This window comes from Streptomyces sp. R44 (assembly GCF_041053105.1).
Taxonomy (GTDB): Bacteria; Actinomycetota; Actinomycetes; order Streptomycetales; family Streptomycetaceae; genus Streptomyces.
Window position 1 is genome coordinate 2871430 of sequence record NZ_CP163444.1, and the last position, 229403, is coordinate 3100832.

At 72.1% G+C, this 229403-nt stretch carries 194 protein-coding genes, 6 tRNA genes and 1 pseudogene (2 of these 201 only partly in view); 76 read left to right on the plus strand and 125 right to left on the minus strand.

Features of this window, described 5'->3' with window-relative positions; genetic code table 11:
• Together AB5J54_RS13310 and AB5J54_RS13315 are read left to right on the plus strand one after the other, a co-directional pair.
• Positions 1-1256: the 3' portion of an MFS transporter gene (locus AB5J54_RS13310; protein WP_369144136.1), read on the plus strand. It extends 100 nt beyond the left edge of the window; only the last 1256 of its 1356 coding nucleotides appear in the window; its start codon lies beyond the left edge, outside the window; its stop codon occupies positions 1254-1256.
• A gap of 5 nt (positions 1257-1261) precedes the next feature.
• Complete coding sequence (locus AB5J54_RS13315; protein ID WP_369144137.1) at positions 1262-2026, plus strand: SDR family NAD(P)-dependent oxidoreductase; 765 nt, start codon at positions 1262-1264, stop codon at positions 2024-2026.
• A 1-nt stretch (position 2027) separates the two neighbouring features.
• Here AB5J54_RS13315 and AB5J54_RS13320 read toward each other — a convergent pair whose 3' ends face one another.
• From AB5J54_RS13320 to AB5J54_RS13330, 3 genes are all read right to left on the minus strand, one after another.
• Positions 2028-2447 carry a VOC family protein gene (locus AB5J54_RS13320; RefSeq protein WP_369144138.1) on the minus strand — a complete coding sequence of 140 codons (420 nt, stop codon included), beginning with the start codon at positions 2445-2447 and terminating at the stop codon, positions 2028-2030.
• 89 nt (positions 2448-2536) lie between these two features.
• A complete protein-coding gene (locus AB5J54_RS13325) occupies positions 2537-2986 on the minus strand; it encodes a group III truncated hemoglobin (RefSeq protein WP_369144139.1) in 450 nt (149 codons plus the stop codon).
• A 54-nt stretch (positions 2987-3040) separates the two neighbouring features.
• Positions 3041-4087 carry a hypothetical protein gene (locus AB5J54_RS13330; protein WP_369144140.1) on the minus strand — a complete coding sequence of 349 codons (1047 nt, stop codon included), beginning with the start codon at positions 4085-4087 and terminating at the stop codon, positions 3041-3043.
• Between the two features lie 158 nt (positions 4088-4245).
• On the opposite strand from AB5J54_RS13330, the gene AB5J54_RS13335 reads away from it, so the two are divergent.
• On the plus strand, positions 4246-5403 hold the full coding sequence (locus AB5J54_RS13335; protein ID WP_369144141.1) for an alkaline phosphatase PhoX: 1158 nt from the start codon (positions 4246-4248) through the stop codon (positions 5401-5403).
• Here AB5J54_RS13335 and AB5J54_RS13340 read toward each other — a convergent pair.
• The 3 genes from AB5J54_RS13340 to dusB all read right to left on the minus strand — a co-directional run bounded on the left by AB5J54_RS13340 (position 5373) and on the right by dusB (position 11145).
• Positions 5373-6407 carry a helix-turn-helix domain-containing protein gene (locus AB5J54_RS13340; RefSeq protein ID WP_369144142.1) on the minus strand — a complete coding sequence of 345 codons (1035 nt, stop codon included), beginning with the start codon at positions 6405-6407 and terminating at the stop codon, positions 5373-5375. The genes AB5J54_RS13335 and AB5J54_RS13340 overlap by 31 nt on opposite strands.
• A gap of 532 nt (positions 6408-6939) precedes the next feature.
• The gene (gene ppdK, locus AB5J54_RS13345; RefSeq protein WP_369149317.1) at positions 6940-9651 is read right to left on the minus strand and encodes a pyruvate, phosphate dikinase; all 2712 of its coding nucleotides are present in this window, start codon (positions 9649-9651) and stop codon (positions 6940-6942) included.
• 357 nt (positions 9652-10008) lie between these two features.
• A complete protein-coding gene (dusB, locus tag AB5J54_RS13350) occupies positions 10009-11145 on the minus strand; it encodes a tRNA dihydrouridine synthase DusB (RefSeq protein WP_123452108.1) in 1137 nt (378 codons plus the stop codon).
• A 52-nt stretch (positions 11146-11197) separates the two neighbouring features.
• Between dusB and AB5J54_RS13355 the strand changes: the two genes are divergently transcribed.
• Positions 11198-12652, plus strand: coding sequence for an MFS transporter (locus AB5J54_RS13355; RefSeq protein ID WP_369144143.1), 1455 nt, complete (start codon positions 11198-11200; stop codon positions 12650-12652).
• Positions 12653-12746: 94 nt separating this feature from the next.
• Here AB5J54_RS13355 and AB5J54_RS13360 read toward each other — a convergent pair whose 3' ends face one another.
• The gene (locus AB5J54_RS13360) at positions 12747-13691 is read right to left on the minus strand and encodes a helix-turn-helix domain-containing protein (protein WP_369144144.1); all 945 of its coding nucleotides are present in this window, start codon (positions 13689-13691) and stop codon (positions 12747-12749) included.
• Between the two features lie 101 nt (positions 13692-13792).
• Here AB5J54_RS13360 and AB5J54_RS13365 point away from each other — a divergent pair, with 101 nt between their 5' ends.
• From AB5J54_RS13365 to AB5J54_RS13380, 4 genes are all read left to right on the plus strand, one after another.
• On the plus strand, positions 13793-15229 hold the full coding sequence (locus AB5J54_RS13365; RefSeq protein ID WP_369144145.1) for an MFS transporter: 1437 nt from the start codon (positions 13793-13795) through the stop codon (positions 15227-15229).
• 64 nt (positions 15230-15293) lie between these two features.
• A complete protein-coding gene (locus AB5J54_RS13370; protein WP_369144146.1) occupies positions 15294-16349 on the plus strand; it encodes an aldo/keto reductase in 1056 nt (351 codons plus the stop codon).
• 17 nt (positions 16350-16366) lie between these two features.
• Entirely contained in the window at positions 16367-16957 is a 591-nt protein-coding gene (locus AB5J54_RS13375) for a TetR family transcriptional regulator (protein ID WP_369144147.1), read from the plus strand.
• Positions 16958-17064: 107 nt separating this feature from the next.
• Positions 17065-17763, plus strand: coding sequence for a VC0807 family protein (locus tag AB5J54_RS13380; RefSeq protein WP_369144148.1), 699 nt, complete (start codon positions 17065-17067; stop codon positions 17761-17763).
• Between the two features lie 64 nt (positions 17764-17827).
• On the opposite strand, the gene AB5J54_RS13385 is transcribed toward AB5J54_RS13380, so the two are convergent.
• Positions 17828-19207, minus strand: coding sequence for a glycine--tRNA ligase (locus AB5J54_RS13385; RefSeq protein ID WP_369144149.1), 1380 nt, complete (start codon positions 19205-19207; stop codon positions 17828-17830).
• A 155-nt stretch (positions 19208-19362) separates the two neighbouring features.
• On the opposite strand from AB5J54_RS13385, the gene AB5J54_RS13390 reads away from it, so the two are divergent.
• From AB5J54_RS13390 to AB5J54_RS13405, 4 genes are all read left to right on the plus strand, one after another.
• Positions 19363-20319: a metal ABC transporter substrate-binding protein gene (locus tag AB5J54_RS13390; RefSeq protein WP_369144150.1), complete on the plus strand. Its 957-nt coding sequence runs from the start codon at positions 19363-19365 to the stop codon at positions 20317-20319.
• A 12-nt stretch (positions 20320-20331) separates the two neighbouring features.
• A complete protein-coding gene (locus tag AB5J54_RS13395) occupies positions 20332-21099 on the plus strand; it encodes a metal ABC transporter ATP-binding protein (protein WP_369144151.1) in 768 nt (255 codons plus the stop codon).
• 1 nt (position 21100) lies between these two features.
• Positions 21101-21994 carry a metal ABC transporter permease gene (locus AB5J54_RS13400; protein WP_369144152.1) on the plus strand — a complete coding sequence of 298 codons (894 nt, stop codon included), beginning with the start codon at positions 21101-21103 and terminating at the stop codon, positions 21992-21994.
• A gap of 72 nt (positions 21995-22066) precedes the next feature.
• Complete coding sequence (locus tag AB5J54_RS13405) at positions 22067-22477, plus strand: Fur family transcriptional regulator (protein ID WP_041129147.1); 411 nt, start codon at positions 22067-22069, stop codon at positions 22475-22477.
• A gap of 57 nt (positions 22478-22534) precedes the next feature.
• Here the strand turns inward: AB5J54_RS13405 and AB5J54_RS13410 are convergent, their stop codons facing one another.
• From AB5J54_RS13410 to recO, 4 genes are all read right to left on the minus strand, one after another.
• Positions 22535-23041 (minus strand): hypothetical protein, encoded by a 507-nt coding sequence (locus tag AB5J54_RS13410; protein WP_369144153.1) that lies wholly within the window; start codon positions 23039-23041, stop codon positions 22535-22537.
• A gap of 19 nt (positions 23042-23060) precedes the next feature.
• A complete protein-coding gene (locus AB5J54_RS13415) occupies positions 23061-23885 on the minus strand; it encodes an isoprenyl transferase (protein ID WP_369144154.1) in 825 nt (274 codons plus the stop codon).
• 77 nt (positions 23886-23962) lie between these two features.
• Positions 23963-25447 (minus strand): RodZ domain-containing protein, encoded by a 1485-nt coding sequence (locus tag AB5J54_RS13420; RefSeq protein WP_369144155.1) that lies wholly within the window; start codon positions 25445-25447, stop codon positions 23963-23965.
• A gap of 113 nt (positions 25448-25560) precedes the next feature.
• Positions 25561-26310 (minus strand): DNA repair protein RecO, encoded by a 750-nt coding sequence (gene recO / locus AB5J54_RS13425; protein ID WP_030684767.1) that lies wholly within the window; start codon positions 26308-26310, stop codon positions 25561-25563.
• Between the two features lie 142 nt (positions 26311-26452).
• On the opposite strand from recO, the gene AB5J54_RS13430 reads away from it, so the two are divergent.
• Together AB5J54_RS13430 and AB5J54_RS13435 are read left to right on the plus strand one after the other, a co-directional pair.
• Positions 26453-26926 (plus strand): carboxymuconolactone decarboxylase family protein, encoded by a 474-nt coding sequence (locus AB5J54_RS13430; protein ID WP_369144156.1) that lies wholly within the window; start codon positions 26453-26455, stop codon positions 26924-26926.
• A gap of 65 nt (positions 26927-26991) precedes the next feature.
• Complete coding sequence (locus AB5J54_RS13435; protein WP_369149318.1) at positions 26992-27915, plus strand: RNA polymerase sigma-70 factor; 924 nt, start codon at positions 26992-26994, stop codon at positions 27913-27915.
• Positions 27916-27952: 37 nt separating this feature from the next.
• Here AB5J54_RS13435 and AB5J54_RS13440 read toward each other — a convergent pair whose 3' ends face one another.
• From AB5J54_RS13440 to AB5J54_RS13450, 3 genes are all read right to left on the minus strand, one after another.
• Positions 27953-29251 (minus strand): S8 family serine peptidase, encoded by a 1299-nt coding sequence (locus AB5J54_RS13440; protein WP_369144157.1) that lies wholly within the window; start codon positions 29249-29251, stop codon positions 27953-27955.
• Positions 29252-29372: 121 nt separating this feature from the next.
• Complete coding sequence (locus tag AB5J54_RS13445; protein WP_030317441.1) at positions 29373-29588, minus strand: hypothetical protein; 216 nt, start codon at positions 29586-29588, stop codon at positions 29373-29375.
• Positions 29585-29806, minus strand: coding sequence for a hypothetical protein (locus tag AB5J54_RS13450; protein ID WP_369149319.1), 222 nt, complete (start codon positions 29804-29806; stop codon positions 29585-29587). Before AB5J54_RS13450 ends, AB5J54_RS13445 begins: the two co-directional genes overlap by 4 nt.
• Before the next feature lie 132 nt (positions 29807-29938).
• Here AB5J54_RS13450 and AB5J54_RS13455 point away from each other — a divergent pair, with 132 nt between their 5' ends.
• The 7 genes from AB5J54_RS13455 (at position 29939) to AB5J54_RS13485 (ending at position 37860) form a co-directional block, all read left to right on the plus strand.
• Complete coding sequence (locus tag AB5J54_RS13455) at positions 29939-30754, plus strand: Scr1 family TA system antitoxin-like transcriptional regulator (RefSeq protein ID WP_369144158.1); 816 nt, start codon at positions 29939-29941, stop codon at positions 30752-30754.
• A complete protein-coding gene (locus AB5J54_RS13460; RefSeq protein ID WP_369144159.1) occupies positions 30754-30960 on the plus strand; it encodes a DUF397 domain-containing protein in 207 nt (68 codons plus the stop codon). Before AB5J54_RS13455 ends, AB5J54_RS13460 begins: the two co-directional genes overlap by 1 nt.
• A 105-nt stretch (positions 30961-31065) precedes the next feature.
• On the plus strand, positions 31066-31977 hold the full coding sequence (locus tag AB5J54_RS13465; protein ID WP_369144160.1) for a nuclease: 912 nt from the start codon (positions 31066-31068) through the stop codon (positions 31975-31977).
• Positions 31978-32038: 61 nt separating this feature from the next.
• Positions 32039-32872 carry a hypothetical protein gene (locus AB5J54_RS13470; RefSeq protein WP_369144161.1) on the plus strand — a complete coding sequence of 278 codons (834 nt, stop codon included), beginning with the start codon at positions 32039-32041 and terminating at the stop codon, positions 32870-32872.
• A gap of 136 nt (positions 32873-33008) precedes the next feature.
• Positions 33009-34379, plus strand: coding sequence for an FAD-dependent oxidoreductase (locus AB5J54_RS13475; protein WP_369144162.1), 1371 nt, complete (start codon positions 33009-33011; stop codon positions 34377-34379).
• A gap of 63 nt (positions 34380-34442) precedes the next feature.
• On the plus strand, positions 34443-36149 hold the full coding sequence (locus AB5J54_RS13480) for a response regulator transcription factor (RefSeq protein WP_369144163.1): 1707 nt from the start codon (positions 34443-34445) through the stop codon (positions 36147-36149).
• A 340-nt stretch (positions 36150-36489) separates the two neighbouring features.
• Positions 36490-37860, plus strand: coding sequence for an FAD-binding oxidoreductase (locus tag AB5J54_RS13485; protein ID WP_369144164.1), 1371 nt, complete (start codon positions 36490-36492; stop codon positions 37858-37860).
• 44 nt (positions 37861-37904) lie between these two features.
• Here the strand turns inward: AB5J54_RS13485 and AB5J54_RS13490 are convergent, their stop codons facing one another.
• The 3 genes from AB5J54_RS13490 to leuA all read right to left on the minus strand — a co-directional run bounded on the left by AB5J54_RS13490 (position 37905) and on the right by leuA (position 42055).
• Entirely contained in the window at positions 37905-38597 is a 693-nt protein-coding gene (locus tag AB5J54_RS13490; protein WP_369144165.1) for a TerB family tellurite resistance protein, read from the minus strand.
• A 131-nt stretch (positions 38598-38728) separates the two neighbouring features.
• Positions 38729-40033, minus strand: coding sequence for a choice-of-anchor A family protein (locus AB5J54_RS13495; RefSeq protein ID WP_369144166.1), 1305 nt, complete (start codon positions 40031-40033; stop codon positions 38729-38731).
• A 249-nt stretch (positions 40034-40282) separates the two neighbouring features.
• A complete protein-coding gene (gene leuA / locus AB5J54_RS13500) occupies positions 40283-42055 on the minus strand; it encodes a 2-isopropylmalate synthase (RefSeq protein ID WP_369144167.1) in 1773 nt (590 codons plus the stop codon).
• A gap of 293 nt (positions 42056-42348) precedes the next feature.
• On the opposite strand from leuA, the gene AB5J54_RS13505 reads away from it, so the two are divergent.
• Positions 42349-43395 (plus strand): M4 family metallopeptidase, encoded by a 1047-nt coding sequence (locus AB5J54_RS13505; RefSeq protein ID WP_369144168.1) that lies wholly within the window; start codon positions 42349-42351, stop codon positions 43393-43395.
• Positions 43396-43424: 29 nt separating this feature from the next.
• Positions 43425-43676, plus strand: coding sequence for a protealysin inhibitor emfourin (locus tag AB5J54_RS13510; protein ID WP_369144169.1), 252 nt, complete (start codon positions 43425-43427; stop codon positions 43674-43676).
• A 3-nt stretch (positions 43677-43679) separates the two neighbouring features.
• Here AB5J54_RS13510 and AB5J54_RS13515 read toward each other — a convergent pair whose 3' ends face one another.
• The 7 genes from AB5J54_RS13515 to AB5J54_RS13545 all read right to left on the minus strand — a co-directional run bounded on the left by AB5J54_RS13515 (position 43680) and on the right by AB5J54_RS13545 (position 50519).
• On the minus strand, positions 43680-44987 hold the full coding sequence (locus AB5J54_RS13515) for a TerD family protein (RefSeq protein WP_369144170.1): 1308 nt from the start codon (positions 44985-44987) through the stop codon (positions 43680-43682).
• 48 nt (positions 44988-45035) lie between these two features.
• Positions 45036-45977 (minus strand): GTPase Era, encoded by a 942-nt coding sequence (era, locus tag AB5J54_RS13520; protein WP_030684806.1) that lies wholly within the window; start codon positions 45975-45977, stop codon positions 45036-45038.
• A 30-nt stretch (positions 45978-46007) separates the two neighbouring features.
• Positions 46008-46952 carry a DUF916 domain-containing protein gene (locus AB5J54_RS13525; protein WP_369144171.1) on the minus strand — a complete coding sequence of 315 codons (945 nt, stop codon included), beginning with the start codon at positions 46950-46952 and terminating at the stop codon, positions 46008-46010.
• A gap of 64 nt (positions 46953-47016) precedes the next feature.
• Positions 47017-48348: a beta-xylosidase gene (locus AB5J54_RS13530; RefSeq protein ID WP_369144172.1), complete on the minus strand. Its 1332-nt coding sequence runs from the start codon at positions 48346-48348 to the stop codon at positions 47017-47019.
• A gap of 202 nt (positions 48349-48550) precedes the next feature.
• Positions 48551-49030, minus strand: coding sequence for a hypothetical protein (locus tag AB5J54_RS13535; RefSeq protein ID WP_369144173.1), 480 nt, complete (start codon positions 49028-49030; stop codon positions 48551-48553).
• A 211-nt stretch (positions 49031-49241) separates the two neighbouring features.
• The gene (locus AB5J54_RS13540) at positions 49242-49604 is read right to left on the minus strand and encodes a cytidine deaminase (RefSeq protein WP_189801886.1); all 363 of its coding nucleotides are present in this window, start codon (positions 49602-49604) and stop codon (positions 49242-49244) included.
• A gap of 27 nt (positions 49605-49631) precedes the next feature.
• A complete protein-coding gene (locus AB5J54_RS13545) occupies positions 49632-50519 on the minus strand; it encodes a helix-turn-helix transcriptional regulator (RefSeq protein ID WP_369144174.1) in 888 nt (295 codons plus the stop codon).
• Between the two features lie 112 nt (positions 50520-50631).
• On the opposite strand from AB5J54_RS13545, the gene AB5J54_RS13550 reads away from it, so the two are divergent.
• Positions 50632-52059 (plus strand): MFS transporter, encoded by a 1428-nt coding sequence (locus AB5J54_RS13550; RefSeq protein WP_369144175.1) that lies wholly within the window; start codon positions 50632-50634, stop codon positions 52057-52059.
• A 42-nt stretch (positions 52060-52101) separates the two neighbouring features.
• Here AB5J54_RS13550 and AB5J54_RS13555 read toward each other — a convergent pair whose 3' ends face one another.
• The 5 genes from AB5J54_RS13555 to AB5J54_RS13575 form a co-directional block, all read right to left on the minus strand.
• The gene (locus tag AB5J54_RS13555) at positions 52102-52455 is read right to left on the minus strand and encodes an MmcQ/YjbR family DNA-binding protein (protein ID WP_369144176.1); all 354 of its coding nucleotides are present in this window, start codon (positions 52453-52455) and stop codon (positions 52102-52104) included.
• Entirely contained in the window at positions 52452-53747 is a 1296-nt protein-coding gene (locus AB5J54_RS13560; RefSeq protein WP_369144177.1) for a hemolysin family protein, read from the minus strand. Before AB5J54_RS13560 ends, AB5J54_RS13555 begins: the two co-directional genes overlap by 4 nt.
• 4 nt (positions 53748-53751) lie before the next feature.
• Positions 53752-54249 carry an rRNA maturation RNase YbeY gene (gene ybeY, locus AB5J54_RS13565; protein WP_041129173.1) on the minus strand — a complete coding sequence of 166 codons (498 nt, stop codon included), beginning with the start codon at positions 54247-54249 and terminating at the stop codon, positions 53752-53754.
• 12 nt (positions 54250-54261) lie between these two features.
• Complete coding sequence (locus AB5J54_RS13570) at positions 54262-55299, minus strand: PhoH family protein (RefSeq protein WP_369144178.1); 1038 nt, start codon at positions 55297-55299, stop codon at positions 54262-54264.
• Between the two features lie 106 nt (positions 55300-55405).
• Positions 55406-56524 (minus strand): carbohydrate kinase family protein, encoded by a 1119-nt coding sequence (locus AB5J54_RS13575; RefSeq protein WP_369144179.1) that lies wholly within the window; start codon positions 56522-56524, stop codon positions 55406-55408.
• A 255-nt stretch (positions 56525-56779) separates the two neighbouring features.
• Between AB5J54_RS13575 and AB5J54_RS13580 the strand changes: the two genes are divergently transcribed.
• Complete coding sequence (locus tag AB5J54_RS13580; protein ID WP_369144180.1) at positions 56780-58108, plus strand: MFS transporter; 1329 nt, start codon at positions 56780-56782, stop codon at positions 58106-58108.
• Positions 58109-58118: 10 nt separating this feature from the next.
• On the opposite strand, the gene AB5J54_RS13585 is transcribed toward AB5J54_RS13580, so the two are convergent.
• The 6 genes from AB5J54_RS13585 to AB5J54_RS13610 form a co-directional block, all read right to left on the minus strand.
• Positions 58119-59018: an RICIN domain-containing protein gene (locus AB5J54_RS13585; protein ID WP_369144181.1), complete on the minus strand. Its 900-nt coding sequence runs from the start codon at positions 59016-59018 to the stop codon at positions 58119-58121.
• Positions 59019-59185: 167 nt separating this feature from the next.
• Positions 59186-60184, minus strand: coding sequence for an adenosine deaminase (locus AB5J54_RS13590; protein WP_369149320.1), 999 nt, complete (start codon positions 60182-60184; stop codon positions 59186-59188).
• 2 nt (positions 60185-60186) lie between these two features.
• Positions 60187-61092 (minus strand): ribonuclease Z, encoded by a 906-nt coding sequence (locus AB5J54_RS13595; protein WP_369144182.1) that lies wholly within the window; start codon positions 61090-61092, stop codon positions 60187-60189.
• 3 nt (positions 61093-61095) lie between these two features.
• Positions 61096-61455 carry a histidine triad nucleotide-binding protein gene (locus AB5J54_RS13600; RefSeq protein ID WP_369144183.1) on the minus strand — a complete coding sequence of 120 codons (360 nt, stop codon included), beginning with the start codon at positions 61453-61455 and terminating at the stop codon, positions 61096-61098.
• A gap of 131 nt (positions 61456-61586) precedes the next feature.
• Positions 61587-62681, minus strand: coding sequence for a tetratricopeptide repeat protein (locus AB5J54_RS13605; protein ID WP_369144184.1), 1095 nt, complete (start codon positions 62679-62681; stop codon positions 61587-61589).
• Positions 62678-63952, minus strand: coding sequence for a 26S protease regulatory subunit (locus tag AB5J54_RS13610; protein WP_369144185.1), 1275 nt, complete (start codon positions 63950-63952; stop codon positions 62678-62680). Before AB5J54_RS13610 ends, AB5J54_RS13605 begins: the two co-directional genes overlap by 4 nt.
• Positions 63953-64020: 68 nt before the next feature.
• On the opposite strand from AB5J54_RS13610, the gene AB5J54_RS13615 reads away from it, so the two are divergent.
• Positions 64021-64407, plus strand: a complete 387-nt coding sequence (locus tag AB5J54_RS13615; protein WP_369144186.1) for a hypothetical protein — start codon at positions 64021-64023, stop codon at positions 64405-64407.
• Here AB5J54_RS13615 and AB5J54_RS13620 read toward each other — a convergent pair.
• The 4 genes from AB5J54_RS13620 to hrcA form a co-directional block, all read right to left on the minus strand.
• Entirely contained in the window at positions 64404-65147 is a 744-nt protein-coding gene (locus AB5J54_RS13620; RefSeq protein WP_369144187.1) for a 16S rRNA (uracil(1498)-N(3))-methyltransferase, read from the minus strand. The genes AB5J54_RS13615 and AB5J54_RS13620 overlap by 4 nt on opposite strands.
• A complete protein-coding gene (locus tag AB5J54_RS13625; RefSeq protein WP_369144188.1) occupies positions 65144-66235 on the minus strand; it encodes a nitronate monooxygenase in 1092 nt (363 codons plus the stop codon). Before AB5J54_RS13625 ends, AB5J54_RS13620 begins: the two co-directional genes overlap by 4 nt.
• A gap of 176 nt (positions 66236-66411) precedes the next feature.
• Positions 66412-67548 carry a molecular chaperone DnaJ gene (dnaJ, locus tag AB5J54_RS13630; protein WP_369144189.1) on the minus strand — a complete coding sequence of 379 codons (1137 nt, stop codon included), beginning with the start codon at positions 67546-67548 and terminating at the stop codon, positions 66412-66414.
• A complete protein-coding gene (gene hrcA, locus AB5J54_RS13635; RefSeq protein WP_352017636.1) occupies positions 67549-68568 on the minus strand; it encodes a heat-inducible transcriptional repressor HrcA in 1020 nt (339 codons plus the stop codon).
• Between the two features lie 149 nt (positions 68569-68717).
• On the opposite strand from hrcA, the gene AB5J54_RS13640 reads away from it, so the two are divergent.
• The 3 genes from AB5J54_RS13640 to AB5J54_RS13650 all read left to right on the plus strand — a co-directional run bounded on the left by AB5J54_RS13640 (position 68718) and on the right by AB5J54_RS13650 (position 70845).
• Positions 68718-69446, plus strand: coding sequence for an MBL fold metallo-hydrolase (locus AB5J54_RS13640; protein WP_369144190.1), 729 nt, complete (start codon positions 68718-68720; stop codon positions 69444-69446).
• 10 nt (positions 69447-69456) lie between these two features.
• A complete protein-coding gene (locus tag AB5J54_RS13645) occupies positions 69457-70260 on the plus strand; it encodes a DUF3097 domain-containing protein (protein WP_369144191.1) in 804 nt (267 codons plus the stop codon).
• 249 nt (positions 70261-70509) lie between these two features.
• On the plus strand, positions 70510-70845 hold the full coding sequence (locus tag AB5J54_RS13650; protein ID WP_369144192.1) for a peptidoglycan-binding protein: 336 nt from the start codon (positions 70510-70512) through the stop codon (positions 70843-70845).
• 123 nt (positions 70846-70968) lie between these two features.
• Here AB5J54_RS13650 and hemW read toward each other — a convergent pair whose 3' ends face one another.
• From hemW to lepA, 3 genes are all read right to left on the minus strand, one after another.
• Complete coding sequence (hemW, locus tag AB5J54_RS13655; RefSeq protein ID WP_369144193.1) at positions 70969-72210, minus strand: radical SAM family heme chaperone HemW; 1242 nt, start codon at positions 72208-72210, stop codon at positions 70969-70971.
• Between the two features lie 38 nt (positions 72211-72248).
• Complete coding sequence (locus AB5J54_RS13660) at positions 72249-74126, minus strand: long-chain fatty acid--CoA ligase (RefSeq protein ID WP_369144194.1); 1878 nt, start codon at positions 74124-74126, stop codon at positions 72249-72251.
• A 185-nt stretch (positions 74127-74311) separates the two neighbouring features.
• Positions 74312-76177: a translation elongation factor 4 gene (lepA, locus tag AB5J54_RS13665; protein WP_369144195.1), complete on the minus strand. Its 1866-nt coding sequence runs from the start codon at positions 76175-76177 to the stop codon at positions 74312-74314.
• Positions 76178-76362: 185 nt separating this feature from the next.
• Between lepA and rpsT the strand changes: the two genes are divergently transcribed.
• A complete protein-coding gene (gene rpsT, locus AB5J54_RS13670) occupies positions 76363-76629 on the plus strand; it encodes a 30S ribosomal protein S20 (RefSeq protein WP_188270270.1) in 267 nt (88 codons plus the stop codon).
• 494 nt (positions 76630-77123) lie between these two features.
• On the opposite strand, the gene holA is transcribed toward rpsT, so the two are convergent.
• Positions 77124-78113: a DNA polymerase III subunit delta gene (gene holA / locus AB5J54_RS13675; RefSeq protein WP_369144196.1), complete on the minus strand. Its 990-nt coding sequence runs from the start codon at positions 78111-78113 to the stop codon at positions 77124-77126.
• 62 nt (positions 78114-78175) lie between these two features.
• Between holA and AB5J54_RS13680 the strand changes: the two genes are divergently transcribed.
• Entirely contained in the window at positions 78176-78418 is a 243-nt protein-coding gene (locus AB5J54_RS13680; RefSeq protein WP_369144197.1) for a hypothetical protein, read from the plus strand.
• Between the two features lie 16 nt (positions 78419-78434).
• Here the strand turns inward: AB5J54_RS13680 and AB5J54_RS13685 are convergent, their stop codons facing one another.
• The 11 genes from AB5J54_RS13685 to AB5J54_RS13735 all read right to left on the minus strand — a co-directional run bounded on the left by AB5J54_RS13685 (position 78435) and on the right by AB5J54_RS13735 (position 91171).
• A complete protein-coding gene (locus AB5J54_RS13685) occupies positions 78435-79319 on the minus strand; it encodes a YceI family protein (protein WP_369144198.1) in 885 nt (294 codons plus the stop codon).
• 114 nt (positions 79320-79433) lie between these two features.
• The gene (locus AB5J54_RS13690; RefSeq protein WP_369144199.1) at positions 79434-80228 is read right to left on the minus strand and encodes an arylamine N-acetyltransferase; all 795 of its coding nucleotides are present in this window, start codon (positions 80226-80228) and stop codon (positions 79434-79436) included.
• A gap of 45 nt (positions 80229-80273) precedes the next feature.
• A complete protein-coding gene (locus tag AB5J54_RS13695) occupies positions 80274-81545 on the minus strand; it encodes an MFS transporter (RefSeq protein WP_369144200.1) in 1272 nt (423 codons plus the stop codon).
• Entirely contained in the window at positions 81542-82162 is a 621-nt protein-coding gene (locus AB5J54_RS13700) for a winged helix-turn-helix domain-containing protein (RefSeq protein WP_369144201.1), read from the minus strand. The genes AB5J54_RS13695 and AB5J54_RS13700 overlap by 4 nt, the downstream gene beginning before the upstream one ends.
• A gap of 67 nt (positions 82163-82229) precedes the next feature.
• Positions 82230-84779 (minus strand): ComEC/Rec2 family competence protein, encoded by a 2550-nt coding sequence (locus AB5J54_RS13705; RefSeq protein ID WP_369144202.1) that lies wholly within the window; start codon positions 84777-84779, stop codon positions 82230-82232.
• The gene (locus tag AB5J54_RS13710) at positions 84776-85549 is read right to left on the minus strand and encodes a helix-hairpin-helix domain-containing protein (protein WP_369144203.1); all 774 of its coding nucleotides are present in this window, start codon (positions 85547-85549) and stop codon (positions 84776-84778) included. Before AB5J54_RS13710 ends, AB5J54_RS13705 begins: the two co-directional genes overlap by 4 nt.
• Positions 85550-85985: 436 nt before the next feature.
• Positions 85986-86831: a DegV family protein gene (locus AB5J54_RS13715; protein WP_369144204.1), complete on the minus strand. Its 846-nt coding sequence runs from the start codon at positions 86829-86831 to the stop codon at positions 85986-85988.
• A gap of 96 nt (positions 86832-86927) precedes the next feature.
• Positions 86928-87653 (minus strand): hypothetical protein, encoded by a 726-nt coding sequence (locus AB5J54_RS13720; RefSeq protein WP_369144205.1) that lies wholly within the window; start codon positions 87651-87653, stop codon positions 86928-86930.
• Between the two features lie 129 nt (positions 87654-87782).
• Positions 87783-90656, minus strand: a complete 2874-nt coding sequence (leuS, locus tag AB5J54_RS13725) for a leucine--tRNA ligase (RefSeq protein WP_369144206.1) — start codon at positions 90654-90656, stop codon at positions 87783-87785.
• 295 nt (positions 90657-90951) lie between these two features.
• Positions 90952-91024 (minus strand) — tRNA-Ala (locus AB5J54_RS13730).
• Between the two features lie 74 nt (positions 91025-91098).
• A tRNA-Ala gene (locus AB5J54_RS13735) sits at positions 91099-91171 on the minus strand.
• Between the two features lie 122 nt (positions 91172-91293).
• Between AB5J54_RS13735 and AB5J54_RS13740 the strand changes: the two genes are divergently transcribed.
• A complete protein-coding gene (locus tag AB5J54_RS13740; protein ID WP_369144207.1) occupies positions 91294-92535 on the plus strand; it encodes a glycosyltransferase 87 family protein in 1242 nt (413 codons plus the stop codon).
• Here the strand turns inward: AB5J54_RS13740 and AB5J54_RS13745 are convergent.
• The gene (locus tag AB5J54_RS13745) at positions 92514-92747 is read right to left on the minus strand and encodes a hypothetical protein (protein ID WP_015033559.1); all 234 of its coding nucleotides are present in this window, start codon (positions 92745-92747) and stop codon (positions 92514-92516) included. The two genes, AB5J54_RS13740 and AB5J54_RS13745, sit on opposite strands and share 22 nt — an antisense overlap.
• Before the next feature lie 137 nt (positions 92748-92884).
• Positions 92885-94321 carry an MFS transporter gene (locus AB5J54_RS13750; RefSeq protein WP_369144208.1) on the minus strand — a complete coding sequence of 479 codons (1437 nt, stop codon included), beginning with the start codon at positions 94319-94321 and terminating at the stop codon, positions 92885-92887.
• A 101-nt stretch (positions 94322-94422) separates the two neighbouring features.
• Here AB5J54_RS13750 and AB5J54_RS13755 point away from each other — a divergent pair, with 101 nt between their 5' ends.
• Entirely contained in the window at positions 94423-95313 is an 891-nt protein-coding gene (locus tag AB5J54_RS13755) for a helix-turn-helix transcriptional regulator (protein ID WP_369144209.1), read from the plus strand.
• A gap of 22 nt (positions 95314-95335) precedes the next feature.
• On the opposite strand, the gene AB5J54_RS13760 is transcribed toward AB5J54_RS13755, so the two are convergent.
• The 7 genes from AB5J54_RS13760 to AB5J54_RS13790 form a co-directional block, all read right to left on the minus strand.
• Positions 95336-95408, minus strand: a tRNA-Ala gene (locus AB5J54_RS13760).
• A gap of 95 nt (positions 95409-95503) precedes the next feature.
• Positions 95504-96157 carry a histidine phosphatase family protein gene (locus tag AB5J54_RS13765; RefSeq protein ID WP_369149321.1) on the minus strand — a complete coding sequence of 218 codons (654 nt, stop codon included), beginning with the start codon at positions 96155-96157 and terminating at the stop codon, positions 95504-95506.
• A complete protein-coding gene (rsfS, locus tag AB5J54_RS13770) occupies positions 96154-96618 on the minus strand; it encodes a ribosome silencing factor (RefSeq protein WP_041129201.1) in 465 nt (154 codons plus the stop codon). The genes AB5J54_RS13765 and rsfS overlap by 4 nt, the downstream gene beginning before the upstream one ends.
• 164 nt (positions 96619-96782) lie before the next feature.
• Positions 96783-98510 (minus strand): LCP family protein, encoded by a 1728-nt coding sequence (locus AB5J54_RS13775; RefSeq protein ID WP_369144210.1) that lies wholly within the window; start codon positions 98508-98510, stop codon positions 96783-96785.
• A gap of 19 nt (positions 98511-98529) precedes the next feature.
• Positions 98530-99150: a nicotinate-nucleotide adenylyltransferase gene (gene nadD, locus AB5J54_RS13780; protein ID WP_369144211.1), complete on the minus strand. Its 621-nt coding sequence runs from the start codon at positions 99148-99150 to the stop codon at positions 98530-98532.
• 52 nt (positions 99151-99202) lie between these two features.
• The gene (locus AB5J54_RS13785) at positions 99203-99364 is read right to left on the minus strand and encodes a hypothetical protein (protein WP_185893249.1); all 162 of its coding nucleotides are present in this window, start codon (positions 99362-99364) and stop codon (positions 99203-99205) included.
• Positions 99365-99447: 83 nt separating this feature from the next.
• Positions 99448-99660, minus strand: coding sequence for a hypothetical protein (locus tag AB5J54_RS13790; RefSeq protein WP_369149628.1), 213 nt, complete (start codon positions 99658-99660; stop codon positions 99448-99450).
• A gap of 129 nt (positions 99661-99789) precedes the next feature.
• Between AB5J54_RS13790 and AB5J54_RS13795 the strand changes: the two genes are divergently transcribed.
• Positions 99790-100947, plus strand: coding sequence for a M48 family metallopeptidase (locus AB5J54_RS13795; RefSeq protein WP_369144212.1), 1158 nt, complete (start codon positions 99790-99792; stop codon positions 100945-100947).
• On the opposite strand, the gene AB5J54_RS13800 is transcribed toward AB5J54_RS13795, so the two are convergent.
• From AB5J54_RS13800 to AB5J54_RS13830, 7 genes are all read right to left on the minus strand, one after another.
• Positions 100932-102014: a hypothetical protein gene (locus AB5J54_RS13800; RefSeq protein ID WP_369144213.1), complete on the minus strand. Its 1083-nt coding sequence runs from the start codon at positions 102012-102014 to the stop codon at positions 100932-100934. The two genes, AB5J54_RS13795 and AB5J54_RS13800, sit on opposite strands and share 16 nt — an antisense overlap.
• Before the next feature lie 99 nt (positions 102015-102113).
• Positions 102114-102710: a hypothetical protein gene (locus AB5J54_RS13805; protein WP_369144214.1), complete on the minus strand. Its 597-nt coding sequence runs from the start codon at positions 102708-102710 to the stop codon at positions 102114-102116.
• A gap of 87 nt (positions 102711-102797) precedes the next feature.
• The gene (locus AB5J54_RS13810; protein WP_369144215.1) at positions 102798-104081 is read right to left on the minus strand and encodes a glutamate-5-semialdehyde dehydrogenase; all 1284 of its coding nucleotides are present in this window, start codon (positions 104079-104081) and stop codon (positions 102798-102800) included.
• A 103-nt stretch (positions 104082-104184) separates the two neighbouring features.
• The gene (locus AB5J54_RS13815; protein WP_369144216.1) at positions 104185-104685 is read right to left on the minus strand and encodes a hypothetical protein; all 501 of its coding nucleotides are present in this window, start codon (positions 104683-104685) and stop codon (positions 104185-104187) included.
• Between the two features lie 151 nt (positions 104686-104836).
• A complete protein-coding gene (gene proB / locus AB5J54_RS13820; protein WP_369149322.1) occupies positions 104837-105940 on the minus strand; it encodes a glutamate 5-kinase in 1104 nt (367 codons plus the stop codon).
• A 120-nt stretch (positions 105941-106060) separates the two neighbouring features.
• Positions 106061-106522 carry a GtrA family protein gene (locus tag AB5J54_RS13825; RefSeq protein WP_369144217.1) on the minus strand — a complete coding sequence of 154 codons (462 nt, stop codon included), beginning with the start codon at positions 106520-106522 and terminating at the stop codon, positions 106061-106063.
• Complete coding sequence (locus AB5J54_RS13830) at positions 106522-107517, minus strand: glycosyltransferase family 2 protein (RefSeq protein ID WP_369144218.1); 996 nt, start codon at positions 107515-107517, stop codon at positions 106522-106524. The genes AB5J54_RS13825 and AB5J54_RS13830 overlap by 1 nt, the downstream gene beginning before the upstream one ends.
• Positions 107518-107757: 240 nt before the next feature.
• Here AB5J54_RS13830 and AB5J54_RS13835 point away from each other — a divergent pair, with 240 nt between their 5' ends.
• From AB5J54_RS13835 to AB5J54_RS13845, 3 genes are all read left to right on the plus strand, one after another.
• Positions 107758-109353 (plus strand): DUF6056 family protein, encoded by a 1596-nt coding sequence (locus AB5J54_RS13835; RefSeq protein WP_369144219.1) that lies wholly within the window; start codon positions 107758-107760, stop codon positions 109351-109353.
• 363 nt (positions 109354-109716) lie between these two features.
• Positions 109717-112587, plus strand: coding sequence for a CDP-glycerol glycerophosphotransferase family protein (locus tag AB5J54_RS13840; protein ID WP_369144220.1), 2871 nt, complete (start codon positions 109717-109719; stop codon positions 112585-112587).
• A 62-nt stretch (positions 112588-112649) separates the two neighbouring features.
• A complete protein-coding gene (locus AB5J54_RS13845) occupies positions 112650-113756 on the plus strand; it encodes a glycosyltransferase (protein ID WP_369149323.1) in 1107 nt (368 codons plus the stop codon).
• Between the two features lie 117 nt (positions 113757-113873).
• Here AB5J54_RS13845 and galE read toward each other — a convergent pair whose 3' ends face one another.
• The 18 genes from galE to AB5J54_RS13935 all read right to left on the minus strand — a co-directional run bounded on the left by galE (position 113874) and on the right by AB5J54_RS13935 (position 137068).
• Entirely contained in the window at positions 113874-114860 is a 987-nt protein-coding gene (gene galE, locus AB5J54_RS13850; RefSeq protein ID WP_369144221.1) for a UDP-glucose 4-epimerase GalE, read from the minus strand.
• A gap of 16 nt (positions 114861-114876) precedes the next feature.
• Entirely contained in the window at positions 114877-116523 is a 1647-nt protein-coding gene (locus tag AB5J54_RS13855; protein WP_369144222.1) for a glycosyltransferase family 2 protein, read from the minus strand.
• Positions 116524-116621: 98 nt separating this feature from the next.
• Entirely contained in the window at positions 116622-118061 is a 1440-nt protein-coding gene (gene obgE / locus AB5J54_RS13860) for a GTPase ObgE (protein WP_369144223.1), read from the minus strand.
• Positions 118062-118168: 107 nt separating this feature from the next.
• Complete coding sequence (rpmA, locus tag AB5J54_RS13865) at positions 118169-118423, minus strand: 50S ribosomal protein L27 (protein WP_003976205.1); 255 nt, start codon at positions 118421-118423, stop codon at positions 118169-118171.
• A 13-nt stretch (positions 118424-118436) separates the two neighbouring features.
• Positions 118437-118757, minus strand: coding sequence for a 50S ribosomal protein L21 (rplU, locus tag AB5J54_RS13870; protein ID WP_015033583.1), 321 nt, complete (start codon positions 118755-118757; stop codon positions 118437-118439).
• Between the two features lie 243 nt (positions 118758-119000).
• Positions 119001-122810 (minus strand): ribonuclease E/G, encoded by a 3810-nt coding sequence (locus AB5J54_RS13875; protein ID WP_369144224.1) that lies wholly within the window; start codon positions 122808-122810, stop codon positions 119001-119003.
• Between the two features lie 235 nt (positions 122811-123045).
• Entirely contained in the window at positions 123046-123837 is a 792-nt protein-coding gene (locus AB5J54_RS13880; RefSeq protein ID WP_369144225.1) for a TIGR03936 family radical SAM-associated protein, read from the minus strand.
• A 230-nt stretch (positions 123838-124067) separates the two neighbouring features.
• Entirely contained in the window at positions 124068-124703 is a 636-nt protein-coding gene (locus AB5J54_RS13885; RefSeq protein ID WP_369144226.1) for a hypothetical protein, read from the minus strand.
• 65 nt (positions 124704-124768) lie between these two features.
• Positions 124769-126697, minus strand: a complete 1929-nt coding sequence (locus AB5J54_RS13890; RefSeq protein ID WP_369144227.1) for a TIGR03960 family B12-binding radical SAM protein — start codon at positions 126695-126697, stop codon at positions 124769-124771.
• Positions 126698-126749: 52 nt separating this feature from the next.
• Positions 126750-128267 (minus strand): CHAD domain-containing protein, encoded by a 1518-nt coding sequence (locus tag AB5J54_RS13895; RefSeq protein ID WP_369144228.1) that lies wholly within the window; start codon positions 128265-128267, stop codon positions 126750-126752.
• Between the two features lie 19 nt (positions 128268-128286).
• The gene (gene rodA, locus AB5J54_RS13900) at positions 128287-129486 is read right to left on the minus strand and encodes a rod shape-determining protein RodA (RefSeq protein WP_369144229.1); all 1200 of its coding nucleotides are present in this window, start codon (positions 129484-129486) and stop codon (positions 128287-128289) included.
• Between the two features lie 10 nt (positions 129487-129496).
• Positions 129497-131731 (minus strand): penicillin-binding protein 2, encoded by a 2235-nt coding sequence (gene mrdA, locus AB5J54_RS13905; protein WP_369144230.1) that lies wholly within the window; start codon positions 131729-131731, stop codon positions 129497-129499.
• A gap of 19 nt (positions 131732-131750) precedes the next feature.
• On the minus strand, positions 131751-132419 hold the full coding sequence (gene mreD, locus AB5J54_RS13910; protein WP_369144231.1) for a rod shape-determining protein MreD: 669 nt from the start codon (positions 132417-132419) through the stop codon (positions 131751-131753).
• Positions 132416-133408: a rod shape-determining protein MreC gene (gene mreC, locus AB5J54_RS13915; protein WP_369144232.1), complete on the minus strand. Its 993-nt coding sequence runs from the start codon at positions 133406-133408 to the stop codon at positions 132416-132418. The genes mreD and mreC overlap by 4 nt, the downstream gene beginning before the upstream one ends.
• Before the next feature lie 84 nt (positions 133409-133492).
• Positions 133493-134512 carry a rod shape-determining protein gene (locus AB5J54_RS13920; RefSeq protein ID WP_017239313.1) on the minus strand — a complete coding sequence of 340 codons (1020 nt, stop codon included), beginning with the start codon at positions 134510-134512 and terminating at the stop codon, positions 133493-133495.
• A 211-nt stretch (positions 134513-134723) separates the two neighbouring features.
• On the minus strand, positions 134724-135137 hold the full coding sequence (gene ndk, locus AB5J54_RS13925; RefSeq protein ID WP_041129227.1) for a nucleoside-diphosphate kinase: 414 nt from the start codon (positions 135135-135137) through the stop codon (positions 134724-134726).
• 66 nt (positions 135138-135203) lie between these two features.
• Positions 135204-135560: a DUF4233 domain-containing protein gene (locus AB5J54_RS13930; protein ID WP_369144233.1), complete on the minus strand. Its 357-nt coding sequence runs from the start codon at positions 135558-135560 to the stop codon at positions 135204-135206.
• Positions 135561-135565: 5 nt separating this feature from the next.
• On the minus strand, positions 135566-137068 hold the full coding sequence (locus AB5J54_RS13935) for a folylpolyglutamate synthase/dihydrofolate synthase family protein (RefSeq protein ID WP_369144234.1): 1503 nt from the start codon (positions 137066-137068) through the stop codon (positions 135566-135568).
• Between the two features lie 100 nt (positions 137069-137168).
• On the opposite strand from AB5J54_RS13935, the pseudogene AB5J54_RS13940 reads away from it, so the two are divergent.
• Positions 137169-138155 (plus strand): annotated as a pseudogene (locus AB5J54_RS13940) (rod shape-determining protein).
• A gap of 67 nt (positions 138156-138222) precedes the next feature.
• On the opposite strand, the gene AB5J54_RS13945 reads toward AB5J54_RS13940, so the two are convergent.
• Positions 138223-139356 carry a sensor histidine kinase gene (locus AB5J54_RS13945; protein WP_369144235.1) on the minus strand — a complete coding sequence of 378 codons (1134 nt, stop codon included), beginning with the start codon at positions 139354-139356 and terminating at the stop codon, positions 138223-138225.
• Between the two features lie 137 nt (positions 139357-139493).
• Positions 139494-142115 carry a valine--tRNA ligase gene (locus AB5J54_RS13950; RefSeq protein WP_369144236.1) on the minus strand — a complete coding sequence of 874 codons (2622 nt, stop codon included), beginning with the start codon at positions 142113-142115 and terminating at the stop codon, positions 139494-139496.
• 138 nt (positions 142116-142253) lie between these two features.
• Here AB5J54_RS13950 and AB5J54_RS13955 point away from each other — a divergent pair, with 138 nt between their 5' ends.
• On the plus strand, positions 142254-143207 hold the full coding sequence (locus tag AB5J54_RS13955) for a hypothetical protein (RefSeq protein WP_369144237.1): 954 nt from the start codon (positions 142254-142256) through the stop codon (positions 143205-143207).
• A 69-nt stretch (positions 143208-143276) separates the two neighbouring features.
• Here AB5J54_RS13955 and clpX read toward each other — a convergent pair whose 3' ends face one another.
• The 5 genes from clpX to AB5J54_RS13980 form a co-directional block, all read right to left on the minus strand.
• Positions 143277-144560: an ATP-dependent Clp protease ATP-binding subunit ClpX gene (gene clpX / locus AB5J54_RS13960; protein ID WP_015033605.1), complete on the minus strand. Its 1284-nt coding sequence runs from the start codon at positions 144558-144560 to the stop codon at positions 143277-143279.
• Between the two features lie 174 nt (positions 144561-144734).
• The gene (locus tag AB5J54_RS13965; protein ID WP_030684990.1) at positions 144735-145397 is read right to left on the minus strand and encodes an ATP-dependent Clp protease proteolytic subunit; all 663 of its coding nucleotides are present in this window, start codon (positions 145395-145397) and stop codon (positions 144735-144737) included.
• Positions 145398-145462: 65 nt separating this feature from the next.
• Positions 145463-146080 (minus strand): ATP-dependent Clp protease proteolytic subunit, encoded by a 618-nt coding sequence (locus AB5J54_RS13970; protein ID WP_369144238.1) that lies wholly within the window; start codon positions 146078-146080, stop codon positions 145463-145465.
• A gap of 240 nt (positions 146081-146320) precedes the next feature.
• A complete protein-coding gene (tig, locus tag AB5J54_RS13975; protein ID WP_369144239.1) occupies positions 146321-147709 on the minus strand; it encodes a trigger factor in 1389 nt (462 codons plus the stop codon).
• A gap of 171 nt (positions 147710-147880) precedes the next feature.
• Positions 147881-147957: transfer RNA gene (locus AB5J54_RS13980), tRNA-Pro, on the minus strand.
• Positions 147958-148089: 132 nt separating this feature from the next.
• On the opposite strand from AB5J54_RS13980, the gene AB5J54_RS13985 reads away from it, so the two are divergent.
• Together AB5J54_RS13985 and AB5J54_RS13990 are read left to right on the plus strand one after the other, a co-directional pair.
• Positions 148090-148163, plus strand: a tRNA-Gly gene (locus AB5J54_RS13985).
• A 159-nt stretch (positions 148164-148322) separates the two neighbouring features.
• Complete coding sequence (locus AB5J54_RS13990) at positions 148323-149888, plus strand: hypothetical protein (RefSeq protein ID WP_369144240.1); 1566 nt, start codon at positions 148323-148325, stop codon at positions 149886-149888.
• Between the two features lie 73 nt (positions 149889-149961).
• On the opposite strand, the gene AB5J54_RS13995 is transcribed toward AB5J54_RS13990, so the two are convergent.
• Positions 149962-150156 carry a hypothetical protein gene (locus tag AB5J54_RS13995; RefSeq protein ID WP_041129234.1) on the minus strand — a complete coding sequence of 65 codons (195 nt, stop codon included), beginning with the start codon at positions 150154-150156 and terminating at the stop codon, positions 149962-149964.
• Positions 150157-150293: 137 nt separating this feature from the next.
• Positions 150294-151439: a PP2C family protein-serine/threonine phosphatase gene (locus tag AB5J54_RS14000; protein ID WP_369144241.1), complete on the minus strand. Its 1146-nt coding sequence runs from the start codon at positions 151437-151439 to the stop codon at positions 150294-150296.
• A gap of 107 nt (positions 151440-151546) precedes the next feature.
• Between AB5J54_RS14000 and AB5J54_RS14005 the strand changes: the two genes are divergently transcribed.
• Positions 151547-152776 carry a GNAT family N-acetyltransferase gene (locus tag AB5J54_RS14005; RefSeq protein WP_369144242.1) on the plus strand — a complete coding sequence of 410 codons (1230 nt, stop codon included), beginning with the start codon at positions 151547-151549 and terminating at the stop codon, positions 152774-152776.
• A gap of 10 nt (positions 152777-152786) precedes the next feature.
• Here AB5J54_RS14005 and AB5J54_RS14010 read toward each other — a convergent pair whose 3' ends face one another.
• Together AB5J54_RS14010 and AB5J54_RS14015 are read right to left on the minus strand one after the other, a co-directional pair.
• Positions 152787-153596, minus strand: coding sequence for an Fpg/Nei family DNA glycosylase (locus tag AB5J54_RS14010; protein ID WP_369144243.1), 810 nt, complete (start codon positions 153594-153596; stop codon positions 152787-152789).
• Positions 153596-154090 (minus strand): ribose-5-phosphate isomerase, encoded by a 495-nt coding sequence (locus tag AB5J54_RS14015; RefSeq protein ID WP_369144244.1) that lies wholly within the window; start codon positions 154088-154090, stop codon positions 153596-153598. Before AB5J54_RS14015 ends, AB5J54_RS14010 begins: the two co-directional genes overlap by 1 nt.
• Before the next feature lie 196 nt (positions 154091-154286).
• Here AB5J54_RS14015 and AB5J54_RS14020 point away from each other — a divergent pair, with 196 nt between their 5' ends.
• Positions 154287-155741 carry an amino acid permease gene (locus AB5J54_RS14020; protein WP_369144245.1) on the plus strand — a complete coding sequence of 485 codons (1455 nt, stop codon included), beginning with the start codon at positions 154287-154289 and terminating at the stop codon, positions 155739-155741.
• Between the two features lie 82 nt (positions 155742-155823).
• Here AB5J54_RS14020 and AB5J54_RS14025 read toward each other — a convergent pair whose 3' ends face one another.
• Complete coding sequence (locus AB5J54_RS14025; RefSeq protein WP_369144246.1) at positions 155824-156417, minus strand: biotin transporter BioY; 594 nt, start codon at positions 156415-156417, stop codon at positions 155824-155826.
• A gap of 254 nt (positions 156418-156671) precedes the next feature.
• On the opposite strand from AB5J54_RS14025, the gene AB5J54_RS14030 reads away from it, so the two are divergent.
• The 3 genes from AB5J54_RS14030 (at position 156672) to AB5J54_RS14040 (ending at position 160398) form a co-directional block, all read left to right on the plus strand.
• Complete coding sequence (locus tag AB5J54_RS14030) at positions 156672-158054, plus strand: amino acid permease (RefSeq protein ID WP_369144247.1); 1383 nt, start codon at positions 156672-156674, stop codon at positions 158052-158054.
• Between the two features lie 117 nt (positions 158055-158171).
• Positions 158172-159584 (plus strand): amino acid permease, encoded by a 1413-nt coding sequence (locus AB5J54_RS14035; protein ID WP_369144248.1) that lies wholly within the window; start codon positions 158172-158174, stop codon positions 159582-159584.
• A 169-nt stretch (positions 159585-159753) separates the two neighbouring features.
• On the plus strand, positions 159754-160398 hold the full coding sequence (locus AB5J54_RS14040) for a superoxide dismutase (protein ID WP_369144249.1): 645 nt from the start codon (positions 159754-159756) through the stop codon (positions 160396-160398).
• A gap of 106 nt (positions 160399-160504) precedes the next feature.
• Here the strand turns inward: AB5J54_RS14040 and AB5J54_RS14045 are convergent, their stop codons facing one another.
• The gene (locus tag AB5J54_RS14045) at positions 160505-161140 is read right to left on the minus strand and encodes a DsbA family protein (RefSeq protein WP_369144250.1); all 636 of its coding nucleotides are present in this window, start codon (positions 161138-161140) and stop codon (positions 160505-160507) included.
• Between the two features lie 147 nt (positions 161141-161287).
• Between AB5J54_RS14045 and pepN (AB5J54_RS14050) the strand changes: the two genes are divergently transcribed.
• The gene (gene pepN / locus AB5J54_RS14050; protein ID WP_369144251.1) at positions 161288-163837 is read left to right on the plus strand and encodes an aminopeptidase N; all 2550 of its coding nucleotides are present in this window, start codon (positions 161288-161290) and stop codon (positions 163835-163837) included.
• A gap of 145 nt (positions 163838-163982) precedes the next feature.
• Positions 163983-164990, plus strand: coding sequence for a hypothetical protein (locus tag AB5J54_RS14055; protein WP_369144252.1), 1008 nt, complete (start codon positions 163983-163985; stop codon positions 164988-164990).
• A gap of 3 nt (positions 164991-164993) precedes the next feature.
• Here AB5J54_RS14055 and AB5J54_RS14060 read toward each other — a convergent pair whose 3' ends face one another.
• From AB5J54_RS14060 to AB5J54_RS14080, 5 genes are all read right to left on the minus strand, one after another.
• On the minus strand, positions 164994-166157 hold the full coding sequence (locus tag AB5J54_RS14060; RefSeq protein ID WP_369144253.1) for a serine hydrolase domain-containing protein: 1164 nt from the start codon (positions 166155-166157) through the stop codon (positions 164994-164996).
• Between the two features lie 102 nt (positions 166158-166259).
• On the minus strand, positions 166260-166727 hold the full coding sequence (locus tag AB5J54_RS14065; protein ID WP_369144254.1) for an NUDIX hydrolase: 468 nt from the start codon (positions 166725-166727) through the stop codon (positions 166260-166262).
• Positions 166728-166736: 9 nt separating this feature from the next.
• Complete coding sequence (locus tag AB5J54_RS14070) at positions 166737-167180, minus strand: HPP family protein (protein WP_369149324.1); 444 nt, start codon at positions 167178-167180, stop codon at positions 166737-166739.
• A gap of 67 nt (positions 167181-167247) precedes the next feature.
• A complete protein-coding gene (locus AB5J54_RS14075) occupies positions 167248-168120 on the minus strand; it encodes a pyridoxamine 5'-phosphate oxidase family protein (RefSeq protein WP_369144255.1) in 873 nt (290 codons plus the stop codon).
• A 147-nt stretch (positions 168121-168267) separates the two neighbouring features.
• Positions 168268-168723, minus strand: coding sequence for a VOC family protein (locus AB5J54_RS14080; RefSeq protein ID WP_369144256.1), 456 nt, complete (start codon positions 168721-168723; stop codon positions 168268-168270).
• Between the two features lie 139 nt (positions 168724-168862).
• Here AB5J54_RS14080 and AB5J54_RS14085 point away from each other — a divergent pair, with 139 nt between their 5' ends.
• From AB5J54_RS14085 to pepN (AB5J54_RS14105), 5 genes are all read left to right on the plus strand, one after another.
• Complete coding sequence (locus AB5J54_RS14085; RefSeq protein WP_369144257.1) at positions 168863-169405, plus strand: CGNR zinc finger domain-containing protein; 543 nt, start codon at positions 168863-168865, stop codon at positions 169403-169405.
• Between the two features lie 194 nt (positions 169406-169599).
• A complete protein-coding gene (locus AB5J54_RS14090; protein WP_369144258.1) occupies positions 169600-172920 on the plus strand; it encodes a S8 family serine peptidase in 3321 nt (1106 codons plus the stop codon).
• Between the two features lie 292 nt (positions 172921-173212).
• Positions 173213-174229, plus strand: coding sequence for an aspartate-semialdehyde dehydrogenase (locus tag AB5J54_RS14095; protein ID WP_369144259.1), 1017 nt, complete (start codon positions 173213-173215; stop codon positions 174227-174229).
• Positions 174230-174309: 80 nt separating this feature from the next.
• The gene (locus tag AB5J54_RS14100) at positions 174310-175494 is read left to right on the plus strand and encodes a TerD family protein (protein WP_369144260.1); all 1185 of its coding nucleotides are present in this window, start codon (positions 174310-174312) and stop codon (positions 175492-175494) included.
• 52 nt (positions 175495-175546) lie between these two features.
• Positions 175547-178123 (plus strand): aminopeptidase N, encoded by a 2577-nt coding sequence (pepN, locus tag AB5J54_RS14105; protein WP_369144261.1) that lies wholly within the window; start codon positions 175547-175549, stop codon positions 178121-178123.
• Positions 178124-178270: 147 nt separating this feature from the next.
• Here the strand turns inward: pepN (AB5J54_RS14105) and alc are convergent, their stop codons facing one another.
• The 4 genes from alc to AB5J54_RS14125 all read right to left on the minus strand — a co-directional run bounded on the left by alc (position 178271) and on the right by AB5J54_RS14125 (position 182322).
• The gene (gene alc / locus AB5J54_RS14110) at positions 178271-179395 is read right to left on the minus strand and encodes an allantoicase (RefSeq protein ID WP_369144262.1); all 1125 of its coding nucleotides are present in this window, start codon (positions 179393-179395) and stop codon (positions 178271-178273) included.
• A gap of 66 nt (positions 179396-179461) precedes the next feature.
• The gene (locus AB5J54_RS14115) at positions 179462-180382 is read right to left on the minus strand and encodes a LysR family transcriptional regulator (RefSeq protein ID WP_369144263.1); all 921 of its coding nucleotides are present in this window, start codon (positions 180380-180382) and stop codon (positions 179462-179464) included.
• Positions 180383-180421: 39 nt separating this feature from the next.
• A complete protein-coding gene (locus tag AB5J54_RS14120; RefSeq protein ID WP_369144264.1) occupies positions 180422-181363 on the minus strand; it encodes a DMT family transporter in 942 nt (313 codons plus the stop codon).
• Positions 181364-181368: 5 nt separating this feature from the next.
• Positions 181369-182322, minus strand: coding sequence for an EamA family transporter (locus tag AB5J54_RS14125; RefSeq protein WP_369144265.1), 954 nt, complete (start codon positions 182320-182322; stop codon positions 181369-181371).
• Positions 182323-182487: 165 nt separating this feature from the next.
• Between AB5J54_RS14125 and AB5J54_RS14130 the strand changes: the two genes are divergently transcribed.
• Complete coding sequence (locus AB5J54_RS14130; RefSeq protein ID WP_369144266.1) at positions 182488-182994, plus strand: MarR family winged helix-turn-helix transcriptional regulator; 507 nt, start codon at positions 182488-182490, stop codon at positions 182992-182994.
• A 76-nt stretch (positions 182995-183070) separates the two neighbouring features.
• Here AB5J54_RS14130 and AB5J54_RS14135 read toward each other — a convergent pair whose 3' ends face one another.
• The 3 genes from AB5J54_RS14135 to AB5J54_RS14145 are packed head-to-tail and all read right to left on the minus strand — an operon-like array spanning position 183071 to position 185620.
• A complete protein-coding gene (locus AB5J54_RS14135) occupies positions 183071-183298 on the minus strand; it encodes a hypothetical protein (RefSeq protein ID WP_369144267.1) in 228 nt (75 codons plus the stop codon).
• 20 nt (positions 183299-183318) lie between these two features.
• Positions 183319-185418, minus strand: coding sequence for a 4-alpha-glucanotransferase (gene malQ, locus AB5J54_RS14140; protein ID WP_369144268.1), 2100 nt, complete (start codon positions 185416-185418; stop codon positions 183319-183321).
• A gap of 1 nt (position 185419) precedes the next feature.
• Entirely contained in the window at positions 185420-185620 is a 201-nt protein-coding gene (locus AB5J54_RS14145; protein ID WP_369149629.1) for a hypothetical protein, read from the minus strand.
• Positions 185621-185855: 235 nt separating this feature from the next.
• Here AB5J54_RS14145 and AB5J54_RS14150 point away from each other — a divergent pair, with 235 nt between their 5' ends.
• Positions 185856-188984: a beta-N-acetylglucosaminidase domain-containing protein gene (locus tag AB5J54_RS14150; RefSeq protein WP_369144269.1), complete on the plus strand. Its 3129-nt coding sequence runs from the start codon at positions 185856-185858 to the stop codon at positions 188982-188984.
• 49 nt (positions 188985-189033) lie between these two features.
• Here the strand turns inward: AB5J54_RS14150 and AB5J54_RS14155 are convergent, their stop codons facing one another.
• A complete protein-coding gene (locus AB5J54_RS14155; protein ID WP_369144270.1) occupies positions 189034-189597 on the minus strand; it encodes an HNH endonuclease in 564 nt (187 codons plus the stop codon).
• A gap of 298 nt (positions 189598-189895) precedes the next feature.
• Between AB5J54_RS14155 and AB5J54_RS14160 the strand changes: the two genes are divergently transcribed.
• From AB5J54_RS14160 to AB5J54_RS14225, 14 genes are all read left to right on the plus strand, one after another.
• Positions 189896-190915: a mechanosensitive ion channel family protein gene (locus AB5J54_RS14160; protein ID WP_369149325.1), complete on the plus strand. Its 1020-nt coding sequence runs from the start codon at positions 189896-189898 to the stop codon at positions 190913-190915.
• A gap of 181 nt (positions 190916-191096) precedes the next feature.
• Positions 191097-192296 (plus strand): ROK family protein, encoded by a 1200-nt coding sequence (locus AB5J54_RS14165; RefSeq protein WP_369144271.1) that lies wholly within the window; start codon positions 191097-191099, stop codon positions 192294-192296.
• A 49-nt stretch (positions 192297-192345) separates the two neighbouring features.
• Complete coding sequence (locus AB5J54_RS14170) at positions 192346-193689, plus strand: ABC transporter substrate-binding protein (RefSeq protein WP_369144272.1); 1344 nt, start codon at positions 192346-192348, stop codon at positions 193687-193689.
• A gap of 6 nt (positions 193690-193695) precedes the next feature.
• A complete protein-coding gene (locus tag AB5J54_RS14175; protein WP_369144273.1) occupies positions 193696-194637 on the plus strand; it encodes a carbohydrate ABC transporter permease in 942 nt (313 codons plus the stop codon).
• 3 nt (positions 194638-194640) lie between these two features.
• A complete protein-coding gene (locus AB5J54_RS14180; protein WP_369144274.1) occupies positions 194641-195537 on the plus strand; it encodes a carbohydrate ABC transporter permease in 897 nt (298 codons plus the stop codon).
• 7 nt (positions 195538-195544) lie between these two features.
• Positions 195545-196810, plus strand: coding sequence for a 6-phospho-beta-glucosidase (locus AB5J54_RS14185; protein ID WP_369144275.1), 1266 nt, complete (start codon positions 195545-195547; stop codon positions 196808-196810).
• Positions 196807-197781, plus strand: a complete 975-nt coding sequence (locus tag AB5J54_RS14190; protein ID WP_369149326.1) for an N-acetylglucosamine kinase — start codon at positions 196807-196809, stop codon at positions 197779-197781. The genes AB5J54_RS14185 and AB5J54_RS14190 overlap by 4 nt, the downstream gene beginning before the upstream one ends.
• A 295-nt stretch (positions 197782-198076) precedes the next feature.
• Positions 198077-199504: a hypothetical protein gene (locus AB5J54_RS14195; RefSeq protein WP_369144276.1), complete on the plus strand. Its 1428-nt coding sequence runs from the start codon at positions 198077-198079 to the stop codon at positions 199502-199504.
• An 11-nt stretch (positions 199505-199515) separates the two neighbouring features.
• Positions 199516-200580, plus strand: a complete 1065-nt coding sequence (locus AB5J54_RS14200; RefSeq protein ID WP_369144277.1) for a glutamate ABC transporter substrate-binding protein — start codon at positions 199516-199518, stop codon at positions 200578-200580.
• Between the two features lie 55 nt (positions 200581-200635).
• Positions 200636-201922 carry a hypothetical protein gene (locus tag AB5J54_RS14205; protein ID WP_369144278.1) on the plus strand — a complete coding sequence of 429 codons (1287 nt, stop codon included), beginning with the start codon at positions 200636-200638 and terminating at the stop codon, positions 201920-201922.
• 59 nt (positions 201923-201981) lie between these two features.
• Positions 201982-204474 (plus strand): tetratricopeptide repeat protein, encoded by a 2493-nt coding sequence (locus AB5J54_RS14210; protein WP_369144279.1) that lies wholly within the window; start codon positions 201982-201984, stop codon positions 204472-204474.
• A gap of 2 nt (positions 204475-204476) precedes the next feature.
• Positions 204477-205892: a PP2C family serine/threonine-protein phosphatase gene (locus AB5J54_RS14215; RefSeq protein ID WP_369144280.1), complete on the plus strand. Its 1416-nt coding sequence runs from the start codon at positions 204477-204479 to the stop codon at positions 205890-205892.
• 64 nt (positions 205893-205956) lie between these two features.
• Complete coding sequence (locus tag AB5J54_RS14220; RefSeq protein ID WP_369144281.1) at positions 205957-207282, plus strand: VWA domain-containing protein; 1326 nt, start codon at positions 205957-205959, stop codon at positions 207280-207282.
• 41 nt (positions 207283-207323) lie between these two features.
• Positions 207324-208676 carry an FHA domain-containing protein gene (locus AB5J54_RS14225; protein WP_369144282.1) on the plus strand — a complete coding sequence of 451 codons (1353 nt, stop codon included), beginning with the start codon at positions 207324-207326 and terminating at the stop codon, positions 208674-208676.
• A gap of 9 nt (positions 208677-208685) precedes the next feature.
• Here AB5J54_RS14225 and AB5J54_RS14230 read toward each other — a convergent pair whose 3' ends face one another.
• Positions 208686-209636 (minus strand): methyltransferase domain-containing protein, encoded by a 951-nt coding sequence (locus AB5J54_RS14230; RefSeq protein WP_369144283.1) that lies wholly within the window; start codon positions 209634-209636, stop codon positions 208686-208688.
• Between the two features lie 98 nt (positions 209637-209734).
• Here AB5J54_RS14230 and AB5J54_RS14235 point away from each other — a divergent pair, with 98 nt between their 5' ends.
• The 5 genes from AB5J54_RS14235 to AB5J54_RS14255 all read left to right on the plus strand — a co-directional run bounded on the left by AB5J54_RS14235 (position 209735) and on the right by AB5J54_RS14255 (position 218154).
• Positions 209735-210139: a globin gene (locus tag AB5J54_RS14235; protein ID WP_369144284.1), complete on the plus strand. Its 405-nt coding sequence runs from the start codon at positions 209735-209737 to the stop codon at positions 210137-210139.
• 154 nt (positions 210140-210293) lie between these two features.
• A complete protein-coding gene (locus AB5J54_RS14240; RefSeq protein WP_369144285.1) occupies positions 210294-213650 on the plus strand; it encodes an FtsX-like permease family protein in 3357 nt (1118 codons plus the stop codon).
• Between the two features lie 74 nt (positions 213651-213724).
• A complete protein-coding gene (locus AB5J54_RS14245) occupies positions 213725-216520 on the plus strand; it encodes an FtsX-like permease family protein (protein WP_369149327.1) in 2796 nt (931 codons plus the stop codon).
• Positions 216517-217476, plus strand: coding sequence for an ABC transporter ATP-binding protein (locus tag AB5J54_RS14250; protein ID WP_369144286.1), 960 nt, complete (start codon positions 216517-216519; stop codon positions 217474-217476). Before AB5J54_RS14245 ends, AB5J54_RS14250 begins: the two co-directional genes overlap by 4 nt.
• Before the next feature lie 48 nt (positions 217477-217524).
• Positions 217525-218154 (plus strand): hypothetical protein, encoded by a 630-nt coding sequence (locus AB5J54_RS14255; RefSeq protein ID WP_369144288.1) that lies wholly within the window; start codon positions 217525-217527, stop codon positions 218152-218154.
• Here AB5J54_RS14255 and AB5J54_RS14260 read toward each other — a convergent pair.
• The 8 genes from AB5J54_RS14260 to AB5J54_RS14295 form a co-directional block, all read right to left on the minus strand.
• Positions 218126-218560 (minus strand): GNAT family N-acetyltransferase, encoded by a 435-nt coding sequence (locus tag AB5J54_RS14260; RefSeq protein WP_369144289.1) that lies wholly within the window; start codon positions 218558-218560, stop codon positions 218126-218128. The two genes, AB5J54_RS14255 and AB5J54_RS14260, sit on opposite strands and share 29 nt — an antisense overlap.
• Positions 218557-219219 (minus strand): hypothetical protein, encoded by a 663-nt coding sequence (locus AB5J54_RS14265; protein WP_369144290.1) that lies wholly within the window; start codon positions 219217-219219, stop codon positions 218557-218559. Before AB5J54_RS14265 ends, AB5J54_RS14260 begins: the two co-directional genes overlap by 4 nt.
• Positions 219216-219641, minus strand: a complete 426-nt coding sequence (locus tag AB5J54_RS14270; RefSeq protein ID WP_189801763.1) for a thioesterase family protein — start codon at positions 219639-219641, stop codon at positions 219216-219218. Before AB5J54_RS14270 ends, AB5J54_RS14265 begins: the two co-directional genes overlap by 4 nt.
• A 5-nt stretch (positions 219642-219646) precedes the next feature.
• Positions 219647-221311 carry an energy-dependent translational throttle protein EttA gene (gene ettA / locus AB5J54_RS14275; RefSeq protein ID WP_369144291.1) on the minus strand — a complete coding sequence of 555 codons (1665 nt, stop codon included), beginning with the start codon at positions 221309-221311 and terminating at the stop codon, positions 219647-219649.
• Between the two features lie 251 nt (positions 221312-221562).
• On the minus strand, positions 221563-222975 hold the full coding sequence (locus AB5J54_RS14280; protein WP_369144292.1) for a Cys-Gln thioester bond-forming surface protein: 1413 nt from the start codon (positions 222973-222975) through the stop codon (positions 221563-221565).
• A gap of 224 nt (positions 222976-223199) precedes the next feature.
• Positions 223200-223658: a single-stranded DNA-binding protein gene (locus AB5J54_RS14285; protein WP_369144293.1), complete on the minus strand. Its 459-nt coding sequence runs from the start codon at positions 223656-223658 to the stop codon at positions 223200-223202.
• A 173-nt stretch (positions 223659-223831) separates the two neighbouring features.
• A complete protein-coding gene (locus tag AB5J54_RS14290; RefSeq protein WP_369149328.1) occupies positions 223832-225574 on the minus strand; it encodes a GTPase in 1743 nt (580 codons plus the stop codon).
• Positions 225575-225833: 259 nt separating this feature from the next.
• Entirely contained in the window at positions 225834-227444 is a 1611-nt protein-coding gene (locus tag AB5J54_RS14295; protein ID WP_369149329.1) for a dynamin family protein, read from the minus strand.
• A 301-nt stretch (positions 227445-227745) separates the two neighbouring features.
• Between AB5J54_RS14295 and AB5J54_RS14300 the strand changes: the two genes are divergently transcribed.
• Positions 227746-227818 (plus strand) — tRNA-Arg (locus tag AB5J54_RS14300).
• 138 nt (positions 227819-227956) lie between these two features.
• On the opposite strand, the gene AB5J54_RS14305 is transcribed toward AB5J54_RS14300, so the two are convergent.
• Entirely contained in the window at positions 227957-228766 is an 810-nt protein-coding gene (locus AB5J54_RS14305) for a DUF4239 domain-containing protein (RefSeq protein ID WP_369144294.1), read from the minus strand.
• 382 nt (positions 228767-229148) lie between these two features.
• Here AB5J54_RS14305 and AB5J54_RS14310 point away from each other — a divergent pair, with 382 nt between their 5' ends.
• Positions 229149-229403, plus strand: partial view of a DUF4097 family beta strand repeat-containing protein gene (locus tag AB5J54_RS14310; protein ID WP_369144295.1) — the 5' end (the start) only. Its footprint extends 417 nt past the window's final position; the window shows 255 of its 672 coding nt (coding positions 1-255); the start codon lies at positions 229149-229151; its stop codon lies off the right edge, out of view.

The window sequence follows — 229403 nt, forward strand, 5'->3', positions numbered from 1 at the left end:
CCCTCGCCGTCCCCCTCCCCCGCATCGGCGCCGAGTTCCGGCTCGACCGCGCCGAACTGATCCTGCTGAGCGCCGCCTACGGGCTGAGCTTCGCCGGACTCCTCCTGCTCGGCGGCCGTCTCGCCGACCGCTCCGGCGGGCGCCGGGTCCTCACGGCCGGGCTCCTGGTCTTCGGTACCGCCTCCGCCCTCGCGCCGCTGGCCCCCGGGTACGGGACGCTGCTCGCTGCCCGGTTCGGGCAGGGCATGGGCGCGGCGCTCGTCGCGCCGGCCGCGATGACGGTGCTGCGGGCGCTGTACCCGGAACCCGCCGCGTACGGCAGGGCGATGGCCACCTGGGGCGGCCTCTCGGTGCTCGGCGCGACCGCCGGGAACCTGCTCTCCGGGGTCATCGCGGCGGCCACCTCCTGGCGCGGCACCTTCGGGGTCCCGATCGCAGTGACGGCGACGGCGCTGGCCCTGGCGCCGCGGCTGCTGCCGGCCACGCCCCCGCCCGGCGTCCGCCGCCCCCTCGACCTCCCCGGCGCCCTGCTCGCCACCACCGGGATCACGCTCGCCAGTTTCGGGCTCGTCCTCACCGACGCCCACCCCTGGGGCTCCGCCCCGGTCCTCGTGCCGCTGCTCGCCGGCCTCGTCTTGCTCGCCGCCTTCGGGGCCGTCGAGCGGCGGACCGCCGACCCTCTCCTGCCCCCGGACTTCCTGCGCGACCGCCGCCGCGCCCTCGGCCTCGCGGCCATCGGTCTCACGGCCGCCGGCACGGCCACGGTCTTCGTCCTGCTGTCCCTCGCGCTCCAGGAACAGCGCGGCTGGTCCGCGCTGCTCACCTCCGCCGCCTTCGCGCCCTTCGCGGTCGCCCTGCTCGGCGCGGGCCGGCTCGCGGGCCCGCTGATCGGGCGGTACGGCCCCGGGCCGGTGAGCGCCACCGGGCTCGGCACGGCCGCCGCCGGGCTCGGGCTGCTCGCCGCGACAGGTTTCGAGACGTCCGTCCCGTACGCGTACGGGCTGCTGCCCGGCCTGGTCCTGCTGCCCGCCGGTGGCGCCCTGTCCTTCGCGGGCGCCGCCGTCCTCGCCACCGACGGGGTCCCGGCGCACCGCGCGGGCCTCGCGGGCGGGGTCCTGAACACGGCGATGGAGCTCGGGCCGACCGTGCTCTTCGCCGCCCTGCTCACCCTCGGCGGCGACGCGGTGTCGCTGGCGGCCGCGGCCGTTCTGTTCACCGCCCTCTCCGCCACCGCGCTCCTCCACCAGAAAGGCTGACCACCATGTCCGCACGCTTCACCGACCGCACCGTCCTCGTCACCGGCGCCGGTTCCGGTCTCGGCCGGGCCATCGCGCTCGCCTTCGCCGCCGAGGGCGCGAAGGTCGTCGCCGCCGGCCGTACGGCGGAGTCCCTCGACGGGACGGTCGCCCTGATCGGGGCCGCCGGGGGCACCGCCGCCGCGGTGACCGCCGACGTGGCGAGCGCCGAGTCCACCCGGGAGCTGGTCCGGCGTGCGGTCGAGCTCTACGGCGGCCTGGACGTGGCCGTGAACAACGCGGGGGTCTTCCGGGGCGGCGGCCACAGCGCCGCCGACTTCCCGCTGGAGGACTGGCGGACGCTGCTCGACATCAACGTGACGGGCGTCCTGCACGCCCTGCAGGCCGAGGTCGCCCACATGCGGGCGAACGGCGGCGGGGCCATCGTGAACATCGCGTCCAACCTGGGCCCGCACGTCCGGATCCCCGGGGTCTTCGGCTACCAGGTCTCCAAGGCGGCGGTCTCGGCGCTCACCCGGGCCGCGGCCCTGGACCACATCGGCGACGGGGTCCGGATCAACGCGGTCAGCCCCGGCGCGGCGGAGTCCACGATGTCGCTCCAGCCCGGCGAGACCGAGGCGGAGCGGGAGGTCCGGATGAAGGAGCAGTCGCCCCTCGGCCGCATCTCGTCGGCGGCCGAGGTGGCGGCGGCGGTGCTGTACCTCGCGTCGGACGACGCGGGCTCGGCCGTCGGCACGGACCTGGTGATCGACGGCGGCGTCTCGGCCTGAATCAGCCCTGGCCCTGGACGGCCGCCGGATCCATCCAGAAGACCTCCCAGTGGTGGCCGTCCAGGTCGGTGAAGGATCGGCCGTACATGAAGTCCATCTCCATCGGCTCCTTCGCCGGACCGCCGCCGGCGGCGAGGGCGCGGTCGGCCAGCTGGTCGACCTTCTCCCGGCTCTCGGCGCTCAGCGTGACCAGGACCTCGGTGGTCTTGGTCGCGTCGGAGATCTCCTTGCCGGGCGCCATGAACGACTGGAACTTGGGCTCTTCGAGGAGCATCGCGAAGATCGTGTCGCTGATGACCACACAGGCCGTGGTCTCGTCGCTGAACTGCGGGTTCGAGGGGAAGCCCAGCTTCTCGAAGAAGGCCTTGCTGGCGTCGACGTCCTTGACGGGCAGGTTCACGAAGATCATCTGGGGGGCCATGGCGCTCTCGTCTCTCTCGTTCGGTGCTGTCGAGAGGTAAGACGGGCCTGCCCCTCGGAACTCATCGCTCTCCCGAGGATTCTTTTCGCTCAGGCCACGGAGCGCAGTTCGAGGGCCGCCAGCGGGACGAACCCGCCGCCCGTGCCCCCGGTGGCCGCCCCGGGCCCGGCGAGCCGGCGCAGCATGGCGAGGGCGATCCGCTCGCCCTGCGCCTTGGCCCGCTCGGCCCGCGGCCCCTGGTGGAGTCCGTCGACGGTGGCGTGCCACAGCTGCACCCAGCGGCCGAAGTGGGCGGCGGTGAGCGGCCGGGCGGAGTGGAGGGCGGCGTGCGGGGCGAAGGCGTCGCGGCCGTAGTCGGCGGTACGGAAGAGGGCGCGCTCCCAGAAGTCGGCGATGCGCGGCAGGTGGACCTCCAGGTCGGTCCCGGCGATCTCGGTGAAGAAGGGCCCGATCAGCGGGTCGGCGAAGGCGGCGCCGTAGAAGCGGCGCAGCAGCACGTCGAGGTCGTGGCGGTCGCTGATGTCCCGGGTGGCACGCATGCCCCCAGTCTGCCGACCGCCGACCCCTCCCCCAAGTGCCGAAGGTCCCCGTCCTCAGGCGGTCCAGCGGCGGACGGTGTCCGTGGTGGCGTCGTACGTGAGCCAGGTGCCGTCGCCGAGGGGCCGGACCAGGCCGTCGGCCGGGCCCGAGGGGTAGCGGACGCGCTCGCGTCTCTCCAGCGTGCGGGCGTCGAGGAGCCAGGTGCCGTGCGCCTCGGGATCGGCGTCGTACGCGACCCGGGTGGTGGCGAGGACGGTGTCGCCGTCGAGGAAGCCGCAGCCGTGGCCCCACCGGACCTCCTCGTTCTCCGCGAGGACCGTGCCGTCGAGGGCGTGCAGCTGGAGGTCGTTGCCGTTGTGCTCGACCGTGAGGAATCCGGCGTGATCGGGGTGGACGTCGAACAGGATGCGGTCGAGGCCGTCGTTCAGCCCGTCGTGGACGGTCAGCTCCCGCCCGTCCCAGCGCCCCCAGTAGACGAGGACGCCGTCCTGGCCCATGCCGACGCACAGGCCCATGTGCACGCCGTCGGGGTGGGCGAGGTGCCACGAGCCGGAGGCCACGCTGTCCGGCAGGGGCAGCCGGGCCAGCTCGCGGCCGTCCTCGGCGTCGAGGACGACCCAGCCCTCCAGGTAGTCCTCGGGGTCGTCCCCCGCCTCCAGGACGACGTGCGCCCACACGAACCGGCCGTCGGCGGAGATGCCGCTGGAGCCGGACTCGCTCCCCGGGCAGACCTGCCGCTCGTCGCCGGTGTGCGGGTGGCCGACGCGCTGGTCCCAGCAGGCGTGCTCGTACACCCACCGGGTCGTGCCGTCGGCGCGCACCGCCCGCACCGAACGCTGTCCGGAGAAGGCGGCGAAGGCCAGGTCGGGGTGGACCGAGTGGACTCCCCCGCCCCAGCCGGGCCACGGCAGCGGGAAGACGACGTCCGGCGCCCGGTCCCCCGCGAACAGCGCCTCCAGTTCGTGCACTTCGAGGTCGGCGCCGTGCGGCAGCAGGGCCCGGTGCCGGCCTGTGCCCCGCACTTCGAAGGGGCAGCCGTAGACCAGTTCACGTGCTCCGGGGAGCGCGACCGAATCGAGCAGGTGTGCGTCGACGTCCATGCCGAGAACCTAGCGTCCCACACCGACAGCGAGCGCCCGCCTCCGCTTCACCGCTCGTTGACGTCCGGTCAATTCCGTACTCCTAGGTTCCGGAAGCGCGCGACCCCGTCGCCCGACCGGTGCGGCGGGGCGGTTCACACCCTTCTGAGGAGTGAGACGTGGAGCGACGCAGTTTCCTGCGTGGAGCGGTCATCGGCACCTCGGCCGCCGCCTTCGGCGGCAGCCTGTGGCAGAGCGCGGCCGTCGCCGCCCCCGCCCAGCCCGGCGCCGGCCCCTACGGGGCGCTCGGCGCGGCGGACGCGAACGGCATCCAGCTGCCGGCCGGGTTCACCAGCCGGGTGATCGCCCGGTCCGGTCAGACCGTGACCGGCACCTCGTACGCCTGGCACAACGCCCCCGACGGCGGCGCCTGCTTCGCCGACGGCTCGGGCTGGATCTACGTCTCGAACTCGGAGATCAACCCGAGCGGCGGCGCGAGCGCCGTGAGGTTCGACGCGGCGGGCGCGATCACCGGCGCGTACCGCATCCTCTCCGGCACCCGCCAGAACTGCGCGGGCGGCAAGACGCCGTGGAACACCTGGCTGTCCTGCGAGGAGGTGTCCCTCGGCTACGTCTACGAGACGAACCCCTGGGGCGGCACCGCCACCCGCCGCGACGCGATGGGCCGGTTCAAGCACGAGGCCGCGGCCGCGGACCCGGTGCGCCAGGTGGTCTACCTGACCGAGGACGAGACGGACGGCTGCTTCTACCGCTTCGTCCCCACGACCTGGGGCAACCTCTCCTCCGGCACCCTCCAGGTCCTCACCGCCGGCACCGGCACCTCCGGCACCTTCGGCTGGCAGAACGTGCCGGACCCGGACGGCTCCCCGGCCACCACCCGCACCCAGGTGTCCGGCGCCAAGCACTTCAACGGCGGCGAGGGCTGCCACTACGCGAACGACACCGTCTGGTTCACCACCAAGGGGGACAACCGGGTCTGGCAGGTGAACCTGGCCGCCGGGACCTACGAGCTGGCCTACGACGACTCGCTGGTGGTCGGTGGCGGCGCCCCGCTCACCGGCGTGGACAACATCACCGGCTCGTCCTCCGGCGACCTGTACGTCGCCGAGGACGGCGGCAACATGGAGATCTGTCTCATCACCCCGGACGACGTGGTCACGCAGTTCCTGCGGATCAACGGCCAGTCCGGCTCCGAGATCACCGGACCGGCCTTCTCCCCCGACGGCACGCGGCTGTACTTCTCCAGCCAGCGCGGCACGAGCGGCAGCTCCTCGGGCGGCATCACCTACGAGGTGACGGGCCCGTTCCGCGCGTAGTTACCCGCGTAGCATCGCAGGTCGACCTGCCGTTGGGCGCCGCCGAGCAGGGCGGCGCCCAGCGGCGTCAGGGTGTGCAGGACGGCGTTGCCGTGGCGGAGGGTCGCGATGAGCCCGGCCTCGCGCAGCACGCCCGCGTGCTGACTGGCCGAGGCCAGCGACACCCCGGCCCTGCGGGCCAGCTCGCTGGTGGTGCCGCCGTCCCCGATGGCGTGCAGGACGGCCGAGCGGGTCTGGCCGACCAGCTTGGCGAGGGAGGAGCCGCCCGGCGCGCGGACGGTCGCCGTCTCGCCGTGCGTGACGGGGTAGACGAGGACCGGCGGCAGCTCCGGGTCCCGCAGGACGACCGGGGTCCCCCGGCAGAAGAACGAGGGCTGGAGCAGCAGTCCCCGCCCGTCGAGGTGGACGTCCCGGTCGACCGGGTAGTCCGCCTCCAGGACGGGTGCGCGCCAGCGCAGCATCGGCGGCAGCGAGGCGAGCAGCTCCTCGGCGCCGCCGTCCAGGAGCGCCCGGCCGCGGCGGGCCCGGTCGGCCTCGACGCGGGCCCGGATGTGCGGCCAGTACGGTTCGATCGCGGCCCGGTGGTAGCTGCGCAGGGCCCCCACGAGCCGGTCGAAGGGCTCCGCGCCGCCGTCGGCGAGGGCGCGCAGCGAGTGCGGCACGGTCCGGCCGCCGGAGCGGTCGGCGGCGAGCAGCGAGAGCTCGTCGCGGAGCCGGCCGTGTTCGGTGGCGCGGATGGCCTGGAGGCCCTCGTCGAGCCCGTGGACGCCCTCGGCGGGCGTCAGGAAGTCGGGGAAATAGCCGCGGCTGGGGACGAGCGCGGCGAGGAGCCGGGTCTCACCGCCGAGCCGCATCCGGGCGTCCGTACGCCATTCTCCGTAGACGACGGGGCCGCGCCGGTCCCTTAAACGGTGAAAGCTCAGAATCGTTTCCCACAGAACGTCCGGCCGGGCGGCCGTCCGCACCCCTGCCAAATCGTTCCCTGTGAAATGAATCCGCAGCATGAAGGTCCCCACCTGTGCACTCGCAACCACCCCCGACGACGAGTATGCACAGCATCACTGCACGTTACCAGGGTGTTTCAGCCACAGTTGAAAGGCATCGCGGCAATCAGGGGGGAACCGAAAAGCTGTACGGGTCGGGCAGGAAACCTTCAGGACCGAGGTGACGTGGTGAAGACCGTGGGGGGCTTTGCCCGTCCGGCGGCGGTCGGCGAGGTTGCGGCTCACCTGCCCGACATCGGTAAAGGGCGCGGCCTCCGGGTGGGGATCCGGGGGTCGCGCCCGCCCCGTTCTTTGCGACACGCAAACGTAGAAGTTCAATAGCCAATAATTCAATCGGCCGTAATTGAACATGAACTCACATGTGCCCGGCAAAGCTCCGCGGGTATACGACGGGACGGACACCTCCGCACAAAAGGTGTCCGTCCCGTCTCTTTGTGAATCCGGAGCCGCCGCCCGTCGGTGAGGGTCAAGACGTGACCGACGGCGGCCCCGGTGGCTCTGTGTCCGCTGCTGAACCGGGGTTCAGCAGGGCTCAGCGGCTGTCGCTGCCCTTCGCACCGGACGCCGCGCGGCCCGCCTCCAGGCGCGCCACCGGGATCCGGAAGGGCGAGCAGGAGACGTAGTCGAGGCCGACCTCGTGGAAGAAGTGCACCGACTCCGGGTCGCCGCCGTGCTCGCCGCAGACACCGAGCTTGATGTCGGGGCGGGTGGCGCGGCCGGCCTGGACGGCGCTGCGGACCAGGGAGCCCACGCCGTCCTTGTCGATGGTCTCGAAGGGGCTGACGCCGAAGATGCCCTTCTCCAGGTACGCGGTGAAGAAGGAGGCCTCCACGTCGTCGCGGGAGAAGCCCCAGACCGTCTGCGTCAGGTCGTTGGTGCCGAAGGAGAAGAACTCCGCGGCCTCGGCGATCTGACCGGCGGTCACGGCGGCGCGCGGCAGCTCGATCATGGTGCCGAGCGCGAGCTTCAGCTCGACGCCGGTCTGCGCCCGGACCTCGGCGATGACCTGCTCGGCCTCCTCGCGGACGATCTCCAGCTCCTGGACGGTGCCGACGAGCGGGATCATGATCTCGGCGCGCGGGTCGCCCTTGGCGTCGATGCGGTGGGCCGCGGCCTCCGCGATCGCCCGGACCTGCATGGTGAACAGGCCGGGGATGACCAGGCCGAGGCGGACGCCGCGCAGACCCAGCATCGGGTTCTGCTCGTGCAGCCGGTGCACGGCCTGGAGCAGGCGCAGGTCGTTCTCGTGCGGCTCCTTGCGGGACTCGGCGAGGGCGACGCGCACCGAGAGCTCGGTGATGTCGGGCAGGAACTCGTGCAGCGGCGGGTCGAGCAGGCGGACCGTGACGGGCAGCCCGTCCATGGCCTCGAAGAGCTCGATGAAGTCCTGCTTCTGCAGCGGCAGGAGCGCCTTCAGCGACTCCTCGCGCTCGGCGTCCGTGTCGGCCAGGATGAGGCGCTCGACGTACTGGCGGCGCTCGCCGAGGAACATGTGCTCGGTGCGGCACAGGCCGATGCCCTGGGCGCCGAAGCGGCGGGCGCGCGAGGCGTCCTCGGCGTTGTCGGCGTTGGCGCGGACGCGGAGGCGGCGGACGCGGTCGGCGTAGGCCATGATCCGGTGCACGGCGGCGACGAGCTCGTCGGCGTCGTCGGCGCCGGCGTGCATGCGGCCCTCGAAGTACTCGACGACCGGGGAGGGTACGACGGGTACCTCACCGAGGTAGACCTTGCCGGTGGAGCCGTCGATGGAGACGACGTCGCCCTCCTCGACGACCTGGCCGTCGGCCGTGGTCATCCGGCGGCGCTTGGTGTCGACCTCCAGCTCCTCGGCGCCGCAGACACAGGTCTTGCCCATGCCGCGGGCGACGACGGCGGCGTGCGAGGTCTTGCCGCCGCGGGAGGTGAGGATGCCCTCGGCGGCGATCATGCCGTCCAGGTCGTCCGGGTTGGTCTCGCGGCGGATCAGGATGACCTTCTCGCCGGAGCGGGACCACTTGACGGCCGTGTACGAGTCGAAGACGGCCTTGCCGACGGCGGCGCCCGGGGAGGCGGCGATGCCGCGACCGACCTGCTCGACCTTGGCGTTCTCGTCGAACTTGGGGAACATCAGCTGGGCCAGCTGGGCGCCGGTGACGCGCTGGAGCGCCTCGGCCTCGTCGATCAGGCCCTGGTCCACGAGCTGCGTGGCGATGCGGAAGGCGGCACCGGCGGTGCGCTTGCCGACACGGGTCTGGAGCATCCAGAGCTGGCCGCGCTCGATGGTGAACTCGATGTCGCAGAGATCCTTGTAGTGGGTCTCCAGCGTGTTCATGATCGCCATCAGCTGGTCGTACGACGTCTTGTCGATCGACTCCAGCTCGGCGAGCGGCACGGTGTTGCGGATGCCGGCGACGACGTCCTCGCCCTGCGCGTTCTGCAGGTAGTCGCCGTAGACGCCGGCGTGGCCGGAGGCGGGGTCGCGGGTGAAGGCGACGCCGGTGCCGGAGTCGGGGCCGAGGTTGCCGAAGACCATCGAGCAGACGTTGACGGCGGTGCCGAGGTCGCCCGGGATGCGCTCCTGGCGGCGGTACAGCTTGGCGCGGTCCGTGTTCCAGGAGTTGAAGACGGCCTCGATGGCGAGGTCCATCTGCTCGCGCGGGTCCTGCGGGAAGTCGCGGCCGGTCTCGGCCTTCACGATCTTCTTGAAGTGCTTGACGACCTTCTTGAGGTCGGCGGCGTCCAGGTCGGTGTCGCTGGCGACCTTCTTCGCGGCCTTGGCCTCGTCGAGGGCCTCCTCGAAGAGCTCGCCGTCGACGCCGAGGACGGTCTTGCCGAACATCTGGATCAGGCGGCGGTACGAGTCCCACGCGAAGCGGTCGTTGTCGGCCTGGCGGGCGAGGCCGGCCACCGACTCGTCGGAGAGGCCGATGTTGAGGACGGTGTCCATCATGCCCGGCATGGAGAACTTGGCGCCCGAGCGGACCGAGACGAGAAGCGGGTTGTCGGCCTGGCCGAGCTTCTTGCCCATCTGCTGCTCGAGGGCGTCGAGGTGCGCGGTGACCTCGTCGCGGAGCTCGACCGGCTCCGAGCCGCTCTCGAGGTAGACCTTGCACGCCTCGGTGGTGATCGTGAAGCCCGGAGGCACCGGCAGACCGAGGTTGGTCATCTCGGCGAGGTTGGCGCCCTTGCCACCGAGCAGGTCCTTCAGGTCCCTGTTGCCCTCGGTGAAGTCGTAGACGAACTTCTGATCATTAATTTCCGACACGGGTCCCGACTCCTCGATGACTCGGTTGGCTGCCCTGACGGCGAGGAACATACCCAGATCGAAGGCTTCTGGGGAGGTACGCCTGCCGGTCACACGGTCTTAACCACCCGTCCGCCAGCACTTCGAAAGTTACCGAGGCGAAGATTCCGGTTTCACGCCCCGAAGGCCAGTTGACCCAATCCAGCACTTAGTCGCTCACATGAGCGCCCAATCGAGCACTTGCGTTCAAGTCTTGAACGCAAAAGGGGTGGCACTCAGTGCCACCCCTTCAGTCTTTGCAGCTACCCGTAACCTGCTCATCTGAGCACCACCCCCCTCAAGGGTGGCGAGGATCACTCCTCCGGAAGGGGCTGAATCTCAGCCTCCGGACGTGTCCAGCTCGGCGTCCTCGCTCACTCCGGCGCAGTCGTAGGGGTCCTTCAACCAGCCGTCCGGCAGGACAACTCGGTTGTTTCCGGACGTACGACCCCGGGGGCCGTCCGCACCCACCGGCCACGGCTGGTCCAGGTCGAGCTCGCTCAACTGAGCGCGCAGCTCGTCCAGAGAAGAGGTGATCGCGAGCTTCTTGCGCATCTCGGAGCCGACCGCGAAGCCCTTCAGGTACCAGGCCACGTGCTTGCGGAAGTCGATGACACCGCGTGCCTCGTCACCCAGCCACTCGCCGAGCAGCCGCGCGTGCCGCACCATCGCGTCCGCGACCTCCCGGAGTCCCGGCTGCGCGTAGGCGCCGGTGCCCTCGAAGCCTGCCACGAGGTCCCCGAAGAGCCACGGGCGGCCCAGGCAGCCCCGGCCCACGACGACGCCGTCGCAGCCCGTCTCCCGCATCATCCGCAGCGCGTCGTCCGCCGACCAGATGTCGCCGTTGCCGAGCACCGGGATCTCCGGCACGTGCTCCTTGAGCCGCGCGATCGCGTCCCAGTCGGCCGTGCCGCCGTAGTGCTGGGCGGCGGTCCTGCCGTGCAGGGCGATGGCGGTGACACCCTCCTCGACGGCGATCCGGCCGGCGTCGAGGTAGGTGATGTGGTCGTCGTCGATGCCCTTGCGCATCTTCATCGTGACCGGCAGGTCGCCCGCGTTGGTCACGGCCTCGTTGAGGATCGCCCGCAGCAGCGGCCGCTTGTAGGGCAGGGCCGAGCCGCCGCCCTTCCGGGTCACCTTGGGGACCGGGCAGCCGAAGTTCAGGTCGATGTGGTCGGCGAGGTCCTCGTCGACGATCATCCGCACGGCCTTGCCGACCGTCACCGGATCCACGCCGTACAGCTGGATCGAGCGCGGCTTCTCCGTCTCGTCGAAACGGATGAGCTGCATCGTCTTCTCGTTGCGCTCGACCAGGGCGCGCGTCGTGATCATCTCGCTCACGAACAGTCCCTTGCCGCCGCTGAACTCACGGCAGAGGGTACGGAAGGGGGCGTTGGTGATGCCGGCCATCGGGGCGAGCACCACCGGCGGCTGCACGATGTGCGGCCCGATGGCGAGAGGGGTGAACGCGGTCATTCGGCCATTGTCCCGCACTGCGGAGTTTCTTAGACAGCCATACGATCCGCACATGCCCGAGCTCACACGCGGTCGCCGTCTCGTCGTCCTCGCGATCTGCTGCATGAGCCTGCTCATCGTCAGCCTGGACAACACCGCGCTGAACGTCGCCCTGCCCGCGATGCGGCGCGATCTCGGCGCCACCGTCGCCGGCATGCAGTGGGTGATCGACGCCTACACGCTGGTCCTGGCCTCCCTGCTGATGCTCGCGGGCTCCACCGCCGACCGGATCGGCCGCCGCAAGGTCTTCGTCACCGGCCTGGCCGTCTTCGCCCTCGGCTCGCTGCTCTGCTCCCTCGCGCCGAACCTGGAGGCCCTGATCGCCTTCCGGGCGGTCCAGGCCGTGGGCGGCTCGATGCTGAACCCGGTCGCCATGTCGATCATCACGAACACCTTCACGGAACCGGCCGCACGCGCGCGTGCCATCGGCGTCTGGGGCGGGGTCGTCGGCGTCTCCATGGCCGCCGGGCCGCTGGTCGGCGGTGTGCTGGTCCAGTCGGTCGGCTGGCGGTCGATCTTCTGGGTGAACCTGCCGGTCGCCCTCGTCGCCCTGGTCCTGACCCTGCGGTACGTCCCCGAGTCCCGCGCGCCCCGCCCCCGGCGCCCCGACCCGGTCGGGCAGCTCCTGGTGACGGCGCTCCTCGGCTCCCTCACGTACGCGATCATCGAGACCGACCCGCTCTTCGCCGGGATCGCGGCCGTCGCGCTCGCCGGTCTCCTCCTCTACGAGCCCCGCCGCCGCGAGCCGCTCATCGACCTGCGGTTCTTCCGCAGCGCGCCGTTCAGCGGGGCCACCGTCATCGCGGTCTGCGCCTTCGCCTCGCTCGGCGGCTTCCTGTTCCTGAACACGCTCTACCTCCAGGACGTGCGCGGGCTCTCCCCGCTGTCCGCCGGGCTCTGGATGCTGCCGATGGCCGGCATGACCTTCGTCTTCGCCCCGCTGTCGGGGCGGCTCACGGCGGCGCGCGGGCCGCGCCTCTCGCTGCTGCTCGCGGGGACGGCGATGGCGGCGGGGCCGCTGCTCTTCGCGGCCTTCGAGGCCGAGACGAGCGATGCGCTGCTCCTCACCGGGTACGTGGTCTTCGGCATCGGCTTCGGCCTGGTGAACGCCCCGATCACGAACACCGCCGTGTCCGGGATGCCCCGCGCGCAGGCCGGGGTGGCGGCCGCGGTGGCCTCGACGAGCCGCCAGGTCGGGCAGACGCTCGGCGTCGCGGTGATCGGCGCGGTCCTGGCGGCGGGACTCGGCGCCGTGCCGGACGCGGACGCGTTCGTGGCGGCGGCCCGCCCCGGCTACTGGATCATCACGGGCTGCGGGCTCGCCGTCCTGGTGGTCGGCGCCGTCACCAGCGGCGCGTGGGCTCGGCGCACGGCGGAGCGGACGGCGCGGTGCCTGGCGCCGGAGGAGGAGCGGGAAGGCGGCAAGGAGGGCGGACCTCAGGCGATGGCCAAGACACCGGCGCCCTGAGGCGCCTAGGGCCTGTCTGACAATTCGCGCCGGATCAGGCCGGGCCGTCTGGTGCGTGCGATCGGCGTGCGGCCGGGGCGCCCTCGTAGCGGAGCTACTTGGGCGTTTCGGCCGTGCGGCGAGCGTGCGTGCCGGACGGCCCGGACCCGGCGGGAATTGTCAGACAGGCCCGAGCCTCCCGTTCCCGGACGATCAGGTCGAGGAGGCGGGCGACGCCGGCCTGGGTGGCGTCGTCCACGGGGACGTACGTGACGAGGTGGGTCCCGGCGTTCGGGCCGAGCCAGAGGTTGGTGTGCTCGAAGCTGAGCAGCCCCACGCGGGCGTTGCGGATGACCTTCACGCGGCCGCCGGGGGCGACCACCTCGTGCCGCGCCCACAGCTCCCGGAACTCGGGCGAGGCCTCTTCGAGGCGGCGTACGAGCTCCTTCCAGGCGGGCTCGGCCAGGTGCTCGGCCATGGCGGCGCGGAGCTTCCCGGCGAGCGCGCGCATGACCTCGGGCAGATCGGTGACCGAGGCCCGGAAGTCCTCGTTCGTGAAGGCCAGCCAGAGGGAGTTGCGGTCCTCGCGGGGCAGCGCGTCCAGATCGCAGAAGAGCTGCCCGAACGTGCGGTTGTGGGCGAGGAAGTCGTAGCGGCTGTTCTGGATCGCGGCCGGGACGGGCTCCAGCTGGTCGAGGAGCCGGCGCAGGGTGGGCGTGACGGCGGAGCAGGTCGCCTCGGGGTGCGGATCGGTCGCCCCGGCGAGCGCGAAGAGATGGGTCCGCTCGGTCGGGTCGAGCAGCAGGGCCCCGGCGAGGGCGTCCAGGACCTGCGGGGAGACCTGGATGTCCCGGGCCTGTTCGAGCCAGGTGTACCAGGTGACGCCGACGGCGGAGAGGTGCGCGACCTCCTCGCGGCGCAGTCCTGGGGTGCGGCGGCGCCGGCCCCGGGGCAGGCCGACCTGCTCGGGGGTGATGCGCTCGCGGCGGGAGCGGAGGAAGGCGGCGAGCTCGTGGCGCCGGATGTCCTGCTCGGGTGCGCTCAACGCCATGACGGTCATGCCTCCAGGGTGCCGGGGCGGTCAGCCGGTTTCCAGGTAGTGCTTCTACCAGGATAAGGACACTCTGGTACCAGGCTGAGCAGAGGCGGAGGCTCGGTCCCGTGACTACGACCTCCCCTTCCGTCCGCACCGCGGCCCCGGCCGGCCGCCAGGCCCCGGCGCTCGGCGCCCTCGGGCTGTTCACCGTGCTGCTCGGGGCCGCGCTCCCCCTCATCGACTTCTTCATCGTCAACGTCGCCCTGCCGTCCATCGACCACGACCTGGCCGCGGGCCCGGCGCTCCTCGAACTGGTCGTCGCCGGGTACGGCCTGGCGTACTCCGTGCTGCTCGTCCTCGGCGGGCGGCTCGGCGACCTCTTCGGCCGCCGCCGGCTCTTCCTCGCCGGCATGGCCGCCTTCGGCCTCACCTCGCTCGCCTGCGGGCTCGCCCCGGACGCCTGGACGCTGGTCGCGGCCCGGGTGGCGCAGGGCGCGGCGGCGGCGCTGATGCTGCCGCAGGTGCTCGCGACCATCCACTCCTCGACCGAGGGGGCGCGCCGGGCGAAGGCTCTGAGCCTGTACGGGGCGACCGCCGGTCTCGCGATGGCGGGCGGCCAGATCCTGGGCGGGGTGCTCGTGACCGCCGACATCGCGGGCTCCGGCTGGCGCTCGGTGTTCCTGGTGAACGTGCCGGTGGCGGTGGCGGGCCTGGCGCTCGCCGTCCGTACCGTGCCGGAGACCCGCTCGGACCGGCCCGCGCCGGTGGACGTGCCGGGGACGCTGCTCCTCGCGCTCGCGCTGCTGACCCTGCTCGCGCCGCTGACGGAGGGCCGGGCGGCGGGCTGGCCGCTGTGGACCTGGGTGTCGCTCGCGGTGTTCCCGTTCGCGGCCGGGGCCTTCTGGTGGGTGGAGCGGCGGGCGGACCGCCGGGGCGCGGTGCCGCTGGTCCCGCCGAGCCTGCTGGCCCTGGTCCCGCTGCGGCGCGGGCTCGCGGTGGTGCTGCCGCTCTCGCTGGGTTTCAGCGGCTTCATGTTCGTGATCGCGGTGGCGCTCCAGCAGGGGCTGCAGATGGGCGCGGTGGCCTCGGGCCTGGCGCTCGTGCCGATGGCGCTCGCGTTCTTCGGTGCCTCGCTGGCGGGGCCGCGTCTGGTGCGGCGTTGGGGCACCCGGGTCGTGCCGGTGGGGGCCCTGCTCCAGGGGCTCGGCATCGCCGCGATCGTCTGGTCGGTGGCGCGGGACTGGCAGGGGCTGTCCGTCGGGGACCTGGTGCCGGGGATGGCGGTGGCGGGTCTCGGTCAGGGGCTTCAGCTGCCGGTGCTGTTCCGGGTGGTGCTCTCGGAGGTGCCGTCGGAGCGGGCGGGCGTGGGCAGCGGGGTCATGGTGACCACGCAGCAGTCGGCGCTGACGCTGGGCGTGGCGACGCTGGGTTCGCTCTTCCTGTCGCTGGCCGCCTCGCCGGCCGACATGGGCGGGGCGCTGCGGACGACGCTCCTGGTCCAGCTGGGTGTGGTGGCGCTGACGCTGCTGCTGAGCCTGCGCCTCCCCCGCACGGTGAAGTAGCCGAAACCTGAGGGATGGACTGACAGATATTGAAATCTGTCATCGCTCATGCCATAGTCGTTCCATGACCACCACACCGAAGACCTCCGCATCGAAGAAGACCGTCCCCACCCGTCCGCTCGGCGCCACCGGCCCCGTCGTCTCCGCGCTCGGCCTCGGCTGCATGGGCATGTCCGCCCTGTACGGCGAGAGCGACCGGGCCGAGTCGATCGCGACGATCCACGCGGCCCTGGACGCCGGCGTCACCCTGCTCGACACGGGCGACTTCTACGGGATGGGCCACAACGAGCTGCTCATCGACGAGGCGCTGCGGACGGCGCCCGCCGGCGCCCGCGAGCAGGCGCTGACCAGCGTGAAGTTCGGCGCCCTGCGCACGGTCGAGGGCGGCTTCACCGGCTACGACGGCCGCCCGGCCGCCGTGAAGAACTTCGCGGCGTACTCGCTCCAGCGCCTCGGCACGGACCACATCGACATCTACCGGATCGCCCGCGTCGACCCGGACGTGCCGATCGAGGAGACCGTCGGCGCCATCGCCGAGCTGGTCGAGGCGGGCCACGTGCGGCACATCGGCCTCTCCGAGGTCGGCGCGGACACCCTGCGCCGGGCGGCGGCCGTGGCCCCGATCGCGGACCTCCAGATCGAGTACTCCCTCGTCTCCCGCGGCATCGAGGAGAAGATCCTCCCCACCGCGCGCGAGCTGGGCATCGGCGTCACGGCGTACGGAGTCCTCTCCCGGGGCCTGATCAGCGGCCACTTCACCCGGGACCGGGAGCTCGGCCCCGGCGACTTCCGCGGGATGTCCCCGCGCTTCCAGGGCGAGAACCTCGACCGCAACCTGGACCTGGTGGACCGCCTGCGCGCGGTCGCCGAGGCCAAGGGCGTCACGGTCGCCCAGACGGCGATCGCCTGGGTCCTCGCCCAAGGGCCTCGTCACGGCGCCGACATCGTGCCCCTGGTCGGCGCCCGCCGCCGGGACCGTCTCGCCGAGGCGCTCGGCGCCCTGGACGTCACGCTCGAAGCCGCCGACCTGGCCGCGATCGAGGAGGCCGTACCGGCGGGCGCGGCGTCCGGCGACCGCTACCCGGAGGCCCAGATGGCCCACCTGGACAGCGAGCACTGACGGGTAATGTCCCTTCCATGGCCACCACCGAGACCCTGACCGCAGAGCGCATCCTCGAAGCCACCGAGGAGGTGCTGCGGCGCTACGGCCCCGCGAAGGCGACCGTCGTCGACGTGGCCCGGGTCCTCGGCGTCAGCCACGGCAGCGTCTACCGCCACTTCCGCACGAAGGCGGCGCTGCGCGAGGCCGTCACCGAGCGGTGGCTGGAGCGGACGATCGTGGCCCTCGGGCCGTACGTGGAGGCCGGGGGCCCGGCGGACGAGCGGCTGACCGGCTGGCTCACGGCCCTGTTCTCGCTCAAGCGCAAGAAGGCGGGCGGCGACCCGGAGCTGATGGCCACCTTCCAGGTGCTGATCGGTGAGAACAGCGCGGTCGTCGACCGGCACGAGGAGCACCTCGTCGAGCAGATCGCCCGCATCCTGGAGGACGGTCACCGGGAGGGTCTGTTCGCGGCGCCGGAGCGGGACTTCGCCGCCACGGCCCGCGCGGTGTTCCACGCCACGGACCGCTTCCACAACCCGGCGCACGCCGCCGAGTGGTCGGCCCCGGACGTCGAGTCCGCGTTCACGGCGGTCGTCTCCCTGGTGCAGCGGGCGCTGCGGCCCTGAGCCGTCTCACCATTTGAAGATCATTTGGCTTGGAATTTCCCCTTCCCTGTCCGGTACATGACTACCGTTCTCCCGCACCGCGACCGTCAGCACTCCCAGGGGGAACCATGTCCGCACCCGCCAAACCCGCGCGCTCAGGCGGGGCCTCCGCGATCGGCTGGGTCCTCACCATCGGCCTGAACGTCGTCGCGCCGATCCTCACGTACAACACGCTCACCGAGGACCACGGCTGGTCCGAGTTCTCCGCGCTGCTCCTGAGCAGCGCGTGGCCGGTCCTCGACACCGCGATCATGGCGGCCTGGCGCCGCAAGATCGACGAGTTCGCCATGGTCACCCTGGTGTTCCTGGTGATCACCGCCGTGGTCTCGCTGGTCGGCGCGCACACCGCCCGCGCGCTGCTGATCAAGGACTCCTCGGTGACGGGCCTGTTCGGCCTGCTCTGCCTGGGGACGCTGCTCGCCCCGCGCCCGCTGATGTTCTACTTCGGCCGCAAGTTCGCGACGGACGGCACCCCGGAGTCCACGGCCTGGTGGAACGGCATGTGGCAGTTCGAGGGCTTCCGCTCCACCATGCGCACGATGACGCTGGTGTGGGGCGTGGCGTACGTGGCCGAGGCGCTGGTCCGGATCGCCCTCGCGTACGCGCTGCCGACGAAGACCATGGTCACGCTCAGCCCGATCATGATCTACGGCGTCCTCGGCGCCCTCGGCGTGTGGACGGCCTGGTTCGGCAAGCGCCGCGCGGCGGAGGGGGCCCGGCGCCAGGCCGAGGCCGAGGCGGCGGCCGCCGCCGCCGCGACCGCCTGACGACAGGGGAAAGCCCCCGGTTCCGTCCTCGGAACCGGGGGCTTTGCCGTGTCTGCGATCAGATTCAGCAGCCGATGAGGCGGCTGGCCAGGTAGCCCTGGATCTGGTCGAGGGAGACGCGCTCCTGCTTCATGGTGTCGCGCTCGCGCACGGTGACCGCGTTGTCGTCGAGGGTGTCGAAGTCGACGGTGACGCAGTACGGGGTGCCGATCTCGTCCTGACGGCGGTAGCGGCGGCCGATGGCGCCGGCGTCGTCGAACTCGATGTTCCAGTTCTGGCGCAGGTCCGCCGCGAGGCCCTTGGCCTTCGGGGAGAGCTGCGGGTTGCGGGAGAGCGGGAGGACCGCGACCTTGACCGGGGCCAGGCGGTGGTCGAGGCGCAGCACGGTGCGCTTCTCCATGACGCCCTTGGCGTTCGGGGCCTCGTCCTCGATGTACGCGTCGAGCAGGAAGGCGAGCATCGTGCGGCCGACACCGGCCGCGGGCTCGATGACGAACGGCGTGTAGCGCTCGCCGGACTCCTGGTCCAGGTACGTGAGGTTGGCGCCGGAGGCCTTGGAGTGGGCGCTCAGGTCGTAGTCGGTGCGGTTGGCGACGCCTTCCAGCTCGCCCCACTCGCTGCCGCCGAAGGAGAAGCGGTACTCGATGTCGGCGGTGCGCTTCGAGTAGTGGGAGAGCTTCTCCGCCGGGTGCTCGAACCAGCGCATGTTCTCCTCACGGAGACCCAGGCCTGTGTACCAGTTCCAGCGCTGCTCCATCCAGTACTCCTGCCACTGCTCGTCCTCGCCCGGCTTGACGAAGAACTCCATCTCCATCTGCTCGAACTCGCGCGTGCGGAAGATGAAGTTGCCCGGAGTGATCTCGTTCCGGAAGGACTTGCCCATCTGCGCGATGCCGAACGGGGGCTTCTTGCGCGAGGTGGTCTGCACCTGGGCGAAGTTGGTGAAGATGCCCTGGGCGGTCTCGGGGCGCAGGTACGCGACGGAGCCGGTGTCCTGGGTCGGGCCGAGGTGCGTGGAGAGCAGGCCGGAGAACTGCTTGGGCTCGGTGAAGGTGCCCTTGTTGCCACAGTTGGGGCAGTTGAGGTCGGTGAGGCTCTCGGGGAGACGGCCGTGCTTCTCCTCGTACGCCTCCTCCAGGTGGTCGGCGCGGAAGCGCTTGTGGCAGGAGGTGCACTCGGTCAGCGGGTCGGTGAAGGTGGCGACGTGGCCGGAGGCCTCCCAGACCTCGGTGGCCAGGATGACCGACGAGTCGATGCCTACGACGTCCTCGCGCGCGGTGACCATGTAACGCCACCACTGGCGCTTGATGTTCTCCTTCAGCTCGACACCCAGCGGCCCGTAGTCCCAGGCGGCACGCTGGCCGCCGTAGATCTCGCTGCACGGGTAGACGAAGCCACGGCGCTTGCTCAGGCTGACGATGGTGTCGATCTTGTCGGCGGCCACGGTGCTCTCTTCATTACGACGACGAAGTGCGAATGCCACAGGTTACCGGCGCGCACGCCCCCCGTATCAAATCGGTTCCCCCGCGGAGCCCGGGTGGCCCGGAACACAGGAAGGGCAATTGACAACCGTTTCCAACTTTGTTGAAAATGAGTGTCATGAACGTACGTCGCCTCATACCCAGCACCGCCCTCGCCGGAGCCGTCGCGCTCGGCATCGTCTCCCTCTCCGCCTGCTCCGGAACCTCCGACGCCGCGGACAAGGGAAGCGAGGGCAAGCTGGACGTGGTGGCGTCCTTCTACCCCATGCAGTACCTGGCCGAGCAGATAGGCGGCGGCCACGTCGCCGTCGACACGCTCACCAAGCCCGGCGTCGAACCCCACGACCTGGAGCTCAAGCCGAAGCAGATCGGCGAGCTCGGCGAGGCCGACGTCATCCTCTACCTCAAGGGCATCCAGCCCGCCGTCGACGACGCCATCGCCCAGGCCGGCGTGAAGAACACCGTCGACGCCGCGACCCTCACGAAGCTGGAAGAGCACGGCACCGAGGTCGGCCACGACCACGGCCACGCCGAGGAGCACGAGGGCGAGGCCGGCGCCGACCCCCACATCTGGCTCGACCCCGTGAAGTACGCCGAGGTCGCCAAGGGCGTCGGCAGCGCCCTGGAGAAGGCGGACCCGGACCACGCCGCCGACTACCGGAAGAACACCGAAGCCCTGGTGAAGAAGCTCGGCGACCTGAACACCGAGTTCGAGACCGGCCTGAAGAACACCGCCACCAGGACCTTCATCACCACCCACTCCGCCTTCGGCTACCTCGCCGAGCGGTACGGCCTGGAGCAGGAGGGCATCACCGGCATCGACCCCGAGTCCGAGCCGAGCCCCGCCCGCGTCAAGGAACTCCACGACATCGCGGAGAAGGACAAGGTCTCCACCGTCTTCTTCGAGACCCTCGCGAGCGACAAGACCGCGAAGACCCTCGCCGGCGACACCGGTCTGAAGACCGACGTGCTCGACCCGCTGGAGGGAATCACCAAGCAGTCCAAGGGCGATGACTACATCGAGGTCATGCGGTCCAACCTGGCCGCCCTGAAGACCGCGCTCGGCGCCAAGTAGGAGGCCCCACTCGTGAGCGACGACCAGTCCGTCATCTCCGTCCGCGGCGCCACGGCGACCCTCGGCGCACGCCCCGTCCTGCGGGGTGTCGACCTCACCGTCCGCCGCGGCGAGGTCGTCGCCCTGCTCGGCGCCAACGGCTCCGGCAAGTCCACCGCCGTCCGCGCGATCATCGGCCAGGTCCCGCTGACCGGCGGCACGATCGAGCTGTTCGGCACCGAGCGGAAGCGGTTCCGTGACTGGGCCCGCGTCGGCTACGTCCCGCAGCGCACGACCGCCGCCGGCGGCGTCCCCGCCACCATCCGCGAGGTCGTCTCCTCCGGCCGGCTCTCCCGCCGGAGGTTCGGCTGGCTCACCAAGGCCGACAAGGCCGCCGTCGAGCGGGCCATCGACCTCGTCGGCCTCGCCGACCGCGCCAAGGACTCCGTCTCCGCGCTCTCCGGCGGCCAGCACCAGCGGGTCCTCATCGCCCGCGCGCTCGCCTCCGAGCCCGAACTCCTGATCATGGACGAGCCGATGGCCGGCGTGGACCTCGCCAGCCAGGAGATCCTCGCCGCGACCCTGCGCGAGCAGGTCGCCGGCGGGACCTCGGTCCTCCTCGTCCTGCACGAGCTGGGCCCCCTGGAGCCGCTCATCGACCGCGCGGTCGTCCTGCGCGACGGCTGCGTCGTCCATGACGGCCCGCCGCCCGAGGCCCTCGGCCAGCACGCCCTGCCCGGCCACGATCACGTACATCCGCACGCGGCCGGCGAGCCGCTCCGCACGGGACTGCTGACCTGACATGGAATTCCTCGACGACGCCTTCATGCAGCGGGCCCTGCTCGCCGCCCTGCTCATCGGCATCACCGCGCCCGCCGTCGGCGTCTACCTCGTCCAGCGGCGCCAGGCGCTCATGGGCGACGGCATCGGCCACGTCGCCATGACCGGTGTCGGCCTCGGCTTCCTGATGTCGGCCAACCCCGTCTGGATGGCGACCCTCGTCGCCGTCGTCGGCTCGGTCGTCATGGAGCTGATCCGGGCGTACGGCAAGACCCGCGGCGACATGGCGCTCGCGCTGCTCTTCTACGGCGGCATGGCCGGCGGCGTCATGCTGATCAACCTCTCGGACACCGGCTCCAACGCGAACCTGACCTCGTACCTCTTCGGCTCGCTCACCACCGTCTCGCCCGAGGACATCACCGCGATCAGCATCCTGGCCGCCTTCGTGGTCCTGGTCACGGTCGGCCTGCGCCGGCAGCTCTTCGCCGTCAGCCAGGACGAGGAGTTCGCCCGGGTCACCGGCCTGCCGGTGCGCGCCCTGAACCTGCTGATCGCCGTCACGGCCGCGGTGACCGTCACCGTCGCCATGCGGGTCGTCGGCCTGCTCCTGGTCAGCGCGCTGATGGTGGTCCCGGTCGCGGCCGCCCAGTCGCTGTCCCGCTCCTTCCGCACGACCTTCGCGCTCGCGGTCCTCATCGGCGTCACCGTCACCCTGTCCGGCACGGTCACCACGTACTACGTGGACGCCCCGCCCGGCGCGACGATCGTCCTGTACGCGATCGCCGTCTTCATCCTCCTGACCCTGCTCGCCACCCCGCTCGCCAAGCGGCGGGCCCGGGCGGCGGAAGCGGCCACGAGGGACTGCGACGCGCAGGTTCCGGCCACCCGGCGGCCGACGGACGACGTGAAGGTCTGATCCGGGACTGATCCCGGGGGTACGGGGGGCTGGCAGAATGGCGGGGGCAGACAAGCATCCAAGGAGGCCCCCGTGGCGACGGCAGGACCCCCCGTACGCGGCCGCTCGACCAAGCAGCGGGCCGCCGTGTCGGCGGCACTGAACGAGGTGGACGAGTTCCGCAGCGCCCAGGAGCTGCACGACATGCTCAAGCACCGCGGCGACTCCGTCGGCCTCACCACCGTCTACCGCACGCTCCAGTCCCTCGCGGACGCGGGCGAGGTCGACGCGCTGCGCACCAGCGACGGCGAGACGGTCTACCGGCGCTGCTCGACCGGCGACCACCACCACCATCTCGTCTGCCGCGTCTGCGGCAAGGCCGTGGAGGTGGAGGGCCCGATGGTGGAGCAGTGGGCCGAGACGATCGCGTCGGAGCACGGCTTCGTGAACGTGGCGCACACCGTGGAGATCTTCGGCACCTGCGCGGAGTGCGCCGGGAAGTGACCTGACAGACGAAGGGCCCGCACCGGACGGATTCGGTGCGGGCCCTTCGCGTACCCGTCACAGACGGGTGAGGTTCCGGTCCAGGACCTCGCGGAGCCGGTCGACGTCGGCCGGGTCGGTGACACCGCGCTTGGGCAGGGCGGCGACGCCGGCCCGGCCCTTGTCGCCGGAGAACAGCACGAACTGCGTCGCCGTCTCGACATAGCGGGGCGTCAGCTGCCAGCGGGCCACGACGTCACTGTCCCGGGTCGTCCAGTGGACCCCGTCCTCGTCGATCCGGGCCCGGTGCTCCCCCTGCCGCTCGATCATCGCGTACATCAGCCGGGCCGTGAGCCAGAGCGTCAGCGGCCTGAGGACGGCCGTGAGCAGCCCGAGCCCACCCAGCAGGACCGCGCCCCCGACGTCCGGCTCGCCGGGCCCGGTCAGCAGCAGGGCCGCGGCCAGGAACGCGAGCACGGTGCCGGCGGGCAGCAGCCACCGCAGCACCCGGAACGCGCCGTGCCGCAGCTGCACCCGCACCGCGTCGGTGATGTCCTCACGCGTCGGCGTGTACACCAGCTCCATCACGTACCCCCCAGCCCGGTCAGGCCTTGTCGAGGACCGCGAGGTCCGCCGGGTCGACACCGCCGAAGCGGCGGTCGCGCTGGGCGTACTCGACACAGGCCCGCCACAGGTCGCGGCGGTCGAAGTCGGGCCACAGCACGTCCTGGAAGACCATCTCGGCGTACGCGCTCTGCCAGATCAGGTAGTTGGAGGTGCGCTGCTCGCCGCTGGGCCGCAGGAACAGGTCCACGTCCGGCATGTCCGGGTAGTAGAGGTACTTCTGGATGGTCTTCTCGGTGATCTTCGCCGGGTCGAGCTTTCCGGCCTTCACGTCCTCGGCGAGCGCCTGCGCCGCGTCGGTGAGCTCGGCGCGGCCGCCGTAGTTCATGCAGAAGTACAGCGTGAGCTTCGTGTTGTCCTTGGTCTGCTCCTGGGCGACCTGGAGCTCCTTGGCGACGGACTTCCACAGCTTCGGCATCCGGCCGACCCAGCGCACCCGGATGCCGAGGGCGTCGAGCTGGTCGCGGGTCTTGCGGATGAAGTCGCGGTTGAAGTTCATGAGGAAGCGGACCTCCTCGGGCGACCGCTTCCAGTTCTCGGTGGAGAAGGCGTACAGCGAGATCGCCCCCACGCCCATCTCGATGGCGCCCTGGAGCACGTCGAGCACCTGCTCGGCGCCGACCTTGTGCCCCTCGGTGCGCGGCAGGCCGCGCTCCTTCGCCCAGCGGCCGTTGCCGTCCATGACGATCGCGACGTGCTGCGGCACCAGCTCGGTCTGAAGCTTCGGCGGGCGGGCACCGGACGGGTGCGGCTCGGGGGTGCTGTACTCCCGACGCTGGCGCCCGAGGAGTCGTGCGATGGCCATGGCGATGAATCTCCTAAGAGGTGTTGCCGTACTTCACGCGTAGTCGAGTTTCCCACGGCGGGAGGCCCGCTCTTGGTCTAGTCGTCCCTGGTGTAGGTCAGACGTTCGACCTGGCCGGGCTCGAATTCGTTCGGGACCTGCTTGCCGTTGACGACGAGCCGGACGGCGTGGGCGTTGCCGAGGACCAGCGCGATCTGGTTCTTGTCCGTGAAGGTCTTGGTCTCGCCGACGTCCAGGATTCCTTCGTACAGCAGGGTGCCGTCCTGACCCTTCGCCGAGACCCAGCTCTTCCCGCCCTCCACGGTCCCGGTCAGGACGACGGTGACCCGGTCCTTGGGAGCGGCGCTCACCTGGGAAGGGGCGGGCGTGGACGGCGGGGAGGAGGCCTGCGGGGACTCGGTGGCGGTGGAGGGGCCGGAGGTGGTGACGGAGGGGCCGGCGCCCTTGTCGTCCTCGTCCCCCAGCTGCGTGTAGGCGAGGAGACCACCCCCGAGGGCGGCCAGGACGGCGACGATCACGGAGGTGATCGCACGGGGTCTGCGCGAGGCGGCGGGCGGGGCGGGCCGCGCCGGGCCGGGGGTGGTGAGCACGCGGGTGTCGGCGTCGGGCACGGGGGCCGGGGCCGGGTCCGACACCGGGTCCGGGGCCGGGACCAGGTCCGACACCGGGTCCGGGCTCGGGTCCGGTACGGGGTCCAGGCGCGGGTCCGGTACGGAGCCGAGGCGCGGATCCGGTACCGCGTCCAGGCGCGGATCCGGTGCGGGGTCCGGGGTCGGTCCGAGCGCCGTCAGGAGTGCCTCGGGCGTGGGGCGGGCGGCCGGGTCCTTGGACAGGCAGGCGGCGACCAGCGGTCGCAGCTCCTCCGGCACCGCGGACAGATCCGCGGGCTCGTGCACCGACCGGTACATCAGCCCCATCGGCGTCCCGGTGCCGAACGCCCGGCCTCCGGCCGCCGCGACGAGCACCGCCCCGAGCGCGAACACATCGGCGGCACCGCCGACCTCCTCGCCCTGCGCCTGCTCGGGCGCCAGGTATCCGGGAGTGCCGAAGGCCGCCCCGGTGGCGGTGAGCCGGGTGGACTCCACAGCCCGCGCGATGCCGAAGTCGAGGACCCGTGGGCCGTCCTCGGCCATGATGATGTTCCCCGGCTTCAGATCCCGGTGGACGAGCCCGCACGCGTGGACGGCCTGGAGCGCCTCGGCCAGCGCCGCCCCGAGAGCCCTCAACCGCCTGTCGTCCATGGGCCCTTCGCGCTCGACGAGCTCAGCGAGCGTGGGCCCGGGGACGTACGCGGTGGCCAGCCACGGCACCTTCGCGTCGGGGTCGGCGTCCACGACGGGGGCCGTGTGGAAACCGCCGACCCTGCGGGCGGCCTCGACCTCCGCGCGGAACCGCCGACGGAAGTGCGGGTCGGCCGCGAGCTCGGGGCGGGCCACCTTGACCGCGACGGCCCGGCCGCCCGGCGACCGGGCGAGGTAGACCGTCCCCATGCCGCCGGCGCCCAGCTCCTGCTCGACGTCGTAGACACCGATCCGCCGCGGCAGGTCCGCGCCGTTCTCCATCGCCCGCACTCCCCCCCTGCGCACGGTCGTCCGTGCGTGACGCCGCCGGATGCACCCCGACCGGTCTCCGGTCCCTCGTGTCCGTCGAGCAGCGTAGACGAGGACGCCGTCCGTCAGCTCTTCTCCACGTACCGCAGGGAGCGCAGGCCGCGCTCCAGGTGCCAGTGCAGATAGGCGGACACGAGTCCGCTGCCCTCCCTGACGTGCCGCGGCTCGCACGCGTCCGCCGTCGCCCAGTCGCCGGTGAGCAGCGCGCTGAGCAGGCCGATGGCCTCCGCGGAGGGTACGACGCTTCCGGGCACCCGGCAGTCGCCGCATATGACCCCGCCCGCCGCGACCGAGAAGAACCGGTTCGGACCGTGGAGTCCGCATTTCGCGCAGTCCTCGAAGCTGGGCGCGTAGCCGTTCACGGCGAGGGAGCGGAGGAGGAAGGCGTCGAGGATGAGGTGCGGCGCGTGCTCGCCCCGGGCGAGCGTCCGCAGCCCGCCGACGAGCAGCAGGTACTGCTGCACGGCGGGCTCGCCCTCGTGGTCGGTGAACCGTTCCGCCGTCTCCAGCATCGCGGTGCCTGCGGTGTACCGGGCGTAGTCGGTGACGATCCCGCCGCCGTACGCGGCGATGGTCTCGCTCTGGGTGCAGAGCGGCAGCCCGCGTCCGACCAGCTCACTCCCCCGGGCGAAGAACTGCACGTCCACGTGCGAAAAGGGTTCGAGGCGCGCCCCGAACTTCGACTTCGTCCGGCGTACGCCCCGCGCGACGGCGCGTACGCGGCCGTGACCGCGCGTGAGGATCGTGATGATGCGGTCCGCTTCACCCAGCTTCTGGGTGCGCAGCACGATGCCGTCGTCGCGGAACAGACTCATGCGCCCATTCTCCCGTACGGCGCCGGAGGAGAGGACGCATGGCCCCAGGGAGACGCAGGTCACATTCACCGGTGTCACAGGCGGCGGGGCTACCTCGTCTCGGGGGTGTAACCAGCCAGCGCCCCACACCGAGGAGCACCCCATGGACGCCCGACTGAACGTCTTCACCAACCCCACCGTCGGCAAGGCCCTGAAGCACCTCATGGCGCTGGGCGGGCAGATCAAGCAGTCGACGGTTCCTGCGCCGGTCCAGGAGCTGGTCGCGCTGCGCGTGAGCCAGATCAACGGCTGCGCCGCCTGCATCGACATGCACACCAAGGACGCGGCCCACGCCGGCGAGACCCCGGTGCGGCTCAACCTGGTGGCGGCCTGGCGCGAGGCGACCGTCTACACCGAGGCCGAGCGCGCCGCGCTCGAACTCGCCGAGGAGGGGACCCGGGTCGCCGACGGGGCCGGCGGCGTCAGTGACGAGGTCTGGGCGCGGGCGGCCCTCCACTACGACGAGGAGCAGCTCATGGCCCTCGTCCTCCACATCGCCTTCATGAACATGGCGAACCGCCTGAACGCGATCACCCGGCAGCCGGCGGGCGACTACGTGCCCGGCCAGTTCCACTGACAGGCGCCGCCCACCTGGATGATCATGAAGCGTCATCGGTACGGGGAGAGGAAGCCGTCATGAGCATGAGCAAGGTCGAGGAGTTCGAGGAACTGCGCCCGCTGCTGTTCTCGATCGCCTACCGGATCCTCGGCAGCGTCAGCGAGGCCGAGGACGCCGTCCAGGAGACCTGGCTGCGCTTCGACGGCTCCTCGACCCGGCCCGACTCGGCCAAGGCCTTCCTGTCGGCCACGGTCACCCGGCTCTCGATCGACGTCCTGCGCTCCGCGCGGGTCCGGCGCGAGGAGTACGTCGGCCCCTGGTTCCCCGAGCCGCTGCTCAGCGATCCGTACGAGGACCCGGCGCGCGCGGTGGAGCTGGCCGACTCGGTCTCCATGGCGGCGCTGCTGCTCCTCGAAAGGCTCAGCCCGCTGGAACGGGCCGTCTTCCTCCTGCGGGAGGTCTTCGCCTTCGACTTCCAGGACGTCGCCGAGGCCGTGGGCCGTTCGGAGGCGGCCTGCCGGCAGCTGCTGGTACGGGCCAGGCGGCACATGCACGACGGGCGTCCCCGGTTCGCGGCCGACCGACAGGAACGCCAGGAACTGGCCACCCGCTTCTTCGACGCCCTCAAGGACGGTGACGTCGGCGGGCTCCAGGACCTCCTGGCCGCCGATGTCCAGCTCGTCGGCGACGGCGGCGGCAAGGCCCCGAACCTCGCCCGGACCATCATGGGCGCGGAGAAGGTGGCACGGCTCCTGGGCACGGTCTTCCCCACCCTCTTCGACCTCGACGTCACCTGCGAGCCGCGCGAGGTCAACGGCCAGCCGGGCGCGGTCTACCGCGACCGCGACGGCCGGATCCTCCAGGTCTTCGTCCTCGACGTCCTGGACGGCCGGATCCAGGCGATCCGCTCGATCCTCAACCCCGACAAGCTCGGCCACCTCGGCCCGGTGGCCGACGCGTGGGCCTTCAACCGCGAGGTGCAGCAGGCCCGCCGCCGCACCCGCTGACGGTGCTCGGGGACACCGTCAGCGGGTGGGCGGGTGCTCAGTAGCCGCCGGCGTGGACGAGGTACCCGTAGTAGCGCCCGGTGACGGGCGAGTTCGGGTCACCCGCGAAGCCGTACGAGGCGGGCCGGGCCGCCGCGTGACCGCGGAGCTCGGCGGCCACACCGGCCGGGGACGGGTCCGCGCACTGGCCGCTGGCGAGGCACAGCGCGGCCGTGCCTGCCACGTGCGGCGAGGCCATCGAGGTACCGGAGTAGACGACGGTGGTGCCGTGGTTGCGGGTGGACCGGATGCAGACGCCCGGACCGGCGATGGTGTGGGCGGCGTCCGCGGTGCTCACGGCGAAGTTGGAGAAGTCGGCCGCGGCATCGTCCGTACCGACCCGGCAGGTCGAGGCGGCGCCGCCGCCCGGCTGCCCGTTGAAGTCGCCCATCGCGGTCACGGTGAGGACCTCGTCGAAGGCGGCGGGGGTGTGGCCGGCCAGGTCGTTGCCGTCGTTTCCGGCCGCCACGACCATGGTGACGCCGACGTCGTTGACCACGTGGCAGATCGCCTGGTGCTCCGGGTCGTTGTTGGTGAAGCCGCAGTTGCCGTCGTCGGCGCCGTCGCCGCCGAGGCTCATGTTCGCGACCTTGATGCCGAGCCCGGCGGCGTTGTTCGCCAGCCAGTCGAGGCCGCAGAGGATGTTGGCGGTGGAGCCCCGGCCGCTGGCGCCGAGCACCCTCACCGAGTACAGCCGGGCGCCGGGCACGACCCCGACCACGTCGTCGCCGTTGTCCCGGGCGGCGACGGTACCGGCCACATGGGTGCCGTGGCCGTTGAAGTCCCGGTAGGCGTTCGGCCGCGAGGGGTCCATGCAGTTGAACCCGCCGGCCACGTTGAGATCACGGTGGCCCGTGTCGATCCCGGTGTCGAGGATCGCCACCGCGGTGTCCACCGTGCCGGACCCGTTCCCGGAGAGCGCGCTGCTCACATCGGCGTCGATCCGGTTCACGCCGGTCGGCAGCACCTGCTGGGTGGCCTGGACGGGCCGGTCGGGGGCCACCGCCCTGACGTTCGGGTCCGCCCGCAGTGCGGCCACCTGGGACTCCGGCACCACCGCCGAGTACCCGACCAGCGCGTGCTGGTAGCGAAAGCCCGCCCGCACCCCGTGGTCCCGCCCGTGGCCCCGCACGACCGCGTCGAGCCGGTCGCGGGCCGAGTCCTTGAGGAGGACGACGTACCGCCCTTCCGGCTCGGCGGCGTCCCCCTCCGTCGCCTCGGCCCCCGTGAGTCCCCCCGTCAGCAACGCGCCTGCGGCCGCGCACACCGCGGCCAGCCGGTACGCCGGTCTCGCCATGCCGAACACCTCGTTTCCTTTCGTGGTCAACGAACTCGAACGGGTTCGCGGGGACCACGTAACCGGGGCGGCGAGGCGCGTGCAGCGCGGGCGCGGCGGATGGACTAACAGGTGCGAGCCGTCAGGGCACCTCGCCCCGGCTGCGGGCGTTGACGTGCGCCGTCGCCGCGCTGAGCCGCTCGGCCGAGGTCGCCTCGCGGACCCCGTCCGGCTCCACGTCCCACTCCCGCCCGCCTCCCAGCGGACGCACCTGTACATAGGGGCCCTCGTGCCCCATGACCCTCCCGACCCGTCCGGTACGGATCTCGACGACGTACGACCCGATGGGCAGCGTCACGATCGACTCTCCTCCCTCGGCAGTACGGCGGCGGCGAGGAGCCGGGCCGTTTCCACCGTGCAGCATCCCAATTCCACGAGCGGCCGCGGCGGGTCGGCCGCGAGGGTGACGACGTCGAGCCCGAGCGAGGGGAGCGTGATTCCCGCCCTCGCGAGGGCCTCGCGCAATTCCGCCACTGCCTCTTGTGCGGTTCCGACTGCCCCCGTGGTCGCCTTCATGATGTCTTCCTTCACCAACGTATGCCTTTCTGAATCCATTTCCCGCTTCGCCTCTCCAGGGTGGGGGCAGATCCGTAGAATCGGCAGACGCGCTGCCCGTACAACTGCGGGGTAGGGTTGGGGAGTTAATCCATGGCCAAGAGCAAGCAGCAGGATGCGTGGGAGTTCTTCGGTGAGCTCCTGAAGGAACGCCGGGAGGCTGCGGGGTTCACGCAGAGCGAGCTGGGCAGACGGGTGTTCGTATCCGGGGCGTACATCGGCCTGTTCGAGCAGGGAATTCGAAAGCCGCAGTTGGATGTGGCGGTGCGAATCGACGAGGTCCTACAAACCGGCGGTATTTTCGAACGTACGTGGCGCAGACTCATCGACAAGTCGCCGTACGCGTCCTATTTCAGCGAGGTGGCGGAGCTGGAGAGGGTGGCGACGAAGATCTGCGAGTTCGCGCCGACGGTGGTGCCGGGGTTGTTGCAGACGGCGGAGTACGCCCGAGCGGTGACGGTGGCGACACACCCGTTCGCCACGGAAGAGTTCATCGAGGAGAAGGTCACCGCACGGATCGACAGGGCGGCGATCCTCAGGGGCACTACAAGGCCCGAGTATTGGGTCGTGCTGCACGAGAACGCGGCGCTCACCCCGGTGGGCGGCCCGTCGGTGATGGCGGCGACGTTGGACCACATCACGAAGCTCATCCGCGAGCGGTTGGTCCTGGTGACCGTGATCCCCCGCGCGGTCGGCGCGCACTCCGTCATGGAGGGCTCGCTCCGGCTGATGGAGTTCGAGGACCAGCCGCCAACGGCCTATACAGAGACCGCGTTTTCGGGGACGCTCCTCGACGATCCGGCGGTGGTGAAGCAGGCACAGCGCGCCTACGATCTGCTCAGGGTCGCCACCTTGTCGCCGGAGGCGTCCCTGGCCCTGATCGAATCGGCGGCGGAGGACTACAGATAATGCGCCAGTACGACGTGAACAACGCCCAGTGGTTCAAGAGCTCCTACAGCAACGGCGACGGGGGCAACTGCGTCGAGGTCACGTACGACGTCGCCGGCGTCGTCCCCGTCCGGGACAGCAAGGTCACCGACGGTCCCGTCCTGGTCGTGCCGGCCGCCGCCTGGGCGTCCTTCGTCGCCGCGGTCCACAAGGGCGGCGTCGCCTGACAGGAGGCGGCCGGCGGAATGGCGCTCCGCCGCGCGCGGTCGCAGCATGGAAGGAGGAGAACCGGTTCCCTTCCATGCCCCACACACATCGCCGTGGGAGTCACCATGCCCATGCTGCTGATCAAGGGATCCTTCCATCTTTCGGGCCATACGGCCCCCGACGGGGACACCGTCCCCTTCATCCCGGACTACGTGGGCGAGTGGAAGCTCGTCCGGGGCTGCGAGAAGCCGCAGCCGGCGCGGGACGGGCACGTCGACGTCCGGCTCGAAGGCATCGACGCACTGGAGACGCACTACGAGGGGAACTACGGGGACGAGAAGCGCCAGCCGGCCAAGTTCGGCGACGCGGCCACGGACGCGCTGCTGACTTTCCTCGGCTTCCGCGACATCCGGCGCACCCCCGACCCCCACCACCCGCACGACATGATCTCCGCGACCCCGGAATCGGTCCCGGGCTTCATCCTCACCAACGGCGCCGACGTCTTCGGCCGCTGCGTGGCGTTCGCCTGCCCGGGGGACCCGCCGGGGGCGAGCGGCTACGAGCTGGACGTGTCGGCGAGGCTCGTGAAGGAGAGGACGGCCAACTACCACCTGCTCGCCCAGGGTCTGGCGTATCCGACGTTCTACCAGGGGCTGCCTCCCGTGCTGCGCGACGCGCTGGCCGACGGCAAGGTGGAGGCGCAGGCGGGGATCGGTGTGGGCATCTGGAGCATCGTGGCCGACGCCCTGGGCGACGTGACCGTCACCGGGGCGAAGATCGCCGGGATGCAGTCGATCACCGATGACGTGGTGATCCTCCCCAAGCTCTTCCGCCGCCTGAAGGAGTACTTCTCGCTCGGCCACACCACGCTCGACGCCTTCCCCGCCTATCTGGCCGGGGCCGCGGACAAGTTCCTCGACCTGACGCAGGACAGGCCGAAGGAGCAGATCGGGCTTCACCGGATCGTCCAGATCACCGACACCCACACCGTGAGGATGACGCTCCCTTCGGAGCTGATCCTCTTCAAGCCGAAGTGAGCCGTCGCGAGCCGTCCGGGCCCCTCCCGCGAACCGGGCTCCCGCCCCTACCATCCCCTCCATGTCGATCACCCCGTCCACACCCGTCGTCCAGGGCTCCAAGAAGGCCTCCCTCCAACTCCAGGGCGACGCGCTGCTCCTGAGCCGGCCTCACGAGGAGGCGCGCATCCCGCTCGCGGCGGTCGAGCGGATCCGTACCGAGAAGCGGACGCTCACCGTGGAGCTGACGGCCCCGGCGGGGACCACGCGGTACGTGCACCGGATCAGCGGGGTGAGCGAGGCGGCGGCCGCGATGTTCGCCGAGACCGTGAACGGCACCCTGCCCGGGACGCCCGGACGGGACACGGCGGCCGACGGGACCGCCCTCGTCGAGACCCGCGAGCTCCCCCTGAGCCGGCGGGCGAGGAAGCTGCGCCGCATCAAGTGGCTGTCGGCCGGCGCTTTCGGTCTGCTCGTCCTCTCGTACGGGCTCGTCGCCGCCGCGGGGGAACCGGTCGCCGCACTCGTCCTCATCCCCGGAGGACTCGTCCTGGTCGGGGCGCTCGCCCTCGGCGCGAACGCGCTGGCCAACTGGTACCGCGAGTGGCGCCTGATCCGGCACGGCATCACGACCTTCGCCGCCGAGGTCCCGGAGAGGCCCGGGATGTACCTGTACACGGACCCGGCCGGGCTGATCCGCAACGTGTTCACCCTGGCGGGCGGCATGGCCGTCAAGGTCAGCTACGACCCGAACGACCCGGGGAACGTCGTCCTCCCGAGGATCGCCCTCTTCCGGCGCGGGGAGCTCGCACTCGGCCTGTTCCTCACCGTCCTCGCGCTCCCCGGCCTGGTCGGCACGGTCGCGTGGGCCGTCATGGGGTTCCTGCACCCCGAGTCGATCGCCGACTCCTTCTAGGCCTGCTTATGGAAGTCATAAGTTCACCTTATGAGGCCATAGACCGGGGGCGGGTACCGGTCCGCGCGAGGAGTTATTTAGGGTGACCTAAGTGTCGGCGGCTTCGCCGCCACGTCGCTTGCGAAGGGAACCAGTCATGCCCCGCCCCCTCCGGGTCGCGATCGTCGGCGCCGGCCCCGCCGGAATCTACGCCGCCGATGCGCTGCTGAAGTCCGAGGCCGCCGCCGAGCCGGGCGTGTCGATCGACCTCTTCGAGCGGATGCCCGCGCCCTTCGGCCTCATCCGCTACGGCGTCGCCCCCGACCACCCGCGCATCAAGGGCATCATCACCGCCCTCCACCAGGTCCTCGACAAGCCGCAGGTCCGCCTCTTCGGCAACGTCGACTACGGCACCGACGTCCACCTCGACGACCTGCGCGCCTTCTACGACGCGGTGATCTTCTCGACCGGCGCCATGGCCGACCGCGAGCTGAAGATCCCCGGCGTGGAGCTCGACGGCTCGTACGGCGCCGCCGACTTCGCCTCCTGGTACGACGGTCACCCGGACGTGCCGCGCACCTGGCCGCTGAAGGCCGAGAAGGTCGCCGTCCTCGGCGTCGGCAACGTGGCCCTCGACATCGCGCGCATCCTCGCCAAGACGGCGGACGAGCTGCTTCCCACCGAGATCCCGGCGAACGTCCACGACGGCCTCAAGGCCAACAAGGCCGTCGAGATCCACGTCTTCGGCCGTCGCGGCCCGGCGCAGGCGAAGTTCAGCCCCATGGAGCTGCGGGAGCTCGACCACTCGCCGAACATCGAGGTCATCGTCAACCCCGAGGACATCGACTACGACGAGGGCTCGATCGCCGAGCGCCGCAAGAACAAGCAGACCGACATGGTCGCCAAGACCCTGGAGAACTGGGCGATCCGCGACGCCGGCGACCGCCCGCACAAGCTCTTCCTGCACTTCTTCGAGTCCCCCGTCGAGATCCTCGGCGAGGACGGCCAGGTCGTCGGCCTGCGCACCGAGCGCACCGAGCTGGACGGCACGGGCAACGTGAAGGGCACCGGCGCCACCACCGACTGGGACGTCCAGGCGGTCTACCGCGCGGTCGGCTACCTCTCCGACGAGCTGCCCAAGCTCCCCTGGGACGCGGTCTCCGGAACCGTCCCGGACGAGGGCGGCCGCGTGATCGAGGAGACCGGCGAGCACCTGGCCTCCACGTACTGCACCGGCTGGATCCGCCGCGGCCCCGTCGGCCTCATCGGCCACACCAAGGGCGACGCCAACGAGACCGTCGCGAACCTCCTGGACGACTTCGCGAACGGGCGCCTGCTCACGCCGGAGACCCCGGAGGAGGACGCGGTCGTGTCCTTCCTGGAGGGCAAGGGCATCACGTACACGACGTGGGAGGGCTGGTACGCCCTCGACGCCGCCGAGAAGGCGCTCGGCGAGCCGCAGGGCCGCGAGCGCGTGAAGATCGTCGAGCGCGAGGACATGCTGCGCGCGAGCGGCGCGATCAAGTAGCCGTCGCGGGGCCCTCACCCCCTCCCGGTCCTACTCTGGAAGGACCCGGAAGAGGTGAGGGCCATGTCCGCACCCACGATCGACCGGATCGAGCGGGCCAGGACCGCGGCGGCCCGTGAGTCCTGGACCGAGGCGTACGGGCTGCTGCACGCCCACGACGAGCACCCCACGCGCGCGCTGAGCGCCGACGACCTGACGATCCTGGCCGACGCCGCCTGGTGGTCGGGCCATGTGGACGAGTCCGTCGCGGCCCGGCTGCGGGCCCACGCGGCGTACGTGGCGGGCGGCGACCACCGGGGCGCCGGGCTTGCCTCGTGGTGGCTGTCGTACGAGTACGAGGGCCTCGGGCGGCCCGCGGCGGCGGCCGGCTGGCTGCACCGGGCCCACCACCATCTGGACGACCAACCGCCCTGCCCCGAGCAGTGCTTCCTCGCGTGGACCGACGCGGAGGAGGCGGCGGCCCGCGGCGACCACGCGGCCGCGCTCGCGGCGGCCCGCCGCATGACCCGGCTCGCCCTCCGCTCCGGCAGCCCGGACCTCCTCGCCCTCAGCCGCCAGGCTGAGGCCTCCGTCCACCTCGCCAACGGCCGGCGCGCCGAGGCGCTGGCCCTCCTCGACGACGCGATGTGCGCGGTGACCGCCGGCGAACTGAGCGGCATGTTCACGGGCTGGCTGTACTGCCTGGCGATCACCCAGTGCATGGACGCGGCGGACTTCGCCCGCGCGGTGGAGTGGACGAACGCGGCGATGGAATGGTGCGAACCGCCGTGGGCGGGCCACGCTTCGGACACCGAGCCCGCCGCGACCCCCATCACCGTCCCCTCCGGCGAGAACCCCTTCCGGGGAGTGTGCCGGGCGCACCGGGTCGAGGTGCTCGACCTCCTCGGGGCGTGGGCGCTCGCCGAGGCGGAGGCCCGGCTCGCGTGCCGTGAGGTGCCCGTGGACTGCCTGGAGTCGGCGGCCGCGGCCTACTACGCCGCCGGGGACGTCCAGCGGCGCCAGGGCCGCCTGGAGGAGGCCGCCGCCTCGTACGCGCACGCCCATGAACTCGGCAGGATCCCGCAGCCGGGCCTCGCGCTGCTGCGGCTCGCGCAGGGCCGTGCCGCCGCGGCCGTGGCGGGCGTCGACCTCGCCCTCGCCTGCCAGAGCGACCCCGCCCACGACCTCCTCGGCCGGGCCCGGCTGCTCGCCGCCCGGAGCGAGGTGGCCCTCGCCGTCCGCGACGTGCCCGGGGCCGCGGGCGCGGCGGCGGAGCTGGAGGTCCTGGCCGGGGACGTACCGCTGCTCCGGGCGATGGCCGACACGGCGCGGGGTGCGGTGGCCCTGGCGGAGGCACGTCCCGAGCCCGCGCTGCGGCTGCTGCGGCGGGCGCTCGCCGGGTGGCTGGAGCTGCGGGTGCCGTACGAGGCGGCCCAGGTGCGGATGCTGCTCGCGGCGGCCGACCGGGCGGTGGGCGACGAGGAGGCGGCCCGCCTGGAGCTGAGCGCGGCGCGAGCGGTGTTCGAACGGCTCGGGGCGGTGCCGGACGCGCGGCGGGCGGCGGCACTGCTGACCGGCGGGGCCCGGCGGCGCCTCCCGGGCGGGCTGACGGCCCGCGAGGCGGAGGTCCTGCGCCTCGTCGCCTCGGGCGGCACGAACAAGGACATCGCGCAGGCGCTGGTGATCAGCGAGCACACGGTGGCGCGGCACCTGAACAACATCTTCGCGAAGCTGGGCGTCGGCTCCCGAGCAGCAGCCACGTCCTACGCCTACGCCCACGACCTGCTGTGACCCACCCCCGTTGTGGGCGCTCGCACCGCCGGGCCCGTTGTGGGCAATCGTTCCGCTGGGGCGGAACGGGTGGGCACAACGGACCCGCGCCTTGCCGGCGCCAGAGGCTCCCGCGCCTGAACCCGCACCGGATGCGCGGCGCACCGGTGGTGCGGGCCAGGGCGCGGAACGCGGAGGCGCCGCGGGAGGGCGCCGTCCCGTGTGCCCACCCGTCCCGCCCAGCGGGACGATTGCCCACACGGGGGGGGGCGCGTGGGCCGGATCGCCCATGCCGCGGGCGGCCCACCCATGGGTCGTTCCGGCGATGCGGCCCGGAGGGGCGTCCCGCTACACCGGACCCATGACCACCACAACCACCCCCCTGGACACACTCCGCCGCACCGTGCGCGGTGCCGTCGTCGCCCCCGGCGACCCCTCCTACGACACCTCCCGCCGGGTCTACAACGCCCTCCACGACCGCCGCCCCGCCGTCGTCGTCCACGCCGTGGACGCCGGTGACGTGATCGCGGCGGTGCGGTACGCCCGGGAGCACGCGCTCCCGCCGGCCGTGCGCGGTGGCTCCCACGCCGTCGCCGGTTTCGGGACCGTCGACGACGGCCTGGTCGTCGACCTGTCCCGGATGCGCGGCGTACGGGTCGACCCCGAGGCCCGGACCGCCCGGGCCGAGGGCGGTGCCACCTGGGGCGACTTCAACCACGCCACCCACGCCTTCGGGCTCGCCACCACCGGCGGGGTCGTCTCCACGACCGGCGTCGGCGGGCTGACGCTCGGCGGCGGCATGGGGCACCTGGCCCGCCGCTGCGGCCTGAGCTGCGACAACCTGGTCGCCGCGGACGTGGTGACCGCCGACGCCACCCTCGTCTCCTGTGACGCGGAGCGGCACCCCGACCTGTACTGGGCGCTCCGCGGCGGCGGCGGGAACTTCGGGGTCGTCACCTCCCTCGCCTACCGGCTGCACCCGGTCGACACGATCTACGGCGGCATCACCTGCTACGCGCTCGACGGCGACGTCGCCCGCGCCTGGCGGGACCTGAACGCCACCGCGCCGGTCGAGCTGAACGTGATCCTCGTGATCGCGCTCGGCCCGGAGGAACCGTTCCTGCCGGAGCGCTGGCACGGGCGGCCGATCTGCGCCGCGTTCACCTGCTTCAGCGGCCCGCCGGAGGAGGACGAGAAGGTCCTCGCCCGCCTGGACGGCCTCGGCCCGGTCATCGGCCGGTTCATGGACCGGATGCCGTACCCGGTGATCAACACCCTCTTCGACGAGCAACTGCCGCCGGGCCTCTACCACTACTGGAAGGGCAACTTCAGCCGCGAGCTCACCGACGGCGCGATCGACGCCCACATGGAGTTCGGCGCGACGATGCCGTCGATGGAGTCGGACACCGCGATCTTCCCGATCGACGGGGCGTGCCACGACGTGGGCCCGGAAGAGACCGCGTTCGCCTACCGGGACGCCTTCTTCTCGCACTCCTTCGGCGGCACCTGGACCGACCCGGCGGACTCGGAGCACAACATCGCCTGGACCCGCGCCTACGACCGGGCACTGCGCCCGCACACCCAGGAGGGCGGGTACGTGAACTTCATGGACACCGACGACCAGGACCGGGTGCGGGTCAACTACCGCCAGAACTACGAGCGGCTGCGTACGGTCAAGCGCCGCTACGACCCCGACAACGTGTTCCGGCTGAACCAGAACATCGTCCCGTAGCCGGCCGTCAGGGGCCGAGGACGAGGGCTCCGATCGAGAGGGGTCTACGGGACCGTGCGGGCCGTCGCGAGGAGGCGGACCGTGTCCTCGGGGGCCAGCGCGAGCGCGTTGCCGACGGTTCCGAGGACCTCGGTCTCGGCCGGCGTGTAGGCGCCGTCCGCGAGCGCGATCCGGGCGGCCTGGACCAGGATCGACTCCCGCCCGGCGGGCGCCAGGTGCGGGGTGAGCGGCTCCAGGGCCTCGTGGAGCTCGATCGACAGGAGCGTGCCCTCGGGGTTCACCTCGGGCATGAAGCGCCCGGTGTCCGCCTCCAGGGCCTCGACGAGGTCGACGAGCTGGACGGCCGTGCACTCGGCGAAGCCGGCGGACCGGACCGCGGTGACGGCCCGGTCCAGGACCTCGCGGGACTCGGTGCCGCCGGCCGCGAGGACGGCCAGGGCGACGGTGTGCACGGCGTCCCGCAGCATCGCGGAGAAGCGGCTCGTCGTCGGGTGGTCGAGCACCTCCGTACCGAAGTGCGTGTGACAGGCCGCGCACTCGACGACGGGGCCGGTACAGCCCCGGGGCAGGACGGGGACGCCCAGGACGGCGAACCTGCGGCGGCCGGTGCGCCGTCGGTAGTTGCGGTCGCCCCCGCACTCCTCGCAGAAGAACTCGCCGTCTCCGACGGTGTTCCAGGAGGTGCGGATTCCGCAGACGGTCACCTTCCCACCACGTGAATTCCGGGCAGACCGCACACGCACCTCCTCAACGGCCCGGCTGCACTGCCGGCGTTGGCGTGATGTTAGCCACATCCTTGATGTGGCGTCAGCACCCCGTCAGGACTTCACCGCGGACTTGGCCGAGACACGTCACCGCTCTCCCATGATCAGGAAGCGCGGCGGCGGCGCTTCGCGAAGGCCAGGAAGCCTCCGCCGACGGCGACGGCGGCCACGGCGGCGGCGATGGCACCCGGGCCGATGGCCGAACCGGTCGTCGCGAGATCACCCTCCGGGGTGGCGGACGGGGCCGGGGCGGGCGCGGTGGTGGCCTCACCCGGAGTCGTCGGAGAGCCCGGGGTGGACGGGGTGGACGGGGACGCGGAGGGGGTCCCGGTGCCGTCCGGGGTGGTCGGCGTGCCCTCGGTCGCCGGGGTGGTGGGCGCCGGGGTGGCGGTCGGCTTCGGCGTCTCGGGGGTGACGACGGGGCCGGGGGTGGTCACCTCGGGGAGGCAGCCGGTGAAGTTCATCTGGTGGGTCTCGGCGCCGGGGATCGTGTCCAGCGACTCGGCGATGACGGAGCCGTTGATGTGGCCGGGGCCGTAGGCGCCCCGGCCGCCCATGGTGACGGCGGCGTCGGGCGCGAGGATCGTGCCGGGCCAGGCGGCGTAGTTCTTCTTGACGGTCGCGGCCTGCGGGAAGTTCCACAGCAGCTTGGAGCGGATGCTCTTGTGGGCTTCGGTGTGCTGGTCGTAGTCGTCCTGGACGTACGCGCCGCCGTCCGAGATCCAGACGCCGGAGGTCGGCTTGGCCTGCATGTCGTACGAGGTGCCGATGACGTTCACGAGGGTGGAGGAGCCCGCCGGGACCTTGAGGTAGATCTCGCCGGCCTTCTCCAGGTCGGCGCTGCTCACGGCGAAGACGTTCAGCCTGGCGTCGGTGCCGGTGAGGTAGAGGCCCCGCCCGTCGACGGCCGCCTCGCCGTTGGGCCGCACGGCCGCCCAGCCGGCGGACAGCCTGCGCAGTTCGGTGAACTCCTTGCCGAAGTCGATCGGGGAGGGTCCGGTCGCGACCTTGTCGCCGTCGACGTCGAAGCCGGTGCCCCGGGAGTTGTCGACGACCTTGCCGGCGATGCCGGATCCCTTGACGAGGACCACGCCGTTGGCCTTGAGGGTGCCGCCGACGACGAGGCTGTGCCCGCCGGGCAGCTGGGCGAGGTCGGCGTCGGAGAGGCGGGAGCCGACGGAGAAGCCGGACGTGCCCGGCTCGCCGAAGGTGGCGTCGCCGCCGACGGCGACCGCGCCTTCGGAGTCCGCGTGGCGGACGGAGTCCTTCTCGACGAACTCGGCGTACAGACCGGCCGTGCCGAGCGGATGCGACACGCACTCCGTGGTGGTGGCGGAGGCGGCGGGGGCCCAGCTGAGGGCGGCACCGGTCACCGCGAGGACGGCGGCCACGGCAGCGGTCGTGCGCATACGAAACTCCAGGTCAGGGAGTACGGAGAGGGGAGGCGTGGGGGGTCCCGAGGGGGATGGTCCGTACCATCCGTCAGACCGTGATGTGCCGTCAACTCACCCCATATGGCGCTGATTCCGACATGACCGGGCGATCTTCCTTAAGTGAACCTGAAGCGACGTGAAACTATGACGCGGCTCACACGTGCCGCTGCCCCGCACCCTCCGGGAGGAAGGGTGCGGGGCAGCGGACGGCGGGGTGGAGCGGGGTCAGCGGGCGGAGCGGTTGACCGCCGAGATGACCGCCTTCAGGGAGGCGCGGGTCGTGTTGGCGTCGATGCCGATGCCCCACAGGACCTTGCCGTCGATGGCGCACTCGATGTACGAGGCGGCCTGCGCGGAGGCGCCCTCGCTCATCGTGTGCTCCTGGTAGTCCAGCAGGCGGGCGTCCACGCCGACCGACTGCAGGGCGTCGAAGAAGGCGGAGATCGGACCGTTGCCGGAGCCGGTCAGGACGGTGTCGACGCCGTCGACGACCGCCTCGACGCGCAGGGTGTCGGTGCCGTCCGTGTCCGAGGTGGACTGGCCGGATCGCAGCTGGATGCGTCCCCAACGAGCCGCAGAGTTGTCCGGGTTGGGCAGGTACTCGTCCTGGAAGACGGCCCAGATCGCGGCCGGCGTGACCTCGCCGCCCTCGCTGTCGGTCTTCTGCTGGATGATCTTCGAGAACTCGATCTGCATCCGGCGGGGCAGGTCCAGCTTGTGGTCGTTCTTCAGGACGTACGCGATACCGCCCTTGCCGGACTGCGAGTTGACCCGGATGACGGCCTCGTAGGAGCGGCCGACGTCCTTCGGGTCGATCGGCAGGTACGGCACCGCCCACTCGATCTCGTCCACCGTCTTGCCCTGGGCGGCCGCGTCGGCCTCCATGGCGTCGAAGCCCTTCTTGATGGCGTCCTGGTGGGAGCCGGAGAAGGCGGTGTAGACCAGGTCGCCCGCGTAGGGGTGGCGCGGGTGGACCTCCATCTGGTTGCAGTACTCGGAGGTACGGCGGATCTCGTCGATCTGGGAGAAGTCGATCTGCGGGTCGACGCCCTGCGAGAACAGGTTCATGCCCAGCGTCACCAGGTCGACGTTGCCGGTCCGCTCGCCCTGGCCGAACAGGCAGCCCTCGATGCGGTCGGCGCCGGCCATGATCGCCAGCTCGGCCGCCGCCACGGCCGTGCCGCGGTCGTTGTGCGGGTGGACGGAGACGCAGATGTGCTCGCGGCGGGTCAGGTTCCGGGACATCCACTCGAAGCGGTCCGCGTGCGTGGACGGCGTCGAACGCTCCACGGTGGCGGGCAGGTTGAGGATGATCTCGCGGCCAGGGCCGGGCTGCCAGACGTCACAGACCGCCTCGCAGACCTCCAGGGCGAAGTCCAGCTCGGTGTCGGTGAAGATCTCGGGGCTGTACTGGTAGCCGAAGGTGGTCTCCGGGCCCAGCAGCTTCTCCGCGTACTCCATCACCAGCCGGGTGCCGTCCACGGCGATCTGCTTGATCTGCTCCTTCGAGCCGCGGAAGACGACCCGGCGGAAGGTGGGCGCGGTGGCGTTGTACAGGTGGACGGTCGCGCGCTTGGCGCCGACCAGGGACTCCACGGTCCGCTCGATCAGGTCCTCGCGGGCCTGGGTCAGGACGGAGATGGTGACGTCGTCCGGGATCGCGCCCTCTTCGATGATGGAGCGCACGAACGCGAAGTCGGTCTCGCCGGAGGACGGGAAGCCGACCTCGATCTCCTTGTAGCCCATGCGTACGAGCAGGTCGAACATCTCGCGCTTGCGGGCCGGGGACATCGGGTCGATCAGCGCCTGGTTGCCGTCGCGCAGGTCCGTGGACAGCCAGCGGGGCGCCTTCGTGATGCGCTTCTCGGGCCAGGTCCGGTCGGGGATGGTCACGGCCTCGTACTGGCCGTACTTGTGGATCGGCATCCCGGACGGCTGCTGCGTGTGGGTCGCGTTGGTGATGGGCGTCGGGCGGCTGACGAAAGGCGACTGAGACATTGCGTAGGGCTCCTCGGGTCCAGCAAGAAGGACGGCCGACTGTCGAACGCAACACCAAAACCCGCGGGGAGGGGGTCGGCCTACGACTACAGGCCCTCGCCGCGGCAGCTAAGGAGAAGCAGCCCGAAACGCATGATGTGCGTCACCATAGCCCAGGTCCGGGAGAGCCGGACGTCCTGTTTCAGTATGCGGGACGGCGTCCGCGTCAAGGGCGAAAGGTGACCCATCACTCCATTTCGCCAATCATCGTCGCTACTCGTGACACCGGCGGTACGCAGTGCCACATTGCCTTCATGACCTCCCACCCGCCTGTCTTCTGCTCGATCGTCCCGCCCCACGTCCTGGAGCGGCTGGCCCGGTCGGCCGATCCGGCCGTCGCCGAGGCCGCCCGCCGCACCCTCGCGGTGGACCTCACCCAGCGCGCCACCCGCACCGAGCGGACCGCGCCCGCCCCGTCGGAGAGCAGCACCGGAAAGCCCAGGCGCACGATCTACGACGCCAAGAACGGCACCCGGCTCCCTGGCCACCAGGTGCTCGACGAGGGAGAGCCGCCGGTCACCGACGGCACGGCCAACCGCGCCTACGCCGGCCTCGGCGCCACCTTCGACCTCTTCCTGAACGCCTTCGGCCACGACTCGATCGACGGCGCCGGGCTGCCGCTCCGCGCCACCATCCACTTCGACGAGAAGTACGACAACGCCTTCTGGAACGGCGAGCAGATGGTGTTCGGCGACGGGGACGGCGAGCTCTTCCTCGACTTCACGATCCCGGTCGACGTCATCGGCCACGAACTGGCCCACGGCTTCACCCAGTACTCGGCGAACCTCGCGTACTACGGCCAGTCGGGGGCGCTCAACGAGCACGTCTCGGACGTCTTCGGCTCGCTCGTGAAGCAGTACGCCCTCGGCCAGAGCGCGGAGCAGGCCGACTGGCTCATCGGCGCCGGGCTGCTGGGCCCCGCCGTCGACGAGGGAACGGCCCTGCGGTCCATGAAGGCCCCCGGCACCGCGTACGACGACGACGTCCTCGGCAAGGACCCGCAGCCCGCGCACATGGACCACTACGTGCGCACCAGCTCCGACAACGGCGGCGTGCACATCAACTCCGGCATCCCCAACCACGCCTTCTACCTGCTCGCCACCGAGCTCGGCGGCAACGCCTGGGAGCGTCCCGGCCGGATCTGGTACGCGACGATGACCGGCGGTGCGCTGACCGAGGAGATCCGGTTCGACGAGTTCGCGCGGGCGACGGTGACGACGGCGCGGGACCTCTACGGCGACGGGGACGTGGTCGAGGCCGTGAAGCGCGCCTGGGCGGGGGTCGGTGTGACGGCCTCGTGAGCCGGCCGGTTCTGCGGTAGACAGGGCCCATGCGGATTCGAGTGCGGCGCACGGGTGGTTTCGCGGGCATCGAGCGGTCGGCGGAGGTGGAGGTCTCGGGACCCGAATGGGAGTCCCTGACCTCCACCGTCCTCGCGGAGGGCGACGGTGACGCCCGGGGCGTGCCGGACGGCTTCTCGTACGAGATCACCGTCGACGGCCGCACGCTCCGCTGCGGCGACCCCCACCTCACGGACGCCCAGAGGACCCTCGTGACGAGGGTCCTCAAGGAAGGGGCGTAGGCCCTAGCGGGCGCCTCGGCGCCAGAATCTGTTCTCCTTCGGCGGCCTGACCTTCAGGGACCAGTCGCCCTCGGCGCTGCGGACCTGCACGAGCAGGGGCCCCTCGGGCAGCGGACGCGTGTCCCTGGGGAGCCTGCTCGCGGCCGTGGCGAGCAGGTGGTCGCGGCCGCCCGGCTCGTGGCCCCGCACGCTGAAGTAGGCGTGGCCGAGTCTCGTGTGGAGCCGGGAGGCGAGCAGGGCGGCGGGACCCGTGTACAGCAGGACGTCGCCGCCCCGCCCCTCGGCGGCGCCGTCCAGGACCTCCACGGCGCTCACCGGACGGAGGGCGACCGTCCACTCCCGGTCGTAGCCGCTCACGCGCAGGCGCAGCGGGCGCTTGCCGTCGTACCGCAGCAGCCCACGGCCCTCGTGGTCCTTCAGGGTCGTGCTCGCGAGCAGGACGTCGCCCTCGCCCTTCTCGTCGAGGGTCCGCACGGAGAAGTAGCCGTCGCCCCTCCGGGTCGTGTCGACGACGAGGTAACCGGCCGGGATCGGCACGTCGACGGTGATGACGGCCTTGCCCTTGCCGCTGCGGAAGAACTCCGGGAAGTCCTCGCCGAAGAGCTCGACGTCCGACCGGGGGCCGAGTCGCGGGGGCCGCTGGACGGGGACCCGTGCCGGTGTCCGCACAGCGGCGGCCTCGTCCTCCCGGACCTTCGCAAGGAGCTCCTCGGGGATGGCCTCCGGCCCCGGCGGGACGTCCTCGTGGACCGGCTCGTCCTCGGGGGCCGGCTCCGGATCCCCGCCCACGATGCCGAAGTCCTCGGCGAGGCCGACGAGGCCGGAGGCGTACCCCTGGCCGACCGCGCGGAACTTCCACCCGCCGTCACGCCGGTAGAACTCGCCGAGGAGGAACGCCGTCTCGGTGCTCGCGTCGTCGACCTCGTACAGCGCCAGCTGCTCGCCGGTGCCGGCGCTGATCGTCCGGATGTGCAGGCCCGGCACCTGGCCGAACGTCCCGTCGTCACTGGAGGCGGTGATCACGATGCGCTGGACGGCGGGCTCCACGCGCTCGGTGTCGATCTCCAGCCAGTCGGCGACCCGCTGCTCCCCGTCCTGCACCTGCCCGAGCAGGCGCACCGCGCCGGACGCGTGCGCGGGCTGGTTGTAGAAGACCAGGTCGCCGTCGCCCCTGACCCGGCCCTCGGCGTCGAGGAGCAGCGCCGAGGCGTCGACCTCCGGCACCCCCTCGCCGGCGGCCCGCCGGACGACCGCGATCCGCCACACCTGCCCGGGGACCGGCAGGTTTCCCCCCTTGACGATCTCTGTCACGGCGCCATGCTGACACGCGCCCCCGGACGCCGCACAGAAGATCGGAAACTAGAAGCCGAGCTTCCTGAGCTGCTTCGGGTCCCGCTGCCAGTCCTTCGCGACCTTCACGTGCAGGTCGAGGAAGACCGGGGTGCCGAGGAGGGCCTCGATGTGCTTGCGGGACTTCATGCCGACCTCCTTGAGGCGGCTGCCCTTCGGGCCGATGATGATGCCCTTCTGGCTGGGGCGCTCGATGTACACGTTCGCGTGGATGTCGAGCAGCGGCCGGTCCGCCGGGCGGTTCTCGCGCGGGATCATCTCCTCGACGACCACCGCGATCGAGTGCGGCAGCTCGTCCCGTACGCCTTCGAGCGCGGCCTCGCGGATCAGCTCCGCGACCATGACCTGCTCCGGCTCGTCCGTGAGGTCGCCCTCCGGGTAGAGCGGCGGGGACTCCGGCAGGAGCGGGATGAGCAGGTCGGCGACGAGCTGGACCTGCTTGTTGCCGACGGCCGAGACCGGCACGATCTGCGCCCACTCGAAGCCCAGCTCCTTGCCGAGCTGGTCGATCGCGATGAGCTGCTCGGCGAGGGTCTTGGAGTCGACCAGGTCGGTCTTGGTGATGATCGCGACCTTGGGCGTCTTCTTGATCCCGGCGAGCTCCTTGGCGATGAAGCGGTCGCCGGGGCCGAGCTTCTGGTCGGCGGGCAGGCAGAAGCCGATCACGTCGACCTCGGCCCAGGTGGTGCGCACGACGTCGTTGAGCCGCTCGCCGAGGAGGGTGCGCGGCTTGTGGAGGCCGGGGGTGTCGACCAGGATCAGCTGGGCGTCCGGGCGGTGCACGATGCCGCGGACGGTGTGCCGGGTGGTCTGCGGCCGGTTCGAGGTGATGGCCACCTTCTGGCCGACCAGAGCGTTCGTGAGGGTGGACTTGCCCGCGTTGGGGCGGCCGACGAAGCAGGCGAAGCCGGCCCGGTGGACGGCTTCGGTTTCTTGGTTGCGAGCGCTCATGGGGGCCATTGTCCCCGATGAGCGCCCGCGTCACGTACTCAGTGCCCGGCGACGGCGTATCCGCAGGCCGTAGAGCCCGGCCGCGCCGCCCACGGCGAGGATCGCGGCGGCGAGCCAGGGCACGGCGAGGAAGGACACGGTGCCGGTCTCCTTCACGTCCTTCGCGGTGGCGGTGAGGGTGACGTCGCCCCAGTCGAGCTGCGGGGAGCCGGTCCAGCGCTCGGTGAGCCGGATCTTCTGGCGGGGCAGCAGCTCGGCGGGGACCTTCGCGAGGTCGCGGTCGAGGAGGGTGCGGCCGAAGAGGCCCTCGGCCTTCAGGACGACCTTGGGGTTGAGGGTGATGTTGCCCCGGTTGTGCAGGGTGTACGAGACGAGGGCGCTGCTCGTGCGGGTGCCGGGGACCAGCGGCCGGTCCTGGTCGAGGCTGACGTCCTCGACGGCGAGGGCGGGCACGGTCGGGCCGTTGACCCGGAGGTAGACGCGGGCGCCGACCGCGCGCTGCACGCCGACGGCGACGGAGCCCTTCCCGCCCCGGGCGATCCGCTCGTCGAGTGCGACGAGGGCGCCGGGGTGGTCGCCGGGGTCGGCGTCGGCGGGGACGGTCAGCGTGTACGGCACGGTGACGGCGGAGCGGGGCGGGACGGTGATCCGGGTCCGCTCGGGCTTGATCCAGGCGCCGGCGCCGGTCTGCCGCTCGCTCCGGGTGCGGACGGCGAAGCCGCCGTCGCGGTCGGTGTTGTAGGCGTCGGCGCCGTACAGCCGGAAGGTGAGCGGGGCGGCGGTCTTGTTGGCGACGGTGACGCGGTCGGTGAGCGTCGTGCCGGGGTCGGCGGAGAGGTAGAAGTACGGGCGCCCGCCGAGCTCGGCGGCGGCCGGGTAGACGGCCCACTCGCCGTTCTCGGCGGCCTGCGCGCCCGGTGCGAGGCCGAGGAGCGCGAGGAGGGTGCTCAGGAGGAGTGCGGACAGCTTGCGCACGGTGCGGACCCCCGGGGTGCGGATCGGAGCGGGCCGGCCGGGTGCGCGCCCGGCCCGCGAGCGGTCAGGACAGGGTCAGCGTGAGCACGCCCGCGTACGAGCCGGGCGCGGTGAACGCCGGGACGTCGAGGGAGAGCTGCGCGTCGACGGTGAACTCGCCGCCCGTGAGGGTGCCGTTCGGCGTGGAGGCGAGGGTCGCGCCGCCGCTGCCGACCGGTCCCGCGGAGCCTGCGGCGCAGGCGCTGGGGCTGCCGGCCTTGGCGGTGCAGGCGGGGGTCCAGGAGAGGTTCCCGGCGCCGATGGCGCCGCCGGGGCCGGTGAAGTCGGTGACCTTGCCGGTCAGGGACCAGCCGGCGGGGCCGCCGCGGAAGTCCTTGACGGTCACCGTCTGGAGCGCACCCTTGGCCGCGCCGCCCGCGCCGAAGTCGACGGAGGACAGCTGGACGGCGTCCCCGGCCTGGGTCATGGACAGCTCGCCCGCCGTGACGGCCGCGGTGATCGTCTGGCTGTTCGGCGGTGCCGGGACGACGACCTTGTACGCGGCGGGGCCCGCGCCCTTGTCGGGGTCCCAGGCCGTGCCCTCGTACGCCACGATCCCGGTGGTCGCCGGGTCGTTGACCTTGAGGCGCGCGGCGAAACCGCCCTCGCTGTCGGTGGTGACGGTCATCTTGTCGGCGGTCTCCGCCGCTCCGGCGCGGCCGACGACGGTGACCTCGGTGAGCGGGGTGAACCTGCTGCCGGTGACGGTGACGCGGACGCCCGGGTCGCCGGAGGCGTTGTCGAGCTGGAGCGTTCGCGTGTTGGGGCTGGTCACGGGGCTCGCGACGACCGTCTCGGAGACCGGGGCGGGCGGGTTGAGCACCGTACAGGGGGTGTCCAGCTCCATGAGGTAGCTGGTGTGGATGTTGTAGTCGCCGGGCGAGAGGGTGATCGAGCCGGCCTCGGTGGCGGTGAAGGTGCCCGTCATCGAGAAGGCCGGGAAGGAGCCCTTGCCGGGGACCGGCGGGTTCTTCTTGGGTCCGGTGACGGTGACCGTGCCGGTCTGGGCGCCGCCGAGGACCACCTTGCCGCTGGGCGTCATGATGTCGGCCGGGAGCGCCAGGTCGACCGGGTTGGACGCGGCGGGCTTGGTGACCGTGTAGGTCACCGTGACGGTCTCGCCGACCTTGGGGCTGGTCTTGTCGACCGTGATCTGGGCGGTGGTGGCGCCCTCGATCGGCGGGATCTGGGCGACCGGCGGCGGGACGCAGCGGGTCTGGAATTCCACCGACTGCGAGGTGGTCGTCGCGCCGGCCGGGGCGGCGAGCGCGCCGCCGGCGACCGCGAGGGCGGTGGCGCCGAGGACGGCGGTCCAGCGGCGTCTTCGGGCCGCCGCCCGGGATCGGGTGAGTGCCATGTGTGTGCCCCCTCCTGAGGGATGAGTGGGCGCCATTGACGGCTGCGGGCGGAGAGAAGTCAATGGAATCGAATTCCACCGACTGATGACCCATCAGATACTGTCAAGATCGCGACATGCCGGGCATTTCCCCAGGTCACGACGGAGACCGGTGCCGCCCAGGGCGACACCGGTCAGGGTGGTACGGGCTCAGCCGAGCGACTCAGCTGAAGACGAACGGACCCGGCGACTGCGAGGTCACCGCGTCGCAGTTCACCGTGACCCCGAAGATCACCATCTTGAGGGCGACCCCCGCGAAGTACGAGTTGAGGCTGTCACCCGAGGCCACGGTCCCGCTGAGCGGGCCGATCTTGACGGACTGCCCGGCGGAGAGCGCCGGGTTCTTCTTGCCGGTGAAGACCCGGGTGCCACCGCCGGCCTTGGCCATCGTCAAGGTCGAGCTGATCGTGTCGGCGCCGACCCCGACCGGCGTCGTGATGGCCGAGGTGAGGGTGATGGTCGCGGCGGTGCCGCTCTGGGTGGCCGTGAGGTTGGCGGTGCCGCTGCCCCACGTACCGCAGTCGTACGTCGCCGTCGCCGAGCCCGGCGACACGGCGCCGGCCGTCGGGGCGAAGGCGAGTCCGGCGGCGGCGAGCGCCCCGGTGAGTACCGCGACGGTCCCTAAGGTGCTTCTGCTTCTCATGGCGAGTTCGAACCCCTTTCGATACCGAACGCAGGGGTGCGGACACTGCGTGAAGGACGGGAGATCTGACGGTCCGTCGGACGAACCGCTGTCATTGACGCGCAGACGGCCGGGGAAGGCAAGAGAAGATGCGGTGATCCTTCACAAACACACAAGGGCGGCGGCGCCCGGCGTGTCGCCCGGCCCCGCCGCCCTGATCCCGTCCCTGGGCTCAGCCCGCGGTGACGGCCACCCGCAGCTGTCCGTCCGGACCCGCGAGCAGCACCGGGGTCTCCGGGCCGCCGAGGTCCCGTACCGCCGCGCGGTCCTCGTCCGAGGCCGCCTCGGCGTTCGACACCACGGCCGCCGCCTCCAGGGACTGGGCCCCGCTGGCCACGGCCATCGCGACCGCGGTCCGCAGCGCGCTCAGCTTGAGCGACTCCAGCTCCACGGTGCCGGCCACATAGGTGCGGCCCGTCTCGTCCCGTACGGCCGCACCCTCGGGCACGCCGTTACGGGCGCGGGCGCTCCGCGCAAGGGTGATGATCTTGAGGTCCTCGGCGCCGAGGTCGCCGTGCTCGCTGCTGAGTGTCATGAACCGAGCATAGGTCCGCGACGATGATCAGCCCGCGACCGGGTACATCGCCCCGCGACGCCCCTCCGGCGACACCAGCCACTCCAGCTTCTCGGCCGTGTCCGCCTCCGGCAGCGGGGTGTGCATCACGATGACCAGATCCGGGCGGGCCGGGACCCTGAGCTGGGTCGCCTCGACCACCAGCGTCCCGACCAGCGGGTGCTCCATCTCCTTGCGGTTCTGGCCGCCCGGCAGGATGTCCCGCCGCTCCCACAGCTCCGCGAACTCCGCGCTCGCCTCCTTGGCCGACTCGACCACCGCCTGGAAGCCCTCGTCGTCCGGGCACTCGGAGCACGCCGAGCGGAACTGGGCGACGACCTTCGGCGCGAGCTCCTCCCAGCGCGTCGACCGCGAGCGGTACAGCGGGTCCGTGAAGAACGCGACGAGGCAGTTCTGCACGATCTCCGGCCGCATCCCGAGCACGATCGCCGCCGCGTCGTTCCACATCACCGTGTTCCAGTACTGGTCCATGATGTGCGCCGGGAACGGCATCCACGCGTCGATGAGCCGCCGGAGCCCGTGGCACATGTCCCGGTCCTCCGGGGCCGGTTCGAGCGCCGGCGGGTTCAGCGCCGCCAGGACGTACAGATGGCGGCGCTCCGCCGGGCTCAGCCGCAGCACCCGCGCCACCGAGTCGAGGACCTGCGGGGAGACCGTGATGTCCCGGCCCTGCTCCAGCCACTGGTACCAGGAGACCCCGACGCCCGCGAGGACCGCGACCTCCTCCCGGCGCAGGCCCGGGGTGCGGCGGCGGGCGCCGCCGTCCGGGAGTCCCGCCTCGGCCGGGCTGACCCGGGCCCGACGGCTCATCAGGAACTCGCGCAGTTCGCCGAGTCGGTGCTGCTTCGCGCTGGCGCTCTCGAGAGCGGTGGCCACGTGTGCTTCCTCCCCCTGGACGCATGGTGGATGCCGGGCGGTGCCTGGTGGTGCGACCAACAGGATAAGTTCCCGCTCCCCAGCGTTGTTCCCGTCCGCCGAAGGTGGACGCATGGCAACGACGACCACCCCGCCCGAATCCCCCACCGACCCCACCACCCCCACCACCACGGCCCCCGCCGCTCCCCCGGCCCTCACCCGCCGCGACCGGCTCGTCCTCTTCGTCCTGTGCGCCGCCCAGTTCATGGTGGCGCTCGACTTCTCCGTCCTGAACGTCGCTCTGCCCGTCCTCGGCGCCGACCTCCGCTTCGACCCCTCCGGCCTCCAGTGGGCGGTCACCGCCTTCGCCCTGCCCTCCGGCGGCTTCCTGCTGCTCTTCGGCCGGATCGGCGACCTCTTCGGCCGCAAGAAGCTCTTCCTCTCCGGTCTCGTGCTCTTCGGCGCGGCCTCCCTGCTCGCCACGCTCGCCTGGAGCCCGGGCTCCTTCCTCGCCGGCCGCGCCCTCCAGGGCCTCGGCGCGGCGGCGATCGTGCCGACCGGCATGGCGCTGCTCACCACCGCCTTCCCCGAAGGCCCGCTGCGGGCCAGGGCGCTCGGCATCTCCGGCACCCTGATGTCGCTCGGCTTCACCATCGGCATGGTGCTCGGCGGCGTCATGACCGACACCCTCGGCTGGCGCTCCACGATGGCCCTGCTCGCCGTCTTCACGCTGATCGTGCTGCCGCTCGCCCCGGGCCTGCTGCCCGAGTCCCGCACCCCCGAGCGGCCCCGCCTGGACGTGCCCGGCGCGCTGACCGTCACCGGCGGGCTGCTCTCCCTGATCTACGCCCTGACGACGGCGGCCGAGCGCGGCTTCGGCGGCGTGGACGTCCCCGTCGCCCTCGCCCTGGGCGTGCTGCTGCTCGTGGCCTTCGGGGTGATCGAGTCCCGGCACCCGGCCCCGCTGGTCTCGCTGCCGGTGCTGCGCCGCCGTACCGTCGCCTTCGGCAACCTGGGCGGTCTGGTCACCTTCTCGATGATGTCGACGATCGTCTTCGTGCTGACCCTGTACCTGCAGGAGACCCTCGGCCTCTCGGCCTTCGCCTCCGGCATCGTCTTCGGCGTCCAGGGCGCGTTCTCGGTCCTCGCCGGCATGGTCACCCCGAAGGTGATCGGCCGGTTCGGCGCCCAGCGCACCCTGGTGGTCTCGCTGCTCGGCCAGGGCCTGCTGACCGCCGCGCTGCTCGGCATCGGCCGGGAGTCCGGCGCGGTCCTGGCGACCGTGGCCGTCTCGGTGGCGTCGATGCTGCACCTCGGCGCGATCATCTCGTACGGCGTGACGGTCACCTCCGGCGTACGCGACGAGGAGCAGGGGCTGGCGACCGGTCTGGTCACGACCACCCAGCAGGTCGGTCTGACGGTCGGCATCCCGCTGCTCGGTGTCCTCGCCACCACCGGCTCCGACCTCTTCGCCGGGGTCCGCACGGTCATCGCCCTGGACGCGGCGATCGTGGTCGGCGCGGCGGCCCTGATCGCCCTCGGCCTGCGGCGCCGGTCCTGAGGTCCCCCTGCGGCCGGTCGGGGCGGAACCGTACGGCCTCGGCTACGACCGGTCGAGGCGGAGCCGTACGGCCTTCGGGAGACCGGCGACGACGAGGTCGTACGAGTCCTCGACGAGCTCCCGGACCATCCGGTCCGGGAGCTCCGCGACGGTCACGGTGTTCCAGTGCCGCTTGTTCATGTGGTACCCGGGGGCGACGGCGGGGTGCTCCTCGCGGAGCCGTACCGCCTCGTCCGGATCGCACTTGAGATTGACCCGCAGCGGACGGCCGTCGAGCCACGAGAGCGCGAACATCTTCCCGGCGACCTTGAAGACGGAGGTGTCCGGACCGAACGGGAACTCCTCCGAGGCGTCGTTGAAGTCCAGGCAGAAGGCGCGCAGCTCGTCGGGGGTCATTCCGGCTTCTCCTCCGGTTCCAGCGGTTCCACGAGCACGGTGACGATCTTGTTCCGGCGGCCGGCGGGCGCCTCGGCCGTCAGTCGCAGCGAACGGCCGTCCGGCAGCTCCACGACCGCCTTGGCCCCGGAGATCGGGACCCGGCCGAGCGCCTTGGCGAGCAGACCGCCGACGGTCTCCACGTCCTCGTCGTCGTACTCGTCGGGGCCGAAGCCGTACAGCTCGCCGAGGTCGCCGATGTCGAGGCGGGCGGTGACCCGGTAGCGGTCCTCGCCGAGCTCCTCGACGGGCGGCAGCTCCCGGTCGTACTCGTCGGTGATCTCGCCGACGATCTCCTCCAGGATGTCCTCGATGGTGACGATGCCGGCCGTGCCGCCGTACTCGTCGATGACGACGGCGACGTGGTTGCGCTCCTGCTGCATCTCGCGCAGCAGGTCACCGGCGTTCTTGGTGTCGGGCACGAAGGCGGCGGGCCGCATCGCGGTGGACACCAGGTCGGCCTCGGAGTCCCGGTTGATGTGGGTCCTGCGGACCAGGTCCTTCAGGTAGACGATGCCGACGATGTCGTCCTCGTTCTCCCCGGTGACCGGGATCCGGGAGAACCCGGAGCGCAGCGCGAGGGTGAGGGCCTGACGGATCGTCTTGTACCGCTCGATGCAGATCAGATCGGTGCGGGGCACCATCACCTCGCGGACGAGGGTGTCGCCCAGCTCGAAGACGGAGTGCACCATGCGGCGCTCCTCGTCCTCGATGAGCGACTCCTGCTCGGCGAGGTCGACCATGGCCCGCAGCTCGGCCTCGGAGGCGAAGGGGCCCTTGCGGAAGCCCTTGCCCGGGGTCAGCGCGTTGCCGATGAGGATGAGGAGCTGCGGGATCGGGCCCATGATCCGGGCCAGCGGCAGCAGCACGTACGCGGCTGCGGTCGCCGTGTTCAGCGGGTGCTGGCGGCCGATGGTGCGCGGCGAGACGCCGACGGCCACGTACGAGACGAGGACCATGACGGCGATCGCGACGAGCAGCGCCTGCCAGGTCTCCGGGAGGGCTTCCAGGCAGGCGTACGTGACGAGGACGCCGGCCGCCATCTCGCAGGAGACGCGGACGAGCAGCGCCACGTTGAGATAGCGGGTCGGGTCGGAGGCGACCTGGGCCAGCTTCTCGGCGCCGCGCCGCCCGGACCGGACGGCCTCGGCGGCGCGGAAGCTGGAGACGCGGGCGAGACCGGCCTCGGCGCAGGCGGCGAGCCAGGCCACGATGACCAGCGCGACGGCGCCGAGGATCAGCGAAACGTCCATCGGGTCAGGAGACGGTGGGAGCCGGGGACGGGCCGGTGAGGCCCTTCTCCGCGCGCCAGCCGTCGACGATCGCCGCCTGGAGGCCGAACATCTCGGCCTTCTCGTCCGGCTCCTCGTGGTCGTACCCGAGCAGGTGCAGCACCCCGTGGACGGTGAGGAGCTGGAGCTCCTCGTCCATGGAGTGCTGCGTCGGCGCGTCCTTGCCCTGCTGGGTGGCGACCTCGGGGCAGAGCACGATGTCGCCGAGGAGCCCCTGCGGGGGCTCCTCGTCGTCCTTCGACGGCGGGCGCAGCTCGTCCATCGGGAAGGACATGACGTCCGTCGGGCCGGGCAGGTCCATCCACTGGATGTGGAGCTGCTCCATCGCCTCCGCGTCCACGACGATCACCGAGAGCTCGGAGAGCGGGTGGATGCGCATGCGCGCGAGCGCGTAGCGGGCGATGTCGAGGATCGCCTGCTCGTCGACCTCGGTTCCGGACTCGTTGTTGACGTCGATCGACATGTGCTGTTTCTGCTACTTCCCGTTGCGGCTGTCGTACTGCTCGTACGCGTCGACGATACGGCCGACGAGCTTGTGCCGGACGACATCCTGCGACGTGAGCGTCGAGAAGTGGACGTCCGGGACACCGTCGAGGATGTCGCGGACCTGCCGCAGGCCGCTCTTCGTCCCGTTCGGCAGGTCGACCTGGGTGACGTCACCGGTGATGACGATCTTCGAGTCGAAGCCGAGGCGGGTGAGGAACATCTTCATCTGCTCGGGGTTCGTGTTCTGCGCCTCGTCGAGGATGATGAACGCGTCGTTCAGCGTCCGTCCGCGCATGTACGCCAGGGGCGCGACCTCGATCGTCCCGCTCGCCATGAGCTTGGGGATCGAGTCGGGGTCGAGCATGTCGTGCAGGGCGTCGTACAGCGGCCGCAGGTACGGGTCGATCTTCTCGTAGAGCGTGCCGGGCAGGAAGCCGAGCCGCTCGCCCGCCTCGACGGCGGGCCGGGTCAGGATGATCCGGTTGACCTGCTTGGACTGCAGGGCCTGGACCGCCTTCGCCATGGCGAGATAGGTCTTGCCGGTGCCGGCGGGGCCGATGCCGAAGACGATCGTGTGCTTGTCGATCGCGTCGACGTACCGCTTCTGGTTGAGCGTCTTGGGACGGATCGTGCGACCCCGGCTGGAGAGGATGTTCTGCGTGAGCACCTCGGCGGGAGTCTCCTCGCCGCCCTCCGCCGATCCGTTCTCGCTCGCCCTGAGCATGGCGATCGAGCGTTCCACTGCGTCCTCCGTCATCGGCTGACCGGTGCGGAGCACCAGCATCATCTCGTCGAACAGGCGCTGGATGAGGGCGACTTCCACCGCGTCGCCGACCGCGCTGACCTGGTTGCCCCGGACGTGGATGTCGGTCTGCGGGAACGACCGCTCGATCACGCGGAGCAGGGAGTCACCGGAGCCGAGGATGGTCACCATGGGGTGCTTCGCCGGGACGGTGAAGTGGGCGCGGGCCTGTCCAGGCGCCCCGTCGTGGGGCGCTCCGTTCTGGGCTGTGGGTGTCTGAGTCATGGGCCGGCACTGTGGCCTGCGCATACCTCCCGTTGCAGGGTTCTCGCTGCTCGACAACCTCTCGGCTACCAAGCCTACGACCAGGCACCGACAGACTCGTAAGGGTTTACGAATGAGCGGCCCGGAAGCCGATCGTCGGCACGGCCCTGCGCAGCGGCCACGGGCGGGCCGGGGCGGGCAGGAGCCGCTCCAGGAAGGCGTAGCGGCCGCGCAGCGCCTCGGGGTCCTGACGGGCGTGGCCCTGGACGTGCTGCCACCAGGCGGCGATCTCGCCCCAGGTCGGGGCGGACAGCGAGCCGCCGAACTCCTGAACGGAGAGGGCGGCGGTCAACCCGGCGAAGGCGAGCCGGTCGGCGAGCGGCCAGTCGGCGAGGGTGCCGGTGACGAAACCGGCGACGAAGACGTCCCCGGCGCCGGTCGGGTCGAGGGCGGAGACCTGGATCGCGGGGACCTCGGCGGTCTCGCCGGTGGCGCCGTCGACGGCGTAGGCGCCCTCGGAGCCGAGCGTGACCACGGCGTAGCGGACCTTGTCGGCCAGGGCGCGGGCGGCGGCCCGGGGGCAGTCGGTGCGGGTGTAGCGCATCGCCTCGGCGGCGTTCGGCAGGAAGGCCTCGCAGTGCTGGAGGTCGGTGAGGCCGGCCAGGTCCCAGCGGCCGGTGTCGTCCCAGCCGACGTCGGCGAAGACCTTGGCTCCGCCGCGGGCGGCCTGGGCGACCCAGTCCTCGGAGCGGCCGGGCACGAGGGAGGCGACGGCCGCGCGCGCGTGCGGCGGGTAGGCGGGCAGGGCGCCGTCGAGCGGCGGGGCCTCGTGGCCGTGGGAGACCATCGTGCGCTCGCCCTCGTAGGCCATGGAGACGGTGACCGGGGAGTGCCAGCCGGGGACGGTGCGGGAGAGCGAGAGGTCGATGCCCTCGCCCTGCTCCAGGGCGTCCCAGCAGTACTCGCCGTAGTGGTCGTCGCCGAAGGCCGCGGCGAGCGAGGTCCGCAGGCCGAGGCGGGCGAGGGCGGTGGCCATGTTGGCGACGCCGCCCGGGCTGGAGCCCATGCCCCGGGCCCAGGACTCGGTGCCGCGGACGGGGGCGCTGTCCAGGCCGGTGAAGATGATGTCGAGGAAGACGGTGCCCGTGAGGAAGACGTCGCAGGCGGGGTCCGTGGGCTCGCGCAGGCAGACCAACGGGTCGACCCCGGCGTCGTGTTGCGGCTGCTCTCCCCTTGCTGTGGTCACGGCAGGCTCCCCGGTCGTGGTGCGGATCAGATCAGTGTGCCCGATGGGGGTGGGGTGACGGGTGGGACGCACAAGAAGGCGCCTTGTTACCCACGAACCCACCCACCAAACACATAGTGACTCGGATCACACGCCGAACCGGCGGAAACCGACTTCTCCCGCCCCTCACCCGCTTGATACACATGGTCCGCGACCCCGTGCCCCGCGCACACCACCGGGCGCTCCACCCCTCCCCTTCCGTTCCTGGGAACGCCCATGTCCTCGCGGACTCGCGGCGCGGGGGCCCTCGTCGCCCTCGTCGCCCTCTTCACGGCCGGCTACCTCGCCCCGTACCTCCTGCCGACCGTCGTCGGCCGTCTCTCCGCCGGTCTCGGCCTCACCCCGTCCCAGGCGGGTCTGATCGGCTCCGTCCTGCTCCTCGGCTCCTCCACGGCCGGCTTCACGCTCGCCGCGCGCGGGGAGCGGATCGGGCCGCGCCGGACCGCCCGCGCGGGCCTGCTCGCGATGGCCGTCGGATACGGCTCCGCCGCCGCGACCGGCGTCGTGCCGCTGGTCGTCGCGGGCGCCGTCCTCGGCGGCCTCGGCTCGGGCACGGCGACGGCGGTGGCCGTGGCCGGGATCGCCGGGCAGCGCGACCCGCACCGCGCCTCCACCCTCGGCCTGCTCTCCGTCTCGGCGACGGCGGGCGCCCTGTACCTGACCCTTCCGCACCTGGGCGGCGGCCACGCCGCCCCGCTCCTCGCGATCGCGTGCGGGGCGGTTTTGGTGTGGCCGTTCACGGGCGGACTGCCGACCGCCGCGCACACGGTCCGCGAGAGCGCGGGCACCCTCGGACCCCTCCCCCACCGGCGGGCGGGCGCGGTGCTCGCCGGCGGCATCCTGTGCTGGTCCCTCGCGCAGAACGCCCTCTGGGGCGTGAGCGGACGCATCGGCCTCACCCAGGCCGGCCTCTCCGAGGTCACCGTCGGCGCGGTGTTCGCGGCGGCGCTCGGCGCGGGCCTCGCCGGCGTCACGGCGGCGGGCGCGCTCGGCTCGCGCCTGGGCCGCGCGGTTCCGATCGGCGCGGGGACGGTGGCGATCGCGGGCTGCGTCCTGCTGAGCTCGACCGCGGAGAACCTCGCGGGCTTCGCGACCGGCGAGATCCTCTGGAACGCCTTCTACCCGGTCGTCCTGTCCTACCTGCTCGGCCTCGCGGCCTCCCTGGACCCGCGCGGCCGCTGGGCCGTCATGGTCGGCTCCGCCTCCTCCCTCGGCGTGGCCTGCGGCCCGGTGACCGGCTCCCTGCTCTCCGACCGCGCCGGCTACCCGGGCATGGGCCTGGTCCTCTGCGCCCTGCTGCTGCTCGTCGCCGCCCCGATGACGGCCGTCGCCCGCCACGCCTCCGGCCGCCCTCTGGTCCCGGGCTCGATCCGGCGCCGCGGCGGCGCCCCCGCCGCGGTCCTCGCGGGCCGGGGCTCGGGGACGGTCCTGGTCCCCCAGATGGGAGCGCCGGAGCAGGAGGTCACCCCGATCCCGGTCGCCGCGGGCCGCCGCCGGGCGGCGAAGTCGGCGTTCCGGCTGGCCCGCCCTTCGGACCGGGGCTAGGCCCTGCGGGTCACCCCTGGCCGAAGCGCCAGAAGTGGTCGGCGTACGGGCCGCAGGGGTACTGGTTGACCGGCGCGGTCTCCCGGGTGCTCGCCCCGGGGACGGCGAGGCAGAGCCCGCTGTTGGCGTTGACGATCCGGTAGAGCGGGCGCCCGGCCGTGTCCCGCTTCTGGTACTCGACCCGCCACAGGTGGTCGGGGTAGTCGCCGCAGGGGTACTGGTTGACGTTGACGGCGGTGGCCTTGCTGGCCCCCGGGACGGCCGCGCAGTACCCGCTGTTGTTGTTGACGATGCGGTAGCGGGCCCGTCCCGAGCCGTCCGCGCCGGCGGGCCGGAGGTGCCAGAAGTGGTCGGCGTACGGGCCGCAGCCGAACTGGTTCAGGTCGACGACCGAGGTCGCGGCGCCGGGGACCGCGAGGCACAGGCCGCTGTTGCCGTTCACGATCCGTACCGCCGGACCCACCGGGGGCGCCACGGTGCCGCCGTCCCGCAGCGCGGGCGGCACCCGGGTCGGGGACGGCCGGGCGGGCGGCGTCGTCCCGGGCGCCCGGGTGGGGGCGCCGGTCGGTCCCGGCGCGGAGCTGGGCGCGGCCGATCCCGGCGCCGTCGTCCCCGGCGCCGTCGGGGACGGCGTCGCGACCGTCGGCCCGGTGCCCGGCGTCCCGCCCGCGGTGGACGAGGCCTCCGTGGGCGCGACCTGCGCGGGCGGCGGCGCCGACGCGTTGCCCGTGCGCTGGGTCTGGGTCAGGACCGTCGCCAGAGCGCCGACCAGGGGCACCACCACCCCGGCCACCCACCAGGCCCATCGGGGCGGATGCGGGGCCGGCCGGTCGGCCGGGGCGGCTCCCGAGGCTCCGGGACTCGACGGCGGGGCCGTGGTGTCCCCTGCGGGACCGGGCGTGTCTGACACGTGCTGCTCCCCCCGAAACAACGGTCGTCGCCCGAGTATCACCCCACGGCCGGACCCGGAAACCCGCAATCCGAAAACACGTACGCCCGGCGCCTCCGGATCACCGGGCCCCGGCGTCTCCCGTCACCGGCCCGGTTTCTCCCGTCATCCGCCAACGGCGTCTCCCGTCACCGGCCCCCGAACTCGTAGGCCTCCACCTCGGCCAGGTACCGCGCCCGCCGCTCCTCGTCGTCCTCCAGGAACGACGCCTCGAACGAGTTCCGCGCCAGCTCGCGGAGCTGGTCCTCCGTGAGGTCCAGCGCCTCGCGCACCCCGTCGAAGTTGTCCCCGACATAACCCCCGAAGTACGCGGGATCGTCGGAGTTCACGGTCACGAGGAGACCCGCCGTCATCATCGTGCGCAGCGGATGGTCGGCGAGGGTGTCGATGACGCGGAGCCGGACGTTCGACAGGGGGCAGAGCGTGAGCGGCACCCGCTCGCGGGCCAGCCGGTCGACGAGCTCCGGGTCCTCCATGCAGCGCAGACCGTGGTCGATCCGCTCCACGCCGAGGACGTCCAGGGCTTCGCGGACATAGGCGGCGGGGCCCTCCTCGCCCGCGTGGGCGACGCGCCGCAGGCCGAGCCGGGCGGCCTCCTCGTACACCTCGCGGAACTTGGCGGGCGGGTGGCCGACCTCCGCCGAGTCGAGGCCGACGCCGGTGATCCGGTGGAGATACGGCTTCGCCGCGTCCAGGGTCGCGAGCGCCGACTCGGCCGACTCGTCGCGCAGGAAGCAGAGGATGAGCCGGGTGGAGATCCCGTACCGCTCCTCGGAGCGGTCGAGGGAGGCGCCGAGGCCCTCGATGACGGTGCCGATCGGGACGCCGCGGGCGATGTGCGCCTGCGGGTCGAAGAAGATCTCGGCGTGCCGGACGCCCTGGGCGGCGGCCCGCTCCAGGTAGGCGTCGGCGAGCTCGGTGAAGTCCTCGGCGGTCCGCAGGACCGCCATCAGCGCGTAGTACAGGTCCAGGAAGGACTGGAGGTCGCCGAAGCGGTAGGCCTCGCGGAGGGCGGCGGTGTCGGCGTACGGCAGGGTGACGCCGTTGCGCTCCGCGAGCGCGAAGGCCAGCTCGGGTTCGAGGGTGCCTTCGATGTGGAGGTGCAGTTCGGCCTTGGGTACGGGCATGGTCACGTTCGTTTCGGTACGGGGACCCTCATGAGGTCCTGGGCGATGCTCAGCTCGCCGTCGAACCCGGCCGCCCGCGCCTGATGTTCGAAGGCCGAGGGGTCGGAGTAGCGCTGCGAGAAGTGGGTGAGGACGAGGTGCCGCACGCCCGCGTCCCGGGCGACGGCGGCGGCCTGTCCGGCCGTCAGATGGCCGTGGTCGGTGGCGAGCCGGACGTCCTCGTCGAGGAAGGTCGACTCGATGACGAGCATGTCGGCGCCTTCGGCGAGGGCGTGCACCCCGTCGCAGAGCCGGGTGTCCATGACGAAGGCGAAGCGCTGCCCGCGCCGGACCTCGCTGACGTCGTCGAGGGTGACGCCGTTCAGGCTGCCGTCGCGCTGGATCCGGCCGACGTCGGGGCCCTTGATGCCGTGCGCGGCGAGCTTCCCGGGCAGGATGCGGCGCCCGTCGGGCTCGGTGATCCGGTAGCCGTAGGACTCGACGGGGTGGGAGAGCCGGCGGGCGTCGAGGGTGAACTCCTCGGTGACGGCGAGCGGCCCGTCGGCGGCGACCGGGGCCTCGGTCAGCCGCACGGTCTCGCGGTAGGCCGTCGCGTACCGCAGCCGCTCGAAGAAGTGCTGCCCGCTCGCCGGGTAGTGGGCGGTGACCGGATGCGGGACCTGGTCGAGGTTGATCCGCTGGATCACCCCGGCCAGGCCGAGCGAGTGGTCGCCGTGGAAGTGGGTGACGCAGATCCGGTCGAGGTCGTGCGCGGCGACCCCGGCCCGCAGCATCTGCCGCTGGGTGCCCTCGCCGGGGTCGAAGAGGATCCCTCTTCCGTCCCAGCGGAGCACATAGCCGTTGTGGTTGCGGTGCCGGGTCGGGACCTGGCTCGCGGTCCCGAGGACGACCAGTTCGCGTACGGACACGGGTTATCCGGGGGGCCAGTTGAGACCGCGGCCGCCCAGCACGTGCGCGTGCGCGTGGAAGACGGTCTGGCCGGCGCCGGCGCCGGTGTTGAACACGATCCGGAAACCGCTGCCGTCGATCTTCTCCCGCTCGGCGATCTCGCCCGCCTCGCGCAGTATGTCGGCGGCGACGGTCGGCGCGGCGGCGGCGAGCGACGGGGCGTCGGGGTAGTGGACGCGCGGGATCACGAGGATGTGCGTGGGCGCCTGCGGGTTGATGTCGCGGAACGCGACGGTGGTCTCCGTCTCGCGCACGATCGTCGCCGGCACCTCCCCTTCCGCGATCTTGCAGAACAGGCAGTCGCTCTGCGGCTCTCCGGCCATGTCCCGGACCTCCTCCGTCTGATGCCGATCACCGGCCGTGTACTGGCCGTGCCGTGACGATCAACTACCCGGTCATGCTATCCGCCGCCCCCGACCGCCGGTGGAAGCCGGCGGGAGCCTGTGGAAAACCCTCAGTCCTTCGGGACACGGCGGTTGAGCGCCGAGCGGCTCACCCAGTACGTGATGATCACGCCCCAGAACAGGGCCGTGCCGAGTGCGCTCACCGCTCCCGAGTCGAAGGCCCACAGGGCGAGCGAGGCGAGCGAGTAGAGCCCGAGGAGCCCGACGGCTCCGGCCATGAACAGCACGGGCCGGCAGTTGCGCGCCACGAGGAGCATCGGCCGGCGCAGCCGAGGCGGCACCCGGCGCGCCATCCACACGGCCCATCCGGTCCAGGCGCCGAGGATCACGGCGCCGCCGACCAGGAACGGGACGGCCGCGTCGGCCCAGGTCGCGGGGGTGGGGATCGCGGCGAGGGCGACGGCTGCGGCCAGGAAGCTCACGAGGGCGACCCAGCGGGCGCCCGCGACGGTGTTCCAGGCCATGGCCTCCAGGTTGTAGCGGGCCTTGCGGTCCTGGAGGTCGAGCGCGGCGGAGGCGACGAAGCCCTCGGCGGCCTGGGTCCAGGCACCGCGCCGGAACCAGCGCCGGCGCAGCCGCAGCAGCGACAGGTTGTTGTGGGCCTCGCTGCTCTGCGGGTTGAGGCGCAGGGTCGTCTCGTACGCGCGCTGAGCCGTGGCGTGGTCGCCGCGCCGCTGGGCGGTGAGGCCGACCAGGAAGTGGGCGGCGTCCTCCTCGGGCGCGAGGCCGACGGCGGTCCGCGCCGCCTCGTACGCCTCGACGGTACGCGCGGGCGTGCGGGCGTGCTCGGCGTGCTCGGCGAGGGCGGTGCCGAGCGCGTAGTGGGTGCCCCAGTGGTTCGGGGCGAGTTCGACGGCGTGCCGGGCGGTGGCCTCCGCCTCCTGGAACCGCCGGCCGGCGAGGAGGATGTGGACGCGCATCAGCCAGCCCCCGAGCAGCTCGGGCTCGGCGCGCAGCGCCTGGTCGACGGCGGTCAGGGCGGCGGCCCGGTCGCCGGCCCGGTGGTGGCAGCGGGCGAGCAGGACGAGCGCCTCGGCGTCCTCCGGTTCGGTCGCCAGGTGCCGGGCGACGAGCTCGCCGGCCTGCGCGTACCGCCCGGTCTCGTAGAGCGCCTCGGCGCGGGCGAGCGCGGTGGACGCGGTCACAGCTTGCGCTTCCGCTTGAGGTGGGCGAGGAGGTCGTCGTACAGGCCGCCCTCGTTGGCGAACATGGCGACGTTCCGGGCGGCGGCGAACCACGGCTCCGTCGACGGCTTGATCTGCTTGGCCGCGCCGAGCAGGTCCTTGGTGGTGATCAGGCGTACGGAGCCGCTGCGGGCCGATTCGAGGAGGGCGGCCTCGGCGGCCGTCTCGCAGACATGGGCGAGGTCCGCGCCGGAGAAGTCCTCGGTGGCCTTCACGAGCTTGCCGAGGTCGACGGCCTCGATGGGGCGCTCCCGCAGGTGGTAGCGGAGGATCGACTCGCGGGCGGCGGCGTCCGGCGGCAGCACGAGCAGGGTGCGGTCGAGGCGACCGGGGCGGCGCAGCGCGATGTCCACGTCCCAGGGCACGTTGGTGGCGGCGAGGACGAAGACGCCCTCGTTGCCGGCGCCGCTCGCGATGCCGTCGAGCTCGGTGAGGAGCTGGTTGACGACGTTGCGCAGGCCGCTGTGGTGGGTGCGGGAGCGCTTGGCGCCGAGGGCGTCCAGCTCGTCGAGGAAGACGACGCAGGGCGCCTGTCGGCGGGCGGTCTCGAAGATGTCGTGGATGTTCTTCTCGGAGGCCCCGATCCACATGTCGAGGACGTCGGAGAGCGAGACGGTGAGGAAGTTGGCGCCGAGCTCGCCCGCGACGGCCCGCGCGATGAAGGTCTTGCCGCAGCCGGGCGGGCCGTACAGGAGGAGGCCGCCGCGGAGCGACTTCCCGTACAGCCTGCGCAGTTCGGGGTTGCGCATGGGCGCGAGGAAGGCGGCCTCCAGGCGCTCCTTGACCTCCTCCATGCCGCCGACGTCGGCGAGGCGTACGGCCCCGGGGGCGTCGACGTCCCAGGCGGCGGCGTCCCCGGCGATCCCGTCGCCGCCGTCGGCCTGCGGGTCGTCGAGGAACCGGGGCCCGACGAGGTCCTGCACCTGCTGCTCGGCGGCGTCCCAGTCGAAGGAGGGGGCGGGCGCGGCGGGCGCGGGCCGCACCGGCTCCACGGTCTCTTCGGGAGCGGCCGCGGGCGCCGTCGCGGGCATCCCCATGGCCCGCACCATCAGCGCACGCGCCTCCGTGTCGCCCGGCGCGTGCTGGAGGGCGACGGCGGCCTCGGCGACGGCCTCGTCGTGGCGCCCTTCCGCGAGGAGGAGCTCGGCGAAGTGGAGGCGCAGGGGCACGTCACCGGGGGCGGCGGCCACGGCGGCGCGCAGACTGCGGATGAGAGGGGACTCGTCGGCCATGCGGGTCAGCCTAAGGAGCGTCCGGGGGCCGGTGTCCACCGGGTCGGCGGCCGCGTAGGCTCCGCCGGATGAGACGGGAAGGCGCACCGCGCAGGCTGACCGTGGACGGCACCGTGTGGCTGTGGAACGTCCGGCACCGGCACCCCGACTGCCGGACGGTGCTCTCCCTGCGCCGCGCGGAGCACCCCCACGCGCAGCTCCGCCTCGTCTTCCGGGAGGGCCCGGGCCGCATCGTGGCCGGATACCCCTTCGGCCTGGGCGACGTGGCCTCGGCCGACGGCGACGTCCTGAACCTGAACAAGCCGGGTGTCGTACGCCGTTTCCTGGCGGAGGCCGCGGCCCGCGGCCTCCTCCCCGCCGCGCACGGTGTCCACGAGGAGGACGCCTGGCCCCTCTACGACACCGTGACGGAAGCGGAGCGGAAGCTGGCGCCTGATCCGAAGGACAGGCCTTAGCTCCAGCGGCCCGTGCGCCCCAGGACCAGGGCCGTGGCCGCCGTACCGGCCGTCGACGTGCGCAGGACGCTGCGGCCGAGGCGGTACGGCTTCGCCCCGGCGGCCTCGAAGGCGGCGAGCTCGTCCGGGGAGACCCCGCCCTCGGGGCCGACGACGAGCACGATCGAGCCCTTGGCCGGGAGTTCGGCGGTGGCGAGGGCGCCGCTGGGGTGGTCGCGGTCCTCGTGCAGGACGGCCGCGAAGTCCGCGTCCGCGAGGAGTGCGGCGGCCTGCTTGGTCGTCATGAGGTCGGCGACCTCGGGGAAGCGGGTACGGCGCGACTGCTTGCCGGCCTCGCGCGCGGTGGAACGCCACTTGGCGAGCGCCTTGAGGCCCCGGTCGCCCTTCCACTGGGTGATGCAGCGGGAGGCGGCCCAGGGCACGATCGCGTCCACGCCGGTCTCCGTCATGGTCTCGACGGCGAGTTCGCCCCGGTCGCCCTTGGGCAGGGCCTGGACGACCGTGATGCGCGGCTCCTCCTCGGGGTCCTCGTGGACCTCGTCGACCCGCACGGTGAGCTCGTCGCGGCCCTCGGCGGAGACCACCACGCACGCGGCCCAGCGACCCCGCCCGTCGGCGAGCACGAGCTCCTCCCCGGCCCGCAGCCGCTTCACGGAGACGGCGTGCCGTCCCTCGGGCCCGTCCAGGAGGAAACTCCCGGCACCGGGGACGGTGTCGACGACGAAGACGGGTGCGGTCATGAGGCGCTCCTGGGGGCGAGCCCGGAAAGGTCGGAGAGGGCGGTGTCGAGTTCGGCGGCCAGCACCTCGACCAGCTGCCCGGCGGGGAGTTCGCGGGCGAGGCGGTGGCCCTGGCCGGCCCACAGGGCCATGCCCTGGGCGTCGCCCGCGGTGGCCGCGGCCTTGCGGAGCGGGGCGGTGAGGTGGTGGATCTCGGGGTAGGCGGCAGGGGCGTACGGCCCGTGCTCGCGCAGGAAGCGGTTGACGAGGCCGCGCGCCGGGCGCCCGGAGAAGGCCCGGGTGAGGGCGGTCCGGGTGAACAGCGGGTCCGTCAGGGCCTGCTTGTGCAGGGGGTGGGCGCCCGACTCGGGGCAGCGGAGGAAGGCGGTGCCGAGCTGGGCCGCGTCCGCGCCGGCGGCGAGGGCGGCGGCGATCTGCGCGCCGCGCATGATGCCCCCGGCGGCGACGATCGGCAGCGCGACGGCCTCGCGGACCTGGGTGACGAGGGTGAGGAGCCCGGTGCCGGAGGCGTCTTCGTCGGCCGGGTCGTCGCGGTACGTGCCCTGGTGTCCGCCGGCCTCGACGCCCTGGACGCAGACGGCGTCCGCGCCGGCGCGCTGCGCGGCGAGGGCCTCGTCGGCGGAGGTGACGGTGACGATCGTGTACGTACCGACGCGATCGAAGGCGTGGAACGTCTCGCGGGCGGGACAGCCGAAGGTGAAGGAGACGACGGGGACCGGGTCCTCCAGGAGGATGGCCAGCTTGGCGTCGTACGCGTCGTCGCGGGAGTCGTCGGTCTCGCCGAGCGGGGTGTCGTACCAGGTGGCCTCGCCGGCCAGCTGGTGGCGGTAGACCTCGACGGCGGCGGGGTCGGCGGGCCGGCCGTCCTGCGGCATGAAGAGGTTGACACCGAAGGGGCGTGCGGTCAGCCCGCGGACCTGTTTGATCTCCTGGTACAGGCCGCCGGCCGTCTTGTACCCGGCGGCGAGGAACCCGAGCGCCCCGGCCTCGCAGACGGCTCCGACGAGCTCGGGACAGGAGGCGCCACCCGCCATGGGGGCCTGCACGATCGGAAACCGAGAGAGATCGTTCAGTGCGGTGGTGGACATATGGGCATCGTGTCATGCGCGGGGCGAGACACGACAAAGGGGGCGGCACCGGAGTGCCGCCCCTCGTCCGGACTCAGCGCCCGTTGAACGCGTCCTTGAGCCGCGAGAACAAGCCCTGCTGCCCCGGCTGACTGTGCTGACCCGGGGGGACGACCCCCGGACCCCCAGCCGAGCGCCTACCGCCCGTTGAACGCGTCCTTGAGCCGCGAGAACAAGCCCTGCTGCCCCGGCTGGAACTGCCCCGTGGGCCGCTCCTCGCCGCGCAGCTTGGCCAGTTCGCGCAGCAGGCGCTCCTGCTCGGCGTCGAGCTTGCTCGGGGTCGTCACCTCGACGTGCACGATCAGGTCGCCCCGGCCGTTGCCCCGCAGGTGCGTGACGCCGCGCCCGTGCAGCGGGATCGACTGGCCGGACTGGGTGCCCGGGCGGATGTCGATCTCCTCGACGCCGTCGAGGGTCTGCAGCGGCACCTTCGTGCCGAGCGCGCCCGCCGTCATCGGGATGGTGACCGTGCAGTGCAGGTCGTCGCCGCGCCGCTGGAAGACCTCGTGCGGGGTCTCGTGGATCTCGACGTACAGGTCGCCGGCGGGGCCGCCGCCGGGGCCGACCTCGCCCTCGCCCGCGAGCTGGATGCGGGTGCCGTTGTCGACACCGGCCGGGATCTTGACCGTGAGCGTACGGCGCGACCGCACGCGGCCGTCACCGGCGCACTCGGGGCACGGGGTCGGGACGACGGTGCCGAAGCCCTGGCACTGCGGGCAGGGGCGGGAGGTCATGACCTGGCCGAGGAACGACCGGGTGACCTGGGAGACCTCGCCGCGACCGCGGCACATGTCACAGGTCTGCGCGGAGGTGCCGGGCGCGGCGCCCTCACCCGAACAGGTGGTGCAGACGACCGCCGTGTCGACCTGGATGTCCTTCGTCGTGCCGAAGGCCGCCTCGTTGAGGTCGATCTCCAGACGGATCATGGCGTCCTGGCCGCGGCGGGTGCGCGAGCGCGGGCCGCGCTGCGAGGCCGTGCCGAAGAAGGCGTCCATGATGTCGGAGAAGTTGCCGAAGCCGCCGGCACCGAAGCCGCCCGCACCGCCTCCGCCGGAGGCCGAGAGCGGGTCGCCGCCGAGGTCGTAGACCTGCTTCTTCTGCGGGTCCGAGAGGACCTCGTAGGCGGCGTTGATCTCCTTGAAGCGTTCCTGCGTCTTCGGATCGGGATTGACGTCCGGGTGCAGCTCGCGCGCGAGCCTCCGGAACGCCTTCTTGATCTCGTCCTGGGACGCGTCGCGGCGCACGCCGAGTACGGCGTAGTAGTCCGTGGCCACTTACGACTCCGCCAGGATCTGTCCGACGTAACGTGCCACTGCGCGTACCGCTCCCATCGTTCCGGGGTAGTCCATGCGGGTCGGTCCGACCACGCCGAGTTTGGCGACTGCCTCGCCGCCCGAACCGTAGCCGACCGAGACGACGGACGTGGAGCTCAGCCCCTCGTGGGCGTTCTCGTGCCCGATGCGTACGGTCATGCCCGATTCCTTGGCCTCGCCGAGCAGCTTGAGGAGCACGACCTGCTCCTCCAGAGCTTCCAGGACGGGCCTGATCATCAGGGGGAAGTCGTGTCCGAAGCGGGTGAGATTGGCGGTGCCGCCGATCATCAGCCGCTCCTCGTGCTCCTCGACGAGCGTTTCGAGGAGGGTCGCGAGCACGGTCGAGACCGTGGCGCGGTCCTCGGCCTCCTCGAAGGACTCGGGGAGGTCCTGCACCAGCTGCGGCACGTCGGCGAACCGGCGGCCGACGACCCGGCTGTTGAGCCGGGCCCGGAGATCGGCGAGGGAGGTCTCGCCGAAGGGTGCGGGGCAGTCGACGACGCGCTGCTCCACCCGGCCGGTGTCGGTGATGAGGACGAGCATCAGGCGGGCGGGGGCCAGCGAGAGCAGCTCCACGTGCCGGACGGTCGAGCGGGTCAGCGAGGGGTACTGGACGACGGCGACCTGGCGGGTCAGCTGGGCGAGCAGTCGTACCGTACGGCCCACGACGTCGTCGAGGTCGACCGCGCCGTCGAGGAAGTTGTGGATGGCCCGCCGCTCGGGCGTCGACAGCGGCTTGACGCCGGCGAGCCGGTCGACGAAGAGCCGGTAGCCCTTGTCGGTGGGAATGCGCCCGGCGCTGGTGTGAGGCTGGGCGATGTAGCCCTCCTCCTCCAGCACGGCCATGTCGTTGCGCACGGTGGCGGGCGACACGCCGAGCTTGTGGCGCTCGGTGAGCGCCTTGGAGCCCACGGGCTCCTCCGTCCCGACGTAGTCCTGGACGATGGCGCGCAGGACCTCGAGTCTGCGTTCGCTGAGCATCGTGGCGCACCTCCAGCTGTCGTCGTCGTTCCGGTTGCTCCGCTTTTGGCACTCGCCCTGTCCGAGTGCCAGCGATCCCCCGGCCAGTGTACGGCGGCGGGCATCGCTCCTGGCAAGGAGGCGGCGCCCGCACCGGTTAGCGTCGCCCCATGGACGTGGATTGGGAAGCGTACGGATGGGAGCGGCTCGCGGACGGGGTGGGCCGGCGACGGCTGCCCGGCTGGGACGCCACGGTGGGGCTGGTCCTGGGCTCGCAGGGGGTGCTGCTGTACGACACGGGGTCCTCGCTGGCGGAGGGCGCGGAGCTGCGGACCCAGGTGGCGGAACTCACGGGCGGCCGGAAGGTGACACACATCGCACTCAGCCACCCCCACTTCGACCACATCCTCGGCACTGCGGTCTTCGCGGGCGCGGAGGTCTTCGGCGCGGTGGGCTCGGACGACCTCCTGAGCGGGGCGCGGGCCCGGGAGGAGCTGTACGGGGACGCGGTACGGCAAGGGGTCGATCCGCGGGTGGCGACGGAGGCGACGGACGTCCTGGTGGCGCCGCGGCACCTGGTCTCGGGCGAATGGACGCTCGACCTGGGCGACCGCCAGGTCCTCCTGGCGAACGTGGGCCCGGGCCACACGGGCCACGACCTGGCGCTCTGCGTCCCGGGCACGCGGGAGGTCGTCTTCTGCGGCGACCTGGTGGAGGAGTCGGGCGAGCCGCAGGCGGGCCCGGACGCGATCCCGTCCCGCTGGCCGGACGCCCTGGACCGGCTGCTCGCGCTGGGCGGCGAGGAGGCGGCGTACGTACCGGGGCACGGCGCGGTGGTGGACGCCACGTTCGTGCGGGCACAGCGCGATGAACTGGCACGCCGCTTCGAGGTGTCGTAGCGTCGCCCGAATGCGCAGCTACAACCCGGATCTGACACCGCCTTGGAAGAAGTCGGCGCCCGTCCCGGAGGTCCCGGCGGACCCCGATCTGGTCGTGGAGGAGGTCACCACGGGCTTCTGCGGGGCGGTGATCCGCTGCGAGGCGGGCACGGTGACCCTGGAGGACCGCTTCGGAAAGCACCGGGTCTTCCCGCTGGAGCCGCGCGGCTTCCTCCTGGAGGGCAGGGTCGTGACCCTGGTCCGCCCGGTGTCGGGCCCGTCCCGCCCCACCCGTACGGCCTCCGGCTCGGTCGCCGTGCCGGGCGCACGCGCGCGCGTGGCGCGGGCGGGCCGGATCTACGTCGAGGGCCGGCACGACGCGGAGCTCGTCGAGCGGGTCTGGGGCGACGACCTGCGGATCGAGGGCGTGGTCGTGGAGTACCTGGAGGGCGTCGACGACCTCCCCGCGATCGTCGCGGAGTTCGGACCGGGGCCGGACGCCCGGCTCGGCGTCCTGGTGGACCACCTGGTGCCGGGCTCGAAGGAGTCGCGGATCGCCGCCCGGGTGACGTCCCCGGACGTCCTGGTCGTCGGCCACCCGTACATCGACGTCTGGGAGGCCGTGAAACCGTCCTCCCTGGGCATCCCGGCCTGGCCGGCGGTCCCCAGGGGCCAGGACTGGAAGACGGGCGTCTGCCGCGCCCTCGGCTGGCCCTCGGACAACACGGGCGCGGTCTGGCAGGCGATCCTCAAGCGCGTGACGTCCTACAAGGACCTGGAACCGGAGCTCCTGGGCCGCGTCGAGGAACTGATCGACTTCGTGACGGCGCCGTAGCGCGGGCCGGTGGTGCGCGGCTCCGGGGAGTGCCTCCCCGGACCTCCGGCCCACGACCCGCACGAGGACCGTCGTCCCGGGACAGGGGTGTCCCGGCGTCTCGGGACTCCGGATCCGCGCCACGGCGGACGGGCCGTGCGAGCGTGGCGGAGTCCTCACCGGCGCCGTCCTTCCGCCGCGCCGCCACCGTCACGTCATCCGGAGGAATCCGTGTTCTCCCACCCCGCATTCACGAGGGCCGCACTGCTCGTGTCCGCCACCGCTGTCGCCGTGACGGGCCTGGCGGGCACCGCCAGTGCCCGCCCGGGCGCCCCCTACCTCTCGTACGGCAGCCAGGGCGAAGGCGTGAAGTGCGCCCAGATCGCGGTGAACTGGGCCAACGCCTACCCCGTCACCCTGGCCGAGGACGGCATCTGGGGCGAGCGGACGCAGTGGGGCGTGGTCGCCTTCCAGCGCTGGAAGCTGGGTGACTCCCAGGCGGACGGCATCGTCGGGCCCAACACCGGCGACAAGATGCTGGAGACCCTGCGGCAGTACAACCCGGAGACGGCGAACTACTGCTACCGGTACCTGCCGAGCCACTGACGCCCCCAGGCGTGCCCCCCCGCCCCGGGGGCACGCCGGGCCCACCTCCGCGAAGCGCCCTTCGCCCCCTGGGGCCCGTCCGGGCCCTCATCCGCCGGACAGGCCTTGGTCCTGGTCCTGGTCCTAGTCCACCAGGTCCCGCACCACCGCGTCCGCCAGCAACCGCCCCCGCAGCGTCAGCACCGCCCGCCCCGCCTCGTACGACGAGGGGTCGAGCAGCCCCTCCCCCAGCGCCTTCCGCGACGCCGCGAGCCCCGCCGGCTTGAGGATCGACAGCTCGACGCCCTCCCGCAGCCGCAGCTCCAGGAGGATCCGCTCCACCCGCCGGTCCTCCTCCGCGAGGATCTCCCGGCCGGCCCCCGGCGACCGCCCGGCCGCGAGCGCGGCGGCGTACGCGCCGGGATGCTTCACGTTCCACCAGCGGACGCCGCCCACGTGCGAGTGGGCGCCGGGCCCCGCGCCCCACCAGTCCGCGCCGCGCCAGTACAGCTCGTTGTGGAGGCAGCGCCCGGCCTCGGAGGTGGCCCAGTTGGACACCTCGTACCAGGAGAAGCCCGCCGCCTCGAAGGCCGCGTCGGCGATCAGATACCGGTCGGCGTGCACGTCGTCATCGGTCATGGGCACCTCACCGCGCCGGATGCGCCGGGCGAGCTGCGTCCCCTCCTCGACGATCAGCGCATAGGCGCTCACATGGTCGGGACCGGCCCCGATCGCCGCGTCCAGCGAGGCCCGCCAGTCGTCGTCGGACTCCCCGGGCGTGCCGTAGATGAGGTCGAGGTTGACGTGCTCGAACCCGGCGGCCCGCGCCTCCCCGACGCACGCCTCGGGACGCCCCGGCGTGTGCGTACGGTCGAGGATCTTCAGCACGTGCTGCTTGGCGCTCTGCATCCCGAAGGAGATCCGGTTGAAGCCCCCCTCCCGCAGCTCGGCGAGATAGGCGGGGTTCACGGAGTCCGGATTCGCCTCCGTCGTCACCTCGGCGTCGTCCGCGAGCCCGAACTCGTCCCGGATCGCCCCCAGCATCCGTACGAGGTCCCCGGCGGCGAGCAGCGTCGGCGTGCCGCCGCCGACGAAGACGGTCCGCACGGGCCGCGGGTCGTCCCCGAGGACCTTCCGGGCGAGCCGGATCTCCTCGACGACCTGCTCGGCGTAGTTGTCGCGGGAGGCGAGCACTCCGCCCGTACCGCGCAGCTCACTCGCCGTGTACGTGTTGAAGTCGCAGTAGCCGCAGCGCGTCGCGCAGTACGGCACGTGCAGATAGAACCCGAGCGGCCGCTCCCCGGCTCCTTCGAGGGCACGCGGAGGCAGCGCCCCGTCGTCGGGAACGGGCTCACCATCGGGCAGTACGGAAGGCATGAGCCCCATTGTCCCGTACTGCCCGGGTGAAGGTCCTCCGCCGCTGCTCAGGCCTCCCGCGAGCCCGAGTACATCTCCTCGATGAGGTCCTTGTACTCGCGCTCGACGACCGGCCGCTTGAGCTTCAGCGACGGGGTGAGCTCGCCGTGCTCGATGTCGAGGTCGCGCGGCAGCAGGCGGAACTTCTTGACCGTCTGCCAGCGCTGGAGGCCCTCGTTGAGGCGGTCGACGTAGCCCTGGATGAGCTTGACGGTCTCCGGGGCGGCGACGACTTCCGCGTACGACTTGCCGTCCAGCCCGTGCTCGGCGGCCCAGCCGAGGAGGGAGGGCTCGTCGAGGGCGATGAGGGCGGTGCAGAAGTTCCGGTCGGCGCCGTGGACGAGGATGTTCGAGACGAACGGGCAGACGGCCTTGAACTGGCCCTCGACCTCGGCCGGCGCGATGTACTTGCCGCCGGACGTCTTGATCAGGTCCTTCTTGCGGTCGGTGATCCGGAGGTAGCCGTCGGCGGACAGCTCGCCGATGTCGCCGGTGTGGAACCAGCCGTCGGACTCCAGGACCTCGGAGGTCTTCTCCGGCAGGCCGTGGTAGCCCTCCATGATGCCGGGGCCGCGCAGCAGGATCTCGCCGTCGTCGGCGATCCGGACCTCGGTGCCGGGGAGCGGCTTGCCGACGGTGCCGGTGCGGTAGGCCTCGCCCGGGTTGACGAAGGAGGCGGCGGAGGACTCGGTGAGGCCGTAGCCCTCCAGGATGTGGATGCCGGCGCCGGCGAAGAAGTAGCCGATCTCGGGGGCGAGGGCGGCGGAGCCGGAGATGCAGGCGCGCAGGTTGCCGCCGAAGGCCTCGCGGATCTTGCCGTAGACGAGGGCGTCGGCGACCTTGTGCTTGGCCGAGAGGCCGAAGGGCGCGGAGGCGGTGCCGGTGCGGCGGAAGTTGTCCTGGGTGGCCTTGGCGTACTCGCGGGCGACGCCGGCGGCCCACTGGAAGATCTTGTACTTGGCGCCGCCGCCGGCGCGGGCCTTGGCGGCGACCCCGTTGTAGACCTTCTCGAAGATGCGGGGCACGGCCGCCATGTAGGTCGGCTGGACGACCGGCAGGTTCTCGATGATCTTGTCGACGCGGCCGTCGACGGCGGTGACGTGGCCGACCTCGATCTGGCCGGAGGTGAGGACCTTGCCGAAGACGTGGGCGAGCGGCAGCCAGAGGTACTGGACGTCCTCCTGGGTGACGAGGCCGGTGGCGGCGATGGCCTTGGCCATGTACGACCAGTTGTCGTGCGGGAGGCGGACGCCCTTGGGGCGGCCGGTGGTGCCCGAGGTGTAGATGAGGGTGGCGAGCTGCGTGGAGGTGATCGCGCCGACCCGCTCCTTGACGGCCTCGGGGTGCTTCTCCAGATAGGCCTTGCCGCGCGCCTCCAGGTCGGCGAGGGAGAGCACGAACTCGCCGTCGCTCTCCACACCCGTGGCGTCGATGACGACGACGTGGCGGAGGTCGGCCAGCTCGGCGCGGCGCTCGACGGCCTTGGCCAGCTGGGCGGCGTCCTCGGCGATGAGGACCTTCGACTCGGAGTCGGAGAGGATGAACGCCGACTCCTCGGCGTTCGTCTGCGGGTAGACCGTGGTGGTCGCGGCGCCCGCGCACATCACGCCGAGGTCGGCGAGGATCCACTCGACCCGGGTGGAGGAGGCGAGGGCGACGCGCTCCTCGGCCTGGACGCCGAGGTCGACGAGGCCGGCGGCGATCGCGTAGACCCGCTCGGCGGCCTGTCCCCAGCTGAGCGACTTCCAGTCGTCCGGGCCGGCGCCGGAGGCGGCGGGCACCGGGTAGCGGTAGGCCTCCGCATCCGGGGTCCGCTCGACGCGCTCAAGGAAGAGGGTCGCCACGGAGGGCGGCCGGTTCTCGATCTGGGTCTGTGTGTCGCTCACGACGTCCTCCGGGCGGCGGCGGTGCCTTCTGGTGGTTCGTAACTAACTGGCGAGTAACCTTCGAGCCGGGATCAGAGTAGAGGCCGGAATGCTGCCACGTAAGGGCCCACGGATAACGAACAGGCCCACGTGCGCTTCGCACGTGGGCCCATTCGGTGCATAAGGCAGCTACTCCTGCCCGCCGGCTACTTCTTCTTGCCGGAGGACTCGTCGCTCGACAGCACGGCGATGAAGGCCTCCTGGGGCACCTCCACCGAGCCGACCATCTTCATGCGCTTCTTGCCTTCCTTCTGCTTCTCCAGCAGCTTCCGCTTACGGGAGATGTCACCGCCGTAGCACTTGGCGAGGACGTCCTTCCGGATGGCGCGGATGGTCTCGCGGGCGATGACCCGGGAGCCGATGGCGGCCTGGATGGGCACCTCGAAGGCCTGCCGCGGGATGAGCTCGCGCAGCTTGGCGACGAGCCGGACACCGTAGGCGTACGCGGCGTCCTTGTGGGTGACGGCCGAGAAGGCGTCGACCTTGTCGCCGTGCAGCAGGATGTCGACCTTGACCAGGCTGGAGGCCTGCTCGCCGGTGGGCTCGTAGTCGAGCGAGGCGTAACCGCGGGTCTTGGACTTCAGCTGGTCGAAGAAGTCGAAGACGATCTCGGCGAGGGGCAGGGTGTAGCGGATCTCCACCCGGTCCTCGGAGAGGTAGTCCATGCCGATCAGGGTGCCGCGACGGGTCTGGCAGAGCTCCATGATCGCGCCGATGAACTCGCTCGGGGCGAGGATCGTGGCGCGCACGACGGGCTCGAACACGTCGCTGATCTTGCCCTCGGGGAACTCGCTCGGGTTGGTGACGGTGTGCTCGCTGCCGTCCTCCATCACGACGCGGTAGACCACGTTCGGCGCGGTGGCGATCAGGTCGAGCCCGAACTCGCGCTCCAGACGCTCACGGATCACGTCGAGGTGGAGCAGACCGAGGAAGCCGACGCGGAAGCCGAAGCCGAGCGCGGCGGAGGTCTCCGGCTCGTAGACCAGCGCGGCGTCGTTGAGCTGCAGCTTGTCGAGGGCCTCGCGGAGGTCCGGGTACTCGGAGCCGTCCAGCGGGTAGAGGCCCGAGAAGACCATCGGCTTCGGGTCCTTGTAACCGCCGAGCGGCTCGGTGGCGCCCTGGTTCAGGGAGGTGATCGTGTCACCGACCTTGGACTGACGGACGTCCTTCACGCCGGTGATGATGTAGCCCACCTCGCCGACGCCGAGACCGTCGGACGACGTCATCTCGGGCGAGGAGACACCGATCTCCAGGAGCTCGTGGGTGGCTCCGGTCGACATCATCCGGATGCGCTCACGCTTGTTGAGCTGCCCGTCGACGACACGCACGTAGGTCACGACACCCCGGTAGGAGTCGTAGACGGAGTCGAAGATCATCGCGCGGGCGGGGGCGTCGGCGACACCGACCGGGGCCGGAACGTCCTGGACCACGCGGTCGAGGAGCGCCTCGACGCCCATGCCGGTCTTCGCGGAGACCTTGAGGACGTCCTCCGGCTGGCAGCCGATGAGGTTCGCGAGCTCTTCGGAGAACTTCTCGGGCTGGGCGGCCGGCAGGTCGATCTTGTTGAGCACGGGAACGATCGTGAGGTCGTTCTCCATCGCGAGGTACAGGTTCGCGAGCGTCTGCGCCTCGATGCCCTGCGCGGCGTCGACGAGCAGGATCGTGCCCTCACAGGCGGCCAGCGAGCGCGAGACCTCATACGTGAAGTCGACGTGCCCGGGAGTGTCGATCATGTTCAGGATGTGCGTATTGCCCTGAGCCGGCCCCTCGGTCGGCGCCCACGGCAGCCGGACCGCCTGGGACTTGATCGTGATGCCGCGCTCCCGCTCGATGTCCATGCGGTCGAGGTACTGGGCACGCATCTGCCGCTGGTCGACCACACCGGTCAGCTGGAGCATCCGGTCGGCGAGCGTGGACTTGCCGTGGTCGATGTGCGCGATGATGCAGAAGTTGCGGATCAGAGCCGGGTCGGTACGGCTCGGCTCGGGCACGTTGGTAGGAGTCGCGGGCACGCAGGGATCTCGTCTCGGGCGATGTTCAGAACGGATACGTAGACACCATGGTCCCATGCCCGCCGCCCTGTGCCCGGTTTGGGCGGCCCCGAGGGTGGCTGATACTGTGGACAGCTGTGTCTCGCATGCCCTCTCAGCTGCGGGGCGCATCCAGAAGGAACATCGAACCTGTAAAGGCTCTTTTCGTGGCGAACATCAAGTCCCAGATCAAGCGGAACAAGACGAACGAGAAGGCGCGCCTGCGCAACAAGGCCGTCAAGTCCTCGCTCAAGACCGCGATCCGCAAGGCCCGTGAGGCTGTCGCCGCCGGCGACCTCGAGAAGGCCACCGTTGCCACTCGCGCCGCCTCGCGTCAGCTCGACAAGGCTGTCTCGAAGGGTGTCATCCACAAGAACGCCGCCGCCAACAAGAAGTCGGCGCTGGCCACCAAGGTTGCCTCCCTCCAGGGCTGAGCTCTGATGTGATCGGCCGTACGGGACCCAGCGGGCCCTCTACCCCGCTCCCGCCCGGCCACCCGGACTCGCGCGCGGACGCGTTCGCCACGCGGGCGCGAGACCACCATCTGTAACGCCGAAGGCCCCATTGCCTCCTTCCCCAGGAGCGATGGGGCCTTCGCCGTACGCCACCGACCACGACGCCCAGGACGCACGGCGCGAAGCCGGCCCGACGGGCCGCGCCTGGGGGAGGCGGCGCGAAACTGCCACCCCACTGGGAAGGTTCGAGGGCCCGCCCCCAGCAGGAAGGCGGCGCGAAGCTGCCGCCCCACTGGGGGTCCGGGGGCGGAGCCCCCGGAGGAACCCGCCTCAACCCCCACCAGCCCCCGGCAGGGTTTCGGGAAGGGGCGGGGTGGGGGAGCCGCCGGACGGCACCCCACAGCGCCCGCACCGACGAGGAACCCCCCGCACCGCACGGGCAACCCGCGCCGCACGGCACCCCGCGCCGCCGGCTAGCCCCGCCGCATCCTCGCCGCCCGCGCCACCGCGACCACCGCCTTCTCCAGGGCGTACTCCGGGTCGTCGCCCCCGCCCTTCACCCCCGCGTCCGCGTCCGCGATCGCCCGCAGCGCCAGCGACACCCCGTCGGGCGTCCAGCCGCGCATCTGCTGCCGTACGCGGTCGATCTTCCAGGGCGGCATGCCCAGCTCCCGCGCCAGGTCGGCCGGCCGCCCGCCCCGCGCCGAGGAGAGCTTGCCGATCGCCCGTACGCCCTGGGCCAGCGCGCTGGTGATGAGCACGGGCGCGACCCCGGTCGAGAGGGACCAGCGCAGGGCCTCCAGGGCCTCCGCCGCCCGCCCCTCGACGGCACGGTCCGCGACGTTGAAGGAGGAGGCCTCGGCGCGACCCGTGTAGTACCGCCCGACGACCGCCTCGTCGATCGTCCCGTCCACGTCGGCCGTGAGCTGGGAGACCGCGGAGGCGAGCTCCCGCAGATCGCTGCCGATCGAGTCGACGAGCGCCTGGCAGGCCTCGGGCGTGGCCGACCGCCCAAGGGTCCGGAACTCCTGCCGTACGAACGTCAGCCGTTCCGCCGGCTTGGTCGTCTTCGGGCAGGCGACCTCCCGGGCCCCGGCCTTGCGCGCCGCGTCGAGCAGCCCCTTGCCCTTGGCGCCGCCGGCGTGGAGCAGGACGAGTGAGATGTCCTCGATCGGGTCGGCCAGGTACGCCTTGACGTCCTTGACCGTGTCGGCGGACAGGTCCTGTGCGTTCCGCACGACCAGCACCTTGCGCTCGGCGAAGAGCGAGGGACTGGTGAGCTCGGCCAGCCCCCCGGGCTGGAGCTGGTCGGGGGTGAGGTCGCGCACGTCCGTGTCGGCGTCGGCGGCCCGCGCGGCCGCCACCACCTCCTGGACGGCTCGGTCGAGGAGCAGGTCCTCCTGCCCCACGGCGAGCGTCACGGGGCCGAGGAGGTCGTCGGGGGAAGTCTTTCTGGTGGCCATCGCGATCCAGCATCCCACGGGCCACTGACACCACCGCCCGCGAAGGGGACGAGAATGGCGGGGTGAGTGAACGACACGTACTGGTACTCCCCGACCGCGACGCCGCCGAGGAGGTCGCCGGGGAGCTCCCCGACCGTTTCGGCCTGGCCGAGGAACCGCAGCTCGTACGGGACGCCCTGGCCGGGGAGGACGACGCCGAGGACGCGCAGTGGCTGGTGGTCGTGGAGGACCCGGAGGCCCGCCTCGACCCGGCGGCGCTCGACGAGCTGGCCGCCGAGTACGAGGGCTGGCTGGAAGCCCCGTAGGGCCCGGCGGCGCCCGTCAGCTCTTCTTGGGGACGATCTGGACGTCGAGGTCGATGCTGATGCTGGACCCGACCGCCGCGATCCCCCGGGCGAGCAGCGTCTGCCAGGTGAGCGTGAAGTCCTCGCGGTGCAGCTCGGTCGTGGCCCGGCAGGCGCCCCGGGTCTCGCCCTCCAGGCCGTTCCCGAGGCCCAGATACTGGGTGTCCAGGGTCACCGTGCGGCTCACGCCGTGGAGGGTGAGCGCCCCGGTGACGGCCCAGCGGCTGCCGCCCCGGTGGACGAAGCGCTCGCTGAAGAACTCCAGCGTCGGGTAGGCGCCGACGTCGAGGAAGTCGCCGGAGCGCAGGTGGTCGTCGCGCATCTGCACACCGGTGTCGATGGAGGCCGCGTCGATGACGACGTGCATCGCCGACTGCTCCATGCGCTCGGCGATCCGCACCGCGCCCGCGAAGCTGTTGAACCGGCCGTGGATCCTGGCGAGGCCGATGTGGCGCGCGGTGAAGCCGATCTGCGAGTGCAGGGGGTCGATCTCCCAGTCGCCCGGCTCCGGGAGCTGCGGCTGGGGCGCGACCTGGAGCAGGACGTCCCCGAGGCCCTCGTGCTCGCCCTCGGTGACGACGGCGCTGCCGTGGTAGGGCGTGTAGCCCTCGGAGGTGATGGCGACCCGGTACTCGCCCGCCGGCACGGTCGCGAGGACCGTGCCGTACGGGTCGGTCTCGCCGCCCAGGACCTTGCGGCCCGCCGTGTCGCTGACGACGAACTCGGCCTGGCGGACGGGTTCGTACACGGGGTCGAGGACCCGGCAGCTGAGCACGCCCGCCGAGGAGGGGACGGCGAGACCGGCGAGCGGACCGCCGCGGACGGCTCCCGCCGCACGCTTCCCGAAGAGACGATCGAACATTCTTCACGCACCCCCGTGCGACTCGTTCACTATGCAACGAAGTGGCATTCGATCACCGTTGAGCCGTTCGAGGCAAACGGGGCAAGTGGAGGCAAGTGTTACCGAGGGTCCGAATTAGGCATTCCGCTTACGCACGGTCGGCAGCACGTCGAGCTCGATGCCGAAGAGCTCCCGGTACGCGCTCCTCACCTCGTCGTCGCCGTCGAGGATCCGCTCCTCGCGCTCGCCGCCCGCGCGGGTGATCAGCTTCGGCGCGCTGAGGGTGATCCGGCCGTCCTCGGTGAGCCGGGAACAGATGAGGGACCGCGGAAAGTGCGAGTCGGGCGAGGTCTGGTGGTACCAGGCGCCCGCCGTGAAGTCGGCGAGCTCCCGCGGCCGCCGCTCCAGCCGGTACTGCGGCTTCCCGTCCCGGAGCACGTCCAGATCGCCCTCCGCGGTCTCCACGATCCGGAAGACCCCGCCCGGGTCCGCCTGGTCGTCGCGCGCGTCGAAGGCCAGCGGGTAGTGGCTGTGGTCGCCGAACCCGACGTCGGCCAGCCACCGCTCCCCCTCCGCCGTCTCCACCAGCAGCGCCATGTGGTCGTACGGGATGCCCGGCGCCCCGTCCGGCCCGATCACCCGCGCCTGGAGCAGCGCGACCTCGTATCCGAGCCCCCGCAGCAGTACGGCGAACGCCGTGTTGACCTCGTAGCAGAACCCGCCCCTCCGGGCGCCCACCACCTTGTCGAGGAGCGCCTTCTCGTCCAGGACGACGGGCTCGCCGAGGTGGATGGAGAGGTTCTCGAAAGGCACGGTCCGCAGGTGCCGCAGATGCAGCTCGCGCAGCGCGGCGGCGTCCGCGGCCGCCGGCCGCTCCGCCCCGATGCGGCGGAGATAGGCGTCGATGGCGGCAGGTTCATGTGTGGTCATACCGGCAGTCTGCCTCCCCATGATCCACACCTCACTCCCCTTTCCCTATCCCACAGGCACGGATTCCCCTTCCCTCACGGGAAGTTCCCGCATCTTCGGCAGCGGCGAGGGCAGCAGCCAGAGCACGGCGAGGACTGCTCCGACGGTGGCGATCCACAGCGTGGGGCGCAGCCCGATCGCGGTGCCGAGCAGACCGCCGGCGAGCGCGCCGAGCGGGCGGAAACCGTGGTTGAGCGTGCGGAAGGCGCCCATGACCCTCGCTCGCACGGCGTCGGGTATCGCCGCCATCTGGAACGATCCCGCGGCGACGTCCACGATCATCACCCCGGCGCAGGAGAGGAACTCCGCGACGAACAGGACGCCCATCACCAGCGGAAGCGGACCGCCCGCCAGGGGCACCAGGAGCAGCGGTGTCGTGAATCCGAGGAAGCCGAGGACGAGCGAGCCCCCGATCCCGATCCGCCGGACGACCGCCCCGCTCCACAACGCCCCGAGAAGGCCGCCCACGGCTCCGGCCGCGAGCACGAGGCCGAGCAGGCCCGCGCCGATGCCGAGTTCGGTGGTCGCGTACAGCACGAAGAGGGTGCTGAACATGAAGTTGAAGAACTGGACCGTGCCGGAGGCCGCGAAGAGGGCGCGCATCGAACGCTCCCGGACCACCCAGCGCAGCCCCTCGGTGAAGTGCCCCTTGGCGACGGGCGCCGGCGGAGGCTCGACCGGCTTGACCCGGGTCAGGTATCCGGCCGACGCCAGATACGTGAGGGCGTCCGCGACCAGCGCGAACGGCGCGGTGAGGAACTGCACGAGCAGACCCCCGACACCGGGTCCCGCCAGCCAGGCCATCGAACGGCTGCCGTTGACCAGCGAGTTCGCCTGGACATAACGCTCGGTGGGGACGAGGGCGACGAACAGCGTGGTGTTGCAGACCTCGAAGAGCACGGTGAGCGCGCCGACCCCGAAGGCCACCGCGTACAGCTGACCGAGCGTCAGCGAGTCCAGCGCGTAGGCGACGGGGAGGGTCAGCAACAGCGCCGCCCGCGCGATGTCGGCCGCGATCATGGCGCGCCTGCGGCTCCTCTGCCGGTCGGCCCAGGCGCCGAGCGGCAGGTTGAGCAGCAGGGCGGGCAGGAGTTCGGCCGTCTTGAGCAGGCCCATCGCCGTGGCGTCCGCGCCGAGGACCAGGACGGCGGCGAGCGGGATCGCGATGAGCGAGATCTGGTCCCCGGCGAGGGAGACGGTCTGGCCGGTCCAGTAGCGGCGGAAGGTGCGCTCGCGCAGCAGCGCCGGTACGCGTTCCACGAGGGCCATCTCGGTCACTCCTCTTCGCTGTCGGGGATGTCCTGGTCCAGGTAGGCGATCCGCAGGATGCTGACGGGCCGGGCGCCCTCGGGCCTGAGGGCCGGCTCGGACCCACGCGCCTCGTAGGGCCGGAGCAGTTCGTCGATCCGCTCTCCGAGGCCGGCCAGCTCCTCGGGGGTGAGGTGGAGCAGGGAGTCGCCGAACTGCTCGGCCTCCCGCCATTCCCTCGGCAGCCGGTGCCGGTTCTCGATGGCCCGGGTGACCCGCTCGAAGTAGCGCTCGACGACGGCGGCGCTGAGCGCGTCGGCCGCGTCGGCGACCGTCGCGTCCTCGCTGTGGTCCGGCCATTCGGTGTACCGGGCGGTGGCCCGCCAGGGCTTCTCCCTCCCCCGTCCGCCGGGCGCCTCCTCCACCAGCCCGTACTTGGCGAGTATCCGCAGGTGGTACGAGCAGCTGGCCACGGATTCGCCGGTCAGCTCGGCGGCCCGGGTGGCGGTGAAGGGCCCGCTGCTGCGCAGCAGCCCCACCAGCGTCATCCGCAGCGGGTGGGCGTAGGCCCGCAGGGCGCGCGGGTCGGTGAGTCGGATGCTGCGGGGCTGTTCGCCCCCGGGCTGCGGTTCGCTGATCTCCGGCATGATGAAAAGGTATCTTTAGAAAGACTTCTTTACAAGCATTTCTCTACAAGCAGCCTCGGCGGCGACCTCACCCTCCTCCCGGTACGGCCACGAGCCCCCGCCCCGCCCCCACCACCGCGACGGCCCCGTCCCGATCCGTCCGCAGCACCCGCGCACCGCCCGCCCGCAGCGCCTCAAGGGTCCGGGGCGCCGGATGTCCGTACGGGTTGCCGCTCCCCGCCGAGACCAGCGCGAGTCTCGGCCGCACCAGCCGCATCAGGCCCGGGTCCTGGTGCGCGGAACCGTGATGGGCGACCTTGAGCACATCCACCGGCCCGAGCCCCGGATGAACCCGCACCAACGCCCGCTGGGCCGGCGGTTCGAGATCCCCGAGGAGCAGCAGACTCAGCCCTCCGGCGGTACGGACGAGCAGCGTCACACTGGCGTCGTTGGGCCCATCGCCGCCCTCCCCGGCCCCCACGGACGCCCCCGAGCCGGCCGGCTCCCCGCCACCCGCCCACGGCCAGAGCACCCGCCACTCCAGGGCCCCCACCCTCCGCCGCTCGCCCGGCCCCGCGCGGATCAGCGGCACCCCGGCGGCGGCCGCCGTCCGCCGCACGAACGCGGCCTGGCCGGGCGGCTCTTCGAGTCCCGTGGTCTGGATCGCGCCCACCGCCCTCCCCCGCAACACCCCGGGAAGTCCGGCGACATGGTCCGCGTGGAAATGGGTGAGCACCAGCAACGGCACCCGGCGCACCCCGAGTTCACGCAGACAGCGATCCACCGGTACGGGATCCGGGCCCGCGTCCACCACGACGGCGGAGTCCCCGCCCGCCGCCAGCACCGTCGCGTCCCCCTGCCCCACCTGGCACATCGCGAACACCCAACCCGGCGGCGGCCACCCGGTGACCCACCGGGCCAGCGGCACCGGCCGCACCACCACGAGCAGCAGCACCCCGGCGACGATCACGCCGACCCACCTCCGGGACGGCAGCCTGCGCGCCCCGAGGACCACCAGCGCCGTGAGCAGCGCCAGCGCGAGGCCGCCCCACCACCCGCCGGGCCAGGCCAGCTCGGCCCCCGGCAACGAGGCGCCCGTGCGGGCCACCCGTGCCAGCCACCCGGCCGGCCACCCCGCCACCCACGCGAGCCCCTCCGCGGCCCGCATCCAGACCGCCGCGAGGGCGAGCGTGGCGAACCCGCACACCGTCGCCGGCGCCACCGCGAGTTCGGCGACGAGGTTCGCCGGGACGGCGACCAGACTCACCCGGGCCGCGAAGACCACCACGACCGGCGCACACACCGCCTGCGCCGCCAGAGCCGCGCCCAGCGCCTCGGCCGGCCGGCCGGGCACCCGACGCCGGCGCAACGCCTCGCTCCAGCGCGGGGCGATCGTCAGCAGCGACCCGGTCGCCAGGACCGACAGCAGAAAGCCGTAACTGCGCGCGAGCCAGGGGTCGTAGAGCACCAGGACGAGGACGACCGCCGCCAGCGCCGGGATCAGCGATCTCCGGCGCCCGGTCCCGATCGCGAGGAGGGCGACGAGCCCACAGGCCGCGGCGCGCAGCACGCTCGGATCGGGTCGGCAGACGATCACGAAGGCCAGCGTCAGCCCTCCCCCGGCCAGCGCCGTGAACCTCAGGGACAACCCGATCCGTGGGGCGAGCCCACCCCGCTCCACCTGGTGCGCCCGCCCGGGCCGCCCGATGAGCAGCAGCAACACGACGGTGAGGTTGCTCCCGGACACGGCCAGCAGGTGGGTGAGGTCGGTCGCCTCGAACGCGTCCCGCAGCTCGGGTCCGATCCGGGAGGTGTCCCCGACGACCAGTCCGGGCAGCAACGCCCTCGCGTCCGGATCGAGCCCCTCGGTCGCCCTCTGCAGCCCTGCGCGCAGGTCCCCCGCCGTCCGTTGCAGCGCGCTCGGCGGTCCGACGATCCGCGGCGGTCCGGCCCCGTCGACCTTGAGCACCGCCGCGAAGGGCTCTCCGGCGCGCAGCGGCGGCGCGAGCCGGCCGCCGACCCGCAGCCGGGTGGAGGGCAGGAGCCGCAGCCATTCCTCCCGTCCCGCACCCGACGGCACGATCATCAGGACCGGCGTCCGGGTCCGGTGGACCGAGCCGTCCGACCGCTCGACCCGGGTCACCTCGCCGTCCAGGACGATCGAGACCGGCGCCATCGCGTTGCCCCGGACCTTGGGCCGGGTGAGCCGTGGATCGGAGGTCACCGCCACCTCCAGCCGCGCCCGGGCGTACTCCCGTGCCAGTTCGGGCACGGGCCCCCGCCGCAGGTCCGCCGCGTGCAGCCCGGCCGAGGTGGCCCCGGCCGCGGCGCAGAGCAGCACCCCCGCCCACGCGGTCGCCCGTAACCGCCACCCGGGAGTCGCCCCCGGTAGGGCGGCGCCCGGACCGCCACCCGGGCCGTCGGGCCCCCGAACCGGCCGTCGTGCCAACAGGACCAGCGCCCCGACCAGGCAGACGGTGACACCGGCCACCGCCCACCACCCGGTGGCGCCCACGGCACAGGCCGCCGCCGCCCAGGCCGCCACCGCGAGGGGGACGAGCCGGAGATCGACCGGCTCCTCCCGCCGCACCGGCCCGGGCGCCCCGGGTTCCTCGCCGGTCACCTCGTCGTGCTTCATGGCCGGACCAGCGGTTCGAGATCGGCGAACCGGCGCTCACCGATGCCGTTGACCTCCCGCAGCTCCCCGACCGACCGGAAGCCACCGTGCTCCGTCCTGTGGTCGACGATGTGCTGGGCGAGTACGGGCCCCACACCCGGGAGGCCGTCGAGCTGCTCGGCCGTGGCGGTGTTGAGGCTCAGCGGCGCCCCCGGCGCACCACCGCCCGCACCGTCGCCGCCCGGGCCCGAACCGCCGGCCGGGGGCCCGGGAAGACCGACCAGGACCTGCTCACCGTCGAACAGGACACGGGCCCGGTTGACCCCGGTGAGATCGGCGCCCGGCTCCGCCCCACCCGCCGCCCGCAGGGCGTCCGCCACTCGCGAGCCGGCCGGCAGGGTCAGCACCCCCGGCCTGCGCACCTTGCCGCCGATGTCGACGACGACCCGCGCCCCGGAAGCCCCGGCCTCCGGCCCCGGACCGGCCTTCGACGCCGGCGTGGGCGCGGGCACGGCGGCCGCGGGGGCGGGGACGGCGGCGCGGACGAGTTCGGGAGCGCGCACCGGCTCCGGCCGCCCGGTCCAGAAGTAGCCGCCCGCGAGGCCCGCGGCCACGAGCAGGACCACCGTCAGCGCGGCCAGCGCCCTCGGCTCCAGCCCGCACCTGGTCTGCACCCACACCGGAGTCCGGTCCCGGAGCCGGGCGGCCAGCCGCTCCCGTACCCCTGGCGGGGAACCACGCTCCGGCGCCTCCGGCACCTCCCGGACCTCCGGCACCTCCGGCACGCGCACCGGAGGCGGTGCCACCACCGGAACCGGTGGTGTCGCCGTGGGAAACAGGGCGTCCCCCCGCCGCCGTACGACCTCCCCCGGCATTCCGAGGACCCGGCCCACCGTGGCGCGCCTTCGTGCCCGGCCTGCGGGCGAGCCGCGCCCTGCGGGTCGACTGCGCCCGTCCGAACCGGGCGCCCTACCGGGCCCGCTGGTCGGGCCACCCGCCCTGCCCCGGGTCCTGGAGGTGGTCGATGAGATACGTGTACGAAGAGTCATGTCCGTGACGGTAGAGATCACGGCAGGCCCGTGCGGAGCTCAGTCGTCTTCCGTGGACAGGCGCTCCGCTGTGGAAAACTCCCTCACCCTTGCGAGGGACGGCCGGGACTCGGCCCGCTGAGACGACGGGACTCGACCCGCTGAGACGACGGGTCTCGGCGCGGTGGGAAGACAGGTCTCAGCGCGGCGAGACCACGACCGCGAGGAGCCCGGGGCCGGTGTGGGCGCCGATGACCGCGCCCACCTCGCTGACCTGGAGTGCCTCGATTCCCGGTACCCGTTCCGCGAGCCGGTCCGCGAGTGCGTCGGCCCGCTCCGGTGCGGAGAGGTGGTGCACGGCGATGTCGACGGGCCCGGAGCCGGCTCGCTCCACGGCGATCTCCTCCAGGCGCGCGATCGCCTTCGAGGCCGTTCGCACCTTCTCCCGCAGTTCGATCCGCCCGCCGTCGAGTTCGAGGAGCGGCTTCACGGCGAGCGCGGACCCGAGCAGTGCCTGTGCGGCGCCGATGCGGCCACCCCTGCGCAGATAGTCCAGGGTGTCGACGTAGAAGTAGGCGGAGGTGCCCGCGGCGCGCTTCTCGGCCGCCGCGACCGCCTCGTCGAGGGAACCGCCGGCTTCCGCGACCTCCGCCGCCGCGAGGGCGCAGAAGCCCAGCGCCATGCCGACCATGCGGGTGTCCACGACCCGTACGGGCAACGGCGCGTCCTTGGCGGCGAGCACGGCGGCGTCGTAGGTCCCGGAGACCTCGGCGGACAGATGGAGCGAGACGACGCCTTTCGCGCCCGCCGCGGCGGCCTCGCGGTAGGCCTCGGCGAAGACCTCGGGGCTCGGCCGCGAGGTGGTGACGGGCCGGCGCTTCTGCAGGGCCTCGGCAAGGGCCTTCGCCGAGATCTCGGTGCCCTCCTCAAGGGCGCGGTCGCCGATGACGACGGTCAGCGGGACCGTGGTGATGGCGTGCCGCTCCCTCGTCTGGCGTGGCAGGTAGGCCGTGGAATCGGTGACGATCGCGACATGCCGGGACATGAGCGGGAGGTTACCCGCCGAGGCTGTCGCACGGCAGCCCGGCCCCCCACCGGACGTCTGTCCGCGCCCCGGCGGGCTTCCCCGGGGCCCGTTCCGTCAGGTGGTGGTCTCCGGGCGGGCCGACTTCTCCCAGGGGTAGGCGGTGCGCCGGGGGTCGGGCCCGGCGATCGCGGACGGCTCGCCGGCCCCCGCCCCGGGAGGACCGGCCGCCCGGGCCGTCCCCGACGTGGCTCCCGGCGTCGTCCCGGAGGTGGCGGCCCCCGAGGCGCTCTCCGGCCCCGTCCAATGGCGCAGGGCACCCGCCTCGACGTCGATCTGCGCGCTGAGCGTCGACAGGTCGTCCTCCGCGAACTTCAGTGCCCGGTCCCGGGCGGCGCGCCGCAGCGCGTCGGCCGAGCCGGTGATCCGCTCGGTCCGCGCGGCGAGTTCGGGAAGCTGCCCGGTCACCCAGGCCCGGTCGGGCTCGCGCTCCAGGCGCTTGAGATCCGCGTCGAGTTCGAGTCCGTGGGCGCTGAGCCGGTGGAACAGGTCGAGCGACTCCTTCAGCGAGGCGTCCTCGGCGACGCCCGCCTGCAGTGCCTCCTGGGTGGCGCGCATCGAGGTGCGCAGCGAGAGCCGCAGCCGGGCCAGTTCCCCGGCGGCCCCGCCCTGGCCGAAGCTCTTGGCCCGCAGGGTGGTGTCCTCGACCGTGCGCCGGGCCTGGTCGATGGTGCGGTCGACGCCGCGCTTGGCGGCCTTCGCGACCTTCACGGTGACGAACACCCCGAGCGCCACGAAGGACAAGAAGAGCAGCGCCATGATCGTGATAATCGTGGCTTCCATGTGCGGCCCCTCCGCGTCCGTCGAATCCCCACGGCTGTGGTTCTTCCACGGTAAACGGAAGGGGCAGGCCGACGGTTCCATTCGAACCCTCAACCTGCCCCCACGCTTCCCCTAGGGGAAGGGCTGATGTCAGCCGGCGACGATGTTGACCAGCTTCGGCGCGCGCACGATCACCTTGCGGATCTGCGCGTCGCCCAGCGCCGCGACCACGTGCGGGTCGGCCAGCGCCAGCGTCTCCAGCTCCGCGTCCGTGATCGACGGGGAGACCTCCAGGCGGGCCTTGACCTTGCCCTTGATCTGCACGACGCAGGTCACGGTCTCGTCGACGACGTACGCCGGGTCGGCCACCGGGAAGTCCTGGTGGACGACCGAGTCGGTGTGGCCCAGCTTGCGCCACAGCTCCTCGGCGATGTGCGGGGCCAGCGGGGCGACCAGCAGCACCAGCTGCTCGGCGACCGGCCGGGAGACCGCGCCACCGGACTTGGTCAGGTGATTGTTCAGCTCGGTGATCTTGGCGATGGCGGTGTTGAAGCGCATCGCGGCCATGTCCTGCGCGACGCCGTCGATCGCCTTGTGCAGGGCACGCAGCGTGTCCTCGTCGGCCGCGGTGTCGACGACCGTGACCTCACCGGTCGCCTCGTCGACGATGTTGCGCCACAGCCGCTGCAGCAGCCGGTACTGGCCGACCACCGCGCGCGTGTCCCAGGGGCGCGACACGTCCAGCGGGCCCATCGCCATCTCGTAGAGGCGCAGGGTGTCGGCGCCGTACTCGGAGCAGATCTCGTCCGGCGTGACCGCGTTCTTCAGGGACTTGCCCATCTTGCCCAGGACGCGGCTGACCTTCTCGCCCTGGTACCAGAAGCCGCCGTCCCGCTCCTCGACCTCGGCCGCCGGCACGGCGATGCCGCGGGCGTCCCGGTAGACGAAGGCCTGGATCATGCCCTGGTTGTACAGCTTGTGGAACGGCTCGGCCGAGGAGATGTGGCCCAGGTCGAACAGCATCTTGGACCAGAAGCGCGCGTACAGCAGGTGCAGCACGGCGTGCTCGGCGCCGCCGACGTACAGGTCGACGCCGCCGGTCGGCATGCCCTCGCGGGGGCCCATCCAGTACTGCTCGACCGCGGGGTCGACCAGCTTCTCGGAGTTGTGCGGGTCCAGGTAGCGCAGCTCGTACCAGCAGGAGCCGGCCCAGTTGGGCATGGTGTTGGTCTCGCGCCGGTAGCGCTGCGGACCGCGGCCGTCACCCAGGTCCAGGGTGACGTTGACCCAGTCCTGGTTGCGGGACAGCGGGGTCTCCGGCTGGGTGTCCGCGTCGTCGGGGTCGAAGGTGCGCGGCGAGTAGTCCTCGACCTCCGGCAGCTCCAGGGGCAGCATCGACTCGGGCAGCGAGTGGGCGACGCCGTCCTCGTCGTAGACGATCGGGAAGGGCTCGCCCCAGTACCGCTGACGGCTGAACAGCCAGTCGCGCAGCCGGAAGTTGACGGTGCCCTCGCCGATGCCGCGGTCGGCCAGCCAGGCGGTGATCTTCGCCTTGGCGTCGACGACGCCAAGGCCGTCCAGGGAGATCTCGTCGTTGGCGGAGTTGACCAGCTTCGCCTCGTACGAGGAGAAGGCGTCGTCCCAGGTGGAGGGGTCGGTGCCGCGGTCGTCGCTCGGCTCGACGACGCAGCGCATCGGCAGCTCGAAGGCGCGCGCGAAGGCGAAGTCGCGGCTGTCGTGCGCGGGGACGGCCATGATCGCGCCGGTGCCGTAGCCCATCAGGACGTAGTCGGCGATGAAGACCGGGACCTGGGCGCCGCTGACCGGGTTGGTCGCGTACGCGCCGGTGAAGACGCCGGTCTTGTCCTTGGCCTCGGCCTGGCGCTCGACGTCGGACTTGGAGGCGGCCTGCTTGCGGTAGGCGTCGACGGCCTCGGAGGGGGTGGCGTGACCGCCGGTCCACACCTCGTGGGTGCCCTCGGGCCAGGCGGCCGGGACGATCTTCTCGACCAGGTCGTGCTCGGGGGCCAGGACCATGTAGGTGGCGCCGAACAGGGTGTCCTGGCGGGTGGTGAAGACGGTGATGGCACCGGTGTCGCCGACCTGGAAGTCGACGCGGGCGCCCTCGGAGCGGCCGATCCAGTTCCGCTGCTGCAGCTTGATGGCCTCGGGCCAGTCCAGTGCGTCCAGGTCGTCCAGCAGACGGTCCGCGTAGGCGGTGATCCGCATGTTCCACTGGCGCAGCTTGGCCTTGAAGACGGGGAAGTTGCCGCGCTCGGAGCGGCCGTCGGCGGTGACCTCCTCGTTGGCCAGGACGGTGCCCAGGCCGGGGCACCAGTTGACGGGCGCGTCGGAGGCGTAGGCCAGGCGGTACTCGCCCAGGACGTCGGAGCGCTCGGCGGCGCTCAGCTCGCTCCACGCGCGCGTGCCGGGGACCTCACGCGTGCCGTTCTCGAACTGCTCGATCAGCTCGGCGATCGGACGGGCCTTCTCGGCCTCGTCGTCGTACCAGGAGTTGAAGATCTGCAGGAAGATCCACTGGGTCCACTTGTAGTAGTCCGGGTCGATCGTGGCGAACGACCGGCGCTTGTCGTGGCCCAGGCCCAGCCGGCGCAGCTGGACCTTCATGTTCTCCATGTTGGCCTCGGTGGACACACGCGGGTGCGTGCCCGTCTGCACGGCGTACTGCTCGGCCGGCAGGCCGAAGGCGTCGAAGCCCAGGGTGTGCAGCACGTTGTGGCCGGTCATGCGCGCGTGGCGGGCGAAGACGTCCGTGGCGATGTAGCCCAGCGGGTGGCCGACGTGCAGGCCCGCACCCGAGGGGTACGGGAACATGTCCATGATGAACTTCTTGGGCAGGGCGGCGACCGCGGGGTCGCCCGCCAGGTCACCGGTGGGGTTCGGCGCCTCGTAGGTTCCCTCGGCGTCCCAGAAGTCCTGCCAGCGTGCCTCGATGTCGGCGGCCATGGCCGCCGTGTAGCGATGAGGGGCCGCCGTCTCGGCGGCCGTCGTGATCTCGGTCATGGTCCTTGATGCTCCATCGATCGTCTCTGCCCACTGCCACGAACTGCCCGAAATGAAAAATCCCCTCGCACAGGAGGGGATGCCGCGCCGACTCCGACGGGATGTCTGTCACCCGTCGGGACTGGTCAGCGCGGCTCGGTAAGCAGGAGGCGTACGGCACGCATGGCGCCAGGGTACCGCAGGGCCCGAGCGGGCCGCACCGGCGTTCCACGGAGCGGAGCGACCGCAGGGGCTCTCGGAGGGGCCGGACACGAAGAAGCGGGCCACTCGATCCGAGTGGCCCGCTTCTCTTCTGTGGAGCTAAGGAGAATTGAACTCCTGACCTCCTGCATGCCATGCAGGCGCTCTACCAACTGAGCTATAGCCCCGCGTGTGCGGAATTATTCAGATTACCGCAGAATCGGCACGAGCCATCCAATACGGATGGCTCACTTCCGTTCTGTGGAGCTAAGGAGAATTGAACTCCTGACCTCCTGCATGCCATGCAGGCGCTCTACCAACTGAGCTATAGCCCCTCGATTTGTCGTCCCCGCTTCACTCTCGCTCGCGGCGACGGACAGAACAGTAACGGCCCGCCCGGCAGATCGCCAAATCGGTTTCTCCGCCCCGTACGGGGCCCCGGGTAGGGTCGCCGGTTGTGTCCGTCTCCGTGCTCTCCCGAACCCGCGCCCGGCCGTGGCCCCTGGCCACCGCCGCGGCGGTCTGTCTGCTCTCGTTCGTCGCCTTCTGGGTGGCGCAACGCCTCGCCCACGTGAACATGCTCGACGTGATGGTCTACCGGGCCGAGGGCGAGACGGTCCGGGCCGGCGGCGACCTGTACGCGATGCGCGCGACCTCGGCGAACCTCGGCATGACCTACCCGCCGTTCGCGGCTCTGCTGTTCGTCCCGCTGACCCTGGTGGGCGTCCCGCTGATGCGGACGCTCACCACGGCGGGGAACCTGCTCCTGGTGGTCGCCCTGGTACAGCTGTCGCTCCAGCTGGTGCGCCCCTCGCTGTCCCGGACCGACCTGTGGCGCACGACGCTCTGGGTCGCCGCGGTCGTGGTCTGGTGCGAGCCGGTGTGGACGACCCTGCGGTACGGCCAGATCAACCTGCTCATAGCGGTGGCGGTGCTCTGGGACCTCACCCGCCGCGAGGGCAGCCGCTGGGCCGGCCTGGGCATCGGCCTGGCGACCGCGGTGAAGCTCACACCGGGACTCTTCGTGGTCCTTCTGCTCGCCGCCGGTCTGTTGCTGTGGCGCAGGGACCGGGGCATGAACCAGTGGCTGCGCACCGCGCTGACGGCGACCGGGGTGTTTCTCGGAACGACGCTGGCCGTGGCGCTCGCCCTGCCCGCGGACTCGAAGCGGTTCTGGACGGAGACCCTGTTCGAGACCGGCCGGGTCGGCTTCGCCGAGGAGACCGCGAACCAGTCGATCCGCGGGGTCCTGGCCCGGCTGATGCACACGGACGACCCGGGCATGTGGTGGGCGGTGACCGCGGCCGTCCTGGGCGGCGCGGCGATGGTGCTCGCGGTGCGGGCGGCGGTGCGCGGCGACAAGGCGGTGGCCGTGGTCGTCTGCGCGTTCACGGCGCTGATGATCAGCCCGATCTCCTGGTCCCACCACTGGGTCTGGTGCGTGCCCCTGCTGATCCTGCTCGCGGACCGCGCCACGCGCGCGTGGCCGGTGACGGGGGCGGTGGCACTGGCCTTCGCCTCGTTCGCGCTGTGGTGGGTCCCGCACGACCCGGGCCGCCCCGAACTGGACCAGAACGCGGGGCAGATGCTGCTGTCGGCGATCTATCCGCTGACGGCGACGGCCCTGTTCGTCGGGTACGCGCTGACGCTGCGGGCGTCGGCACGTGGCGAAGGACGTCAGGCCGTCGCGAAGGAGTAGAACCGCTTGAGGGTGCAGTGCTCGTCGAGGAGCCGACCGTAGATCGGCTCCCCCTCCAGCTCACGGTAGGTCTCGATGGGGTCGCCTTTTATGATCAGCGCCCGCGCGCACTCCTCGCACCAGTACTGGAACCCGGGGTTGACGGGGTCCATGTCGCGCACGATGGGCGTGCCGCTGCCGCACCAGTCGCACTTCCGCCTGTGTGCACCCATCAATCAGCTCCAGCTGTGGCCGCAGGCCGTGCACCCATAGGACACCCTGCCGTTGTCGCCGAGCACTTGGGTCACCCTCCCGTCCGGATCCTCGTCCCCCTCCGGCCGTCCGATTCTGCCATGGCCCCGCAAGAGGGTCAGCGTGATCGTCGCGGCAGTCCCGCCGCGGCGCCCACGACGGAGGCGGCGGCCAGGGCCAGGGCGGTCGCCCACAGCGCGTCGGCGGAGTCCTGGGCTCCGGAACCCGCGTAACGGCCGAGGAAGAGGGTGCCGAACGTGGCGACACCGACGATCTGGCCGAGCTGCGTGACGGTGGCGAGCAGTCCGCTGGCATCGGCCGCGTCCTCGGGCCGTACGGCGGCCAGGGCCCCGGTCAGGGCCGGACTGAAGGCCATCGAGATCCCCGCGCCGAACGCGCCCAGGGCCGGGTAGAGACCCCAGCCTCCGGTGCCGCCGTCCCCGAGCAGCCCTCCGAGGGCGAGGACCGCCGCGGCCGCGAGCAGGAATCCGGCCGGGACGAGCGCGCGGTGCAGCCGGGCCGGCCAGCGCCGCCAGGTCAGGCCCACGGCCCCGAAGACGACGGCGGCGGGCCCGAAGGTGAGACCGGCGCGCAGCGCGCTGTGGCCCAGCCCGCCCTGCAGATGCAGGGTGAGGGTGAACAGGAAGCCGGCGTTGACGCCCATCGCCACCGAGATCCACAGGACGGCCCGTCCCATCCCGGGGATGCGCAGCACGCGCGGGGCGATCAGCGGTGCGCCGCCGCGCCGGGCGAGCCGCGACTCGTACGCGCCGAAGACGGCGGCGAGCACCGGCGAGCCGCCCAGGGAGAGCCAGGACCACAGCGGCCAGTCCTGCTCCTGCCCGAGGACCAACGGCGCGGTCAGGAGGGACACGGCGGCGCCGAGCAGCAGCAGACCCGGCAGATCGAGGGCACGCGCACGCGTGGGCCCGGTGTGGGCGTCGTCACGGGGCAGCACCCGGGCGCCGAGGACGAGCAGGGCGATCCCGATGGGGACGTTGACCAGGAAGACCGGCCGCCAGCCGGTGCCGAAGAGGTCGGCGCTCACCAGGATGCCGCCGGCGACCTGTCCGGCGGCGGCGCCGGTGGCCAGGACCGCGGAGTAGGCACTGAGGGCCCGGACCCGCCGCTCGCCCGTGAAGTTGCGCTGGATGAGGCTCAGCACCTGAGGGATCATCAGGGCGGAGCCCGCGCCCTGCACCAGCCGGAAGGCGATCAACTGGCCGGATCCCGCGGCGAGTCCGCAGGCGAGGGAGGCCACCGTGAACAGGGCGAGGCCGCCGAGGTAGGCCCGGCGGTGGCCGAAGAGATCGCCCAGGCGGGCGCCGGTGATCAGCAACACCGCGTAGGAGATGGTGTATCCGGCGATGACGAGCTGGAGCGCGCCTCCGGACGCGGAGAGTTCGGCCCGGATGGTGGGGGCGGCGACGTTGACGATGAAGACGTCGAGGAGTGCCATGAACTGGGCGGCGAGCACCACGCCGAGCAGCAGTCCGGGCCGGTTGTCGGTGGCACCGTCTTTACTGAGTGCGGGACGTGTTGTGGTCGAGGTCATGCGTCGAGCGTGACCGCGATCGGATACGGGTAACGAGAGCCCGCCGATGCTGGTACTGACAGCACCTGGCAGTGGCGGCACGGAGACTCGACCATGGGGGTGTGACGATCGTGGCAGCACTGCCGGCGCAACGACGACGACCGGAACTGGCCGCGTTCCTGCGCAGCCGCCGGGCCAGGGTGACCCCGGAGGACGTGGGCATGCCGCCGGGACTCCGCCGGCGCACACCGGGGCTGCGCCGCGAGGAGGTCGCCCAGCTCTCGGGCGTCGGCGTCACCTGGTACACCTGGCTGGAGCAGGGCCGGCCGATCAACGCCTCCGCGCAGGTCCTGGACGCCGTGGCCCGCACCCTCCGGCTCGACCGGCCGGAGCGCGAGCACCTCTACCACCTCGCCGAAGTGCCGTACGCCCCGGACCGGTCCGGGGCCGACGTCCCGGAGGTCAGCCCGGAGATCCAGGGGATCCTCGACGCCCTCGACCCGCTCCCGGCGGTGCTGTACAACGCGCGGTACGACGTCCTGGCGACCAACGTCCTGTACGAGCGGCTCCTGATGCAGAACGGACCGGGCCTGGACACCGGCCCGTTCGGCATACGCAACGTGCTCTGGGCGCTCTTCAGCGTGCCGGCGCCCAAGTGCCCGGTGGTCGACCGGAAGCGGGAGCTGCCGCTGATGGTGGCCCAGCTGCGGGGCGCGTACGGCCGCCATGTGGGCGAGCCCGAGTGGGAGGAGTTCATACGGCGTCTCGCGGAGACCAGCCCGGAGTTCGCCCGGCTCTGGCGCAGCGGGGACGTGGTGCCCCCGGGGACGCGGGTGAAGACCTTCCGGCACGACCTGGTGGGCGAGGTCCGGCTGACCTCGGTCTCCCTCTCGGTCAACGGGATGCCGGAGTGCCGGATCGTGACGTACACGCCGAGCGACGAGGAGAGCCGCCGCGGGATCGAGCTCCTGCGCAAGGCGAAAGGTGACGGAACGACGAATCCCGCCCCCTGATGGGGACGGGATCCGGTGACTGTGGAGCTAAGGAGAATTGAACTCCTGACCTCCTGCATGCCATGCAGGCGCTCTACCAACTGAGCTATAGCCCCTCGTGTTCTTCGCGCTCCGCGCTGCGAACAAGAAGAACTTTAGCCTGTGACCTGCCGGAAAGTGAAATCCGGGCCCGGCAGGCCGGTCGGGGGGCTCAGTCGTCGTCGCCGAGGACCGGCTCGGGCAGCGTGCCCGCGTTGTGCTCCATCAGGCGCCAGCCGCGGGCGCCCTCGCCGAGCACCGACCAGCAGCAGTTCGAGAGCCCGCCCAGGCTCTCCCAGTGCCGGGCCTCCAGGCCGAGGAGCCGGCCGATGGTGGTGCGGATGGTGCCGCCGTGGCTGACCACGACGAGCGTGCCGTCCTCGGGGAGCTTGTCGGCGTGCTCCAGGACCACGGGGGCGGCCCGGTCGGCCACCTCGGTCTCGAGCTCGCCGCCGCCCCGGCGCACGGGCTCGCCGCGCTTCCAGGCGGCGTACTGCTCGCCGTACCGCGCGACGATCTCGTCGTGGGTCAGTCCCTGCCACTCCCCCGCGTACGTCTCGCGCAGGGCGGAGTCGTGGGCGACGGCGTGGCCGGTGAGCACGGCGAGCTCGGCGGCGGTGGCCGCCGCCCGCTTCAGGTCGGAGGCCACGATGGCGTCCGGCTTGAGCGCGGCGAGCAGCCGTGCGGCCCGGCGCGCCTGGGCGACGCCGGTCTCCGTCAGCTCGATGTCGGTCGAGCCCTGGAAGCGGCGCTCCAGGTTCCAGGAGGTCTGACCGTGACGCCAGAGGACGATGCGGCGGCCGCTGCCGCCCTTGGTGGCGCTCAGCTCAGCTCACCGTCCGGTCCCTCGGGGAGGCCGGAGCCGGCCTCGATGTCGGCGCCGGTCAGGGCGGCGTGCTCGGCGGCCTTGCCGCGGGTCTTCAGGGCGTCCTCGGGCAGGTCGAGCTCGGGGCAGTCCTTCCACAGCCGCTCCAGGGCGTAGAAGACCCGCTCCTCGCTGTGCTGGACGTGGACGACGATGTCGACGTAGTCCAGCAGGATCCAGCGCGCGTCGCGGTCGCCCTCACGGCGGACCGGCTTGGCGCCGAGCTCCTTCTGCAGCCGCTCTTCGATCTCGTCGACGATCGACTTGACCTGGCGGTCGTTGGGCGCGGAGGCGAGCAGGAAGGCGTCGGTGATCGACAGCACGTCGCTGACGTCGTACGCGATGATGTCGTGCGCGAGCCGGTCGGCGGCCGCCTGTGCGGCGGTCTTGACGAGCTCGATGGAACGGTCCGTGGCGGTCACAAGCAGGCTTTCGTCGGCGGTCCAGTACCCCTCCAGGGTCTCACGGACCGCCGACGCGCCCGTCGGCGTTTTCCGGGGCGCTCTCACACGCCCCTCGTCGGGCCTCTCACCGCACCCCGCACCGGCCTCTCATCGCACTCCTCATCGGCCCCTCATCGGGCGCCTCATCGGGTCCCCGGGACCTTGTAGTCCCGGCCCAGGATCACGGTGACGGCGATCGTTCCCGAGGGCTTGCCCTTCTCGACCGAGCCGGCGGGCAGCCCCAGCGTCTTGGCCACCTCGGCCGCCGTCGCCTTCTGGCCGTCGTCGCCGTAGAGGACCTGCGATTCCTCCCGGGCCGGGGCGTCGGCGCCGCCCACGAAGGCGTAGCCGCCGTTGATGAGCGCGACCCTGGCCGCCTCGGCCGCCTTCCTGCCGGAACCGTCCCGCACCGAGACCCGGGGCACCTCGCCCGCCTCGGGGGCGGTGACCTTGCCGCCCAGGATGTCCTTCACCACGCTGTCGCTCGCGCCCTCGGTCAGCGCTCCGTCCTCCCCCACCGGGAGCAGGGCCGTCTTGTAGTCGCCGATCTTGGCGTGCTCGGCGAGCTTGGCCAGGGACGCGCCGAGGTCCTTCTCCGGAAGCGAGGGGTCGAGGATCTGCTGGAGGGTCTCGATGGTGACCGTGGCCGCCTCGGGGTCGCTGGAGAACTTGCGCAGCACCCCGTACATGACCCGGCCGAAGCGCTGGAGCTGCTTGGCCTCGGCCTCGCCGGGCGCCCGGTAGGTGGCGTAGGCGACGGCCGCGCGGCCGTTCAGGGTCTGCTTCTCGCCCTGCTTGACCAGGGGTTCGGCGCCCTTCTTGGTGTCGGGGACGTTCGTGTCGGTGTCGATCTCGATGCCGCTGACGGACTCGACGAGGTTCTCCAGGTACGGGGTGTCCAGCCGCCAGGTGCCGGTGATCTTCGCCCCGAGCAGGTTGCCGATCGCCTCCCGGGTGCCGCTGGAGCCGTCGTCCTCGACGGACTTCCCGAGGGTGGTCCCCGAGCCCTCGGCGTCGGCGACGACGACGGAGTTGGGGAGGAGGACGGTGGTGCCCTGGCGGGTGGTCGTGTTGTCCACGAGCAGGGCGGTGGAGGTGTTGCCGTTCTTGAGGTCGTGGAGGTGGACGACGATCGTGTCGCGCTGCTGCGGGCCGGTCGCCGTGTTCCCGCCCTTCTGCTCCGGGTCGGACGAGCCGGGGAGCAGGCCGGCGGACCAGAGGTAGCCGACGCCGCCGGCGACGGCGAGCACGAGGACGACGACGAGCGCGACGATGCGGTTGCGTCCGCGCCGCCTGGCCTCCTCGCGCCGCTCGGAACGGCTCTCGGTGAACTTGAGCCAGTCGATGACGTCCTCGGAGTCCTCGTCGGGCTCCTCGATGAACGAGAACTGCTCGGTGCGGTACGCGCGGTCGTCCTCGTCCCGCCGGGGCGGCGCGGGCCGCTCGGACGCGGGGCGCTGACCGGGCACTCCGGCCGGCGCGGCGACCGGGGCGGCGGGGGCCGCGGGCGCGGCCTGGACGGGCGCCTGGACGGGCGTCTGGACGGGGTGGGGAGCGGGTGCGGGGGTGGGCTCGGCCTGGGTGGCCCACTGCTGCCCGGTGTCGTGGGACGGGTAGGCGTAGCCCTGCTGCCCGTAGGGGTCGTACTGCTGCGGGGCAGGACCCTGCTGCTGGGCGGGCTGCTGCTGGGCGTACGGGTCGTAGCCGTACGCCTGCTGCTGCGGCTGCTGCTGTCCGTAGGGGTCGTAGTGCTGCGCGGGCGCCTGCTGCTGTGCCTGCGGCTGCTGGTACACCGGCTGCCCGTACTCGTCGTAGCCGATGATCTGCGGCTGCGGATAGTACGGGTCGTACGGGTGCTGCTGATCGTTCACCGGTGGCCCTCCCCGAAGCTCACTCGCCGCGGTACAACTGGCGCTTGTCGATGTAGCGCACCACGCCGTCCGGGACCAGGTACCAGACGGGATCGCCCTGCGCGACCCTCGCCCGGCAGTCGGTCGAGGAGATGGCGAGCGCGGGGATCTCGACGAGCGAGACGCCGCCCTTGGGCAGTCCGTCGTCGGTGAGGTCGTGGCCCGGCCGGGTGACGCCGATGAAGTGGGCGAGCGAGAAGAGCTCCTCGGCGTCGCGCCAGGTGAGGATCTGCGACAGCGCGTCGGCCCCGGTGATGAAGAAGAGGTCCGAGTCGCTGTTGAGAGACCGCAGGTCCCGCAGGGTGTCGATGGTGTACGTCGCGCCGCCGCGGTCGATGTCGATGCGGCTCACGGAGAACTGCGGGTTGGACGCCGTGGCGATGACCGTCATCAGATAGCGGTCCTCCGGCGACGAGACGACCTTGTGGCTCTTCTGCCACGGCTCCCCGGTCGGTACGAACACCACCTCGTCCAGGTGGAACAGGGCGGCGACCTCGCTGGCCGCCACCAGGTGTCCATGGTGGATCGGGTCGAAGGTTCCGCCCATCACGCCGAGTCGGCGCTTGCCGCGCCCGCCAGTAGGCACTTCCTGCTCTCCCATGCGTGCAGAGCCTACTGGCACGGCGACGGACGCCGGATCAGCGGTATCCGGTTCAGCGGTCGCGGTTGAAGCGGGTGGTGATCCACAGCAGCAGAAGCAGGGCGCCGAAGGCACCGAAGCCGGTGAGGTAGGGGCTGAGGCTTTCGTGGTTGCCGCCGTGCTCGGCGCCCTCGGCGAGGGTGACCAGGTGGGCGGCGGTGCTGTGGAGGCTCATCTTCGGCAGACCTATCGATCGGGGATGGGAGCGGAGACTTCGCGCACATCGTATGCGGGCGGTCGCGACGCGCTCACGCCGACTCAGGCGTTGGCGTCGCGCCCCGCGTCGGTGTCCGTGCCGCCGGCGGTGCCGTCGCCGTCCGTGTCGTCCCTGCGGTACCCGCGCAGCAGGAACCAGGCGGCGAGCGCGCAGCCCACCATCGAGACGAGCAGCACGATCCGGAGCGTGTCGCCCGGCCCCTGCTGTGCGGCGGTCGCGAGCAGTTCGGCCGCGGCGTCGGCGGTGTCCGGCATGTCGGTCGTGTCCTTCGGTCGTCCTCGGTGCCCCAGTTATCCACAGGGCCCCGGCACACGGTAGCGCCACCGCCTACGCTGGGGGCAGTCAGGGGGACGAGCACCGACTCGTACGAACAGGGGGCATCCATGACCGAGAACGACCAGGGGAACGTGCCGAGCAGGCAGCGGAAGCGGTTCCCCGGCATCTCCTCGCGGGCCTATGAGCACCCGGCCGACCGCTCGGCCCTTGTGGCGCTGCGGAAGCTCAGCGGCTTCGACACGGCCTTCAAGGCGCTCAGCGGGCTGCTGCCGGAGCGCAGCCTTCGGCTCCTCTACCTCTCGGACTCCGTCCGGGTGAGCGACGCGCAGTTCAGCCACCTCAACGACATGCTGAGGGACGCCTGTTACATCCTGGACCTGGAGAAGGTCCCGCCGATGTACGTCACCCAGGACCCGAAGCCCAACGCGATGTGCATCGGTCTGGACGAGCCGATCATCGTGGTTACCACCGGTCTGGTGGAGCTCCTCGACGAGGAGGAGATGCGGGCGGTCGTCGGCCACGAGGTCGGGCACGCGCTCTCCGGGCACGCCGTGTACCGCACGGTGCTGCTGTTCCTCACCAACCTCGCGCTGAAGATCGCGTGGATCCCGCTGGGGACGGTGGCGATCACGGCCATCGTGACCGCGCTGCGCGAGTGGTTCCGCAAGTCGGAGCTCTCCGCCGACCGGGCCGGCCTCCTCGTCGGCCAGGACGTACGGGCCTCGATGCGCGGTCTGATGAAGATCGCCGGCGGCAACCACCTGCACGAGATGAACGTGGACGCGTTCCTCGCCCAGGCCGACGAGTACGAGAAGTCCGGGGACCTGCGGGACTCGGTCCTGAAGATCCTCAACGTGCTGCCGCGCTCGCACCCCTTCACCACCGTCCGGGCGGCGGAGCTGAGGAAGTGGTCGGAGACCCGCGACTTCCAGCGGATCATGGACGGCCACTACCCGAAGCGCACGGAGGACAAGGACACCTCGGTCACGGACTCCTTCCGCGAGTCGGCCGGGCACTACGCCGACACGGTGCGTACCAGCAAGGATCCCCTGCTGAAGCTGGTCGGGGACATAGCCGGCGGCGCCGGTGACCTGGCGGGCGACCTGGGCGGGCGGCTGCGCAACCGCTTCGGCGGCCAGGGCGGCCAGAAGGCGGACGGCGGCGTGAAGACGGACGGCGGCCCGGCCGGGGACGGCAAGGATTCCGGCGACGGGGCCGGGAAGCCGGCGGGCGACGGGACCGGGGACGGTCAGAGCGAGGGCTGAGCCCCCGGCGCCAGCGCTCCGCACAGCGCGGGGGCGGCGGGCCGGGCCGTGGCGTACGGGTCGGTGACAGCTGGGCCGCCGCCCGCGTCGGAGGCCCGCGCTCCCGCCAGGAGCGGCTTCAGGGAGCCCGTGGTGTCGGCGCCGCACGCCTGCGGCCCGGCCTCCACGGTGCTGGTCAGGAGCTCGGCGCGGTGCATGCGCAGGTCCTCGCGGTCGAAGCGGAAGTGCACCACGCGGTGGACCGTGAAGAGGGACGCCGCGGCCACCGGACCCACGCCCTGGGAGGCCGGGCGGAGCGCGTAGGTGTACGTGTGGTCCGCGGTGACGTCGAGGGTGTCGGGGCTCGTCTCCTCGAAGCGGAGGGTGCCCTGCACCCGGGCGGCGGGCTCCGCGAGGGCCACCTGCCGGGGGTCGAAGCGGACGAGCCAGGCCGCGAGGGCGTGCCGGCCGTCGTCGGCGGGGGACTCGACGCTCCGGTCGAACTGTTCCAGCAGGTCCGGGTCGAGCAGCAGGCGCGCGGGCCGGACGGTGGTCCCGGAGAGGACGTCGGGCTCCAGGGCGGAGGCCACCAGGTATTCCTTGGCGATGCTCAGGCCGGTGACGACCTGGCTCTCGGCGAAGTGGGACGTGCGCCCCGCGACGGGCAGGTTGATGCCGGCGGCGCCGGTGCGGTACTCGGCGGCCGGGCTGTGGGCGAAGAGCTGGGTGGGTGCGCCGCCCGGGACGGGGCCCTGGGGGGCGAGCGGGACGACGGTGGTCCGCAGCGGCTCGGCCCGCTGGTCGACGGGGGGCTGGTACGGGTTGCGCACGCCGAGGTAGATGGCGGTGCCGAAGGCGAGGAGGATCAGCAGCACCAGCAGGACCGCCTGGCGGGAGCCGCTCCGGCTCTCCCAGGAGGAGCGGCTGCGGACGGCCTGGGCGTGCCCGCCCATCCGTTCCTGGGCCGAGAACTCCTGGAGGTGGGCAGCCCGGATGAACGCCTCGTCGAAGACGACGGATCGGTATTCGTCCTCACCGCCGGGGAGCCCCTCGGGTGTCCCCTCAGGCGGGTCGCCACGCCCTGCCATACCTTCAGGGTAGGTCCGCCGGGGCTTCGGTAAACGCCCAGGTACACGACAAGTTCGGAAGAATTCCGCCGTCAGGGTGTGCCGAGGAGCGCGCTGCGCCTAACGGGGTGATGCCGACCGGGCCGCGCGGGCGGCGGCGGGGGCCTGGACGGAGGCGTGAGCGGGGGCCTGGACGGCCGGTGGGGCGGGGTTCGGGTTCGGTGTGTCGACGCCGGTGGTGGCCGGCGGCGGGACCTGGTCCTCGTGGTTGGCGGCCGCTCCGCGGTAGACGGCACTGAAGGCGAGGGCGACCATGCCGACGCCCATGACGAGGGCGAGGATCCAGGCGACGGGCCGGAGCCAGCGGGCGCGGCCCCGGTAGGGGCGCAGGGCGCCGCCGTGGCGGCCGTAGGGGCTGGCGTCGTCGCCGATGTCATCGGGCTCGTAGGTGAGGCCGAGGGGATCGTGGCCGTCCTCGTACGGGTCGTCCTCGACGGATCCGCCGCCGGCGCGGGCGCGGGCGGCCTCGGCCTCGGCACGGGCCTGGGCGGCGGCGAGGAGCCGCTCGACCGCGGTGGGCTCGTGGATGGTGGCGGCCCTGACGAAGTCCTCGTCGAAGACCACGTCGGCGTGGACCTCGTCGGCGCCTCCGCGGTCGACAGAGTCCTCGGGGTCCCCGCCGTCCTGGAACGGCCTGCCCCCCACGTCGTCCGGCACGGATTCAGAGTAGACCCGGAAGGTGGTTTTGGGCAGGGAGAGTGCGAAGCCTCCCTGCCCGTCCCTCCCCGTACCGATAAGGAGGTGTTACCGCACGTGACCGTCACCGGTGACGATGTACTTGGTCGAGGTCAGCTCGGGAAGGCCCATGGGGCCGCGGGCGTGGAGCTTCTGGGTGGAGATGCCGATCTCGGCGCCGAAGCCGAACTGGCCGCCGTCCGTGAACCGGGTGGAGGCGTTCACGGCGACCGTGGTGGAGTCGACCAGCTGGGTGAAGCGGCGGGCCGCGGCCTGCGAGGTGGTGACGATCGCCTCGGTGTGGCCGGAGGACCACATCCGGATGTGCTCGACGGCCTTGTCGAGGGAGTCGACGACGGCGGCGGCGATGTCGTACGAGAGGTACTCGGTCTCCCAGTCCTCGGGGGTGGCCGGGACGACGGTGGCCTTGGAGCCCTCGGCGAGGGCGAGGACCCGCTCGTCGGCGTGGACGGTGACGCCGGCCTCGGCCAGGGCGGCGAGGGCCTTGGGCAGGAAGGCCTCGGCGACGTCCCGGTGGACGAGGAGGGTCTCGGCGGAGTTGCAGACGCTGACCCGCTGGGCCTTGGAGTTGATCAGGATGTCGACGGCCATGTCGAGGTCGGTCTGGGCGTCGACGTAGACGTGGCAGTTGCCGGTGCCGGTCTCGATGACCGGGACGGTGGACTCCTCGACGACGGTCTTGATCAGGGAGGCGCCGCCGCGCGGGATGAGGACGTCGACCAGGCCGCGGGCGCGCATCAGCTCGCGGACCGATTCGCGGGACTCGCCGGGGACGAGCTGGATCGCGTCGGCGGGCAGTCCGGCGCCGCCGACGGCGTCGCGCAGGACGGTCACGAGGGCGGTGTTGGAGGCGTAGGCGGAGGAGGAGCCGCGGAGCAGGACGGCGTTGCCGGACTTCAGGCAGAGCGCGGCGGCGTCGACGGTGACGTTGGGCCGGGCCTCGTAGATGATGCCGACGACGCCGAGGGGGACGCGGACCTGGCGCAGGTCGATGCCGTTGGGGAGGGTCGAGCCGCGGACGACCTCGCCGACGGGGTCGGGCAGCGCGGCGACGTCGCGGACGTCGGCGGCGATGGCCCGGACGCGCTCCGGGGTGAGGGTCAGACGGTCGATGATGGCCTCGCTGGTCCCGGCTTCGCGGGCCTTGGCGATGTCCACGGCGTTGGCTTCGACGATCTCGGCGGTACGGACTTCCAGGGCGTCCGCGATCGCGAGGAGCGCGTCGTCCTTGGCCGCGCGCGGGAGTGGCGCGATTTCGGCGGCGGCGCCACGGGCCCGGTAGGCGGCCCGGGTGACCGGGGAGAGGTTGTCGAGGGGCGTGAGCGAGGTCATGTCCGCAGGGTACTGGCACCCCTGCGGACATCCCTCACGTATCCCGCACTCCGAGACGTACCTCCGTCGGCACGAGACGGTCGTCCGTCCGTACGTGCGCCCGTCAGTAGGGGTGGACGCCGACCGGTGCGGCGGGTGGCGGGCCGTAGCCCTCCGCGATCCGCTGGTGGTAGGTCTCGCGGTCGATGACCTCCAGGCCCACGATCTCCCAGGGCGGCAGCTTGGCGGTCTGCCGGTGCTCTCCCCACAGCCGCAGGGCGACGGCCGCCGCGTCGTGCAGGTCGCGGGCCTCCTCCCAGTACCGGATCTCGGCGTGGTCGTTGGCATAGCGGCTGGTCAGCAGGAAGGGGTGGTCATGGGCCAGTTGTTCGAGCCCGCGCCGCACCTCCTTCAGCGGTGACTCCACGCCCGACACACTGAGGGTGATGTGCCAGAGTTTGGACACCGGCCGTTCCTCACGTGTCTCGGTGGTGGTCTCGGTCTTGCTGTCCGTGGACCTGTCTGACCTGTCCCGTGCCTCGTCGAAGTCGGCTCCGGCCTCGACACTGGTCAGGGCGCGTTCGGCAGTCCCGCGGGGCGGTGCCCCTGGGCGCGCTCGTCTCACCGGCGGCCTCCTGTGTGATGCGTGTGGTGCTGTACCCCGCCTTGTCTTACCCCCGAGACAAAGTTGACCAGCCCGAGGCGGCACATGGGGCGGTTTTGGTAAACGTCCCTTCCGGATGGCCAGACTTTCAGCCGTTTCGGCGTCGGCCGAATCAGCGGATGACGACCAGGTCGTCGCGGTGGACGACCTCGCGCTCGTACTCGGGTCCGAGGTCCTTGGCGAGCTCATGGGTGGAGCGGCCGAGCATCCGGGGCAGCTCCTTGGCGTCGAAGTTGACGAGGCCGCGGGCGACGGCCCGGCCGGAGGCGTCGCGGAGCTCGACGGGGTCGCCGGCCACGAAGTCGCCCTCGACGGCCGCGACACCGGCCGCGAGCAGGGACTTCTTGCCCTCGACGACGGCCCGTACGGCTCCGTCGTCGAGGCTGAGGGAGCCCTGCGGGGTGGAGGCGTGGGCGAGCCAGAGCAGCCGGTCGGCGGAGCGGCGGCCGGTGCGGTGGAAGTAGGTGCCGGTGTCCCGGCCGGCGAGGGCGTCGGCGGCGCGGCTCGCGGAGGTGAGGACGACGGGGATGCCGGCGGCGGCGGCGATCCGGGCCGCCTCGACCTTGGTGACCATGCCGCCGGTGCCGACGCCCGCCTTGCCGGCCGAGCCGATCTCCACGTGGGCGATGTCGGCGGGGCCGCTGACCTGGGCGATCCTCGACGTGCCCGGCTTGGACGGGTCGCCGTCGTACAGCCCGTCGACGTCGGAGAGCAGCACGAGCAGGTCGGCGCGGACGAGGTGGGCGACGAGGGCGGCGAGCCGGTCGTTGTCGCCGAAGCGGATCTCGTCGGTGGCGACGGTGTCGTTCTCGTTGACCACGGGCAGCGCGCCCATGGCGAGGAGCTGGTCCAGGGTGCGGTACGCGTTGCGGTAGTGGGCGCGCCGGCTGGTGTCGTCGGTGGTGAGGAGGACCTGGCCGACGCGGACGCCGTAGCGGGCGAAGGAGGCGGTGTAGCGGGCGACGAGGAGGCCCTGGCCGACGCTGGCGGCGGCCTGCTGCCGGGCGAGGTCCTTGGGGCGGCGGGTGAGGCCGAGCGGGGCTAGTCCGGCGGCGATGGCGCCGGAGGAGACGAGGACGATCTCCTTCTCGCCGCCGCTGCGGACATTGGCGAGGACGTCGACGAGGGCGTCGACGCGGTCGGCGTCCAGGCCTCCGGAGGCGGTGGTGAGCGAGGACGAGCCGACCTTGACGACGATCCTGCGGGCCTCCGTCACGTACTGCCTCGCCACGTCCGTCTGTCCCGTCACGTGTCCCGTCACCTGCGTCGCCACCTGCGTCGTCCTCACTCGGCTGTCCCACGCGCCGCGCGCTCCCCGCCGCGGCTGCCAGGCAATCTACGCGAGCCGGGAGGGCTGTCGCTCGTCCGTTTCGCTCCCTGGACCCGAGCCGGGCGCCTCGGCGGAGCGGGGCACCAGGATCCGCTGGGAGATCAGGTAGGTGAACGGGATGGCGACGACGGCCGCGACGAGTGGCGCGATCCTGTCGTCCATTCCGGCCCAGGTGACGAGGGCGTAGAGACCGACGCTCTGCACCAGGTAGTTGGTGACGTTGGTGAGCGGGAAGAGGGCGAACTTCTTCCACGTCGGCCGGGTGCGGTAGGTGAAGTAGGTGTTGAGGAAGAACGAGCCGATCATGCTCAGGACGAAGGCGAGGGAGTACGCGGCGAAGTACGGCATCCACGGGTGCAGGAGCAGGTAGCAGCCGAAGAAGGTGCCGGTGTTGACGCCGCCGACGAGACCGAACCTGAAGATCTCGGCCAGCCGTGCCCGCCCCGCGGTGGGCGAGCCGGCTCCCATCAGCGCTCTCCGTCGGTGGCCGAGATGCGGATCCGCTCGGCGGCGAGCTGCTCGGCGGACCCGTGTCCGAAGGAGCGGTGGGTCTCCTTCACGAGGAAGTGCGGGCGGCGCTTGGTCTCGTAGTAGATACGGCCGATGTACTCGCCGATCAGACCCAGCATCATCATCTGCACGCCCCCGAGGCCCACGATGATGGCGACCAGGGTGACGTATCCGGGGGCGGTGACGCCGTGGACTATGGCGGCGACGGCCACCCAGACCACATAGAGGGCCGCGAGGCCGCTCAGCATCATCCCGAGCCAGAGGGCGATGCGCAGCGGACGGTTGTTGAAGGAGATCAGCCCGTCCATGCCGTAGTTGACCAGGGAGCTGAACTTCCACTTCGTCTCACCGCCCTCGCGTGCGGCGTTCTGGTAGTCGAAGGTGACGGTGTCGAAGCCGATCCAGGAGAAGAGGCCCTTGGAGAAGCGGTTGTACTCGGGCAGCGAGAGCAGCGCGTCGACGGCGGGGCGGGAGAGCAGACGGAAGTCTCCGACGCCGTCGGTGAGCTCGACGTCGACCCAGCGGTTGACGGCCCGGTAGTACATGCGGCTCAGCGCGGAGCGGAGCTTCTTGTCGCCTTCACGGGTCCTTCGCGCGATGACCTGATCGTGACCCTGGTGGTGCAGGTCCAGCATGCGCGCGAGGAGCTCCGGCGGGTGCTGGAGGTCGGCGTCCATGATGACGACGGCGTCGCCGGTGGATTTGCGGAGACCCGCCAGCATGGCGGCCTCCTTGCCGAAGTTGCGACTGAAGGAGGCATACTGTGTGCGGTTCTGGTGAAGAGCCGCAATGGCCCGCAGCTTGCCCAGGGTTCCGTCGGAGCTGCCGTCGTCCACGTAGCAGATCTCGTAGTCGACCGGGAGGGCGTCGAGTACCTGACGCATCCGCGCGTCGAACCGCTCGACGACGTCCTCTTCGTTGAAGCAGGGAACGACGACGGAAAGTTTGGTCATGGAACGTTCACTCCATCGGGATGAGCGAGGGCGCGCCCTGAGTGGCGACCAGCAGACTCTTCCTTGAACAGCACGGTGCGGTACAAGGCGGGTGGGGGCCGTCGGGCGTGCCCCGCGTGGCCATCCCGGTCGGCATGCCGTCCATACAATAAAGCATCACTGAAGACCGTGAATATGCGTGGCATCTTCACGTATTTGGCACAACTGGAGACGGCCTTGAGGCCAGGGGAGCTACCACCGGTGAGCAGGACCACCATCTCAGAGCGCGGTGAGACACCGCTTCCGGAGGACGAAGCGGGCGCCGGCGCTCCCGGTGGGAAGGGGTTCCGGCGGACCCTCGGCGGGATCGGGCTCGTCGTCGCCGTCGGTTCGGGCGCGCTGCTCGCGGTCGGTGCCTTCCTCGGTCTCTACGTACGCCCCACGTCCGACGACTGGTGTGCCCTCTGGAAGGCCCGGGACATGGGTCCCTTCGGTCTCGCCTCGGACTTCTACAACACTCAGAACGGCCGCGTCACCAACGCCTTCCTCAGCGGCGTGATCTACGCCGACGACATGCTGGGGCCGAAGGTGATGCCCGCCTTCCTGGTGGTGTCGCTGGGCGTCGCGCTCTTCCTGCTCGCCCGCGCCGCGCTGCGCGCCCTCGGCCGTCCGCAGCCCCCGGCGGTGCTGCTCGTGGCCGCTGTGGGCCTGATCGAGGCGCTGCTGTTCTTCGCCGGTACGCGCCCCTACCAGGTGCTGCTCTGGGCGCCGGCCACCATCTCCCACACCCTGCCGAGCGTGATCGGCCTCTGGGCCGTGGTCGTCGCCGTCGTCGCGGCCCGCTCCCGGCACCGGTGGGCCCGGCCCGCCGCCGTGGCCACGGCGGTCCTGACCGGCATGGCGATAGGGACACTCAGCGAGCCGTTCACCATGGTGGCCGGCATCTCCGCGGCCTCCGTCGGAGTCCTCTGCCTGCCCCGCCTGCGCTGGGCGAAGGACTGGTACGTCTCCACCTGGTGCGTCGCGGCCTGCGTCGGTCTCGCCTCCGGTCTCGCCCTCCTGTACACCTCCCCCGGCGCCCAGTGGCGGCGGGCCCAGGTCCCGAAGAAGCCGCTGACGCTCTCCGAGGTGGGCGAGACGATCCACGACTGGTGGCGCATGTGGCAGACCATCGGTGACCAGTGGGCGTACGCGGGAGCCCTCGCCGTCGGCGTCCTGCTGGGTCTGGGCCTCGTCTTCGCCGGCCCGATCGCCGGCCACCGTCCCGCCGCCCCCGCCGAGGACGGCCGGCCGCGCCGCCGCGGCCGGCGCGCCGCGGCCGCCGGGGAAGGCCGCCCGCGCGGCCTGACGGTCGTCGCCGCGCTGCTGCCGCTGCCGCTGCTCGCCCTCGCGAGCCTGGGCGTCGCGTACGGCCTGCGGAGCGGTTACGGCATCACCGGCTGGACGTACGCCCGCACGTGGACGAACTTCCTCGTCCCGATGCTGCTCATCCTCTGCGCGTACGGCACCTGGGCCGGCCACTGGCTCGGCCGTCGGCTGACGGCCCCGCGCCCCGCCGCCCGCGCGGCCCGTGCCGTCACGCTGCTCGCGGCGGGCGCGCTCGCCGTGGGAAGCGCGATCGCCCTGGTGCAGCCGGTGCACACGACGGCCACGGGCACGGTGGCGCGGAGCATCGCCTGGGACCGGCAGAACACCCGGATCCGCGCGGAGATCGCCAACGGCGCCACGGACGTCGCGTACCGCCCCATGTACATCGGCTGGCTCGCGGAGCCCTTCTTCACCAAGGTGTACGCGCGCGACTGGGCGGCCCAGTGCGCGGCCCGGTACTACGAGGTGGACAAGATCCACCGCGGCTGACGCCCTGCGAGTGCCGCGCGACACCTCATCAGGCGTGTCGGGTCGGACACACCCGGCTGCCACGCCCGTGCCCCTCCCCCGGCTTCCGGCTCCGGAATCCCGGGGAGGGGTGTGTTCCCCATCACTTCCGGCAGACGGCCGCGAGGGGATGTGAGGTAGTTTCGCGGCACTCGCGGCCCGCACGTATCGCGGCTGACCAGGCATCGCCCGTAAGGGCGACTCCTGACGCGTGCGGATGGTTGCCCCCTCGGATCCGGACCGATCAGGACACGGCAGACGGCGTAACCGCCGGACGGCGCGACAAAAGGGGTGGGGAACACCAGGTAGCTTGGGTGCGTCTGGAGGAAAGACAAGTGGATCGAGGTGGAAGTGCCTGACGTCTCCGTGGTCGTCATCGCCTACAACGACGCAGAGCGTCTGCCGACGGCCGTACGGTCGGTGCTGGACCAGAGTCTGCACGGCGTCGAAGTCGTGATCGTCGACGACTGCAGCAAGGACAGCACCTTCGAGGTCGCCAAGGCGCTCGCCGCCGAGACCCCGGACCGGGTCAGAGCGTTCCAGCTGCCGCAGAACAGCGGCGGCTGCGGTGCGCCCCGCAACTTCGGCATCCAGCAGGCCGCCGGCACCTACGTCATGTTCCTCGACAGTGACGACGTGCTGGAGCGCAACGCCTGCCGGAACATGCTGAACGCGGCCGAGTCCACCGGCGCCGACCTGGTGTCCGGCCTCTGCGTGCGCGTCCACCTGGACAGCCGCCACCAGAAGACCACCGAGTGGTACCCGTGGATCTACTCGCAGACCCGGACGATCGACTCCATCACCGAGCTGCCCGACCTCCTGGTCTTCGACACCCTGTCGACGAACAAGTGCTACCGCCGCGAGTTCCTCCTGGAGCAGGGGCTGGAGTTCCCCGTCGGCATCCACTACGAGGACCTGCTCTTCTCGGCCCAGGCGTACGTCGCCGCGAGCCGGATCACGCTCATCCCGAACCACGTCTACTACTGGAACGTGCAGGAGAGCGCCGCCGCGAAGTCGATCAGCAACCGGCGCCACGAGATCGCCAACTTCGTCCACCGGATGGAGATCCACCGCCGGGTGGACGCCCTGCTGGAGAGCAGGGGCTACGAGGACCTGAAGTACCGCAAGGACATCAAGTTCCTCAAGCACGACCTCGTTCTCCACTTCCGCGACCTCGCGCTCCTCGACGAGGACTACCGGCGCGAGTTCGCCGCGCTGGCCAACGGCTACCTCGCCGAGATAGATCCCCAGGCGTACTCCGAGGTCCAGCGCCTGCACGCCATCTGCGCCTACCTGCTGAGCAAGGAGGACTGGGACAACCTGCTCCCGGCCACCGACGCGCTCACCAACGCGGGCCGGCTCACCAGCCCGCTCGCCGAGCGGGACGGCCAGGTCTACTGGTGCGACCGGCACCTGGACAGCGAGCAGGGTCGCGAGATCCTGGACATGACCGCCGCCGGCTACCACGCCAAGCCGCTCACCTCCCTGGTCCTGGGCAACCGGCTGACCTCGTACGAGAGCACCGACGGCGTCGTGAAGCTGGCCGGCCGGGTGGTCAACCCGCTGGGCCGGATCCGTCCGGACGCGAAGCTCCAGGCGGTCCTGGAGTTCTCGGCCCGCCGCAGCGTCGGCGGCAGGACCGCGCGCATCCCGGTGGCCTCGGTCCGCCACACCGACGAGTGGATCGAGTGGGAGGGCACGGTCGACGTGGCCCGCACCGTTCGCCCGCTCGGCATCATCGACGCCGTCTGGGACGTCCGGCTGATCCTCTCCGTCGACGGCGAGCAGCTCAGGACCCGCGTCTCCGTGGGCGGGACCCCGCTCGACGAGGCCCGTTCCCTGCGCGTCCGCCCCCGCCTGACCTCGCTGGTCTCCGACCGCTTCGTGCCGGAGATCACCAAGAAGGGCAACCTGTCGTACGTGCTCGCCGCCGAGGGCAAGGCGGCCGTGCACACCTCGGCGATGATCGAGGGCGCGATGCACGGACGCCCCGCCGAACTGGCCAAGACCAGCCTGCGCCGGCTGCTCAAGGCGAAGCGGGACCTGAACTCGGGCGAGACCAAGCTCCGCGTCTACCACGAGCTGTACAGCAAGCTGCCGATCAAGAAGGGGCTCGTCGTCTTCGAGAGCCACCTCGGCAAGCAGTACAGCGACAGCCCGAAGGCGATCTACGAGGAGATGCGCCGACAGGGCGTCAAGTTCGAGGCCGTCTGGTCCTACGCGGGCGCCAAGCCGACCGGCTTCCCCAAGGACGCGACGCTGGTGAAGCGCTGGAGCTGGCAGTACCTGCGGGCGCTGGCCCAGGCCGAGTTCTGGATCGACAACCAGGGCTTCCCGCTGCGGCTCGCCAAGCGGCCGGGGACCACGTACATCCAGACCTGGCACGGCACCGCCCTGAAGCGGATGGGCTTCGACGAGCCGACCACCAAGGCGCGCGGGCTCGCCGCCCAGGCGTCCTTCCAGGAGTCGCTGGACCGGTTCGACCACTTCCTGATCCGCGGCGAGCACGACCGGCGCACCCTCGCGAAGGGCTTCCGGCTCCGCGACGAGGTGCTGCTGCCCGTCGGCTACCCGCGCAACGACGACCTCGCCGAGGCGCGTCGCAAGGAGGCCGAGGCCGGCACCCGGGACCGCGGCCCGCTCGCCGCCGAGCTGGGCATCGCCCCGGAGAAGAAGGTGCTGCTGTACGCGCCGACCTTCCGGGCCGCCCCGGGCGGCAAGGTGCAGAAGTTCAAGGCCCCGTTCTCCGTCGAGGAGTTCGCCGAGCGCTTCGGCGACACCCACACCCTGCTGATCAGGACCCACTACCTGAACAGCGTGACGCTGCCGCCGTCGGTGCGCGGCCGGGTGATCGACGTGTCGTCGCACCACGACATCACCCCCCTGCTCGCCCTCGCGGACGGGCTGATCACCGACTACTCGTCCGTGATGTTCGACTACGGGCTGCTCGACCGTCCGATGATCTTCTTCACGTACGACTACGAGGAGTACGCGAAGGAGAACCGGGGCACCTACTTCGACCTGAAGGAGCGCGCGCCGGGCCCGGTCGTCGCCACGGAGGAGGAGCTCTACGGAGTGATCTCCAACTTCAAGGACGAGGCCGACACCAAGTACGCGGCCGCCCGTCAGCGGTTCAACGCAGAGTTCAGCGAGTACGACCGGGGTGACGCGGCCCGTCAGATCGTCGCCAAGTTCTTCAGCGGGAGCGGGAAGTGACCAACCAGACCACCGTGTCCGGCGGCCGCGACATCTTCATCGTCTCCAACAGCGTGGACGAGATGGGCGGTGTGACGACCTGGACGCACCAGATGGCCCGGGCGTTCACCGACCGCGGTCACCAGGTCCACGTCATCGGCATCACCCCCGCCCCCGCCGGCCGGCAGCACGAGTTCCCCGATCCGCTGCCGTACGCCACCACCACCCTGTACGACGCGCACCCGCCGCAGGTGAAGCCGCTGCGGGGCCTCAAGGGCAAGCTCAACGCGCCGGAGCGGCGCCGGCACGCGGCCCGCGCCGCGGGCATGCGCGAGCGCGCCGACCGGATGACAGCCCTGTTCCGGGCGGCCCGCCCGGGCTCCGTGGTGATCGTCACTCAGGTGTGGGCGATGGAGTGGGTCTCCCTCGCCGACACCAAGGGGCTCACCGTCATCGGCATGAGCCACGAGTCGTACGAGGCGAGCGCCGCGTCCTCCCGGCTGGCCCGGGTGAAGCGGTACTACCAGGACGTCGACCGGATGCTCGTCCTCACGCCGGGCGACGCCGACCGGTGGATCCGGGCGGGCATGGACAACGTCGGCCACATGCCGAACGCCCTGCCCTTCGTCCCCGAGCGCCCGGTGGCCCGCGAGGAGAAGCTGGTCGTCTCCATCGGCCGCCTCTCCCACGAGAAGGGCGTGGACATGCTGCTCGACAGCTGGGCCGAGATCGCCTCCCGTCACCCCGACTGGAAGCTGCGGATCTACGGCACCGGCGACGAGGAGACGGCGCTGCGCGCCCGGACGACCGACCTCGGTCTCGACGGGTCCGTGGAGTGGATGGGCCGGACGAACGACGTGCTCGGGGCCCTCTCGGACGCCTCGGTGTTCGCACAGGCGTCCCGCGCCGAGGGCTTCCCGATCACCCTCCTGGAGGCGATGGCGGCCGGCGTGCCGTGCGCCGCGTTCGACTGCGCGCCGGGCGTGCGGGAGATCATCCGCGACGGTGAGGACGGGCTGCTCGCGCGGCTCGGCAACGCCATGGAGCTCGGCGGCCACATGAGCGCCCTGATGTCCGACAAGGAGCTGCGGGACCGGATGGGCGACGCCGCGTTCGAGAACGTGAAGCGGTACGCGCCCGACGAGATCACCGACCGCTGGGAGGCGCTCTTCGCCTTCCTGGAGCGCTGACCGTAGAAGACCGCGGAAACGGCAAGAGGGAAGGGCCGGGGAGTCACACTCCCCGGCCCTTCCCTATGCCTTGAGGCCTGCCCTGAGGCCTGCCCTGAGGGCTTGCCTTGAGGTAGGTCAGACGGTCGCGCCGCGACGGGCGACCCAGCCGGCCCAGGCCGACTCGATCATGTCGCGCACGTCGTGACGGGCCTTCCAGCCCAGCTCCGACTCGATGCGGTCGGCGGCGGCGACGACCCGGGCGGGGTCACCGGCGCGGCGCGGGGTGACCAGCGGCTCGGTGGTGTGGCCGGTGATCTCGTTGATCAGCTGGACCATCTCGGTGACGGAGACGCCCTCGCCACGGCCGATGTTGACGGTCAGGTCGCGCGGCGCGCCCGCCCCGGCCCACTCCGCGAGCTTCCGCGCGGCGACGAGGTGCGCGTCGGCCAGGTCCTCGACGTGGATGTAGTCGCGGATGCAGGTGCCGTCGGGCGTGTCGTAGTCGTCGCCGAAGATCCGCGGGGACTCCCCCGCGTCGAGGCGCTCGAAGACCATCGGGACCAGGTTGAAGACCCCGGTGTCGGCCAGCTCGGGGGTCGCCGCGCCCGCCACGTTGAAGTAGCGCAGGCAGGCCGTCGAGATGCCGTGCGCGGCGCCCGCGGCGCGCACCAGCCACTCGCCGACGAGCTTGGTCTCGCCGTACGGGCTCATCGGCAGGCAGGGGGTCTCCTCTGTGACGAGGTCGACGTCCGGCATGCCGTAGACGGCGGCGGAGGAGGAGAAGAGGAAGTTGCGCACACCGGCGGCCGCGACGGCCTCCAGGAGGACCGTGAGACCGATGACGTTCTCGCGGTAGTAGTGCAGCGGCAGCTCGACGGACTCGCCGACCTGCTTCTTCGCGGCGAGGTGGACGACGCCCGTCACACCGTGCTCCGCGATCGTCCGGTCCAGGACCTCACGGTCCAGGGTGGAGCCGACCACCAGGGGGACGCCCTCGGGAACCCTCGACTCGTAGCCCGTGGACAGGTCGTCGAGGACGACGACCCGCTCGCCCGCCTGCGTCATGGCGCGGACCACATGGGAGCCGATGTATCCGGCGCCGCCGGTGATCAGATAAGTCATAGTGCCCCAAACCCTTTCACTGTGAACTGCGGGCAAGCCGACGGAGCCGGGCCCTGACCGCCCGGAATCCGTCCCGTGCGCCGGGTGCGATCCGCACCGCCAGCGAGCCGTTGGCCGTGGTGTACGGCTGCACCAGGAGTACACCGTACCGGCTGCTCGGAAGCACCGAGCGCCGCTGGGAAGCGTCCGGCGCACGCAGCGACGTGGTGAACGACTCACCGTTCGCACACGTCACGGTGACGCCGATGTCCCACAGCTGGACGCCCTCGCGCCCCCGCCGCCGACCGGATCCGGCGAGCCCCGTGAGCCCGACGGGGACCCGGGCGGTCCAGGCCTCCACCGTGCCGTCCGCCCCGGCGACGGCGCTCAGCGCGGCCTCCTCGGTACGGGCGGGCTCGCTGTCGCCGCGCGGCAGGAAGGCGAGTTCCGCGCGCACGGGCCCGGCCTCGGCGAGCCGCCCGTACAGGTCACGGACGGTGAACCGCAGCTCGCCGCCCCCGCCGGTGCGCAGCACGGCGTCCACGACGAGCGGCAGCCCGTCGAGCGGCAGCTCGTCCATGCCGTCGAGGCGGGCCTCCGGCAGGTCGTCGGCCCAGACGGCGGCGGTGCGGCCGCCGGCGTACGGCGGGAGCAGGCGGCCCGGGTCGGCGGTGAGCCGGGACAGCCGGAGCAGGTCGCGCGGCTCCTTCGCGGCCAGCAGGAAACGGGCGGTCCAGCGGGCGGGGGCGACCGCGGCGGCGATCTCCTCGTCGGCGAAGCCGGACAGGTGGGCGCGGGTGAGCTCCCACCATTCGGCGCGGTGTCCGGCGTCCCGCAGCCGCAGGTCGCGGGCGTACATGCGCAGGTCGTGTTCGAGGAACTTGGTGCGGCAGGCGGCGGCGAGCTCCGCGCGGCCCGCCTCGGCAAGGGTCTCGACGGCCGCGCCGTGCGCGGCGATCCGGGCGCGCCAGTTGGAGACGCCCTCGCGGTCCAGGGAGATCGACAGCTGCGCGGCGGCCCGGCGCACATGCCAGACGTAGACGGTGTCGGGGATCACGGCGACGCGGGGAGCGGCGGCGTACACCCGGGCGGTGAAGAGGAAGTCCTCGTAGACGAAACGGCCGTCGGGGAAGCGGATGTCGTGCTCGGCGAGGAAGGCCCGGTCGTAGATCTTGTTGACGCAGAGCGTGTCGTGGACGAGCGGGCGCAGCTCCTCGGGCGTCTCCAGGACGGCCGGCTCCCGGTACAGGGCGGGCTGCCAGCGCACGTCCCGGCCCTCGGGCAGTTCACGCCGTACGCAGACGCCGACGGCGACGGGGGCGCGGTGCCGCTCGGCGGCGGCGACCAGGCCCTCGGCGGCGCCGGCCGGGAGGATGTCGTCGCTGTCCAGGAACATGACGTACGGGGAGGTGGCGGCGCGGATGCCGTCGTTGCGCGGGGTTCCGCAGCCGCCGCTGTTCTCGGTGCGGCGCACCACGCGCACACGGGGGTGCCGGGCCGCCAGCTCGTCGAGGACCGCGGCCGTCCCGTCGCTCGAACAGTCGTCGACCGCCAGGACCTCCGCCACCACGGGCCCCTGGTCGAGCGCGGAGCCGATGGCCTGGGCGACCAGCTCCTCGTCGTTGTAGGCGATGACGACGACACTGAGCCGGCCTGCGGTCTCGGGCGGGGGGACGCTACTCACACCAGGATCCTACGGGAGCTCCCCGACCCCTCCGACGGGATCGGGGGCTCCCTCGGGCGCCGCGGGAACGGGTCGGACCCGCGGCTCCCCGGGTACTGCTAGAACGGGTCGAACTCGTCGTACTCGCGCTGCGCGTCGTCCCGCTCCGCCTGCCGGTCGCGGCGGCGCTGGGCCGCCGGACGCGGGGCCTCCAGACGGTGGTCCTCACCGCGGCGGCCGAGCATCTCGGCGCCGGCCATCATGGTGGGCTCCCAGTCGAAGACGACCGCGTTGTCCTCGGAACCGATCGCGACGCCGTCGCCCGCGCGGGCACCGGCCTTCATCAGCTGGTCCTCGACGCCGAGGCGGTTGAGGCGGTCGGCCAGGTAGCCCACGGCCTCGTCGTTGTTGAAGTCGGTCTGGCGGACCCAGCGCTCCGGCTTCTCGCCGCGCACCCGGTAGACGTCCTCGGCCTCGTCGTACGTGACGGTGAAGCCCGCGTCGTCGACGGCCTTCGGGCGGATGACGATCCGGGTCGCCTCCTCCTTCGGCTTGGACGCGCGCGCCTCGGCGACGATGCCGGCGAGGGCGAAGGAGAGCTCCTTGAGACCCGTACGGGCCACGGCGGAGACCTCGAACACCTGGTAGCCGCGCTCCTCCAGGTCCGGGCGGATCATGTCCGCGAGGTCCTGGCCGTCCGGGATGTCGATCTTGTTGAGGACGACGATCCGGGGCCGGTCCTCCAGGCCGCCGTACTGCTTGAGCTCCTCCTCGATGACGTCGAGGTCGGTGACCGGGTCGCGCTCGGACTCCAGCGTCGCCGTGTCGAGGACGTGGACGAGGACCGAGCAGCGCTCGACGTGGCGGAGGAACTCCAGGCCCAGGCCGCGGCCCTGGCTGGCGCCCGGGATGAGGCCCGGCACGTCGGCGATCGTGTAGACGGTCGAACCGGCCGTGACCACGCCGAGGTTCGGGACGAGCGTGGTGAACGGGTAGTCCGCGATCTTCGGCTTGGCGGCCGAGAGGACGGAGATGAGCGAGGACTTGCCGGCGCTCGGGTAGCCGACGAGCGCCACGTCGGCGACGGTCTTGAGCTCCAGGACGATGTCCCGCGACTCGCCGGGCTCGCCGAGGAGCGCGAAGCCGGGGGCCTTGCGGCGGGCCGAGGCCAGCGCGGCGTTGCCGAGGCCGCCGCGGCCGCCCTGGCCGGCGACGAAGGTGGTGCCCTCGCCGACGAGGTCGGCGAGCACGTTGCCCCGCTTGTCGAGGACGACGGTGCCGTCGGGCACGGTCAGGACCAGGTCCTGGCCGTCCTTGCCGGAGCGGTTGTCACCGGCGCCGGGCTGACCGTTGGTCGCCTTGCGGTGCGGGGAGTGGTGGTACTCGAGGAGCGTGGTGACCGACTGGTCGACGACCAGGGTCACATCGCCGCCGCGGCCGCCGTTGCCGCCGTCCGGGCCGCCGAGCGGCTTGAACTTCTCGCGATGGACGGAGGCGCAGCCGTGGCCTCCGTTACCCGCGGCGACGTGCAGCTCGACGCGGTCCACGAAGGTGGTCATGGGTGTGCCTCCAGAGAATTACGTGCGGAATGTCTATCTAGTAACACGCGAAAGGCGGACCCGCTTCCCGTACGGGAAGTGAGGTCCGCCTCCGCAAAGAGTTCCGATCAGGCGACCGGAACGATGTTCACGACCTTGCGGCCACGGTGGGTGCCGAACTGCACCGCGCCGGCCTGCAGGGCGAACAGCGTGTCGTCGCCACCGCGACCGACACCCGCGCCCGGGTGGAAGTGGGTGCCACGCTGGCGGACCAGGATCTCACCCGCGTTGACGGCCTGACCGCCGAAGCGCTTCACGCCGAGCCGCTGGGCATTCGAGTCGCGCCCGTTCCGGGTGGACGATGCGCCCTTCTTGTGTGCCATGTCTCAGTCCCTCTTACTTCGCAGCCGCGGGGATACCGGTGACCTTGATCGCCGTGTACTGCTGACGGTGACCCTGGCGACGGCGGTAGCCGGTCTTGTTCTTGTAGCGCAGGATGTCGATCTTGGCGCCCTTGTGGTGGTCCACGACCTCGGCCGTGACCTTGATGCCGGCCAGGACCCACGGGTCGCTGGTCACGGCGTCGCCGTCGACAACGAGCAGGGTCGAGAGCTCGACCGTGTCGCCAACCTTGGCAGTGGAAATCTTGTCAACCTCAACGATGTCGCCGACAGCAACCTTGTGCTGGCGACCACCGCTGCGCACGATGGCGTACACGCGGATCTCTCTCTCACTCGGGGTGGAACCTCTGAAGCCAGCCGCTCACACGGGCCCGGGGGCCCGCGGCGTTCCGGAATCGGACGAGCGGCCTCTCCCGACGAGCGGGAGGGAGGTGCTCAGAGGCGCGGCATGTCGATCAGACACGCCGACGGTCTAGGTTACGGGCGGCTGCCACAAGGGGTCAAATTCGCCCGAGCGGGCGCGGGCCGCCCCGTGGAGGGACGGCCCGCACCCGGTGGATCAGTCCTGGGCCGGAGCCGCGGTCTTCTCCGCCGCCTTCTTGGCCGTGGCCTTCTTGGCGGTGGTCTTCTTCGCCGCGGTCTTCTTGGTCGCCGCCGTCTTCTTGGTGGCGGCCTTCTTGGCCGTGGTCTTCTTGGCGGTCTTGCGCGCGGCCGTCTTCTTGGCCGGCGCGGCCTCCGCCTCGGGCTCGGCCTCGGCCGGCGCCTCGGTGGCCTCGGCGGGGGCCGTGGTCACCACGACGACGGCCGCCTCCTCGGCGCCCGCGGGCGAACCGGCGGGAGCGGTGGCCTTGCGGACCACCCGGCGACGGGCACGCGGCGCGGCGGCCGCGGGGGCCTCCTCGACGACGGGCTCGGCGACGGCCTCGGCGACCGGCTCGGCCACCGGCTCCGGCGCCACGACGGGCTCCGGCTCCGCGACGGGAGCGGCCTCGGCGACCGGCTCCGCGACGATCTCGGCGGGGGCGTCCGTGGTGGAGACCACCGGGGACGTCACCCGACGGGTGGCGCGGCGACGACCGCGCGGGGCCGGAGCGGGAGCCTCCTCGACCACGGGCTCGGCCACGGCCTCGGTCACCGGCTCGGGCTCGGCGGCGGGCGCCGGCTCGAAGTCGACGGCCTCGGTCTCCACGACCGCCGGGACGACGGGCGTCGAGGCGACCGGGGCGGACACCCGGCGGGTGGCGCGACGGCGGCCACGACCGCGCGTGGCGGCCGCCTCCGCCTCGGCGGCGGAGCCGTACAGCTCCTCGTCCGGGGCGATCGGCACGGGCACCGCCACCGGGGCGGCCAGCTCCGCGGCGACCTCGGCCTCGGTCTCGACCTCGGCCTCCGTCGTCTCCGGCTCCACGGCCTCGGCGTGCTCGTGCTCGTGGACGTGCTCGGCGCCGCCGCGGCCGCGCTTCTTCGAGCGCTTGCCGCCGCCACCGCCACCGGCGGTGGTCGGCTGCTCCATGTGCACGATGACACCGCGGCCGTTGCAGTGGACGCAGGTCTCGGAGAAGGACTCCAGGAGGCCCTGGCCGACCCGCTTGCGGGTCATCTGGACCAGGCCGAGCGAGGTGACCTCGGCCACCTGGTGCTTGGTCCGGTCCCGGCCCAGGCACTCCAGGAGGCGGCGCAGCACCAGGTCGCGGTTGGACTCCAGGACCATGTCGATGAAGTCGATGACGACGATGCCGCCGAGGTCGCGCAGCCGCAGCTGGCGCACGATCTCCTCGGCCGCCTCCAGGTTGTTCCTGGTGACGGTCTCCTCCAGGTTGCCGCCCTGGCCGGTGAACTTGCCGGTGTTGACGTCGACGACGATCATCGCCTCGGTCTTGTCGATCACCAGCGAACCGCCGGAGGGCAGCCAGACCTTGCGGTCGAGCGCCTTCATGAGCTGCTCGTCGATCCGGTACGTCGCGAAGACGTCGACCTCGCTGGTCCACTTGGACAGGCGGTCGGCCAGGTCGGGCGCGACGTGCGAGACGTACCCGTGGATGGTCTCCCACGCGTCGTCGCCGCTGACGATGACCTTGGAGAAGTCCTCGTTGAAGATGTCGCGGACGACCCGGACGGTCATGTCCGGCTCGCCGTACAGCAGGGTCGGCGCGGACGTCGAGATCTGGGTGGCCTTCTTCTGGATGTCGGCCCACTGCGCCTGCAGTCGCTCGACGTCGCGGCGCAGCTCGTCCTCGCTCGCGCCCTCGGCGGCGGTGCGCACGATGACGCCCGCGTCCTCGGGGACGATCTTCTTGAGGATGGTCTTCAGGCGGGCGCGCTCGGTGTCCGGGAGCTTGCGGCTGATGCCGGTCATCGAGCCCTCGGGGACGTACACGAGGTAGCGGCCGGGCAGGGAGACCTGGCTGGTCAGGCGGGCGCCCTTGTGGCCGATCGGGTCCTTCGTGACCTGCACGAGGACCGACTGGCCGGACTTGAGGGCGGACTCGATGCGGCGCGGCCCGTTGGCCATGCCGAGCGCCTCGAAGTTGACCTCACCGGCGTACAGGACGGCGTTGCGGCCCTTGCCGATGTCGACGAAGGCGGCCTCCATGGACGGCAGCACGTTCTGGACCTTGCCCAGGTAGACGTTGCCGACGTACGAGGTGGCCTGCTCCTTGTTGACGTAGTGCTCGACGAGCACGTTGTCTTCCAGGACGCCGATCTGGGTGCGCTCGCCGTTCTGGCGGACGACCATGACGCGCTCGACGGCCTCGCGGCGGGCCAGGAACTCGGCCTCGGTGATGATCGGGACGCGGCGGCGGCCCTGCTCGCGGCCTTCGCGGCGGCGCTGCTTCTTGGCCTCCAGGCGGGTCGAGCCCTTGATGGACTGGACCTCGTCGGACGGCTCGGCCTTCTCACGGGCCGGACGGGGCTCGCGGACCTTGACGACCGTACGGACGCCGTCCTCGTCGGCGGCCTCGACCTCGCCGGCGGTGTCCCCGCTGCGACGACGGCGACGGCGGCGGCGACGGGAGCTGCTGGAGCCGCCGGCGTAGGCCTCGGCGTCCTCCGGCTCCTCCTCGCCCTCCTCGGGCTCCTCGGTCTCCTCCTCGGCGTGCGGCTCCTCGCCCTCCTCGGTCTCCTCGGCCTCGGCGAGCTCGCCGCGACGACGGCGACGGCCGCCACGGCGGCGACGGCGGGAGGGACGGTCCTCGTACTCGTCCGACTCCTCGGGCTCCCCGGCCTCGAAGGTCTCCTCGACCTCGTCGGCGACGGCCTCGACCTCGGGCTCGTCGGCGACGGTGGCCGGGACGGGCTCGACGGCGACGGCCACGGGCTCGCCACGGCGGCGACGGCGACGGCGGGAGCCGGCCTCGGCACGCTCGGCGGGCTCGGCCTCGACCACGGCCTCGACCGTCTCGACGGTCTCTTCCTCCTCCGGCTCCTCGACCACGGCGGCGGCGGCCGCGGCGGCGGTCTCCGGGGTCTGGAACATCGGCTCGGCGAAGACCGGGGCCTGGAAGACGGCGACGGCGGGGCGCGCGGCCCGGCGGGGCTCGCGGGCCGGGGCCGGCTCGGAGGTGAACTGCGGGGAGGTGACGCGGCGGCGGCCGCGGCCACGGGTGGCGGCGGTCTCGGCTGCGGCGACCTCGGCCTCGTCGGAGGCGATCTGCTCGACGGCGGACGCCGGCAGCGTCTCGCCGGTGGCGGCCTCGGTGGTGGCGGCCTCGGTGGTCACCTCGGGCGAGGTGACCTTACGGGTGGCCCGGCGGCGGGTACGGGCCGGCGGGGCGGCCTCCTCGACGGCCTCGACGGCGGGGGCCTCGGCGACCGGCTCGGCGACCGCGGGCTCCGCGGTCTCCTCGGCAGCGGCCGTGGAGGTCACGGGCGAGGTGGCCTTACGCGTGGCACGACGGCGGGTACGGGCCGGCGGGGCGGCCTCCTCGACGGCGGGGGCCTCGGCGACCGGCTCGGCGGCGACCACGGGCTCCGCGGTCTCCTCGGCAGCGGCCGTGGAGGTCACCGGAGAGGTGGCCTTACGGGTGGCACGGCGGCGCGGGCGGGCGGGGGCGGCCTCGGGGGCCTCCTCGACGGCCTCGGCCGCGGGGGTCTCGACGACCGGCTCCACGGCGGCCTCGACCGCGGTCTCCACGGCAGGCGCGGTGGCCTTGCGGGTGGCACGGCGGCGGGTGCGCGGCGCGGGGGCGGCCTCGGCCGGGGCGGCCTCGACGGCGGGCGTCTCGACGGCCGGGGCCTCGGCGGTCACCGGGGTCTCGGCGCCGGCGCCCGTCACCGGCGGACCGGCGGGGCGGGAAGCGGCGCGGCGCCTGCGGCGCGGCGGCAGCTTGTCACCGGGGGCGTTGGTGTCTTCGTTGGACTCGAGCATGCGGGCGGTTCTCCCGTCACGCTCCCGGGCGCCGCGCCTGGTTCCGGTCCGGCGGCACGGTCGCGCCAGTGGCGCGGTGCCGCCGTCCGGGGCGCGGGCGCCGCACGGGAGCTGTATGTCTGGCTCGCCGGTTCCGTACGCCCTGTGCGGACGGCCTGGCGAAAGTCTCCTGGTCAGTGCGCTGCCCGACCCAGGTGGCTCCCGAGTACCAGGGCGGCGCTACGACGACCGCTCCCTACGCGGTACCGGCACCCGGCGCCGTCGCCGGGGCGGTCGCGGCGGCCGTGGTTGAAGCGGCCGTGACTGCCTCGCGGTCGGGCGCGAGCGGGTCGGTCACCGTGCCGGACTCCTCGTCGAAGAGCCCCTGCGCCAGCCTGGTCACCGCAGCGGGGACCGGCGGCGCCAGGTCGGCCACAGCTCGGAGACCGGACAGGACGTCGTCGGGTCGCACGGCAGGTGTCACGTGCCGAACAACCAGCCGCAGTATCGCACAGGCGCTGTCCAGCGGCCTATCACCCTGGGGATCGCCCTGGGGACGGCCTGCCGTCAGCTCGGTGACAGCGGAACGGGCGTCGAAGGTGCGGACTCCGTTCTTGGTCTTGCGCTGTACTTCCACCGTCTCGGCCGCGAGAAACGCCTCGACCGCCTTCGAAGCGTCCTCGACCGTGACGCCTTCCAGGCGCAGCTCCCACACGGAGGCGGTGAGCCGGTCGGCGAGACCCGAGGTCCGGGCCTCGACGGCGTCGGTGATGTCGAGGCCCGCCGGGAGGGACTCGTCGAGCAGGACCCGCAGGGTCTCCGGGTCGCGCGTCTGGGTGAGCGCGATCTCCAGGTACTCGGCCTCGGAGCCCGTACCCGTCGGGGCGGCGTTGGCGTACGACACCTTGGGGTGCGGGGTGAAGCCTGCCGAGTACGCCATGGGCACCTCGGCACGGCGCAGCGCACGCTCGAAGGCGCGCTGGAAGTCACGGTGGCTGGTGAACCGGAGGCGGCCGCGCTTGGTGTAGCGCAGTCGGATGCGCTGCACCGCCGGTGCGGGCGGCGGGCCTTCGGGCTGTCGCTTGCCCAGTGGTTCTTCTCCTCGGTGCGGGACGACGCGGGTGCGCGCCGTCCACGAGATGTACGGGTTGCCCCAGGGGTCCCGCCCGGTTCACCCCCGCTTCCGCGGGGAGATCTCGGGGGCGGGCGCCGCGCCGGGGACGTTCGCTGTACTACCCAGAGTACGCGCCCGGGCCACCTCCGGTTCCCCGGGCCGGGTCAGCGGGGTCCGCCGAAGAGGGCGATCCGGACCTCCCGGGCTGCGGTGCGGACGGCGCGCGCGGCGGCGGCGACGGGCCGCCACACCCAGGCCCGCAGCCAGTGGCCGACGGGGATGAGGACCGCCCGGTACACCCAGGCGAGGGGCCGGCCGATCACGTTCCACAGCACCCAGCCGATCGCCCGGCCGACGGCCCGCGAGATCCGCCCGGCGATGTCCCAGGCCCAGGCGAGCGCGGCGCCGACCGCCCGGGCGACGGGCGCGAGCACGTACCGCCAGAGCCAGCTCAGCGGGGTGACGACCAGCAGGTCGACGACCCACCACAGCGCCTCGAGGACGGGGAGGAGCACCCAGCGCCACAGCCACGTCAGCGGGGTGACGACGAGCAGGTCGATCACCCACCACAGGGCCCGGCCGACCGGGACGACCACCCACTCCCACAGGAACCGCAGCGGGATCACGACCAGGTAGTGGATCAGCCATCCGAGGGCCCGGCCGACCGGGGCGAGGATCCAGCGCCACAGCTGCTTCATCAGAAAGGCGAAGGCGTCCCAGACCAGCCGGACGGGCAGGACGATCACCAGGGCGACGGCGCGCGCCACTCCCGTGAGGCAGCCCGGGTTTTCCGTGTTCATGTCCGAAACGACGTAACGGCCCGGCGAAGGGTTTCCCCTTTCGCCGGGCCGTCACGCAAGCGTTACTACTTGACCACCGTCAGCGGCAGCAGCTTCTTGCCCGTCGGGCCGACCTGGATCTCGGTCTGCATCGCGGGGCAGACGCCGCAGTCGAAGCACGGGGTCCAGCGGCAGTCCTCGACCTCGGTCTCGTCGAGGGCGTCCTGCCAGTCCTCCCAGAGCCAGTCCTTGTCGAGGCCCGAGTCCAGGTGGTCCCAGGGCAGGACCTCCTCGTAGGTGCGCTCGCGGGTGGTGTACCAGGCGACGTCCACGCCGACCTCGGGGAGCGTCTTCTCGGCGCAGGCCATCCAGCGGTCGTACGAGAAGTGCTCGCGCCAGCCGTCGAAGCGGCCGCCGTCCTCGTACACCGCGCGGATGACCGCGCCGAGGCGGCGGTCGCCGCGGGAGAGGAGGCCCTCGACGATGCCGGGCTTGCCGTCGTGGTAGCGGAAGCCGATCGAGCGGCCGTACTTCTTGTCGCCGCGGATCTTGTCGCGGAGCTTGCGCAGCCGCTCGTCCGTCTCCTCGGCCGACAGCTGCGGGGCCCACTGGAAGGGGGTGTGCGGCTTGGGGACGAAGCCGCCGATGGAGACGGTGCAGCGGATGTCGTTCTGGCCGGAGACCTTGCGGCCCTCGGCGATCACGTTCATCGCCATGTCGGCGATCTGGAGGACGTCCTCGTCGGTCTCCGTCGGCAGGCCGCACATGAAGTACAGCTTCACCTGGCGCCAGCCGTTGCCGTAGGCCGTGGAGACCGTACGGATGAGGTCCTCTTCCGAGACCATCTTGTTGATGACCTTGCGCATGCGCTCGGAGCCGCCCTCGGGGGCGAAGGTGAGGCCGGAGCGGCGGCCGTTCCTCGTGAGCTCGTTCGCCAGGTCGACGTTGAAGGCGTCGACGCGGGTCGAGGGGAGGGACAGGCCGATCTTGTCCTCCTCGTACCGGTCGGCCAGGCCCTTCGCGATGTCGGCGATCTCCGTGTGGTCCGCGGAGGACAGGGAGAGCAGGCCGACCTCCTCGAAGCCCGTCGCCTTGAGACCCTTCTCGACCATCTCGCCGATGCCGGTGATGCTTCGCTCCCGCACGGGGCGCGTGATCATGCCGGCCTGGCAGAAGCGGCAGCCGCGGGTGCAGCCGCGGAAGATCTCGACGGACATGCGCTCGTGGACGGTCTCCGCGAGCGGCACGAGGGGCTGCTTGGGGTACGGCCACTCGTCGAGGTCCATGACGGTGTGCTTGGACACGCGCCACGGGACGCCCGACTTGTTCGGGACGACGCGGCCGATGCGGCCGTCCGGCAGGTACTCGACGTCGTAGAACGCCGGGATGTAGACCGAGCCGGTCTTCGCGAGGCGGAAGAGGACCTCCTCGCGGCCGCCCGGCCTGCCCTCGGCCTTCCACTGGCGGATGATCTCGGTCATGTCGAGGACGGCCTGCTCGCCGTCGCCGATGATCGCCGCGTCGATGAAGTCCGCGATCGGCTCGGGGTTGAACGCGGCGTGGCCGCCGGCGAGCACGATCGGGTGGTCGACGGTCCGGTCCTTCGACTCCAGCGGGATGCCCGCCAGGTCGAGGGCCGTGAGCATGTTGGTGTAGCCGAGCTCGGTGGAGAAGCTCAGGCCGAAGACGTCGAACGCGCCGACGGGGCGGTGGCTGTCCACGGTGAACTGCGGCACGTCGTGCTCGCGCATCAGCTCTTCGAGGTCCGGCCAGACGCTGTAGGTGCGCTCGGCGAGGACGCCCTCGCGCTCGTTCAGCACCTCGTACAGGATCATGACGCCCTGGTTGGGCAGGCCGACCTCGTACGCGTCCGGGTACATCAGCGCCCAGCGGACGTCGGCGGACTCCCACGGCTTGACCGTGGAGTTCAGCTCTCCACCGACGTACTGAATCGGCTTCTGCACGTGCGGGAGCAGAGCTTCGAGCTGCGGGAAGACAGACTCGGCAGCAGACATCTCGAACCTTCGTGAGCTGGCAGGGGGGCGACTCTCAAGCGTACCCCGGTGCTCAGCGGCTCAGTGCCGCCCGGATTCCCGGGGCCGAGGCCCGCGCCCACACCGCGGGCAGTTCCCGCTCCTGTTCCGCGGCCGCCGCCTCCTCGCGGCCGTGGAGAAGTCCCCAGGTGAAGGCGGACTCGCCGGCCGCGTGGGCCTGGATCGCCAGCTCCCTCAGGGTCGCGCGGGCGACCACCGCGTCCTGGTGTTCGCCGAGGAGGCTCTGGACGGCCTTCACGCGCTTGGCGAGTTTCTTCGCGGGCTTGCCGAGGGTGGGGCGGGCCGCGTCGGCGGCGTACCGGGCGCGCTTGGCGGCCTTGCGGGCCGCGTGCAGGGCGAGGTCCCGCTCGTGGCCGGGGTCGAGGGCGAGGGCGTCGTCGACGCGGCCGGCGAGGCGGTCGTGGTCCTTGAGGACGGCGCGGGAGAGGACCTTGGGGGCGTCGCGGCGGGCGGCCTTGCGCAGGGGCGGGTCGGCGAGCAGGGCGTCGAGCGCTTCGAGCAGGGCCAGGTGGCGGTCGGAGTCCAGGGCGTCGACGGCCCTGCGCCGGGCGTCGGCGGCGCGGGCGGCGGTCCAGATCCGCAGCCGGGCCCTGACGGGGCCGAGGCGGAGGGTCTTGGGGACCTCGTCGAGCGCGGCGCGCAGCCGCTCGGTGAGCACCTCCTGGTCGCGGGCGGCGCCGAGCTCACCGGCGAGCCACTTCAGCTCCTCGCCGAGGGGGTCGGTGACGTCCCGGTCGAGGACGGCGCGGTACGTCTTGAAGGCGCTGCGCAGCCGCCGGCAGGCGACGCGCAGCTGGTGCACGGCGTCGGGGAGGTCGCGGCGTACGGCGGGGTCGAGCGCGACGATCGCCTCGATCTGTTCGCGTACGTAGCCGAGCACGGCGGCTCCGGCGGTGCCGGGCTTTCCGGGGGTGGTGGGCGGGCGGGGGGCCGCGCCCGTCTCCTCCAGCGCCCTCGCGAGTTTCGAGGGGGCGTTCGACGGGGCGATGTCCGCTTTCTTGAGGCGTTTCTCGATCGCGTCGAGGATCGTCTCGTCGTCGGTGTCGTCCGCCAGTTCGACCTCGATCTCGGTCCAGGAGGCCTCTCCCCCGCCCAGGAGGCTCTCCGCGTGGACCGTGTCCACGGAGAGTTCCGCGAGGAGGGTGCCGTCCGGGGCGAGGAGCCGGCGGACGTCGCGGGAGGAGTGGAGGTGGACCGCCGGGACGACGTCGGCGGCGCGGACCCGGGAGCGGAGGAGCCCCGCGAGCGCGTCCGGCAGGGTGTCGCTCAGCGGGGCTCTGATCTCGTCGCGGATTCCGGCGGCGACGGGGAACTTCACGTGCCAGCCGGCGTCGCTCCCGCCGGTGCGGCGGCGGAGGGTGACCCCGTCGGCCGCCAGGCGCAGGTCGGGGGTGTCGTGGTAGACGGCGTCGAGTTCCATGACGCCGTCGTCCACGACGGACGCGACTCCGGGGACACGGGTGAGGTCCGGGAGTTCCGTGCCGCCGGTGGCTTCGTACTTCCGCTCGATCTCGCGCTTCGTCTCCGCCATAGCTCGAATCTAGCCGCCGTCAGGCCGTCATGGGCCGTTGTACCCGGATCGACTGGAGCAGCCCGATCGCCACCCATACGGCGAACATCGACGAGCCGCCGTAGGAGACGAACGGCAGCGGCAGACCGGCGACGGGCATGATGCCGAGGGTCATGCCGATGTTCTCGAAGGACTGGAAGGCGAACCAGGCGATGATCCCGGCCGCGACGACGGTGCCGTAGAGCTCGGTGGTCTCGCGGGCGATCCGGCAGGAGCGCCAGAGGATGACGCCCAGCAGAACGAGGATCAGTCCGGCGCCCACGAAGCCGAGTTCCTCGCCGGCGACCGTGAAGACGAAGTCGGTCTGCTGTTCGGGGACGAACTGGCCGGTGGTCTGCGAGCCCTTGAAGAGGCCGGCGCCGAGGAGGCCGCCGGAGCCGATGGCGATGCGGGCCTGGTTGGTGTTGTAGCCGACGCCGGCGGGGTCGAGGTCGGGGTTGGCGAAGGCCGCGAAGCGGTTGATCTGGTACTCGTCGAGCATGCCGAGCGCGGTGACGAGGACCGCGCCGAGGACGCCGGCGCCGATGAGGCCGAGGACCCAGCGGTTGGAGGCGCCGGAGGCGAGCAGGACGCCGAGCACGATGACGGCCATGACCATGACCGAGCCGAGGTCGGGCATCAGCATGACGATGCCCATGGGGAGGGCGGCCAGGCCGAGGGCCTTGGCGACGGTGCGGTGGTCGGGGTGGAGCTGGTCGCCGGCGTCGACCTTGGCGGCGAGGAGCATCGCCATGACCAGGATGATCGTGATCTTCACGAATTCGCTGGGCTGGAGCGAGAAGCCGCCGCCGACGACGATCCACGCGTGGGCGCCGTTGATGGTGGCGCCGAGCGGGGTGAGGACGGCGAGGATCAGCACGATCGAGAGGCCGTAGAGGATAGGCACCGCGCCGCGCAGGGTGCGGTGGCCGAGCCAGATCGTGCCGATCATCAGGGCGAGCCCGATGCCGGTGTTGAGCACGTGCCGGAAGAGGAAGTAGTACGGGTCGCCCTGGTTGAGCTCGGTGCGGCCGCGGGTGGCGGACCAGACGAGCAGCGAGCCGATGCCGGAGAGGGCGAGCGCCGAGAGCAGGATGGGCCAGTCGAGCCGGCGGAGCACCGAGTCGCGGGCGGCCAGCTTGGCGAGGGTGCCGCGCTCGGGTGCGTACCGGGAGACGGAGAAGCCGTGGGGTGCGGTCATGGGTTCCTCCTCAGTCCCGGTGCCGGCCCGCGGGCGGGCCCGCGAGGGTCTGGTCGTCGTCCGGCTTCTTCGTGGGGTCCGGGTCGGGCTTGGTGGCGTCCGCCTTCACGGGCGCGTTCGGGTCGATCTTCCCGACCTCGGGGTCGTACGGCTTGATCTTCGGCGCGTCGATGGAGCCGTCGGCCTCGATCTTCGGCAGGGCCTGCTGCGGCTGCGGCAGCAGGGCCCGCTTGAGGTCCTGGTTGCCGGCGTCGTCGAGTCCGTAGAGCGCGTCGTAGATGTTGCGCACGGCGGGGCCGGAGGCGCCGGAGCCGGTACCACCCTGGGAGATCGTCATGACGATCGCGTAGTCCTTGGTGTACGTGGCGAACCAGGAGGTCGTCTGCTTGCCGTAGACCTCGGCGGTACCCGTCTTGGCGTGCATCGGGATCTTGTCCTGCGGCCAGCCGCCGAATCGCCAGGCGGCGGTACCGCGGGTGGCGACTCCCGCGAGGGCTTCCTCTATCAAGTCGCGGGTCTCCGGGGTCATCGGGAGCTTGCCGTGGGACTGGGGCTTGATCTCGGTGACCTTCTTGCCGTCGGGGCTGATGATCGCCTTGCCGACGGTCGGGTTCCACAGGGTGCCGCCGTTGGCGATGGCGGCGTAGATGGTGGCCATCTGGATGGGGGTGACGAGGGTGTCGCCCTGGCCGATGGAGTAGTTGACGGAGTCACCGGCGCGCATGAGGTTGCCTTCGAGGCAGTTCTCGTAGGAGAGCTGCTGGACGTAGGTGCCGCCGCGCTTGCCGATCTTGCACCAGTAGTCCTTGTTGGCCGCCCAGAAGTCCTGCTTCCACTTGCGGTCGGGGACGCGGCCGGTGACCTCGTTGGGGAGGTCGATGCCGGTCTCGGCGCCGAGGCCGAACTGGTGGGCCGTCCGGTAGAACCAGTCCTTGGCGTCCTTCTTCGGCTTCATGCCCCCGTCCTTGAGCCACTGCTGGTGCGCGAGGGCGTAGAAGACGGTGTCGCAGGAGACTTCGAGGGCCTGGCCGAGGGTGATGGAGCCGTGGCCCTGGGACTCGAAGTTCTTGAAGACCTGGCCGCCGATGGCGTACGAGGAGGGGCACGGGTAGTGCCCGTTGAACTCGTATCCGGCGTTGACGGCGGCGGTGGTCGACATGACCTTGAAGATGGAGCCGGGGGCGGCCTGGCCCTGGATGGCCCGGTTGAGGAGCGGGAAGTTGGAGTCCTTGCCGGTGAGGGCGGCGTAGTCCTTGGCTGAGATGCCGCCGACCCAGGCGTTGGGGTCGTAGTCGGGCTGCGAGGCCATGGCGACGATGCGGCCGGTCTTCGTCTCCATGACGAGGACGGCGCCCGCGTCGGCCTTGTAGTTCTCGCTGGTGTTCTTGTCGTACGTCTTGCGGGCCTCCACCATCGCGTTGTGCAGCTCCCACTCGGCGACCGCCTGGACGCGGGCGTCGATGGAGGTGACGACGTTGGAGCCGGGGACGGCGGGGTCGCTCTTGGCCTGGCCGATGACGCGGCCGAGGTTGTCGACCTCGTAGCGGGTGACGCCGGCCTTGCCGCGCAGTTCCTTGTCGTAGGTGCGCTCGAGTCCGGAGCGGCCGACCTGGTCGGAGCGGAGGAACGGCGAGTCGGTGTCCTTGGCCTTCTCGATCTCGGCGTCGGTGACGGGCGAGAGGTAGCCGAGGACCTGGGAGGTGCGGGACTTGCCGGGGGCCGGGTAGCGGCGGACGGCGGTGGGTTCGGCGGTGATGCCGGGGAAGTCCTCGGCGCGCTCGCGGATCTGGAGGGCCTGCTGGGTGGTGGCCTCGTCGGTGACCGGGATCGGCTGGTAGGGCGAACCGTTCCAGCAGGGCTTGGGCGTCTTGGAGTCGCAGAGCCGGATCTTGTTGATGACCTCGTCGGGCTTCATGTCGAGGACGTCGGCGAGCCGGGTCAGGACGGCCCTGCCCCGGTCCTTCATCTTCATCAGCTCGGTGCGGGACGCGGAGACCACGAGCCGGGTCTCGTTGTCGGCGAGCGGGACGCCGCGGGCGTCGAGGAGCGAGCCGCGGACGGCGGGCTGGACGACCTGCTGGACGTGGTTGTTCTTCGCCTCGTCCGTGTACTCCTTGCCGTTGCGGATCTGGAGGTACCAGAGCCGGCCGCCCAGGGTGAGCAGCAGGGAGAAGACGAGGATCTGGATGACGACGAGCCGGATCTGGACCCGGGGGGTCCGTCCGGTCTCGGGGATGTTGCTCATGCTGCCGGTGCCCCCTCGGTCACAGTCGCTTGACTCCCTTGATGCGTCCGGCGCGTGAGGCGCGGCTCCGTGCGGCCTTCACGCGCAGGCCGCCGCGCTGGGCGCCGATCCTGAGACCGGTGCCGGAGGAGAGCCAGCCGGAGGCGACGTCGGCGCCGTTGCCGCCGCCGGCGTCGGCGAGCGGGTCGTTCTCGGCGCGGCGGGCCAGGGCCATGATGAGCGGCACCGTGAAGGGCGCGAGGAGCAGGTCGTACACGGCCGCGGTGAACAGCAGGAAGCCGAGGCCGACATGGCGGGCGGCGGTGTCGCCGACGAGGGCGCCCACGCCCGCGTACAGCAGGGTGGAGCCGAGGGCCGCGACGACGACGACGGCCATGGGGCCGCTCGCGGAGGTCAGCCGGCCGTTGTCCGGCTTCGCGAGGCCGACGAGGTAGCCGATGACGCAGAGCACGAGGGCGTAGCGGCCGGCGGCGTGGTCGGCGGGCGGGGCGAGGTCGGAGAGGAGGCCGGCGGTGAAGCCGATGAGGGAGCCGCTGACCGGTCCGTAGACGAGGGCGAGGCCGACGACGGTGAGGAGGACGAGGTCGGGGACGGCGCCGGGGAGCTGGAGGCGGGCGAGGACGGAGACCTGGACGACGAGGGCGACGACGATCAGGGTGGCGGAGAGGAGGATGCGGTTGAACTTCACGGTGTCACGCCCCCCTGGTCCTGCTGGTTCTGACCGTCGTTCTGATTCTGGCCCTGGTTCCGCTCGTTCGCCTGCTGTCCGTCCGGTGGCGGTGGTGTGACCGTGACCGTGACGGTCGGCGCGGGCTTGGGCTTCTGCGGCAGGACCATGTCGCGGGGGTCGGAGCGCGGGGCCTGGACGACGACGCCGACGATGTCGAGCTTGGTGAAGCCGACGTACGGGCGGACGTAGATGTTGCGGGTCAGGCCGCCGCCCGAGGGGTCGACGCGGACGACCTCGCCGACCGGGACGCCGGGCACGAAGGGCTTGTCGGCGCGGGAGCCGAAGGTGACGAGCCGGTCGCCGGGCTTCACCTTGGCCTTGCCGTTGAGGAGCTGGACGAGCAGGGGGCTGTCGCCCTGGCCGGTGGCGAAGCCGAGTTCGTCGCTCTTCTCCATGCGGGTGCCGACGGTGAAGTCGGGGTCGTTGGCGAGGAGGACGGTGGAGGTGGAGGGGCCGACGGTGGTGACGCGGCCGACGAGACCGGAGCCGTTGAGGACGGTCATGTCCCGCTTGATGCCGTCGCGTGCGCCGACGTCGATGGTGACGGTCCAGGAGAAGCCCTGGGCCGCTCCTATGGCGATGACCTGGGCGCCCTTGATGCCGTACTGCCCGGCGCCGGCGGTCTTGAGCATGGAGTCGAGCTCGCGCAGCCGGTTGCGGTTGCGGTCGTCGCTGCCGAGCTTCGCCTTGAGTTCGGCGTTCTCCTTCTCCAGGGCGGCGATCCGGGTGTGCCGCTCCCCGGAGTCCCGTACCGCGCCTATGGCGTTGCCGACGGGATCGACGGCGGCCGCCACACCGTTCTCGACGGGCCCGAAGACCGCCGCTGCGGCCTGTCGGGCACCGTCGACGGGTGACTCCTGACCGCCGCGGATGTCCACCGTGATCAGTGCGAACGCGATGGCGATCAGCAGCACCAGGAGCAGCCGGCTCTCTCGTGTGTCCCTCACGTGCGGCGGCCGTGCCTTTCCTCGTGGTTCGGTTGTTGGGCTGTTCGGTTGTCTCGGTTGTTCGGTTGTTCGGTTGAAAAGCCGCTAGCGGCGCGGCTGGGCGTCCAGGACCTGCTGGAGCGCCTCGAACTCCTCCACGCACTTGCCGGAGCCGAGCGCCACCGAGTCCAGCGGGTCCTCGGCGATGTGGATCGGCATGCCGGTCTCGCGCCGGAGGCGCTCGTCGAGGCCGCGGAGCAGGGCGCCGCCACCTGTGAGAACGATGCCGCGGTCCATGACGTCACCGGAGAGCTCCGGCGGGCACTTGTCGAGGGTGGTCTTCACGGCGTCGACGATCGCGTTGACCGGCTCCTCGATGGCCTTGCGGACCTCGGCGGCGGAGATGACCACGGTCTTGGGCAGACCGGAGACGAGGTCGCGGCCGCGGATCTCGGTGTGCTCGTCCTTGTCGAGGTCGTACGCGGAGCCGATGGTGATCTTGATCTGCTCGGCGGTGCGCTCACCGAGGAGGAGCGAGTACTCCTTCTTGATGTGCTGGATGATCGCGTTGTCCAGCTCGTCGCCGGCGACCCGGATGGACTGTGCCGTGACGATTCCGCCGAGGGAGATGACGGCGACCTCGGTGGTGCCGCCGCCGATGTCGACGACCATGTTGCCGGTGGCCTCGTGGACGGGGAGGCCCGAGCCGATGGCCGCCGCCATGGGCTCCTCGATGATGTGCACCTGACGGGCGCCGGCCTGGGTCGACGCCTCGATGACGGCGCGGCGCTCCACTCCGGTGATGCCGGAGGGCACGCAGACGACGACGCGGGGGCGGGCCAGGTAGCGGCGCTTGTGGATCTTGAGGATGAAGTAGCGGAGCATCCGCTCGGTGATCTCGAAGTCGGCGATCACGCCGTCCTTGAGCGGGCGCACGGCGACGATGTTGCCGGGGGTCCGGCCGATCATCTTCTTCGCCTCGGCGCCGACCGCGAGGATGCCCCCGGTGTTGGTGTTGATGGCGACGACTGACGGCTCGTTCAGAACGATGCCTCGACCCCTGACGTACACCAGCGTGTTGGCGGTCCCGAGGTCGACAGCCATGTCACGGCCGATGAACGACATGAAGTTCCCCTTGATTTCCCATGGCTGAGAGTGGTGCGGCGTGGAGTTTTCCATCGTAGTGCCGCCCGCGCGGATGGCGCGCGTTGGTCCACCTCAGTACTGGTGACGGCAGGACGCGGCGATCCGTTCCCGGGTTTGGCGTTCATATGCCTGGGGGCGACCGAAATTCCATCGGTCGCCCCACAGTGTGCATCGTTCGGCTGACTTCGCGTCAGACGAGACCCGGGAAGAAGATCTTCAGCTCGCGGGCCGCGGACTCCTCCGAGTCCGAGGCGTGGATCAGGTTCTCCCGGACGATGGTGCCGAAATCGCCCCGGATGGAGCCCGGCGCTGCGGCAATCGGGTCGGTCGGGCCGGCCAGCGTGCGCAGGCCCTCGATGACCCGCTCGCCCTCGACGACGAGCGCGACGACCGGACCGGACTGCATGAAGCCCATGAGCGGCTCGTAGAAGGGCTTGCCCTTGTGCTCGCCGTAGTGCTGCTCCAGCGTGTCCTGGTCGAGCTCGCGCAGCTCCAGGGCCGTGATGGTCCAGCCGGCCTTGCGCTCGATGCGGCCGATGATCTCGCCGATGAGGCCACGGCGGACGGCGTCGGGCTTGAGCAGGACGAGCGATCGCTGGCTCACGGGGGAACTCCTTCGGAAAAACGGTGTGCGGGACCTCCGAGGCTACAGGGCCCGCACCCCCGTCGATTACGCAGCGTCAGGCCCTGCCGTGGCCTGTGCCGCGGCCCAGCGGGCCTTGGTCTCGTCGATCCGCCGGCCGTAGTGCACCGAGGCCCACCACAGGCCGGCGAAGACCGCACCCAGGAAGAACATGGTGGGGACGAAGAAGCCGCTGAGGATCAGCCCGACCTGGAGCGCCCAGCCGAGCTGCACCCCGCCGGGCCGGGTGAGCATCCCGCACAGCAGCACCGAGACGGCCATGGCCACGCCGCAGACCCACCAGACGGTGGACGTGGCGAGGCTGTCGTCCTTCATGGCGACGAGACCGGCGAAGCCGATCACGAAGAACTCGCCGATGAGCGTCGAGGAACAGAGCACACGCATCGGGTTCAGCCCCTTCGCAGCAGCAGCCGGGCGTCGCCGACCGTGAAGATCGAACCGGTCACGAGGACCCCCGCGCCGCCGTACTCGGCCTCTTCCTCCGCGAGGGTGATGGCCGCCTCGATGGCGTCGGGCAGCCGCGGCTCGACGACGACCCGGTCCTCGCCGAAGACCTCGACCGCGATCGCGGCGAGCGCGTCGACGTCGGTGGCCCGCGGGTTGGAGTTCGCGGTGATCACGACCTCCGCGAAGATCGGCTCGAAGGCCTCCAGGAGCCCCTTGGCGTCCTTGTCGCCGCTCGTGGAGACCACGCCGATGAGCCGGGAGAAGCCGAAGGCCTCGCTGATGCCCTCCGCCGTCGCCCGCGCGCCGTGCGGGTTGTGCGCGGCGTCCAGGATGACGGTCGGCGAGGAGCGGACGATCTCCAGGCGGCCGGGCGAGGCCACCTGGGCGAAGGCCCGGCGGACCGTGTCGATGTCCAGGGTCCTGGCGTGCTCGGCGCCGATCCCGAAGAAGGCCTCGACCGCCGCGAGCGCCACCGCGGCGTTGTGCGCCTGGTAGGCGCCGTGCAGCGGCAGGAAGACGTTGTCGTACTCGCCGCCGAGGCCGCGCAGGGTGAGGAGCTGGCCGCCGACCGCGACCTCGCGGGCTACCACGCCGAACTCCATGCCCTCACGGGCCACGGTCGCGTCCGCCTCGACGGCCTTCTTCAGCAGGACCTGGGCCGCGTCGACCGGCTGCTGGGCCAGGATGACGGTCGCGCCCGGCTTGATGATCCCCGACTTCTCGGCCGCGATCTCGGCGGTCGTCCCGCCGAGCCGGTCGGTGTGGTCGAGGTCGATGGGGGTGACGACTGCGACGGAGGCGTCGATGACGTTCGTCGCGTCCCAGGTGCCGCCCATGCCGACCTCGACGACGGCCGCGTCGACCGGGGCGTCCGCGAAGGCCGCGTACGCCATGCCGGTGAGGACCTCGAAGAAGGAGAGCCGGTACTCCTCGCGGGCGTCGACCAGCTCCACGTACGGCTTGACGTCCTGGTACGTCTCGATGAACCGCTCGGCGGAGATCGGGGCGCCGTCCAGGCTGATCCGCTCGGTGATGGTCTGCACGTGCGGCGAGGTGTAGCGCCCGGTGCGCAGCTCGAAGGCGCCGAGCAGGGCCTCGATCATGCGGGCCGTCGACGTCTTGCCGTTGGTGCCGGTGATGTGGATCGAGGGGTATGCGCGCTGCGGCTCGCCGAGGACGTCCATCAGGGCCGCGATCCGGGTGACGGAGGGCTCCAGCTTGGTCTCGCCCCAACGGGTGGACAGCTCGGTCTCGACCTCGCGCAGCGCCTTGTCCAGCTCGGGGTCCTCGGGACGGCTGGGCACGGGGTCGCCCTGCGGCGGCCCGCCCTGCGTGCGCAGGGTACGGCTGCCGGCCTCGATCACCGCCAGGTCGGGGTCACGCTGGGTCTCGGTGTCGACGATGTCGTCGAACTGGTCGTCGCTCTGGTCGCTCGGCTCGCTCACGGGCCCAGTCTACGGAGGGGCACCGACAGGACGATGGACCCACCCCTTTCGGGACTTTCGGTCCACCGTCGGCGCGATCACCCCGGCAAACTTGGCGATCATGGACATAGGGATCGACCTCGGCACGGCCAACACGCTCCTCTACGCCCGGGGCCAGGGCATCGTGCTCAACGAACCGTCCGCGGTGGCGGTCCAGGAGGGCTCCCGGCAGGCCCTCGCGGTCGGCACGGAGGCGAAGGAGACCTCCCCCTAGGCCCCGGGGCCTGGGGGGACCCCCAGCCGCACACCCGGCTCGATCACCGCGATCCGGCCCCTGAGGGACGGCGTGATCAGCGACTACGAGGCCGCCGAGGAGATGATCCGGCACTTCGTCCGCAAGGCTGTCCCGGGCCGCCGGCGGCCCCGCACCCGGATGGTGGTGTGCGTGCCCAGCGGGGTGACCCAGGTCGAGCGGCGGGCCATCGTGCACGCCTCCCTCTCGGCGGGGGCGCGGGCGGTCCACCTCATCGAGGAGCCGATGGCGGCGGCGATCGGCGCCGGGCTCCCCGTCTCCTCCCCGCGCGGCTCGATGGTCGTCGACATCGGCGGCGGCACGACCGAGGTGGCGGTGATCTCGCTCGGCGGCATCGTCACGGCCCAGTCGCTGCGGGTGGGCGGCGACCGGCTCGACTCGGCGATCACCGACTTCGTCCGCAAGGAGCACTCGCTGCTGATCGGCGAGCGGACGGCGGAGGACGTGAAGGTCGCGATCGGCTCGGCCTGGCCCGTGCCGGGCGGCGAGGACTTCGAGCGGCGGACGTTCACGGTGCGGGGGCGGGAGAAGGTCAGCGGGCTGCCGAGGACGGTGGAGCTGACGGTGCCGGAGGTGCGGGCGGCGCTCGACGAGCCGGTGGAGGCGGTCATCGCGGCCGTACGGGTGACGCTCGAGGAGTGCCCGCCGGAGCTGTCCGGCGACGTGATGGAGCACGGCATCGTGCTGACCGGCGGCGGGGCGCTGCTGCCGGGCCTGGACCTGCGGATGGCCTCGGCGACCGGCATCCCGGTCTTCGTCGCGGACGAGCCGCTGGACTGTGTCGCGCTGGGCTAGGGGCGGTGCGTGGAGGACTTCGACGGGCTCCAGCGGGTGCTGGGGAAGGCGGAGACGGTGCGTTCAGCTAGAGACCCGTCGGGAGCAGTGCCGTCACCACATAGGCGCCGTCCTCCCGGCGGGCCTTCAGCGTGCCGCCCATGCTCGTGACGCGCTCCTCCATCGAGAACAGGCCCGTGCCGGTCGAGACGGGCGCCGGGTCCGGCGGGCTCTTCGGCAGCGGGTTGCGCACCTCGATCCGCAGATCGGGTCCCGCCACGGTGATCGCGACCGTCACGGGCAGGCCGGGCGCGTGCTTGGCGGCGTTCGTCAGGCACTCCCGGACGACGCGGTGGACGGCGGCCTGCCGGAGCGGGGACAGCGCCTTGGCCTCCTCGGCGACCGTCAGTTCGACGGGGCTGCCCATCCGCTCGCTCTCCCCCGCGAGTTCGGTGAGCCCTTCGAGGCCGGGGGTGGCGGCGTCCCGGTCGGCGCGGCGCACGATCGTCTCGTTGAGCATGAGGTGGGCGCGCCGGGCGGTGTCCGCGAGCTCCTCGAAGTCCTTCTGGTGGGTCTCTCCCCTGGCCCGTACGGCGAGCACCTCGGCCCGCACCGCGAGGACGGTGAGCTCGCGGCCGACCAGGTCGTGGACGTCCCGGCCGACGGAGATCCGCTCCTCCTGCACGGCCTGCCGGGCGGCGGCGTCGCGGCGCTGGACCTCCAGGGCGCGGACGAGGTCCTGGCGGTACGCGGCGATGCCGACGCCCGCCGCGAGGACGCCGATCGGGACGACCAGGCTGAGGAAGTCGCTGAGGGTCTCGCCGTGCTCGGCGGGCCAGCCGGGCATGAGGAAGTAGGCGTACGCGACGGCGACGTACAGCAGGGTCGCGGCGGTCGCGGCGCGCCGCCCGCGGAACCGGCCGATCGAGTACAGCGCGAACTGGATCATGGTCAGCTCGTGGAGCCAGCCCATCAGGCCGAGCGCCACCGCGTACGGCAGCCAGGGCAGTCGGCGGCGCAGGACGAGGGTGGCCGCGCCGGCGGCGAGGACGAGGGTCGCGGTGACGCCGGTGAGGGAGTTGTCGGCGCGGGCGAGCCCCGGCACGTCCAGGACCATCAGGCCGAAGGCGCTGAGCGCGGCGACGACGTCGAGGGCGCGGGGCGAGGCGGCCCACCGGTCCACGCAACGGCGGAGCGCGGGGACGGTGGGGAGGCGGAGCATGCCTTCCATCATCCCGGGTCTTTCGTCCCGGGCCCATGGACTTCGGTCACAAGTCGCGTGATGTCACCCACAAACGGACAAAGCCGAAGGGGCCCGGAACCGCGGGAAGCGGTTCCGGGCCCCTTCGGCTGTCCGGATCAGGCCTGCGGCAGGTTCGCCAACTGGGTCTGGATGCGGGCGATGTCCTCGTCCGCCTTGGCGAGACGGCCCTTGATCTTGTCCACGACGTTGTCGGGCGCCTTGGCCAGGAAGGCCTCGTTGCCGAGCTTGGCCTCGGCCTGCGCCTTCTCCTTCTCGGCCGCCGCGAGGTCCTTCGCGAGACGCTTGCGCTCGGCGGCGACGTCGATCGTGCCCGAGAGGTCGAGCGCGACGGTGGCACCGGCGACCGGCAGGGTGGCGGTGGCCGAGAAGCCCTCGCCCTCCGGCTGGAGCCGCAGGATCTGGCGGATGGCGGCCTCGTGCGCGACGAGCGGGGTGCCGTCGAGCGCGAGGCGGGCCGGCACCTTCTGGGCGTCCTGGAGGCCCTGCTCCTTGCGGAAGCGGCGGACCTCGGTGACGACCCGCTGGACGAGCTCGATCTCCTTCTCGGCGGCCTCGTCGCGGAAGCCACTGTCCTTCGGCCAGTCGGCGATCACGAGGGACTCACCGCCGGTGAGCGTCGTCCACAGGGTGTCGGTGACGAACGGGACGATCGGGTGGAGCAGCCGCAGCATGACGTCCAGGACCTCGCCGAGGACCCGGCCGGAGACCTTGGCACCCTCGCCGCCCGCGAAGAACGTGGTCTTCGACAGCTCGACGTACCAGGCGAAGACCTCGTCCCACGCGAAGTGGTAGAGGGCGTCGGCGAGCTTGGCGAACTGGTAGTCGTCGTAGTAGGCGTCCACCTCGGCGACGACGTTGTTCAGGCGGGACAGGATCCAGCGGTCGGTCGCCGACATCTCGGAGGCGTCCGGCAGCGGGCCCTCGATCGTGGCGCCGTTCATCATCGCGAAGCGGGTCGCGTTCCAGATCTTGTTGGCGAAGTTCCGGGACGCCTGGACCCAGTCCTCGCCGATCGGGACGTCGACGCCCGGGTTGGCGCCCTTGGCCAGGGTGAAACGCAGGGCGTCGGAGCCGTACTTGTCCATCCAGTCCAGCGGGTTGACCGTGTTCCCGAACGACTTCGACATCTTCTTGCCGAACTCGTCGCGGACCATGCCGTGGAACGCGATCGTGTGGAACGGCGGCTGCCCGTCCATCGCGTACAGGCCGAACATCATCATCCGGGCGACCCAGAAGAACATCAGGTCGTAGCCCGTGACCAGGACGGAGTTCGGGTAGAACTTCTCCAGGTCCGGGGTCTGCTCCGGCCAGCCGAGCGTGGAGAACGGCCACAGGCCGGAGGAGAACCACGTGTCGAGGACGTCGGTGTCCTGCGTCCAGCCCTCGCCCGTCGGCGGCTCCTCGTCCGGGCCGACGCAGACCAGCTCGCCGTTCGGGCCGTGCCAGACCGGGATGCGGTGGCCCCACCACAGCTGGCGCGAGATGCACCAGTCGTTGAGGTTGTCGACCCAGTCGAAGTAGCGCTGCGACATGTCGGCCGGGTGGATGTTGACGCGACCGTCGCGGACCGCGTCGCCGGCGGCCTTGGCGAGGGTCTCGACCTTGACCCACCACTGCAGGGACAGACGCGGCTCCAGCGTCGTCTTGCAGCGCGAGCAGTGGCCCACGGAGTGGACGTACGGGCGCTTCTCGGCGACGATCCGGCCCTCGGCGCGCAGGGCGGCGACGATCGCGGAGCGGGCCTCGAAGCGGTCCAGACCCTGGAAGGGGCCGTGGGTGGTGATCACACCGCGCTCGTCGAGGACCTCGATGGATTCGAGGTCGTGACGCTGGCCGATGGCGAAGTCGTTCGGGTCGTGCGCCGGGGTCACCTTGACGGCGCCGGTGCCGAACTCGGGGTCGACGTGCGTGTCGGCGACGACCGGGATCGTACGGTCCGTCAGCGGCAGCTTGATCCGCTTGCCGATCAGGTGGGCGTAGCGCTCGTCGTCCGGGTGGACGGCGACGGCGGTGTCACCGAGCATCGTCTCGGCACGGGTCGTGGCGACGACGATGGTCTCCTCGCCCTCGCCGTACGTCATGGAGACGAGCTCGCCGTCGTCCTCCTGGTAGTCCACCTCGATGTCGGAGATGGCCGTCAGACAGCGCGGGCACCAGTTGATGATGCGCTCGGCGCGGTAGATCAGCTCGTCGTCGTAGAGCTTCTTGAAGATGGTCTGGACGGCGCGGGACAGGCCCTCGTCCATGGTGAAGCGGTCCCGGCTCCAGGCGAGGCCCTCACCGAGGCGCCGCATCTGGCCGGCGATCTGGCCGCCGGACTCGGCCTTCCACTCCCAGACACGCTCGACGAAGGCCTCGCGGCCCAGGTCGTGGCGGGACTTGCCCTCCTTGGCGAGCTCACGCTCGACGACGTTCTGGGTGGCGATGCCGGCGTGGTCCATGCCCGGCTGCCACAGCGTCTCGAAGCCCTGCATGCGCTTGCGGCGGGTGAGGGCGTCGATCAGCGTGTGCTCGAAGGCGTGGCCCAGGTGGAGCGAGCCCGTGACGTTCGGCGGCGGGATGACGATGGTGTACGCCGGCTTCTCGCTCTTCGCGTCCGCCTCGAAGTACCCGCGCTCTACCCAGCGCTCGTACAGCGGCCCCTCTACCTCGGCCGGCGCGTACTGGGTCGGCAATTCGGTGGTGGGCGCTGTCTGCTGCTGAGTGTTCTCGGTCACGGGGCCAGTTTAGGGGTGTCCCGGTGCTGTCCTGAAACGCTTTGGTTCGGTAACGGTGTGGCCCCCGCCGCACTTACCGGCCACGGGTTCCGCCAGGATGTTCGGCAGACATAAACATCCTGTGAGGGGAACCTGTCGATGAGCTACAACCAGCCGGGTCCGTACGGCGGCCAGCAGCCCGGTCCTTACGGTCAGCCGGGCCCCTACGGCCAGCAGCCGCAGCAGCCCGGCCCGTACGGCCAGCCGCAGGCTCCGCAGCCCGGTTACGGATACCCCCAGCAGGCCCCGCAGGGCGTTCCGCCGCAGCAGCCCCCCTACGGCTACCCGCAGCAGCCCCAGCAGCCCGGCCCCTACGGCCAGCAGCCCCAGTACGGCGCCCCGCAGGGCCCCGGCGGCTACGTCCCCCACCCGCCGGCCCCGAAGAAGTCCAAGGCCGGCTGGATCATCGGCGCGGTCGCGGCGGTCGCGGCGATCGGCGTGGCCGCGTACTTCGTGATCGGCGGCGGTGGCGGCGCCTCGGTCGCGGACGACGGCCCGCACAAGCTGATCACCCCGGAGACGGTGCTCGGCGAGTACAAGAAGGGCCCGGACAAGGGCAAGTCGAGCGGTGACGACTCCCTCAAGGAGGCCGAGCAGAACGGCGTCAAGAACGCCCAGCAGGTCAAGGCCTCCTACCAGGTGGAGAACAAGGCCAACCCGCTCGCGGCCAAGATGCTCTCCTTCAACGGACTGTACGGCGAGATCGAGGACCCCGAGAAGGTCGTCGACGCCATCTTCACCAGCGCCAAGGTCGAGGCCGACAAGGACGCCGGCAAGGGCGACGCGCCGCAGCTGGAGGGCAGCCCCCAGGCGTACACGCCCGCCGACCTCGACGGCGCGGTCCTGAAGTGCCAGCAGGCCAAGACGAAGGCCGACGCGTCCACCGGCGCGCCCGCGTTCACCATCCCGATGTGCGTGTGGGCCGACCACAGCACCGTGGGCTTCGTCGTCCCGGTCGACATGGCCTCGATGATGTCGGGCAAGGGCGGCTCCCTCGAGGACGCCGCGGCCACCACCGCCAAGCTCCGCAAGGAAGTCCGCGTCAAGGCCTGATCCGAGGCCCGCACACGGAGAAGGGGCGCCCCGCCGGTCGGCGGGGCGCCCCTTCCATGTCCGGGCGGCTCAGGCCGACTTCTCGTGCCTGCCGTCGTTCTTCACGATCCGCGGGACCAGCGTCGGGTTGACGTTGTTGCGGACGACGTCGGCCGTGATGACCACGCGGGCCACGTCCTTGCGGGACGGGACCTCGTACATGACCGACTGGAGGACCTCCTCCATGATGGCGCGCAGGCCGCGCGCGCCGGTGCCGCGGAGGATCGCCTGGTCGGCGATGGCCTCCAGGGCCGGGCGGTCGAAGTCCAGTTCCACGCCGTCGAGTTCGAAGAGGCGCTGGTACTGCTTCACCAGCGCGTTGCGCGGCTCGACCAGGATCTGGAGGAGCGCCTCGCGGTCCAGGTTGTGGACGGAGGTGAGCACGGGGAGACGGCCGATGAACTCGGGGATCATCCCGAACTTCACCAGGTCCTCCGGCATGACCTCCTGGAACTGGTCGCTCGCCTCGATCTCGCGCTTGGAGCGGATGGTCGCCCCGAAGCCGATGCCCTTGGCGCCCGCCCGCGACTCGATGATCTTCTCCAGGCCGGCGAACGCGCCGCCCACGATGAAGAGCACGTTCGTCGTGTCGATCTGGATGAACTCCTGGTGCGGGTGCTTCCGGCCGCCCTGCGGCGGGACGGAGGCGGTCGTGCCCTCCAGGATCTTCAGGAGGGCCTGCTGCACGCCCTCACCGCTCACGTCACGCGTGATCGACGGGTTTTCGCTCTTACGGGCGACCTTGTCGATCTCGTCGATGTAGATGATCCCGGTCTCGGCCTTCTTGACGTCGTAGTCGGCCGCCTGGATCAGCTTGAGCAGGATGTTCTCGACGTCCTCGCCGACATAGCCGGCCTCCGTCAGCGCCGTCGCGTCGGCGATGGCGAACGGGACGTTGAGCATGCGGGCCAGGGTCTGGGCCAGGAGCGTCTTGCCCGAACCCGTGGGACCCAGCAGCAGAATGTTGGACTTCGCCAGTTCGATGGCGTCGTCACGGCCCTGCGCGCCGCCGTTCTCGCCGGCCTGGACGCGCTTGTAGTGGTTGTACACCGCGACCGAGAGGGCCTTCTTCGCGGGCTCCTGCCCGACGACGTACCCCTCGAGGAACTCGTAGATCTCGCGGGGCTTGGGGAGTTCCTCCCACCGCACCTCGCTCGTCTCCGCGAGTTCTTCCTCGATGATCTCGTTGCAGAGGTCGATGCACTCGTCGCAGATGTACACACCGGGTCCCGCGATGAGCTTCTTCACCTGCTTCTGGCTCTTTCCGCAGAACGAGCACTTGAGCAGATCGCCGCCATCACCGATGCGTGCCACGAGGTGCTTCCCCTTCGCCTGGGAGCGCTTGGTTCAGCGACTCCTGGTGCCTCATATTCGACGGTACCTTGCCGGGCCCCCCGTTCGGGCCCCCCTTGGCACGGTTCACATGGTCGCGATTCGGCCACGAGGGCCGCGAAGGCCCTGCGAACCGTGCCGAGAGAAGGTCGGGCGTCAGCGCTCGGCGGAGGCCGTGCTCTTGCGGGTGGAGACGATCTGGTCGATCAGGCCGTACGCCAGGGCGTCCTCGGCCGTCAGGATCTTGTCGCGCTCGATGTCGTCGCGGATCTTCTCGATCGGCGTCGAGGAGTGCTTGGCCAGCATCTCTTCGAGCTGGCTGCGCATGCGCAGGATCTCGTTGGCCGCGATCTCCAGGTCGGAGAGCTGCTCACGGCCGGTGCCGCCGGAGGGCTGGTGGATCAGCACACGGGCGTTCGGCAGGGCCATCCGCTTGCCGGGGGTGCCGGCGGCGAGCAGCACGGCCGCGGCGGAGGCCGCCTGGCCCATGCAGACCGTCTGGATGTCGGGCTTCACGAACTGCATCGTGTCGTAGATGGCCGTGAGGGCGGTGAAGGAGCCGCCGGGGCTGTTGATGTAGATCGAGATGTCGCGGTCCGGGTCCATCGACTCCAGGCACAGCAGCTGCGCCATGACGTCGTTGGCGGAGGCGTCGTCGATCTGCACGCCGAGGAAGATCACGCGCTCCTCGAACAGCTTCGCGTACGGGTCGTACTCGCGCACGCCCTGCGAGGTGCGCTCGACGAAGCGCGGCACGACGTAGCGGTTGTCCATCGGCGCGCCGGTGTAGAGGCCGCTCGGGGAGAGGTTGTTCTGCATCTGGGTGTTCACCGTCCTGGTGGCGTTCAGAGGGGGCTGGGGGCTCTTCGGCGGGCTGCCGGCGCTCAGGCGCCCGTGCCGCCGCCGCCCGGAACACCCGCGGCGTGCGTGATGATGTCGTCGATGAGGCCGTACTCCTTGGCCTCCTCCGCGGTGAACCAGCGGTCGCGGTCGCCGTCGCGGATGATCGCCTCGACGGTCTGGCCGGAGTGGTGCGCGGTGATCTCGGCCATGCGCTTCTTGGTGCGCAGGAGGTACTCGGCCTGGATCTTGATGTCGGAGGCGGTGCCGCCGATGCCGGCGGAGCCCTGGTGCATCAGGATGTCGGTGTTCGGCAGCGCGAAGCGCTTGCCGGGGGTGCCGGCGGTGAGCAGGAACTGGCCCATGGAGGCCGCCATGCCCATGCCGATGGTGACGACGTCGTTCGGGATGAACTGCATGGTGTCGTAGACCGCCATGCCGGCCGTCACCGAGCCGCCGGGGCTGTTGATGTACAGGAAGATGTCCTTCTCCGGCTCGGCGGCCAGGAGGAGCATCTGCGCGGTGATCTTGTTGGCGATCTCGTCGTCGACCTGCTGGCCGAGGAAGATGATCCGCTCGCCGAGCAGCCGGTTGTAGACATGGTCGCCGAGGCCGCCACCGATGGACGGCTCACCCGCGGCGTAAGGCTTCAGATTCGTCACGTATCCACCTGCTCGTCTCCGACGGCCCCAAGCCGTCTCAGCGTCTTGTTCTGAGGGCAGTGCCCTCGTATTCATGGACCCTAACGCGCAGGTCGGACAACGCCATCCCGGTTCCCGAACTGTTCGCTGGGAGCGCAAGGTAGTTGGGGGTGTGTAAGGGGATCCGCGTACGTCCACGGGCCCGTACGCACAGGAGTGCGTACGGGCCCGTGGAGCAGGGTCCGCCGGGGGCGGGGGCCCTTACTTGTCCTCGGAGACCTCGGCCTCGCCGGTGACGGCCTCGACGGCCTCGGCGGCGGCCTCGACGACCTCGTCCTCGTCGTCCGAGAGGTCGACGACCTCACCGTTGGTGTCCTTGACCGTGGCGGCCTCGACGACGACCGCGAGGGCCTTGCCGCGGGCGACCTCGCCGACGAGCATCGGCACCTGGCCCTGCTGGGCCACGGCCTGGGCGAACTGGTCGGGGCTCATGCCGGAGGAGGCGGCACGGCGGAACAGGTGCTCGGTGAGCTCCTCGCGGGAGACGTCGAGCTTCTCCTTGTTGACGAGCTCATCGAGGATGAACTGCGTCTTGATGCCCTTCTCGGCCTGCTCCTTGGTCTCGGCCAGGAACTCTTCCTCGGTCTTGCCCTGGATCTCCAGGTACTTCGCGAGGTCGAGGCCCATCTGGCCGAGCTGGTGGTGCTCCAGGTTGTGCTTGCGGGTGTTGATCTCGTCCTCGAGAAGCTTCTCGGGCATCGGGACCTCGACCAGCTTGAGGAGCTCGTCGAGGACGCGCTCCTGGGCCTGGGTGGCCTGGTCGAACTGCTTCATGTTCTCGAGGCGCTTGCGGCTGTCGGCCTTGAGCTCGTCGAGGGTGTCGAACTCCGACGCCAGCTGCGCGAACTCGTCGTCGAGCTCGGGGAGCTCACGGGCGGCGACGGTGGTGACCTTGACGGTGACCTCCGCATCCTTGCCCTCGGCGGAGCCGCCCTTCAGCTGCGAGGTGAAGGTGGCCTCGCCGCCGGCCTCCAGGCCCTTGACGGCCTCGTCGATGCCGTCGAGGAGCTCGCCGGACCCGATGGTGTACGAGACGTCCGAGGCGACACCGTCGGGCAGGACCTCGCCGTCGACCTTGGCCTCGAGGTCGATGGTGACGACGTCGCCGTCCTGGGCGGCGCGCTCGACCGGGGAGGTCGAGGCGAAGCGCTCGCGGAGCTGCTCCACGGACTTCTCGACGTCCTCGTCGGTGACCTCGACCGCGTCGACGGTGACCTCGATGCCGGAGTAGTCCGGGATCTCGATCGTCGGGCGGATGTCGACCTCGGCGGTGAAGGCCAGCAGCTCGCCGTCCTTCAGCTCGGTGATGTCGACCTCGGGCTGGCCGAGCGGGTTGACCTCGGCCTCGTTGACGGCCTCGGTGTAGAACTTCGGGAGCGCGTCGTTGACGGCCTCCTCCAGCACGGCGCCGCGGCCGAACCGCTGGTCGATCACGCGAGCCGGGATCTTGCCCTTACGGAAGCCCTTGACCGTGACCTGCTGGTTGATCTTCTTGTACGCCGCGTCGAGGCTGTCCTTGAGCTCCTCGAAGGGCACCTCGACAGTGAGCCGAACCCGGGTCGGGTTCAGGGTCTCCACGGCGCTCTTCACGGTTCGGTCTCCTTGTGGCTGATTCCTGGAATCCGCCGGGGCCGCGTGTGGCGGTTCCGGCGGGTCGGCCCGGTCAGAAAGACACACGGGCACGCAGCTTGCATAGTAACCGCAAGCGGGATGACGCCCACAACGTGATCAAGAACGCGCGAGGTGGGCGCGTGATCGTCATGGTCGGGGTGGCGGGATTTGAACCCACGGCCTTCCGCTCCCAAAGCGGACGCGCTACCAAGCTGCGCCACACCCCGTCGGTGCGACACGTAGGGTACATGGACGGGGACTGTGCGGCGCCCCCTGTTTTCCGGGTGTGCGCGATACGCCCCTGACCGGCTACCATGCTCCTCGTGCCGCGGTCCTCGGGACCTGCGGCGCGATGCTGTGCGGGTGTAGCTCAATGGTAGAGCACTAGTCTTCCAAACTAGCTACGCGGGTTCGATTCCCGTCACCCGCTCCAACAGGCCCACGGCCCGGTCCGCTTCTCGCGGACCGGGCCGTGGTCGTTTCCCGGTCACGTCTGGCGCGGACCCCTCTGTTCCGCCGTTATTTCCGCGCGCACGCGCCCTGCCCGGGGATACGTTCCCGCCGTTGATCAACGGATCCGGGGAGGGAACACATGGAGAAGAAGAGAAGACCCGCCGTGGTGGCCGCGCTGGCGCTGGCCTGTGCGGCCGGGCTGCTGGGCGGCGGGACCGCGCGGGCGGCGGAATTCCCGTACACGCCGGCCGAGCCGACGCTCTGGCCGGGCGGGTGCGCGACGGCCGGCGAGCTGCCGTGGGTGGGGAACAACGACCTGAGCCTGTCCGTGAAGGCGGCGGGCGACGGCGACGGGGCGCTCGTGAACACCCGTTTCCAGCTGTGGAAGCAGGGCGAGGAGGCGGCTCCCGCGGTCGACGTGCTCGTCGCCACGGTCCCCGGGTCGACGGCGCGGCTCCAGGTGCTGCGGGCGCAGGTCCCGCAGGAGGGGCCCTACTGGTGGCAGGCCCGTATCGAGGGGGCCACGGGGGCCTCGGCGTGGACCGCGCCCTGTGGATTCAGGACCGACCAGATGGCTCCCGAGACTCCCGCGGTCACGTTCACGGACTCCGAGCAGTACCCGCAGGGGGCGCCTTCCGGGGTCACCCGGACGGTGCGGTTCAGCCTGCCTCCGGGCACCGAGGCCAAGGGCTTCTGCTTCAACCCCGAGCGGGAGATCGGGGTGTCCGAGAACGGCTGCGACAGCCAGTGGGTGCCCGTGGAGGCGGACGGGACCGCGACCGCCACCTTCGTCTCGCCCGAGCGCACCGGACCCGCGACGCTCTATGCCCGGACGGTGGACCGGGCGGGCAACATCTCCCCGACGGCATACGGGTACTACAAGGTCGCGTACCCCTTCATCGAGCCGTTCGGCGACTACGACAGTGACGGTCGCCCCGATCTGCTCGGCGTCGACGCGGCGGGCCGCCTGACGCTGCTCGCGGGCCGGGAGGGCGGCGGCTTCGCGGCGCCGACCGCGGCCGACGCCCGGGACTGGACGAACACCCGTGTGGCGCGGGCCGGCTGGCTGCTCAACCGGTACGGGCCGCAGCAGGCGAACGACGTCCGCAACGACCTCGTGGCGCTGCGGGACGGGAAGCTGTTCGCGTACCCGGGCGACGGCGAGGGCGGCTTCGGGGAGCCGGTGGAGATCACCGGGTTCGACTGGTCCGGTGTCACCCGGTTCGCGGTCAGCCGCCAGGACTACGGTTCCCCGGGCCTGGTCGCCGTGCAGAACGGCCGGTTGCTCTACTTCACCGTGTACTCCAGCTGGCAGGGCATCCACGTCTCCGAGCCGACGGTCCTCGCCGCGAGCGGCTGGGGAACGAAGGAGCTCGTCGCCTCGGACACCACCCCGAACGCCCTCCTGGGTGCGTTCTGGGCGCGTGACACCCGCAGCGGCGCGCTGGAGTACTTCGGCGTCGACTACGGCACGGACGCTCCACAGCAGCTGGTCGCACCCGTGACGGTCGCTGCCTCGGGCTTCAGTGCCCGGCAGGTGCCCTCGCTGGTCGCCGTCGGGGACCTGACCGAGGACGGGCGGATCGACCTGGTCACCGGTGACCGGCAGGGCGCGCTCGCGCTGCGACCGGTGGGCGAGGACGGGGCTCCGGGCGCCGCCCAGGCCGTCCAGGGCGCGGTGCCGGCCGGGACGCGGCTGTTCTGACCCGACCGGTCTCACGCGAAGGGCCCCCGCCGGTCTCGGCGGGGGCCCTTCGTCGTACGCGCGGCACGCCCGCTCAGAACTTTATGGCGGCGATCGTCTGCGTTATCGAGTCCAGGAAGCGCTGGATGTCGTCGGCCATGCCGGTGGAGGCGAGGAAGAAGCCGAAGAGGACCGCGACCACGGCCGGGCCGCCCTTGAGGTTCCCCCCGCGGATCAGCACCACCAGGATGATTGCCAACAGCAACACCACAGACAGTGAAATGGCCACAACTGATCACACCCTTGGTCGGTCCCACCTTGCCCACCAGGGAGCCCCTGTCTCGGAACACCCCCCGCTGTCTCCATCGTGCCACCAACCCCCCTGCCCTGGCTGCCGGGTGACGAATCGTCGTGCAGAAGATCACGTCAGGCGGGGCGGGAGAGGAGCAGCAGGGCCCGGTCGTCGTTGACGTCCTTGGCGACGGCTTCGATCAGGTGCCAGGCGACGCCCTCGAAGCCCTCGGCGACGCAGCGGTCGGCCTCGCCGGTCAGGCGGTCGATGCCCTCGGCGATGTCCCGGTCGGCGGCCTCCACCAGGCCGTCGGTGAAGAGCATCAGGACGTCGCCGGGCCGCAGCGAGCCCTTGACCGGGTGGAACTCCGCCCCGTCGTAGACGCCGAGGAGGGGCCCGTCGGCGGCCTTCTCCTCCCAGCGGCCGCTGCCCGCGTGGAGCTGGAGGGCGGGCAGATGGCCGGCGGAGAAGAGCTCGTAGTCGCCGGACTCCAGGTCGAGGACGAGGTGGATCGAGGTGGCGAAGCCCTCGTCCCAGTTCTGGCGGAGGAGGTAGCCGTTGGCCGCCGGGAGGAAGCCGTGCGGCGGGAGGGAGCCGAGGAGGCCGCCGAAGGCGCCGGAGAGCAGCAGGGAGCGGGAGGCCGCGTCCATGCCCTTGCCGGACACGTCGGTGAGGACGACCTCCAGGGTGCGTCCGCCGTGGGTGCGGGCGGCGACGACGAAGTCGCCCGAGAAGGACTGGCCGCCGGCCGGGCGCAGTGCCATCTCGCGGTGCCAGCCCTGGGGGAGCCGGGGCAGGGCGCTCTGGACGCGGATGCGCTCGCGCAGGTCGAAGAGCATGGTGCCGCCGCGCCGCCAGGGCACGCCGACCCGGGCCCGGAACTGGGCGATGAGCAGCCCGAAGAGTCCGCAGGCGGCGACGACCAGGACGGTGCCGGGGGTGACCCTGGCGGGGCCCTGGGTGTACGGGCCGAGGACGACGGACTCGACGATGAGGGCGCCGGCGGCCGCCGCGTACAGACCGAGCAGGCTGGCGGGGCGGAGCAGCAGGCCGCCGGCCACGATGGGCAGGACGAGGGCGGCGGGGGCGCACCAGACGGGGTCGAGGAGGGTCCCGCACGCGATGGCGGGGATCATCAGGAGGAGTCCGGCGAAGGCGAGCCAGTCGGCGCCGTCGCCGCGGAAGTAGTCGACGGCGGATCTGCGCAGCGCGACGCGGGCCCGGCGCACGCGCCTGCGTGTCCGGGCCGCGTACGTGTTCACTCCGGCGCGCTGTCCCATTGGCCTGGACCCTATCCATCTCGTCGGACATCGTGCAGGGGTACCCCAGGTGACAATGTGCGTGAAATCGGGTCGCCCCGGGCGCGTGCCGCTGATATCGATGGCATATGACGACTGAACTGCGGGTTCTCGACCCGTCGGAGTGGGACCGCTGGTACGGGGTGCTGGAGCTCGCGTTCGGAGGCGTGCCGGAGGCGCCGGAGGAGCGGCAGCTGTGGCGTGATCTGACCGAGTTCGACCGTTCCCTGGGTGCTTGGGACGGTGAGCTGTGCGTGGGTACGGCGGGGGCGTTCAGCTTTCTGCTCACGGTGCCGGGCGGGGCGTCGGTCCCGGCGGCCGGGGTCACGATGGTGAGCGTGGCGGGGACGCACCGGCGGCGCGGGATCCTGACCTCGATGATGCGGCGGCAGCTGGACGACCTGCGGGCGGCGGGCGAGTGCCTGGCGGTGCTCACGGCCTCGGAGCCGGCGATCTACGGGCGGTTCGGCTACGGCGTCGGCTCGTACGCGACGAAGGCCACCATCGACACGAACCGGGTGCGGCTCGCCGTGCCGGAGGGTGTGGAAGGGGTCTCCCTGCGCCGGGCCGACCTGAGGGAGTCCTCCGCGGCCTGCGAGGCGGTGTACGCGAAGCTCGTGCCGGCGCGGCCCGGGATGCTCGCGCGGCGGCCCGGATGGGAGCGGCTGCCGCTGCTCGACCCGGCGGGCGACCGGGAGGGCGCGTCGCCGCGGCTCTGCGTGCTCGCGGAGCGGGACGGGGACGTCGTGGGCTTCGCGCACTACGCGGTCAAGGTGGACTGGTCCTCCGCGGGGGCCGACGGGTCCGTGGGCGTGCACCAGGTGATGGGACTCGATCCGGTGGCCGAGGCGGCGCTGTGGCGGTTCCTCTGCTCGGTGGACCTGACCTCGTCGGTACGGGTCCACAGCCGGCCCGTGGACGACGGCTGGCAGCACCTGGTGAGCGACGTACGGCGGTGCGAGCCGACGCTCCGGGACGTGCTGCACGTGCGGCTCGTGGAGGTGGGCGCGGCGCTGGAGGCGCGCACGTATCAGGCGCCGGTGGACGTGGTGTTCGAGGTGGAGGACGCGTTCTGTCCGTGGAACGCGGGGCGGTGGCGGCTCACGGGGGACGCGAAGGGGGCGGTCTGTGTCCGTACCGGAGACGCGCCCGATCTCGCGCTGACCGTGCGAGAGTTGGGGGCGGCGTACCTGGGCGGGACCTCGCTGGTGTCGCTGGCGGCGGCCGGGCGGGTGCGGGAGCTGCGCGAGGGGGCGCTGGTCGAGGCGTCCGTGGCTTTCGGGTCCCCCGTCGCGCCGTGGTTGCCGCACGGGTTCTAGGAGCCAGGAGCTAGGCGCTCTGGCAGCGCGGGCACCAGAAGAGGTTGCGGCCGGCGAGGTCGGCCGTGCGGATCTCGTCGCCGCAGATGTGGCAGGGCATCTGGGCTCGGCGGTAGACGTAGACCTCGCCGCCGTGGTCGTCCACGCGGGGCGGGCGGCCCATGGCCTCGGGGGTGTGTTCGGGGCGGACCGTGTCGATGCGGTTGAGGCGGACGCCTTCGCGCATGAGGACCGCCAGGTCCTCCCAGATCGCGTTCCACTCCCCCGCCGCGAGGTCCCTGCCCGCGCGGTACGGGTCGATGCCGTGCCGGAAGAGGACCTCGGCGCGGTAGACGTTGCCGACGCCGGCGATGACCTTCTGGTCCATGAGGAGGGCGGCGACGGTCGTGCGGGACTTCGAGATCCGGTGCCAGGCCCTCGTCCGGTCGTCGTCCTCGCGGAGCGGGTCCGGGCCGAGGCGGGCGTGTATCGCCTGCTTCTCGGCGTCCGTGATCAGGGCGCAGGTGGTGGGTCCGCGCAGGTCCACGTACGAGTCGGGGTTCGCGAGGCGCAGCCGGACGGTGTCCGTGGGCGGCGGGACCGGGGCGTCGCCGAAGTTCACCTTCCCGAAGAGGCCCAGGTGGATGTGGATCCATTCCTCGCCGGGGAAGCCCAGGAAGAGGTGCTTTCCGTGGGCCTCCGTCGTCTCCAGGGTCGTCCCGTCGAGCAGGGCCGCCGAGTCGGCGAACTTGCCCTGGGGGCTGGAGACGCGCACGGGCCGGCCGCCGAACCGCTCGCGGTGGTCGGCGGCCAGCCGGTGGATGGTGTGCCCCTCGGGCATCAGGCGGTCGGCTCCTGCGGGTGGTGCGCGGGGATCGGGGGGAGCTCGCCGGTGGTCTCGTACTTCGACAGCATGTCGATCCGGCGGGTGTGACGCTCGTCACCGGAGTACGGGGTGTTCAGGAAGATCTCGACGAACTTGGTCGCCTCTTCCTGGGTGTGCATCCGGCCACCGACGGAGATCACGTTGGCGTTGTTGTGCTCGCGGCCGAGGGCGGCGGTCTGCTCGCTCCAGGCGAGGGCGGCGCGCACCCCCTTCACCTTGTTCGCGGCGATCTGCTCGCCGTTGCCGGAGCCGCCGATGACGATGCCCAGGCTGTCCGGGTCCGCGGCCGTCTTCTCGGCGGCACGCAGGCAGAACGGCGGGTAGTCGTCGAGGGCGTCGTAGATGTGGGGACCGCAGTCGACGGGCTCGTGGCCGTGTGCCGTGAGCCACTCGACGAGGTGGTTCTTTAGTTCAAAGCCGGCGTGGTCGGAACCGATATAGACGCGCATGATGCCGAGTGTGGCACGTCAGGGCCCGGGTAGCAGGCAGCGGGGTCGGGAGCTTCACCCGACCTGGTACGGACCTTCGACTCTCGCGAGGTCGCCCGTACAACGATCCGGAATGAGGTCTTCCGATCATCCCTGTCCACAGTGTTGAATGCTCGGGCTCGCGACCCGAGCAGCCCCCACACACAAGGAAGCGTCGATGAACACGCAACCGACCCTGACGAAGGACGGCCAGGAGACCGGTACCACCGGGCCCGCGCAGTCCTCCGACGGCCTCAAGGCCGGGCTCAAGAACCGCCATCTGTCGATGATCGCGATCGGCGGCGTCATCGGCGCCGGTCTCTTCGTCGGCTCCGGTTCCGGCATCGCCGCGGCCGGCCCCGCCATCCTCCTCTCGTACGCGCTCGTCGGCGCCATGGTCGTCTTCGTGATGCGGATGCTCGGCGAGATGGCCGCCGCCCGGCCTGCCTCCGGCTCCTTCTCCACCTACGCGGACCAGGCCCTGGGCCGCTGGGCCGGTTTCAGCATCGGCTGGCTGTACTGGTTCTTCTGGGTCGTCGTCCTCGCCGTCGAGGCCACCGCGGGCGCCAAGATCCTGGAGAGCTGGATCCCGGCCGTTCCGCAGTGGGGCTGGGCGCTCATCGTGATGGTGGTGCTCACCGCCACCAACCTGGGCTCCGTCGCCTCGTACGGCGAGTTCGAGTTCTGGTTCGCCGGCATCAAGGTCGTCGCCATCGGCGCCTTCGTCGTCATCGGTCTGCTCGCGGTCTTCGGCGTGCTGCCCGGCTCGGACAACCCGGGCGCCGGATTCGCGCACCTCACCGACAGCGGGGGCTTCTTCCCGATGGGTGCGGGCGCGGTCCTCACCGGTGTGCTGATGGTCGTCTTCTCGTTCATGGGCAGCGAGATCGTCACGCTCGCCGCCGGCGAGTCGGAGGACCCGCAGAAGGCCGTCACCAAGGCCACCAACAGCGTGATCTGGCGCATCGGCGTCTTCTACCTGGGCTCGATCTTCGTCGTCCTGACGCTGCTGCCGTGGAACGACAAGTCGATCGTCGACAAGGGCTCGTACGTCGCCGCCCTCGACTCCATCGGCATCCCGCACGCCGGCCAGATCATGAACGTGATCGTCCTGACGGCCGTCCTGTCCTGCCTGAACTCGGGCCTCTACACCGCCTCCCGCATGGCGTTCTCGCTCGGCCGGCGCGGTGACGCGCCGAAGGCCTTCGCGCGGACCAACAAGCGGGGCGTGCCGACCGCCGCGATCCTCGGCTCGGTCGTCTTCGGCTTCGTCGCGGTCTTCTTCAACTACAAGTGGCCCGACACCGTCTTCGCCTTCCTGCTGAACTCCTCCGGCGCGGTCGCGCTCTTCGTCTGGCTGGTCATCTGCGTGACCCAGCTGCGGATGCGCGGCATCATCCTGCGCGAGTCGCCGGAGAAGCTGGTCGTGAAGATGTGGCTGTTCCCGTACCTGACGTGGGCGACGATCGCCATGATCGTCTCGGTGCTCGGCTACATGGTCTACGACGGCGGCAGCAACCGGGAGCAGGTCGTGCTGTCCCTGCTCGTCGCCGCGCTCGTGATCGCGATCGCGCTGGTCCGCCAGCGGCTCGGCAAGAACACCACCCCCGCCGAGGAGCTCGAGCGCGTGTAGTCCGCTCGCCCTCCTCAGGGGTACGAAAGGGCCCCGCCACTCCCCAGGGAGCGGCGGGGCCCTTCGCGTACGGCTCCGGGGCTCAGCCCTTGCGGCCGACGAGCTTCCAGGCGGCCGGCAGGGCGCCCATGGCGAGCGCGGCCTTGAGGGCGTCGCCGATGAGGAACGGCGTGAGGCCGGCGGCGACGGCCTGGCCGAGGGTCATGCCGGTGGCGAGGGCCAGGTACGGCACGCCGACCGCGTAGATGAGGGCCGAGCCGAGCACCATCGCGCCGGCGGTGCGGAGCACGGAGCGGTCGGCGCCGCGGCGGGCGAGGGCGCCGACGACGGTCGAGGCGAGGAGCATGCCGAGGATGTAGCCGAAGGAGGGCATGCCGTAGCCCGAGGAGGCCTGCGCGAACCACGGGACGCCCGCCATGCCCGCGACCGCGTACAGGGCGAGGGCGAGGAAGCCGCGGCGGGCGCCGAGCGCGGTGCCGACGAGCAGGGCGGCGAAGGTCTGGCCGGAGACCGGGACCGGGGAGCCGGGGACCGGGACCGAGATCTGCGCGGCGAGGCCGGTGAGGGCGGCGCCGCCGACGACCAGGGCGATGTCGCGGGCGCGACTCGCCGGGATGAGGTCGGCGAGGACGGTGCCCGCCCGGAGGGAGCGGACGGGGGCGGCGGCGGTGCTCATCGGTACTCCGCGGGGGTGAGGGTGGGAGGGACAGGTTGACGGTATGCCAGGAGTGAACGACCGATCACCGTCAGCCGCCGACAAAGCGTGAGGCGAGCGCTTCATGGGGTTTCGACAAAGGAGGGATTTCATGCCTCGCGCCACGTGACCCTTGTCACTGGGAACTCCCTGGCAGACGTCCCTTTTGCGTCAGAGGAAGGTCAGCGGAGAGACTGTGGAGTCTCCATAAACTGTCAGAGAGCACGAGCCCCCCTATGCACGACTCCCTCGCCCCCGAACCGGAGCCCCTCTCCCACGGCCTGAAGCAGCGTCATCTGACGATGCTGGGGCTCGGCGGGGTCATCGGCGCCGGGCTCTTCGTCGGCTCGGGCGCCGGCATCGCCGTCGCCGGGCCGGGCATCGTGGTCTCGTATCTGATCGCCGGCGCGCTGGCGATGCTGGTCATGCGGATGCTCGGCGAGATGTCGGCGGCGATGCCCGCCTCGGGCGCGTTCTCGGTGCACGCGGAGCGGGCGCTCGGCCGCTGGGCGGGGTTCTCGGTGGGCTGGCTGTACTGGTTCCTGCTCGTCGTGGTCCTCGCCGTGGAGGCGACGGGCGCGGCGCGGATCGCGCACGGCTGGGTGCCGGGGGTGCCGCAGTGGGGCTGGGTGCTGATCTTCATGATCGTGTTCACCCTCGCCAACCTGGCGGCGGTGAAGAACTTCGGCGAGTTCGAGTTCTGGTTCGCGGCGCTCAAGGTCGGCGCGATCGTGCTCTTCCTCGTCCTGGGTGTGCTCGCGATCGTCGGGTGGCTGCCCGACACGGACCCCGTGGGTCTCGCGAACCTGACCGGGCAGGGCGGTTTCCTGCCCAACGGCTGGTCCGGCGTGGTCTCGGGCGTGCTCGCCGTCGTCTTCGCCTTCGGCGGTCTCGAGGTCGTCACGATCGCGGCGGCCGAGTCCGACGACCCGGCGCGGAACGTGGCGCGGGCGGTGCGCAGCGCGGTCTGGCGGATCCTCCTCTTCTACGTGGGCTCGATGCTCGCCATCGTGACCCTCCTGCCGTGGACCTCGATGAAGCCGGGCGAGTCGCCGTACGTGGCGGTCCTGGACTCGATCGGGGTGCCGGCGGCGGGCCAGATCATGAACGTGGTGGTGTTCGTGGCGCTGCTCTCGGCGCTCAACGCCAACCTGTACGGCTCGTCCCGGATGGTGTTCTCGCTCGCGGAGCGCGGGGAGGCGCCGAAGGGGCTGCTCAGGATCACCGGCGGCGGGGTGCCGCGCCGGGCGGTGCTCGCCTCGGTGGCCTTCGGCTTCGTCTCCGTCCTGCTCAATCTGAAGTGGCCGGATTCCGTCTTCCTCTACATGCTGAACGCGGTCGGGGCGGTGCTCCTCTTCGTCTGGGCGCTGATCGCGGTCTCCCAGCTGCGGCTGCGGCGCCGGATCGAGCGGGAGGCGCCCGAGACCCTGACGCTGAGGATGTGGGGCTTCCCGTGGCTGACCTGGGTGGCGCTGGCCGCGATGGGCGCGGTGCTCGTCCTGATGCTCAACGACGACGGGGCGCGGCCGCAGGTGCTGTGGTCGGCGGGGGCGACCGGCGTGGTGCTGCTCGTGGCGTGGGTGCGGGAGCTCCGCATGTCCTCAACAAAGCGGAACTGATTCTTCACCTTGTGTGAAGGTCGTGACCGTATAGCGGACTCCGGTTCCCTCTGAGCGGTGCGCCCACCCAGACTGTGGGCTTCCCTCCCCGTCTCAGCTAGTGAACAGGGCTCGCCCATGTCTCGGACCACCGCGCCCGCGCCGGCCGACCGCAAGGACGGCGCGACCGCACCTGCCGAGGGCCTCTCACGCGGCCTCAAGCAGCGCCATCTCTCGATGATCGCCCTCGGCGGGGTCATCGGCGCCGGGCTCTTCGTCGGCTCCGGCGCCGGCATCGCCGCCGCCGGGCCGTCGATCGTGATCGCCTACGCGATATCCGGCGTCCTCGTGATGCTCGTGATGCGGATGCTCGGCGAGATGTCGGCCGCGAACCCCGCCTCCGGCTCCTTCTCCGTCCACGCCGAGCGCGCCTTCGGCTCCTGGGCCGGCTTCACCTCGGGCTGGGCCTTCTGGTTCCTGCTCTGCGTCGCCGTCGGCCTGGAGGGCATCGGCGCCGCGAAGATCATGACCGGCTGGTTCCCCGGCAGCCCCGAGTGGGCCTGGGTCGCGCTCTTCATGCTGGTCTTCTGCGTCAGCAACCTGGCGGCCGTGAAGAACTTCGGCGAGTTCGAGTTCTGGTTCGCCGCGCTCAAGGTCGGCGCGATCGTCCTCTTCCTCGGCATCGGCGTCCTCGCGATCGTCGGCGTCCTGCCCGGCACGGACTCCCCCGGCACCGCGAACCTCAGCGGCGCGGGCGGCTTCTTCCCGCACGGCTCCGAGGGCCTCATCGTGGGTCTGCTGGCCTCCGTCTTCGCGTACGGCGGCCTGGAGACGGTCACCATCGCGGCGGCCGAGTCGGAGCACCCGGTGCAGGGCGTCGCCAAGGCCGTCCGTACGGCGATGTGGCGGATCGCGCTCTTCTACATCGGCTCGATGGCGGTCATCGTCACCCTCGTCCCCTGGGACGACAAGGCGGTCGTCGAGAAGGGCCCGTACGTCGCCGCCCTCGACCACCTGGGCATCCCGGCGGCCGGCCAGATCATGAACGTGGTCGTCCTCGTCGCCCTGCTCTCCGCGATGAACGCCAACATCTACGGCGCCTCCCGGATGGCCGGCTCGCTGGTCGCCCGCGGCCAGGGCCCGAAGGCGCTCGGCAAGCTGTACGGCGGGGTCCCGCGCCCGGCCGTGCTCGTCTCCTGCGTCGTCGGCTTCGGCTGTGTGCTGCTGAGCTACTGGTCGCCGGACAAGGCCTTCATCTGGCTGCTCAACACCATCGGCGCGATCATCCTGGTCGTCTGGTTCTTCATCGCCGCCGCGCAGCTGGTGCTGCGCCGCCGCACCGAGCGCGAGGCGCCCGAGAAGCTGGTCGTGCGCATGTGGGCCTTCCCGGTGCTGACCTGGGTGGCGCTGGCCGGCATGGCGGCGATCTTCGTCCTGATGGCGCGCGAGGAGGGCACCCGCGTGCAGCTGTACTGGACGGGCGCGCTGACCCTCGTGCTGGCCGTCATCGGCTTCGTACGCCAGAAGGCGGCGGCCGGACGGGCCTCCTGACCGACCCTTGGACGAAACCCCCGGACCACCGCTCGGTCCGGGGGTTTCGTCATGTCCGGGCGCGGAACCCGGGGGGACCTAGGACGAAGGGCTGATCAACTTCTCCCGCACCTGCTGCTAGCCTGCACTTGCATAGAGGTTGCAATAAGCCGTCGAAGGGCTCGGGCACATGGCGATCTACACACTTCCGGAGCTGCCGTACGACTACGCGGCACTGGAGCCGGTGATCAATCCGCAGATCATCGAGCTGCACCACGACAAGCACCACGCCGCGTACGTCAAGGGTGCGAACGACACCCTGGAGCAGCTGGAAGAGGCGCGCGAGAAGGACCAGTGGGGCGCGATCAACGGCCTGGAGAAGAACCTCGCGTTCCATCTCTCCGGCCACATCCTGCACTCGATCTACTGGAACAACATGAACAGCCCGAAGGACGGCGGCGGCGGCGAGCCGCTCGCCGCCGACGGCGTCGGTGAGCTCGCGGACGCGATCACCGAGTCCTTCGGCTCCTTCGCGAAGTTCAAGGCCCAGCTGACCAAGGCCTCCGCGACCACCCAGGGCTCCGGCTGGGGCGTCCTCGCGTACGAGCCGATCAGCGGCCGGCTCATCGTCGAGCAGGTCTACGACCACCAGGGCAACGTCGGGCAGGGTTCGGTCCCGATCCTGGTCTTCGACGCCTGGGAGCACGCCTTCTACCTGCAGTACAAGAACCAGAAGGTCGACTTCATCGAGGCCATGTGGCAGGTCGTCAACTGGCAGGACGTGAACAGGCGCTACGCCGACGCCAAGGGGCGCACCCCGCTCATCGGCATCTGAGATCGTCCTGCTCGTGATCGTCTTCTCCACCTTCACCGGGCAGGCGGATGAAAGAAGAACCCCCGCGATGACGTGAATCGCGGGGGTTCTTCCGTACCTGTGGGGACTACTCGAAGCTGGGCGCCGCCGTGCGGGTGCGCTTGATCTCGTAGAAGCCCGGCGTCGACGCCACGAGCAGCGTGCCGTCCCACAGCCGGGCCGCCGCGTCGCCGCGCGGGGTCGGGGTGACGACCGGGCCGAAGAAGGCGACCTCGTCGCCCGTCGGGCCCGGCACCGCGATGACCGGGGTGCCGACGTCCTGGCCGACCTTCTCTATGCCCTCCTTGTGGGAGGCGCGCAGCTCGGTGTCGTACGTGTCCTTGTCGGCGAAGTCGGCGAGCTCGGCCGGCAGGCCGACCTCCTCCAGGGCGCCGACGATCGCCTCGCGGGTCGGGGTCTCGCCGTTGTTGTGGAAGCGGGTGCCGAGCGCCGTGTAGAGCTTGCCGACGTACTCCTCGCCGTGCAGCTCCTTGGCGGCGGTCACCACGCGGACCGGGCCCCAGGCCGTGGTGGCGAGCAGCTCGCGGTACTCCTCCGGCACCTCGTCCAGCTTGTTCTCGTTGAGCACGGCCAGGCTCATGACCTTCCAGCGCACGTCGACCGGGCGGACCTGCTCGACCTCCAGCATCCAGCGGGAGGTCATCCAGGCCCAGGGGCACAGCGGGTCGAAGTAGAAGTCGGCGGTGGTCCTGGTCTCGGACATGTCACTCCTCGGTGAGGCCTCGGAAAGCAGCGGGTGGTGCGCCGAAAGAAGGGAACCCCCGGACGCGCTGACGCATTCCCGTGTCCCGGGTGACAGTCGCACATGGGAGGATCGGTGCTGTTTCGAACGCGCCACGAAGGAGTGACCGTGCCCGGTGAGAATCTGTCCCGCGACGAGGCCCACGAGCGGGCCGCGCTGCTGTCCGTCGACGGGTACGAGGTCGTCCTCGACCTGCGGTCGGCGGTCGGCGACTCCGACGAGCCGGTGCGCACCTTCCGCTCGGTGACGACGATCCGGTTCCGCCGGACCGGCGAGGGCACGAGCACGTTCGCCGACCTGATCGCCCCCTCGGTGAACGCGGTCACGCTCAACGGCCGCTCCCTCGACCCGGCGGTGGTCTTCGACGGCGCGCGGATCACGCTCGACGGCCTCGCCGACGAGAACGAGCTCGTGGTGGACGCCCAGTGCGCCTACAGCCGGACCGGCGAGGGCATGCACCGCTTCGTCGACCCGGAGGACGGCGAGGTCTACCTCTACACGCAGTACGAGCCGGCCGACGCCCGCCGGGTGTACGCCAACTTCGAGCAGCCCGACCTCAAGGCCCCGTACCGCTTCGCGGTGACCGCGCCGGAGGGCTGGACGGTCTGGTCGAACGGCGCCGGGGAGCAGGACGCCGAGGGCGTGTGGCGGTTCGCGGAGACGGCGCCGATCTCCACGTACATCACCTGTGTCGTGGCCGGCCCGTACCACTACGTCACCGACAACTACACCCGTGGCGACCTGGAGATCCCGCTCGGCGCGATGTGCCGGAAGTCGCTGGCGAAGCACTTCGACGCCGACGACGTCTTCCTCGTCACCAAGCAGGGCTTCGACTTCTTCCACGACAACTTCGACTACCCGTACCCCTTCGGGAAGTACGACCAGGCCTTCGTCCCCGAGTACAACCTCGGCGCGATGGAGAACCCGGGCATGGTGACCTTCCGCGAGGAGTACATCTACCGGGGCAAGGTCACCCAGGCCGCGTACGAGAGCCGGGCCAACGTCATCCTGCACGAGATGGCGCACATGTGGTTCGGCGACCTGGTCACCATGGTGTGGTGGGACGACCTGTGGCTGAAGGAGTCCTTCGCGGACTTCATGGGCTCCTTCGCGAACGCCGAGGCCACCCGCTTCACCAACAGCTGGGTGACGTTCGCCAACAACCGCAAGGCCTGGGCGTACCGCGCCGACCAGCTGCCGTCCACGCACCCGGTCACGGCCGACATCCGTGACCTGGAGGACGCCAAGCTCAACTTCGACGGCATCACCTACGCCAAGGGCGCCTCGGTCCTCAAGCAGCTCGTCGCGTACGCCGGGCGGGACGCGTTCCTGGAGGGCGCGCGCCGCTACTTCAAGCGCCACGCCTACGGGAACACGCGCCTTGCCGACCTCCTCGCGATCCTGGAGGAGACCTCCGGGCGGGACATGAAGGCCTGGGCGAAGTCCTGGCTGCAGACCTCCGGCGTCAACAGCCTGACCCCGTCCGTCACCTACGACGCGGAGGGCCGGATCACCGAGCTCGCCGTCCTCCAGGAGGGCGACGAGCTCCGTCCGCACCGCGCCGCCGTCGGCCTCTACCGGCTCTCCGGCGGGGAGCTCGTGCGGTACGCGCGGGCCGAGGCCGACATCACCGGCGCCCGGACGGTCGTCACCGAGCTCGCCGGCGAGGAGAAGCCCGACCTGGTGCTCGTCAACGACGACGACCTCACCTACTGCAAGATCCGCTTCGACGAGGGCTCGCTCGCGACGCTGCGGGCGCACCTCGGCGACATCACCGACCCGCTGGCCCGCGCCCTGTGCTGGTCGGCGCTGTGGAACCTGACCCGCGACGGGCTGATGCCCGCCCGGGACTTCGTCTCCGTCGCGCTCGCCTTCGCGGGCCGCGAGACCGACATCGGCGTCCTCCAGATGGTGCACGGCTGGGCGAAGTCGGCCGTCACCCTGTACGCGGCGCCCGCGTGGCGCGAGGAGGGCGGGCGGCTGCTCGCCGAGGGCGGGCTGCGCGAGCTGCGGGTGGCCGAGCCGGGCAGCGAGCACCAGCTGACCTGGGCGCGGTTCTTCGCGGCGACCGCCTCCGCCGAGGCCGACTTCCAGCTCCTGGAGGGGCTGCTCGACGGCACGGCGAAGATCGACGGCCTCGACGTCGACCAGGAACTGCGTTGGGCGCTGCTCTCCCCGCTGGCCGTGCACGGCCGCGCGGACGAGGCCCGGATCGGTGCGGAGCTGGCCCTCGACGACACGGCGACGGGCAAGCGGCACCAGACCCGGCTGCTCGCCTCGCGGCCCTCGGCGGCGGTCAAGGCGCAGGCCTGGGCGCAGGTCGTCGAGTCGGACGCCCTGTCGAACGCACTGGTCGAGGCGACCATCGCGGGCTTCGTCCAGCCCTCGCAGCGCGAGCTGATCGCGCCGTACGCGGAGAAGTACTTCGCGGCGATCGAGCGGCTGTGGGGCGAGCGGTCGATCCAGATCGGCATCGACGTGGTCCGGGGCCTGTTCCCGGGACTCCAGGACCGCCCGGAGACGCTGGCCGCGACGGACGCGTGGCTGTCGGAGCACGCCTCGGCCGCTCCGGCGCTGCGCCGTCTGGTCCTCGAGGCCCGGGACGACCTGGCGCGGGCGCTGCGGGCGCAGGACTGCGATGGGCGCGTCGCGGAGTAGTCGGTACGTCGATGGGGGCGGCACCCTTCCGGGCGCCGCCCCCATCGGCACTCGAACGTGCGTACTTTAGGGCGAGGTTGTCCCTAAATGTCGACGAGCGTGTAACAGGGGTTAGGGGAGCCTTCGGGAGCGGAAGACCCCCGGCATGAACCACAACACCCCCATCACCCCCCGCCCCCTCCCCCTCTCCCCCCCCACCGGCTGTGCGCAAGCTCGCGTCGCGTCCGCCGACCAGTTGAGGGCGCAGGGCGTCCCCGCCGCCGAGGTCGCCGCGCACTGCCGGCCCGGCGGCTGGCAGCAGCTCCTCCCCGGCGTCTTCCTGCTCCACCCCGGGCCGCCCACCAGCGAGGACCGGCTGCGCGCCGCCCTGCTCTACGCCCGCAGGACCGGCACCCTCCCCGCGCAGGGCCCGGACGCGATGATCACCGGACTCGCCGCGCTCACCCTGCACCGCTTCTCCTCCGCTCCCCCGCTCACCGCCCTGGACCGGATCGAGGTGCTCGTGCCGCGCACCCGGCGGCTGCGCTCGACCGGCTGGGTGCGGATCGTGCGCGCCCCCGAGTCGCCGGAGCCGGTGGAGCTCACGGGCCTCCCCGTCGCCCCGGTCGCCCGCGCCGTCGCCGACGCGGTGTCGGGCCTCACGGACGCGGAGACGGTACGCCGGCTGCTCACCGAGGCCGTGCGCGGCGGGCACTGCGAACCGGGCGCGGTGGTCCGGGAGTTGAGCCGGGCCCGGCTGCTCTCCCGGCCGCACGTGGTGGACGCGGTGGACGCGCTGCTCGCCGAGGGGCGCTCGCTCTCCGAGCAGCGGCTCTACGAGATGGTGCGGGAGTTCGCGCTGCCGGACCCGCTGTGGAACGTGGACCTGCGGCTGCCGGGCGGCCCGCACCTGGGCGGGGTGGACGCCTACTGGCCGGACCAGGCGGTCGCCGTGGAGCTGGACACCCGGGCGCCCCGGCAGGACGACGACGAGCTGTGGACCGAGTACACCCGGAAGCGGGAGCACCTGGAGCGGCTCGGCATCACGGTCGTCCACCTCACCCCGCGCAAGCTGCGCGAGGCGATGGACCAGCAGGCCACCGTGGTCCGTACGGCCCTGATGGCCGCACCGGACCGGCAGCCCGCCGCGTACGTCGTCGTCCTGCCGCGGTGAGCGCTACTTCTTCGGGTCGGTGCCGCAGAACTCGGCCTCGACGACCTTCTCGGTGTCGCCGGTCCAGTCGGCGTTGAAGTTGCCGGCGAGGGAGTGCTCGCCGTCGCGGGTCACATGGGCCAGCGAGGTGGAGCCGTGGATGCCGCCGCCGTGGCCCCAGACCTCCTCCCCACAGCTCAGCTTCTGCTTCATCAGCCCGAGGCCGTAGCCGACGTTCGGGTACTCGGGGGAGATCGGGACGGTGGTCGTCATCTCCTTCAGACCGTCCTTCGTGAGGAGCCGTCCCTTGAGCAGGGCCGAGTAGAAGGTCTGCAGGTCGCGGGAGTCGGAGATGATCTCGCCCGCCGCGCCCGCGATGCTCGGGTTGAGGTCGGAGACCTCGTGGACGGGGGCGTTCACGTCCCGGGAGAGCTTGGAGTACGCCGGGCTGCTGGGCTCCGGCATGGCCGAGCGGGTGCCGGGGACGGTGGTGGCGCGGAGCTTGAGCGGCTTGATGATCCGGTTCTCGACGGCCTTGCCGTACGGGCGCCCGGTGACCTTCTCGATCACCATGCCGGCGAGGACGAAGTTGGTGTTGGAGTAGTTCCAGGCGGCGCCGGGCTCGAAGTCGGGCTTGTGGGCCATCGCGACGGCCACGAGCTGCCGCGGGGTCCAGGTGTCGTAGCGGTGCTCCAGGAAGCCGGGGCCGAAGACCCGCTCCTGGAAGGCGGGGTCCTCGGTGTAGCTGTAGATGCCGCTGGTGTGGTTGAGCAGCTGGCGGACGGTGATCCGGGAGCCGTCGTGGCCGTTGCCCCGGACGACGCCGGGGAGCCACTTCTCGACCGGGTCGTCGAGGTCGATGCGGCCCTCCGCCTGGAGCTGGAGGAGGACGGTGGCGGTGAAGGTCTTGGTGATGGAGCCGACGCGGTAGCGGTCGTCGCCCTTGCGCTCGCCCGCGGTGCCGGTCCAGCGGTCGTGCCCGTCACGGGCCTGGGCGACGGCACCGGGCACCCCGTCGGCGACGGCCGCGTCGAGGGCCCGCTGGGTGGCGGCGTGGTCCTTGTGGTGCGCCGGCGCCGGCTTCGCGGCCGCGAGGGCGGGGGTGGCGAGGACGGTGGCCGTGAGGCCCGCGACGACGGTGGCGGCGAGGACGGTGCGGGCACGGCGTGCGGTGCGTGCGGCTGACATGCGGGGCTCCCCTGACGTACGGACGTGAACGTGATCGGTCACGGGAGGGGACCGCCGGGCCCGGGGCGGGGGTTGAGGGTGATCTTGGCGGTTGAGTGCTTTTCAGCCGTTTGCCGGGTCGGTGAGGTGCGAGCGGCCCAGGGGCGGCCGGTCGCGCCAGAGCTGGAGGCCGATGTCGACGAGTTCGACGCGGACGAGGGAGGGCACGGAGTCGAGCGGGTGCCAGGCGGCGAGGTCGGTGGAGCCGCCGGTCTCGTTGCGCAGGGCACCCCCGGTGACCTGGGCCTCGTAGATGATCCGCAGCCCCTGCCAGTCGCCGGGCCCGCCGAGCCGGCGGAGCCAGGAGCGCCGGATGGAGTCGATGCCGAGGAGGGCGGTGGGCTCGGTCAGATAGCCGGTCTCCTCCTCGACCTCGCGGACGACGGTACGGACGGGCTCCTCGCCGTGGTCCATGCCGCCGCCCGGCAGCGTCCACCGTTTGACGCCGTCCTTGGCGACCCAGCGGGCGAGGAGTATCTCGTCGCCCCGGACACACACGGCGTAGGCCGCCACCCTCAACTCGGTTGTCATGGAGCGAGGTTAGAGCCAGTAAGCCGGGTATGGGCGGCCCGTCACGCGGGCGGCGGCGAGACCGACGGCCACCAGGAGGAGGGACGCGAGCACGAGAAGGCCGAGAAACGACCAGAAGGGCGGGGCCTGGAGGGCGACGATGACGGCCGTGGCCGCGGCGGGCGAGTGCGGGGTACGGGCGAGCATCATCACGCCCAGGGCCAGACCGCCCGCCACCGCGGCGCCCCAGAGGCCGGGCCCGGCCAGGGCGAGGACCGCGAAGCCGGTGAGGGCGGAGAGCAGCTGGCCGCCCAGGACCGAACGCGGCTGGGAGAGCGGCAGTTCGGGGGCGCCGGCCACGAGCGCCATGCTGGCGGCGAGGGGCGGGATGAGCAGCGGCTGGTGGAGGACGGTGCCGACCGCGACCAGGAGGAGGAGGGCGGTGACGGCGGCGGCCGTGGAGGCGAGCACGATCGCGGGGCGGGGGCGGGGAGGCGCCGCGCGGGGGGGGGGGGCGGGCGGCGGGTGGTGACGGCGGTCGTCAACTGGGGCTCCAGAGTTTCGGGTTGGCCGGGGAGTACTCCGGTGGTGACCAGCGCAGGGGGCTGCCCGCCGGGGTTTCGATCGTGCGGTCCACGCGGAAGCGGGTGACGCGGCCCTCGGAGTCGTACACGGTGTGCGCGAGGCCGCTGAGCTGGAGGGTCAGGCCCGTCTCCCAGTCGAGGAAGAGCAGTCCCGCGCGGCCGTCCTCCTCCAGATTGCCCAGGGTCAGGAACATGGAGTTGCCCGGGTAGTCGCGCCAGCTGAGCTCGCTGGGCGTGTCGACCCGGACGAAGCCGGGGTTGCCGCCCCGGTGGCTGGTGTCGAGGCCGTCGGGGGCGGCGGTGGCGATGAAGAACGTGTCCGCCGCCCGGATCCGGCGGACCTGGTCGGGGGTGAGCGCCTCGCCGTGCCGGGCCGCACCCGCCTCGGGGCCGACGGGCTCGGAGCCGTACCACTCCCGCTTCTGGAGGTACTTCGGGCAGTTCGAGAAGACCTGCTCGGCCTCGATCGTGAAGCCCCGGGCGCTGGTCCTCGCCGTGCCGTTCAGGCGCATACGGCGGCGGGTGCGGGGATCCAGGGCGAGGGTGCCGACGGGGGCGCCGTCGGGCGTGCCCTCGGGGAGGGGCGCGGCGACCGAGACCGTGTGGGGGCCGGTGGCCCGGACGAAGCCGGGCGCGCCGGTCAGCAGGGTCGCCCAGACGCGGGCCTCGGCGTCCGCCGTGCCGAGCATCAGCATGGGCTGGGCTTCCAGGAAGGCGGCGGCGATGGGGCGGATGCCGGGGGTGATGGAGCGGCCTACGTGGGCGGCGATGTCCTGGACGCCCTCGCGTGCCTGGACGGCCAGGGAGCCGGAGTGGTACGCGGTGTTCACGGGGGCCTCCGTAAGTGCGGGGTCGGTGGGTGCGGGTGCGGGCCTCGGCGCGGCCGGCGCGTTCGTGGTTGTGCCCACCCGTTCCTCCCCCTAGGACTTCGTCCTGGAGGGACCCCATGCGGAACGCATGCCCACAACCAGGCGCGACTAGAAGAAGCCGCAGGTCGGGGCCGTTTCCGAGGGGGCTTCTGCGGTTTCCGCGCCCTTCGGGACCGAGATCTCCAGGCGGGTGCCGTCCGGGTCGTGGAAGAAGATGCCGCCCGAGGCCGCGCCCTCGCGGTGGGCGACGACGCCCTCGTACGCGAACGTGGCGCCGCGCGCCGTGAGCGCGGCCTCGGCGGCGCGGACGTGCTCGATGGACTCCGCCTCGAACGCGAGGTGGTGCAGGCCCGGCCGGCCGGAGTCGTAGGTGCCCTCGGCCTGCTGCCAGAGGGTGAGGACCAGGCGGCCGTCCTGGCCGAGGAAGGCGTACCGGCTGTCCTTCTCCGCGCCCTCGCCGAGGACCTCGAAGCCGAGGACGTCGCCGTAGAAGGCGAGCGAGCGCGTCAGGTCGGTGACGTTGAGGCCGACGTGATGGGTGGCGAGCGTGCCGATCGCGGACATGACAGTTCCCTTCGGAGGGCGGGGCAGCCGGGCAACCCCTCGGGCTAACCTTCTATCTCGACTTTAGAGGTTAGCCAGAGCGGGAGTCAACCGGTCACGTACTCTTGAGGGGTTAGTCCATCGAGGAGGATGTCCGCCCATGACCGCCATCGATCCCCGGCCGCTCACCGGCGAGCCCGTCTCCCTGGACCTGCTGAACACCCGCTGGAACGACGAAGGCGTCCGCCAGGACCTGCTCACGGATGTCGAGGGGCTCTCCGTCTGGCTCGCCGCCAACGGCCTGGAGCAGCGGTTCGCCGCCGACGCGGTCACCCTGCGGCACACCCTGGCCGCCCGGGACGCGCTCGCCGCGCTGGTCGACCGGCCCGCCGACCCCTCCGCCACCACGCGCGTGGACGCCGTCCTCGGGCACGGCCGCATCCGGGCCACCCTCACCACCGAGGGCCCCGGCGAGGAGGCCGAGTTCGCGGACCCCGCCTGGGGGCCCGGCTGGACGGCAGCGCGCGACTACCTCGACCTGCTGCGCACCGCGCCCGACCGGATCCGGGCCTGCGCCCACGAGGCCTGCATCCTGCACTTCTTCGACACCTCGCGGAACGGCACCCGCCGCTGGTGCTCGATGGCGGTCTGCGGCAACCGCGCCAAGGCCTCCCGCCACTACGCCCGTACGAAGGAGAGTTGAGCCGCACGAGGCTGCGACTCGTCCCTGTTCCGGTGAGTTCGTCCCGTGTGGCGCGTCTGGCGCGCTGGCGGGTTTGTGCCGCGGCGGCAATCCGGCCCCGGGCAACTCTCCACAAACCCCTGTCCCTTGCGAAAGGCTGAGCGGTCATCCGGCATCAGATTCCGGACACCCTCCTTTCACAAACAGGGATGTAAATGACCACCCCCGAAACTCGGAGCTCCATACCCGGAAGCTCGACGCACGGGCCCAGACGCGCGGCCCGCATCGCGGCCGCCGCCGGACTCGTCGCGGCCCTCGTCGCGACCGGTGCCGCGCCCGTGCTCGCCGCCGAAGCCCCGGCGACCACTCCCCCGGTCAAGTCCTCGAACCCGGCCGACAAGCTCGGCGCCATCGACGCCCAGCGGCTCACCGAGGCCCAGGCGAACGGCGAGAAGAACGTCACCGTCCTCGTCGCCACCGCCCCCGGCGCCACCGAGCAGGTCGCCGCGCAGCTCGACGCCGTCGACGGCGCCTCCGTCGGCAAGCAGCAGGACGCCCTCGGCTACGTCCGCGCCACCCTGCCGACCGCCAAGGCCGCCGCCGCCATCAAGGCCGCCACCGGCCTCTCCTCCGTCCAGTCCATCGACCTCCAGGCGGAGATCGCGCTGGACGACCCGACGCCGGACGCGGGCGCCGCGGCGGGTGCCGTCTCCGGCACCACCGTCGCCACGACCTACCCGGCCCCGGGCAAGGACACCCCGGCGAAGAACCCGTACAACCCCTCGTACGAGACGGGCGCGGTCGACTTCGTCAAGGAGCACCCGAAGGCCGACGGCCGCGGCGTGACCATCGGCATCCTGGACTCGGGTGTCGACCTGGGCCACCCGGCCCTGCAGAAGACCACCACCGGCGAGCGCAAGATCGTCGACTGGGTCACCGCCACCGACCCGCTCACCGAGGGCGACGCCACCTGGCGCGCGCAGATCACCCCCGTCGCCGGCCCCGTCTTCACCGCCTCCGGCCAGAGCTGGACGGCCCCCGCGGGCTCCTACCAGTTCAGCCGCTTCACCGAGGCGGCCACCAAGGGCGGCGACCCCAAGGGCGACATCAACCGGGACGGCGACACCACCGACGTCTTCGGCATGCTGTACGACCCGGCCGCCGGAACCGTCCGCGTGGACACCGACCAGAACAACGACTTCACGGACAACGCGCCGCTGAAGCCGTACAAGGACGGGTACCAGATCGGCTACTTCGGTACCGACAACCCGGCCACCGAGGTCGTCGAGCGCACTCCGTTCGTCGTGGAGATCCGCAAGGACGTCCCGATGGACCCGCTGGGCGGAACCTGGGTCGGCCAGAAGCGCGACTTCGTCAACATCGGTCTCGTCGAGTCCTCGCACGGCACCCACGTCGCCGGCATCACCGCCGCCCACAGCCTCTTCGGCGGCAGGATGAACGGCGCCGCGCCCGGCGCGAAGATCGTCTCCTCGCGCGCGTGCACCTGGTCCGGCGGCTGCACCAACACCGCCCTCACCGAGGGCATGACGGACCTCGTCGTCAACCGCGGCGTCGACATCGTCAACATGTCGATCGGCGGCCTGCCGCAGCAGAACGACGGCGACAACGTCCGCTCGCGCCTCTACACCCGCCTGATCGACCAGTACGGCGTCCAGCTGGTCATCTCGGCCGGCAACGAGGGTCCCGGCATCAACACGATCGGCGACCCCGGTCTGGCCGACAAGGTCCTCTCGGTCGGCGCGGCGGTCTCCCAGTCGACCTGGGCCGCCAACTACGGCTCGGCCGTCGAGAAGAAGTACGCCATGTTCCCCTTCTCCTCGCGCGGCCCGCGTGAGGACGGCGGCTTCACCCCGACCATCACCGCCCCCGGCTCGGCCGTGAACACCATCCCGACCTGGCAGCCGGGCGCCGGCGTCGCCGAGGCGGGCTACACCCTGCCCGCCGGCTACGGCATGCTCAACGGCACCTCGATGTCCTCGCCGCAGGCGGCGGGCGCGAGCGCGCTGCTGATCTCGGCCGCGAAGCAGAAGGGCATCGCGCTCTCCCCGCTCACCCTGCGGACCGCGCTCACCTCCACCGCGAAGCGCATCCCCGGTGTCGCCGCGCACGAGCAGGGCTCGGGCCTCATCGACATCGAGGACGCCTGGGAGTCGATCAAGGACGGTGCCACCGCCCACGACTACAAGGTCCAGGCCCCGGTCGACACCGTGATCTTCCCGGCCCCGCACACCGGCACCGGTGTGTACGACCGCGAGGGCGGCCTCAAGGTCGGCCAGAAGCGCGTCTACGACGTCACCATCACGCGCACGAACGGCCCGGACCGGCCGGTCTGGCACGAGCTGAGCCTCAAGTACAACGACGGCACCTTCCGCATCCTCGGTGAGGACTTCGTCGCGCTGCCGCTCAACAAGCCGGTCACCGTCAAGCTCCAGGCCCGCGCCGCCACCGCCGGTGCGCACAGCGTCATCCTGGAGGCCGACGACCTGTTCACCGAGGGCGTCGACAAGCAGATCCTCGCCACCTCGATCGTCTCGAACGACCTGGTCGCCCCGGGCTACAACCTCTCCGCCACGGGCTCGGTGCAGCGCAACAGCAGCAAGTCCTACTTCGTCACCGTGCCCCAGGGCGCCAAGACGCTGGAGGTCGCGCTCGGCGGTCTGAAGGAGAAGAGCCAGACCCGGTTCATCTCCATCCACCCGTACGGCGTCGGCATCGAGGACAGCGCCACCACGCAGTGCTACCCGCACTACAACCCGGCCAACACCTGCCGCCCGGACCTGCGGTCCTACCCGAACCCGACGCCCGGCGTCTGGGAGATCGAGGTCGAGTCCCGCCGCACGTCGCCGGACCTGGACAACCCGTACACCCTGAACGTCAGCGCCCTCGGCGTCGACTTCGCCCCGGCCGTCCAGACGGTCGCCGAGGCGAAGATCGGCACCCCGGCCGCCGTCCAGTGGCAGGTCACCAACCGCTTCGCGGGCATCGCGGGCACCCTCAAGGGCGGCTCGCTCGGCTCGCAGAAGAGCGAGACGCCGACCATCCAGCACCACGAGCAGCAGACGAAGACCGTCACCATCGGTGAGGGCGTCGAGCGGCTCGACATCGCCATCGGCAACACCTCCGACAAGGCCGCCGACCTCGACCTCACCGTCACGCTGAACGGCGCCACCGTGGGCCAGTCGGCGGACGGCGACTCGGAGGAGTCCGTCTCCCTCGTGAAGCCGGCCCCGGGCACGTACACCGTCGTCATCGACGGCTACTCGGTCCAGGCCGCGGGCGGCACCACGTACGACTACAAGGACGTGTACTACTCGTCCGCGCTCGGCACCGTGAAGGTGGACGAGTCGAAGCCGGTCACCCTGGCCAACGGCGCCTCCGCCCCGGTGGCGGCCGAGGTCCTGGTCGCCGGCGCGGCCCCCGAGGGACGCCAGTTCTTCGGCGAGGTCCAGCTGCTCAACGCGCGCGGCACCGTCGCGGGCACCGGCAGCGTCCTGATCGGCGCAGTCACCCCGTAACAGCCCCGTTTTCCCTAGGGGCGGGCGCCGAGCGCCCGCCCCTCCCTTTTCGGGTGTCCACGGGAATCGGAAGAACGTCCGCTCCTTGGACAGTGACTCCGCTCCCTACCCGAAGGAGGGGCTTCCAACCGAAGGGTTGCGGTCCAGCCCGAACCGACCCCTCACGGGGTGTAATGAAGATATCACGGTATGAAGCGGCGCTCTCAGAGAGAGAAACGGATTGGACAAGGCGCCCCGGGACATACGCATCATGGACCGGCAGCACCCTGCACATACGTACGGAGGAGTCCCCGTGAAGGTCGGAATCGTCGGAGCCACTGGTCAGGTCGGCACGGTCATGCGCAAGATCCTCGCGGAGCGCAACTTCCCGGTCGACGAGCTGCGGCTCTTCGCCTCGGCCCGTTCCGCCGGCACCGTCGTCGACGGCGTCACGGTCGAGGACGCCTCCACCGCCGACTACACCGGCCTCGACATCGTGCTCTTCTCCGCCGGCGGCGCCACCTCCAAGGCCCTCGCCGAGAAGGTCGCCTCGCAGGGCGCCGTCGTGATCGACAACTCCTCCGCCTGGCGCCGCGACCCCGAGGTCCCCCTCGTGGTCTCCGAGGTCAACCCGCACGCGATCAAGGACCGCCCCAAGGGCATCATCGCCAACCCGAACTGCACCACGATGGCCGCCATGCCGGTCCTCAAGCCGCTCCACCAGGAGGCCGGCCTCACCGCGCTGATCGCCACCACCTACCAGGCCGTCTCCGGCTCGGGCGTGGCCGGCGTCGCCGAGCTGCGCACCCAGGCCTGCGCCGTGGCCGAGACCGCCGACCAGCTCGCCTTCGACGGCGAGGCCGTCGAGTTCCCCGAGCCCGCCGTCTACAAGCGCCCGATCGCCTTCAACGTGGTCCCGCTGGCCGGCTCGATCGTCGACGACGGCACCTTCGAGACCGACGAGGAGCAGAAGCTCCGCAACGAGTCCCGCAAGATCCTGGAGATCCCCGAGCTCAAGGTCTCCGGCACCTGCGTGCGCGTCCCGGTCTTCTCCGGCCACTCCCTCCAGGTCAACGCCCGCTTCGACCGTCCGATCAGCGTCGAGCGCGCCTACGAGCTCCTCAAGGACGCCGAGGGCGTCGAGCTCTCCGAGATCCCCACCCCGCTCCAGGCGGCCGGCAAGGACGCCTCGTACGTGGGCCGCATCCGTGTGGACGAGACCGTCGAGAACGGCCTCGCGCTCTTCCTCTCCAACGACAACCTGCGCAAGGGCGCGGCGCTGAACGCCGTGCAGATCGCGGAGCTCGTCGCGGCCGAGCTCAAGGGCTGATCCCAGGATCCTCCGGAGGGGCGGCTTCCCGTTGCGGGGAGCCGCCCCTCCGGCGTGCCCGCCCGTGCCAGAGTTCCCCCATGACCCAGATACCCAAGGGGGCCGACGTCGCGGTGCCCCCGCAGGCCCTTCATGTCGCGGTCAGCTGGCGCACCGGGCACGGGGTTCCCGACGTGGACGTCTCCGCGCTGCTCCTCGGGGCCGGGGAACGGGTGCGGGGCGACGCCGATCTGGTGTTCTACAACCACGCCGAGCACCCCTCGGGGGCCGTCCGGCACCTGGGGAAGTCGGCCCCCGGCGCGCCCGGGAGCCCGGCCGCGGACTGGCTGTGGCTGGACCTCGCGCGCGTGGAGCCCGATGTCGGACGTCTGGTGATCGCCGCCTCCGCCGACGGCGGCGCCTTCGGGCAGGTGCCGGGGCTCGACGTGCGGGTCACGGACGCGGCCGGGAACCCGGTGGCGTACTGCGCGATCGGGGACGCGACGACGGAGACGGCCTTCGTCTTCGGGGAGTTCTACCGGTGGGACGGCGGCTGGCGGTTCCGGGCGGTCGGCCAGGGGTACGCCTCGGGGCTCGCCGGGCTCGCGACGGACTTCGGCATCGTGGTGGAGTACCCGCCGCCGCCCATCCCGGGCCCCGGCTATGTGCCCCCGCCGCCGCCCCCGGCGCCCGCCGCCCCGCCGGTGCCGGTGGCCGATCCGTACGGCGGGGCGTTCCGGCCCTGCGTGTACCAGGGCCGCGGCAAGGAGACCGTGCACTGCGACCCGGGGCTCCCGGCGGGGCACTGGGTGCTCCTGGAGATCGAGTCGTACCACTCGCTGTCCACGACGATCGAGGCCTGCGACGCGTACGGGCGGGCCGAGGACTTCCTCCTCACGGCGTACGAGGACGACGTACGCGCGCGTACCGTCGCCCTCGTCCCGCGCGCCCGGCCGCTGACCCTGCGGGTGGAGGCCGACACCCCGTGGACGCTACGGGTGCTTCCGCTCTCCCACACGCGCCGCTTCGACAGTCACGTCGAGGGGATCGCCCACGATCTGGTGATCTACGAGGGGCCGGCCGGGGTACTCGACTTCGCGCACCTCGGGGAGTCCCACTTCACCGTCCACCAGCACACCCCGCCGCTCGACCCGCTCTACGACGACGAGGAGCAGGACCTGCTGGTCAACGAGATCGGGGAGGTCCGGGTGAGCGCCCCGGTACCGGGCCCGGGGCTGCTGCGGATCAGCGGTGACGGGCCGTGGAAATGTTCCGTGCGCCGCTGAGCCGGCCCGTGGAAGGATGGCCCAAACGTCACGAAACCGAGGAGTTGACCGGGTGCCTGGGACCAACCTGACCCGTGAAGAGGCTCAGCAGCGGGCGGCGCTGCTGAGCGTGGACGCGTACGAGGTCGAACTCGACCTCACCGGTGCGCAGGAGGGCGGCACCTACCGGTCCGTCACCACCGTCCGCTTCGATTCCGCCGAGGCCGGCGCCGAGACCTTCATCGATCTCGTCGCCCCCGCCGTCCACGAGGTCGTGCTCAACGGCCGCTCGCTCGACGTCGCCGCCGTCTTCCGCGACTCGCGGATCGCGCTGGCCGGCCTGGCCGCGGGCCGCAACGAGCTGAAGGTCGTCGCCGACTGCGCGTACACCAACACGGGTGAGGGTCTGCACCGTTTCGTCGACCCGGTCGACGAGCAGGCCTATCTGTACACCCAGTTCGAGGTACCGGACGCGCGGCGGGTCTTCGCCTCGTTCGAGCAGCCCGACCTGAAGGCGACCTTCCAGTTCACCGTGAAGGCCCCCAGCGGCTGGTCGGTGATCTCGAACTCGCCGACGCCGAAGCCCGAGAACGACGTGTGGGTCTTCGAGCCGACCCCTCGCATCTCCACGTACATCACGGCCCTCATCGTCGGCCCGTACCACTCGGTGCACTCGACGTACGAGAAGGACGGGCAGGTCGTCCCGCTGGGCATCTACTGCCGTCCGTCGCTGGCCGAGTTCCTGGACGCGGAGCACATCTTCGACGTGACCCGCCAGGGCTTCGACTGGTTCCAGGAGAAGTTCGCGTACGACTACCCCTTCGCCAAGTACGACCAGCTGTTCGTGCCGGAGTTCAACGCGGGCGCGATGGAGAACGCGGGCGCGGTCACCATCCGCGACCAGTACGTCTTCCGCTCGAAGGTGACGGACGCGGCGTACGAGCGGCGCGCCGAGACCATCCTCCACGAGCTCGCCCACATGTGGTTCGGCGACCTCGTCACCATGGAGTGGTGGAACGACCTGTGGCTGAACGAGTCGTTCGCCACCTACACCTCGGTCGCCTGCCAGGCCTCGGTCAAGGGCACCCGCTGGCCGAACGCCTGGACCACCTTCGCCAACTCGGAGAAGACCTGGGCCTACCGCCAGGACCAGCTGCCGTCGACGCACCCGATCATGGCCGAGATCAACGACCTGGAGGACGTGCTCGTCAACTTCGACGGCATCACGTACGCCAAGGGCGCCTCGGTCCTGAAGCAGCTCGTGGCGTACGTCGGCCAGGACGAGTTCTTCAAGGGCGTGCAGGCGTACTTCCAGGCGCACGCCTTCGGGAACACCCGCCTGTCCGACCTCCTCGGCGCCCTGGAGGAGACCTCCGGGCGTGACCTGAAGACCTGGTCGAAGGCCTGGCTGGAGACCGCCGGCATCAACATCCTCCGCCCGGAGATCGAGACCGACGAGAACGGCGTCATCACCGCCTTCGCCGTCCGCCAGGAGGCCCCGGCGCTGCCCGCCGGCGCCAAGGGCAAGGCCGTGCTGCGCCCGCACCGCATCGCGATCGGCTTCTACGACCTGGACGAGAGCGGCAAGCTGGTCCGCACCGACCGCCTGGAGCTGGACATCGCGGCGGCCGAGCGGACCCCGGTCGCGGAGCTGGCCGGCAAGGCCCGCCCGGCGGTCGTCCTCCTCAACGACGACGACCTGTCGTACGCGAAGGTCCGCCTCGACGAGGTGTCCCTGAAGAACGTCACCGCGCACCTCGGCGACTTCGCCGAGTCCCTGCCGCGCGCCCTGTGCTGGGCCTCGGCCTGGGACATGACCCGCGACGGCGAGCTGGCCACCCGCGACTACCTGGACCTGGTGCTCTCCGGCATCGCCAAGGAGTCCGACATCGGTGTGGTCCAGTCGCTCCAGGGCCAGGTGAAGGCGGCCCTCGACCTGTACGCGGCGCCGGAGTGGCGCGCGACGGGCCTGGCCCGCTGGGGTGCCTTCGCCCAGGAGCAGCTGCGCGCGGCCGAGGGCGGCAGCGACCACCAGCTGGCGTGGGCGCGTGCCTTCGCGGCCACGGCCCGCGAGGACGCGGAGCTCGACGTGCTCGCGGCGCTGCTCGACGGCTCCGAGGTCATCGAGGGCCTGGCCGTCGACACCGAGCTGCGCTGGGCGTTCGTGCAGCGCCTCGCGGCCACCGGTCGCTTCGACGAGGCGGAGATCGCCGCCGAGCTGGAGCGCGACCGGACGGCGGCGGGCGAGCGTCACGCGGCCACCGCGCGCGCGGCCCGTCCGACGGAGGCGGCGAAGGCGGAGGCCTGGGCCTCGGTCGTCGAGGACGACAAGCTGGCGAACGCCGTGCAGGCGGCCGTCATCGGCGGCTTCGTCCAGGCCGACCAGCGCGAGCTGCTCGCCCCGTACACCGCGAAGTACTTCGCGGCGATCAAGGGCGTCGCGGAGACCCGCAGCCACGAGATCGTCCAGCAGATCGTGGTCGGTCTCTACCCGACGCTCCAGGTCTCGCAGGAGACCCTGGACGCGACGGACGCGTGGATCGCCGAGCACAACCCGGTCCCGGCGCTGCGGCGCATGGTGACGGAGTGCCGCGCGGGCGTGGAGCGCGCCCTGAAGGCGCGTGCGGCGGACGCGGCGGCCGCGCAGTAGTACCCGCTTGAACGGCGAAGGGGCGCCCTCCCCCGTGGGGGCGCCCCTTCGCCGCGTCTGTCGGAGGCGGTGCTTGGAGTCCGCCCGGCGGGCGGGCGTCGGCGCGCGGCCGCGCCGCCGGGCGGAAGCTTTTCCCTCGGAGGGGCCTCAGCCGCCGAGCGCCGCGTACCGGGCGCGCAGATCGGCCGCGCCCTGCTCCGTCAGCGCCCCGTGGAGACGCATCCGGGCGACGCCGCCGTCGGGGAAGGCGTCGAGCCGGACGTGGGTGACGACTGCCTGCGCGGGGAGCTTGAAGCGGTGCAGGGTGTCGGGCTGGAGGCGGGTGCGCGGGATGATCTCGAACCACTCTCCGCTCTCGCCATTGCGGCCCTGGAGGGCGATCCAGCCGGCCGAGTTGCCCTTGAGGTAGGCGGTGTCGATCTCGACGGCGCGGACGACGCCCTGGGCGACGAGCTTGAAGCGGACCCAGTCGTTGGTGTCGCGGACCCGGCGGCGGCGGTTCTCCCAGCCGTCGTCCATCTTGCGGGAGGTGCCGGGCAGGATGATCTGGGTCGGCGAGGAGTAGAACTTGTCCGAGGCGTCCTCGTACGAGCCGCCGTTGAGCACGGCGATCAGGTCGAGGGTGCCGAGGAGCTCCAGCCACTCGGGGTCCGGTACGACCTCGCCGTGGACGCGGAGCCGGGCGACGCCGCCGTCGGGGTGCTGGCAGAGCCGTACGTGGGTGAAGCGGCGCTCGGCGGTGATCGCGAAGCCGTTGGCGGCGTGGCCGCGGACGGGGGTCGGCGGGACGAGCTCCTCCCACTTCGCGTCGAGCAGCTCGGCGGGGCTGGGCGAGCCTTCGACGGCGGTGGCCTGGATGCTGACCTTCTGCGGGTAGTTGCCGCGGAAGTGGGCGGTGTCGACGATGATCCCGCGGATCACACCGGGGGCGCCGAGGCGGACGATCGCCCAGTCGTGGTCCTCGGGGGCCGGGAAGACGTTCTCGGCGTCGGCGCCGCGGCGGCGGCGGGTCTCCCAGCCGTCCATGATCTTGCCCTTGTGCCCGAAGTGCTCCGGGTCGAAGACGGCGCGCTCGCGGACGAGGAGGTTCTCCCGCTCGGCGAAGAACTCGTCGTTGGCGGCGACGACCCCGGCGCCGAGGCGGCGGTCGGCGAGGTCGACGAGCTCGGTGAAGGGGAAGTCACCGGTGCGGTAGTCGGCGTACGGGTCGCCTCCGGAGTAGGGGGCGGCGTCGTTGGCGTGCGGGTCCTGGTTCGCGTCGAGGCTGCTCATGGCTTCGACTCTCCCGCGCCGACCGCGCCGCGGTCCATCGAATGTTTTCGACGATGCCGTTCAGTTCTACTGAACGGTTTCGCGGGCCGCCGCCGCCTGCCGGAGCGCGGCGAGCACCCGGGCCACCGCGGGACCCTCCTCCGCACCGCTCCGTACCGCCGCGACGACGTGGCGGCGCGGCTGGTCGGCGGAGAGGACGCGCATGACGACCCCGGTGCCGCCCCGGCGGTCCGCGAAGGCCATCCGGGGCACGAGCGCGATCCCCATCCCGGCCTCGACCATGGCGAGGATCGCGGTCCAGCCGGAGGCGCTGTGGGCCTGCTCGGGCACGAAGCCGGCGGCCTCGCAGGCGGCGGTGGTGATCTCGGACCAGGGTCCCGAGCCGCCGAAGATCCAGGGCTCGGCGGCGAGGTCGGCGAGCCGCAGGCCGGGCGCGTCGGCGAGCGGGTGGCCGGCGGGCAGGGCGACGTCGAGGGGGTCGGCGAGCAGCGGCACCCTGCTGTACTTGGGGTCGCGCGCGGAGGGCGCGTGCGCGGCGAGCGAGAGCGCGAGGTCGACCTCGCCGGCGGTGAGCAGCTCGTACGCCTCCGCCGCCTCGGCCTCCCGGATCCGGACGTCGAGCCCGGGGTGGGCGGTCCGCAGCTGCCGGACGGCGGGCACGACGAGCGCGGGCACGGACGTCGAGAAGGCCGCGACCCGCACCTGGCCGGCCTCGCCCCGCAGATAGCCGTCGAGTTCGGCGTCGGCGCGCTCCAGCTGGGCGAAGACCACCTCGGCGTGGCGCAGCACCAGATGGGCGGCGTCGGTGAGGCGGACCCGGCGGCCCTGGGCCTCCAGGAGCCGCACCCCGAGCTGTTTGGCGAGGTTGGTGAGCTGCTGCGAGACGGCCGAGGGGGTCATGAGCAGCGCCTCCGCGGTCGCGGTGACGGTGCCGCGGTCGCGGAGGGTGCGGAGGATCTGGAGCTTCTTGATGTCCCACTCGGTCATGGGGCGCAACATATCGGGCCTCGCTCCACCGGGCCGCGGCTAGCGGGTCGAGCTCATGGCGACCCCGCCGAGGATGAGGACCATGCTCGCGCCGCCGAGGAGGCCGAGCTGTTCGCCGAGGAGGGCGTACGAGAGGAGGGCGACGCAGACGGGCTGGAGGTAGTAGACGATCCCGGAGCGGGCGGCGCCGATCAGGGTGACGGCCTTGTTCCAGGCGAAGAAGGCGACGGCGGAGGAGAGCACGCCGACGTAGACGAGGGGGCCGACGGTGCCGGTGGTGGGCTCGAAGCCGCCCTGGACGGCGAGGCTGATCCCGTACGCCGGGAGGAGCATGAGGGCGCCGAGGGCGAAGGTGGTGAAGAGGAAGGCGAGGCCGCCGAGTTCGGCGGGGCGGCGCTTGAGCAGGGCGCTGTAGGAGGCGAAGCAGACGGCGGCGGCCATGACCCAGAGGTCGCCGGTGGCGAAGTCGGGGGTGAGCGAGCCCTTGCTGACGAGGAGCAGGACGCCGGCGCAGGCGATGAGCATGCCGGTGGTGCGGCGCGGGCCGAGGCGGTTGCCGCCGAGCCGGGCGAAGACGGCCATGAGGACCGGGGAGGCGGCCATGATCATGCCCATGTTGCCGGCGGAGGTGGCGGTCCCGGCCTGGTTGACCAGGGTGTTGTAGACGGTGATGCCGAGCAGCGAGGCGAGGGCGAGGAAGCGGAGGTGACGGCGGATCAGGTGCCGCTGCCGCCAGGTCTCGCGGGCGGCGAGGGGGGCGACGGCGACGAGGGCGACGATCCAGCGCCAGAAGGCGGCCTGCACCGGGGGGACGGTGTCGTGGAGGGCGCGGGCGACGACGAAGCTGCCGGACCAGACGACGGTGGCGAGGAGGGCGAGGAGCACGCCGAGGCCGGCGCCCTTGATGGGTGCCGGCCTCTCGGTGGCTGCGGTGGTGCTGTCGGTGGCGGTGGTCGGGTTGCGTGCGGTGCTCAGGCTCATGGGCCTTACCGTCGCACCCCGGAAACCTCCAGGTCCATCGAAACTTCCTGACCGTTCTTTTCAGCTCCACTGAACGATTCGACCTCGGGGGCGACCTTCTTGGGCGTACGGGGGCTCAGCTGGCCGGCCAGGGTGGCGCCGAAGGCGATCACCATGCCGAGCACCTGCACCGGACCGAGGGCCTGACCGAGAGCCACCCAGCCGATGACGGCGGCGGTGATCGGCGAGAGCGGGCCGAGGAGGGTGGCCGAGGAGGCGCTCAGCCGCTCGATGCCACGGAACCAGAGGAAGTACGAGATCGCGGTGTTGCCGAAGGCGAGGTAGGCGTAGCCGGCCAGGTTGGTGCCGGTCATGGCCGGCGGGGCGCCCTCGATCAGGAAGGCGAGGGGGGCGATGACCAGGCCGCCCGCGGTGAGCTGCCAGCCGGTGAGCGCGAGGGCGCCGACGCCCTCGGGGCGGCCCCAGCGCTTGGTGAAGACGATGCCGGCGGACATCGAGAGCGAGGAGAGCAGTCCGGCACCCACGCCGATCAGGTCGAAGGCGGCTCCGGCCTTGAGGACCACCAGGCTGACGCCGAAGGCGGCGGTGACGGCGGTGAGCAGGGTCTTCACGGTGGGCTTCTCGCCGAGGAAGAGGGCGGCGAGGCCGACGACGAAGAGCGGGCCGACGGAGCCGACGACCGCGGCGACTCCGCCGGGCAGCCGGTAGGCGGCGAGGAAGAGCAGCGGGAAGAAGGCGCCGATGTTGAGGGCTCCGAGGACCGCGGACTTCCACCACCAGGCGCCCTGCGGGAGCTTGCGGGTGATGGCGAGGAGCAGGAGGCCGGCGGGGAGGGCCCGCAGGAGGCCGGTGAGGAGCGGCCGGTCGGGCGGCAGGAACTCGGTGGTGACGAAGTAGGTGGAGCCCCAGGAGATCGGGGCGAGGGCGGTGAGCGCGGTGACTGCTGCCTTGCGGGACATGACGGTTCCCCCCTGCTGCGGAGTGCCGGACCGGTGGGCGCCGGACTGGCTTCGTGGTGAGTAACTTACCACTAAGCTACTTTCTCGCAAGAGGCTTTTTCATAAGAGACTTTCTCGTAAGTGACTTGCTTGCGATCGAGGAGCGGAGAAGGGAACACTGAGGACATGAACACGCAGCCCCCCGGCCACGACGCCGTCGACGCCATCACCGACCAGTGGGCGGCCGTCCGCCCCGATCTGGACACCGTCCCCATGGCGGTCTTCGGTCGGATCTACCGGCTGGCCAACGCCATGCGCGGCAAGGTGGACAAGGCGTACGCGCCCTACGGCATGGCGCTCGGGGAGTTCGACGTGCTCGCGACGCTGCGCAGGTCCGGAGCGCCGTACACGCTCTCGCCGCGCGAGCTGACCGCCACGCTGATGATCACCACCGGCGGTATGACCGGTCGGCTCGACAAGCTGGAGAAGGCCGGGCTGCTCACGCGCAGCCCCGACCCGAACGACCGGCGCGGACTACGGGTCACGCTCACCGAGCGCGGCAAGGAACTGGTGGACCAGGCCGTCGGGGCCGGTCTCGGGGAGCAGCGGGCCGCCCTGGAGTCCGCGCTCACCGCGGAGGAGGCGGACCAGCTGGCCGGGCTGCTCAGGAAGCTGCTGGCCACGACCGTGTGAAGGGCCTCCACGCGCGCGAGGGCGCCGCGCGGTACCTCGTACCGTGCGGCGCCCTCGGCGGAGACCTCTGAGGCGGTTACGCCTTCTTGGACTTGTCGAGCACCATCACCAGGCCGGCGATCACCAGGAACAGCACCAGGGGCGCCGCCACGAACAGGCCGAGGGTCTCGACGACACTCAGCTTGGGGGCCGGGTCGTCACCGTCGTCGCGGGTGAGTGCGAGCGCGGGGGACGACATGAGCAGCATCATCAGCGTCGTACCGGCCGCGAGCGAGCCGGCGCGCAGAGCGTTCTTCTTGTCCACGGCCCCAAAGTAGCGAACACCTAAACGGGCCGCGCGCCCGGGGGTGCCGTACGGGCGTTCTCCGTCGCCGTACGGGCGTGCAGCTCGCGCAGCAGGGCGTGCGCCCGGGGCGAGGCGGCGAGCTCCTCCAGGGTGAGCGGCTGGCCGTCCGGGCCCGCGAGCGGCAGCCTCCAGTTGGGGTACTCGTCCCAGGTGCCCGGCAGGTTCTGCGGCCTGCGGTCGCCCACCGCGTCCGGCAGCCACACGCCCACCATCCGGGCCGGGGTCGCGAGCAGGAACCGGTGCACGGCCCTGATCTCCGCCTCCTCGTCGCCGGGACCCTCCGGGAGCAGCCCCTTCCGCTCGAACACGTCCAGCCACTCGGCGGTCTCCGCCGCGTCCGCCGCCCGCTCGCGCTCCAGGTCGCCGGCGAGCAGCCCGAGCCGGTGCCGCAGGCCGACGTGCTCGCCGGAGAGCCGGGCGGCGGTGGAGGGCAGGTCGTGGGTGGTGGCGGTGGCGACGCACTCCGCCCGCCACTCCCCCGCCGGCAGCGGGCGGCCGGTGCCCGCCCAGTCCCGCTCGAACCAGAGCACGGAGGTGCCGAACACCCCGCGCCGGGCCAGCTCCTCGCGTACGCCCGGCTCGACCGTGCCGAGGTCCTCGCCGATGACGAGGGCGCCCGCGCGGTGGGCCTCCAGGACGAGGACCGCGAGCATCGCCTCGGCGTCGTACCGGACGTACGTGCCCTCGGTGGGCTCGTGGCCCTCCGGCACCCACCACAGCCGGAACAGGCCCATCACATGGTCGATGCGCAGCGCGCCCGCGTGGCGCAGGAGTTCGCGCAGGAGTCCGCGGTACGGGGCGTAGCCGGCGGCGGCGAGGGCGTCGGGCCGCCAGGGCGGCAGGCCCCAGTCCTGACCCCGGGAGTTGAAGGCGTCGGGCGGGGCGCCGACCGACATGCCGGCCGCGAAGGCCTCCTGCTGGGCCCAGGCGTCCGAGCCCTCGGGGTGGACGCCGACCGCCAGGTCGTGGACGATCCCGATCTCCATGCCGGCCTCGCGGGCGGCCGCGGCGGCGCCGGCGAGCTGCCGGTCCGTCAGCCAGGCGAGCCGGCAGTGGAAGTCGACCCGGGCGGCCAGGACGGGATCGGCGCGCACGGCGGTCTCCGCCGCGCGCGGGGTGCGCAGTTCCTCGGGCCAGCTCCGCCAGTGGTGGCCGTGGCGCTCGGCGAGGGCCTGGTAGGTGGCGTGGTCCTCCAGGGCGCGGCCCCGCTCGGCGAGGAAGTCGTGGAAGTCGGCGCGGCGGCCGGGACCGGGCTCCACGGAGCCGACCACCAGCTCCAGGGCCCGCCGCTTGAGCTCCCAGACGGCGTCCCGGTCGATCAGGGCACCCTTGCCGAGGACCCGTTCGCGCAGTTCGGCGGCCTCGGCGAGGATCCGGTCGAGCTCCTCGCGGCGCTCGGGGCCCACCAGGGCGTACTCGGGGATCTCCTCGATCCGCAGATGGACGGGGTCCGGGAAGCGGCGCGAGGACGGGCGGTACGGCGAGGGGTCGCTGGGCGCCCCCGGCACGCCCGCGTGGAGCGGGTTGACCTGGACGAACCCGGCGCCGTGCGTGCGGCCCGCCCAGGCGGCGAGCTCCCGCAGGTCGCCGAGGTCGCCCATGCCCCAGGAGCGGGTGGAGAGCAGCGAGTACAGCTGGACGAGCAGTCCGTACGCGCGCCGCCCCGGGCCGGGCACGCGCGCGGGGCTCACGATCAGGGTGCCGGTGGCCGCGCGCCCGTCCGGTGCCTGCGCCTCGACCGTGTGGACGCCGAGCGGAAGCCCCGACCAGTCCCGGCCGGTGACGACGGTGCCGTCCTCGGTGGTGACCCGCAGGCGGGTGCCCGGCGGGAGGTCCTCCGGCGGGCGGACCGGTCCGTCGCCGTGGTGGTGGACCAGGGTCGGGGGCATCAGGCGCTCCCGGTCGGCCCGTTCGGCCGCGTCGAGGGCGGCGGCGACCGCCTCCGGGGTGCCCGCGTCGACGCCGAGGGCGGCGAGGACGGCCACCACGGTGGCGTCCGGCACCGGCACGGTGACGCCTTCCGAGGGGCTGTGGGCGGTGGCGACGCCGTGACGGGCGGCGAGACGGGCCAGGGTCACTTCACACTCCGGGGGACTCCGGGCCGCCCGCGCTGCCGGGGGCGGTGGGTTCGCTGGTCAGGGGGGCCGCGACGGCCAGCGGCGGCTCGCTGGTGAGGGGTGACGCGTCGGGCAGGGGCGGCTCGCTGGTCAGCGGTTCGCCGGCCGGCGCCGACTGCTCGGGGATGTGTATCCGTCCGAGGTGACGGGCGGTCGTGGTCACGGGGGTCTCCCGGTTCGTCTCGACAGGTGGACCTGGGCAATGACTAGAGCCCTACCCACCGCACCTCGTTTTACCGGCGGATCGTGGCGAAGTGACGTCACCTCGCCGACGGCTCGCCGGGCAAAGCCGACACATCGGCCACGCGCATTGACACCTCCGTGCGACGGGTGGTGGGCTCGTGACCCACTCGTGACCAACCGGCAGAGCCGCCGGGGCCCGCCGAAGGGAGACCCGCGTGCACCTCGGGCGCAGGAAGCGCACCGCGACGGCCGTCGCCGCCGCCGTCATCGGCGGCCTCCTGGGCGGCGCGGTGCCGGGCTCGGCACAGGCGGCCCCGACTGCCCCGACGGCTCCGACGACCCCGCTCGTCCCTTCGCCCACGGCCCCCGCCGCGCCTCCGGCGAGCACCACGAACGCCTCCACCGCGCGCGTGCCCGCCGTCTGGCCCCGCCCCCAGTCCCTGACCGCCGCCGGGCCCGCCGTGCGCCTCGGGGACGAGGTGACGCTCCTCACGGACGCCGACGCCGATCCGTACGCCCTCGCCGCCCTGCGCGAGCTGCTGCGGGCCGCCGGGGTACGGACCGTCCACACCGGCCTGCCGGGGCGGGGCCCCGTCCTGCGGGTCGCCGGGCCCTCCGGCGAGGGCGAAGGCCCCGGCTCCGGCTCCGGCTCCGGCTCCGGCTCCGGCTCCGGCTCCGACTCCGGCTCCGGCTCCGAGGAGGCCCTGGCCGCCCTGCGCGTGCCCGAGCGCCTCGATCTGCCGCGCGGCGGCTACCGGCTCGCGACGGGCCGCTTCCAGGGGCGGGACACCGTCGTCCTGGACGGGGTCGGCGAGGACGGCCTGTTCCACGCGGTCCAGACGCTGCGTCAGCTCCTCGGCAGCGGCCGGGAGATCCCCGGCGTCGTCGTCCGCGACTGGCCCGGCACGGCCGAGCGCGGCATCACCGAGGGCTTCTACGGCCGTCCCTGGACCCTGGAGCAGCGGCTCGCCCAGCTGGACTTCCTGGGCCGGACCAAGCAGAACCGCTATCTGTACGCGCCCGGGGACGACCCGTACCGCCAGGCGCAGTGGCGCGAGCCCTATCCGGCAGCGCAGCAGGACGAGTTCCGGGCGCTCGCCGCGCGGGCCCGCGCCAACCACGTGACGCTCGGCTGGGCCGTGGCGCCCGCCCAGTCCATGTGCCTGGCCTCGGCCGGCGACGTGACGGCGCTGACGCGGAAGCTGGACGCGATGTGGGAGCTGGGGGTGCGCTCCTTCCAGCTCCAGTTCCAGGATTCCTCCTACGACGAGTGGCACTGCGACAAGGACGCCGACACCTTCGGGCGCGGACCGGAGGCCGCGGCCGGCGCCCACGCGCGCGTGGCGAACGCCGTCGCCCGGCAGCTCGCCGAGCGGCACCCGGGCGCGGAGCCGCTGACGGTGATGCCGACGGAGTACTACCAGGAGGGCGCGACCGCGTACCGCACGAAGCTCGCCGCGGAGCTCGACACGGACGTGCGGGTGGCCTGGACGGGCGTCGGCGTCGTGCCGCGCACGATCACCGGCGGCGAACTGGCGGGGACGCGCGAGGCGCTCGGCGGCCACCCGCTGGTCACCATGGACAACTACCCGGTCAACGACTACGCGCAGGACCGGCTGTTCCTCGGCCCGGCCACCGGCCGGGAGCCGGCCGTGGCCGCGGGTTCCGCCGCCTTCCTCGCGCACGCCATGGAGCAGCCCGCGGCCTCCCGCGTCCCGCTCTTCACCACCGCCGACTACGCCTGGAACCCGAAGGGCTACCGGCCCCGCGAGTCCTGGCAGGCGGCCGTGGACGACCTCGCGGGCCCCGACCCCGCCGCCCGCGAGGCGCTGCGCGCGCTCGCCGGGAACGGCTCCTCGTCGATCCTCGACCCGGGCGGCGAATCGGCCTATCTGAAGCCGCTCCTGACGGCCTTCTGGGCCTCCCGCACGAGCACCGGCACGGCCGGCACGGCCGCCCGGGAGAAGGCTGCGCGCGAGCTGCGGGGCGCGTTCACCGTGATGCGCCACGCGCCCGAGCGGCTGTCGGCCACCGCCGACGGCACCTTCGACGACGAGACGGGCCCCTGGCTGGAGCAGCTCTCCCGGTACGGGCGGGCGGGCGAGACGGCGGTCGACATGCTCCTCGCCCAGGCCCGCGGCGACGGCGCGGCGGCCTGGCGGGCGCAGCTGGACCTGGAGCGGCAGCGGCAGGCCCTGAAGGCCGGCCGGGTGACGGTCGGCTCCGGGGTCCTCGATCCGTTCCTCACGCGCGCGGTGACCGAGTCGGCGGCCTGGACGGGCGCCGACCGGACCCCGCCGGCGCGGGCGGACCGTGCCCCCGGTTCGTACACCGTGCGGCTCGACCGGGCGCGGCCCGTGGAGGCCCTGACGGTCATGACCGAACCCGGCGAGGCGGGCGGCGAGGGGGACGCGCGCGTGGAGGCGTACGTCCCCGGCGAGGGCTGGCGGCCGCTCGGCCCGCTGTCGGCGTCCGGATGGACGCAGACCGAGCTGAAGGGGCTGACGGCGGACGCGCTGCGGGTCGTGTGGAGCGGCGACGGTCCGGCGCCCGAGGTGCGCTCGCTCGTGCCGTGGTTCGCGGACGGGCCGCGTGCCGGTCTCGAACTCGCCCGCACGGAGACGGACGCGGAGATCGGCGGCCCGGCGCAGCGGGTGGACGTGGAGTTGACGGGCCGGCGCGCCGGCGAGGTGCGCGGGGCGCTGACGGCGAAGGCCCCGAAGGGCATCGCGGTGCGGCTGCCGGGGCAGGCCGTGGTGGAGCGCGGTGCGCGGACCAGCGTCCCGCTGGAGGTGTCGGTGGCGGCGGGCGTGTCGGCCGGTTCGTACCGGGTGCCGGTGTCCTTCGCTGGCGAGGAGCGGGTCCTGACGGTGCGGGCGTTCCCCCGGACGGCGGGCCCCGACCTGGCGCGGGCGGCGACGGCCTCCTCCTCGGGCGACGAGACCCCGGACTTCCCGGCCGCCTCGGCGGTGGACGGCGATCCGGCGACCCGCTGGTCCTCCCCGGCGGAGGACGGCGCCTGGTGGCAGATGGAGCTGGCCGAGCCGGCCCGGATAGGGCAGGTGGTGCTGCACTGGCAGGACGCGTACGCCTCCCGCTACCGGGTGCAGGTCTCGGCCGACGGGCGGGTCTGGCGGACGGCGGCGACCGTCGCGGACGGCAGGGGCGGCCGGGAGTCGGTCCGGATGGACGCGGCGGACACCCGCTTCCTGCGGGTCCAGGGGGAGACGCGGGCGACCCGCTTCGGCTACTCGCTCTGGTCGGTGGAGACCTACGCGGTGGCCCCGTCGCCGAAGCCCGAGGCGCCGGCCGAGGGCACGCCGGAGGAGCGGCCCGCCCCCTGAGGGGTGAACCGCTCCTCGCCGGAAGCCCCGCGTACGCGAAAGGCCCGGCTCAACCCGTCGTCAGCGCCCTCACGGGGGTCTCTGCGACGGAGTCGATCCGGGCCATGGCGTCCTCGGCGCCGTACGGCTCCAAGTAGGGCAGCCAGCGGGGGTCCCGGTGTCCGGTCCCGATGATCCGCCAGGCCAGGCCGGTCGGCGGGGCGGGTTGGTGCCGCAGCCGCCAGCCCAGCTCGCGCAGGTGCCGGTCGGCCTTGACGTGGTTGCAGCGGCGGCAGGCCGCCACGACGTTCTCCCAGGCGTGCGTGCCCCCGCGGCTGCGCGGGATGACGTGGTCGACGCTGGTCGCGACGGCCCCGCAGTACGCGCAGCGCCCGCCGTCGCGCGCGAAGAGCGCTCGGCGGGTCAAGGGAACGGGCCCCCGGTAGGGGACCCGCACGAAGCGCTTCAGTCGCACCACACTGGGAGCGGGGAGGACTTGGGTCTCGCTGTGCAGGAAGGCGCCGGACTCCTCGAGACAGAGAGCCTTGTTCTCCAGTACGAGGACGAGTGCGCGGCGGAGCGGTACGACGCCGAGCGGCTCGTACGACGCGTTGAGGACCAGGACATGCGGCACGGATGCCTCCTATGACGCCGGCGGCGCGTGGCTCGCGCCGGGACGAACTGCTCTCAGTCTCTCCTCATGCCTGGTCGCGGCGCCACCACGTATCGGGATCGGGGTGACGGGCCCGGGGTGTTCTCGACCACATCGGCATCTCTCCCCGGTATGTGCCCAGGTGAGGTCGGTCTCTCCCTCGAACAGGGCAACGGGAGCACGTCCGACGCCCCGTTAGTGTGGATGGCCTGCGTACGCGATGCCTGGAGGTTGTCCCGTGTCCTGGTCCGCCCTGGCGGCTGCCACCGAACCCGAACCGATGCCGGTGACTCTGGACGAGGCCGCGGAGAAGGCGACGAACGCCGCGAGCTGGGTGGAGGAGAACTGGTCCACCTGGCTGAACACGGGTCTGCGCATCCTGCTGATCCTGGTCGTGGCGCTGGTGCTGCGCTGGGCCGTCCGCCGGGCCCTGACCAAGCTGATCGACCGGATGAACCGCTCCGCCCAGGCGGTGGAGGGGACCGCCCTCGGCGGTCTGCTGGTCAACGCCGAGCGGCGGCGGCAGCGCTCCGAGGCCATCGGCTCGGTGCTCCGCTCCGTGACGTCCTTCCTGATCCTGGGCACGGCCGGGCTGATGATCCTGGGCGCCTTCAAGATCGACCTGGCGCCGCTGCTCGCTTCGGCCGGTGTGGCCGGTGTGGCGATCGGTTTCGGCGCGCGGAACCTGGTGACGGACTTCCTGTCCGGGGTCTTCATGATCCTGGAGGACCAGTACGGCGTCGGCGACTCGGTCGACGCGGGCGTGGCCTCCGGGGAGGTCGTCGAGGTGGGCCTGCGGGTGACCAAGCTGCGCGGGGTGGACGGCGAGATCTGGTACGTGCGCAACGGCGAGATCAAGCGGATAGGGAACCTCAGCCAGGGCTGGGCGACGGCCGGGGTGGACGTCACCGTCCGGCCGACGGAGGACCTGGAGCAGGTGCGGGCCGTGATCACCGAGGCGGGCGAGGCCATGGCGAAGGAGGAGCCCTGGAACGAGCGCCTCTGGGGTCCGGTGGAGGTGCTCGGTCTGAGCGAGGTGCTGCTGGACTCGATGACGGTCCGGGTCTCGGTGAAGACGATGCCGGGCAAGAAGCTGGGCGTGGAGCGCGAGCTGCGCTGGCGCATCAAGCGGGGTCTTGACGAGGCCGGGATCCGGATCGTGGGCGGGATTCCGCCGCAGGCCGAGGAGACGAAGGCCGACCCGACGGCCGGCATGGCGGCACCTTCGGCGTTCGCCTCGACGACCTCACCGCAGTCGGCGGCGGCGACGCCCCTGCCGAAGCCGGACCTCTCGAAGTAGTCCCTGCTGTCCCTCACGCCCCCGCGGTAACGCTTTCGTTGCCTTCGGGGGTGTGTCGCGTTCCCGGGTCTTGACGCCCGAGTGACGGCCGCCTTACCTTCCTCCCAACCCAATAGGAAACTTTCCTAACAGTGCCCCTCACAGGTACTGCAGCCACCGTACGAGGGCAGGTGCGAGTCCCATGGCAACCCCCGGTACCCCGCGCGTACTGCGGGCCATGAACGACCGCGCCGCCCTGGACCTGCTCCTGGAGCACGGCCCCCTCTCGCGGACCCGGATCGGCAAGCTCACCGGCCTGTCCAAGCCGACCGCGTCCCAGCTGCTCGCCCGTCTCGAAGCGGCCGGGCTCGTCGTGGCCACCGGCACCACCGAAGGCCTGCCCGGGCCCAACGCCCAGCTGTACGCGGTCAACGCGCGGGCCGCGTACGCCGCCGGGCTCGACGTCGACCAGCACCGCATCCACGCCGCCGTCGCCGACATCACGGGCGAGATCATCGGCGCGTTCGAGCTCCGCACCCCCGGCCGCTCCGCCTCCGGCGTCGTCCGCCAGGTCACCGACGCCCTCGACGGGGCCGTCAAGGCGGCCGGCATCACGCGTGAGGACGTACGGCGCCTGGTCATCGGCACCCCCGGCGCCTTCGACCCGGCCACCGGACGCCTGCGGTACGCCTCCCACCTGCCCGGCTGGCACTCCCCCACCCTCCTGGAGGAGCTGGCCGCCGCCCTGCCGATGCCGTTCGAGTACGAGAACGACGTCAACCTCGTCGCCGTCGCCGAACAGCGCCTGGGCGCCGCCCGGGGCCACTCCGACTTCGCCGTGCTGTGGAACGAGGGGGGTCTCGGCGCCGCCCTCGTCCTCGGCGGGCGGCTGCACCGCGGCTTCACCGGCGGCGCCGGCGAGCTCGGCTTCCTGCCCGTGCCCGGCACCCCGCTCGTACGGCAGGTCACCAAGGCCAACTCCGGCGGCTTCCAGGAGCTCGCCGGCATCCAGGCCGTGCCCCGGATCGCCCGCGAGGCCGGGATCGAGACCCCCGACCATCCGTACGTCCCCGTGGTGACCGGCCTCCTCGCCCGCGCCGCCGAGGCGCACACCGAGGACCCCCGGTACGCCGAGCTGCTGGACCGCTACGCCGAGCGCCTCGCCGTCGGACTCGCCTCCCTCGTGACCGTCCTCGACCCCGAACTGATCGTGCTCTCCGGAGACGCCCTCGTCCCCGGCGGCGAACCCCTCCGCGCGCGCGTGCAGTCCGAGCTCGCCGACCTCGCCCCCTCCCGGCCGCGGCTCGTCCTCTCCGCCGTGCGCCGCAGCCCCGTCCTGCGCGGGGCCCTCGAAAGCGCCCTCGCCACCACGCGTGACGAGGTCTTCGACACCTCGCGCTGACCGTCCCCGCCCCTCGCCAAGCCCCGAACCCGCCCAGGGAGACCCCGCCATGCCCGTACGTCCGCGCAGAGCCGCCGCAGCGCTCGCCGCCACCGCCTCGATCGCCCTGTTCGCCTCCGCCTGTACCGGCTCCGCGAACAACGCGGCCTCCGACGACCCCAAGGCCGAGACCACCATCACGTTCTGGCACGGCTGGTCGGCACCCGCCGAGGTCAAGGCGATCGAGGACAGCGTCGCCCGCTTCGAGAAGAGCCACCCGAACATCAAGGTGAAGCTCGTCGGCGACATCAACGACGAGAAGCTCGGCCAGGCGCTGCGGGCCGGCGGCTCGAACGGGCCGGACGTCGTCTCCTCGTTCACGACCTCCAACGTCGGCAAATTCTGCGCCTCGGGCGCGCTCGCGGACCTCAAGCCGTTCATAGAGAAGTCGAAGGTGGACCTGGACAAGACCTTCCCGAAGGTCCTCCAGCAGTACACCCAGTTCGAGGGCAAGCGCTGCGCCCTGCCGCTGCTCTCCGACGCGTACGGGCTCTACTACAACAAGGACGCGTTCAAGAAGGCCGGCCTCGACCCCGAGGCCCCGCCGAAGACCTGGTCCCAGTTCGCCGAGGTCGCCAAGCGGCTGACGAAGGCCAAGGGCGACTCGTACGAGCAGCTCGGCTTCATGCCGAACTACCTCGGCTACGAGACCGTCGTCGAGCACTACATGTCCCAGTGGGACCACCGGTACTTCGACGAGAACGGCAAGTCGAACGTCGCCAAGGACCCGGCCTTCGCCGAGATGATGACGTACCAGAAGTCCCTGGCGGACTCCCTCGGCGGGTTCAAGAAGCTCGACAAGTACCGCACCACCTTCGGTGACGAGTGGGGCGCCAAGCACCCCTTCCACACCGGCCAGGTCGCCATGCAGCTGGACGGCGAGTGGCGGCTGAACTTCATCAAGGGCGCCAAGGTCGGCTTCGAGGTCGGCGTCGCGCCGCTCCCCGTCGCGGACGACGAGGCGGCCGAGTACGGCAAGGGCTACCTGTCCGGCACGATCATGGGCATCGCGCCGCAGAGCAAGAAGCAGAACGCGGCCTGGGAGCTGGTCAAGTACCTGACCACGGACACCGACGCCGTCGTGCAGTTCGCCAACGCCATCGGGAACGTGCCCTCCACCTTCGAGGCGCTGAAGTCCCCGAACCTGAAGTTCGACGACCGCTTCAAGGTCTTCCTGGACATCGCCCGGCACCCCGAGTCCACCACCATGGACGGCGCGGTGAACGGCCCCACCTACCAGGAGACCCTCTCCGAACTCGCCCACAAGTACGAGAACGGCCAGATCACGGACCTCAAGAAGGGCCTCGCGGACACCGCGGCCCAGATCGACCGCGACATCGCAGCGACGAAGTAACCCGCCATGACCACGTACACGCTCCGATCGAAGCACCGGCGCAACGCGCTGCGCACCGCACTGTTCATGTCGCCCTGGCTGATCGGGTTCGGCTTCTTCTTCGCCTATCCGCTGATCTCCACGCTGTACTTCTCGTTCATGCGCTACGACGGCCTCAACGCGCCGACCTGGCGGGGCCTGGAGAACTGGACGTACGTCTTCTCCGACCTGCCGAAGTTCTGGCCGGCGATGCAGAACACCCTCTGGCTGGCGGTCGTCATGGTGACCTGCCGGGTCGTCTTCGGCCTCGGCGTCGGCATGCTGATCACCAAGATCAAGACGGGCGCCGGGATCTACCGCACCCTCTTCTACCTGCCGTACCTGGCCCCGCCGGTGGCCGCCACGCTCGCCTTCGTCTTCCTGCTCAACCCCGGCACCGGGCCGGTCAACTCGTTCCTGGAGGCGGTCGGCATCCCCGCCCCCTCCTGGTTCAACGACGCGGACTGGGCCAAGCCGGCCCTCACGGTCCTCGCCGTGTGGGGCGTCGGCGACCTCATGGTCATCTTCATGGCCGCCCTGCTCGACGTGCCGAAGGAGCAGTACGAGGCCGCCCAGCTGGACGGCGCGTCCCCGTGGCAGCGGTTCCGCTACATCACCCTGCCGAACATCTCGCCGATCGTGCTCTTCGCGGTCGTGACCGGGATCATCGGCGCGATGCAGTACTACACCCAGCCGATCGTGGCCGCCAAGGTCGCCTCGGGCGTGATGGGCGGCTCCGGCGCGCCCTTCCAGCCCGGCTACCCGGACAACTCCACCCTGACCCTCCCGCAGCTGGTCTACAGCCTCGGCTTCAACCAGTTCAACTACGGCGCGGCCTGCGTGGTGGCGCTCGTGCTCTTCGCACTCTCCATGGCCTTCACCGCGCTCCTCATGCGGCGGCGCGGCGGCCTGATCGGCTCGGGTGACTGAACCATGACGACCGCAACCGCCCCCGCTCCCGCTTCCGTACGGACCGAGGCGAGCCCCGCCGAGAAGCGGGCCCGCCGCAGATCGCTGCTGCACTGGATCGCCGTGCACTCGCTCGGCATCGCCGCCGCCCTGTTCTTCGTCCTCCCGTTCGTCTTCGTCCTCCTGACGTCCCTGATGAGCGACGACCAGGCGCTCACCCGGGACCTGACGCCGAACTCCTGGCACTGGGACAACTACGTCAGGGTCTTCCAGACCGAGGGCTTCCTCACCTGGTGGAAGAACTCCCTGCTGTACGCGGGTCTCGGCACCGTCCTCGTCGTGGTGTCCTCGATCCCCGTGGCCTACGCGCTCGCGAAGTTCCGCTTCCGCGGCCGGCATCTGTCGCTGCTGCTCGTCATCTCGATGATGATGCTGCCGCCGCAGGTCGTGATCATCCCGATGTACCTGTTCTGGGCCAAGCAGATGGACCTCTCCGGCACGCTGTGGCCGCTGATCGTCCCGATGGCGTTCGGCGACGCCTTCGCCGTCTTCCTGCTGCGCCAGTTCCTGCTGACCATCCCGAACGAGTACGTCGAGGCCGCGCGGATCGACGGCTGCGGCGAATTCCGCACGCTGATACGGGTCGTGCTCCCGATGGCGAAGCCCGGCATCGCCGCCGTCGCCCTCTTCCAGTTCTTCTACTGCTGGAACGACTACTTCGGGCCGCAGATCTACGCCTCCGAGAACCCGGCCGCCTGGACGCTCAGTTACGGCCTGGAGTCCTTCAAGGGCGCGCACCACACCGACTGGAACCTGACCATGGCCGCGACCGTGCTGGTCATGGCCCCCGTGATCCTCGTGTTCTTCTTCGCGCAGAAGGCGTTCGTCGAGGGAGTCACACTGACCGGAGTGAAGGGCTGAGTCACCTATGAAGCTCGCTGTCGTGGGGGGCGGGTCCACCTACACCCCCGAACTGATCGACGGATTCGCGCGGCTGCGCGACACCCTGCCCATCACCGAACTCGTCCTCGTCGACCCGGCCGCCGAGCGCCTGGAGCTCGTCGGCGGTCTGGCCCGGCGGATCTTCGCCAAGCAGGACCACGACGGGAAGGTCGTCACCACCACCGACCTCGACGCCGGGGTCGAGGGCGCCGACGCCGTCCTGCTCCAGCTGCGGGTCGGCGGGCAGGCCGCCCGCGAGCAGGACGAGACCTGGCCGCTGGAGTGCGGCTGCGTCGGCCAGGAGACCACCGGCGCCGGCGGCCTCGCCAAGGCGCTGCGCACGGTCCCGGTGGTCCTGGACATCGCCGAGCGGGTCCGGCGCACCAACCCGGACGCCTGGATCATCGACTTCACCAACCCCGTCGGCATCGTCACGCGCGCGCTGCTCCGGGCCGGGCACAAGGCCGTCGGCCTGTGCAACGTCGCCATCGGCTTCCAGCGGAAGTTCGCGAAGCTCCTCGACGTGACGCCGGCCGAGGTCCACCTCGACCACGTCGGGCTCAACCACCTGACCTGGGAGCGGGCGGTACGGATCGGGGGCCCCGAGGGCGAGGACGTGCTGCCCCGGCTGCTCGCCGCACACGGCGAGGCGATCGCCGGCGACCTGCGCCTGCCGCGCCCGGTCCTGGACCGGCTCGGCGTCGTCCCCTCGTACTACCTGCGGTACTTCTACGCGCACGACGAGGTGGTGCGGGAGCTCGGCACGAAGCCCTCGCGGGCCGCCGAGGTCGCGGCGATGGAGCGGGAGCTCCTGGAGATGTACGGGGACCCGGCGCTCGACGAGAAGCCGGCCCTGCTCGCCAAGCGGGGCGGCGCCTTCTATTCGGAGGCGGCCGTGGACCTGGCGGCGTCCCTCCTGGGCGGCGGGGGTTCGCCGTACCAGGTGGTGAACACGTACAACAACGGCACGCTGCCGTTCCTGCCGGACGACGCCGTCATCGAGACCCAGGCGGCGGTCGGCGCGCACGGGGCCACTCCGCTGCCGGTCGCGCCGGTGGACCCGCTCTACGCGGGTCTGATCGCGAACGTCACGGCCTATGAGGACCTGGCCCTGGAGGCGGCGCTGCGCGGCGGCCGCGACCGGGTGTTCAAGGCGCTGCTCGCGCACCCGCTGGTCGGGCAGTACGCGTACGCCGAGGGGCTCACCGACCGGCTGATCGCGCACAACCGGGAGCACCTCGCGTGGGCGTGAACCTGAACGGCGTCCTCCTCGCGATCGACGCGGGGAACAGCAAGACCGACGTCGCGGTGGTCTCGCAGGGCGGGAACGTCCTGGGGTCGGCGCGCGGCGGCGGGTTCCAGCCGCCGGTGGTGGGGGTGGAGACGGCGGTCGACGGGCTCGCGGAGATCGTCGGGCGGGCGTGCGCCGAGGCCGGTGTCCCGGTGGGGTTCGCGCATGTCACGGCCTGTCTCGCCAATGCCGATCTGCCGGTGGAGGAGGACGCCCTCCGGGCCGAGCTGCTCGGCCGGAGCTGGAGCCCTTCGGTACGGGTGCACAACGACACCTTCGCGATCCTGCGGGCCGGGGTCGACGAGCCGCGGGGCGTGGCCGTGGTGTGCGGGGCGGGGATCAACTGCGTCGGGATGACCCCGGACGGGCGGACCGCGCGGTTCCCGGCGATCGGGAAGATCTCCGGGGACTGGGGCGGGGGCGGCGGACTCGCCGACGAGGCGCTCTGGTTCGCGGCGCGGGCCGAGGACGGGCGTGGCCTGCCCACCGCCCTCGCCCACGCGCTGCCCGCGCACTTCGGCCTGGACTCGATGTCCGCGCTGATCGAGGCGCTGCACCTGGGCCGGATCCCGATGGGGCGGCGGCTCGAACTGACGCCGGTGCTCTTCCGCGTCGCGTCCCAGGGCGATCCGATGGCGGAGTCGCTCGTGGACCGGCTCGCCGACGAGGTCGTCGCCATGGCGGCGGTCGCGCTCCGCCGGCTGGGGCTCGACCGCGAGGAGGCCCCGGTGCTGCTGGGCGGCAGCGTGCTCGCCGCCCGCCACCCGCGGCTTGAGGCGCGGATCCGTGAACTCCTGGCCGCGCGGGCGCCGAAGGCCGTGATCGGCTTCGTGACCGCGCCGCCGGTCCTGGGGGCGGGGCTGCTCGCCCTGGACGCGGTGGCCGCGGCTCCGGAGGCGAAGGCCCGGCTGCGGGAGCGGTACGAGGCCTGAGGGCTGGGGAACGCGGGGCGTCTCGTCGTGACGACGGGGCGCCCCGCACGCATGTTCACCTGTTCGAGCGATGGCCGACAGGGAACCGTTCTCGGCCGGTCGACGTATTCAGAGTGAGGGGTTCGCCCGCTGATGCGTGGGAGGCATGGGGCACCATAGGCGACAAGATCCAGTCAATCCCGGTGTGCGGACGGCCCCCTGAGGCCATACTGCTGGCCGGGTGGTCCTCCACCGGAACCGGTCCCACCGGGACCCGGCCGGGCGGGCCGACGTCAGCGACCGAGGGGGAGGTCAAGTGACACACCCGCCGAACGCGCCCGCCGCCTCGGCGGCGCCGGGCACGGCTCAGGCGCCCGCACGCCCGGGCACCGTGCCCGCGCAGCCGCGGCCCGTGCCCGCCGCCGGCCCGCCCGCCGCGCGCGGCGCCTGGGCCGTGGGCCGGGAGCGGCTGCGGGAGGCCGCGACGACCGAGCCGGGCCGGCTCCAGATCCTCGGGGCCGTACTGGCGCTGCTCGTCGTCGCGTTCGGGGCCGTCACCGCCCTGGAGGTCACCGGCCGGTCCTCCGCCGCCGACGACGTCGTCAGCCGCAGCCAGCCGCTGAGCGCCGACGCGGCCGCCATCTACCGCTCCCTCGCGGACGCCGACACCACCGCCGCGAGCGGATTCCTGGCCGGCACCCTGGAGCCCGCGGAGTCCCGCGCCCGGTACACCCGGGACATCACCACCGCCTCCCGGCTGCTCGTCAAGGCCGCGGCGAACACGGACGGTTCGTCCGCCTCGGCCCGCGAGATCGCCACCCTCAACGAACAGCTCCCGCGCTACACGGGCCTCATCGAGCGCGCCCGGGCCGCCAACCGGCAGGGCCTGCCGCTCGGCGGCGCCTATCTGCGGTACGCCAACCAGCAGATGTCCAGCGCCCTGCTCCCGGCCGCCGAGCGGCTGTACGCGGCGGAGACGGAGCGGCTGCACCGGGACGACGACTCGGCCCGCGCCTGGCCGTATCTGTCGCTCGCGCTCGGCCTGCTCGCCCTCGGCGTCCTCCTCTGGGCCCAGCGCCGCAGCTACGCCCGGACCAACCGGGTCTTCAACCACGGGCTGCTCGCGGCCACCGCCGCCACCGTCGCTGTCCTGCTCTGGCTGCTCGCCGCGCACACCGTGACGCGGGCCGAGCTGAACAGCGCGCGGGCGCACGGGCAGGAGTCCCTCCAGGTGCTCAACACGGCCCGGATCAGCTCGCTCACGGCCCGCGCCAACGAGAACCTGACCCTGGTCGCCCGGGGCGCCGTCCTCACCGAGGACGGCAAGAGCGACAAGTACGAGGCGGACTACACGGCGAGCATGAGCGCCCTGACGACGGCGCTCGCCGAGGCGCGGGAGCTCGCCGACGACGACGCCGGGCGCGGCCCCGTCGACGAGTCCTCCGAGCACGCCGCCGAGTGGCGGGAGCGCCACAAGGACGCCCGTGCCAAGGACGAGGCCGGTGACTACGAGGGCGCCCTCGGCCGGGTCGTCGGCGCCAAGGAGTCCACGGGCCGGTCCTTCGACGAGGTCGACGCGGCCCTGGAGCGGGCCCTCGCGCACGAGCAGACCGAGTTCACCCGCTCCGCCGGGGACGCCAGGGACGCGCTGACGGCGCTGCCGCTCGGCGCGGCGGCCCTCGGGATCCTGGGTGCGGCGGGCGCCGTGCTCGGCATCAACCGCAGACTGTCGGAGTACCGGTGAGAGGGGGCGGGATGCCGAACGGCACGGACCCGCTGGTGCGGCGGACAGCGAGCGGCACGGACCCGCTGGTGCGGCGGACGGCGAAGCGGCTGCGCGGCTGGGGCGGGGTGGCCGCCATGGCCGTGGCCTGCGGGCTCACCGCCTCGCTCACCCTGCTGCCCCTCGCCCACGACGGGAGCGGCGCGGCGGCCGCGCCCCTGACGGCGGGCCCCGGCGTGGGCACCGGCGTCCAGGTCAAGGCCGACACCTGCGAGCACCCCGAGGCCTCCCTCACGCCCTCCTCGGCGGACGGCCCGTCGATCCTGGCGATCAAGGAGCGCGGGAAGCTGATCGTCGGCGTGGACCAGTCCAGCTACCGCTGGGGCTACCGGAACCCGGAGAAGGGCGTCCTGGAGGGCTTCGACATCGACCTGGCCCGGGCCATCGCCAAGGACATCCTCGGCGACCCGCAGGCGATCATCTTCCGGACGATCCCGACCAACCAGCGGATCGCCGCGCTGAACAGCGGCAAGGTCGACCTCGTCGTGCGCACCATGACGATCAACTGCAAGCGGATCGGGCAGGTCGCCTTCTCCACCGCCTACTTCCAGGCCGGGCAGCAGGTCCTGGCGCCCAAGCTCGCTACGGAGATCACCGGCTACGACTCCTCGCTGCGCGGCAAGCGGGTCTGCACCGCCGAGGGCTCCACGGCCTACGACGCCCTGGAGGAGAACTCCTTCGGCGCCGTGTTCAAGGACGAGGCCGACGGCACCAAGGACGACAAGGACCTGCTGACCGTCCCCAACCAGCTGGACTGCCTGGCCCGGCTCCAGATGGGCGAGGTCGACGCCGTCGTCACGGACAACGCCCTCGCGGCCGGCCAGGCCGCGCAGGACCCGGCGGTCGAGCTCAAGGGCCGGCCGTTCACGGAGGAGTACTACGGGGTGGCGGCCAAGCTGGGCAACGACGACCTGGTGCGCCGGGTCAACCAGGTCCTGGTGGGCTACCGGCAGGGCCCCTGGCAGCAGGCGTACCAGGAGTGGCTGGCCAAGGACCTGCCGGGGATATCGGGGCCGCCCGCCCCGCTGTACAAGTAGCCCGGTGCGCGCCCCCGAAGGAGTAACCCTGTACACGAAGCGGAAGAGGTGACCGATGGGCGTCACGGGACCCCCCGGGCCGGTGATGGACCGGGACGAGGTGGACCGTGCGCTGGCGCGGCTCGGCGCCGAGCACAAGGCGATCGAGGACTCGCTCCTCGCGCTCCAGGACCACGCGGGCCGCAGGCTGCTCGAAGGGGCCGAGCTGACCGGCACGACCCGGGAGCGGTGGGCGGCCGCCGAGCGGACCATCACCCTGCTCTGGACCTGCTTCGACGTGTACACCGGCGCCCTGCGGGACGCCCGTGAGCTGCGCGCGCGGCGCCGCTGGCCCGGCCGGGAGGAGCTCGTGGAGCTGACCGACCGGCTGCGCGGCGACACCGTGCTCGTCCCGGGCGGGGCCGGCGAGGGCGCCCTGCTCACCGAGCGGTTCAGCCTGGAGGGGCTCGTCCGGCGGATGAACGAGCTGTACGCCTCCTCGCTCGACCTGGTCGTCACCGCCGACGCGGTCTGGTCGGCGCTGCCGGCCCGGATAGACCTGCTCGCCGCCGAACTGGGCCGGACGCGTTCGCTCGCGCACTCGGTCGGCGTCCGGCCCGGGGAGCATCCGGCGGGCGACGAGCTGGAGGCGATCACGGCCGAGCTGACCGCGCTGCGCTCCCAGGTGGTGACCGACCCGCTGGCGTTCTGGCGGCCTGCGGCGGGGAGTTCGGCGCCCGGCGGGGGCCGTCCCGACACCGAGCGGTACGACCGGGCGGCCCTGGCCCTGGAGGACGTGAGGCGGGAGATCGAGGCGGTCCTCGCGGTCCGGCAGGACTCCGAGGACCGGCTGCTGCGGCTGCGGGACGTGCTCTCGCGGGCGGACCGGACGCTCGCCGAGGCGCGGTCGGCGCGCGGCGAGGTCCTCGCGAAGATCGCCGCCTCCGAGGTGCCGGCGGTCAGCGGGCCGCCGATCGTGCTCCAGGAGCGGCTCGCGGCCGCCGCCGAGTACCGCAGGCACGCCCAGTGGCACCGGCTCTCCCCGCTCCTGGAGTCGCTGGAGCGGGAGGCGGAGGACGAACTGCTGCGGGCCCGCGAGTCGTTGACGGCGGTCACCGCGCCGCTCGCGGTCCGGGCCGAGCTGCGCGGCCGGCTCGACGCGTACAAGGCGAAGGTGGCGCGGCTCGGCGGGGCGGAGGATCCGCTGCTCGTCGAGCGGTACGACGCGGCGCGCCGGATGCTGTGGAGCGCGCCCTGCGACCTGCGGGTCGCGGAGCAGGCGGTGCTGCGCTATCAGCAGGCGGTGGCGGACGTGCTGTCCGGTCCGCGGGACACGAGGGACGCGGGAGGACGACAGTGGTGAGCGGGGAGACGGGTGTGGGCAGCTGTCAGCGTCCTTCGTGCGAGGGTTCGTACGAGGACATGGGAGGCGGCGAGCTGTACTGCGACACCTGCGGTCTCGCGCCGGTCGTCGCGCCCGGGGGCCTGATCGGGTCGACGCCGACCGGAATGGCGGTGCCGGGGAAGGGGACGGGCGTCGGGGGGCCTGACTCGGCCTCCTCACGGAGCAGTTCGCGTGCGTCCTCGCGTGCCTCGTCCCGGTCCTCGACCTCGCGCCGTTCGGTCTCCGGCCGGCTCTCGCGCTCGCTCTCCGGGGCCTCCGGCGCCTCGACGGGCCGCTCGGTGTCGGTGCGCAGCTCGGGCTCGTCGACCGGGCAGTCCGCCCGTAGCCGGCTGGGCGCGGGTCTGGTGACGATCCCCGAGGTGCCGCGTCCCGACCCGCGGGCGGCGGTGATGGAGAACGCCGAGGTTCCCGAGCGGAAGCGTTTCTGCTCCCGTTCGGACTGCGGGGCTCCGGTGGGCCGCGCGCGGGGCGACCGGCCGGGCCGCACGGAGGGCTTCTGCACCAACTGCGGGCACCCGTACTCCTTCGTGCCGAAGCTACGCGCCGGGGACATCGTCCACGGCCAGTACGAGGTCGCGGGCTGCCTCGCGCACGGCGGGCTCGGCTGGATCTACCTCGCGGTCGACCGGGCCGTCTCCGACCGGTGGGTGGTCCTCAAGGGCCTCCTCGACACCGGCGACCAGGACGCCATGGCCGCGGCGATCTCCGAGCGCCGCTTCCTCGCCGAGATCGAGCACTCCAACATCGTCCGCATCTACAACTTCGTCGAGCACCTCGACCCGCGCACCGGCTCCCTGGACGGCTACATCGTCATGGAGTACGTCGGCGGCAAGTCGCTCAAGGAGATCGCCAACGACCGGCGCACCCCCGACGGCCGGCGCGATCCGCTGCCGGTGGAGCAGGCCTGCGCGTACGGCATCGAGGCGCTGGAGGCGCTCGGGCACCTGCACAGCCGCAACCTGCTGTACTGCGACTTCAAGGTCGACAACGCCATCCAGACCGAGGACCAGCTGAAGCTCATCGACATGGGCGCGGTCCGGCGGATGGACGACGACGAGTCCGCGATCTACGGCACGGTCGGCTACCAGGCGCCGGAGGTGGCCGAGGTCGGCCCCTCGGTCGCCAGCGACCTGTACACGGTGGCGCGCACGCTCGCCGTGATGACCTTCGACTTCCAGGGCTACACGAACGTCTTCGTGGACTCGCTGCCCGACCCGGAGCACATCGAGGTCTTCCGGACGTACGAGTCGTACTACCGCTTCCTGGTCCGCGCCACCGACCCGGACCCGGCCCGCCGGTTCTCCTCCGCGCAGGAGATGGCGGAGCAGCTGACGGGTGTGCTGCGCGAGGTCGTGGCGCTCCAGTCGGGGCGGCCCCGGCCGGCGCTGTCGACGCTGTTCGGCACGGAGGTGCGGGTCACGGACACCGCGCTGTTCGCCGAACTGACGGAGGACGTGTCGCTGCTCGGCGCGCGGAAGGCCGGGCGGAAGCGGGCCGAACTCCCCCCGGCGGCCGGGGTTCCGCAGCAGACCGGCCCCGCCGGGCCGACCGGCTCCGGCGCGGGCTCCGGGCTCGCGGAGCTGCTCGCGCCGCTCGACGCGCCCGCCACCGCGCTCGCGCTGCCCGTGCCGCGCGTCGACACGAGCGACCCCAACGCCGGTTTCCTCGCCGGTCTCGCGGCCGCCGCCCCCGCGGAGCTCCTCGGGGCGCTCCAGGGCGCGCCCGCGCCCTCCGCCGAGCTGCGGCTGCGCACCCTGCGGGCCCAGCTGGAGCTGGGCGACCTGCCCGCCGCCGCGCGGACCCTCGCCGGCCTGGAGGAGCGGGACCCGGACGACTGGCGGGTCGTCTGGTGCCGAGGCGTCGCCTCCCTGGTGACCGGGGACCACGAGCACGCGGCCCTCGCCTTCGACGCGGTGTACGACGCCTTCCCCGGCGAGCCCGCGCCGAAGCTGGCCCTCGGGATCTGCGCCGAGGTCCTGGGACAGCTGGACAACGCCGCGGAGTACTACCGCCTCGTGTGGGCCACGGACCCCAGCTTCGTCAGCGCCGCCTTCGGGCTCGCCCGGGTCCGGCTCGCGGCGGGCGACCGCACCGGAGCCGTACAGGCCCTGGAGTCCGTACCGGAGGCGTCGATCCACTACACGGCGGCGCGGGTCGCGGCCGTGCGGGCGCGGCTGCGGCGGCGTCCGGCGCACGAGCCGCTCGGCACCGATCTGACGGCCGCCGCGGCGCAGGTCTCCGCGCTCCAGGGTTTCGGTCTGGACGCGGTGCGCCGGGAGCGCCTGTCGACGGAGGTGCTCGGGACGGCGCTCGACTGGGTACTCTCCGGGAGTCCCGGTGCGGCACCGGGCGGCGGCGCGCTGCTGCTCGGCAGTGAACTGGACGAGCGCGGACTGCGCTTCGGCCTCGAACGCTCGTACCGGGTGCTGGCCCGGCTCGCCCAGCGGGGCGAGGAGAGGATCGAACTGGTGGAGCGGGCCAACCGCTTCCGCCCCCGGACGTGGGTGTGAAGATGTCCCAGAAGCCGAAGCCGTCGCACGGACTTACCGCCTGCCCGGGCTGCGCGGAGCCGCTGGACTCGGGTGACCGGTTCTGCGGGGCGTGCGGCTACGACCTGTCGGCCGCGCCCGCCGCCGAGGCCGAGCCGGATCGCCCGACCGTGGCGATCGGCATGCCCGTGGCCTGGCCGGAAGCCCCGCCCCGCGACCCCGGTTCGCTCTCGACCGCGACCCAGCACCCGGGCGACCTGCCGGGCACCGACTCCGGCGGCCACGACCTCCCGACGATGGAGGTCCGCACGGACGGGCCGACCCCTGCTCCCGGCCTGGCCCCGGCATCCGTGTCCCCCACGGCCGAGGGGGACTTCGAGCTGGCCGCGCCCGATCCCCGTACCGCTGTGAGAGCGGATCCGGCCCCCGCCGCCGCGCCCGCCCCGGCCACCGCGACTCCCGCTCCCGCGCCCGCCGCCCCCGAGCCCGCCGCGGCTCCCGCTCCCGCGCCCGCCGCCGTCCTCTGCGTGGCCTGCCGCGCCGGACGGGTGGACACCGACGGGTACTGCGAGAACTGCGGGCACGCCCAGCCGCGCGAGCGCGACCACATGGAGCGGGAGCTCACCGGCGTCGCCGCCGTCAGCGACCGCGGACTGCGCCACCACCGCAACGAGGACGCGTTCGCCGTCTCGGCGACCACGCTGCCCGACGGCTCCCCCGCCACCCTCGCGATCGTCTGCGACGGCGTCTCCTCGGCGACCCGCCCCGACGAGGCCTCCGCCGCCGCCGCGGAGGCGGCCGGTGCCTCGCTGCTCGCCGCGCTCCCCCGGGGCACGCACCCGCAGCAGGCGATGCACGAGGCGATCGTGGCCGCCGCCGAGGCCGTCAACTCCCTTGCGGAGGAGCCCGGTCAGGGCGGCTCGGAGCACGACCCGCACCGCCACCGCAACGCCCCGGCCTGCACCATCGTCGGCTCCGTCGTCGCCGCGGGCCTGCTCGTCGTGGGCTGGGTCGGCGACAGCCGCGCCTACTGGGTGCCGGACGACCGCAGCACCCCGCCCGCCCGGCTCACCGAGGACGACTCGTGGGCCGCGCAGATGGTCGCGGCGGGCCTGATGAACGAGGCCGAGGCGTACGCGGACGAGCGCGCCCACGCGATCACCGGCTGGCTCGGCGCCGACTCGTACGAACTCGACCCGCACACGGCGGCGTTCAAGCCGGACCGCTCCGGCGTGGTGGTGGTCTGCACGGACGGCCTGTGGAACTACGCGGAGGCCGCCGAGGACATGGCCCGGGTCGTCCCGGCCGACGCCGCGGACCGCCCGCTGCACAGCGCCCAGGTCCTCGTCGGCCACGCCCTGGACGGCGGAGGCCACGACAACATCACGGTCGCCCTCGTCCCGTTCACCGTCACACCTCAAGGGGCAGGATCCGCCTGAGAGCGGTCGCCGATCCCCGTCCCCTTCACCGTCGTCGCGTCAGTCGCGTAGGAGCCGAAAACAGATGGCGAACTTCTCCAAGCCGACCGTGCCCCAGTTCTCGGTGGACGTCTACCAGAACGAGTTCCTGCCGGAGGGCGGCCGGGACGTCAGCGCGATCGTCACCGTCACCTCGACCGGCGGCGGCACGACCGGAGGCTTCGCGGGCGGCGACCCGGCCGCGACCGGTGTCGTGATCATGCTCGACTGCTCCGGCTCGATGGACTACCCCGCCACCAAGATGCGCGGCGCGCGCGAGGCGACCGCCGCCGCCATCGACACCCTGCGCGACGGCACCCGCTTCGCCGTCGTCGCCGGGACGCACGTGGCGAAGGAGGTCTACCCGGCCGACGGCGGCCTCGCCGTCGCCGACTCCCGGACCCGCGCCGAGGCCAAGGAGGCGCTGCGCCGGCTCTCCGCGAGCGGCGGCACCGCGATCGGCACCTGGCTGCGCCTCGCGGACCGGCTTCTCTCCTCCGCCGAGCTCACCATCCGGCACGGCATCCTGCTCACCGACGGCCGCAACGAGCACGAGTCGCCGGCCGAGCTGCGGGACGCGCTCGACGCCTGCGCGGGCCGGTTCACCTGCGACGCGCGCGGGGTCGGCACCGACTGGGAGGTCAAGGAGGTCACCGGGATCGCCTCGGCGCTCCTCGGCACCGCCGACATCGTCGCCGACCCGGCCGGACTCGCCGCCGACTTCACGGCGATGATGGAGCACGCGATGGGCAAGGGCGTCGCGGACGTCGCCCTGCGCCTGTGGACCCCGGTGGGGGTCGAGATCATGTTCGTGAAGCAGGTCGCGCCCGCGGTCGAGGACCTCACCGGCCGGCGCACCGAGGCCGGGCCGCGCGCCGGGGACTACCCGACGGGCTCGTGGGGCGACGAGTCCCGCGACTACCACGTGAGCGTGCGGGTCCCGCGCGCGGCGGTCGGCCAGGAGATGCTCGCCGCCCGGGTCTCCCTGCTCGCGCCGGACCCGGCGGGCGGCGATCCGCGCCCGCTGTCTCAAGGACTGGTACGGGCGGTGTGGACGGACGACCTCGCGATGTCGACGTCGATCAACCCGCAGGTCGCGCACTACACGGGCCAGGCCGAGCTGGCGGACGTCATCCAGCAGGGTCTCGATGCCCGCAAATCGGGCGATCGCGACGGCGCGACGGCCAAGCTGGGCCGTGCCGTGCAGCTCGCGGCGGCCTCCGGCAACGCGGATACGGCGAAACTGCTTTCGAAGGTGGTCGACGTCGTCGACGCGGCGACCGGTACTGTGCGTTTGAAGGCGAAGGTCGCGGAAGCGGACGAGATGACACTCGAGACCCGCTCCACCAAGACCGTTCGCGTCAAGAGGTAGCCCGGCCACCGGGCCGGACGACGAGAGGGGGAAGCACCGACATGCCGACCTGCCCGAACGGACACCAGTCGGTCTCCGACGACTGGTGCGAGGTCTGCGGCCATCGCATGGCCGGGGCGGGTGCGCCGACGGGTGCCGTACCGCCGCCTCCCCCGCCGCCGCCCCCCGCGTACGGATACCCCGGCCCCGCCGGCCCCGGCCAGGCCCCACCGGGCCCGCCGCAGGGCCCCCCGCCGGGCGCCCCGGGAAACTTCGGTCCCGGACCCTCCCCGGCTCCCGGCGCTCCCGGCCCCTTCGGCGCCCCCGCCGCCCCCGGTGGCTTCGGCCCCGGTGGCGACCCGAACGCGACGGCCCAGGCGGAGCTCTGCCCGCAGTGCCGTACGCCGCGCGAGCACATGGCGCCGTTCTGCGAGGAGTGCCGCTGGAACTTCCTCACGAACACGGCGACCTCGTACACGCCGCTGGCCCCGCACAACGCCCCGCCGCAGCAGCCCGGGCCGCCGCCCGGCCTCAACCTGCCGCCGGGCTTCCAGTCCCCGCCCCCCGCGCCGCCGCAGCAGCAGCCCCCGCAGCAGCCGGACCCCTTCGGCTACCAGGGCTCGCGGCCCTCGCAGGTGAACCGGCCGGCCGAGCCGCTGGGCGCCGAGCCCACCCACCACCAGGCTCCGCCGCAGCGCCCGCAGGCCCAGCAGCAGCCGCCCGCCCCGCCCGCGTACCTCCAGGCCCCGGCCCAGGCCCCGGCCCCGCCGGCGCCGCCGCAGCCGCGCGCGGACGACGACTGGGTCCTGTCGCCGCCGTCGCAGCACCAGCCGCCGCAGGCCCCGCCGGCCCCGCCGCAGCACCAGGCGCCGCAGGCCCCGCCCCACCAGGCGCCCCCGCAGCAGCACCAGCCGCAGCCTCCGCAGCACCAGGGGCCCCCGCCGCACCAGGCGCCGCAGCCTCCTCAGCAGTTCCAGCCGCCGCAGACGCCCCCGCAGCCGCAGCAGCCGCTCGTCTGGACCGCGGTCATCGGTCCCGACCGCGAGTACTTCATGGCGATGATGCAGCGCAGCGGTCCGGAGGCCACGGGCCTGAACCTGCCCGCGTACTCGCCGGACAAGCACGTGCCGCTGCAGGGCAACCAGGTGTCCATCGGCCGCCGCCGGCACTCCACCGGGGAGTCCCCCGACATCGACCTGTCGGTGCCGCCGGAGGACCCGGGCGTCTCGCACCAGCACGCCGTGCTGGTGCAGCAGCCGGACGGCTCGTGGGCGGTGGTGGACCAGAACTCCACCAACGGCACCACGGTCAACGGCGGCGAGGAGCCGATCCAGCCCTACGTCCCCGTCCAGCTCCAGGACGGCGACCGGGTGCACGTCGGCGCCTGGACCACGATCACCATCCGCTGCGTCTGACGGGCGGCCTCAGCGCAGGGGCCAGGCGTACGGCCCCGCCGGGTCGTCCAGCCAGGCCCACTGCCGGTCGCCGCTGACCGTCACCCCGAAGCGCTCCCGCTCCGGCCGCCGCTCGCGCAGCCAGAGCGAGAGCGCTTCGCGTCTGTCGAGGCTCCCCGCAACCAGTCCCCACAGGAAGAGGAAGCGCTCGTCCCCGGCGGGTCCGTGGCGCGGGACGGCCGGGGAGACGGTCTGGGCGGCGACGCCCCGCAGCGCCACGAAGTACGCGGAGGTCGCGAGGAAGCGACCCTCGGCGTGCGTGGCGTCGCGCACCCGCAGCAGGATCAGCCCGGTGGAGAGCGGGGCGAGGACGAGCGCGCCGGGCCGGCACTGGGCGAGCCAGGGGTACGGCACGGCGGGCACCTCGCAGGTGGCCACGATCCGGTCGTACGGGGCGTGCTCGGGGCAGCCCCGGGCGCCGTCGGCGGCGAGCACCGCGGGCCGGTACCCGGCGGCGGCGAGATGGGTGCGGGCCGATTCGGCGATCTCCTCGTCGAGGTCGACGGTGGTGACGTGCTCCGCGCCGAGGCGGTGGCAGAGCAGGGCCGCGTGGTAGCCGCTGCCGGCGCCGATCTCCAGGACGTCGTCCCCGTCGCGTACCTCCAGGGCGTCGAGCATCAGCGCCATCAAGGAGGGCTGGCTGGCGGAGGAGACCAGGTCCCCGTCCCGTACCCGGGTGGCGATCGCCGTGTCGTCGTACGCCCCGCGCAGCCAGCGCTCCCGCCGCTCCGGCTCGGGGTCGCCGGCCCAGAGCCGCTCGTAGCCGCCGGGCGCGGAGACGTAGTAGTACGGGACGAAGAGATGGCGCGGCACCTCGGCGAAGGCGGCCCGCCAGGCGGGGTCGGTCAGCAGACCGTCCGCCTCCAGCTCCCGCACGAGCGCGCGCCGCTCCCGCGCCCCGGCCCCGGCGAACTCGTCCATGGGTCCACTCTCCCGCCCTCCGGGCCCCCGGGGCGACCGCCCGTACAGGTGGTCCTAGGGCTCCGGTCCTCCGCCGGGGCATCTGAGACGATGGAACGGTGAACGAGATTCCCGGGGAAACAGTGCAGGAGCAGACCTTCTACGAGCAGGTCGGCGGCGAGGAGACGTTCCGCCGTCTGGTCCACCGCTTCTACGAGGGCGTCGCGGCGGACCCGCTGCTGCGCCCGATGTACCCCGAGGAGGACCTCGGCCCGGCCGAGGAGCGCCTGGCCCTCTTCCTGATGCAGTACTGGGGCGGCCCCCGCACCTACAGCGACCACCGCGGCCACCCCCGGCTCCGGATGCGCCACGCGCCGTTCACCGTGGACCAGGCCGCCCACGACGCCTGGCTCCGTCATATGCGCGACGCCCTCGACTCGCTCGGCCTCGCCCCGGAGCACGAGACGGAGCTGTGGCGCTATCTGACGTACGCGGCGGCGTCGATGGTGAACAGCGCGAGCTGAAGGATCCCCCTGCCCCCTCCACGGACTGAAACGTTCCGGACACGGAACGCCGAATAACGGTCACGATCCCATCAAGGTCCGTGTGGAAGCGGTTACCAGCGACGCGTGCCCTCTGAAAGCATCCGAGGAAACTTCAGCGGGTCCAGGGGGATGGGTGACGGGGTTCGTATTTCTGCGCGTCAGGGCACACCGGCTGCTGCTCGCCGCGGCGCTCCTCGCCGTACTCCTGACGACCTCGGTGCTCGCCACCCTCTCCGCCTTCTCCGGCGCGATCGGGGACGCCGCGCTCCAGGCAGGACTGCGCGGCCGGTCCGCGGCCGCCGCCTCGCTGCTCGTCGGCGGCCAGGTACCGGCCGAAAAGCGGGCCAGTGCCGAGGCCGCCGTCGAGGACGGCATGCGGAAGAGCTTCGACGGGCTGCCGGTGACGGTATGGCGCCTCGAACGCTCGGGACCGTACGCACTCCCCCGGAGCCTCCAGCCGCCCGCCGCCCGCAAGGGCGACCCCGACCTGACACAGTTCGCCGCGCTCGACCGCTCGCAACTCTCGCTCGTCAAGGGCTCCTGGCCCTCGGCCGCCCGCGCCGGCGGCGTGGTCGAGACGGCGCTGCCCGAAGAGGCCGCCCGGCGGCTCAAGGTCGGCCCCGGCACCGTGCTCGACCTCACCGACCGGCTCGAGAACCGCAAGGTGAAGGCCCGGATCACCGGCGTCTACAAGCCCGTCGACACCGCCGGCCTCTACTGGCAGCTGGACCCGGCGGGCGGCCGCGGCGTGCGGACCGTCGCCTTCACGACGTACGGGCCGCTGCTCGTCGACCCGGCCGTCCTCAGCTCCGGGGCGCTGAGCTCCGGCGACACCTCCTGGCTCGGCTCCGCCGACTTCACCGGCTTCACCACGGACCGGATGGACGCCCTGCGCGCCACGGCCACCGAGGGCCCGAAGAAGCTGGCCGCGTCCACGGACGCCTTCGGGACGACGATCTCCGCGTCGACCGCGCTCCCCACCGTCCTCGACCAGACCGAGCGGGCCCTCCTCGTCTCCCGCTCCACGCTGCTCATCGTCGCCGTCCAGCTGGTGCTCCTCGCCGCGTACGCGCTGCTGCTCGTCGCCCGGCTGCTCAGCACCGAGCGCTCCGGCGAGACGGCCCTGCTGCGGGCCCGCGGCGGTTCACGGCGCCGGATCGCCGGGCTCGCCGCCGCCGAGGCGCTGCTGCTCGCCCTGCCCGCCGCGCTCGCCGCCCCGCTGCTCTCCGGCCCGCTGACCCGGCTCTTCGCCGAGCGGTCCGCGCTCTCCGAGCTCGGGGTGCGCCTGGACACCTCGCCCTCGCCGCAGGTGTGGCTGGTCGCCGCCGTGGTCGCGCTGTGCTGCGCCGCGGCCGTCGTGGCCCCCGCGCTCGCCGCCGGGGACGGCTCCGTCGTCTCGCTGCGCAAGGCCCGCTCGGCGGCGCTGCCCGCTCCGGTACGGGCCGGGGCCGACCTCGGCCTCCTCGCGATCGCGGCCGTGGCGTACTGGCAGCTCCAGCGGCCGGCCGCCGCCGGCGGCACCCTCGGCGCGGACGAGGCCGGCGGCGGCTCCGTCGACCCGGTGCTCGTCGCCGCGCCCGCCCTCGCCCTGCTCGCCGGCACCGTCCTGACGCTCCGTCTGCTGCCGCCCGCCGCCAAGCTGGCCGAGCGGCGCGCGGCCGGCGGGCGCGGGCTCTCCGCCGCCCTCGCGGGCTGGCAGTTCAGCCGCCGGCCGCTGCGCGGCGCGGGCCCCGTCCTCCTCCTCGTCCTCGCCGTGGCGATGGGCATGCTGGCCATCGGGCAGAGCGGCTCGTGGCAGCGCTCGCAGCGCGACCAGGCCGACTTCCGGGTCGGCACGGACGTCCGAGTCCTCGGCGCGGGCCCCGGCGAGCCGACACAGACCGAACGCCTCGCCGCCGTGCCGGGCGTCAAGACCGTGGCCCCGGTGCACCGCACCTCCCTGGACGTGTCCGGGAAGAACGCCACCGTCCTGGCCGTCGACACCCGCAACGCCGGCGGACTGCTCCTCCGCTCCGACCTCGCCGGCGTGCCGGCCCCGGCCCTGCTCGCCCCGCTGACCCCCAAGGCCGGCGGCCGCCCCGGTCTGGCGCTGCCCACCGGCACCCGCACGCTCGCGGTCGACCTGCGGACCTCCGCGCCCGCCGGCACGCCCGAGACCCGGGTCGGCGCCGTCCTGGAGGACCCGAGCGGCGTCCCGTACCGGCGGGACCTGGGACAGCTGCCCTCCGACGGGCGCACGCACCGGCTGAGCCTCGACCTCGGGGCCGAGTCCGCCGTGCCCGGTTCCGAGAACGTCCCCGGCACCGGCGGCCTGCTCACCCTCACCGGCCTCGAACTCACCGGCACGGTCGCCGACGGCGCGAAGGCCACGCAGACGCTTCACGTCGAGGCCTTCACCACGATCGGAACCGGCGGCACCACGACGCACTCCCCCGCACAGGTCCTCGGCACCTGGGCCTCCGCCTACGAGCAGACCATGCCCGGGGGCGGCACGACCGACGGCAGGGCGATCGCCCGCGCCGGGTCCGCCGGGCCGGGCGGCCACCCCGCCCCGTACTCCTTCGCGTTCCCCGTCGTCGGCGCCAGGATCGGCGTCCCCGTGGAGGCCCCGGAGTTCACCCTGCGGATGAACTCCCCCGCCCCGAAGGCCCCCAGGCGGCTCACCGCCGTGGCCACCGAGGCCTTCATGACGGCCGCCGGCGCCAAGACCGGCGACCTGATCCAGATCGGCATCGCCGGCCTGCAGATCGACGTCACCGTCGACCAGGTGGTCAAGGAGCTCCCCACCACCGGTCCGGGCGCACGGACCGACTCCGTCGCCTCCACCGTCACCACCCCCGAGGAGGGCGGCGCGATCCTCCTCGACCTGGCCTCGGTCAACCGGTACCTGGCGGCCGACCCCGACGGGCTCGCGAGCCTGCCGCCCACCGAGTGGTGGCTGACGACGGCCCCCGGCCGGGCCGACGAGGTCGCCGCCGCCCTGCGCACCCGTGCCGACACCGACCCCGCCCAGGTCCTCGTACGGGACGAGGTCGCCGACGAACTCCTCGGCGACCCGCTCGGCGCCGGCCCCAACGCCGCCCTGATGGCGGTCGCCGCGGCCGCCGCCGCGCTCGCCGCCGTCGGCTTCGCGGTCGGCTCGGCCGGCGCGATGCGGGAACGGTCCGCCGAGTTCGGCGTCCTGCGGGCGCTCGGCGCACCCCGCCGCAAGCTCGCCCGGCTCGTCGCCGCCGAACAGGGGCTGCTCATCGGCATCGGCCTGCTCGTCGGCATCGGGCTCGGCGCCGTCCTGGCCCGGGCCGTCGTCCCGCTCGTGGTCCTCACCGGCCAGGCGGCCCGGCCCGTCCCGCCGGTCCTCGTCGAACTGCCCCTCGGCCAGGTGGCGCTGCTGCTCGCCGGCGTGGCCACCCTGCCGCTCGCCATCGTCGCCGCGATCGCCCTGCGCCGCGCCGACCCGGCCGTGACCCTGCGCCACCAGGGGGAGAACTGATGGCGCCCACCGATCCGTACAGCGACGACAACGACCGCACCGACGCGCCCGCCGTACGCAGGAAGGCCCCCGACATGCCCCGGTCCCGGTCCGACAAGCCCGCCCGCGCGGTGGCGCCCTGGGTGCGGACCCGGCTGCGGACCGCGCCCTGGGCCGCCGCCGCCCTCGCCCTGCTCGTCCTGGTCACCGCGTACCTCGCGGCCGCGCTGCCGCGGGCCGTCGACCGGTACGAGACGGAGGGTCTGCGGCACGACATCCGGACCGCCGCGCCGCGCAACTCCGTCCTCGAACTGACCACCCCGATCCCCGTCAACGAACACGGGAAGGGCCTGGACCCCCGCGTCCTGCAGAGCAAGAGCGACCGGGCACGCGAGGAGCTGCCCGAGCCGATCCTCACCGACCCGGAGCAGACCGTCCACGGCGTCCGCACGGTCAAGCGCGTCGAGGGAACCGACCCGTGGCTGCCGCGGCCCGACGGGCTCCCGCCCGAGTTCGTCCTGTCCTCCCCGTCCCGTCTCACCGAGCACGCGACGCTGCGGAAGGGACGGCTCGCCGCGGGCACGGCCGACGCCCCCGAGGCCGTCGTGACCGTCAAGACCGCCGAGTCCCTCCACCTGAAGCCCGGCTCCGTCGTGCACGTGCCGAGCAAGACCAGCCCGGAACCGCTCGCCGTCACGATCACCGGGATCGTGGAACCCCGCGGCCCCGAATCCCCGTACTGGGCCGTCGAGCCGCTGCTGCGCACCCCGGCGCTCGCCCCGATGGTCGGCGACGAGGTGAAGTACTACTGGCAGGGGGCGCTGCTCCTCTCCCCCGCCTCCGCACCCGTCGTCCTCTCCACCAACAGCGAGCCGGAGCTCTTCTTCCGGTTCATGCCCACCGCCGGCCACCTCACCGGCCGGGACACCGACCGGCTCGCCGCCGCCCTCGACGCGACGACGAGCGGCCCCGACCTGGTCAAGCTCCGGCGGGCCGTCGGCGGCAACGCCGCCCTCACCACCGACCTCGACACGATCGTCGACTCGTACCGCTCGATGCGCGAGGCCATCAACCCGGTCGTGGCCGTCGCCGTCTTCGGGATCGGCGCGGTCGCCGCGGTCGTCCTCGCGATGACCGGCGGCCTCTTCGTCGCCCGCCGCGACAGCGAACTCGCCCTGCTCCGCTCCCGCGGCGCCTCGCTCACCGGCATCGGCCTGCGGCTGCTCGGCGAGACCTCGGCCGTCGCCGTACCGGCCGCCGCGCTCGCCCTCGGCCTCGCCGTGGCGACCGTCCGGCAGCCCGACGGAGGCTCCGGCGGGATCCCCCTCGGCCCCTCCGTCCTCGGCACCGTGCTCGTCGCCCTGGTCGCGATCCTCGTGCTGCCCGTCCGCGCGGTCGTCCTGCACCGGCGCCCGCGTCTGCACGGCGCACGCGACGACGTGCTCACCGCACGCCCCTCCCGGCGCCGCACGGTCCTCGAACTCACCCTGCTCGTCCTCGCCGTGGGCGCCGTCGCCTCGCTGCGGCTGCGCGGCACCGACGGCTCCGGCGACTCCGGCGACCCGCTGGTGAGCGCCGCGCCCGTGCTCGTCGGCCTGATCGCCGCCTCCGTCCTCGTACGGATCTACCCGCTGCCGCTGCGCTGGCTGGCCCGCCCCGCCCGTCGGCTGCGCGGGGCCGTCGGACCGCTGGCCCTCGCCCGCGCCGGACGCGCCTCCTCCTCGGGCACCCTCCCGCTCCTCGCCCTCGTCCTCGCGCTGACCACCGCGGCCTTCGGCGGCTCCGTCCTCGCCGGCGTCGCCGACGCCCGCGACCGGGCGGCGCTCCTGGCGACCGGCGCGGACGCCCGGATCGGCGGCTACGTCGAATGGACCCCGCTGCCCGCCGGGCTCACCGAGTCGGTGCGCGGTCTGCCGGGGGTACGGGACGTGGCCGCGGTGCAGATCGAGTACGGGGTCGACCTGCCGTCCTACCAGGGGACGACCGCCGAGCCGATGAGCGCGCCGATCGTGGGCGTCGAGCCCGACTCGTACACCCGGCTCGCGAACCGGACCGGCTTCGGGCCGTTCCCCGCCGGACTGCTCGCCTCCACGGGGAAGGGCGGCGAGGGCGCCGTCGGTGACACCCAGCGGGTGCTGCCCGCGATCGCCTCGCCGAAGGTCGCCGAACGGCTCGGCAAGCAGCCGATGGACATCATCGCCGCGGCCGGCGCCTTCCGCGTGCAGGTCGTCGCCGTCCGCTCCACCACCCCGGCCCTCGACGACGCCGACTTCCTCCTCGTCAACGGCGCCGACCTCACCCACCGGGCCGACACCCAGCTGCTCGTCACGGGGGCCGTGGACGGCACGGCGCTGCGCGCCGCGGTGAAGGCGAAGTCGTCCCGGCTCGACGTCGCGCTCCGGAGCGAGGAACGGGCCACGTACGTCGACTCGCCGCTCCAGTCCGGTGCCGAGCAGATCTACCTGGGCGCGATCGGCGCGGGCGCCGCCTTCGCCGTGGTGGCCCTGCTGCTCTCCCTCATGCAGAGCGCACCCGAGCGGAACACGCTCCTCGCACGGCTGCGGACGATGGGCCTCACCCGGAAGCAGGGTCGCCGGCTGCTCGCCCTGGAGGCGCTGCCGCAGGCGGTGCTCGCCGCGCTCGGCGGCATCCTGGTCGGCTGGGCGACGGTGCCGCTGCTCGCCCCGGGCATCGACCTGTTCCGCCTCGCGCTCGCGGCGGCACCGGGGTTCGCCCCGCTGGACAGCGCCCCGCTGCGGGCGGACCCGTGGTCGCTGGTGCTGCCCGCGCTCGCCGTCGTCGTCCTCACGGCGCTCGCGGCGGTCGGACAGGCGTGGTGGGCGGGACGCAGGGGCTCGATCAAGGAACTCAGGGCAGGAGACGCACGATGACCAAGACCGACACGGCCCCGTCCGACACGACGCTGGAAGAGCTGGAGCGGCAGGCCACGGCGCGCCGCGACCGGCCCTCGTACGGTCATGACGCGCTCATCGCCTGCGACCGGCTCGTCCGCATCTTCACCACGGACGGGGTGGAGGTGCAGGCGCTCCAGGGGCTCGATCTCCTCGTGAAGGAGGGCGAGTTGATGGCCCTCGTCGGCGCCTCCGGTTCCGGCAAGTCGACCCTGATGAACATCCTGGCGGGCCTGGACGTGCCGACCGCCGGCGCGGCCCGGGTCGCCGGCTGCGACCTGCTCGGCATGGACGGCAAGGCGCGGCTGCGCTACCGCCGCGACGTCGTCGGCTTCGTCTGGCAGCAGACCGCCCGCAACCTCCTGCCGTACCTGACGGCCGCTCAGAACGTGGCGCTGCCCATGCAGTTGCGGGGCCGCTCGAAGCAGAAGGCGGAGCGGGCCGAGGAGCTGCTCGCCATGCTGGGCATCCCGGAGATCCGCGACCGGCGCCCGCACCAGCTCTCCGGCGGCCAGCAGCAGCGGGTGGCCATCGCGGTCGCCCTCGCCAACAACCCGGCCGTGCTCCTCGCCGACGAGCCGACGGGCGAGCTGGACTCGGCCACCGGCGAGCAGGTCTTCGCGGCCTTCCGCCGCGCCAACGAGGAGCTGGGCACGACGATCGTGATCGTCACCCACGACCAGGCGGTCGCCTCCGAGGTGCGCCGCACGGTCGCCATCCGCGACGGCCGGACCTCCTCGGAGGTGCTGCGCCGCACGGAGGTCGACGAGCAGGGCCAGGAGTCGCTGGTGGCGCGGGAGTACGCGATGCTCGACCGCGCCGGCCGACTCCAGCTCCCGGCGGAGTACACCCAGGCGCTCGGCATGGAGCACCGGGTGGCGCTGGAGCTGGAGCAGGACCACATCGGGGTGTGGCCGGACGACGCGGAGGGCTGAGGAACCCCTCCTCGGCGGCCGGGCGTCCCTCAACCGGGGGTGATGTCCATGTCATCGACAGAAGCGTCGGATTCGTCGTCGGAGTCCTCGTCGGATTCGTCGTCGGGCAGGGGGAGTTGGGCCACCGCAGCCCTGCCCGCGGTCTGCGCGGTCGCGGTGTACGCGTGGTCGGCCTGGTGCTTCGGCGGCTCATCCGCGCCGTCCACCACCGTCGCGGTCGCGGTCGGCGGGGCGGTCGTCCTGGCCGCCGGAGTGGCGTACTTCCTGCTCGTCGACGGCGTCATGGGCTTCTTCGGCGCACTCGCGCTGGTCGGCGCGCTGCTGCTCACGGTGGCCGCCGCCGACCGGGCGGCCGTGCGCGGGGCGGTCGCCGACTGCGTCGTCGTGAAGGTCCGCGAGGAGGAGCAGTCCTCGGTCGGCGAGGGCGGCGCCACCAGGGTGCTGTACCACCACACCCTGCGCTGCCCGGGCGGCTATCCCTCGACCGTCACGGAGGGCCACCGGGCCGCACCGGACGGCGGGGAGGTGCGTGTGGCCTACGATCCGCGCCGGCGGGTGGCCCCGGCCCTGGAGGGTTCCACCTCGCCGTGGCGGCAGGCGGTGCTCGCCGTACTGCTGCTGGCCGCCGCCACGGCGGGGGCGCGGCGGTTCAGCCGGTGGGGTCGTCGAGCGCCATGAGCCCGGCCGCGGTGGGACGGAAGCCGCACCGCTCGTGGAAGGCGGTGAGGTGCGGCTCGTAGTCCACGTGCAGCCAGTGCGCGCCCCGCGCGCGGGCGGCCTCGGCGGCGGTCCGTACGAGGGTGACGCCGAGGCCCCGGCGGCGCTCGTCGGGGTGGACGGTGGTGTCGAGGAGGAACGCGTGGACGCCGCCGTCGCCGACGACGTTCACGTACCCGACGAGCCGCCCGGCCCGGCGGGCGGTGACACGGAGGAGACTGCGCGCGAGGACGGGCCCGAAGTCGGTGTCCCGGTGCCCGGGCCAGGCGGCGCGGAAGAGGGTGTTGAGCTCGTCGCCGGAGAGGGGCGCGTCGACCTGGACGTCGACGCCGTCGACCGGATGCCCGGCACGCTCGGCATCGCTCATCGGGGGGCGACGCCCAGCGAGATCGACGATCCGGTGCGCAGCGCGATCGAGCCGTACGGGGTACGCAGCCGCAGCCACGGCCCGGAGGCGAACAGGGTCACCGGCGCGTCCCCCGGGGGCAGGAAGCCCAGCGACTGGGCCGCGTGGACGGCGCGCAACGGGAGCCCGGTGGTGCCGAGGGTCCGGGACCAGATCTCGCGGCCGAGGGCGTCGCGCTCGGTGCGGGTGCGCCGCTCCTCCGGCAGCTCCTCGTCCCGCGCGCGGAACTCACGGACGGCGGCCGCGACGGCGCCCCGCATCCCGGCGACGTCGGGGAGGCCGGGGACCGGCGCCCAGCCGCCGCGCGGCGGGAGGACCCCGGCCCACGGGGGGCCGGTCACGGAGTCCGGGACGACGGCCTTGCCGGCCGACTCCTCGATGCCGTCGAGGAGTTCACCGGCGGAGACGGTGACGTCGAGTTCGACGGCGTCGACGAGGCGGGCCGTGCGGATCGCGAGCACCTCGAACGACGGCGGCCGCCCGAAGACGGCGAGCGCCCCGCGGGCGGCCTGGAGGCGGACGGCGGCGGCGCGGTCGTAGTGCACCAGCCGGCCCAGGAAGGCGGCGAGTGCCGCCGCCTCCCTCGGGTCGGCGAAGTGCAGGGGAGCGAGCACGGTCATGCGGCGGACGACATCCCGTCGTCGACGTACTCCTGGAGGAACTCGCGCTCCTCGGCGGTGATCCGCCGCGGACGCTGCGCCTCCAGGTCGAAGGGCACGACGACGGTCGAGGCCCGGACGTACACGACGTCCGCGTCCTTGACCTCGTACGCGATCGTCAGCGACGCCGCGCCTATCTTCGTGACCCACGACTCGATGGTCACCGGCTCGTGCCGGTGGACCAGCGGCCGCTTGTAGTCGATCTCGTGCCGGGCCACGACGGACCCGCCGGAGAACGAGGGGGAACCGTCCCCCGGCGCCAGCCGGAACATGAAGTCGATCCGCGCCTCTTCCAGGTACCGCAGGAAGACGACGTTGTTGACGTGCCCGAAGGCGTCCATGTCCGACCAGCGCAGGGGACAGCTGTAGATGTGCCTGGTCACTGACCTCAGCCTCGGGTCAGCTTCTTGTAGGTGGCGCGGTGCGGACGGGCCGCGTCCGGGCCGAGGCGCTCGATCTTGTTCTTCTCGTACGACTCGAAGTTGCCCTCGAACCAGAACCACTTCGACTCACCCTCGTAGGCGAGGATGTGCGTCGCGACTCGGTCGAGGAACCAGCGGTCGTGGGAGATGACCACGGCCGCACCCGGGAACTCGAGGAGCGCGTTCTCCAGGGAGGACAGGGTCTCGACGTCGAGGTCGTTGGTGGGCTCGTCGAGGAGCAGCAGGTTGCCGCCCTGCTTGAGGGTGAGCGCGAGGTTCAGACGGTTGCGCTCACCACCGGAGAGCACGCCGGCCGGCTTCTGCTGGTCCGGGCCCTTGAAGCCGAACGCGGAGACGTAGGCGCGGGAGGGCATCTCGACGTGGCCGACGTTGATGTAGTCGAGCTCGTCGGAGACGACGGCCCACAGCGTCTTCTTCGGGTCGATGTTGGCGCGGCTCTGGTCGACGTACGAGATCTTGACGGTCTCGCCGACCTTGACGGTGCCGGAGTCCGGGGTCTCCAGACCCTGGAGCATCTTGAAGAGCGTGGTCTTGCCGGCGCCGTTCGGGCCGATGACACCGACGATGCCGTTACGGGGCAGGGTGAAGCTGAGGTCGTCGATGAGGACCTTGTCGCCGAAGGCCTTCGAGAGGTTCTCGACCTCGACGACGATGGAGCCCAGACGGGGGCCCGGCGGGATCTGGATCTCCTCGAAGTCCAGCTTCCGCATCTTGTCGGCCTCGGCCGCCATCTCCTCGTAGCGCGCGAGACGGGCCTTGGACTTGGCCTGACGCCCCTTGGCGTTCGACCGCACCCACTCCAGCTCCTCCCGGAGCCGCTTCGCGCGCTTGGCGTCCTTCTGGCCCTCGACCTTGAGCCGCTCGGACTTCTTGGTCAGGTAGGTGGAGTAGTTGCCCTCGTACGGGTGGGCGCGACCGCGGTCGAGCTCCAGGATCCACTCGGCCACGTTGTCGAGGAAGTACCGGTCGTGGGTGATGGCCACGACGGTGCCCTTGTACTGGGCGAGGTGCTGCTCCAGCCAGTTCACCGACTCGGCGTCGAGGTGGTTGGTGGGCTCGTCGAGGAGCAGCAGGTCGGGGGCCTCCAGGAGCAGCTTGCAGAGCGCGACACGGCGCTTCTCGCCACCGGAGAGGTTGTTCACCGGCCAGTCGCCGGGCGGGCAGCCCAGCGCGTCCATGGCCTGCTCCAGCTGCGCGTCGAGGTCCCAGGCGTTGGAGTGGTCCAGGTCGTCCTGGAGCTTGCCCATCTCCTCCATGAGCTCATCGGTGTAGTTGGTCGCCATCTCTTCGGCGATCGCATTGAACCGGTTGAGCTTGCCCTTGATCTCGGCGACGCCGTCCTCGACGTTCTCCAGGACGGTCTTGGTCTCGTCGAGCTTCGGCTCCTGCATGAGGATGCCGACGGAGAAGCCGGGCGACAGGAACGCGTCACCGTTGGACGGCTGCTCAAGGCCCGCCATGATCTTCAGAACGGTGGACTTACCGGCACCGTTCGGGCCGACCACACCGATCTTCGCACCCGGCAGGAAGCTCAGCGTCACGTCATCCAGGATGACCTTGTCGCCGTGCGCCTTGCGCGTCTTGCGCATCGTGTAGATGTACTCAGCCAAGAGAAACCGTCCGGCAAAGAGTGAGTGGGCAGATACACCCCATCTTGCCTGACCGCCAGCCCCAGGCGGAAACCGGTAAGGCGCGGGGCGGGGGGGCGGGGGGGGGGCCGGGGGCGCGAGGGGGCCGTTTCGGGGCGTGGACGTGCGACGACCCCGGCCGCAGGTGCGGGCCGGGGTCGTGCGGGTGTCACGGGGTGGGGCGCGTGTGACGCGGATCACTCCGCGGAGTCAGCGGCTCACTCCCTGCGGGCTCACTGGCCGGCGGTCTTCTTCTTGCGGAGGAAGAACACCGCGCCGCCGCCGATCACGACGAGCGCGGCGGCGATGCCGGCGATCATCGGGGTGGCGTTGGAGCTGCCGGTCTCGGCGAGGTCGCCGCCACCGGTCGTGGTGCCGGTGGTGCCGCCCGTGGTGGACGGGGTGGAAGGCGTGGCCGAGGGGGTCGTGGAGGGGGTCTCCGACGGCTTCGGGCCGGGGGTGGCCGTCTTGCAGTCCAGGACGCCCTCGAAGGTCTCCTCGAAGTCGTTCGGGCCGGTGATCGTGAACTTGTACGCCTCGTCCTCGGCGAGCGGGACCGTGAGGGTCTTCGTCTCACCGGCGGCGATCGTGTACGAGGTGCCCTTCAGGTCGAAGGTCCAGGCCTCGTCGCCCTTGTTGGAGGCGATGACCTCCAGGCCGCCCTTGGCGCAGTCCTTGGCGACCGTGACGGCCGGAAGGGCACCCTTCTTCGCCCAGGAGGCGGAGGCCTTGGCGGTGACGGTGGAGTCGCTGGAGCCGGCCAGGATCAGGGTCTGCGAGGGGCCGTCGATCGAGACGAAGGCGCGGCCGAGCGAGACCTTGGTGGTGGCCTCGGCGGTCAGCTCGGCGGTGCCGTCGGCGGTGCCGGCCGGAACGTCGAAGAAGAGCTTGTCGCCGTTCTTGGCCTCGGTCACCGGCTTGCCGGCCCCATCGACGATCTTGACGCCGGCGGGGGTGCCGGCGGCGGTCGTGAGCTTGGCCGTGGCGTTGGTGGTGACGGTGATCGGGCCGAGCTTCTCACCGGCCTTGCCGGAGATGGTGGCCGGGGAGAGGCTCAGGGAGGCCTTCGGCTCTTCGAGCTTCACGGCCTCCTTCAGGAGGTACTCCGTCAGCTTCTTGGCGTCGGGGCTCGTCGGCGTCGCCGTCACGTCGTCCGAGAAGGTCCAGATCGCGGCCTGGGTGCCGGCGGCGGCCTCGTTCTTGGAGAGGTCGACGTCGAGCTTCGCGCCGAGGGCCTCGGCGGAGAACTTCGGGTAGGCGTTCTCGAGGATCCAGAGGATCTTGCCCGCGTTCTCGTTGTTGTGCAGGGAGGACTCGCCCCAGCCGACCTCCTTGTAGGTGGCTTCGTTCTTGGTCGGGGTGCGGAGGTCGATGCAGTAGGTCTGAAGGGTTCCCCCGCCCTCGACCTGCATCGTGAAGAGACCGCCGCCGACCGGCCAGGCCTTGCCGTCCTTCTCCTTGATCACGACATCGTCACCCTCGGTGACATGACCGCTGACCAGCTTCGCCTTGACGCCGCCGGCGCCCGGGGCGCCGTCATCGGCCAGGGCCGGACCGGCGGTCGCTATCGCACCGGTCGCGACGAGGCCGGAGGCCAGGATCGTGGCTGCCAGGCGGGCAACGCCACGCCCACGAACTGAAAACATTGGATTCCCCTCCGGGCGAGCCGCTCCGCGAACTTGGTCGATTCGCGTGGGGGGAGCGCACGCCAGCAGAACTCACAGACTCGATGGGCTCACGTGCCACACGAGTATCCGGAATCCTAGGGACGCCGAACGCCGCGGTGCCCTGTCGTACGGTCACATAACCATTCCGACTCGGAATCGTTATCACCCGCGCGAGTTGGTCGACAAATCGCCATGACGCAAGGTCAGGGAGCGGTTACCAGCTGCGGAGTCACCGCCGCCACCTCCTCCGCCGCCGTCGTCCACAGGTCCTGCTCCGGCTGCGGTTCGGGCGCCGTCCGCTCGGCCTTCGGGGCGCGCCGGAAGGCCGCCGTGCCCCGGCTCAGGTCGTGTCCCACGGCGACCGCGTCGACGTCCACGAAGGTCTTGCGCTGCCCGTCGCGGTCCTCCTCACGGACCTTCAAGCGGCCGTGCACCACGAGCGGTTCGCCGACCGAGACCGAGGCCGCGAGATTGGCGCCGAGCGAGCGCCAGGCCGACACCGTGTAGAAGCTGGTGTTCCCGTCGGACCAGAGGCCCCGCTCCCGGTCCCAGCGACGCGCGGTCACCGCGAACCGGAAGCGGGCCACGCCGCCGGCCACCGTCTCCCGGTACTCCACCGCCGTCGCCACGTTGCCGACGAGCGTCACGGTCGTGTCGTTCATGGTTCCGCCCCCACTGTCCCTGTTGTCCTGCTGTTCCGGTGTCCCCGGTGTGGACACCTCGTGGGGACCATGCTCGGACGGTCGCGAGAATCTCGCTCGGGCCTGTGGAGGAGCGGAGGCCTGGGGACAACTCCCCCACCCGGAAGGGTGAAACCGGGACCTCTGAAGGCCCCCTACCTCCCCCGTACCCCCGCCCTAGTCGCGCCCAGCCGCATCGCCCCCGCGCGGCCGCCGCCCACCACCCGGGCCGCCGCCGACGGCCGTGAGCCGACCACCGTCGCGTACTGCTCGCGGACCTCCCGGTAGCGCATCAGCTCCGCCGCCACCGGGTCGAGGACCCGGGCCCGGCCGCAGGCGGCGGTCGCCTCCCGCAGACGGCGCTCGGCCTCCTGCCCGTACCGCCGTGCCGGCCCCTTCACGGCGCTCTCGCAGGCCCATTCGACGAGCGGGCCGCCGATGATCCCGCCGAGCATCACCAGGACCGGCGGCAGCAGGCCCGGCTGGACGACGCCGACGATCTGCGCCACCAGCCAGAGGGCGCCGAAGATCTGCAGGAGCGTCATGACCGCCTGGGCGAGGACGGCCGCCGGCCACCAGGCGGGCCGGGGCGGCCGGGCCGCCGGGTCCCCCATGGAGACCGTCAGCTCGTCCAGCGCCTCCGGCAGCCCCTCGGCCCCGCGCGCCGCCGCCTCGCGCACCGCCTGCGCCCAGGGCGCCGGGAGTCCGCGCGAGGCCTCGTCGGCGACGATCCGTACGGCCTGCTCGACGCGTTGGCGGGCCGTCAGTTCGTCCTCGACGGGGCTGGCGAGGTGCGGGTCGGTGGAGCCGTGCGCGCGCAGTCGCTCGTACCAGCGGTAGAGCCGCAGCCAGGGGGTGCCGCAGGCGCGGATGGCGCCCCGGCGCCAGACCCGTTCGGCGGCCTCGCCCGCGGCCTGGGCGCCGACGGCGACGGCGAGCCGGTCCGTGAAGGCGTCCCGGGCCCGCTCGTCGAGCCCGGGCCGCCCGTCGGCGACGTACGCCTGGCGCAGCCGGGCCGCGGCGGCGTCGACGTCGGCGGCGAGACGGCGTTCGGGAGCGGTGCGTTCCTGGACGAACCGGGCGACGAGCTCCCGCAGTTCGGGGACGCCCTCGCCGGTCAGCGCGGAGACCGCGAGGACCGTCGCGCCGGGCTCGCCGTGCTCGCCGAGCGCCACGCCGTCCTCGTCGAGGAGGCGGCGCAGGTCGTCGAGGACGAGGTCGGCGGCCTCGGTGCCGAGCCGGTCGATCTGGTTGAGGACGACGAAGGTGACCTCGGCGTGCCCGGCGAGCGGGCGCAGGTAGCGCTCGTGGAGGGCGGCGTCGGCGTACTTCTCGGGGTCGACGACCCAGATCACCGCGTCGACGAGGCCGAGGACCCGGTCGACCTGGTCGCGGTGGGCGGTGACCGCCGAGTCGTGGTCGGGCAGGTCGACGAGGACGAGCCCCTGGAGCTCGGTGTCGCCGGCGCCGCCCGCGAGGGGGCGGCGGCGCAGCCGGCTGGGGACCGCGAGCCGGTCGAGCAGCCCGGCGGCGCCCTCGGACCAGCTGAGCGCGATGGGCGCGGAGGTGGTGGGGCGGCGCAGTCCCGTCTCGGAGACGGGGACGCCGGCGAGGGCGTTGAAGAGCGTGGACTTGCCGCTTCCGGTGGCTCCGGCGAGGGCGATCACGGTGTGCCGGGAGGAGAGCCGCTGGCGGGCGGCGGCCTCGTCGAGGACGCGCCCGGCCTCGGCGAGGGCCTCGCTCTCGACGCGGGTACGGGAGAGCCCGACGAGCTCGTGGAGGGCGTCGAGGCGGCTGCGCAACGGCCCGCCGTAGCTGCCGCCGAGGGGCGGCAGGGTGTCCTGCTCCTGCGGCTCGCGCGGCTTCTCCTCGGCGACGGTGGCGGCCCGCTCGGCCACCCGCCGAGCGATCAGCCCGTCGTCCCACCGCTGCCGACCGTCCGCCGGGTCGGGCTCGCGCCCCCGCTCCGGACCGCCGAACGCGAGGCCACCCTCCGGGGCACGCTCACGGCCGCTCTCCCCCGCGCGCTCACGCCCTCGTTCCCGGCCTCCCGCGCGGCTGCCCTCCGGGCCGGGCTCAGCGCCGCGCTCCGGGGCCGGCCCGCGGCCGCGGTCTCGGTCTCGGTCTCGGTCGCGGTCTCGGTCGTCGTCCACCACGTCACTTCTCCTTCTGCAGTACGGAGAGCGCGGCGATCAGCTCCGCCTGCGGCTCGGGGGTGACGTCGAGGGCGTCGAGGGGCGCGAGGCGGCGGTCGCGCTCGGCGTGCAGGACGCGGTCGACGTACGAGAGGACGAGTTCGCCGCCCTTGTCGCGCAGCCGCAGGGCGGCCTGGGCGCCCAGGAGTTCGGCGAGGCGTTCGCCGGCGGCGCGGGCGCGGCGGCCGCCGAGGAGGGAGGCGGCCAGGAGCGCGGCGACGGTGTCGGGCTCCGGGACGGGGCTGCGGGATCCCGAGGGGCGCTCCACGTTCCGCACCTCGTCCTCGGCGAGCTCTTCGAGCACGCGGCGCCAGCGGCGTACCTCCACGCCGATGCGTTCGGCGGTCTCCCGGTCGCCGCCGGTACGGAGCGGGCCGAGGGGCTCGGAGGCGGGTTCGCGGCGCCAGGTGTCCCGGACGCGCTCCTCGGCGGCGGAGACCGCGCAGTGCAGGAGGGCGGCGAGGGACTCGGCGAGGGCGTCCAGGAGCTCGTCGGCGGTGCTGTCGCGGGGGTAGCCGCGCCAGCGGGTGCGGGCGTCGCCGGCGAGGACGGCGCCGCGGCCGAGTTCCTTGCGCACCCGCTTGCCCTGCTCGCCGTACGCGGCCTCGACGACGCCGCCGAGGCGGCCCGCGGCCGCGTACTGGGCGGCGACGGCGGCGGCCAGCTCGGGCAGCCGGGCGTCGAGGGAGTCGATGACGCCGGAGGCTGTCCGGTCGGCGGCCTGCTGGCGGGCGGCGGGGTCCTGGGCGCGGTGGGCGAGCCAGCCGCGCAGAGCGGCGACGGCACTGTCGGGCAGCAGTCCGCTGCCGCCGCCGGCGGACTCGGGCAGCTCGGGGATGGTGAAACGGGGGACGTCGCCGAGGCCGGCCTTGTCGAGCAGCGCCTCGTACTGCCGGGAGACCTCGCCGATGACCTGATGGGGGACGCGGTCGAGGACGGTGACGAGGGTGGCGTCGTACTCCTTGGCGGTACGGAGCAGGTGCCAGGGCACGGCGTCGGCGTACCGCGAGGCGGTGGTGACCATCACCCAGATGTCGGCGGCGCAGATCAACTCGGCGGCGAGGAGCCGGTTCTCGACGACGAGGGAGTCGATGTCGGGGGCGTCGAGGAGGGCGAGCCCGCGGGGCAGGGAGGCGGCGGTCTCGACGCGGAGCGCGTTCTCCTCGGGGGCGGGCTCGTCGACGGGGTGGTCCTCGTCGGCCTGGGGCAGCCAGACGCGGGTGAGCTGCGGGAGGACGCGCATGCCGGCGAACCAGTGGTGGTCCTCGGGGTGGCAGACGAGCACGGGGGTCCGGGTGGTGGGCCTGAGCACCCCGGACTCGCTGACGCGGCGCCCGACAAGGGAGTTGACGAGGGTGGACTTCCCGGCCCCGGTGGATCCGCCGACGACGGCGAGGAGCGGGGCGTCGGGGTCCTTCAGCCGGGGCACCAGGTAGTCGTCGAGCTGGGCGAGCAACTCGGCCCGGGTCTGGCGGGCGCGGGGCGTGTCGGGGAGGGGCAGTGGGAGACGCACGGCGGCGACTCGGTCGCGCAGGGCGGAGAGTGCGTCGATCAGCTGAGGCCGTTCGTCCAAGGTCACCACATGCGAAGAATGCCCAATTTATGAGTGTTTTTGAAGCCTATTGCGACCCTGCGCGCCGAAGAGAAGGGTGGCGCCCGCAAGGTCGGGCATAACGAGTGCACAACACCCGCCGCGAGTGGCGCGAAAAGCGCTGCGCGAATCGCACCTGCCTGCGATTATCGGTTCGCTTCACCGAACCTCCACATCGTGCCACGCAGGTGAAGCAACCGGGTCAAGGCGATCGGAGCCCTATCCTTGTCCCGGCAGGCACACCCCACCCACCAGGGGCTCCTGGCCACACGGCCACCACCCGGCCCCCGTAGCTCAGTGGATAGAGCAGGTGCCTTCTAAGCACTTGGCCGCAGGTTCGAGTCCTGCCGGGGGCGCACCACCAGGACCCTCCTTCGGGAGGGTCCTTCTTGTCGGTCGGGGCCGGTTTCGGGTGACTGGCGGAATGCGGTCACGCAAAGGCCGGGGGAGTTCACGCCACGGACGCCACCGAGGAGTCGCGCCCGGCCGCGTCGTCACGGTGAGCCGAGTGCGCCCTGTGGCCAGAACCGGGACAGGGACGACTCCTTGAACGGCTGGGAGCTGACGGTGAGGTCGCCCGCGAAGGGGCGGTCGAGGACCAGGACCAGGAGCAGGCTGAAGCCGATCAGGCCGGCGACGGTGGCCACGAAGAGGAACTGCATCTTCAGACTGCGCAGGCCGTAGAGGAAGGTCAGCAGGATGATGACCACCGCCCCGCCGTAGACCAGGACCTGGAGCAGGACCGGCAGCTCGTTCGTGGCGATGTTGATCCGTTCCCTCCGCATGGCGGCCGCGTCGTTGAGCCGGGTGACGGCCTCCCCGTAGAAGGCCTGGTCGCGCGGGGTGGGCGGGTCGTAGGCCTGCAGTGCGTCGTACATCTCGCCGAGCTGTCGGGAGGTGGCCGCGAAGCTCGGTCGGCCCTCGCGCATCTTCGGCCACTGCACCTCGACGACGGCGTGTACGTACTCTCCCACCGCCTTGTCGACCCGCGCCCGTTCTTCGGGCGGGAAGGACCGGGTGGCGCGGACCACCAGGGAGACGTCGGTGGCCTCCTGGGAGACGACCGTCTGGGTGTGGTCCAGCTGGGTCCACAGGGTGACGACGACGAACGCGAGGATGATCCCGTAGATCGCGCCGAACATGCCCAGCACGACGCCGACCATCTCGTTGTGTTCGCCCTCGGCCAGGCGGGGGAACCGACGGCGGGCGAGCGCGCTGCCCGCGACGGCGATCAGCACGATCGAACCGACCATGAGCAGGGTCAGTACGAACGTACTCAGGTGGTTGAGCATCCACAGCGCCACGAGGGGCCTCCCGGGACGTGAGTCGCCGAACGCCGACGGTCGAGGTCAGACGGCAGCCGCCCGCCCGCTCGGCCGCCTGCCCACAGGCTAGGCAGGCCCGCGGCCGGGCCACGACCTCGTAGACCCGCCTGGCCCAGTGCGCGTCCGCCGGATCACCCGGAGCGGCCGGCTCGTCGCCCTTCAGTCGCCCGCCATAGCGTTCACTTTCATTCATTGCAACGAGAGAGCCCATGAGCGTTGCATTAGCCTTACTCCCATTGCAATGAAATCTCCGCCTTGACCTGCAATTATCGCCAATTCGCGCAACACGTGCGTTGCCAGACTCGTGAATGCAACGTAGCTTTTCCTTCATCGGAAACAACGACTCCAAGGAGAACGCACCATGCAGACCTTCGCCACCACCGCCCCCGTCTCCGCCGTCCTCGACATCCCCTCCGGCCGCATCCGCTTCATCGCCGCCGACCGGACCGACACCACGGTCGAGGTCCTGCCCGCCGACGCCTCCAAGAGCCGGGACGTGAAGGCGGCCGAGCAGACCGGGGTCTCCTTCTCGGACGGTGTCCTGCGGATCTCCGTCCCCCCGGCGAAGAACCAGTACTTCGGTCCGTCCGGGGCCGTCGAGGTCACCGTCCAGCTG

What these genes read in the sequence shown, in the direction of transcription:
- AB5J54_RS13785 (WP_185893249.1), bottom strand. Translation starts at nt 99,364, where the DNA reads ATGAGCCTCCACAGCACCGCCGCCCACCTGGTCACCCTCGCCGAGGGC.
- AB5J54_RS14005 (WP_369144242.1), top strand. Translation starts at nt 151,547, where the DNA reads ATGACGACTGAACTGCGGGTTCTCGACCCGTCGGAGTGGGACCGCTGG.
- AB5J54_RS13640 (WP_369144190.1), top strand. Translation starts at nt 68,718, where the DNA reads ATGGACGTGGATTGGGAAGCGTACGGATGGGAGCGGCTCGCGGACGGG.
- AB5J54_RS13485 (WP_369144164.1), top strand. Translation starts at nt 36,490, where the DNA reads ATGACCACCACAACCACCCCCCTGGACACACTCCGCCGCACCGTGCGC.
- AB5J54_RS13965 (WP_030684990.1), bottom strand. Translation starts at nt 145,397, where the DNA reads ATGCAGAACAACCTCTCCCCGAGCGGCCTCTACACCGGCGCGCCGATG.
- AB5J54_RS13690 (WP_369144199.1), bottom strand. Translation starts at nt 80,228, where the DNA reads ATGACCACACATGAACCTGCCGCCATCGACGCCTATCTCCGCCGCATC.
- AB5J54_RS14200 (WP_369144277.1), top strand. Translation starts at nt 199,516, where the DNA reads ATGCCGAACGGCACGGACCCGCTGGTGCGGCGGACAGCGAGCGGCACG.
- AB5J54_RS14020 (WP_369144245.1), top strand. Translation starts at nt 154,287, where the DNA reads ATGAACACGCAACCGACCCTGACGAAGGACGGCCAGGAGACCGGTACC.
- AB5J54_RS13920 (WP_017239313.1), bottom strand. Translation starts at nt 134,512, where the DNA reads ATGTCGTTCATCGGCCGTGACATGGCTGTCGACCTCGGGACCGCCAAC.
- AB5J54_RS14090 (WP_369144258.1), top strand. Translation starts at nt 169,600, where the DNA reads ATGACCACCCCCGAAACTCGGAGCTCCATACCCGGAAGCTCGACGCAC.
- AB5J54_RS13380 (WP_369144148.1), top strand. Translation starts at nt 17,065, where the DNA reads ATGTCCGCACCCGCCAAACCCGCGCGCTCAGGCGGGGCCTCCGCGATC.
- AB5J54_RS13625 (WP_369144188.1), bottom strand. Translation starts at nt 66,235, where the DNA reads ATGTCCACCACCGCACTGAACGATCTCTCTCGGTTTCCGATCGTGCAG.
- AB5J54_RS13530 (WP_369144172.1), bottom strand. Translation starts at nt 48,348, where the DNA reads ATGGCACTCACCCGATCCCGGGCGGCGGCCCGAAGACGCCGCTGGACC.
- AB5J54_RS14030 (WP_369144247.1), top strand. Translation starts at nt 156,672, where the DNA reads ATGCACGACTCCCTCGCCCCCGAACCGGAGCCCCTCTCCCACGGCCTG.
- AB5J54_RS13460 (WP_369144159.1), top strand. Translation starts at nt 30,754, where the DNA reads ATGCGCCAGTACGACGTGAACAACGCCCAGTGGTTCAAGAGCTCCTAC.
- AB5J54_RS13510 (WP_369144169.1), top strand. Translation starts at nt 43,425, where the DNA reads ATGCGGATTCGAGTGCGGCGCACGGGTGGTTTCGCGGGCATCGAGCGG.
- AB5J54_RS13505 (WP_369144168.1), top strand. Translation starts at nt 42,349, where the DNA reads ATGACCTCCCACCCGCCTGTCTTCTGCTCGATCGTCCCGCCCCACGTC.
- AB5J54_RS14010 (WP_369144243.1), bottom strand. Translation starts at nt 153,596, where the DNA reads ATGCCCGAGGGGCACACCATCCACCGGCTGGCCGCCGACCACCGCGAG.
- AB5J54_RS13930 (WP_369144233.1), bottom strand. Translation starts at nt 135,560, where the DNA reads ATGCGTGTGCTCTGTTCCTCGACGCTCATCGGCGAGTTCTTCGTGATC.
- AB5J54_RS13355 (WP_369144143.1), top strand. Translation starts at nt 11,198, where the DNA reads ATGCCCGAGCTCACACGCGGTCGCCGTCTCGTCGTCCTCGCGATCTGC.
- AB5J54_RS14115 (WP_369144263.1), bottom strand. Translation starts at nt 180,382, where the DNA reads ATGACCGAGTGGGACATCAAGAAGCTCCAGATCCTCCGCACCCTCCGC.
- AB5J54_RS13435 (WP_369149318.1), top strand. Translation starts at nt 26,992, where the DNA reads ATGAGCAAGGTCGAGGAGTTCGAGGAACTGCGCCCGCTGCTGTTCTCG.
- AB5J54_RS13790 (WP_369149628.1), bottom strand. Translation starts at nt 99,660, where the DNA reads ATGCCGGACACCGCCGACGCCGCGGCCGAACTGCTCGCGACCGCCGCA.
- AB5J54_RS14120 (WP_369144264.1), bottom strand. Translation starts at nt 181,363, where the DNA reads ATGAGCCTGAGCACCGCACGCAACCCGACCACCGCCACCGACAGCACC.
- AB5J54_RS14245 (WP_369149327.1), top strand. Translation starts at nt 213,725, where the DNA reads ATGCCCCGGTCCCGGTCCGACAAGCCCGCCCGCGCGGTGGCGCCCTGG.
- AB5J54_RS13685 (WP_369144198.1), bottom strand. Translation starts at nt 79,319, where the DNA reads ATGTTCGATCGTCTCTTCGGGAAGCGTGCGGCGGGAGCCGTCCGCGGC.
- AB5J54_RS13750 (WP_369144208.1), bottom strand. Translation starts at nt 94,321, where the DNA reads ATGACCTCGACCACAACACGTCCCGCACTCAGTAAAGACGGTGCCACC.
- AB5J54_RS13420 (WP_369144155.1), bottom strand. Translation starts at nt 25,447, where the DNA reads ATGGAGAACGGCGCGGACCTGCCGCGGCGGATCGGTGTCTACGACGTC.
- AB5J54_RS14230 (WP_369144283.1), bottom strand. Translation starts at nt 209,636, where the DNA reads ATGGACGAGTTCGCCGGGGCCGGGGCGCGGGAGCGGCGCGCGCTCGTG.
- AB5J54_RS13550 (WP_369144175.1), top strand. Translation starts at nt 50,632, where the DNA reads ATGGCAACGACGACCACCCCGCCCGAATCCCCCACCGACCCCACCACC.
- AB5J54_RS14285 (WP_369144293.1), bottom strand. Translation starts at nt 223,658, where the DNA reads ATGAACGACACGACCGTGACGCTCGTCGGCAACGTGGCGACGGCGGTG.
- AB5J54_RS14100 (WP_369144260.1), top strand. Translation starts at nt 174,310, where the DNA reads ATGACCCAGATACCCAAGGGGGCCGACGTCGCGGTGCCCCCGCAGGCC.
- AB5J54_RS13325 (WP_369144139.1), bottom strand. Translation starts at nt 2,986, where the DNA reads ATGCGTGCCACCCGGGACATCAGCGACCGCCACGACCTCGACGTGCTG.
- AB5J54_RS14265 (WP_369144290.1), bottom strand. Translation starts at nt 219,219, where the DNA reads ATGACCGTGCTCGCTCCCCTGCACTTCGCCGACCCGAGGGAGGCGGCG.
- AB5J54_RS14185 (WP_369144275.1), top strand. Translation starts at nt 195,545, where the DNA reads ATGAAGCTCGCTGTCGTGGGGGGCGGGTCCACCTACACCCCCGAACTG.
- recO (WP_030684767.1), bottom strand. Translation starts at nt 26,310, where the DNA reads ATGAGTCTGTTCCGCGACGACGGCATCGTGCTGCGCACCCAGAAGCTG.
- AB5J54_RS13990 (WP_369144240.1), top strand. Translation starts at nt 148,323, where the DNA reads ATGGAGAAGAAGAGAAGACCCGCCGTGGTGGCCGCGCTGGCGCTGGCC.
- AB5J54_RS14170 (WP_369144272.1), top strand. Translation starts at nt 192,346, where the DNA reads ATGCCCGTACGTCCGCGCAGAGCCGCCGCAGCGCTCGCCGCCACCGCC.
- rodA (WP_369144229.1), bottom strand. Translation starts at nt 129,486, where the DNA reads ATGACCGCACCCCACGGCTTCTCCGTCTCCCGGTACGCACCCGAGCGC.
- AB5J54_RS13875 (WP_369144224.1), bottom strand. Translation starts at nt 122,810, where the DNA reads ATGCTCGAGTCCAACGAAGACACCAACGCCCCCGGTGACAAGCTGCCG.
- AB5J54_RS13555 (WP_369144176.1), bottom strand. Translation starts at nt 52,455, where the DNA reads ATGACCCCCGACGAGCTGCGCGCCTTCTGCCTGGACTTCAACGACGCC.
- ybeY (WP_041129173.1), bottom strand. Translation starts at nt 54,249, where the DNA reads ATGTCGATCGACGTCAACAACGAGTCCGGAACCGAGGTCGACGAGCAG.
- AB5J54_RS14210 (WP_369144279.1), top strand. Translation starts at nt 201,982, where the DNA reads ATGGGAGGCGGCGAGCTGTACTGCGACACCTGCGGTCTCGCGCCGGTC.
- AB5J54_RS14035 (WP_369144248.1), top strand. Translation starts at nt 158,172, where the DNA reads ATGTCTCGGACCACCGCGCCCGCGCCGGCCGACCGCAAGGACGGCGCG.
- AB5J54_RS13830 (WP_369144218.1), bottom strand. Translation starts at nt 107,517, where the DNA reads ATGACCAAACTTTCCGTCGTCGTTCCCTGCTTCAACGAAGAGGACGTC.
- AB5J54_RS14280 (WP_369144292.1), bottom strand. Translation starts at nt 222,975, where the DNA reads ATGTTTTCAGTTCGTGGGCGTGGCGTTGCCCGCCTGGCAGCCACGATC.
- AB5J54_RS14160 (WP_369149325.1), top strand. Translation starts at nt 189,896, where the DNA reads ATGCCGGTGACTCTGGACGAGGCCGCGGAGAAGGCGACGAACGCCGCG.
- AB5J54_RS13580 (WP_369144180.1), top strand. Translation starts at nt 56,780, where the DNA reads ATGTCCTCGCGGACTCGCGGCGCGGGGGCCCTCGTCGCCCTCGTCGCC.
- AB5J54_RS13620 (WP_369144187.1), bottom strand. Translation starts at nt 65,147, where the DNA reads ATGACCGCACCCGTCTTCGTCGTCGACACCGTCCCCGGTGCCGGGAGT.
- AB5J54_RS13610 (WP_369144185.1), bottom strand. Translation starts at nt 63,952, where the DNA reads ATGGCCGACGAGTCCCCTCTCATCCGCAGTCTGCGCGCCGCCGTGGCC.
- AB5J54_RS14220 (WP_369144281.1), top strand. Translation starts at nt 205,957, where the DNA reads ATGGCGAACTTCTCCAAGCCGACCGTGCCCCAGTTCTCGGTGGACGTC.
- AB5J54_RS13465 (WP_369144160.1), top strand. Translation starts at nt 31,066, where the DNA reads ATGCCCATGCTGCTGATCAAGGGATCCTTCCATCTTTCGGGCCATACG.
- AB5J54_RS13450 (WP_369149319.1), bottom strand. Translation starts at nt 29,806, where the DNA reads ATGAAGGCGACCACGGGGGCAGTCGGAACCGCACAAGAGGCAGTGGCG.
- AB5J54_RS13475 (WP_369144162.1), top strand. Translation starts at nt 33,009, where the DNA reads ATGCCCCGCCCCCTCCGGGTCGCGATCGTCGGCGCCGGCCCCGCCGGA.
- AB5J54_RS14055 (WP_369144252.1), top strand. Translation starts at nt 163,983, where the DNA reads ATGAACCACAACACCCCCATCACCCCCCGCCCCCTCCCCCTCTCCCCC.
- nadD (WP_369144211.1), bottom strand. Translation starts at nt 99,150, where the DNA reads ATGGGAGAGCAGGAAGTGCCTACTGGCGGGCGCGGCAAGCGCCGACTC.
- AB5J54_RS13360 (WP_369144144.1), bottom strand. Translation starts at nt 13,691, where the DNA reads ATGACCGTCATGGCGTTGAGCGCACCCGAGCAGGACATCCGGCGCCAC.
- AB5J54_RS14060 (WP_369144253.1), bottom strand. Translation starts at nt 166,157, where the DNA reads ATGTCAGCCGCACGCACCGCACGCCGTGCCCGCACCGTCCTCGCCGCC.
- AB5J54_RS13315 (WP_369144137.1), top strand. Translation starts at nt 1,262, where the DNA reads ATGTCCGCACGCTTCACCGACCGCACCGTCCTCGTCACCGGCGCCGGT.
- AB5J54_RS14215 (WP_369144280.1), top strand. Translation starts at nt 204,477, where the DNA reads ATGTCCCAGAAGCCGAAGCCGTCGCACGGACTTACCGCCTGCCCGGGC.
- AB5J54_RS13535 (WP_369144173.1), bottom strand. Translation starts at nt 49,030, where the DNA reads ATGAGAAGCAGAAGCACCTTAGGGACCGTCGCGGTACTCACCGGGGCG.
- AB5J54_RS14180 (WP_369144274.1), top strand. Translation starts at nt 194,641, where the DNA reads ATGACGACCGCAACCGCCCCCGCTCCCGCTTCCGTACGGACCGAGGCG.
- AB5J54_RS13320 (WP_369144138.1), bottom strand. Translation starts at nt 2,447, where the DNA reads ATGGCCCCCCAGATGATCTTCGTGAACCTGCCCGTCAAGGACGTCGAC.
- AB5J54_RS13945 (WP_369144235.1), bottom strand. Translation starts at nt 139,356, where the DNA reads ATGCTCCGCCTCCCCACCGTCCCCGCGCTCCGCCGTTGCGTGGACCGG.
- AB5J54_RS14000 (WP_369144241.1), bottom strand. Translation starts at nt 151,439, where the DNA reads ATGGGACAGCGCGCCGGAGTGAACACGTACGCGGCCCGGACACGCAGG.
- AB5J54_RS13560 (WP_369144177.1), bottom strand. Translation starts at nt 53,747, where the DNA reads ATGGACGTTTCGCTGATCCTCGGCGCCGTCGCGCTGGTCATCGTGGCC.
- AB5J54_RS13430 (WP_369144156.1), top strand. Translation starts at nt 26,453, where the DNA reads ATGGACGCCCGACTGAACGTCTTCACCAACCCCACCGTCGGCAAGGCC.
- hemW (WP_369144193.1), bottom strand. Translation starts at nt 72,210, where the DNA reads ATGGGGCTCATGCCTTCCGTACTGCCCGATGGTGAGCCCGTTCCCGAC.
- AB5J54_RS13540 (WP_189801886.1), bottom strand. Translation starts at nt 49,604, where the DNA reads ATGACACTCAGCAGCGAGCACGGCGACCTCGGCGCCGAGGACCTCAAG.
- AB5J54_RS13615 (WP_369144186.1), top strand. Translation starts at nt 64,021, where the DNA reads ATGAGACGGGAAGGCGCACCGCGCAGGCTGACCGTGGACGGCACCGTG.
- leuS (WP_369144206.1), bottom strand. Translation starts at nt 90,656, where the DNA reads ATGACCGAGATCACGACGGCCGCCGAGACGGCGGCCCCTCATCGCTAC.
- AB5J54_RS13715 (WP_369144204.1), bottom strand. Translation starts at nt 86,831, where the DNA reads ATGTCCCGGCATGTCGCGATCGTCACCGATTCCACGGCCTACCTGCCA.
- AB5J54_RS13700 (WP_369144201.1), bottom strand. Translation starts at nt 82,162, where the DNA reads ATGCCGGAGATCAGCGAACCGCAGCCCGGGGGCGAACAGCCCCGCAGC.
- AB5J54_RS13330 (WP_369144140.1), bottom strand. Translation starts at nt 4,087, where the DNA reads ATGGACGTCGACGCACACCTGCTCGATTCGGTCGCGCTCCCCGGAGCA.
- AB5J54_RS13885 (WP_369144226.1), bottom strand. Translation starts at nt 124,703, where the DNA reads ATGAACACGGAAAACCCGGGCTGCCTCACGGGAGTGGCGCGCGCCGTC.
- AB5J54_RS14065 (WP_369144254.1), bottom strand. Translation starts at nt 166,727, where the DNA reads ATGACAACCGAGTTGAGGGTGGCGGCCTACGCCGTGTGTGTCCGGGGC.
- AB5J54_RS14225 (WP_369144282.1), top strand. Translation starts at nt 207,324, where the DNA reads ATGCCGACCTGCCCGAACGGACACCAGTCGGTCTCCGACGACTGGTGC.
- AB5J54_RS14040 (WP_369144249.1), top strand. Translation starts at nt 159,754, where the DNA reads ATGGCGATCTACACACTTCCGGAGCTGCCGTACGACTACGCGGCACTG.
- AB5J54_RS14130 (WP_369144266.1), top strand. Translation starts at nt 182,488, where the DNA reads ATGAACACGCAGCCCCCCGGCCACGACGCCGTCGACGCCATCACCGAC.
- mrdA (WP_369144230.1), bottom strand. Translation starts at nt 131,731, where the DNA reads ATGAGCAACATCCCCGAGACCGGACGGACCCCCCGGGTCCAGATCCGG.
- AB5J54_RS13795 (WP_369144212.1), top strand. Translation starts at nt 99,790, where the DNA reads ATGACCGAGAACGACCAGGGGAACGTGCCGAGCAGGCAGCGGAAGCGG.
- AB5J54_RS14255 (WP_369144288.1), top strand. Translation starts at nt 217,525, where the DNA reads ATGTCATCGACAGAAGCGTCGGATTCGTCGTCGGAGTCCTCGTCGGAT.
- AB5J54_RS14045 (WP_369144250.1), bottom strand. Translation starts at nt 161,140, where the DNA reads ATGTCCGAGACCAGGACCACCGCCGACTTCTACTTCGACCCGCTGTGC.
- AB5J54_RS13705 (WP_369144202.1), bottom strand. Translation starts at nt 84,779, where the DNA reads ATGAAGCACGACGAGGTGACCGGCGAGGAACCCGGGGCGCCCGGGCCG.
- AB5J54_RS13600 (WP_369144183.1), bottom strand. Translation starts at nt 61,455, where the DNA reads ATGGCCGGAGAGCCGCAGAGCGACTGCCTGTTCTGCAAGATCGCGGAA.
- AB5J54_RS13745 (WP_015033559.1), bottom strand. Translation starts at nt 92,747, where the DNA reads ATGGGTGCACACAGGCGGAAGTGCGACTGGTGCGGCAGCGGCACGCCC.
- AB5J54_RS14250 (WP_369144286.1), top strand. Translation starts at nt 216,517, where the DNA reads ATGACCAAGACCGACACGGCCCCGTCCGACACGACGCTGGAAGAGCTG.
- AB5J54_RS14205 (WP_369144278.1), top strand. Translation starts at nt 200,636, where the DNA reads ATGGGCGTCACGGGACCCCCCGGGCCGGTGATGGACCGGGACGAGGTG.
- AB5J54_RS13590 (WP_369149320.1), bottom strand. Translation starts at nt 60,184, where the DNA reads ATGCCCGTACCCAAGGCCGAACTGCACCTCCACATCGAAGGCACCCTC.
- AB5J54_RS13895 (WP_369144228.1), bottom strand. Translation starts at nt 128,267, where the DNA reads ATGGCGGAGACGAAGCGCGAGATCGAGCGGAAGTACGAAGCCACCGGC.
- AB5J54_RS14085 (WP_369144257.1), top strand. Translation starts at nt 168,863, where the DNA reads ATGACCGCCATCGATCCCCGGCCGCTCACCGGCGAGCCCGTCTCCCTG.
- galE (WP_369144221.1), bottom strand. Translation starts at nt 114,860, where the DNA reads ATGACTTATCTGATCACCGGCGGCGCCGGATACATCGGCTCCCATGTG.
- AB5J54_RS14175 (WP_369144273.1), top strand. Translation starts at nt 193,696, where the DNA reads ATGACCACGTACACGCTCCGATCGAAGCACCGGCGCAACGCGCTGCGC.
- AB5J54_RS13390 (WP_369144150.1), top strand. Translation starts at nt 19,363, where the DNA reads ATGAACGTACGTCGCCTCATACCCAGCACCGCCCTCGCCGGAGCCGTC.
- holA (WP_369144196.1), bottom strand. Translation starts at nt 78,113, where the DNA reads ATGGCCACCAGAAAGACTTCCCCCGACGACCTCCTCGGCCCCGTGACG.
- AB5J54_RS13370 (WP_369144146.1), top strand. Translation starts at nt 15,294, where the DNA reads ATGACCACCACACCGAAGACCTCCGCATCGAAGAAGACCGTCCCCACC.
- AB5J54_RS14080 (WP_369144256.1), bottom strand. Translation starts at nt 168,723, where the DNA reads ATGTCCGCGATCGGCACGCTCGCCACCCATCACGTCGGCCTCAACGTC.
- AB5J54_RS13440 (WP_369144157.1), bottom strand. Translation starts at nt 29,251, where the DNA reads ATGGCGAGACCGGCGTACCGGCTGGCCGCGGTGTGCGCGGCCGCAGGC.
- AB5J54_RS13570 (WP_369144178.1), bottom strand. Translation starts at nt 55,299, where the DNA reads ATGACTCAGACACCCACAGCCCAGAACGGAGCGCCCCACGACGGGGCG.
- AB5J54_RS13825 (WP_369144217.1), bottom strand. Translation starts at nt 106,522, where the DNA reads ATGGGAGCCGGCTCGCCCACCGCGGGGCGGGCACGGCTGGCCGAGATC.
- AB5J54_RS13410 (WP_369144153.1), bottom strand. Translation starts at nt 23,041, where the DNA reads ATGGAGCTGGTGTACACGCCGACGCGTGAGGACATCACCGACGCGGTG.
- AB5J54_RS13455 (WP_369144158.1), top strand. Translation starts at nt 29,939, where the DNA reads ATGGCCAAGAGCAAGCAGCAGGATGCGTGGGAGTTCTTCGGTGAGCTC.
- AB5J54_RS13495 (WP_369144166.1), bottom strand. Translation starts at nt 40,033, where the DNA reads ATGCGCACGACCGCTGCCGTGGCCGCCGTCCTCGCGGTGACCGGTGCC.
- AB5J54_RS13480 (WP_369144163.1), top strand. Translation starts at nt 34,443, where the DNA reads ATGTCCGCACCCACGATCGACCGGATCGAGCGGGCCAGGACCGCGGCG.
- hrcA (WP_352017636.1), bottom strand. Translation starts at nt 68,568, where the DNA reads ATGCTCAGCGAACGCAGACTCGAGGTCCTGCGCGCCATCGTCCAGGAC.
- AB5J54_RS14165 (WP_369144271.1), top strand. Translation starts at nt 191,097, where the DNA reads ATGGCAACCCCCGGTACCCCGCGCGTACTGCGGGCCATGAACGACCGC.
- rpmA (WP_003976205.1), bottom strand. Translation starts at nt 118,423, where the DNA reads ATGGCACACAAGAAGGGCGCATCGTCCACCCGGAACGGGCGCGACTCG.
- AB5J54_RS13645 (WP_369144191.1), top strand. Translation starts at nt 69,457, where the DNA reads ATGCGCAGCTACAACCCGGATCTGACACCGCCTTGGAAGAAGTCGGCG.
- AB5J54_RS13375 (WP_369144147.1), top strand. Translation starts at nt 16,367, where the DNA reads ATGGCCACCACCGAGACCCTGACCGCAGAGCGCATCCTCGAAGCCACC.
- AB5J54_RS13810 (WP_369144215.1), bottom strand. Translation starts at nt 104,081, where the DNA reads ATGACCTCGCTCACGCCCCTCGACAACCTCTCCCCGGTCACCCGGGCC.
- AB5J54_RS13720 (WP_369144205.1), bottom strand. Translation starts at nt 87,653, where the DNA reads ATGGAAGCCACGATTATCACGATCATGGCGCTGCTCTTCTTGTCCTTC.
- AB5J54_RS13340 (WP_369144142.1), bottom strand. Translation starts at nt 6,407, where the DNA reads ATGCTGCGGATTCATTTCACAGGGAACGATTTGGCAGGGGTGCGGACG.
- AB5J54_RS13415 (WP_369144154.1), bottom strand. Translation starts at nt 23,885, where the DNA reads ATGGCCATCGCACGACTCCTCGGGCGCCAGCGTCGGGAGTACAGCACC.
- AB5J54_RS14125 (WP_369144265.1), bottom strand. Translation starts at nt 182,322, where the DNA reads ATGTCCCGCAAGGCAGCAGTCACCGCGCTCACCGCCCTCGCCCCGATC.
- leuA (WP_369144167.1), bottom strand. Translation starts at nt 42,055, where the DNA reads ATGTCTCAGTCGCCTTTCGTCAGCCGCCCGACGCCCATCACCAACGCG.
- AB5J54_RS13470 (WP_369144161.1), top strand. Translation starts at nt 32,039, where the DNA reads ATGTCGATCACCCCGTCCACACCCGTCGTCCAGGGCTCCAAGAAGGCC.
- AB5J54_RS13845 (WP_369149323.1), top strand. Translation starts at nt 112,650, where the DNA reads ATGGGCGGTGTGACGACCTGGACGCACCAGATGGCCCGGGCGTTCACC.
- AB5J54_RS13890 (WP_369144227.1), bottom strand. Translation starts at nt 126,697, where the DNA reads ATGTCTGCTGCCGAGTCTGTCTTCCCGCAGCTCGAAGCTCTGCTCCCG.
- era (WP_030684806.1), bottom strand. Translation starts at nt 45,977, where the DNA reads ATGAGCGCTCGCAACCAAGAAACCGAAGCCGTCCACCGGGCCGGCTTC.
- alc (WP_369144262.1), bottom strand. Translation starts at nt 179,395, where the DNA reads ATGAGCAGCCTCGACGCGAACCAGGACCCGCACGCCAACGACGCCGCC.
- dusB (WP_123452108.1), bottom strand. Translation starts at nt 11,145, where the DNA reads ATGACCGCGTTCACCCCTCTCGCCATCGGGCCGCACATCGTGCAGCCG.
- AB5J54_RS14015 (WP_369144244.1), bottom strand. Translation starts at nt 154,090, where the DNA reads ATGCGCGTCTATATCGGTTCCGACCACGCCGGCTTTGAACTAAAGAAC.
- AB5J54_RS13955 (WP_369144237.1), top strand. Translation starts at nt 142,254, where the DNA reads ATGAGCTACAACCAGCCGGGTCCGTACGGCGGCCAGCAGCCCGGTCCT.
- AB5J54_RS13800 (WP_369144213.1), bottom strand. Translation starts at nt 102,014, where the DNA reads ATGGCAGGGCGTGGCGACCCGCCTGAGGGGACACCCGAGGGGCTCCCC.
- AB5J54_RS14260 (WP_369144289.1), bottom strand. Translation starts at nt 218,560, where the DNA reads ATGAGCGATGCCGAGCGTGCCGGGCATCCGGTCGACGGCGTCGACGTC.
- obgE (WP_369144223.1), bottom strand. Translation starts at nt 118,061, where the DNA reads ATGACCACCTTCGTGGACCGCGTCGAGCTGCACGTCGCCGCGGGTAAC.
- AB5J54_RS13400 (WP_369144152.1), top strand. Translation starts at nt 21,101, where the DNA reads ATGGAATTCCTCGACGACGCCTTCATGCAGCGGGCCCTGCTCGCCGCC.
- AB5J54_RS14025 (WP_369144246.1), bottom strand. Translation starts at nt 156,417, where the DNA reads ATGAGCACCGCCGCCGCCCCCGTCCGCTCCCTCCGGGCGGGCACCGTC.